This is a genomic window from Halanaerocella petrolearia, assembly GCF_054657875.1.
The window spans coordinates 632,767-863,452 of sequence record NZ_BAAHXW010000001.1; the positions used below are offsets into that span (position 1 = coordinate 632,767).

The window sequence follows — 230,686 nt, forward strand, 5'->3', positions numbered from 1 at the left end:
TTGCCATATTTGGCCTCTGCCTTGGTCCATAAACTGTAAAGAACCTTAAGATAGAAATATTTAATTCATGTAAATTATAGTAATTTTTACAGAATAACTCAGCTGATTTTTTAGCAGTTGCATAAGGAGAAGCTTGTGAATCAAGTTTCATATCCTCTCTAAAAGGTACTTGACTTCTATTCCCATAAACTGAAGATGAAGAAGCAAAAACAAATTGTTTAATATTGTATTTATTAGCTAAATCTAATAAATTAATTGTTCCTTTAATATCTACATCTACATATAAATTAGGCCTTTGAACTGAATTGCGTACCCCTGCCATAGCTGCTAAATGAATCACTTTATCTATCTTTTCTCTCTTAAAAATTCTATTTAAAGCAACTTGATCTAATATATCTTCTCGATATAACTCAAAATTATCCTTATTTATAAAAGGGACAATATTTTTTTCCTTAAACTGGGGATTATAGTAATCATTAAAATTATCAATTACTACTACTTGATATCCTATTTCTAATAAGTCTGCTACCAGATTAGATCCAATAAATCCGGCGCCTCCTGTAACTAAAATTTTCACTTTTAACACCTCATCAATTATACCTAGTTTTTATTTGGTCAATGTAAAGATACTCAATAAACTGGAGGATAATTGTATTTTATCCTGTATTGGAAAATAAAATTTAGATTGATAATAATTTTCACTGTTAGTTATGATTATAATGAAACCCATTATCAATGTCAAGAAAAAAATAAAAAGCTCTACTGGTTTAGTGGGAATTAAACTCCTTATATAAAAAAGAAGCTGGCATAACCAGCTTCTTACAATTGTTCTGCTTAAGTATAAAAACTATAGTGCTTCTTCTACTATCTTCATAGCACAGAAAGAACCACACATTGTGCAAGCATCCTCTTCCTGTAAGTTCTGGTTATGATCAGTTCTTGATTCCTTGGCTTTCTTAGGATCAATAGATAATTCAATCTGCTTATCCCAATCTAAACTCTTTCTTGCTTGTGCCATCTTTCTATCTCTCTCTTTAGCCTGCGATAATCCTTTAGCTATATCTGCTGCGTGAGCTGCTATTTTAGTAGCAACAACTCCTTCTTTAACATCTTCAATACTTGGCAGACCAATATGTTCAGCTGGAGTTACATAACATAAGAAATCAGCTCCACAAGTAGCAGCTAGTGTACCACCAATAGCTGCATTAATATGATCATATCCTAAAGCAATATCTGTCACTAAAGGCCCTAAAACATAAAAAGGTGCGTCTTTACATAACTCTTTTTGAATCTGCATATTAGTCTCTATCTGATTATAAGGCACATGGCCTGGCCCTTCTACCATTACTTGTACTTCAGCTTCTCTAGCTCTATCTACTAGCTCTCCTAGAATCAATAGCTCATGAATCTGAGAACGATCAGTAGCATCAGCTAACGAACCTGGTCGTAAGCCATCTCCTAGGCTTAATGTTACATCATACTCATAAGCTATTTCTAATAAGCGATCATAATATTCATAAAGAGGATTTTCCTCTCCATTATGTAGCATCCAACCAGCCATGAAAGAACCTCCACGACTGACTATATCAGTTACTCGTCCCTCTTCTCTTAAATGGCGTAATGTCTCTAATGTTAAACCACAGTGAACTGTAATAAAGTCGACTCCTTGCTGAGCCTGCTCTTCAATTACAGTAAAAATATCATCTACTGTTAAATCAACAATAGCTTCATCTTCTCTTAAGACTTCTACAGTTGCTTGATAGAAAGGAACTGTACCCAAAGGAACCTCACTCATAGCTAAAATTTCTTTTCTAGTCTGATTAATGTCACCACCAGTTGACAAATCCATTACTGCATCAGCCCCTGACTTAATAGCCACTTTTAATTTTTTTAATTCTTTATCAAGATCAGGGTAATCCTCAGAAGTACCAAAATTAGCATTGATTTTAGTAGTTAATCCTTTACCAAAACCATTAGGATCTATATGATCATGATTCTTATTAGCTGGAATTACAATAGTTCCTTCAGCTACCCCTTCTCTTATTAAATCTACATCTACTCCCTCTTTAATTGCTACTTGTTTCATTTCTGGAGTAATTTCTCCTGCTCTTGCTTTAGTAACTTGAGTCATTTTTATTCCTCCCATATTTTAGTTAATAGTTAAAAATTAATAATTAGATGTTAATAAAACTTACACTTAGTTTATCTCTATTACCTCTTGCTTAGCTTTTAAATATTGGTCACTAATCTCACTAATATTATCTAAAAATGATACCTTATAACTAGCAGGTCTACTAGTTTCTTGACTTGCTTTCTCGCCTGCAATACCATAAGCTGCTACAGCTTGCAAAGAAGCATTTAAATAATTATTATTTACTCCACAAAATACTCCTAATGTACTACCAAGCATACATCCTGTTCCTACTACTTGGCCCATTAATGGGTGACCATTTGTTATTTTATAAACTTCTTGTCCATCAGTTACAATATCATCTGCTCCTGATACTACAACTACTGTATCCTGGACTCGGGCCAACTTCTGGGCACTATCAGTAATATCTTCACAAGTCCCAACTGATTCTACACCTTTTAGTTTAGCTTGACCTCCAGCTAGGACAGTAATCTCTCCTTCATTTCCTTTAATTACTGCTATATCTACTTTATTTAATATTTCCAAAGCAGCCTCAGTTCTTAAATCAGTAGCACCTACTCCTACTGGATCTAAAATAACTGGTATCTTTAACTGATTTGCCTTCTTTCCAGCTTGTAACATAGCATCTATTTGCTTATGGTTTAAAGTCCCAATATTTATAACTAAAGCTGATGCTGCTGTTACCATCTGCTCAACTTCTTGTTGAGCATAAGCCATTATAGGTAATCCACCCCAATAAAGAGTAATGTTAGCACAGTCATTAACAGTCACATTATTTGTAATGTGGTGAACTAAAGGCTTCTCTGCTTTAATTTCAGCCAAGATATCATTCATTCTATCCCCTCCATATACAGTATTGTGACAAGTGACAAGCAAATCCTTAACTACTGATTACTCATCACTTGTTACTGACACTAAATGGTTAACTGGATTATTACCTGCTCCCACTTTACATCCCCTTCTAATAGCTTTAGTTATATATGCTTTACTCCTTTTAATTGATTCTTCTAAAGAATATCCTAGGGCCAAATTACTGGCTAAGGCAGAAGATAAAGTACAACCAGTACCATGAGTATCTGTTGTATCAATTCTTGCAGTAGTAAACTCTCTAAATTCCTCTCCATCATATAGTAAATCTCTAGCCTTATCTTGCTCTTGATGTCCTCCTTTAACCAAAACATACTGGGCGCCTAACTTATATAATTCACTAGCTAACTCTTTCAAACTAACCTCTTCATCTAATCCTCTTCCTGTTAACACTTTAGCTTCATTTAAATTAGGAGTAATTAATTTGGCTAAGGGAATTAAATCTTCTTTGAGAGAATCAATTGCCTCCTCAGCTAATAATAAGTCTCCACTAGTAGCTACCATTACAGGATCAACAACTAGATTATTGATTTGATATTCTTTTATCTTCTTAGTAATAACATTTATAATCTCACTATTAGCCAACATTCCTGTTTTAACAGCAGAAAAATCTAAATCACTAAATACAGAATCAAGTTGTTGTCCTACAAAATCACCACTTAATGCCTCAAACCCTTGTACTCCTAATGTATTCTGAGCAGTTACAGCAGTAACTACTGAGGCTCCATAGACACCAAAAGCAGTCATAGTCTTTAAATCAGCTTGAATTCCAGCACCACCACCAGAATCAGAACCAGCAATTGTTAATACTTGTTTCATTTTATCACCTCATAAAATTTCAAGTTTCAATAATTAAACCGCAAAAAATAAAAAAACACAGCCCCATAAGGAACTGTGCCTTTGATTTCAATAGTAATCAAACATAATAAACCAAGATATACCTAGATAAAGTATACCCTACCAAAAGCCCACTTCCCTACGCTAGTATTATCTAGATCAGGTTCAAGAGACTAGAGTCTTAACTCTTTCTCAGTCCTATAATATAGAACGCCCCTAGTGGTACAAATATGTAATTGTTATTATAAGTATAATAAATCAATCTTATTTTTGCAATAGATTTCTACTAATTCTTTCTCAATTATCTTCGGGCCAACTTTTGAGCAAGACCTTTAGCCTTCTCTATAGCTTTATTTTTCATCTCTGTAGCTTCTTCTTCATCTAATTGATTAGTTCCTTCTATAATAAGTGAATCAACCAACTCAATATCTAAAAAAGAGAATATCCTCTGTAAGTATCTATTGGCAAAATCAAAATCCTTAATTATATCTTCAGAATATATTCCACCACGAGAATGAATGTGAACCGCTTGCTTATCTGTCATTAGACCTTTTGGCCCATCATCGGTATACTCAAAAGTCTTACCAGCTACACAGATATTATCAATATAGGCTCTCATCATAGGAGGTAGACTAAAGTTCCAGAGTGGAGTAACAAAAATATATTTATCTACTGCTATAAACTCTTCTAATAAATCATTCATTTTAGTTAATTTTTGTTGCTCTATTTCAGTTAAATCACTAAACCCTCCTTCTTCTAGAGAAGACCAAGCACTAAAGATATCTCTATCAATTAAAGGAATCTCACGTTGGTATAGATCAAGCTCTACTATCTCATCACCAGGATTTTCCCTTTTATAAGAGTCTAAAAATTCTTTACCAACTGTCAAACTATAAGAATCAGAGACTGGCTTAGGATTAGCAGTAATATATAATACTTTTCCCATCTTAACCTCTCCTGTCTTTATTATATTCTCTAGCTAAATTATAAATAGGGAGAAACTATTAATAGTTTCTCCCTACAGATCTTAACTATTAGTAATTTTCCTCTTTTAACTCAAAGTAATCCTGTGGGTGAGCACAAGCCGGACATTCTTCTGGAGCTTCTGGCCCTTCATGGACATAGCCACAGTTTCCACATTTCCATCTTACTTCATCATCCTTCTTAAATACCTTCTCTTCTCTAACATTCTCTAATAAAGCTAAGTATCTCTTCTCATGCTCTACCTCTACCATAGCTACTCTTCTAAAGACTTCTGCAATTTCAGGAAATCCTTCTTCTTCAGCTACTCTAGCAAACTCTGGATATAACTCAGTATGTTCTTCATTCTCACCAGCAGCGGCAGCCACTAGATTCTCTTCAGTAGTACCAATTACTCCTGCTGGATAAGCAGCTTCAATCTCTACATTTCCTCCCTCTAGAAACTTAAAGAAACGTTCAGCATGCTCCTTCTCGTTTCTAGCTGTTTCTAAAAAGATATTAGCAATCTGTCTATAGCCATCCTTCTTAGCCTGAGAAGCAAAGTAAGTATATCGATTTCTAGCCTGAGACTCACCAGCAAATGCTTTAAGTAGATTTTCTTCTGTCTTAGTACCTTTTAACTCTGGCATAATTGAACCTCCCTGTTAATTTTTTATCTTTAAATCTTAACTAACTCTATGCCTTCCATAAGCCATGCACATTACAGAACTCTCTAACCTCAACTATTTCTGACTTATCAACTTTAAATTCTGCTTTCGGTTCATCACTTGGATCTAACTCAGCTCTAAGCACTTTATCTTCTGTTAATACTTCAATAAAAGTAATATAATGTTTATCTTCCATAGGGTGTATAGTAGTTCCTACTACTACTTCAACTCCATCAGCCAACTCATTAACTACAGGTACATGTTTTTCAGTAGTAGCATCATCAGTCTGAGCTTCTAACTTATCCATCACCTCACCACAACAGACAATATCAGGAGCATCAGCTTCAATAACTTCTATTACATTACCACATGTTTGACACTTATAAATTCCTCTTTTCTCCATAACCTTAGCCTCCTTATTAATAATATAAGTTAGTCGAATAAAATATTACTCCTCTGGCTCAAACATATCCTTTCCTACACCACATAACGGACATACCCAGTCTTCAGGCAACTCTTCAAAAGGAGTACCTGGTTCTATCCCTGCATCTGGATCTCCTTCTTCTGGGTCATAAACATAACCACAAACTGTACAAACATACTTGTCCATACTCTACCCCTCCTTTTATTCTTTAATTAACAAGCAACTACATATTTCTTGTCTATCTCTTGTTTTATATAATAGCATATACTTCTATCTAATTTATAACAAATCACTTACAATATTGTTACAAATACAAAAATTTATTTGATAAGAAATTGACTTATTACATAACTTCTTTTTTACTGCACAATCAATTTCATTAGTCATTATATCAAATGAATCTACTATCTCTTCTTTTAAATAGCTATTTCTAAATAATATATCATTAGAAATAGTTAACTTTCCTACATCATGAAACTTAGCTAATAAGACTAATTGCTTTAGTTGATGCTCTGATAAATTAACCTTTTCCCTAGTTTCTTAGATAAAGTTACTATTTGTGGTGTATGACCTACTTGATTATAATTATCCTTATTATTTATCTCTTCTAATAAAACATTATAATACTTCCTATTATAAGGGTTTGTTAATTCATCATGAAAACTGATATAATTGATTTTATTCTTCATTTTTTCTTTGGTTTTGGTACTAACATCATAGATATAGGTAACCTTCTTTTTATTGCCATTATCATCTATAGTTCTCTCTGCATCTGCAAAGACAGTTATTTTATTACCATCTTTACTAACTACTTCCCATTCTCCCTGTAACTCAAATCCTGTTTTTATAAATTTATTCCCTTTCCTGAATCTTTTATCTGAACTAACTCCTCTGGATATGGAGTAAAGAAAGTCTGTTCTCTTAAGTACTCTATTTCATATTTGATTGTCCAAGCCTTTAAAATATTTATTGGTACTGATAGAGGAACCTTCCCATGACGATATTTCCCCACTGTATTTAAGAAAAAATTTTTTTCTTCTGTTACTAAATAATTAGAAAAATGGCCAAAAGCATGCATCAATACATTAATATTAGACTTATAATCTGCTCTTTTAGATAAAGCCTGTTTTAAATTTGTCTCATAATCAATTACTACTTTTTCAAATTTATTCTGATTATGGTTAGCCACTATCCTGCCTAATTGACGCATCTGCTCTTCATTATAAGCCAGTAATAAAAGTTTATTTCTACTATGAAACTTTACTAATTCTTTCATAGAGTTAGCTGCTTTTACCTTACGAAAACGAGCCAATAAAAATAGCCTAGTTAGAAAATCCTCTCTAATTCTAAAGTTCTTTAACCTACCTTCATTTTCAATAGCCAGATCAGAAAACTCTTCTTGTACATAACTGCTGAATAAACCACTAGATTTACCTACTGGAATCTTACCATCAATATCCTGATATACCTTACTATCATTAGTCCCACATGATGGAGAACGATTCTTAAGAATAAAACCATCAACTTCAGTAAGTGAATTGAAAAAATCCTGACTAAATTCTTTCATATCTCCAGTTACATCTCTGTCATTAGCCGGCTGAACTAACCTTAATTGATCATCTACACTTACTAGTCTAACTGGGGAGCGAGGTACACCTAAGCCAATTTCAACCTCTGGACAGACAGTAATAATCTCAACAAAATCTCTTAGTTTCTCAATAAACTGATCATTAATCTGCTTTCCATTATAACGACATGGTGCAAAACCTAGGCATCTACTAATAACTAATACTGGTTTAATAAAGTCTACTATAATAATCACCCTTCCTAAATAAATAATAATTCATACTAAATTATCCTCTCTAATTTAGTTCCATCCTTAATATGGATATTAACTTTATCAATTACTGTAATAACTACTGCCTTAAAATTTCTCACTTCAATAATTACAGCCAGATTATACTTTTGACCAATAACAGCTATTTCTTCACCGGTATCATTATAGTTAACCAATTTTTGATTTAAACTTGAGATAACATTTGATATTAATTTTTAGATAATTGGTTCAAACCACCTTGCACATGCCTCTTAAAATGAACCATTTCTTCCTCCAACCTGTCTTCTTTTTTCATAAATAGTAACATCAATTCCATTACTAGCAAGCAAAATGCCTGCAGCTAATCCACCTGGGCCAGCTCCAATTATTCCAACTCTCATAGATTTTACCTCCTTCCTTTTTAAATAATAATCAGCCTGATCTTAAAATCAGGCTGATTGCTTAAGAAATTAAATCATTTTAATTTAACATTTCTTCTAAATCTTCATCTACAGTAGAGTTAGGACTTAAATCAAATTCTTCAACTAATAGCTGAACAGTATTCTCTGATAAAAAGGCTGGTAAAGTTGGCCCTAAATGTATTTTTTTAACTCCTAACGATAATAGAGCCAATAGAACCAATACAGCTTTCTGTTCATACCAAGCAATATTATAAGAAATAGGTAATTCATTAATATCATCTACTTCAAAAACCTCTGCTAACTTCTGAGCAATTACAACTAACGAATATGAGTCATTGCATTGACCTGCATCTAAGACTCTTGGAATACCACCAATATCACCTAAATCTAACTTGTTATACCTATATTTGGCACAGCCAGCTGTCAAAATAACTGTATCTTCAGGTAATGACTTAGCAAATTCAGTATAATATTCTCTATCATTATGGCGTCCATCACAACCACCCATTACAAAGAATCTACTAATATCTCCATTCTTTACTGTTTCCACTACTTTATCTGCTACATTCATAACTGCATTATGAGCAAAACCACCAGTTATTTCACCAGTTTCTAATTCTTCAGGAGGATTACATCTTTTAGCATGCTCTATAACCTCTGAAAAGTCTTTCTGACCTTCCTCTAATCTATCAGGTATATGTTTTATTTCTGGAAATCCAACTAATCCAGTTGTATATACTCTTTCTTTATATGACTCTTTAGGAGGAACAAGACAATTAGTAGTCATTACAATTGGCCCGTTAAAATTGGCAAATTCTTCAGTCTGTTTCCACCAAGAACCACCATAGTTACCTATAAAATGATCATACTCTTTAAACTCAGGATAAGAATGGGCAGGTAACATTTCTCCATGAGTATAAATATCAATTCCAGTCCCTTCAGTCTGCTCTAATAACTCTTCTAAATCTTTTAAATCATGACCACTGATTAAAATTCCAGGTCTATCCTTAACCCCTAAATTGACTGTTGTTGGCTCTGGATGACCATAACTTTCTGTATTGGCCTGATCAAGTAATGCCATAGTACTGACTCCAATCTCACCACACTTCATTACTAAACTAATTAAATCATCTGCACTTAAAGTATCATCTATAGTAGCAGCTAACCCTTGATGTAAAAAGGACATAACCTCCTCTTCTTCTTTTCCTAATACATAAGCATGATCTGCATAAGCTGCAACACCTTTTAAACCATAAATCAATAACTCTCGTAGAGAGTTAATATCTTCATCTTCTGTAGTTAATACTCCTACCTCTCCTGCTTTGTTATATAAGTCATCATCTGTTTTAGGAGTCCAAGTAGCTACTTCTGGTAGATCAGACTTATTATCAAGCTTGACTAATTCTTTAATTTTTCTTCTTAATTTTAAACCATCTTTTATCTGTTGAACAAAATATGCACTATCAAAATTAACGTTAGTCACTGTAGCAAATAAACTTTCCATTACAAATTTATCTACTTCTTCATCTCGAATACCTTTCTGATGACCTTTAACTCCATAAACTGAAATTCCTTTTAGGGTATAGATTAATAGATCTTGCAAATTAGCTACCTTATCTGTCTTACCACAAGCACCATGTGAGATACACCCTTCATTTTGAGCAGTCTCTTGACATTGATAACATAACATTAATTACCACTCCCTTTTAAATTAATTATTTACTTGCTTAGCTGTAATCTCTGCTACATGTCTACCCTGAAAGCGGGCTGCATCTAATTCATTATCACTAGGCATTCTACTACCATCGCCTCCAGTAATAGTTGTAGCACCATAAGGAGTACCACCAGTCACTTCATCTATCTTCATCTGTCCAGCAAAACTATAAGGTAATCCTACAACTATCAGACCATGATGTAATAAAGTAGTATGAAAACTAAGAATAGTAGATTCTTGTCCACCATGTTGAGTTGCAGTACTAACAAATACACTACCTATCTTACCAATCAGAGCTCCTTCCTGCCATAAGGAACCAGTAGTATCTAAAAAATGTCTCATCTGAGCTGCCATATTACCAAATCGAGTAGGAGTTCCAAAGATTATAGCATCGGCTGAAGTTAAATCTTCACAAGTACACTCTGGAATATCAGCAAATTCCTGCTGTAATTGCCAAGCTTCGGCCTCTTCAAGTTGGGCTTTGCTCATTGTCTCAGGAATTCTACGTAATTCTACCTCAGCTCCAGCTACTTCCTTTGCACCTTCTGCAACTGCCTGAGCCATCTGATAAGTATGCCCATACATTGAATAAAAAGGAATTAATATTTTCATATTTATCATACCTCCTATATCACTTTTAATCTTGTAGATAATCTGCAACCTTTCTATCATGATATTTAATATGCTCTTCAAACCAGCTCAAAACTCGATTATGAAGATTTATAATTACCCTCATCTTATTCTTTTCTTGCTTAAAATCCAAACTTATATTATTAATCTTATTCATAAAGCTATTATGAAACTTCTTATGTTTCTCATAATCAGGATAATCTATTTCCTTTAGAAACTGTTCTTCATAACTAAAATGTTCTTTAAAATAACCCTGTAAAAAGGAAAGACAATCTTCTGCGGCTTCTTGTTTTTGATCATCTTCTTTATTTCTACATTTATCTAATAAAGAATTAGCAGTTACAAAAAATCTTTTATGTTGCTTATCTAACTTGTCAACTCCTATTTTCAGTCCATCACTCCAAGTTACCATTGGCCTCCCTCCTTCCTTATCAAATATAACTACTGATTATTAAGATGATTGTTGGATCAAGATTAAAGCTGAGGCCAAGGTGGTCTTCCTTAACCTTAACCCCAAACTTCAATCTAGTAATCAAGTACACATCCAGTTCCATACTTTACTCTCTTCTGTAGCCAACCAGTCTTCATTATTAGTAAAGTAATAAAGTACATTCTCTAAAGACTCAGCATGCTTAATCTCTTCTTCCATCATTTCTTTAAAAAATTCCTCTTCTTTCTCATCTTTTGTCTTCTCTGCTAATTCTTCATATAAATCATATAGTTCTCGCTCTATTTCTAAAGCATGTTCATAAATCGAAACATCATCTTCTTCCCAACCTTCAGGTTCCTGATTAGAAAGCTTTTCAAATTCTTCTCGTACTTTAGCTTCAATATCAATTGGTTCAAATTCATGATCAGTAATCTCTTTACCAGCAGCAATATCCTTAATTGTCTCGATATGATCTAATTCTTGATTAGCTAGACTCTTAAGTGTCTTCTTAGACAAAGGATTATCTACTTTCTCAGCATTCTCTTGATAGTATTTCTGACCTTTCTTCTCTAGCTTAATGGCTAATTTCAACGACTCAGCTTTGATACTCATCCCAATACCTCCTGGTATTATTTGTGAGTTAGACCCTTTTTAATCTAAACTCATAGAAGGTAACTCAATACTTATAATATCCATATCAGTTAGTTTTATTTAAACTCTTGTAACAAATGAGTTAATTCTTCTGGATTATGCTCTTTTTCAGTTAAAGCTTCTCTATCTAATTGAGGATGATGATCTCTAAAAATAGGCTTTTCACCTTTATAAATAACTCCAATTGGAATCTCATCCCCCCATTCTTCTGATTTCTTTAGTGCAGCTTCATAGTCAGTAGGGTCATATTCATCATCTAAAGAATAGACTCGTTGACTATACCAAGCATAAGTATTGACTTTATTGAAGGAAACACAAGGTTGTAAAATATCTACTAATGCATAACCACGATGATTCATAGCTGCCTTAATTGTTTCTTTGAGATGTTTTTGATCACCTACAAAACTTCGTGCTACAAAGCTAGCCTCCATAGCTACAGCAAACTTAATAGGATTAAAAGGGCGAGCTGTAATACCATTAGGCTGAACTCCACTTTTAATTTCATGACCAGTAGTAGGAGATGCTTGTCCTTTGGTCAAACCATAGATCTGATTATCGTGAACTAAGTGGGTAATATCAGGATTACGTCTAATATTATGTAGGATATGGTTACCACCTTCTCCATAAGTATCACCATCTCCAGATTCAACAATAACTTTCATTTCAGTATTAGCAATTCTCATTCCAATAGCTGGTGGTAAGGCCCGTCCATGTAACCCATTAAAACCATTAATTTTAAGATAATGAGGCATCTTAGCAGCTTGCCCTATACCAGTAAACATAGTAACTTCTGATGGCTTTAAATCTAATTCAACTAAAGTTTCTATTAGAACCTGACGCAAAGGAATATCTCCACAACCAGGACACCAAGCAGTCTCTCTATCACCTTCATAAATATCTAAATTAAGCATTCTTAGCCACCTCTTTTCTAATTCGTCGGTAGATCTCTTGACCAGTAAATGGTCGACCATCATACTTTAATAACTTATGATCAATAGAAATATTAGTTTCTCCTTGAATCAATCTAGCAAACTGACCAGTAGAGTTACCTTCTACTACTACCAGCTCTTGACTACCTGTAACTAAATCTTCTAATCTAGCAGCTGGTAGAGGCCAAACATCACTAAAAGATAAGATACCTACTTGGTATCCATCCTTATCTAATAACTCTTTAGCCTCCATTAACGGGCCAAAAGTTGATCCCCAACAGATTAGTAAATAATCAACCTCATCTTCTCCTATATACTCAGGTTCTTTTAGATCTTCAGCAGCTAAGTTATCTAACTTTTTGGCCCGTTTATCGACCATCTGAGTTCTAGTTTGAGCCTTTTCAATAATATGACCTTTCTCATCATGTTCATCACTATCAACTACAACAACTTCATCTGGTATCTGGCCTGGATAAGCCATTGGTGAAATACCATTAGCAGTAAATTCATATCTCTTATAATCTGTTATATTTTGAGCTTCCTTATCAGAAATAAAACCAGATTCAATCTTTAAGGATTCAAAATCAAATTCAGTTATATCTTTACTAGAATCAGCCAAAAACTGATCAGTTAAAACAACTACTGGTAATTGATACTTCTCTGCTAAATTAAAGGCTCTAAAAGTCTGATAAAAGGCATCTTCAACATCTCGTGGGGCTATAACCATTAATGGAAAATCACCTTGCGAAGCATTAACAACAAAAGATAAGTCTCCTTGTTCAGTTCTAGTTGGCAAGCCAGTAGCTGGCCCTGGACGTTGCACTTCAGCAATCACCAATGGAAGTTCAGCAATTCCAGCAAAACCTAATGACTCATTCATTAAAGAAAATCCTCCACCAGAGGTACCAGTCATTGTTCTAACACCACTATAAGAAGCCCCTAAAGCCATCATAATAGCAGCTAGTTCATCTTCAGCCTGCTCTACAGCAATACCTAACTGATTCTCTTTACTGGCTATATAATTCATAACTCCAGTAGAGGGGGTCATTGGATAAGCAGAATAAAACTGCACTCCAGCAGTAACTGCTCCTAAACCAACTGCTTGGTTTCCATTAATTAGAACCCTCTCTTTCTGATTAGAAGGAGCAATTAACTCAAACTTACTATCAACTGCTTGATAACCTTTTTCTAAAGCCTGTAAGTTGACTTCCTGTACTTCTTCTTTATCAGCAAATTGCTCTTCAATAACTTCCTTAACTATCTCTAATTGCAAACCTAATAACTTAAATACTGCTCCTACAAAAACTGTATTAGCGGTCTTTGAGTTACCCACTTTCCTAGCTATCTTCTTAGCTGGAATAGATAACATTTCTTTCTCCTTAATATCTACCTCTCCATCATAAAGAATAAATCCATTAGCATCTACTTTATCCTTATGACGTTCAATTGTCTCTTCATTTAATGCAATGAGGATATCTTCTCTCTCAGCTGGGCCAAAAACCTCTTGATCACTGATTCTAATACTCATAAAATTATGTCCACCTCGAACCCGAGACATATAATCTTTACTAGAGTAAATATGAAAACCTAATCTAAAAAGACTCTTACTTAGGATATGCTCTATTGTCTTTAATCCTTGACCTGCCTCTCCACCAATAACCAAATTCAAATCCATACTCTTACCTCCTTGTTGAAAGCTTTTTATAGTTGGCCCTGAATATTTCTATTCAAGGCCAAACAATATACATTTATTTATGAAAAAGGGGAGACTACTTAGTTATAAGAAACAACTTCTAAGGTTTACCACCACCTTGAAGTTTAATCTTACCTTTTTCATCTAAATAAGCCGAGATATCACTCCAGTCTTTCTGAAATTTATAATGACCTTTACCTATAGCAAATAAGGTATTAATATAAACTTTATCTGATATAATCCTTTTATCAGCAGGAACAGATAACTCTACTCCACTAACTCCGGGCCCTCCTATTTCTTTAACAATTATATCATCTTCTGCTTTAATATAACCTCCTCTAAAGAAACCAGGTTGTCCATTAATTTCTACCTTACCTCCTGCAATCAATTTAGAGTTATAGCTACCTTTGCCTGAAACCAAAATATCTCCACTAGAAGTCAATTTACTATTTTGAATATATTTTGTCTTAATATGAGGTTGAGATAGATTAATCTCTTGCAATAAATTAATTACTTCAGTTATGTCTTCATTTAAACTAGATAAAGTAGATAATCTCTCAATATTACAGATACAGTTTTCAGTAAAATAACTCTCTATTTTATCTCTTAATCTAATAAGGTCCTCTAATATATCTTCCTCTGCAATCTCATTATTCAAATCATAAAAATCAGATATTACTTTAGGTAATCGGTTATACTTAGATATAATTAAGACTTGTATAGCCTGATTATAACCTTTCTCTTCTATTTCTGCTAGATCAATATTATCATCATTGATTAGTTGTCGTACTGCCTTTTCTAAATTTTTTAGCAAATCTCCTAGTTCACTTAAAAGTTGGGAATACTGTTTATAATAGTTAGATAACTTACCAGCCACTATTTCACTTGCTATTACATTACCTTTAATATCCACTTCATCTACTGCTTCTAAATAAGCCTGGTTAACATTACCATATACCTTTATTTTTCCTCTAGCCTTAACCTCAAAGTTATCACAGACATCTTTTTTAATAATTACATCTCCATCAAAATTAACATTTCCTACTGACATATCTAAGTTACCTTCTATTTGATAAACTGGAAAGACAGATAACTTGTTACCTTTTACTACTGGCCTACCACCTCTATCAGCTACTGCTTTATTTCCAATTACTGTTACTCCATCACCTAAATTCCACTCTACTTCATCTGGTTTATCAACTTCAATCTCTTCTCCAAATATATTAATTCCTGCTTGGCCGTTAGTAGACTCATGCTTAAGAGCAAGGACTTCTCCTCTTTGTACAGAATCGACTTGATTGACTGTAAAATAATCTACTCTATCTTCTCCTAATATTTTATTATCATTATCTCCAAACTGATATTCAATCCAACCATCTATACTCTTAACAGGTTCATCACCTTGAGCAACTATAAATTCTTGATTAGGTTTTTCTATAGCTTGCTCTAAATTATGATTTAATAGCCCATAGCTAATACCTAAATCCTCTAATTTGTCAGCTATATCTGCTAATGTGAAAGGCTCTGGACTTATTTTCTCTACTTCTTTAGCAACTATCATAAAGTCTATAGCGTGTTTAGAGGTTGGAACAATTTTAGGTCTAAACTTTCTCCCTGGTTCTAAGACGACTTCCAAGTAAGCTTTTAATTTATCTTCTGTTACTCTAACTTTAATTTCACTAATTGGTTCTTCTTCTTTAACCTCAAACTTAACTTCTTTATCTTCTGCTAAAATAACTGATTCTTCTACTAGCTTATCTTCAATATATAAATCTATCCCTGTTTCACTACCTAAGATAGGATATTTGTTATCAACAATATCCTTTAATCGGATTCTATTATCTTCTATTTCAATCAAATCTCTTTGACTTCTAGTAGTTAACTTCTCTACTTTAGAACTAATAGTTTTATTATCTTTTTCAGATTTTTTATTTTTTATCAATTTTACTCTAGCTTGCTTACTCCACAATCCTAAAAATCCTTTTTTACCTGCAAATAAAACCTCCACATCAACTTGTTCTCGTTTAACTTGTAGTAATTGTAAGCCTTTGTAAATAGCAGAGTTAATATCTTTTGCCTCTACAATTACTTCTTTATCTTTAATCACCTCTCTATCTCCTCTCTAGCCTTTGCCTTAAACTTATACATTTAACTCCTCTAAGTTAATATCAAAATCATTTGGATCAATTTTATCTTTCTCTTGTAATTCTTCTAATAATTTTCTTACTAAATTTTTGTTACTCTCTTTCTTTTTATCTTTAACCTTAAACTGTTTAACTAGATTGGTCATTTCTATAGCTTCTTCATGTAAATCTTCACTTAATCCAGTTACTTGCTCAACCATATCTGAATTATCTTGAGCACTTATATTCAGTTCTTCCAATGATTCACTTATCTGCTCTAAAGCTGCTGATTGATTTTCAGTTGAATCTGAAATATCTGTAATAGAGTTATCAACTAGCCTACTATTTTTAACTACATTGCTGAATATATTCCCTGTTCTATTCACTAATTCATTGCTATTCTCTATCTTATCAATAATATTAGTAATTAATTTTTCTATTTCATTGGCAGAGTTAGAAGTCCTTTTAGCCAATTCTCTTATCTCTTCTGCCACTACAGCAAAGCCTTGACCTTTTTCACCAGCTCTAGCAGCCTCTACTGATGCATTTAGAGCTAATAAGTCAGTCTGAGCAGCAATCTCATTTACTGTAAATATAATATTTGAAATATTTTCGCTATATTCTGACATTTCTGACATTAGATCAATAGTCTGATTTACTACTCTGACTCCTTCTTCTACCTTCTTTAGATTCTCTTCTGACAACTGATTAACTTGGTCAGTATTTTCTGCTATCTCTTCCATAGAAGCTCCTAACTCTTCTACAGTAGCTGATATTTCTTCTAAAGAAGATGCATTATTCCCTGTCCTTTCAGATAGCCTTTCATTACTATCAGCTATTTCATCAGAGGCAGTCGCTATATTTAAAGACGATTCCTTTATCTGACGAATCACTCTACTCAAGGAGTCAGTTGTCTTATCTAAATTAATAGCCATTCTACTTAATTCATCAAAACCTGATGCATCAACTCTTTCAGTTAAATCACCTTCTTCTACTTTAGATAGAACTTGATTAATCTGCTTTATCATTTTAGATAGAGGTTGAGTTACCAAAAAGACAACTAAGAAGACAATTCCTATTAGAATTAAATAGCCAACTATAGACTTCTGGATTATTCTATCAGCTATTGTAATCAATTCTTTAGTAGGAACTGTCAAAGCTAAAGACCACCTAGTTCCTTCTACTGGAGTATAAAAGACATATTTATCAATTCCATCTAGACTATATCTTCCTACACCAGTCTGACCAGCTATCATCTTATTAGCTACCTCTTTTATCTGAGCATTAGATTCTTTCTCTTCTGTTCCCAACATATTCAAGGCCATATCTTGGCTAGGATGAGCAAATATGTCCCCTTCATGATCAATTAAGTAACCATAACCAGTCTAACCCATTTTAAAACTATGAACTAGCTTATTTATTTTATCTAATAATATATTACCTGCTAGATAACCTATTACTTGATTATTTCCATCCTTTACTGGTAAAGCCATAAGCACCATATACTTCTTACTTAATTCTGAATAAAAAGGATCAGTAACTACCATCTTCGACTTATCTTTGATCTTTTTAAATTCCGGTTCGTCACTAAAATCATATTTTTTATTAGCTTTACTTAGCCAGGCTTGTCCATTCTTATTAACCAACATTAAGCTAGTAAAACTATCTCCTGATAGTTGATTTGCTCTCCTGACCTGTTGCCAGACCAAACTATCACTACTACTCCAACCTTCTTTTAACTTCAATGATCTTGCTATAACTTGTAATTCATTTCTTTTAGCCTCTAACCAATTATTAATCATCTTAGAATCATTATTAACCTGATTTAAGCCATTATCTTCTACATAAGATGAAATATTATCAACTACTAAGTCTTGACTATTATCAACCATCCAAGCTACTGCTACTAAAAAAGGAATCAGAATCATAATTAATAACTTAGCTCTAACAGTTATCTTCTGTTTAATAGATAACTTTTCTCTGATAGATGAGAACATATACTGGCCCCCTAGCCTTAATTTAATTATAAATAGCTAAAGTATAATTACTCGCAAACATAAGTACTTTCATAAAACTTTACTATCTCTCTATCTAATAACCTACTCAACTGCTGCACTTCTTCATCAAGTAAACTTCCCTTCTTTAGGACCAACTTTACCATGTCTTCCTTTAATTCATCTATATTACTTTCTAGAACTTTATCTTTATTCAACATGATAATCATCTCCTCTCTTCTTAAAAAAGGTAATAAATAACTTGTCCTTTATTATCTGTCACTCAAATTCTAACATATATCTATTTCTAATTGACAACAAATCACTTACAATACTGTTACAAAACAAAATAATTACAATTAATTTGAATCTTTTTGTCTAATTTACATCTTTCGACAGAATATTAATGTATATTATAAAAATAGAAGAAAGGCCAAGTTAACCCTTCTTCTAAGAAGTTATAGATCTATAATACTGTTTTATACTACTATTAGGAGTCAAACTTAACTTTTGTTTTAATGTTTCCTTACATTTATGATAAACTTTAATAGCATACTCTCGTCTATTTAATTGAAAATATATCTTCATCTTATAAAAGTAAGCTGATTCATAACATTTATTAACTTTTAAAATTTTATCTGCTACTTCTAAACCAATTTTATAATTCTGTTGTTGATAATAATGCTTTAATAATTCATCTGCTATTTCTAAAAATAACAACTCTAACCTGCTATATTCTTCTTGAATCCACTCTTTATCTAAATCATTGGTTAAAAAACCATCTTGGTATAAATCAAAAGCCTGCTGATAATAATTTATTTTAACTGCTTTTTTATCAGCTTTCTTTCCATTACTAATCATTTTTCTAAAGTGATTAGCATCATAATAATAAACACCTTGACTATTTAGCCGATATGAATGGACCCTTTTAAAAATAAAGAATGGAGTCTGTCCTCTTTTTCTATTTGGCTCCAAAACTTTATTTAAAAAACTCAAAGTTACTGAAAAATTCCTTTCAGCTGCTTTCTTATCTTTATCTGGCCATAATAAATAACATATTTTTTCTCTAGAAATTAATTGACCTTGGTTTACTAATAATAACTTAAATAGATCCTTAGCCTTTTTTCGTTTCCATTCATCTGAAGTAATCTTCTCTTGACCTCGAGAAACCTCTAACTCCCCTAAAGCACTAATTCTCAATGAATATCCTGGATGTCTATTTCTCTCTCTAAGATTCATCTTATTTAATAATTTATTGATATAATCAACTTCAATCCCTCTTTCTCTAGCTGCAAATAGCAAAGGAATTAATTTACCAGAATCTTTAGTTCCTAATATACCTCCTGGTTGTAAAAATAAATTATCATAGGAGTTATTCTTAGTTAATTCAAGTAACTCTCTCATATATTCTTCAAATTTATTATCAGTTTTATCTTTATAACTGACTCTAACTAACCACAACAATATATAAAACAAATATATTTGATTATTAAATTTAGAAAATATCTTCTTAGCCTGTTGCAAGCTTTGATAAGCTTTATCTAATTTATCTAAACTATAATAATTAATTCCTAAACCTATAAGCAAGTTACCTCTATAAAACTCATTTTGAGAGTTCTTAACATATTCTAATCCTCTTTTGCCATATTCTATCCCTTGTTTTGGATTACCATAAAAAGCTTCCCAAACAGCAATATGAATTAATAACTGTAATCTAAACCAATTCAATTCAAAAGATGAACCAGAAATAACATTTAATAACCCTTCATATTTATCCTGATAGCTATATTTATTAACTTTAAGAAACTTTTGAATTCCTAACAAATAATATTCAGCTAGACTTTTCAAATCACTACTCATATCTAAAAAATTATGCCATACATAGTCTTGACACTTATAAACTTGTCCAGTAAATAATTTAATATATAAAGGTAAAAAGAGAGTATACACCATCCAATAATCAAATATTCTATCTTTATTTGATGTCACTTGTTCTATACATCTTTTACTAGTTTCAAATTCACCTTTAATAAATAATATAATAGCTTTTAATTCATAATAAAGATCATCTTTATCTTCTAATCTTCTTAATAATAGCTGAGCCTTTACTATTTTCCCTTGCATAAACTTAGCAATAATATTTAATTTCTTTATTTTTCGTCTTTGACTTGGAGAAAATATAGCACTATATTCTCTTAACTGATTAAAATACTTCAATCCTTCTGTTGAATTTAAGAAAAAATAAAGCTCAGTAATTTTAATTAAGGCCTTAATGTAGCCTTTACTATCATCTGGAAAATATTTTTTAGCCTCTAAATAACTTTCAAGACCAGAAGAGAATTCTTCTGAGTAACAATATATATCCCCTTGACAGATAAATAACATTGGGTAAGCTCTAAAAGCTTTATCTGATAATTTTTTTAAAGTATGTTTTAAAAGGTCACATCTACCTTCTTCTATTAACTTATCATAATTATTAATAATCAATTTAATTATTTTTTCTTCTTTATTCATCTTTAGGTTATGATAGATGAATTCTTCCCATAAACTATCCTCCTTATATATATCCTCTGCCTGCTGATGTAATAGCTCTAAATCATATACTTTCCTAGCTTCATATTTTAATAGTTCATTAAATAATTTATGATATTTATATCTATCATCATCTATTTTATAGATGAATCCAACTCTTTTATTTAAATAGTCCAATATTTCTTCACTATTACCAATATCCAATAACTGATTACAGATATCAACTTTTAATTCTCTAAGTACTGAAGTTTTAAATAAAAACTCTTTCAAAAGTAGTTTCTTTTCAATTATTTCTTCTAATAAATCATAACGTAAATAGTCAAATACTCCTGCAAATTCTTGATTTTTATTGGCCAAGATATCATCTAAATTATTTCCTGATTGTAATGACTCGCCGATAACATCAAGAGCTAATATCCACCCTTCACTTATATCAAATATCTTCTTAGCTTGAAGTAAAGAGATAGTCACATCATACTCATGCTTTAAAAAATATTTTATTTCTTCTGGCTGAAAAATGAAATCCTTATCTTCAACTAATAATATTTTCTCTTTTAATTTCAAATAAGATAATTTAGGTAAATTAACTTTGGATCGACTTATAACTATCATATGTAAGAAATCTGGCAAACTATCTATAAAATAAGTAATTGAAGCTAATAAATCTTTATTTTGCATTAACAGATTAAAGTTATCCACAACTAAAAAAGTATCTGTTCTAAAGTTACTAATTAAGGAATTAATTAATTGATTGATAAATTCTTTTATCTCTATCTTTCCTTTTCTTAAAGAAGTTACTAAAGAACTATCAAAATCTATATCATCTTTATAAGTTTCTATAAATTCAAACCAAAAACTCTGCTGGTCAAATGATTCCTTATCTACATTATACCAATAAAAATTATCTTCATAACTATTCTTTAGAAAATCAGCTATACTGATACTTTTTCCTGAACCTAATTTAGCCTGAATTATTGTTAAAGAAACATCTTTAGCCTGTTTATATTTCTTTAATAAGTTTGGCTTATTCAATGAATCATTATATGACTTTGGGGGGCTATACTTTTTATTTCTCATTATAGATACCTCCAACTTTTCATTCTCATATTACTATATTTAATAATTAGTATTAGTTATTATTACTAATTATATCATACTTTGTATATATTTCAAATTTTACTTATTTAAACCAGCATTAAAAAAAGAGTATCCTTATAAAGATACTCTTAAATAGTCATTGCGTAATAATATTCTTTTAAATCAGAGTTAGGTTGAATATCTAGATCTTGCTTTAAAGTATTCTCACATTCTAAGTAAGTCTTAATTGCCAAATCACGCCTCCCTAATTGAATATAAGCCTTCAATTTGTAAAGATAAGCTTCTTCAAAATAATTGTCTATCTTCAAAATCTGATCAGCTAATTCAATTAATACTTTATACTCTTCATTCTGATAGTAATACTCTACCAATTTAGACGCAGCATCTAAAAATAACTTATCTAATCTTTCCCGTTCTCTTGCTGTCCATCTATCATATAAATTCTGCTCTAAAAATTGACCTTGATAAAGCTTAAGAGCCTGTTTATAATAATTAATCTTAATTGACTCATTGTTAGTATCCTTTCCTATTTCAATTAGCTCTTCAAAGACTTCAACATCATAAAAGCAAGTAATAGAATCATTTAATCTATATGACGAATTATCATTAATAATAAAGAAAGTATCATCACCTTTAGATCTATTAGGTTCTAAAACTTTATTCAGTCTACTCAAAGCTACATAAAAATTTCGCTTAGCTATTTTTAGCTCCTTATTGGGCCATAATAGTCGACATATTTTATCTCTAGATATAAACTCCCCTTTTTTGACTAACAATATTTTAAATAACTCTTTAGCCTTTCTTCGTTTCCACTCTTGAGGGCCAACTTCTTCTTGTCCTCGATAAATTTTAAATTCTCCTAAAGCTGTAATCTTTAATGAGTAACCAGGATGTCTATCTACTCTATCAACCTCTATCTTGTCTAGTAACTGCTCTATATAATCTTCTTTAATCCCCAATTTTTGTGCTGTAGTTAATAGTGGTATAATTGTATTAGGATCTCTAACACCAGGTATTGTTGGATTTAAGAATAAATAATCATAATTATTCTCTTGAGCTAATTCTAAAGTTAATTTAATGTGATACTTAAATTCTGTCATCTGTCCCTGATTATACTGAACTAAAGATAATAACAGATCAGTAGTCACTAAATCCAATTTATTATTCATATTATAAAATATATCCCTTGCCTGATGTAACAACCTGACACCTTTCTGTCCCTGACCACTATAACAATAATTAAGCCCTAATCCTTTTTTGAAGACGGCCTTATATAAATTATCCTTTCTCTTTTTAATATATTCTAATCCCTGCTTAGCATAGTTAATTCCTGTTTTACAGTCTCCAACAAAAGCAGAAGAGAAAGTTAATACAGTTAATAGTTCCATTCTATATAAAGAAGCTGCAAAAGGGCAATCATTAATCTGATCCAAAAGTTTCTTATATTCTATTTTATATTTATCTAAATCTCCTATCTGTAATAATTCTTTTGTCTGTAAGAGATAATATTTAGCAAAGGATTTAATTAATGAAATATTTACATCTAATCTATCCCAAATATACTGTTGTGCTTGATAGATATTCCCAGTAAACAGATTAATATGAATAGGTAATAAGATAGTATTATATAGTAAATAATCAGTCAACTGGTTATTAGATATTTTCTCTAAGAAATTGTGAGCCTCTGTAAAATCGCCTTGCATAAAACATAAATTAGCCTTTAATTCATAGTAAATACTATCTTTGAATTGGTAACTTTCTAATAAAGAATTTGTTTTCTTTAGCTCACCTTTAATAATCTTTGCAATAACCTTTAAGTAGGATAATTCTTTCCTATCTTCTAGAGAAAGTTGTTCTTTATAATCAATTATTTTTCTAAGGTAAATAAATAATTGATTAGAGTTGGCCCACGCATGGAGTTTAGCCATCCTTAACCATAAATTGATCAATTCTTCTCTTCTAGTTAGCAAATCTTCTGCCTGTCGATAACTCTCCAAAGCCGAATGAACCTTTAACTGAGAAAAATATAAATCACCTTGATAAATAAGTAATCTAGGATAATTAAGAAAACTTTTATCAGATAAATGAGATAGACAATCAGCAATTAAATCATATTTTCTATTTCTTATCCAATGCTCTCCCTGCTCTAAAACTAACTCTATAATCTTATCCTCTTTATTATTATTTATATTGTAATAAACTAACTGCTCAAAGGAATTAAACTGATAACATATTTTTTTTAAATCATCATAAACTTGATTAAATTCATACACCTGCTTAGCCTCTTTTTGTAAACATCTATGTAAAATAGGATGATATTTATAACTACCATTATTCTTCTTGATTAAACCAGTCCTATCTACAAGCTCTTCTAATAACTGCTTACAATTATTAGTTTCTAATAATTTGTCACAAATATCTACCTTAATAACCTTTAATAAAGATGTTTTAAGTAAAACTTCTTTTAAGTTAGGTCTATCTGAAGCCAACACATCTAAAAATTCTGCTTTTAAGTATTTAAATAATAACCTGAAATTTTCTTTATTACTAATTATATCTTCTAAGCTACTACCTGACTGCATCTTAGTGGCAATCAAGTCTATAACTAACATCCAGCCTTGACTAATCTCATATATCTCTTCTATTTCTGATGGAGAAATATTGATTTGATACTGAGCTAAAAATATAGTCTCAATCTGCCCTTGATTCAATAAAAAGTCTTTATCTTGAACTAACATTGCCTTCTTTTTTATCTTCCAATAAGATAATTTAGGCAGATCAACGTTTGATCTGCCACTAATTACTAAGTGGATATTTTTAGGAATATGCTCAATAAAATAACTCAAAGTATGCAAAATAGATTGGTTAGTATTAATCAACTGAAAATTATCAATAACCAATATAGTATCTTTCTTTGCTTTAGACTCTAAAATATCAATCAGTCTATTTATAACTTTTTTTATTTTCAGTTGCCCTGTAGTTAACTTAGAAATCAAATCAGCAGTTGCTTCTTTGAATTCTAAATTTTCAAATCTAAAAGATTCAATTATGCTCCACCAGAATTTAATCTTGTCTTTATTTTTATCCTTAATACTATACCAATAAATATTACCTTCATAATTTTCCTTTAAAAAATGTGATAAGCTAGTTGTTTTTCCTATTCCTACCCTTCCTTTAATAACTATTAAATCATAATCATTAATTCTGTCATATTTGTACCATAAATCTTGCTTAATCCAAATTTCATCTTTACATTTAGGTTGAATAAATTTAGACTTGAGTACTATATTCATCACCTCACTATTAGACAGTTAATATCACCTTTATATGTAATTTAGATATTTTTTTACTAATTCCTCTATAGATAAATAATATTTCATAAAAAAAAATAATATAATAACCTATAAAATGTAGATATAAATCAATAATATCAAAAAAGTACCAATCCCCCTTTTAATAGAATTGGTACTTTTATAATTTGTTAGATTATTTAATTTGATTTCTCTATTATATACTTAGATATTATAAAGGCAAGTGGTAATAAAATAAGTAATTGCAGTACAGGAAGTAAACCAATATTAGTGCCTGGGAATAAAGGCATTTGTTCACTATAACCCCATCTATTATGATAAAGAGCATGTACCTCAAAATAGAAACTAACAAATAAGGAATATAAAATACTAATTACTATATCTTTACGGTCCATCTTTTCCATCAACCAATCAAGATTACCAGTAGTAAAAACTAAAATTAGATAAAGTCCAACTGCTATTCCTACATCACCACTAGTAGCACTAAACATTAGTAGATACTGTTCAAATGTGCTTTGACCCTCCATAGTATAAAATATTCCACACTGAGCAAACTCCCAAACCCCATGCAATACTAGAGATACAACTGCTACTACCAAAAGGTTTCTAATAAATTTCTTCATTTTATCCCCTTTCTTATTAAACTTATATTCTATTTTAACTAATAGATAAATGATTGTCTTTGGTCTCAACTATAAATCTAACTATAATTTATATTTATAACATACAAAAGCTAGCCTCTAATATAGAGACTAGCTTAATTTCAACTAATAATTAATTATTCATTTTTTGTTTCTGTTCTTGAATATGCTCTGCTAACTTCTGGTCAATACCTTTTACATGATCAATCAACCATTGTGTAATCCGTTTATTAAACTTCATCATACTAGCAGTATCCGCTTTACCATCTTCAAATTCAGCTTTGAAATCTTTTATATCCTGTACAAAAGATTCATGCAGATCTTTATGAGCATCATAGTGTGGATATCCATATTCTTGCTGTAACTCTTCTTCATCACTAAAGTGTTTAACTGTATAATCAGCTAAAAACTCTATAATCTCTTCAACCTCTTCTTTTCCTTTATTTAACTTATTAGCTTTAATCAGATCATTGATCCTTTTAAATAATTCCTTATGTTGTTCATCAATCAACTCTACTCCAACTAAATAACTATCATCCCATTGAATTAAAGTTGCTCCATCTCCAGAATCAACATTAGCTTCATTGACTAATTCATGTATTTCATTACTCAATTCTGCTAAATCATCTGAAGAATTAGAAACAACATCAAAAATATCTGAAATAACCCTTGCATCTTCCATCAATTGTTCACTATTTTCAGCAATCTCTTGAGATGCAGCAGCTGTCTGTTCAATCATAGTAGCTGTTTCTTGGCTAGTCTGTTCTATTTCAGCAAATACTTGATCTGTCTCTTGGGCTACTTCTTTACCTTCTTTAGCCCTACTATCTACTTTTTGGAAAGAATTTAAGACCTGATTGGATTTAGTCTGTGTCTCTTGGACTATATTAATAATATCATCTGTAGCATTAGCAGTCTCCTCAGCTAATTCTCTAATCTCATCTGCTACTACTGCAAAACCTTGACCATGTTCACCTGCTCTAGCAGCTTCTATTGCCGCATTTAAAGCTAATAGATTTGTTTGATCTGCTATATTAGTAATCAATTCTATAATCTCACCAATTTCTTGTGAATTCTGATTTAATTCTTTCATTGTATCTACTGTCTCATCTACTGCTTGGTTAATCTCTTCTATACTACCAATTGTTTCTTCAATATTATCTCTTCCTAATTGTGTTTTAGCCGTCGCTTCTTGAGCAAAACTAGTTACTTCTTCTGTACTAGCTGAAATCTCCTCAATACTAGCTGTCATATTCTCAATCATTTCAGTCGTATCTTCTACTTTTGCATTTCCTTCCTGAGATGAAGCTGATAATTCATGACCATAAATCAATAGATTACTAATTTTATGCCCAATACTTTTGATAATCTCTTTATTACTCATACCTTCAGTCGCATCAGCTCTAACTTCAACAGTCTCCTCTTCACCAGATAATGACTCTTTAGTCCTACTAAACCTTTTAATTATTAACTGGTGTAATAGAATCTGAATTAAGATTACATTCATAATAATCTCAATCCCTTGATTTAAATAATCTCCACCTACTTGGGCAGGGATAAATCCTATAATAAACTGAGCAATAGGATTACTAATTAACATAATTAAAATTATACCTAGACCAAACATAAGACTTAAATTTAACCTACTTATCTTGTTCTTTTGTGTCTCTGACTGCTCCCCCACTCTAATCATCACCTCTTTAATATTAACTATAGTTATATCTTAAATTATATACTTAAAATTAAAATCCTCTTTATTTTTTTATTTACTGAACTTATTTAATAATCAAACCTTACTTTTAATACTACTCTCTTTTCAGGGTATAATACTAATAAAACTACTACTGGAGTGAAAATATATTGATGAAAAATAGATTTATTCCTATATTATTGATTATAATAATAGCATTAGCAGGATGCACAATTAATAAGGATCAAAATCAGTCACAGACTAAAAAAAGTGAGAATCAAACTAAGGATCAACTAGAAAAAAATATAACTACCCCTAAAATAATAGTTAAAAAGACAGTTGATTATGATCATAACCAACTAAAGAAACAGATAACTATGTTAAATAAAAGTTATGATTCAATAAGAGTAACCTCTATTGGTAAATCAATAGCTAATCGTAACCTTTATCTATTAAAATTGGGTACAGGTAGTAAAAAGATTGCTGTAATAGGAGGAGTCCATGGTCGAGAAAATTTAACCTCATTACTAATCCTTAAATTATTAGAAGACTACACAAGAAACTTAAAGAAAGAAAACTTAATTAATAATTATAATCTAACAAAGATATTAAATAAGATTACTTTCTATTTTATACCTATGCTCAATCCTGATGGTATAGAAATAGCAATCAATGGACTTAAAAAAACACCTAAAAACAAAGGGTTTTATATTCAAGCTAATAAAGAAAAATCTAATTTTAAACGTTGGAAGGCAAACGGAAGAGGCGTTGACCTAAACAAACAATTCCCAGCCCATTGGCAAGAGCTAGACTCAGAAAATAAACCCCATTTTGCTCACTATAAAGGGCCAACTCCTCTAAGTGAACCAGAGAGTAAAGCTTTAGCTAAATTGACTAAAAAAGAAAATTTCTTTACAGTAGTAGCCTTCCATAGTAGTGGTAGTGTAATTTACTGGTACTATAACCAACAAGCTAAAGAATATAAAAGAGACTATCAACTAGCTAAAAGAATTAGTGCTCAAAATGGTTATGAACTAGTTAAACCTACAGAAAGTGACCAGAAAGCAGCTGGCTATAAGGACTGGTTTATTAAAGAGTTCAACAGACCAGGATTTACTATAGAAATTGGCGAGAAAGAAGAAAAACAAGAGCCTTTACCAGCTAGTAAATTAAATAAATATTTTAAGGAAAATAGAACAGTCTTACTAGAGTTGGCTAAGAATATATAGAATTATCCCAACACATTATCCAGAAACATCATAATTACAAATCCTACTAAAATAGCATGAGTAGATAAATTAGAAGTAGCATCTTTTTGGGCCTCAGGTATTATCTCATTATTAATTACAAATAACATAGCCCCAGCTGAAAAAGCTAAAGCAAAGGGTAGTAAAGGACGGGAAATTTGTACTAAGCCAACACCTAACAAACCACCAATCGGTTCTACTAATCCACTAGCTAAAGCTATTCCAAAGGCCTTCCAAATATCCATCTTCTCACGAACAAAAGGAATAGCTACTGCTAAACCTTCTGGTATATTCTGTAGTCCAATTGCTATAGCCAAACTTAAGCCACTAAGAATATCACCATCTCCAAAGCCAACTCCAACAGCTAATCCTTCTGGAAAGTTATGTATAGTAATTGCCAAGGCAAATAACCAAATCTTTCTTAAATTAGCCTCTTCATCAGTGGAATTAGATAATAGGTTTGTATCGGGAAAGAATTTATCTACAATATCTAAAAATCCACCTCCAGCCAAAATACCAAAGAGTGCTATAGTAGCCCCTGTAGTTCCTCCTCCAGCCTTTTCAATAGCAGGAATAATTAAACTAAAGGAAGTAGCAGCCAACATAACTCCTGCTGCAAAGCCTAAAGAAATATCTAATACTTTCTTAGGAACATTACGAGTAAAAAAGATAGGTAAAGCTCCTACACCAGTAGCTAAACCAGCAAATAGACTGGCTAATAAACCAAGAGTAACAATATTATAGTTAGCCAATGATTCAATCATTTAACATCACCTCCCTATTCCATTCTATGTAGAGAGATAACATCTGTGACAGATAAAAATAGTATAATAAAATTATATATTCCAATAATATATATTGAAATTATTAACTTACTTAGACATTATACTTAAATAAAGGAGCTTAAATAGTGCTAATTATAAAAACCTTCTTAGCTTATTCTTTTTTACTTCTTTTAAGTAGAATAATAGGCAGAAAAATGATTGCTCAAATGACATTCTTTGATTTTGCAATTGGAGTTACTGCAGGAACAATAACTGCTAATATTGCTTTAGGAGCCAAAAGTACTAGTTCATCAGCTGCTATTGTTTTAACAGTTATCGCTTTATTAACTCTTTTAACTGATTACCTCCATCTAAAAAGTCACTTGTTTAGAAAATATATAAATTCTGAACCAGTAGTCCTAATCAGAAATGGAAAAATCATCGAAGAAAATATGAAGAAGACTCGCTATACTATTAATGATTTAATGATGCAATTAAGAAAGAAGAATATCTTTGATATAGGTGACGTTGAATTTGCTATAGTAGAGATTGATGGTAAAGTCTCAGTTGAACCAAAATCACAAAAACAACCTGTTACTCCACAAGATTTAAACTTATCTACTTCATATAAAGGATTGACTAAAGATCTTATAATTGATGGAGAAATAATGAAGGAAAATTTACATGATGCAGAATTAAATGAAAAATGGCTGATTACAGAACTTTCAAACAAAGGAATAAATGATATTAAAAAAGTCTTTTATGCAGGTTTAGATACAACAGGTAATCTTTATGTTTCTTTAAAACAACAAAGGAATGAAAAAGAAGGTGAACATGGATTAGAATAAAATAAGTAATATCTTTGGGAGGTGAAAGCATGTTTGATCGTTTAAGTACCCGCTATATTATTATGTTCTGTTGGATAATTGCTTTTATAGTTCTATGGGGCATATTACAGATGTCTTTGCCAGATAAACTTCTAGTTGATAATTTAAGTAATATTGAAGAATCTATTACAGCTGAAGATTGGGACTTAACTAATGAAAGGCTTGATAAATTAAAGAAAGAGTGGCATGATAATAGACTAGCAATCCAGATTAGTAATGGATCAGCAGAAGTTTATGAATTTGAAAGAGCATTAGGTCATTTGAAAATTTTAGTTAAACACAAAGATGACGATTCTATTGAGTATTTAGGTCTCTTAAAAGAAATATCTAAGAATATAACTGATGTCTTTCCAGGACCTTAAAGGAGTGATATAGTTGATAGATTTTATTTCTTATTCAATTAGAGTTATATTAATTTATCTCTTTACTTATTTTGGCACCAGAATGCTTTCTAAAAAAGCTATTGCTCAAATGACTGCCTATGAAATGGCAGGAGTTATAGTCTTAACTACTGTTTCTGCAGAACCATTAGTTACTAAAGTTACTACTAAAGCCTTATTTGGAACTGGATTACTTATTTTCTTAATAGTCTTAACAAGTAAATTAACACTTGTAGAGAAATTAACTCCCATTCTAGAACATAAACCAACAGTATTAGTTAAAGATGGCCAACTTGATATGTCTGCTCTAAAACAAATGGATTTAAGTCTAAACCAAATGAAGGGCTTATTGAGACAGAAAGGATATGATAAGGTTTCTGATGTAGAATATGCTATGTTAGAACCTCAGGGCCAACTATCTGTGATTCCTAAATCACAAAAAAGACCTGTTCAACCTAGTGACTTAAATATTAGTACACAATATGAAGGCTTAACAGTCCCTTTAATCATTGATGGTGTAATTATAGAGAAGAATCTTCAACATGTTAATTTAAATGAGAACTGGCTAAGAAGAGAGTTAAGTAACCAAGGAATTACTGATTATAAGAATGAAGTCAACCTGGCTGAATTAGATACTTCTGGAAACCTATTAGTATCTAAAAATAATGATTAAAAAAGGTGATATCTCCTATAGGAGATATCACCTTAGTAATTTAGTATTGGTCTAAACTTAAAGCCTTAAAGTCTTCAATATCCTGATCCAAAATCTGTAATAAAGCTTCTATAGTACCCAAAGAAGTCAAACATGGAATATTATACTCAACTGTATTACGTCGTAATTGGAAACCAAAACGTTCTGGAACCTTACCACGTGTTGGAGTATTTAAGACTAAATCAAGTTCTCCACTCTTGACTAAATCTAATGTATCTTCTTTAGCTACTGCTGTAACTTCAAGACCTTCCTCTTGTAAGTAAGAGGCCGTATTAGTAGTGGCTGTTAAGCTAAAGCCTAATTCATCTAGTCGACTAGCTAAGTTAACTGCCTTAGGTTTATCTCTATCTGCTACTGATAAGAGAACTTTACCTTCTTTAGGAATCTCAAACCCAGCTGCTAACATAGACTTATATAGAGCTTTAGGATAGGTTTCATCTGTACCCATTACCTCTCCTGTTGACTTCATCTCTGGGCCAAGGAAGATATCCACATCTGGTAGTTTAGAGAAGGAGAAGACAGGCGACTTAACTGTAATCAAGTCTGATTCTGGTACTACTCCAGTCTCATAACCTAAATCTGATAAACTCTCTCCTAACATAGCTTTAGTAGCTAGCTTAACCATTGGTACTTTAGTAACCTTACTTAAGATTGGTATTGTTCTACTGGCTCGTGGATTTACTTCTAAGACATATGGTTTACCATCTTCATCAATTACATACTGAATATTAACTAGACCTTTAGCATCAAGAGCTCTAGCTAATTTAATCGAATACTCTTCAATCTCAGACTTTAATTCAGAACTTAAAGTCTGAGTTGGATAGACAGCCATACTATCTCCAGAGTGGACTCCAGCTCGTTCTATATGCTCCATGATACCAGGAATTACAACTGTTTCTCCATCTGCAATAGCATCTACTTCAGCTTCTTTTCCTAGAATATACTTATCAATTAAGACTGGATGTGCTGGTGATACCTTAACTGCTCGTTCCATATATTCTACTAACTCTTCTTGGTTATAGACAACCTCCATTGCTTGACCTCCTAGAACATAAGAAGGTCTAACTAGAACTGGATAACCAAGCTCTTCAGCTACTTTGATGGCTTCCTGCTCTGTAGTAGCACTATCACCAGGAGGAGAAGGAATTCCTAAGTCTTGTAGTAAGTTTAAGAACTTATCCCTATCCTCAGCTAAATCCATACTCTCCATAGAAGTTCCTAAGATTGGAGCTCCTTTATCTTCTAATTCTTGGGCCAAATTAATTGAAGTCTGTCCACCAAACTGTAAAATGACTCCATCTACATCTTCATTTTCAACAATATTCATGATATATTCATGATTGATTGGCTCAAAATAAAGCTTATCAGAGGTATCAAAGTCAGTACTTACTGTCTCTGGATTATTGTTAGCAATCACTGCTTCTACTCCAGCATCTTTAAGTGCTTGCACACAGTGAACACTACAATAATCAAATTCAATACCTTGACCGATTCGAATTGGCCCTGCTCCTACTACTAATACTTTCTTACCTTCTGTAGTCTTACTTTCATCCTCTAATTCATAAGTAGAATAATAATAAGGCGTCTTCGCTTCAAATTCAGCTGCACAGGTATCTACCATCTTATAAGCAGGGTCTAGATTTAATGTCTTGCGCATCATCTTAATTCGTTCAGCTGTACTATCTACTAACTTAGCTAGATACTCATCTCCCATTCCCATACTTTTAGCTTCTTCTAACAGATCAATAGATAAGTTACCCTCTTCTTCTATCTGCTGTTTTAAATCAACTATATTAGCCAATTTATGAAGGAAGAAGGTATCAATTCCTGTCAGTTCAACTATTCTTTCAATAGTAATTCCTCTATCTAAAGCATCCACTAATAGGAATAGTCGTTCATCTGTCCGCTCTTTAATCTTTTCTTCTAATTCAGCATTAGATAAGTGACTGAAGTCAGCACTAGTTAAATCAATATCACTATCTAATGAATCAATCGCCTTAAGTAATGATTCTTCAAAATTACGACCAATAGCCATTACTTCTCCTGTAGCCTTCATCTGTGTCGTTAGATTTCTATCTGCCTTAGAGAACTTATCAAATGGCCAACGTGGAATCTTACTGACAACATAATCAAGAGCAGGTTCAAAGCAGGCTGTTGTCTCGCCAGTTATAGCATTCTCAATCTGGTCTAGAGTTGATCCCATAGCAATCTTGGCTGCTACTTTAGCTATTGGGTAACCTGTAGCCTTAGATGCTAAGGCACTAGACCGACTAACTCGAGGATTAACCTCTATTACTGAATATTCCATACTATCTGGGTTAAGAGCAAACTGAATATTACAACCGCCTTCAATTCCTAAAGCTCGAATAATCTTTAACGAGGCTGAACGTAACATATGATACTCTTTATCACGTAAAGTCTGGCTTGGAGCAACTACAATACTGTCTCCTGTATGAATTCCTACTGGATCAAAGTTCTCCATATTACAGACAATAATACAGTTATTATTACTATCTCGTAAAACTTCATACTCAATTTCTTTCCAACCAGCAATACTTCGCTCTAATAAGACCTGGCTGACAGGACTATTCTTTAGACCACGGCTAACAACCTCTTCTAGCTCTTCTTGGTTATCGACAATACCTCCACCAGCTCCCCCCATAGTATAAGCTGGTCGAATAATTAAAGGATAGCCTTTCTTCTGAGCAAACTCAAGAGCACCATCAATATCTTCTACAATTTGACTTTCTGTAATTGGCTCATTAATTTCTTTCATAAGTTGTTTGAATTGATCTCGATCTTCAGCCTGTTGAATTACATCTAGTGGTGTACCTAAAAACTCGACATCTTTACCATCTAAAAAGCCATCTTCAGCCAACTCAACTGCTAAGTTAAGTCCTGTCTGACCACCTAAGGTTGGCAGTACTCCATCTGGTTCTTCTTGTTCAATTACCTTCTTAACAAAATCTAAAGTTAATGGTTCAACATATACTTTATCAGCAATATTCTGGTCTGTCATAATTGTTGCTGGATTACTATTAATCAATACAACCTCAATACCTTCTTCTTGTAATGCCTTACAGGCCTGCGTACCTGAATAATCAAACTCTGCTGCTTGACCAATGATAATTGGCCCTGAACCGATAACTAATACTTTATTTATATCTGTATTCTCCATACTCTACTCCTCCCAGTTATTTAGTGTACAGTTTACAGTGAACAGTTGACAGTTAAAAAGCATAAAAAGCAAAACAAAATTAAGTCTAAGTCTTAGTTTGAGCCTAAGCAAACATAAACCTAGTGATTAATTTGCAATTTAAAATTGGCAATTAAAACAATAAATTCAAATCAAATAGGCTTGATATATCAAATCTCTACATTATATTTATCTTCTATTGTAAGAAATCAATACATAGTTATTTTCCTGTTTTGGAATTAAACACAAGGTTTAATTCCTACCAGACTGTTTCTCACACTGATTCCTAATTCCCTTTATTCATTATCATTTATTCTTTGACTTTAATTGTACATTGTTAATTGTCAATTGCTTTTATGCTGCTTCTTCTTGGCTCATAACTTCTAAAAAGTCTTTAAAAATATACTCAGAGTCCATTGGCCCAGGTGCTGCTTCTGGATGATACTGGACAGAAAAGATAGGAAGATGTCTATGTTTTAATCCCTCTACTGTATCATCATTTAGATTCCTATGTGTAATAATTAACTCCTCTGATAGACTCTCTTCCTTCAGAGCATAGCCATGATTCTGAGAAGTAATATAAACTCGACCAGTTTCTAAATCCTTTACTGGTTGATTACTACCTCGATGTCCAAACTTTAACTTATAAGTATCTCCACCTAAAGCCAATCCTAATACTTGATGACCTAAACAGATACCACAGATAGGAAGATTACCAATTAGCTCTTCTACTGTGTTGATTACTGCTGGTACATCTTGAGGATCGCCTGGGCCATTAGATACTAATAATCCATCAATATCTAAAGCCTTAATCATATCTGCACCAGTATGAGCTGGTAATACTGTTACCTTACACCCCTGGGCAACTAAAGAATCTAAAATACTCTGCTTGACTCCTAAGTCCAATACTGCTAAGTGATAATTAATCTCTTCTGCTTCTAAAGTATAAACTTCATCTGTTGTTACTTGCTCAACTACATTAGCAGACATCTTACTCTTTTTAGCTCTTTGAACTAAAGCATCAGGATCAGATTCTTCAGTAGAGATAATAGCCTGCATAGCTCCTTTTTCTCTAATATGCTTAGTTACAGCTCTTGTATCAATTCCTTTAATCCCAATAATATCCTGTTGAGCTAAATAATCTTCACTCTTACCTTCTAACTTCCAATTATTTGGCTCCTCACAGTTCTCTCGTACAATAAAACCAGATACCTGAACATCATCTGATTCTTCATCAGCATCATTAACACCATAATTCCCAATTAAAGGATAGGTCATAGTTACTAACTGACCTTTATAGGAAGGATCAGTCATTACCTCCTGATAACCAGTCATACTAGTATTAAATACTATTTCACCTGTTACTTCTCCACTAGCACCAAAAGATTCACCAATAAAATAACGGCCATCCTCTAAAGCCAAGATTGCCTTCATCTATATCAACCTCCTGAATTGTTATCTCTTGTTTTAATAATTATACATAAAGTTGTATTTTTATTCAAGCTTTGATTCAATTTTTTTAATATTAGTCGTTTTATCTGAAATATTTATACTTACTACTGCTAATAATATATAAGAGTATTCTAGAAAGGAGAATTTATATAATGAAGATAAAAGATAAGATCTTTTTAGGGACAGTTGCTGGAATAGGGGCCAACCTTATCAAAAATATTCTTGGTTATTTAATGTATCTATTAAATATCTCTCAACATCTTACCTGGCAACTTGCTGCTTCCACCTACTTCCCTAAAACAGAAGTAAATGGCTTACCAGCATTAATTATTGGAGCCTTTAATGATTTTTCTATAGCTATTATCTTAGGAGTAGTCACCACTTATATTCTCTACTATACTGGAACTGATCATTACTTAATTAAAGGCTTAATTACTGTTACTTTAGCTTGGTTATTAATTCACGGAGCAGGCCTTAAATTAGGAATTGCTAACATAAAATCTACTCATCCTAGTACTAATCTAGTACATTTAGTAGAACATTTAGTCTTAGGATTATTTACAGCTTGGCTAGCTATTAGATATGGAGAAGAAACTATACGTAGAAGAGAATAATAACTAAGGCCAACTTCTATTCTGAAGTTGGCCTATTTTGTCATAAAATAATAAATTATATCAGTCATATTCCTCACTACTTTACATAAAAGTGTAAAGAAAGGAGGAATTAATCTTGAATCAAGAAGTTTCTCGCGAAAGACTAAACTTAGTCTATTGGTTAGAGAGATTTAAAGAACATACTATCTTTATTAAACAAGGTCTTCCTTGCCAAAGAAGAGAGTTGATTGAACAGACGGAAAAACTCCAACATAAACTTAAACTACTCCAGAATGAAGCAGAAACTAAATCAAGAACCCCTTTTAATAAAGATGATAATCTACTAAAAGAAAGTATGATGGTTACTAGCGAACTACTCGACTTTAAACGTGAATTACTAGCTATGATTATTCAATGCCAACTACAATCTAACCTATATCCATTACTTATCGATCATACAGCTCGAGAAGCTGAAGAATTTATGAGTTTAACAACTATCTACCAAGAAAATGACTTTACCTTCTCTCAAGCTATTTTAGCCGAAGAGATTTTTTGGCTAAGAATCATGAAAGATCATAGTCAATTCCTTTGTCACCTTATTGACCCTTCAGAAACAAATTTTATTGCAAAATTAAGAGACTCTAAACAAAACTTCAATAATCTATATAACCAAGCACTAGATTTAGAATCAATGCTACAAGCCAACCCTTGTAACTTTCCTGCCGTCTCTCGCTTTACTGACAAAGTAATCAATAATACTAGAGAGCTGCATCAATTTAAAGAAGAAACCAAAGAATTACTAGCTGAATGCAAACTACTTTCTAGTACTAACCCTCTTTTTGCAGAACATACAGCTAAAGAAGCAAAACACTTTTTAATTATTATCAATCAAATTAAAAGCTACTTTAAAGAAAGATAAAAAAATAAGGAAGGATTTTTAATCCTTCCTTAACTAAAAAGTTCTCAGGTCAACATCTTGTTTTTTATTCTGTTCTCCTTCAATAGTTACTGTTAACTTGACTGGCATAGAAACAATCATCTGATGAGGTTGACTAATCCATCCCATCTGAGCATGAATAGGTAGTGGAGAGATATCCTTACTTAATCGTTCTAACCTTACCTTTCCTTCTTTCATTTGTAAGGTTCCTTGGTAATCTTCTCCTTCAAAAACAAAATCAAATTTAATCTTCTTCAACTGTTTATTATTAGTCAAAGGATACCTAACAAGTTCCTTATTATCTAAATTAACAACTACTTCTTGACTCTTAGATGTTTCTTCAGCCACAAGCTGTGGAGCAAAAAATATTAATAATAAACTCATTATTAAAATAATTAAAACTAATATCTTATCAGCAACTGTCATTATCTGATTTAATTTATTCAAACCTAACTTATTAGTCATTTTATCACCACTCTAAAGCTAATAATTATAAAAAATCAAGTATCTCTTTGTGTAATAAATTCTTTTCTGGGCCAATAGTACAGACATGTCCTGATTCATCTAACCATAATAGTTCTTTACTATCACTAGCTATTTCTTTATAAATTATTTCAGCACTAACTGGTTTAACTGTTTTATCCTGCTTCGATTGGATTACTAAAGTAGGAGAAGTTATCCTATCCAATCTCTTTTTGGCCAGTCTTATTAATTTTAATAGATCATGTACCGACTTTACTGGCAGCCCTGAATAACCTATATCATATTCATACTTATCTTCACTATCCTCCCAAGTTTCAAAGTCTTTAAAGTATTTCAAAATAGGAGCTAAATAAGCCTTCTTATCATAAATCTTAATTGGTGCAGCAATAGAAACTACCTTATCAACATCATACTCCTGGGCCAACAATAAAGATAAAACTCCTCCCATCGATAATCCCATAACATAGACTTGACTATAATCTTTGGCTAACTTTTGGTACTCCTGATCAACAGCTTCTAGCCAATCCTGCCAGTCTGTCTTAGACATCTCTTCTAAACTTGTCCCATGACCAGGTAATAAAATACCACTAACAGTATAATCTCCTTCCTGATGCAAGAACTCTCCTAATTGTCTCATATGAGCAGGTGTTCCTGTAAAGCCATGGATAATTAAACAAGCCTCATCTCCTCCTGTAAAGAAAAAAGGTTTGGCCAACTCATCTAAATAATCCATCACACTCCTCCTTATTACTTTAAGTCTCCTAAAGTATTAGTTCTTGGCTTATTATCTAAATTCAAGATTTCTGTATTAACTTCACCTCTACTAACCTTCTCAAGCCATGGTGCATCTTGTGAAGAATTTTCTTCTACTTCCTCCCATAATACAAATCTCCAGTTAACATCAATTTTACCTTTATTTAAATTACCTTGTACATCAGTTCCAACTAGATATTTCATTGCTTCATATGAAATATCTAGTCCTGCTCCATTAGTTTTACGCTCTTCTCCACTCCATCCTGTATCATATCCACTTTCAGCTAAAGGGCGTTTATCATTAGTACTAAATACATATTCTGGATCATAGACATTCCAAGGGCCAACATCTTCCCATTGAACATAAACATACTTCTCAGTTTTAGGATAATAAATCTCAATCCAACGATTCTTTACATCTGTAATTCCTTGATAAACCCTATTATTATAGCCAGGCTTATAAGGTAATGCACAATAATAATCATTTTCTTCTTTTAAATTATTACCCCAAGCAGCATATAAAGCATTTCCTTCACTATCAGTATCTTCAAAATACGTAGTTATAATCTTAGTGTGCAAATTAGCTACTATAGTTGGATGGGATCGTGTACTAATTTCGATTTCAAATGCTCCATTTTTAATTAACTTTAATTCAAAATAGACATTATCACTGACTTTTTCTAAATTAATTCCTGCAAAAGAGAAACTTTGATTCTTATTAGAAAGTTTGATACTTCTTCTAGCCAATTCTTTGTTACTACCTACTTCTTTAACAAATAGAATAATCTTTACATCTCCAGCTTTATTATTAAAAGCTAAAAACTTAGCTTTAACTGTAAAAGATTCACCTTCACTTATTGTCTTAGGATAATCAATAAATTGTAGTTGAAATTTGGAGTCCTTACTACAACCTATTACAAATACTAGTAATAATAGAATAAAAATTATTTTTTTAGAATGTGGCATTTCTCGCCTCCATCACTAATCTAATTTCTTAAATAATAGTTTATAGATCTTTTAGAGGTTTCTTTTTTGATATAATCATTTATTCATAATACTATAATAAAAAAGACACGAACTAACGTGTCCTTTTTACTCTGCTTGATTTTCATAATTCTGTACTTCTCCAGCTTGAACAATGGCATATTTAGTAGCCAATGGTCCAAAGACCTCTGTTAAAGCTGCTGTAAATAACAGCGTATTAAATACTAATAATCCAACTTCTGGAGCATTAGCAAAATCTTTCTGTACTGTATAAGCCAAAGCAATAGCTACTCCACTTTGAGGTAATAATCCAAATCCAACATATCTTTTAATCTTTTCTGGAGCATCACCTAACCAAGCCCCTAAAGAAGCTCCTCCTACCTTACCAGCAACTCTAGCAAAAGTATAAGCAAAGGCAATCAATAAGAAACTACTAGAACCTAAACTAGAAAACTTAATCTCTGTACCAGCTAAGATAAAGAATAGAGCATATAAAGGAACAGTTAAGGTTTCTAAATATTCTGCTATACCTAGATTTTTCTTAGCAAAGTTACGATAAGCAAATCCAACTGCCATATTAGTAATTAATGGTGATAAATGACTTAAAATTGCTACAGCTGAACTACCTACTATTGTTGTCACTAAAGTTAGGATCATCTTTGTCTTATCTTCTAATCCTGTCATAAAAAGTTGTGATAGATAACCAATTAGTAACCCTATACCTATTGAAGCTATTATTTCAACTAAAGGAACTAATAGAATATTAGTTATAGCTAGATCACCTGAACCAGAATATAAAATCAAAGCTAAAGGTTCTACTAGACTAAAGATAATCAAAGCTACTGCATCATCAATTCCTACAATAGCTAAGATCATGGAAGTCAATAAGCCTTTAGCATTATATTCTTGTAAAACCATTACTGTAGCAGCTGGAGCAGTAGCTGAAGCAATAGCTCCTAACAATATAGCTAAATATAAAGGTTTCCCTATAACAAAAAGTGTTAAAGTAACTAAAATAAAAGAACCAATAGCTTCTAATAAGACAATATAAAAAATATTTTTACCTAAATTTTTAAATATTTTAATTGACAATTCACTACCAATTGTAAAAGCAATAAATGCTAAAGCCAGTTGAGGAATATAATCTAAACTTCCTATTACAAAAGCATACCAAGCCTTCTGTCCTGCAGTTAAGAATGGTAACCTCTCTATTAAATCAACACTTAATAAAATTCCTAAAAAAACATAGCCCACTACAATTGGTACTTTATATTTCTTAGCCATCAAAACAATAAATAGTGCTGCAAGAATCAAGCCACCAACAATATAAATCACTTTATCTCCCACTTGATTCATTAATAACCATTCTTCAAACTCATATATCTCTTCAACAAGGCTCAATCTCTTTGTTGATTCCATATTTATCAAGCCACCTTTAATAGTATAAATTCCTAACTAACAATTATGCTCCTCCTGAAGCGGGACAAAGTTATAAACTTATTTATCCTCCATTTTTAACTTCAAGACTTGTAGCTTCTCCAGCTTCAGTAATAGCATATTTGGTAGCTAAGGGGCCAACTACTTCAGTAATAGCTGTCGTAAACAATAAGATATTAAAGACTAACATACCTACTTTAGGCAATTGAGCAAAGTCTCGTTGCACAGTATAAGCTAAAGCCACTGCCACACCAATCTGTGATAATAAACCTAACCCAATATATTTCTTAATCTTCTCATCAGCTTGACCTAGCCGAGCACCTAAAGAAGCTCCACCTATCTTTCCAGCAGCTCTTGTTAGCGTATAAACTAGAGCTGTAATTAAAAAAGTAGTTGAAGTAACAGCACCAATTCTGATTTTGGTTCCTGCTAACATAAAGAAGAGGGCATATAAAGGAATAGTTAATGTCTCCATATCTTCTGCTATACCTAAATTCTTCTTAGCAAAGTTACGATAAGCAAATCCAACTGCCATATTAGTAATCAATGGTGAGAGTTCAAAAAAGACAGCTGTAGCTGCTGCTCCTAAAACTGTTGCTACTAAAGTCAATACCTTCTTAGTCTTATCCTCAAAATCACTTAACAGTTTTACTGATATAAAACCAAAGACTAAACCAGTCATTACAGAACCAATTATCTCAAATAAAGGATGCAAGAAAGCATTAGAAATTGACAAGTTTCCTGAACCTAAAGCCTGAATTAGAGATATAGGTTCAGCAAAACTAAAGATTGTCAAAGCTACTGCATCATCAATACCAACTACAGCTAATAAAGTAGAAGTTAATGTACCTTCAGCATTATACTCCTTTAAGACCATTACTGTAGCAGCAGGAGCAGTAGCTGAAGCAATTGCTCCTAGAATTAGAGCTAAATAAAAAGGCTTTCCTAAAGCCAACATACCAGACATCACTAAAACAAAAGCACCAACAGACTCTAATAATACAATAAAGACAATCTTTTTACCTAAACTCTTTAAAATCTTAATTGATAATTCACTGCCTATAGTAAAAGCAATAAATGCTAAAGCCATATCGGCTACATAATCAAAATTCTCTATAGCAAAGGCATACCATTCTTTCTGCCTTTCAGCTAAGAAAGGCAGATTTTTAATCACACTAACGCTAAATAACATCCCTAAGAAGACATAACCTACTACAATTGGTACTTTATATCTCTTAGCAACTAGTACCACAGCTAAAGCCAAAATAGTAAATAGACCAACTATATAAAGGGATTTATTACTTGCTTGATTAGATAATAACCAGTGTTGTAATTGATATAATGTATGAACTGCTTCTAATTTCATCTTCTATCCTCTCCTACATCTAATAGATAGCAAAGCAAATCAGCCCGAGAAATATAACCTCGTAACTTTTCCTCCTCATTAACCACAAATAAATAAGATTCATCATTATTTAACATAATATCTGCTAAATTATCCATCTTAGATAACTCTTTAATAGGTACTGTATTAGTCGACATATATTCTTTTACTTTTTTATCTTTAATATCATCTAAATTTTCTGCTGCCTGATTAACTTCGTATAATAACCTATGGCTCTCCAAAAAACCATACTCTTCAGGAATAATATTCTTTAAAATATTTTTACCATAAATAGTACCTAAAAATTTATTCTCATGATCAACTACAGGCAGAACAGACATTTCAGTCCTATGCATTGCTTTAATTACATTATAAATTGAATCACTAGCACAGACTGAGTTCAAGGTTCGCATCATATATTTTTTAACTGTACTCACTCAGTTACACCTCCAATCTTTCTACTTTTATCTGATCTAGATGATTTTCGATTTCATCTCTTGTCTTCAAGAAGACATCCTTCTTTTCAGCTATATCTAAAGCAGCTGCTCCAGCATACTTATTAGCCTTAATAAAGTCAAAATTATTTTTGATTATATAATCAAAGAAACCTGCATTATAAGCTTCACCTGCTCCTAGCCAATTTCTTAAACAAAAATTCTTAGGTGATAAAGAATATACATTTTCTCCATCAAATAATAGCCGGTCACAATGATAAGGCAATAGTACATGCTGAGCCCCTTCTTCTATCAGTTTCTTACCAGCCCAAATATAATCCTCAAATTCAGAGACAGGCTTATCCAATATCTTATTAGTATGCTTAAAATAAGGTGCTACTACCTTAGGTTCTTCTTGTAAGGCTCTATTTAGAGCTTCTCCACTGGCATGAAGATAAACCTCTTTGCCTAGATCATGGCAGATCTTAGTTAGTCGTTGATAAATACTAAAGTTAACTCCTTCTGGAATCGAACCAGAGATCATAACAAAATCACTATCAACAATTCCTCTCTTAAATCGTTTAATCAGTTCTTTTACTTCACCTGGTTCAACACGATAAGTGTAATCATTATAATGAGTATAAGTTACTGGATCCTTCCCTATAATAAAAATATTGTTTCTAATTTCATTTTCAGTATAGATATAATTAGTAGTAATCTTATGTTCCTGTACCATACGTTCAAAAAATAGACCTTGTCGTCCTCCTACAAAGCCTATATTCTGTACATCAGAATGGCCAAGATTCTTTAAACTAATACCACTTAGAACCCCCTTCCCTCCAGGAGTAATGTTAATATCTTGGTCAGTATAAATATACTGATGTTCTTTAGGAGTATTCTCTGATACAAAATACTCTCTATCGATTGCTGGATTTAAAGTAACTGTTGTTATCATTATTCTTTTATCCCTCCTTAGAAATAATTATCTATTGTTATCTATTATACTACTTTACTAACATTTTTTAAAGCTAGATTTTTTTAAATACAAAAGACAGAGGAAATCCTCTGTCTAATCAACTAGCTTAATTCTTTTAGTATTTGATCTAAGTTCTTGACTACCTTAGTTACATGCTCTTGGTTAATAATTAAAGGTGGTAAGAATCTTAATGTATTCTGGCCAGCTGTTAAAATTAAAATCTGCTTATTAAAAGCTTGTTGCATAACATCTTTAGCTACTACATCTGAAGTTAACGTTACCCCTAACATTAATCCTTTTCCTCTAACTTCCTCAACAAACTGATACTTATCATTTAACTTCAATAATTCTTCTTTGAAGTAATCTCCTACTTTCTGAGCTTGTGTTAAAAATTCAGGCTCTAAAATCTTTTCTAATGTAGCATATGCAGCTCTACAAGCTAATGGATTCCCGCCAAATGTAGATGCATGATCTCCAGGTTCAAAAGCATTAGCAACTTCTCCTTTAGCTAAAATAGCACTAATTGGAACACCATTACCTAAAGCCTTAGCTGAAGTAAAGATATCTGGTTCTACCCCATAATTTTGATAAGCAAATAACTCTCCTGTTCTACCAATTCCTGTCTGCACCTCATCAAAAATAAGTAAAATATCCTGTTGATCACATAACTCTCTCAATCCTGCTAAATATTCTTTATTAGCTGGATTAACTCCACCTTCACCTTGAATTGGTTCTACCATTATTGCTGCTGTCTTCCCATCAACTGCTTCTTTAACTGCTGTTAAATCATTGTATGGTACAAACTCAAAACCTTTAGGTAACGGGGTAAAAGGTTTTTGATACTTTTCTTGTCCTGTAGCAGCTAAGGTAGCTAGTGTTCTACCGTGAAATGATTGATTGGCTGCTATTACTTTATATTTATTATTTCCTTGTTTCTTAAAATATTTTCTAGCTAATTTAATTGCTCCCTCATTTGCTTCAGCTCCACTATTACCATAAAATACTTTATCTGCGCAAGAGTTCTCTACTAATAACTTAGATAATTTAGTCTGAATTTCAAAATAATATAGATTTGAAGCATGTAGTAAATTCTCAGCTTGGTCTTTAATTGCTTCTGTAACCTGAGGATGGTTATGGCCTAAAGCATTAACTGCAATTCCAGCAGCAAAATCTAAATATTCAGTTCCATCTTCATCATATAGATAAACTCCTTGACCCCGCTTGGCTACTAAAGGAATTCGATCACCATAAACATCCATATAATATTCTTTATCAGCCTGAACTACTTCTTCTTTCTTCATACTTAGCACTCCTTTCACTTAGTAATTAAGAATTAACAATCTTAAAGATAATTGAACACAAAGTGATACAAATTTGATATTAAGTTAAGCTCTATATCAAGCCATGAGTCGTGAGCTATGAGCTATTAGCCAGTTCAAAATCAAAAATATAGATGAAATAGTTCAATAAAATTATAAGAGTTTTGTTTTTAAACTAACTCAGAACTCATAACTCATAGCTAATTACTAGATATCATTGTTCCAATACCCTGATCAGTAAAGATTTCTAATAGTAAAGCATGATCTACCCTACCATCTAAGATATGAGTTCGATTAACTCCATCTTTTAAAGCCTGCATACAAGAATTAACTTTAGGGATCATACCACCTACTATACTTTCTCCAATCATCTCTTCAGACTCTTTAATTGTAAGTCGAGAAATGAGTGAGCTGTCATCATCTGGATCAGCTAAGATACCTTCTACATTAGTCAATAGAATCAATTTTTCTGCTCCTAAAGCAGCAGCTATTTTACCAGCTACTAAATCAGAATTAATATTATAACTGGCTCCTGATTCATCAACTCCAACTGGAGCAATAATTGGTAAATAACTATTATCGATTACTGTCTTTAATAATTCTGGATTAATCTTCTTCACTTGTCCTACATAGCCTAAATCTAACTTTTTAGCTAAAGAATGTTGTTCTGCTTGAATCAAATTACTATCTGCACCTGATAAACCTACTGCTTTACTTCCAGCTTTATTAGCTAGCGATACTATCTGACTATTAACTTTACCTACTAATGTCTCTTCTACTACTTCCATTACCTTAGAAGTGGTAACTCGTAATCCATCTTTAAACTCTGTTTCTATATCTAATTTATCAAGATTCTGACTGATTGCTGGTCCTCCACCATGGACTAAGACAGGGTTGACACCTACATATTTAAGTAAGGTAATATCCTCTAATACTGAAGCCATTAACTCTGAATCTATCATAGCATTACCACCATATTTAATTACTACTGTCTGATTATAAAACTCTTTTATATATGGTAATGCCTCAATTAAAGTATCCGCTTTCTTAATTAATTCTTCCATGATTACACCTACCTTTATTTAGTTTATAATTTACAGTTTACGATTTACAGTTAGAACCATAAAGTCAAAACCTTTTAAACCACTAAACTATAAAAGAAGATAAAGATTTTGATTTTAACTGTAAACTACACACTGTACACTGTCAACTATTGATATAAAACTATGCTTTATATCAATCACGTATGATATTCAGCATTAATCTCAACATAATCATAACTTAAATCACAAGTCCAGACTTGAGCAGTATTGTCTCCTAAATTTAGATCAACTGTAATTACAACTTCATTATTAGATAATAAATCATCTGAGATAGTATACTTTTCTTCATTAGGGCCAAATACTGGTTGCCCATTAATCTTAACCTCTAACTCTTCTAACTTCATATCACCTGCAACTGAACCAAGTGCTGCTACTATTCTACCCCAATTTGGATCTTCACCAAAGATAGCCGTTTTAACTAACTTAGAATTAGCTATCTTCTTAACCATCTGTTGAGCAGTCTCTTTATCTGTAGCACCTGCTAAGTTAATCTCTACAAATTTAGTAGCTCCCTCACCATCTTTAACAATCTGTCGGGCCAACTTCCTACAAATATATGTTAAAGCATCTTTAAATTTCTGATATTCTTCATCTTCTTGATTAATAACTTGATTTTCTGCTTGACCATTAGCCAAGATTCCTACCATATCATTAGTACTCTGATCACCATCAACTGTAATCTGATTAAAGGAGTTATCAACTGCATCTTGTAAAGCCTTAGTTAATAATTCACCTTCTATTGCTACATCAGTAGTAACAAAAGAGAGCATTGTCGCCATATTAGGTTCAATCATGCCTGACCCCTTAGCAATACCACCTATTTTTACCTCTTGACCAGCTATTTTAAGTTCTATTGTTTCCTCCTTAAGATAAGTATCAGTAGTCATAATAGCTTGAGCAGCCTGATGACTACCATCTGTTTCTAAAGCAGTACAGACATCTTTAATTCCTCTCTCTATCTTATCAATAGGTAACTTATGTCCAATTATTCCAGTAGAAGAAACTAGTACTTCTTCCTGATCTAAATCCAATGCTTGAGCCGTTAGAGCAACCATCTTCCCTGCATCTTTCCAGCCCTGCTCTCCTGTACAAGCATTAGCATTACCACTATTGACTATAATTGCCTGTGCTTTACCATTCTCACAATGTTCTTTACTTATCTTAACTGGTGCTGCAGCAGCTTGGTTAGTAGTAAATACAGCAGCTGCTTGAGCCATTTTTTGACTATAGATTAAAGCTATATCATTTCCTTCTTCTTTAATTCCAGCTCTTACTCCTCCAGCCAAAAATCCTTCTGGAGCAGTAATTCCACCTGTTATTTCTTCCATTTTCCTTCCTCACTCGCCCTTCTTTATTCTTTTAAGAATTTGATTTTAACTATAAAGGTGAAAGTCGTCTTACAAATACAACCCTAACTTCTCTAAGCCTAATCCTTCCTCCCAACCTGCTAGTAAATTTAGATTTTGAATTGCCTGTCCAGCAGAACCTTTAATCAAGTTATCAATAGCCGATAAAATAATTACTCGACCTCGATCAGTAACTTGTAAACCAATATCACAATAATTAGATCCAGCAACATACTTTAATTCAGGCATTTCTTCTTCTCTAATTCTGACAAATTTATTTCCCTGATAAGCCTCCTTATACTCTGCAAGTAATTCTTCATCAGCTACCTCTTGCTTTAAATCAGCATAAATAGTAGCTAAAATCCCTCGTTTAACTGGTAGTAAATGAGGAGTGAAATTCAGCTCAATCTGATTATTAGACCATAAAGATAACTTCTCTTCTATTTCTGACTGATGGCGATGTTGACCTACTTTATATGCTTTGAAGTTACTATCTACTTCACAAAAATGAGTTCCTAAAGACAGTTTACGTCCTGCTCCTGTAGTACCAGATTTAGCATCAATAATGATACTATCTGCATCAATCAATCCTGCCTTTACTAATGGAGTAATAGCTAATAGAGAAGCTGTTGGATAACAACCTGGATTAGCTACCAATTGGCTCTCTTTAATTTCTTCTTTATTCAACTCTGGCAGTCCATAAGCCCCTTTCTTGAGTAAATCAGAACTTGTATGCTTCTGATACCATTCTTCATAAGTAGCTAAACTGTGGTAACGATAATCTCCACTTAAATCAATAACTGGTATTCCTGTAGCTAATAAATCAGGAACTATATCCATTGAAACTCCATGAGGTAAAGCAGTAAAGACGACATCAGAAGTTTCTGCTATCTGTTTTGCATCTAATGTCTGACATTCAATATCTATTTGACTCTTTAAATGGGGATAAATATCAGCAATCTCCTGCTTAGCAAAACTATTAGAGGTCAATACCTTAAGCTCTGCCTTAGGATGTTCATGTAATAATCTAACCAACTCTACACCTGTATATCCTGTAGCGCCGACTACGCTTACTTTCATAAATTATTTCCTCCTTATACACAACTGCTTTTTAATAATTATACATAAGTAAGTATAAAAATACAACAAATTATCCGTATAAAATCAAATTTATTAATCCATACTGTAAAATAAGGAGGAGACTTAAGTATGCAAGATAAAAATAATCTAAAAGAAAAGATAGAAGACTTAAGAGAAAAACTGAATCATATTGCTGAACACCAAGAAGATTATTCACAAGAAAGAATAGTAGAACTGAGTCAAAAGCTAGATAAGTTAATTAATAAAGTATTGAACAATAAAAAGTAACAGTATCAGATATTTATAAGTTGTCTCTTAATTTATAACACTTTCAGTAACAAGTAATGAGTGACCAGTAATAAGAAGTTAAAAAATACTTATCACTCATTACTTACTACTTCTACTACTGTAAAAGTTCATCTCCTAGTCTATCTAATCTATTCTCTAACTCTTCTTCATTATCAACAGCTGCTAGAATTTCTAAAATATCAGTTCCTAAGTCACTATTAGCTCGATCAACCACTAAGTTATTAAGCCCGCCAATTACTGACTCAAAAAGATTTATCTTCTTATCCAGCAGATCAATAATCTTCTCTTCAATAGTATTTCGAGTTGTTAAGTTATAAATATTTACATCTTTATCTTGACCTAACCGATGGACACGACCGATTCTTTGTTCAACTTTCATTGGATTCCAAGGTAGATCATAATTAATAATTGTATTACAAAACTGTAGGTTAATCCCTTGTCCTCCTGCTTCAGTACTAACTAATACATCTCCTTGGTCCATAAACAGATTCTTGGCCCACTCTTTTTGGTTATCAGATAAACTACCATTAAAGAAGACAGGATTATATCCTTGTTGCTGTAAGTAGTATCCAATATAACTCTGTGTTGCTTGATACTCAGTAAAGATAATAACTTGTCCCGATGTATCTTCTAAAATCTCCTCTACTTTCTTCATTTTTTGATTATCTTCAATACTCATAGCTAATTCATATAATTCTTCTAACTCTTCCTTAATTGATTCATATCCATCTTGACACATCTTCTCTAGAGTCTTAGCTACAGCAAAAGAACTACTACAGACTTCTCGCTGTAAAGTCAATAAATGAAAGATACTCTTATTCTTATTTAGACATTTCTTATATTGACTTGTTACTAGATTAGTAACTCCTTGATACAACTTTTCTTCTACAGGAGTTAAATCTAATGGTACTAATTTTACTTGCCTGTCAGTATACTCCAACTCTGTACTCTTTCTCTGGTTTCTGATCATTACCTCTGATAATTGATTTTGTAACTTCTCTAAGTTTTGAGCTTGATGCTTACCTGAAATATATCTTTTCTTGAAGTCTTTATAATTACCAAATAATTCAGGACGCACTAAAGCAACTAAGTTATATAGCTCTTTTAAATCATTTTGGATTGGAGTAGCAGTCAGTAATAAAAGGTGTTCCTTAGGAATCTTATTTACAAATTCCCAGTTCATTGTCTTGCTATTCTTTAATTTATGTGCCTCATCTACAATTACCATATCAAAACCTCGTTCATAAATCTGATCACAATGTGGAGTACGCTTGGCTCGATCTAAAGATGAAATAATTATATCGAAATAATGCCAACCTTTTCCTTTACGATTATTAAAAGCATCTATCTGAAACTTATCTGTTAATTCAGTCCACCATTGAAAACCTAAAGAAGCTGGAGTCAATACTAAACAAGTTTCTACATCTCCTCGTACTAAATACTCTTTTAAAATCATACCTGCTTCAATTGTCTTTCCTAATCCTACTTCATCAGCTAATAAAGCTCGTCCATCTAACTGGTTAATTACTCTAGTAGCTGTTTCATATTGATGGGGTAATAAAGAAAACTCTTTTTTTGTCCAATAATCTTGTAATTCTTCTATAGCTAGTAGTTCATCATTACTCTTTTCTATTACTGACATAGCTATCACCTCATTTACTCTATCTACCTACTAGTAATATCCCCAACTATCTTAATTAGCATTAATAAAAAAATAACCAATAAAGTAATTTTAATCCTAATAATTATCTATTCTTTGTCTGCTAGCAACAGCTAAATAATATCCTAGACCAATATGAATTACTACAGCTAATAAAAAAGTCAAATATACATTCCAATATAAATATTTTCTATAACCAGTTACTACAAATACATATTCCATAATTGTCGTCGCTACAGCAAAACCTAATATATAAGCTCCTCTTTCTAGATTAGAACCTAATTCACGCCAAAAATGACCAAAAATAATTACTGGTGGAATCCATGATAATAAAATCCCTACTGGAATTCCTTTAATAGATAATAATTCAGCCTTAAATTGCCATAAATTAAATAAATCAACAGCTAAATACTGAACAATTACTGCCACTCCAAAACCTCCTACTAACCCAAAAGGAAGTAACTCTATAACTCTCTCTGTAGGAACTAAAAAAAACATTCCAATAGTCAATATAACCGATAAATAGAACCAAATTAAATCCATTGATATTCTAACACCACCTTATCACTATTATTAATTAAGCAGAATTTTTTATACAAAAAATAAAAAAAGCACCTTGCTGGTGCCTAATCGGTTTCCTGCTGATGCCATTTACCATTTAAATCCATTATGAATTTCATTTCTTCTATTTCATCCTGGTTAATTGCCTGTTCAAGAGAGCTTCCTAATCTATCTAAAGCGCTTTCTAATGTCTGTTGGTTAGTATTTTCTAAACTAGCTTTAACCTTAACTCCTTGGTAATTAAAAGAAATTTCAAATTTAGGAATCTTTTCTTTATTACTATTACATCTAAAGAATTTCTTTACTCCCTTCCATACTTCACTACCAATCTCTTTTAAAAATCCACTAGTAACTGTCCCTAAGATAAAACTAATTATAGGCAACCACTCTACTCCATTTAAAAAATAGGGCTTTAATCTGTCTTCCGCCTGTTTCTCTAAAGTTTTATAAACAGTCTCAGCCACTTCAGATTTAGACTGTAAATTATCAAGTTTAATCTCTATTTTATCTTCCTTAATTTCTATCACCTACTTTAACTAAATAATATTAATTCCTATCATGCCTCCTAAACCTGACACTAAAAAAGCAATTATTATTCTTAAAGCTAAAGTCCATGAAAAAGTAAAAGGATACCATAACATACCTAATAATACTATTACTAACATGTAAAGCAATCCTACTAAACCACCATTAAGCCAACCATTACTTTCGGCAGAATAAGCAGCAACCATCCCACCAATAAAGATAGCTATATAGTTTAGCACAAATAATAATTTGCTACTTAATCCTGTAGCAACACTTGTATAACTAATAACTACTCCTAACAATAAACTACCAGTTATTAATAAAACTAAACTGATTAATAACCCCCACAGTATACCTGAGACTCGAATTGTAGATTCTTGTGACTGAGAATTAGACATATATGTCCCTCCTTGCTACATACTAAGATTCTCTTAATCCTTTTAGTATAAGCTATTCAGCAAGAAGGAAAATAATGACTAGAGATCCCAATTTTTAATCTCTTTTATCTTATCATCTGCTGTCAGATTCAACTCTAAAGGAGTAATCGAAATATGTCCATTATGAACTGCAACTAAATCAGTTTCTTCATTGTTTCCTTCTTCTATTTCTCCTACTAACCAGTAATATCTTTCACCTCGGGGATCAACTCTTTTTTCAAAAGTATTTCGATAACCTTGATCTCCTAATTTTGTTATCTTTACTTTAGCTTGACTATCAGATGGCAAATTGATATTTAAAAGCGTACTCTGATCTAGATTATGTTCTTCATATCTTTTAACAAACTGGCGCATAAATTCTGCCCCAGAACTAAACTCCCATTGCTTATCAGCAGCTAAAGAAACTGCTATAGAAGGTAGACCTACTAATACTCCTTCAATAGCTGCAGATACAGTACCTGAATATAATACATCATAACCTAAGTTAGGGCCAGCATTAATACCTGAAATAAGAAGATCAACCTCTTCATCTATTAAAGCCTCTACTGCTATTTTAACACAATCAGCAGGTGTACCATCTACAGCAATACATTTTGATTCAATATCTTCAAACTCCATTTCTTTAGCTCGTAAGGGATGATTAATAGTAATAGCATGACCAGTAGCACTTCTTTCTCTATCTGGGGCTACTACTAGTACCTCATGATCCTTTTCTAACTCTCGACATAAAGCTTGAATGCCTGGAGCAAAGATTCCATCATCATTGGTCAATAAAATTCTCATATTAACTACTCCCTTCTAACTCTTCAATATATTTAAATACAGTCTTTGGTCTACCAACTAAGAAACCGATAATTCCACCAATTACAACTGGTAAACTAAAGCTTAAATTAAACATTTCAGCAACTAAAACTATGGTAGCTAATGGCACATTAGCAATAGAAGCTAAAGTAGCAGATAAACCAACTATTACTAAAGCAGCTACAGGTAGCTGAGGAAATAAATAAGCTAATAAATTACCTGTAACTGCTCCACTAAATAAGGCTACATCTGTAATTGCTGCGCTACCTCCACTAGAGATAACTATTATTGTTAACACTATTTTAAGCACTAAAAAAGTTAATAGAACTTTAATAGATAACTGTTTAGAAAGTAACTGTCCTAACTCTAGAATATCAGTCTGTAATCTTATACCACTTATTAAATTCAAACAGGCAATAACGCCTCCAGCTACTAAAGGCTTAAATAATTTTGGTATCTCTAAAGTAGTAAAATAATTATCAATCCAGTTGAAGATTAAAATAAAACTTTGACCTAACACCCCACAGACCAAAGCAGCTAAAATTAGCAAACCAATCTCTCCTACTTTAAAATCAGGAAAAGTAATAATTAATTTAGAACTTTGAGAAGAAACAAAAGACTGATAACAAAAATAACCAAAACTACTACTTAAAATAGCAGGAAAAAGATCATTATAATCTAGTGAAGACTTATATAATACTTCACTAGCAAAAATTCCACCACCTAAAGGGGTTCCTAACATTGGCCCTAAAGTAGCAGCAGCTCCACAGACACTTAAAACTCTAAACTCTAACTGCCGATTAATTACTTTTATCTTAAAAAAATTTAATATCTGACTAATAAAAAAAACTAGACTACTGCCTAGCAATAATAAAGGGCCAACTAAGCCCCCTACTCCAATCAACCCCAAAGTTATTCCTGTAGCAAGAAACTTTCCAATTATCAACTTTACAGGCTGAGTTAAAGGAATATCCCCTTTAGTTTGGGCAATATAAAGATTAGTACCTAACCCTGCAGCTCTCCAATCAAAATAATAAATAATCAGCCCTAACATTACTCCTCCTAATAATGGAGTTACTAAATAATAATCAGCAGTTAGTTGATTTAAAATACTAACTACCTTCTTAACTATCCATACTAAGCTAGCTCCTAGACTACCTAGTAGTATACTAAGTAGAGTCCACTTAAGGATATACTGGCTAATCTCACTATATAATCTCTGCCGGGACATAATATCACCTTATCCCTATCAATATTATTTCCAAATTTAATTAAATAATACCTAACTTCCAAATAATAAAAATTAACAAAACAATAATTAGATTCCAAACCCCATGAGCTAACATAGAAGAATATAATGAGTCAGTCTGCTCATAAATCCAGGCTAAAATCACTCCACCTAAAAATGTAGGAATAAAAACCCATCCACTAAAATGGGCCAACCCAAAAATGACACCATTAACTAACATCCCTTTATTGATGCCTAATTTACTTTTACAATAGGGATAAATTAATCCTCTAAAGAAAATCTCCTCTGAAATAGGAGCTACAATAGTAATTAAAAAACTATACAGTAAGAATACCCAGTTATTATTAGATTGCAATAAATTCTTAATCACCTGTTGAGTAGGAGGAGTAATTCCATAAAACTTACTAGCCAAAGTATGAATCAAATTGTTAATTAACATAATAAAAAAACAGATAACGACTCCACCAATTAATCCATACTTTAAAATAGAATCAATATCAATCTTTCGTAATCCAAACTCTGTAATTGAAATATAATAACTCTTAGTAACTACAGTTAAAGTTAAACTGGCCAATAAGGTCGCTTGAGTCAAATTTAATAATAATGGCCTGACCTCAAGTAGGCCATCTAAAGCCAAAATAGCATCTAGTCCCCACCATAAAGACTGAAACAATAATGGCGTGACAGTAAAAGTTAAAAATAACACTAATATAATATCTGCCAACTGCCACTTAATATCTTCTTGCGCCGAAATATCAACCATCAGACTACCGCCTTTCCAACTGACTGATAAACCTCTCTTCTCCCCAAAGAGACTTTCACTAAATTATATTCTCAATTATGGTTTATTATTCCTCTTGAACCTTAGAAAAGACTTTAGTTACTATTTCCCCTTGGCTACCAAAAGGACCATATACTTTATTTGATTTAATCACTTGTACTCCAGCGGCATTTCCAATCTTCAATTTAATTTGATTACCAGAAAAGGTCTTAACTTTCCCTTTTTTAGTCACTCCTCTATACTTTGTAGATCCATCTGTCTGTACAGAATACCAGCTTTCAGCTATAGTCTTTACTTTTATAGTTAACTTTTTATCATTTAAACCTTTCTCTGTTAATTGCTTATTCTCTTTAACCTTCTGTTCCTCAGCTTTATTTTGATTAGTCTTATCTTCAGATAAACTAGTTTCTTCTTTTATTGAGCGAGCATCCTTTTCTGCCATAATATTATCTTTAGCAACTTGTTTCTGATTAGAAGATTCTTCTGTTATAACTGATTCTTCTTCTTCCTTATCTATTCTTTCTACTTTAACTTCAGCTTTATCCTTAGTTTCAACTTCATCTTCAACTTGAGCTATATAATCTTGTACTTGATTAAAGACTTTAACTCCTACCTGCTGTAAATGAAATTGCTTATACACTAGACTACCTAAATAAACCATCCCTACTAAAAGCATAATAACTATTAAAACCATGACTCCTGCAAGTAATTTATTCTGATATTGATCAAACAATATTGATAATTTATCTTTTAATGATGTTTCTTCTTTCTTATCTGTAGTCGAATCAACTTTTGATCTTTCAAACTGATCTATAACTTCACCTGCATCTAAATTTAAGTAATCAGAATAAATCTTTAAAAAGCCTTTAAGATATACTTCTGGGCCAACTTTATGAAATTCTCCAGCTTCAATTGCTTCTAAAAAATTAAATTTAATATTCGTATCTTCAGCTACCTGTTGTAAACTAAGTCCCAATTCCTGCCGCCGGTTTTTAAGTTTTTCTGCTAATTCTTCCACATTTAGCCCCCTCCCTATTATTTTTTCTTGATTATTAGACAAATTCCTCTATCAAAAAAGTCGCAGGGCTAGCCTGCGACTAAAATACCTTATCATCTAGCTTCTATTTCGTACTACATGAAACTCAAATTTATCATTTCTAAAATAATTTTCTGAATAGAGAACTGGCGTATCTCGATCATCATAATGCATCTGCTTTAACAATAATAAAGGAGTCCCTTCCTCTAAATCAAGCTTATCAGCTAACAATTGGTCAGCAGTTACAGCTAAAACATCAGCCACAGCATAAGTAATATATAGATTAGATTCTTCTTGTAAATAATCAAATAAAGAACCACTAAATTCCTCTCTTGAAATATCATCTGCTAAAAACTTTTGAGGTAAGAAATCTCTACAATAAGCTACCGGTTCTTCATTGGCTGTTCTTGTCCGTTGCAAAGTAGCCATCTTTTCTTGAGCATCAATTTCAAATTCTTGACTCAAATCAGGAAATTGCTTATCTAATTCTAAATTTAAACCAATAGTTCCGGCCTCAAGACCCATTGCCTCAATTGTTTCTGTAATACTAGTCAGCTCTTCAATACCACTCTTAAATAAAGCAGCCTTTTCAGCAATAAAGGTACCAACACCTTGGCGCCGGTCTACCTTTCCTTCCTTTTCTAAAACCCGTAATGCTTCACGTAAAGTAGCCCGACTAACACCAAATTTCTCTGCTAATTTAGCCTCAGAAGGTAATCTATCACCAGGTTGATAGGTACCATCATCAATTAATTCATCTAATTTCTCCTTAACTAAAATATATAATGGTCTAGAATCCTGTCTAATCAAACTCATAGTAGCCTCCTTAATTAATTATTTATTTAAAATTTCCTCTAATTCTTCTTCTGAAATTAGTACTTCTCTTGCTTTACTACCTTGGTGAGGGCCAACAATATTCTCTTCTTCCATCTTATCAATCATCCGAGCAGCACGATTATATCCAATACTTAATTTGCGCTGGAGAAAAGATATAGAAGCCCGATTATTAACTACTAGCTTAACTGCATCTTCATATAACTCATCTTTTTCATCACTTAATTCAATATCTACTTTACTATCCTTAATCTCTGCTATCTGGTCAGCATAATCAGGCTTAGCTTGTCCCTTTACAAATTCAACCATTCTTTTCACTTCAGCTTCTGAAATAAAAGCACCTTGTAATCTCTTTGGTTGGTTAGAACCAACAGGAGCAAATAACATATCCCCTTGACCTAATAGTTTTTCAGCTCCTCCAGCATCTAAAATAGTTCTCGAATCAGCTTGAGAAGAGAGAGAAAAGGATACTCTCGTTGGAATATTGGCTTTAATAACTCCAGTTACTACATCAACAGAAGGCCGTTGAGTAGCCAAAATCATATGTATCCCTGCTGCCCGAGCTTTCTGAGCTAACCTACAGATGGCATCTTCTACTTCATTAGCTGAAACCATCATTAAATCAGCCAACTCATCAATAATAACTACCATATAAGGTAACCCTTCTCCATCTACTTGCTGATTATAGCTTTCTATGCCTCGAGCTCCACTACCAGCAAATAATTCATACCGATTTTCCATCTCTTTAACTATCCAACGTAAAGCAGTAGCAGCCTTTTTGGGATCAGTTACTACTGGTGATACTAAATGAGGAATTCCCTGATAAGCAGTCAATTCTACCATCTTAGGGTCAATTAACATGAATTTAACCTCTTTAGGAGTAGCTTTATGTAAGATACTATTAATTATACTATTAATAAAGACGCTCTTACCTGAACCAGTAGCTCCAGCTACTAGCATATGAGGCATCTTAGATAGATTGGCTGTAACTGGATGACCAGCAATATCATTTCCTAAACCAATAGTTAATTTAGATTCTGCTATCTGAAATTCTTCACTAGCTAATACTTCCTCTAATGTAACTAAAGCTTGTTCATCATTAGGTACCTCAATTCCTACTGCAGCCTTACCAGGAATCGGTGCTTCAATTCTAACATCAGATGCTGCTAAAGAAAGAGCTATATCATCAGCCAGGTTGACTATCTTACTGACTTTAACTCCTGGGGCGGGTTGGATCTCATACCGAGTTATAGTTGGCCCGCAATGCACTTCAGTTATTTCAGCTTTAACACCAAAATTATCTAATGTTCGTTCTAGAATATCAGTCTTATTTACAAAAGATGCTTCTTGACTCTCTGCTTGATTTAGTAATGAAAGTGGAGGTAGTTGATACTCCTGAGTAGTTTTAGCCTGACTAATTAATTTCTGTTGTTTTTCAGTCGACTGTTCTTTCTTCTTTTGATCTTGCTTATTACCAACTTTAGATTTAGTATTTTCTTCTTTCTTGTTATTAGTTGACTTCTTATCTTTAGTAGAAGCTACTTTCTGGTGTGCCTTTTTAACTTCTTTTCTGGCTTGGGTTTTATCTTTACTTAATTGCTGTCTCTTTTTTTCTTTCTTCCTAGCTTTCTTATTAGTTACTTTCTGGTCTTTTTTCTGCTTAGACTTATCTGTTTTTTTACTTAGAGTTTCCTTCTTATCTTTAAAACCTTTAATTATCTTTTTAAACAGACTCTTCTTATTCTTAGAATTTTGTTTCTTACTCTTATCTTTAGCAAATAAATTATTCTTCTGCTTCTTTGACCAGTCTACTATAGTATACCATTTTTCTTTAAACCATTCTATTATATTGGCTAATGATTTATCAGTAAATAATAAACTAGCAACTAGAAATATAGTACCTACAATAATTATACTTCCCCAGTGCCCAAAGGCCATTCTTAATAAATATAAAAAGAAACCGCCAACTACTCCCCCTCCTAACTCGCCTGCCAAGGCCTGTTCAATTTCATGAGGGTGACCTATTCTAAAGTGGGCAGAAATTAAAATGGCAAAAAATAAAATTAAACTTGCCACACCTTTGTTACTTATTCTAATTTTAACTTGGGATTTATAAATGATCCCCACTCCCCAAGCCAGACTAAAAAAAGGTAATAAGTAACGTCCAAGTCCAAAGCTTATCTTTAAACCAGCCTCTAACTTTTCACCAACCATTCCTGCTTCAGTAAAAAAGCTTAATTCAGTCAGAATACTGAATAATATCAGTACAATACCACCTAATTCAAATCTTCTTTTCTTAAAAATATTATTAATATCACTAAAAATCTGTTTCATAATACTTCACCTCATATTGTCTAGCATTCTATCTTAACTACCTAAATTCCTGCATTTAAAAGAATAGTTATAATACCAATCCCCCAACAATAATAGGCAAATACACTTAATTGCTCTTGATCAATTAATTTCAATAATAATTTAATAGCAAAATAACCTACTACTGTAGCCGAAATTGTTCCTACTGTTAAATAAGAGATACTATTAGCTCCTAAACCTTCTACTACTAAATCTTTAGTCTTTAATAAAGTAGCCCCTGCAATTACTGGTATAGATAATAAAAATGAGAATTTAGCCGCTAATTTCCTTTCTAAACCTCTAAATAAACCACCTACAATAGTAGAACCAGATCGAGAAATGCCAGGAATAATGGCAAATGCTTGGGCCAACCCAACTATTAATGCATCAGCATGATTCATCTCTTCCATTCTACGGCCAGTATCTTCCATTCTATCAGATAACCACAATAACAATCCTGTAACTAATAACATAAAACCAACTGCTCTAGCAGTAAATAAGCTAGCAAAAAAGTCTTCAAAAAGAATACCTAATACACCAGCTGGTACTGAACCTAAGATTAAATAAAGAGTAAACTTACGATACTTTGGCTTAAAGGTAATAATATCAATAATATCATCCCAATATACAATACAGACAGCCAATAAAGTACCAAAATGGAGAAAAACATTTAAGACTAAATTCTTTTCTAAACCTAATAAACTACGAAATAATACTAAATGTCCTGAACTACTAACAGGTAAAAACTCAGTTAATCCTTGTACAGCTCCTAAAATAATCACTTTCAGTAGTGACATTCCCATCCTCCTTTTATTTAATAACCTATTTTTAATCTTTTAAACTAACAGCTAAGTTAATAAAATGCTTTCTAACACTTAAAACTAATAAAGTACTAACAATATTAAAGATAGTATGAGCATTAGCTATCTGGCGTGTTAATTGACTATTGGTCAATCTAACTAACCGAATAAAAACTGGCAATAATGGTAGCAAAATAACTACACCACTAATATTAAATAATAAATGGGCCAAGGCTGTCTGCTTAGCAGCCACTGATGAAGATAAAGCAGCTATAAAAGCAGTAATACAAGTTCCTATATTACTTCCTAAAGCCAGACTAATTGCTGCTGGCAAACCAATCAAATTAGACTTAGCCAAAGCAACAATTACGCCTGTTAAAGCACTACTACTTTGAATCAAAGCCGTTAACAAAGCACCTACCAGAACTCCTAATAGTGGTTGTGCTGATAATTGAGCTAAAAATTCAATAAACCAGTCTATATCTTGCCAGTGAACCATAATTCCACTTAATACATCTAACCCAAACCATAAAATACTAAAACCTAACAGACCTCTAGCCAAATAACACAATCTTTCTTCTTTTAAAAACCAGTATAATAGATAACATCCTAATCCTAAGATAGTAATCCAACCTATGTATTGGTCTAAATCAAAGGATAATAATTGAACAGTTACTGTTGTACCAATATTAGCTCCCATAATAACTCCTAACGCTTGGCGTAAAGAGAGCATATTAGCATTAACTAAACTAATAATGATTACTGTAGTAGCACTGCTACTTTGGATTAACATAGTAATTATTATACCCGTTAGAATACCAGTAATAACATTAGTTGTCAATAATTTAATTATATCATTCAGTTTACTCCCTGCAGCATAATAAAAACTACCTTTAACGACTTGTAGACCACCAATAAATAAAATCAAACCAAAAAATAATTGTACTACAGAATAAAGAAACATCTATTAACTCCCTTCTTGTTACTGTAGTACAATATATTATAACTAATATTATATTATAACATAAGTAATATAATTAAAACAGTAAGAACTGAACTCAACCTAATATAATTAAAAGTTGGCCCTATTAATAACTCAGGGCCAACTTATAACAACTATTATCTTTTATTTCAAAATCGGACCAAACTCGACTTGAGCTCCTGGTGAATAAGACATATAGTCATCAGGATTAGAACTGATAACTCTTACTACCTTACCAGAATAAGGAGTCTCAAGGTCTACTTCCATTGTTACCCCATCAACCTCTATCTCTTTTCGTTGCTTTGGCTCTTCTTCTTCTAGTAATTCTTCTTCTGGAATAATAGAATACAGCATTAAATATCACCTTCTGAACCTATAGTTTGAATCTCATCATCTATATCTTCTTCTTCAGCTAAAGCCTGTAGTACCTCTTCTCGTGGTCTACCCTGATCTTCATTCTGAGACTTATTTCTTTTATATCGATCAGGATTCTGTTTTTTATCTTCTTCAATTAAAGTATTTAACTTCTTAATTGCTTGACCTAAACCACCTACATCATCAATAATACCTTCATTTACTGCCTCATCTCCAATTAAGACAGTTCCTACATCTCTAACTAACTCTCCTGTCTCAAACATTAAATCTTCAAATTTATCTCCAGAAATGTTAGAATGATGGGATACAAAATGAGTAATTCGTTCCTGCATCTTATCTAAATAGTCATAAGTCTGTGGTACACCAATCACCATTCCAGTAAGTCGAACTGGATGAATAGTCATAGTAGCTGATTCAGCTATATAGGAGTGATTAGAAGATACTGCAATTGGCACACCTATACTATGACCACCACCTAAAACTAAAGAGACTGTTGGTTTAGATAAACTACTAATCATCTCTGAAATGGCTAATCCAGCTTCAATATCTCCGCCAACAGTATTTAAGATAATAACTACTCCTTCAATCTTAGGATTCTGTTCAACAGCCACTAATTGAGGTAATAAATGTTCATACTTTGTTGTCTTATTCTTAGCCGGTAGAGCCTTATGCCCTTCAATTTGGCCTACAATAGTTAAGGCATGAATATTACTTTGAAACTGAGGAACATTCAACTGACCTAACTGCTTTAAATTCTGTAACTGCTTCATCTTCTTTTTTTTAGCCTGTCTAGCCTTCTTTTTTCGCCCACCCTTTTTAGAAGGTGTAGCTGGCTGTGCAGGACTAGGGCCAATATTAGCTACATCTTCATTAACTAGTTTATTAACTCTATCTTGATCCAAAGCAATCACTCCTTTTTTATAAAAGCCTATTCTACTTTTTAGTATGAGATAAATCTACTTTTGTATGAAATTAAGCCCCCATTAATAGTTTACAACTAGGGGAATATTTAACTCTGAATTATCTTAATTAACAGTTAAAAAATTTATTATTTACAGTCAAAATTAAATAATAGCCTTTTACAACTAATATTTTTTACTTATTCTTAATTTCAACAAAAATAAAAAAAGACAGGCATATGCCTGTCTTAATTGAAACTTTATTTATTCTGCTCTAATACAGCATAAGCATTATGTGGATGAATAGATTCTTCGTGACTACTTCTTACCTTAAACCAATTTATCCGATTATCAGCAGATAATTCTTCAGCTACTAGTCTAACTATATCTTCAACAAATCTCGGATTTTCATAGGCTCTTTCTGTTACCTCTTTTTCATCAACACGTTTTAAAATAGAATAAACTTCACTACTAGCTACTGATTCTATCTTTTCTATAAGTTCCTCTAACCAAAGCTGATCATCATATCTAACAGATACTTGGACATATCCTCGTTGGTTATGAGCAGAATAATCACTTATTTCTTTAGAACAAGGGCAGAGACTAGTGATTGGTACTTCTACAGTTAAAATAGAATCATCTTGTTTCCCTTCTAAAGAAGCTTCCACTTTACATTGATAAGATACTAAAGCTTCCTTTTGAGATACAGGAGCAGCTTTAGTTAGAAAATAATCAAAAACCAACTCTAAATAAGCATTCTTAGTTTCCATTCTAGACTGCATCTTTTCTAATACCTGTTGCAAATCATTTTTAAAATCAGTTAATACCCAATTATCCACTTCTAACTCTGCCAATATCTCTGGTAATCGACTCATATTAATTCCTTTTAGATCACTAGTTAAATTGACAGCTAAAGAAATTTCACCTACTGTAGAAATCAATTCTCCAGATTTAGTTTCTATTCTTAAAGGATATTTTATATTTTCAACTCCTACTTCATCAATACTAAATGTATAGTCACCTTTTATATTTTGCACATCCTTCATTATTGACTCCTCCTAAACTCCTGTCTGATTGGGATCCCAAATAAACTTGTGTAACTGTAAACTTAATCTAACTAGTAAATTATATTTATTAAAATATCCTTGGTTATCTTGTAAAACTGCTACTAGTTCTTCAGTTTCCATTTCTTCAAAAACTGGTGAAAAATTAATAATTATTTCTTCTTTAGCAAGCACATTTTTATAATCAGCAATCACTTCTAAAGCATAATCTATATCTACTTGGTCTTGAACTACAAATTTGATTTCATCACCTAGACTCAATTTCTCTAAGTTGCTCAATAAATTGTGTTGTTTCATATTAGAACTAGGAGATTTAATATCTAGGGTATAATTTATGAGTTTATTATCAACACCAAACTTCTGTAATTCCTGCTTACTATAAATAGGCCAACTACCATTAGTTTCAATTCTAACTTTAAAACCTTGTTTAGCTAAATAAAGCGGAAGGTATCTCTTTGGTTTATCCTCTTCTAATGGTTCTCCACCTGTACAGATAATCTGGCGACTGTTAAATTGATTTACTTTATTTACTATCTGATCTGGGCTCATTAGATTATGCTCTGAGCTTTGATAACTATAAGTAGTATCACAATAATCACATCGTAAATTACAGCCAGCTAATCTAACAAAATTTACTATTTCTCCAGCCGATATACCTTCACCTGAAATACTATTAAAGACTTCGACTACTGGTAACTGAACAGCTTGAAACTCCTCTATATTCATATTAATTTACTCCTTTAACTTCTGCATAACTAGTTGGTGTCTCCCACACTTTAATACTTAGAATTTCTATATCTAACTCACTTAATCTACTTTGTAATATCTCCCAAAAATGATGGGCCATATTTTCTGCTGTAGGCCTAAAATCTACTTCAACAACCTTTCTATCTCCTTCTTGTAGTATATTAGCTAATTGATGTTCTATCTTGTCAGAAGAGTTGGCCCAATATAAAAAAGCATGATCTAGTGGATTAATTATCTCTTCTTTAACAACTCGTTTTAAATCTTTAAAATCAACTATCATTCCCTGAGCCGGGCCAACTTCCTCTAACTGTCCTGCCTTATTTGTTACTTCTACTTCCAATTTATAAGTATGGCCATGTAGATTTTTACACTGACCTTCATGACCTGCTAACATATGAGCCATATCCCAAGAAAATATCTTTGTAACTGATACTTGCGCCATTAAATTCACCTCACAAAATATTTACTTAAAAATAGTTTACAGTTAACAGTTGCCGATTGACAGTTTAAAAATCTCATCACCTTTTAAAATATAAGATTTTTGATTTTAACTGTAAACTGTAAATTGAACACTGTCAACTATTATTTATACTCCACTGGATCTTCATAACCTGCCTCTTGAAAGGCATTAAGGCGTAATACACAACTATCACATGTACCACAAGCTTGATCTTCTCCTCGATAACAAGACCAAGTTAGACCATAATCTACACCTAATTTCATTCCTAGTTCAACCTCTTGGGCTTTAGTCATATCAATAAAAGGAGCATGAATCTTAATTGGACGACCCTCTTCTGCTCCACATACAGTCCCCTTATTAACTGCCTTTTCCATAGCATCAAGAAACTCTTGTCGACAGTCTACATAACCTGAGTAATCAACTTCACTGACTCCAATAAAGACATTCTGTGCTCCTACAGCCTCAGCATAAGATGCAGCATAAGATAAAAAGATCATATTTCTAGCCGGCACATAAGTAGTAGGAATATCTTCTCGTTCAGCCTCTCCATCAGGAATATTCATCTCATTATCAGTTAAAGCTGAACCACCCCAAGCTGACATATTAGTCTCTACTACTACATGTTCTTTGACTCCTACTTTCTCTGCTATCTCTTTAGCAGCTTCTAATTCTCGATCATGGCTCTGTCCATACTTAAAAGAAAGTGCATAAACTTCATAGCCTTTAGATTTTGCTAAATATAAAGCCGTCGTTGAATCAAGTCCACCTGAAAACAAAACTACTGCCTTTTTCATTTTTATCACCTCAAAATAATTTAGTATAAGCTGTTAATAATTCGAATTCATTTAGATAACTAAGTTTCAAATAGAGACTAACTAATATAAAGTGGCACTTTTGTGCCACAGCTATCTGTCGTCTGCAAATGGTTTTTATTACGGAAGGTCTTTTTTTAGACCTGTATGGTGTGCTAGCAGCAGATTTAAGACCTTTAAATTCAAATCAAAATTATTATAATTCCTACAACATAGGATATTATAAGAACTTGAATTAGCTTTGCTTTACTGTTTTGATTTTGATTGAGCCCACGACACATAGCTCATGACTCACAGCTTTATGTCAATAATCCATAATAACAACAACCAATTGCTCCATTAAACTGTGGTTTATCTAAAGTAACTATTTCGTCATAATCATCTTCTAGATATTTTTTAATAGCCTGATTATAAGCTACTCCACCTGATACAATTAATCTTCTTCCCTTAAATTGAGTTAATAAAGGACGTAATCTTTTATACATTGAGTAATTAACTCCAGAACATAATCGCTCTATCTCAACTCCCTCAGCAATCTGGCCAATCAATTCTGATTCGGAAAAGACAGCACAAGTAGCATTAAGCTCTACAGGGTCTTTATAATGATTAGACATTTCATCTAAAGAAACTTCTAAAACATTAGCCATATTCTCTAAATATCTACCACAAGAAGCTGCACACTTCTCATTAAGTTCTAAATCTGTAATTATTCCTTTTTCAACCTTGACTGCCTTAACATCTTGTCCACCTACATCTAATAGGATAAAATTCTCTAAGCCAGTCTGATAAATAGCCCCATAGACATGGGCTTTAATCTCATTAATCGGTTCAAACTTCTTTAAGTCAGTATTATTTCTACCATAGCCTGTTGAAACTTGAATCTGGGTCTCTGGTATATCAAGTTGGTTAGTATCAACTACAACTTTTCCTTCAAATTTACAGTAATCTCGATAGAAGGACATAGTACTAACTTTAAATTGCTCTATAATCTTATCATTCTCTAAAACTACAACCTTTACTTCTCGACTTCCTAAATCAATTCCTAATGCTCTCAACTACTTTAGCTCCTTCCTATCTCCTAGCATATCAAGAAATGCTTCTAATCTAAGTTTCATTCGTGAATCAAGCTCTCTTGATTTATCACCACGAAGGTTTAGAATTGGTAAATCCAACTCTTCTTTAATTAAAATATTATTTAATTCTCGATGACAGAAAGCCTGAGTATAATGAATAATTCCATCTAAATCTCTATTTTTAATCTGTCTTTTGATCTTTTTTAACCTAAAATCTAAATCATAGGGATAAGTATAATCATAATATTGTTGGTATATATTATTGGCTTCTTCTGCTCTAGGAAAAGCAAATTCTCTCTGAACTTCATTGTAAACGATATAAGCATCAAAGTTAGTTACATAATCATATAAGTCAGCCATCATAGGAGGTACACCTATATAACCTAATCTTACCTTTTTATCTATAGGTTTTCTATTCTCTATTTCAGCTATCTTTTCTTTAAACTCTTCTTCAAATTTAGCAAGATTACCAGTAAAATCACTACAGTTTACTTGATAAAGATGATTTTCAAAACCAGTTGCTTTATTCTCTTGCCAAGTCAGTTGATCTAACCTCTTAGCTAAACTTCTAATCTGATTCAACCTTGCTCTAGTCTCTGATACTTCCTCTTTAGTCACTCCAAATTGTTCCATAAACTGATTAATAGCTAGTGTAACATCTTCTATATCATGGCTATTGGGATAAGCTAGAGGATAAGTCTTAATCCCTTGAGCTTCTAATATCTCAGATAAAGCATGAGTATTAGAACAATCACCTTCTACTACACTGACTACTTCAGTAATATTCTGTTCTAAACAAGCTCCATAAATCCCTTTAATCCAAGCACAAGAACTTTTAGGAAAACCATCTCGTTCAGCCTGGTCAATATATTGATCATAATTATCAGAAGTAATAAATAAATTATTAAGATCAACTGCCTGATAACCTGCTGCTAATAAAATTTCTATAGGGACAGTAGTAGTAATTCCTATTTTTTTCATGTTACCATTACTCCTTCAAAATAAATATTTAAAGTCTAAAAATAATTTCCTACAACGAAATAATTATAGCATAAAGTTTGATATCAAAGCAAATTTAGAGTCTGATAGATTAATATTTCTTTTAAATTTATAGTTTTATTGATATGATAGATAATTAAGGATCTATTATATAAAAAAATCTATCAATAGAAAGGAGAGGTTTCAAATTAATTCTAAACTAATTACTAAAATAGCAAGTATAGCCGCTATTTATGTAGTAATCACTCTTATATTTGCTCCTTTTTCTTATGGGCCAATTCAAGTTAGAATATCGGAAGCACTGACTATAATCCCTTTTTACTTTGGCCCTTGGTCTGCTATTGGATTATGGATTGGCTGTATGATAGCAAATATCTTTGGGGGATTAGGTATAATAGATATAATATTTGGCAGCATTCTCACTCTAGTTGCTGGTCTATTAACATCTAAAGCTCCAAACAAATGGTTGGCAGGTATTTTTCCTGTAATTATTAACGCTTTAGGAGTAGCCTTGATTTTAAAATATACAGTTGGTGCCCCTTACTGGATCACTAGTTTATACATAGGAATTGGAGAAACAATATCAGTTTATATTATTGGTATTCCAATTATTAAACTCTTGACAAACAAACTAAAAATAGAAGTTGAAAATTGATAAGATCAATTTATAATTAAAGGGCAATGTTTGAACATTGCCCTAAATTATACTATAGATGCTCCTCAACTTCTTTTTCTAACTCTCTTTCTACACTATTTTGATTCATCATCTGTAGCCTATTTATAAATATCTGTCTTTCAGCCATTCGTTCCTTAACTCCATTTAAATCTATATACATTTCTCTCCCTCCTTACACAATTTAGTATATCCATTTTGAAACTTTAATATAGAAGTTAAAATAATTACCGGCAAAAAATAAAAAAACCGCCTGTTAAGGCGGTAATAAATTATTGCTGATATAACATCATTTTTAACTTACCCTTAGCTGCATCAATAAAGTTTTCTTCTATATGGTCATCACATGATTGCTCTAAGTCCCCTTCAACATGATCTAACATCTCTTCAACAGAATTCTTCCAAGTAGTACCATAGTAAGGGGAATCTCGATTAGAGTTTTCTATTCCGTACCTATTTTCATCCTTAAGCAAAGCATAACCCGTATTGTTATCATCAGCATCTCTAATCTCCAATAATAACTCATAATCATTTGTCATTTACACTACCCCCTTTATCATAATAAAATAATCTAACAGAATGTGATAAATATCACAATTGGTAGTCCGCTTATTTCTTTTTATTATTTAAAAAAGTCATTATATACTTATTATATTATATTCATAACTATTCATTATTTAATCATCTTAAAGTAGATATTATTATTTAGTATACCTTATTTTTTAGTATATATTATGCATTATTTATTAAAACAGTTCCTATTTTAAGGAATTTATCTTAAAAATAGTATATCTATTTTTGCAACAGTCTATCTACCCGTTTTAAGTTGACTCTAGCTTTATTATAACTTGGATCAACTTCTAAAGCTTGTTGATAAGCCTGCTTAGCATCTTTTATCTGATCTGTATTTTCATAAGCTATTCCTAAATTATTATATAAATAAGGAATTTTAGGATTAAGTTTAGCTCCTTTTTCTAAAACTATAACTGCTTTTGTATATTCACCAATTTGAATATAAGATAATCCTAAATTATTGATGGCATAATAGTTGCTAGTATTTCTTCTAACTGCTTCTTTGTAATTTTTAATTGCTGATTTATATTCTCCTTGCTCCATATAAATTCTACCTAAAACATTATAAGCATCATCTTCTTTTTGATTTACTTTTAAAGCTTTATGCAAAGTTTCAATAGCTTCTTTTTTCTTGTCTTTTTTTAAATAAGTTCGACCTAAATTGACTAATACCCTATAATGTTTAGGATCAATCTTATAGGCTTTTTCTAATTGAGTTTCAGCAAAATTATATTGGTCTAATCGCATATAGCTTAATCCTAAAATATAGTGGGGATACAATAGATCAGGAGCTTCAGATACAGCTTCAATTAAGTCATAAACAGCTTGTTGATAATTACCTGCTCTAAATTTTTCTAATCCTAACTGATACTTCTCTCTAGCTAACTTAGAGCTTGCATAACCAATACTATTAACTGATATAACTCCTATTATTAAAGAAGTAATCACCAATAAAACCCATAACTGTTTCCTTTTCATATTTACCCTCTCCTGTCTTCTAATCTTATAATCTTCTTATAGTCTTATCTTCTAGTTTAATCAATATTTCCCTGCAAAAAATAAAAATTAGGGTGGAAATTTCCACCCTAATTAATAATAACTATTATACTTCCATAATAATTGGCATAATCATTGGATTCCGCTTAGTACGTCTATACAAGTAACTATCTAAGGAATCTCGAATCTTAGACTTGAGCACAGACCATTCTGTAATATGCTTTTCTTCACATTTTTCTAAAGCTTTCTCTACTCGCTTAGTAGCATCGTTAATTAAACCTTGAGAACCTCTTACATAAACAAAACCACGAGTAATAATGTCAGGCCCAGCTACTACTTGACCTTTACCATTAATAGTAACTACTACCATTAAAATTCCATTCTCAGATAGGATTCTTCTATCTCGTAAAACAACACTACCTACATCTCCAACACCTGAACCATCTACTAAAATTCTTCCTGATGGAACAGTACCTTGTGTATAACCTTTATCCTCAGTTAAGACTATACGATCACCAAGATCAGGCAGGAAGATATTTTCCTTAGCAACTCCTACTTCTTTAGCTAAATTAGCATGTAAATGAAGATGTCTATACTCTCCATGAACTGGGAAGAAATATTTAGGACGAGTTAGATTTAACATTAATTTTAGTTCTTCTCTACTAGCATGACCAGAAACATGTACACCAGATACAGCCTCATAAATTACTTCTGCCCCTTGTTTAAAGAGCTGATTAATTGTATGGCCAACAGCTTTAGTATTACCAGGAATTGCTGTAGCTGAAACTACAATAGTATCTCCTTCACCTACACTAATTCTGTGTTCTCCTCTTGACATTCGAGTTAAAGCTGCTCTAGGTTCTCCTTGACTTCCAGTAGTTAATAAAACTACCTTATTATCTGGTATATTTCTAATTTCATTAATATCAATAATTAAGTTATCTGGAACATCAAAACAACCTAATTCACGACCAATCTTTACATTATTAATCATACTCCGACCACTTAAAGCAACTTTTCTATTATAACTAGCTGCTTTATCAAATACTTGCTGAATTCGATGGAAATTAGAAGCAAAACTAGCTACTATAATCTTCTGATTACCTTCTTTAAATGCATCATCAAGAGTCTGTCCTACTTTTTTCTCTGAACTGGTATATCCTTCTCGTTCTACATTAGTACTATCAGAGAATAAAGCTAATACTCCATCATCTCCTAATTCAGCAAACTTATGGATATCAGTCATCTTACCATCAATTGGTGTCTGATCAAACTTAAAGTCACTAGCATATACAAGTGCACCTAATGGAGTATGAACTGCTAAAGCACAAGCATCAGCAATACTATGATTTACCCGAATAAAATCAACTTCAAAGGAACCAATTTTAGCAGAATTACCTGGATCTACCTGTCTTAAATAAGATCTAGATAATAAATTATGAGACTTCAATTTTTCACGTAATAAACCTAAAGTTAATCTTGTTCCATAAACTGGAACATTTAATTTTTTAAGAATAAAAGGTAAAGCTCCAATATGATCTTCATGACCATGAGTCAGAACTATCCCTTTTACTCGCTCCCGATTTCTTAATAAATAAGAAATATCTGGAATAACTAAATCAACTCCACGCAGATCCTCCTCTGGAAACTTAATCCCAGAATCTATTATAAGGATCTCATCATTCATCTCCACTAGCATCATATTCTTACCAATCTCTCCAACTCCGCCTAGTGGAATGACTGAAACCGCATCATTATTTTTTTGTGACATTTAATAAAACCTCCGTATATATTTTTTACCCGTCTTTGTGTAATTATCTTCCCGTTTGTATCTATCCATCAACACTAATCTTATTAGCGAAGTAAGATTAGCCATTCAAACTTCCCCGCTATTAGATCTACTTTACATTATAAATGATTTACTAGATAAATACAAGAGCTGTTTATATTCAGTAAAAAAAGAAGCTACCACAATTGGTAGCTTACAATAGATTATAAGTAGTTAATACTCTTTTTAGATCATCTTCCATTTCTGTTGAAAGCTCTATTAATGGCGGACGTAATCCTCCTGCAGTTGGCCCCACTAAATTTAAAGCTTTCTTAACAGGAATTGGATTAGTAGTCATAAACATAGCATCAAATAGTTCATTTAAGTAAGCATTCTTTTGAGTAGCTAAATCAAGATTACCTTCTTTATAAGCAGTAATCATCTCTTTAATCTCATCTCCAACTACATGAGAAGCTACACTAATTACTCCTGTACCACCAACAGATAAGATAGGTAATGTTAGACCATCATCACCACTATAAATCATAAAATCATCCTCTGTTAGTGCATTGATCTTAGCAGCTTGTTCTACACTACCACTAGCCTCTTTAACAGCTACAACATTATCGATTTCAGATAACTTAGCTATAGTGGTTGGCTCTATATTTCTACCAGTACGACTAGGTACATTATATAAAATAACTGGTAAATCAGTAGCTTCAGCTATACTTTTAAAGTGTTTCTTTAACCCAGCTTGAGGTGGTTTATTATAATAAGGTGTTACTAACATAGCACCATCTACTCCAAGCTCTTCAGCCTCTTTAGTAAAGTCAATACTCTTAGCTGTAGAATAAGATCCTGTTCCAGCTACTATAGTTGTTTCTTCTCCTACCTCATTAATTACAGTCTTTAATAACTTAACCTTCTCTTCATGAGATAAAGTAGGTACTTCACCAGTTGTTCCTAAGACCAACAGCCCATCAGACCCATTTTCCACCAAATAACGGGCCAACTTAGCCGCTTGTTGGTAATCAACTTCAAGATCATCATTAAAAGGAGTTACCATTGCTGTTAAAACTTCACCAAAACTCATTCCTAGACACCTCCAGACTTAATTACCTAACTCAAAATAATCGTGTAAAGCACATAAACTAGTTTCTTCATCAACTTCTTTAATCAAACAAGAAATAGCAGTATGTGAATCAGTAGTCTGATAGATAGAGATATCATTATCTGCTAGAGCCTCTACTACACGAGCCATAACTCCTGGCACCCCAGTCATTCCAGCTCCTACTACTGATACTTTAATATAATCAACAAATATTTCATAATCATATCCTTTATCTGCTAATAACTCTTCAGCCTGTTCTTCCAAATTTTTATTAATCATAAAGCTAATTAAGTCGGAACGTACATTAATAAAATCAACACTTATTCCTTCAGCTGCTAAAACCCTAAAACAACCTAAAGCAGTAGCATCTTTCTGTTGTGCTCTAGGATAAATTTTAACTAAGACTAAATTACTTCTACTAGTAATTCCTGTAACTGGTTTATCACCTTTAATCTCTATTTCATCCTGCTCAAAAGCATTAGAGATCACAGTCCCTTCAGCATCACTAAAGGTAGAACGTATAATTACTGGAACTCGCTCTCGTTTAGCAATCTCTGCTGCCCGAGGATGAATTACTCTAGCACCTTGATAAGCTAACTCACAAGCTTCATCATAAGTAACATGTTTTAAAGTCTTAGCGTTAGGTACAATTCTTGGATCAGCAGTCATTACCCCTTCTACATCTGTATAAATCTCTACCATTTCAGCATGTAAAGCAGCACCTAAAGCACAAGCTGTTGTATCAGAACCACCTCGACCTAAAGTAGTAATCTCACCCTGCTCAGATATTCCTTGAAAACCAGCTATCACTGGTATCTTATTCTGGTCAATCACCTCTAGAATCTGTTGAGAGTTTATCTCTTTAATTTTAGCCTGACCAAAATTTTCATCTGTAATAATTCCTGCTTGGGCTCCAGTTAATGGTTCAGCTTCATAACCTCTTGCTTTTAGAGCTTGAGTAATAATTGCCGACGAAATCACTTCACCACAAGACATCAGTAAATCCTGAGCTCTTGGTTCTATAGTATCATGAACCCCTTGAGCAAAATCAAGTAAAGTATCTGTTGCATAAGGAGCTCCTTCTCTACCAATGGCTGAAACAACAAGAACAGGTTTACGTCCTTGATTAATACAATCAAGGACTTTATCAATTACCTGTTCTCTTCTTTCAGTAGTAGCTACCGATGTACCGCCAAACTTTTGAATTACTATCTCACGCATTTAGTCACCTCACTTTTCTGCAACCAACCTCTCAGCAATCTGGATTGTATTTAAGGCCGCACCTTTTCGTAGGTTATTTGCCACAACCCACATATTTAAACCATTTTCAATGGTATGATCTTCACGAATCCGTCCCACTAAAACATCATCAATCTCAACAACATCACTCTGTAACGGATAAGTCAATTCAGCTGGATCATCTTCGACTCTAACCCCAGCTGTATCAGCCAATAATTCTTTAGTCTCTTTAACTGTTAATTTATCATTAGTTTCAATATTTACTGACTCAGCATGGCCATAAAGTACTGGAACTCTAGCTGCTGTAGCAGTAACCTTAATTTCTTCATCATTCATAATCTTTTGTGTTTCATTAACCATCTTCATTTCTTCTTTAGTATAGCCGTCGTCAAAGAAAATATCAATATGTGGCAAGACATTAAAGGCTATCTGATGAGGATAAACCTCTGGATTAACCTCTTTTTCCTCTAAAACTGCCTTACTCTGCTTCCATAACTCATCCATAGCATCCTTACCAGTTCCTGATACAGCCTGATAAGTTGATACAACAATTCGATCTATTCCTGCTGCATCATAAATTGGCTTTAAGGCTGCTACCATCTGAATAGTAGAACAGTTAGGATTAGCAATGATCCCATTATGTTCAAAGATATCTTCTGGATTAACTTCAGGTACTACTAAAGGCACCTCATCATCCATCCGATAAGCACTACTATTGTCAACTACTACTGCTCCTCGCTTAACAGCTTCTGGAGCAAGTTTCTTACTCGCACCTGATCCAGCACTAAAGAGAGCAATGTCAACTCCTTCAAAAGAATCTGGAGTAGTAGCCTCTACTACATAATCTTCACCTTTACAAGTCATTACTGTTCCAGCAGAACGTTCTGTCGCCAATAATTTAAGATCAGAAAAAGGAAAATCACGCTCCTCTAAAATACTAACCATCTCTCGACCAACAGCTCCAGTGGCACCTACTACCGCTACATTATACTTCTCCATACTCAATACCTCCTAAGTTAGTGTGTAGTGTACAGTTTACAGTCTACAGTCTACAGTTGACAGTCAAAACCAATTTCTATAGATTATTTTAAGATAATTTTTATTTATTAACTGTAAACTGTTAATTGTCAACTGTCAACTGAATTTAAATCCCTTTATATTCAATAACTACTGGTTGTATCTGCTTACCTTCTAAGGCATATTTAGCAGTATCAACAATTAAATCCATTCTAGCTACCAATGAATTAGGCTTTCCATTTGGATTATCTTGACCAAAAGGAACAAAATAAATGTAAGGTGTATTCAAAACTAAACCTAAATTTTTAGCATTATTGCCTAAAGCATCATTAGTAGCAATCGATAATACTACTGGTCGGCTATTTCTCAATTGGGCTTTAACAGCCATAGTTACTGTAGTATCAGTAATACCATTAGCAATCTTAGCTGTAGTATTTCCTGTACAAGGAGCAACAATTAATATATCTAATAGCTCTTGCGGGCCAATTGGCTCAGCCTCTGGAATAGTAGTAATCGGTTCATTACCAGTAATATCAACTACCTTCTCTTGCCATTCTTGAGCAGTACCAAATCTAGTATCATCTTCTTGAACTGCACCAGATAAGATAGGATAAACATTGGCCCCTTGCTTGACTAAATCTTTCATAGCTGGCATTACCTTAGCTAATGTACAATGAGAACCTGTCAGAGCAAAACCAACTGTCTTATCAGCAAAATCCACAGACAAGCACCTCCCTATTGATAAAGCTATGAGTCTTGAGCTGTGAGCTCTTAGTTTTAACTCACGACTCATTACTCACTACTCCTGACTTAATAACCGAGGGATAACATTACCTAAAATCTGTCCTGCACTATCAGGGGCTACCTTACCAGGCAATCCTAGAGCCAACTCTGCTTGAATCCCTAACTTCTGGGCAACATCAAAGTCTGTACCTCCAGGAGCAGAAGCCAAATCAATAATTAATGTTTCTTGCTTAACCTCTTTAAGTACTTCTTCATCTAAAACTAAGGCTGGTGCTGTATTAAAGATAAAATCAGCTTTACTAATCTCACTAATTAAATCTTTAAAGTGGACTGGCACTAGTCCCATTTCAGAAGCCCTAGCTAAATCTTTAGGTTTACGAGCTACTCCAAAAGTATTACTGCCTAATCCTTTTAGCATTCTAGCTAAAGTTAAGCCTACTCGACCTAATCCCAAAACAAAAGAATTATTATTATGAAGATTAATTGGGGCTTCTCTAATAGCCAACTCTATAGCACCTTCAGCAGTAGGAATAGCATTTAAAATAGCTACTTCATCTAAAGCAGCTAATTCAATTAATTCTATATCATACTTTTGGCACCATTCTTTAATCTTAGGTTTAGCAAAACCAATAAAGAATTTAGCACCTGCCTGTAACCTAGCAAAAAATTCTTCTGTTAAAGAAATATCCTCTTCTACAAAAGTCTTTTTTATCTGATATTGTTTATTAGTTCCTGTCATTGGTGCAATTACTGCATCGAATTTAGTAGATATTTCTTGTAATGAGTCAACTGTTTTAATTCCTTTAGATTCAACTTTAGGCTGTCCTAAAACTTCAACATCAGCCCCACTTGTTTGTAGTATAGACAACAACTTAACTTCTCTGTCATCTCCACCTAATAGAGCAATCCTTTTACCTTCTAGATTATAGTCCACTATCTATCCCCCTTTCTCTAAATCATTATATGTAACTTTATCTTAGTAAGTGCTTGTCTATTTAAAATTTATTTTATAAATCAATTAAATTATCTAATCCGTAAACTACTCCTTCAATCTCAGACAACTTTCTAATTGCCAATTCAACTCCAGGCATAAAAGACTTTCGATTAATTGAATCATGCTTGATACTTAAAGTCTGTCCTTCTCCTCCAAAAATGACTTCTTGGTGAGCTACTAATCCAGGTAGTCGAACACTATGAATGTTAATATCATCATGTTCTCCACCACGAGCCCCTTCTAACTCTTCTACTTCTGCTACTTTCTGCTCTGGTTTATCTAAATTCTGGCTAATTAATTCAGCTGTCTTAATAGCTGTACCTGATGGAGCATCTAACTTGTTATCATGATGTAACTCAATAATCTCTACATCATCCATAAACTCAGCTGCCTTCTGAGCAAAGTTCATCATCAAAATAGCTCCAATAGCAAAGTTAGGTGCAATTACTACCTTATTTTGCTTCTGATTCCAACCTTCAATTTTAGCTAAATCAGGTTCTGTAATTCCAGTTGTTCCAACTACAAGGTCTATCTGATGGTCTAAAACAGTCTTAATCTGTTCCATTACTACCTGCGGATTAGTAAAATCAACTACTACATCAGGCTTAACTTGCTCTAAAGTAGTCGCTAAATCTTCAGTTATTTCCATAGGTTCTTCATCTAAACCTAAAATTTGATGGATATCTTCTCCAATATCCTCTCTATCAACTGCTCCTACTAACTCAAAATCATCTACTTCTGAAATCATTTCTACTACTGCTTGGCCCATTCTACCATTGGCCCCAGAAACTACAATTTCAGTTACCACTCTATCACTCCTTTATTTAAAAGTAATACCTATAACAAAAGCGATTGGTAGCTACCAATCGCTTCAAATTTCGAAACGATAAGATAGCACAACACTAGCGCTTCTAGTGACAGTATTGTATCTCTTAAATACAACCCCAACCTAATCTAATTATCAACTAAATTAGGTTTCGGCAATAATTCCTTTTACTATAGTTCAAAGCTGACTTGCTCCCTATAGTTACTGATAATTATTGCTCCTCAATCTTACCCTCATTATTAAATTCTATTACGTTGTCTATTACATTGTCTAATATTTAATTAACTTTGTCAAGCCTTCTTAGAATTTTTCTAAAGGTAGATCAATAATGACTATTTCACTGCCTACTTTTACTACTGAATCCCAAGGAATCTCTAACTCTTGCTTTCTACCTACCATTCCAAAAAGGCCTCTTTGATTAGGAATTAAAATTGACTCTAGAGCCCCAGTTTTAGTATTAAAGATTAAGTCGGTATTATTAATTAAGCCTAACCGCTCCCCATTATGTAAATTTACAATCTCTTTCCCCTGTAGTTGACTTAATCTCATTCATTGACCCTCCTCGGGGCAAGCCCACGAGGATTCTTAGGCTGAGAGTGTAACCACTACTCATATATAGCAAGTCTAAAATACAAGACCTGCTATGTAAACTCCTAAGCATAACTTCCCGTCAGCCCAACGGTACAAATCCTAAGTGGTACTTGCCTTAATTTTTAATCCTTCATTTAAAATATTTTTACTAGCGTTAATATCTCTATCGTGCACTTCGCCACATTCAGAACATTCCCACTTTCTAACTTTTTAAAGATTTAATTGCTAAATTAGATAATCTTTCTAAAGAAACTAGAATACCTAAATCTAAATTGCTTGATGAGGCTATTAAGGACTTACTTAAAAAACATAAAGAATAAGGTCAAGACCGTCCACTCTTACTTACCACAGGGCATTATCAAGGGAGACCATTGCTATAATAAATTCACCACAGTAGTTTGCGAGTGGACTTAACTTCTATCACTCCTTTAATTAACTTTGAATCTTTCTACTAAGTTTTGTAACTCCTGGGCCAACTCAGCCAGTTCTTGAGCTGAATAGGTTACTTCCTGAGACATACTATTAATCTCTTCTGAAGCTTTTTTAGCTTGATTACTATTTTGAGCCAAGTTCTGAGCTCCAGCAGCAGTCTGTTGAATCTGAGCTGATGTCTCCTGAATAGCATTCTTAATCTGAGCAAAGACTTCTTCTGTCTCTCTAGCTACTTCCTTCCCTGATTCAACTTTATCTTCTACTTGATTAATAAATTCTAAACCAGCTTTTGACTTAGCTTGTGTTTCCTGAATCAAGTCTGCTATCTTTTCAGTAGCCTGAGTAGTTTCATTAGCCAACTCTCTAATTTCATCAGCTACTACAGCAAATCCCTGTCCTTGCCCACCTTTACAAGTTCCATCAGTAGAACTTGCTCTTGCCGCCTCAATAGCTGCATTTAAAGCAAGTAAATTAGTCTGATCAGCAATATTACTGATCATTTCTACAATCTGATCAATCTCCTGTGATTTATTATCTAACTCATTAATTACTGTTACAGCCTTAGTTACAGTCTGATTAATATCCTCCATACTGGATAGAGTCTGTTGTATATTTTGATTACCAACTTGAGCTTGTGAACTAGCTTCTTGAGCCAAACTAGTTACTTCTTGGCTACTAGCTGAAATCTGATCAATACTAGCCGTTATCTCCTCTAAGTTTTGATTATTCGTCTCAATAATTGCATTCCCTTCTTGAGCCGAAGCAGATAACTCCTCACTATAAGCCGATAAATCCTCACTAGTATCTATTATACTAGTTACTAACCTTCTCTGTTGCTTAGTACCGCGACTGAAAGCATCTGCCAAAATCCCTAACTCATCACTACGATCTAAATCTAAATTTACAGTTAAATCTCCTCGTGCTTTATTTCTCATAGTAGCAACCAGCTCTAAGATAGGACGACTAAAACTAAGAGCCAACCAAGCTGCTACCCCAGATGCTACTGCTCCAGCAATCAAGACAATTACTATATTTCTAATTAAAATCCCTTGTAACTCACTAAAAGCCTTTTTAGTAGATTGTTGCACTACTAACGACCAACCTAAGCCTTTTAAAGAATAATAAGAGGCTAACATATCTTCTTTCTCTTTATTAGAATAAATTGCACTTCCATACTTGCCACTTAATGCCCTTTTAACTGGCATTAATTTTTTATTATTTGCCTGCTCTAAGACCATATTCTCATTAGGATGAGCAATAACTACTCCTTGACTGTCAGTAATATAGATTTCTCCTGATTCTCCTAGATTAACATTATTTACCATCTGTTGTAAAGTAACTAAACTTATATCTACTCCTAAAACCCCAACTATCTTTCCCTGCTCTTTAATTGGAGTAGATATAGTAATACAAGGTTTATCTGTTTCAGCTGAAATATAAGAATCAGAAATATATATAGTATCTTTCATAGCCTCTTTAAACCAAGGACGATGGCTAAAACTTTCACCTATATGTTCTGTCTCCACACTAAAACTCACTAACTCTCCTTGCTTATTAGCTACATATAAATATTGAAATAAAGAATATTTATTAAGATACTTATCAAATATCTTTCGATGCTGTTTTAAATTCATACTTTTAACTTTATCCATCTCAGATAAGATATTGACTGTTTTAGCTAATCCAGAAACCTTATCTTGAATCTGACTACTCATTTGCTGAGCTAATAAATTATTCCTCTCAATTACTTTATTCTTAATCATATTCTGGCTATTATTATAGCTAACAATCCCATAGATCAAAACTGGTACCACTGCTAAAGCAACCATAGCAATCATCAACTTCTGTTTCAACTTCAACTTAGCTAACATTCTTTTCCTCCTAGTAGTTATATACTTATAATATTATTTTTCTATAGCCTAAATTACTTTAAATTGATATATTGTGTCACTGAAAGTGACACAGCTGTGAGTTGTCTGCTATGTGCTATGAGCCAATTCAAAACCTTTAAATTGATTTTATGCTTTTGAATTTGAAGTAGCACACGACTCATAGCTCATAACTCACAGCTGATATAAAGTGGCGCTTTATATCAATTATATTACACTTCTTCAATTAAATTCAGGTAGTAAAATTACTTTTCACTAGTTACTAATACTGTATATTAAACCCCAGTATGACCATATCCTCCTGTACCTCGTTTAGTATCATCCAAATCATTTACTACTTCCCATTCTACTTGTTCATACTCTTGAACTACTAGCTGAGCAATTCTATCTCCTTCTTTTACCTGAAAAGTCTGTTGCCCATGATTAATTAAGACAATACCTATTTCACCTCTATAGCCAGGGTCAATAGTTCCTGGGGCATTTAAGACAGTAATACCATGTCTCAAAGCCAACCCGCTTCTAGGGTGAACAAATCCTGCATAACCCTCTGGTAAAGCTATTGCTATTCCTGTCTTGAATAATTTGTAATCTCCTGGTTCTAAAGTTCCTGCCTCAATAGAACAAAGATCCATTCCTGCATCTTCACTACTACCATGTTGATACTTTGGAATAACTGCTGCTGGGTCTAACTTTTTAATCTTCATCTTCATTTTTCCCTCCTGTATTAATTTGTGAAATAATTAAGCTATCTAGTAACATTATTATTTATTCCTCACTAATTTCTTCTTTTCCTGCCTCTGAAACTAAAATAAAAACTTTTAATCTACCTTGCAGAATCTTAGTACGAATAATAATTGGGCTAGACAGATTATTCTTAAATTTAAAATCAAGATAGTCCCAAGTTACAGTAGCATCTTTTCCTTCTGGTACATAACCAACATCTCTAGAGTGGGCATGTCGTTCAACTATTTTAAAATAATCAGGTAGAGCATTATAAAGCGTACTTGAAACTTGACAAATTCCTCCTCCTACTCCCTTAGTTAGCCTTCCTTCTACAATCTGTGGCCCTTCTTTAAAGCCACGTTCTTTAGTTCGCGGGCCAACTACCTGATTAAAAGAAAAAATCTCTCTTGGTAATAGCAGTTCATTATTAATCAATTTGGCTGCTAGCTTAATATTAGCTCTACGTCCTGGCCTACCGGTAATTATAGTTGTGTAACCATCCAATTTCTCTGTAACCTTAGCTACATCTTCAGCAGTAATAATAGGCTCTAAAGAATAGCTTACTGGCAACACCCTACTTCCCTCTTCAGCCTCCATAATCTGATTTAAAGTGGCAGTCAAATCAACAATCTGTCCCTTGGTAGCTGATTTAATCTCTCCTGTATCTTTATCAACACTAGCTGGCAAAGGATAAATAGTAACTTCTGGCGTTAAACGATAAACTAAGTCCTCTACTTCTAAAGGTAAATAATCACTAAGGTCTTGATTTAAAAAATTAACTCCTTCTTCTACTCCCCAAACCATACGAATTAAATTATCAACTTCTGCTAGTAAAACTACAATTAAAATAATAACAAAAATAATGATTCCTGTAATTATTAACTTTCGACGTAAGTTAGTTAGTTTATTCATATTAATCCTACTCCAATAACTGTGATACAGTTACTATATTGTATCCTTCATTTTGTAATTTAGATATTATCTGTGGTAATGCTTGAGTAGTAGGTTTAGTAGGATGCATCAAAACAATTCCGCCTGATTTTGCTTTTCTCATTACTCGCTGAATAATTCTAGCTGGTTTAGGGCGTTGCCAATCAATTGTATCAGCACTCCACATAATTGTTTTATAACCTATTTGACCTGCTATTTGAGCGACTCTATCGTCTACTTCACCATAAGGTGGAGCAAATAAGTTAGTCTTATAGTCTGCTATCTCTTGAATCAAACGTTGATTTTCTAATATTAAACTCTTCAACTCTTCTTCTGATAATTGCTTAGGATGTACATGCTTTAGACCATGATTACCTAACTCATGTCCTTGCTCTTTAATCTCCGCTACTAACTCTGGAAACTTCTTAACCCAACTTCCCACAAAAAAGAAAGTAGCCTTAACATTATATTCATCTAACACATCTAACATTTGAGGTATATACTCTTGGCCCCAAGCTACATTAATAGTCAAGGAAATAGCCTGCTTGTCAGTTGGCCCGTGATAATATGGTTTAATCTGTTGCTTAAAAACAGGCTGTTCTATTGTTGGTTGAGAATTATCAAATTTAATAAAACTAAAACTAATCAACATAACTAACCCAACCAAACCCAATACTACCTGTCGATTGAGAGGAAAATAAAATATTTTAACTTTCCTTTTACCCATCTTTTCACCTACCTATTCTTTTTCTGTAGCCCAGAATGTGATTCAACATAATAATCATCTTTATAAATCAAGTCTGAAACTGGTACTATCTGATACCCCTTCTCTTTAAGTTGAGGAATCAAGCGTTCTAAGGCTTCTGCTGTATGTTTACCATTATTATGCATTAACACAATGGCCCCTGGACTAGCGTTATTTAAGACTCGATTGACAATAAAATCAGCACTAACATCTTTCCAATCTAATGAATCAATAGTCCATTGAATAACATGATAGCCTAACTCATGTGATGTCTCAATAACTTGATTGTCATACTCTCCAAAAGGTGGTCTAAATAGAGTTTCTTTATCTCCAGTTAAATCCTTAATCAATTCACTTGTCCGTTCTAACTCTGTTTTAATTTCACTAGTACTTAACTTCGTCATATGTGGATGTGTATAACTATGATTACCTACTTCATGACCATTAGCAGCTATTTCTTTGACTAAATGAGGATTTTCTTCTAACCAATTACCACCAAAAAAGAAAGTTACATTGACATCATTCTCTCTAAAGATTTCTAACAATCTTGGAGTATACTCTGCTCCCCACATACCATCTAAGGTAATTGCTATCTTTTTTTCAGAAGTATCTACTTTATAAATAGGAACTAATTTTTTACTACTTACTTTTACTGCTTGCTTAAAAAAAGAATCATTCATTACTACCCCTAATAAAAAGAAACTAACACTTACTACTACAAATAAGACTAATAAATCTTTCTTTGTCAATTCAAAATTCATAGTTGGCCCTCCTTCAACATCCCTTGCTATCTATTTATTCAAGGAAGGAACTAAATATCACATCTTGGCTTAAAATAAAATTAATGGAATATTTTACTGTGAATATTACTAACTAACTTTAATATACTTTTTATAAACTAGTGAAATCTCTTCACCTGAAAGTTCATAGATTAAAATAAAGTATAATTGATATAATGTGTAACTTTGCGGGATATGCTATCAGCCATGAGCCAATTCAAAACCATTACATTCAAAATCTAATTCCCTATTAATTCTATATTCCAGAGATTTGATTATATTTATGATTTTGACTTTGATTCAGCTCATGACTCACACCTATTGATATTACTTATAAAGGAATGAGTAAAATGAAAAAAGTAAAGTTTTATTTTATCTCTGCTCAATTTCTTATTATCTTTTGTGCAGCTATTCTATTCTTATTAAGTGGATTAGTTACATGGGTAGTCAAAAGTACTCCTGCTACTTCTCAATTAGGAAAGACGATTATTGTTGATGCAGGTCATGGGGGAGTAGATCCAGGAACACATAAAAATGGTGTTTTAGAGAAAAATATTAACCTAGCAATCGCTGAAAAGTTAGCTGACTATTTAGACCGGGGTAGTACTAATGTAATTATGACTAGAAACAAAGATAAACTATATCAAGATGATCGAAATAAAGATATTGTTCATCGAGTTAAAGTTGCTAATAGTAAACAGAAAGGCTTATTGGTTAGTATTCATGTTAATAGTTTTCCTAGTCAAAACTCTTTTGGGGGGCAGACTTTCTATGCTCCTAATGATAAAGAAGGAAAGAAATTAGCAGCAACTATTCAAAAAGAATTAATAAATATTCAACCTGAAAATCATCGTAAAATCAAACCTGGTTCTTATTATTTATTAAAGAAGACTAACATACCAGCTGTTATTGTAGAGGTAGGATTTATCAGTAACCCTAAGGATCGCAAGCGAATAACTAACTCTCAGCAACAAAATCGTATTGCAAAAGCAATAGGGAAAGGTATTATTAATTACATTAACAATAAATTACCTAATTCTTCAGCTAAAGAATCTATTAGATCACCTATATATGTAGCAGGTGAGAAATAAGTGTGAATAGTAACTAAATACTGCTCACACTTATTATTTCTCACACCAACTAAAAAAGAAGCCTTTTCATTATCATAAAAGACTTCCTTAACTAGCAAAATAATGTTCGCCTATTTTTTTGATTATCTCTCTGGTATAGATCCAATGAGAAGTAACTTTTACTGGATTATAATAAAAGACTGCCCCTTCACTTGGATCCCAACCCTTTAATGCATCATGAACAGCCTTCTTAGCTGTCTCATCTGGTTCTAACCAAAATTGACCATCATGAACAGCTGTAAAAGCCCACGGCTGAAAAATAACTCCCTTTACTGTATCAGGAAATCTGGAATCCTCAACCCGATTCAAAATCACTGATGCTACAGCTACCTGTCCAATATAAGACTCACCTCTTGCTTCTGAATAGACTGCTCGCGTTAATAGATTTAATTCTTCTTCTGACACATCAAGCCTAGTATAACTACTTGTATCGTTAATAGTCTTATTAGTAACTCTAGCTTGAGGCACCTTCAAACGTTTTCCAGGATAAATATAGTCAGAAGTCAAATCATTAACCTCTTTTAACTGTTGGATAGAGGTATCTAGTTTATTTGCTATCTTATATAAGCTATCTCCTGCCTGTACCTGATAATAACTAGAATTATTTATACTTTCGTTACTTGTACTAGCAATACTTATAGTCTTATTAGCAACTTTAGCTTGAGGTACCTCTAAACGTTTTCCAGGATAAATATAATCAGAAGTTAAATTATTAACCTCTTTTAACTGCTGGATAGAGGTATCCAATTTACTTGCAATCTTATATAGACTATCTCCTGGTTGTACCCAATAATGATTAGGGGTGGATACACTCTTTAACTTCTGAATCGTTTGAGCTCTTGCAATACCATCAATAGTCAACTGATGGTCAATCTGAAAATCAATCACTGCCTGTTGAGTTCCTAAACCATATGCTCCATCAATAGCTCCTTGGTAATATCCTTCTTGCTTTAATCTCTGTTGTAACTCTATTACATCTTGACCTTTATTTCCAAATAATAAGGTCCTATCACCAAAAGAAGCAGCTTGAGCATTAACTACAAATAACATTACAGTTATCATAACTAAAGTTAATACTACAGTTGACCTACGGAACATTAAGTCACACCCCCTCTAAATATTAAATTAGCACTTATAATCTTAATATAAGGATTCTTAATTAGCAATGGTAGTTGTTGTAAAATAAAAAAACCTCTAATCTCCATAAAGGAGACTAAAGGTTTACTTAGCAAATACATGATTTCCAATTTCAACAACTACATCTCGTGTTTTAAACCACCACATATGCCTAGCTGTATCAGGATTATAAAAATAACAAGCACCTCGAGTTGGATCTTTTCCTTTTAAAGCTGCTCTAGCTGCTCGATAAGATGTAGCATTAGGCTGTAAATTAATCTGCCCATTAGCTACTGGCGTAAATTGTCCTGGTTGATAAACAACATCTCTAAGATTATCAGGAAAATAAGGACTAATAACTCGATTTAAAATCACTGCACCAACAGCAACTTGTCCAATATAAGGCTCCCCTCGAGATTCACCATGAATCAATCTAGCTAATAACTCAAATTCTCGATCATTAATAGTATGATATAAAACTTCTTTTCGAGACAAATTGTTAATTGGTAATTTAATCTTATCTCCTAATCTAATTACATTTGAATTAAGCTGATTAAGCTTTTTAATTACTGTTACACTAGTATTAAATTCATTGGCTAGCTTATATAAACTGTCTCCTCTTTCTACATAATAATTTAAAGTCTTTAATTGGTTTACATTCACTTGAGAAGTTGGTTTCTTCTCAATTATAATCTCATACTGTTCATTAGAATTCAACTTATATTCTGCTAACTTATCTTCTGATTGATAAAAAGAAAAGAAAAGATTTCTATTTGAAGATACTTCATTAGCACTAATACTACTTTCTTGAGGTATTACTAATTCATCACCAAATTTTATAAATTCATCTTTGGTAAGATTATTTACCTCTCTAATCCTATCTACAGTTACCCCAAATCTATGGGCCAAATCAACTAAAACATCTCCTTCTTGAACAGTATAAACTATTTTAACTTTAAAACTAGGTGTAGCTAACCCTATTTGACTGGTAATAAAAACTAACATAAGACACACTAAGCTCATTAACAAAAGCCGTTTCACTGTAACCTACCCCTCCTTCCTATATACTATTTCTATACTTCTTGCTAAAATCCTATCTGATCTTTAAAATTTTAATTATATAATTTATACCAATAGAGATAAGTTATCTAATTAAATTACGAATAGTAGCTAAATTCTGTTCATCATTTCCTTTCTTATCAACAGGTGTCTCTAAAATAACTGCTTTATCGTTAATTAAATTATGTTCTAAAAGATTCTCAAATCCAGTTGAACCAATTTCTCCTTGTCCAATATGTTGATGTCGATCTTTATTAGAATTCAACTCTCCTTTAGAGTCATTAGCATGAATAACCCCCAACTTATCTATGCCAAAAACAGAATCAATACTAGTCAATAATTTATCGACTTCATCTTTATTTTGCAAATCATATCCAGCTGCAAAACCATGACAAGTATCAAAACAAATACCTAGTTTTTCTACATCATCAACATAAGAAAACATAGCTTTTAACTCTTCAATAGTAGACCCTAAAGCAGTACCACTACCAGCTACATTCTCTAATAAAATCATTACTTCAGGATCGGTCTCAGATATAACTTCTTCTAATGCTTCTCCTACTCTTTTGATGCCTGCCTCAACTCCAGATCCAGTATGACTACCAGGATGTAAAACAAGGTATTTAGCTCCTAATCTATCAGCTCTATTTACTCCCTGTTTCAAAGAATTAATAGATTTTCGATATAGATCATCTTTAGGAGATGCTAAGTTGATTAAATAAGGAGTATGAATTACTAAAGGGCCTAGGTTATGTTGAGATAACTTCTGTTTTAACCTATTGACTTCATCATCTTTTATTTCTCTTCTCTTCCAACCTCGAGGATTAGTAGAAAAAATTTGAAAAGTATCACAATCTAATTCTGCAGCTCGTTGGGCTGCTTTATCTATTCCGCCACTAATAGAAGTATGGACTCCAAATTTCATCTTATCACTCCCTATATTTTAATATTACTTTGTTGGATAGTTGATATAAAGTGGCACTTTCGTGCCACAGCTATCAGCTGTCTGCTATGTTCTATGAGCTAAATCAAGTTCAAAATCATAAGTACATATCAAACCCTTGAAACGCAGGTATTGTAAGAATAATGTTAAGTTAAATATAATAAACAAAAAACATAAACTAGAAGAACTCCAGTTTATGTTTTATAATCACCAAAGTATTTAATTATTGCGTTTTTCTTGCTCTTCTAGAGCTTGTTTACGAGATAGACTAATTCTATTACGGTCATCAATATCAATAACCTTAACTAATAATTCATCACCTTGTTTAACTATATTTTCTACATCTTTAACATGGCGATCAGCTAATTCAGAAATATGCAATAACCCTTCTTTACCAGGAGCCACTTCTACAAAGGCACCAAAGTCTGTAGTTCTCTTTACTTTCCCCATATGATACTGACCAACTTCAATCTCTTTAGTTAATTCTTCAATCATTCTTCTAGCTTCTTGACCACTAATTTGGTCTTCTGCAGAAATATAAATAGTACCATCATCTTCAATATCAATATCTACTCCTGTCTTATCAATAATTCCTTTAATTGTCTTACCACCTTTACCAATTACATCTCTAATCTTACTCTCATCAATCTTTAGAGTCATAATTGCAGGAGCATACTTTGATTTTTCTTGACGTGGTTCAGAGATTGTCTCTAACATCTTATTTAAGATGTGTAGTCTACCTTCTCTAGCTTGCTCTAAACCTTCAGCTAATATTTCTTTAGAAATCCCTTTAATCTTAATATCTAACTGTAAAGCTGTAATACCCTCTTTTGTTCCAGCAACTTTAAAGTCCATATCTCCATTATGATCCTCTATTCCTTGAATATCAGTTAGAATTGCTACGTCATCACCTTCTTTAATCATTCCCATAGCAATACCTGCTACTGGCGCTTTGATAGGAACTCCAGCATCCATTAAAGCTAAAGTACTACCACAAATACTGGCCTGAGAAGTAGAACCATTAGAAGATAGAACTTCAGATACTAATCTAAGTGTATAAGGGAATTCATCACTATTAGGTACCATTGGTCGTAGAGCTTTTTCACCTAATGTACCATGACCAATTTCTCTTCTTCCAGGAGAACGTAATGGATTAGTCTCTCCTACACTATAAGGAGGGAAGTTATAATGGTGCATATACCTTTTAGATTCTTTCTCTTCCAAACCATCTAATACCTGTTCATCTCCTACAGCACCTAAAGTAGCTATAGTCATAGCTTGTGTTTGACCTCTAGTAAAGACACCAGAACCATGAGCTCGAGGTAATAAATTAACTTGACTTGAAATTGGTCGTACCTCATCTAGATCTCGACCATCTATTCGAGTTCCCTCTTCCATTACTAAACTTCTAATTGCATTTTTACTGATCTGATCTAAAGTTTTAGATACTGCTTGTTTAATTTCATCTAAGTCTTCAGCCTCAGAATACTTATCAGCAAAATGTTCTTTAGTTTCCTCTTTAACACTACCTACTTGTTCTCCTCGCTGGGCTTTATCTTTAGTCTGTAAAGCTTCTTTTAAGTCATCTCCAACATAATCTTTAACTTCTTCTGTAATCTCTGGTTTATCTACAACTTCTAAATCAACGTCAGCTTTTTCTTTACCAACTTCAGCTACCATCTCATCTTCTAGCTGCACAACTTCTTTGATTGCTTGATGACCAAAGTCAATTGCTTCTATTATCTCTTCTTCAGCAACTTCATTAGCACCTGCTTCAACCATCATGACTGCCTCTTCAGTCCCAGCAACTGTTAATTCTAATTCACTTTCTTTCATTTGATCAATTGTTGGGTTAACAATATACTCTCCATCAACTAATCCCACTTTAACACCTGCAATTGGTCCTTCAAAAGGAATATCAGAGATAGATAAAGCAGCAGAAGCACCAATCATAGCAGCAATGTCAGGAGCATTATCAGAATCTACTGATAAAACAGTAGCTACTACTTGTACATCATGTCTGAATCCTTTAGGAAACAATGGACGTAACGGACGATCAATTAATCGAGCAGATAAAGTAGCAGCATCGCTAGGTTTTCCTTCTCGTTTGATAAATCCACCTGGAATCTTACCTACAGCATACAATCTCTCTTCATAATTAACCATTAATGGAAAATAACTAATACCAGGTCGTGGTTTAGACATAGTAGCAGTAACTAAAACTACTGTATCACCATAACGAACTAAAACAGAACCATTAGCCTGTTGAGCTAAATCTCCTGTCTCAATTGTTAAATCCCGACCTCCTAGATCCATAGACCATTTCTTAGCCATAAATTATCCCCTTTCTAATATTCTTATTTTGGAAATTAAAAATCTACATATAGTATTCGAAATTATGTAATCAAATTATACATTTAGTAAAAGATAAGAGCGGGAAACCCCGCCCTTACTAAGCATACTTATCCTCTAAGTTCTAATTTATCAATTAACTCACGATAAGTTTCAATATCATTTTCTCTTAGGTAATTCAAAAGTCTCTTTCTTTTACCAACTAACTTCATTAGACCACGTCTAGAATCATGATCCTGTTTATTATCAGCTAAATGATCAGTTAGCTGATCAATTCTTGCTGTAAGTAAAGCAACTTGTACTTCTGAAGAACCTGTATCATTCTCATGCTGACCGTATTCATTGATGATCTCTTGCTTCTTTTCTTGTGATAACATTACTTTCACCTCCTTATTTCTTACAACCCCCTGTTTACCAAGTTAATTATCGGAGAATTAATTAACCTAGCAAACGGTTGATTCCAAATTAAATTTTAACATACCAATTAAAAAAAGTAAACCACTTTAACTAAAATTTAATATCTTTTTTGCTTCTATAATGTCCTGCTCTATTTGAGCTATTAATTCTTGACTACTATTGTACTCTTCCTCACCTCTAATCCAATCTATAAACTCTAATTCTAATCTAGCTCCATAAATGTTTTGAGAGAAATCAAATAAATGGGCTTCAATAGCAAGTTTATCTTTATTAAAAGTAGGCCGCATACCTAAACTGACTACTCCAAAATAAATTTCTTTATCATAAATAACTCGACAAGCATATACTCCACAAGGTGGTAAAACATAATCAGTAACTGGTTTAAGATTAGCTGTAGGAAAACCTAATTTGCGTCCTCTCTGATCACCTTTAACTACTTTACAATCTAATGTAAAGTTTCTACCTAACTGTTTTTTGGCTTTATCTAATTGGCCAGCTTTAATTGCTTGTCTAATATAAGTACTACCTATTTCCGCATTATTTAATTTAACTGATGGCACTGTCTGCAATTTAAAACCAAACTTTTTCCCTAAATCAGCCAACTTCTCTGGGGTTCCAACACCTTGATAACCACAGCTAAAGTCCTGCCCAACAATAACCTCTTTTATAGTACATTGTTTACTTAATTCAGCTATAAAGTCTTGGTAATTCAGCTGAGCAAATTCAGAAGTGAAACGTTGTCTAACTATTTGATCTATACCTGATTTTTTAATTTCTCTTTTCTTCTGCTGCCAACTAGTCAACTTAGCTGGAGCTTTTTCAGGAGCTACTATAGATAAAGGATGTGGGCTAAAAGTGAATAATACACTTTTACAACTTAATTCTTTTGCTCTTTCTACAGCTAGATTTATTATCTTCTGGTGAGCCATGTGCACTCCATCAAAAGTACCTAATGTTATTACTACTTCAGAATCTAAAACCTGATTAGAAAGTATGTCGTCCATCATCTCCACCTTCCCTACAACTTAAAACCTACTGTACTCTGTTGAGTACTGGGCCAAAGCCTCCTTAAGAGCTGAAACTACTTTTTCTTCTGCTTGCTCTAAACTATCTTCAATCAAGCAACCAGCAGCTCTTGGGTGACCACCACCATCAAACTGATGTGCTACTTCATTAACTGGTAAGTAGGAATTAGATCGTAGGCTGACTTTAATTCCTTTAGAAGTATCCTCTTTGAATAAGACACCTACTTCTACTCCCTCTAAACTTCTAGGATAACCAACTAATCCCTCTGTATCATCTAAGGTAGCTCCTACTTTATCAAGTAAGGCTTGACTTATCTTTAACCAAGCAATCTGACCAGAGTTATCAGTTTTTAAATTTTGTAGTACTTGCCCTCTTAACTTCAAGTTTTGGTAAGAATTAGTTCCAAAAACTTGGCGGGCTATATAAGATGTATCTATATCATAATCTAATAATTCAGCCATAATCTGATGAGTCATAGCAGTCGTATTAGAATAGCGAAAAGAGCCTGTATCAGTTAATAAAGCTGTTGCTAATGCTGTAGCCAAATCATGATTAAGTTTCACCTTTAATTCTTGTATTAACTGATAGATTATCTCTGCAGTTGCTGCAGCATCTTTAGCTAAATTATAATCTCCAAAATAGGTATTATCACCATGATGATCTATATTAACTATAATCTCATCACTAACTATCTCTTCTACTTCACCAACTCTATCCCAACTACCACAATCTAACACACAGACTGCATCAAATTTTAACTTCAAGTCTGAATCATACTCTTGAATTTGATCAATAGTAGGTAAAAAAGAGAAACAGTCAGGAATGGAATCACCAATAACTACTTCTACTTCTTTTCCTAACTGCTCTAAAGCCAGTTTCAAGGCTATAACTGATCCTATATTATCTCCATCTGGGCCAACATGGCTCGTCAATAAGAATTTATCCTGATCCAGAATAAAGTTACTGATTTCTGTTAAGGAATTATTCTTCATCACTTTCCTCCTGTTTTATATCTTCTAATAATTCAAAGACTCTAGTACCACGTTCTATAGAGTTATCATATCTAAATATAACTTCAGGAGTATGACGCAATCTAATCCGCTTACCAATTTCAGTCCGCACAAATCCTGTAGCAGACTCTAAAGCTTCCATTGTTTCTTCTTTATCACCATCTAAAATACTGACAAAAATTTTAGCATGGCGTAAATCTCCAGAAACTTCAACGTCAGTTACTGACACAAATCCGATCCGGGGATCTTTAATTTCTCTCTGTAATAATTCACTTACTTCCTCTTTAATCAGTGATGCCACTCTTTGTTGACGATGATGCCCCATTATTATCAACTCCTATAAAGTTCTCTTGATTGCTTCATAATCATAAATTTCTAGTGTATCTCCTACTTTAACATCATTATAATTTTCAATTCCTAATCCACATTCATAACCTTCAGCTACTTCACGCACATCATCTTCAAATCGCTTTAGAGAATCAATACTACCATCATGAATAATAGTACCATCTCTCAATAGCCTTACGTGAGCATTACGATTGATCTTACCTTCAGTTACATAGATACCAGCTATAGTTCCTATCTTTGGTACTCGGAAAGTATCTCTTACTTCAGCTCGAGCAATAACTCTTTCTTTATATTCAGGATCTAACAATCCTTCCATTGCCTTTCTAACCTCTTCAATAGCCTTATAGATAACACGATAAGTTCTAATGTCAACCCCTTCTTTTTCAGCTACACTACGAGCCTTACTACCTGGTCGAACATTAAAGCCAATAATGATAGCATTAGATGCAGCAGCTAACATAACATCCGTTTCAGATACAGCACCTACTCCACCATGCACTAGATTAACTTGCACTTCATCAGTACTTAGTTTGACTAAAGACTCTCTAACAGCTTCTACTGTACCTTGTACATCAGCCTTAACTACAATATTTAATTCCTTGATCTCTCCTTCTTGGATCTGATCAAATAAGTCATCTAAACTAACAGCTGCTTTGCGTTCTAAGTCTTTGGCCCGTTTCTTACTCTGTCGACTCTCAGCTACTTTTCTTACTCTTTGATCATCTACTAATACTTCTAGTGGATCTCCAGCACTTGGTACATCAGATAGACCTAAGACTTCTACTGGCGTAGCAGGACCAGCTTCTTCTACTCGATTACCATGATCATCAACCATAGCTCTTACTCGACCATATGCTAAACCAGCCACAATTGGATCTCCTACTTGTAATGTACCATTTTTAACTAATACTGTAGCTACTGGACCTCGACCACGATCAAGTTCAGCTTCAACAATAACTCCATTAGCAGGACGATCTGGATTAGATTTTAACTCTTCCATTTCAGATGTTAATAAGATCATCTCTAACAGTTCATCTAAATTCTCTTTCTTAAGAGCAGATACAGGAACACAAACCGTATCTCCACCCCATTCTTCTGGTACTATACCATGCTGAGTCAACTCTTGCTTTACTCTATCTGGTTGAGCATTTGGCTTATCAATCTTATTAACAGCTACAATAATTGGTACCTCTGCAGCTTGAGCATGATTAATAGCTTCTACCGTCTGAGGCATAATTCCATCATCAGCAGCCACTACTAAAATAGCAATATCTGTTGCTTGAGCTCCACGAGCTCTCATCTCTGTAAAAGCCTCGTGGCCTGGTGTATCTAAGAAAGTAATCTTTTGCTCATCAACATCTACCTGATAAGCACCAATATGTTGAGTAATACCTCCTGCTTCACTAGCAGTTACATTACTCTCTCTAATAGCATCTAATAAAGTAGTCTTTCCGTGGTCAACATGACCCATAACGGTAATAACTGGAGGACGTAATTCTAAATCGGCCGGATCATCTTCAATATCATTTACTAAACCAAAAATATTTTCTTCTTCTTCTTCTTCAGCATCTACTGTCTTAACTTCACATCCATATTCAGCAGCTATCTTCTCTACTGTCTCTGAATCAAGTTCTTGGTTGATAGTTGCCATAATACCTAAATTAATCAGCTCAGCCATTAAAGAATTAGGAGCTATATCTAACTCTTCTGCTAATTCTTTAACTGTGATACCCTCTTCAACTTCAATTACATCTTCTGTTTCTTCCTCTTCCTCAAAGACCATATCTGTAACTAATTCTGCAGTCTCTTTATCAATTGTATTCATATGACTATCAACTTCTGCACCTAAATCCTGTAATATTTCTATCAATTCTTTACTATCTAATCCTAATTCATTAGCTAATTCATGGATCCTAACACCCATAAACTAACACCTCCATATATAGTTTTTTAAAGTACTTCTTTCTCTTCTTCAACTTGTGATTTACTCTTAATATCAATCTTCCAGCCAGTCAATTTAGCAGCTAATCTAGCATTCTGTCCTCTCTTACCAATAGCCAACGATAGCTGGTGATTAGGAACTACCACTTCAGCTACATTTTCTTTTTCATCTGCATTAACCTCAACTACCTCTGCCGGACTTAAAGCATTAGCTACAAACTTTTTAATGTCCTCACTCCACTCTACAATATCTATCTTTTCATTATTTAACTCATTAACAATCACCTGTACTCGAGAACCACTAGGGCCAACACAAGAACCAACAGGATCAACATCAGAGTTAGTAGAGTGAACAGCTATTTTTGAACGCTCTCCAGCTTCACGAGCAATTGATTTCACTTCTACTGTACCATCTTGAATTTCTGGTACTTCTATCTCAAATAATCGTTTTAATAAGCCAGGATGAGTTCTAGACACTAGAATATTTGGCCCTTTAGTAGTCTGTTCCACCTCTACAATATAGACCTTAATTCTATCATTAGGCTCATAGTGCTCACTATCAATCTGCTCTCTAGGAATTAATAAGGCTTCAGTACGGCCTAAATCAACTATTACATTATCTTTAGGACAACGCTGAACAGTTCCAGTTACAATATCATCTTCCCGAGTAATAAATTCCTTATAAACAATATCTCGTTCAGCTTCTCTAATTCGCTGAATAACTACCTGTTTAGCAGTCTGAGCAGCAATCCGACCAAAATTACTAGGTGTTACCTCTGTCTTCACTGTATCTCCTACTTCGACATTAGAGTTTATCTTCTTAGCCTGAGCAAGGGAGATATCTTCTCCCTTATTCTCTACTTCTTCTACTACCTCTTTTTTAGCATAGACTCGTACTTCACCTGTATCTTCATTAATTTCAATCTCAGCATTTTCCTTTGGTCCATTACCACTCTTATCATAAGCAGATTTAAGTGCTGCTTTCAGGCCTTCTAATAATTTATCTTTAGGAATTCCCTTATCCTTTTCTAAATCATCTAACGCCTGAACTAATTCTATATTCATCAAAATTCCTCCTTAATTTCCCCTTATAGTCTAAAATTCAACTGCTAACTTAACTTGTGCTACTTTAGAACGTGGTACTAAAACTTCTTCGCCATTCGCTTCAATCTTAATATTATCATCCTCTAATCCTAATAACTTACCAGTTAATCTTTTTTCTCCATTAACAGGAGCATATGTAGATATATCAACTGACTTCCCAGCAAAACGTTCAAAGTCCTTATCGTTGCGTAAAGGTCGATCAAGACCTGGAGAAGAAACCTCTAGCATATAAGAATGTTCAATTGGATCTTCTACATCTAATTGAGTACTTAATTCTCGACTAACATTTTGGCAGTCCTCTAAAGTTACCCCTTCTTCCTTATCAACAAAGACTCTTAAGATCCAATTTTCTCCTTCTTTCTGATATTCTACATCAACTAACTCTAATTCTTCTTGTTCTATAATCGGTTCTACCAGTTCAATTACGATATCTCTAACTTGGCGTCCCATTTTGAACCTCCTTTAGTATATATCAAAAAATAACTATCTCTTATATTAATTATTTCCATAACAACCTTTTTTATTAAGTTTATAGAAGAAATTTGCAAAATATGCTATGTCACATAATTACATAACTAAAGAGTGGGCCAACACCCACTCCTCGCCTACAAATCCATATATTTTCATCTTCATTTTAGCATATAAGATCTCTTTTTGCAACCCAGTTTAACCAAAGAGTGATAACTGATTGGTTTCAGGCATACCCTCTAAACTACCATGAAGTCGCAGTGCTTCAATTACTGTCTTACTAGCACCGGCTCGATTTTTAAGATTTTCTATTGAAGTAAATTCTCCTTCTTCTCGAGCATCAACAATATTTTGAGCTGCACTCTTCCCAATACCATCTAAACTGATTAATGGAGGTAATAATAATCCTTCCTCTGTTAACCTAAACTCATATGCTTTAGATTCATAAATATCAACAGGTAAAAACTCAATACCTCTAGCTAAAGATTCAACTACTATTTCTAAAACTGTTCGAGTATTATTATCTTTAGCTGTAGCATCATTTCCTTTAGCTTTAATCTCTTGAATTTTACCTTCGATATGATTTCGGCCTTGTAGGACAATCTGAGCATCAAAATCATCAGCTTTGATAGTAAATAACGTAGTATAGAATGCTTTTGGATAATGGACCTTAAAATAAGCTATTCTAAAGGCCATCATAACATAAGCTGCAGCGTGAGCTTTAGGGAACATATAGTTGATCTTTTTACAAGATTTAATATACCAGTCTGGTACATTATTCTCTCGCATCGCTTTTTCTTCTTCATCAGTCAGTCCTTTACCTTTTCTTACATGCTCCATAATCCAGAAAGCTTTAGAAGGTTTAACACCTCTCTGTAATAAATAATTCATAATATCATCACGTACCGAGATAACTTCTGCTAACTCTGCCGTTCCCGAACGAATTAAATCTTGAGCATTATTCAACCAGACATCGGCTCCATGAGACAAACCACTAATCCGTACCAGTTCAGCAAAGGTCTCTGGTCTTGTCTCCCGTAACATACCTCGCACAAAACTAGTCCCAAACTCAGGAATACCTAAAGTTCCTAACTTAACTCCTACTTCTTCCTCAGTAACTCCTAGCGGTTCAATACTAGAAAAGATCCCCATTGTTTCTTCATCATCTAATTCAATTTCTTGTGGATCAACACCAGTTAGATCCTGTAACATACGAATACTTGTTGGATCATCATGACCTAGAATATCCAACTTTAATAGATTATCATGAATAGAATGGAAATCAAAGTGAGTTGTTAACGTATCCGTATCCATATCATTAGCTGGCTTCTGAATAGGAGTAAACTCATATATTTCCTTATCTTGAGGAACAACTATCTGCCCCCCAGGGTGCTGTCCTGTTGTCCGTTTTACCCCTGTACATCCAGAAGATAACCTATTGATTTCAGATTGCCGTAAGGATAAACTGTTATCCTCCATATGTCCTTTAACAAAACCATAGGCTGTTCTATCTGCAATTGTAGAAATAGTACCCGCTCTATAAACATACTCTTCCCCAAACAGCTTTTCAGTATACCTATGAACTTGAGGTTGATATTCACCAGAGAAATTAAGGTCAATATCAGGTACCTTATCACCTTCAAAACCTAAGAAGACTTCAAAAGGAATATCATAACCGTCTTTAATTAAAGACGCACCACATTCAGGACAGTCCTTATCAGGTAAATCGACTCCTACCCCTACTGAACCATCAGTAAAGAAGTTAGAATGTTTACAGTCAGGACATCTATAATGAGGTGGCAACGGATTAACTTCAGTAATATCTGTCATTGTAGCAGCAAAGGAAGATCCAACTGAACCTCTAGACCCTACTAAGTAACCATCATTCAATGATTTTTTAACTAACTTTTGAGAAATCAGATATATTACTGCATATCCATTTCCAATAATTGATTCTAATTCATTCTCTAATCTATCTTCAACTAATTCAGGTAGTGAATCTCCATACCAGTCTTTAGCTTTATTGTAAGCCATCTCTCTAATTTCTTCTTCAGCACCTTCAATAGTTGGAGTATATAATTTGTCAGGAATTGGTTCGACATCTTCTATCTGTTGACAGATCTGCTGTGGGTTCTCAACCACTAATTCATAGGCCTTATCTTCTTCAAAATAATCAAATTCAGCTAACATCTCTTCAGTAGTTCTCATATATAAAGGAGGCTGATCATCAGCATCATCAAAGCCTTGTCCCTCTTTAAGTACCCTCCGATAGACTGAATCATCTGGACTTAAGAAATGAACATCACCAGCAGCTATAACTGGTTTACCTAATCTCTGGCCTAATTGATAGATTTTACGATTAATCTCTTGTAACTCTTCAAAAGATTCAACTTCTCCTTTTTCTAATAGGAATTTATTATTACCTAGTGGTTGAACCTCTAAATAATCATAAAATTTAGCTAACTTTACTAACTCATCATCTGATTTCCCATGCAGAATAGCCTTATATAACTGACCTGCTTCACAAGCAGAACCAATAATTAGCCCTTCTCTTTTTTCTAAGAGATCACTCTTTAAGATTCGAGGCACCCGATGGAAGTTCTCAATATGAGACTGAGAGACTAGTTCATATAAGTTCTTCAAACCTTCCTGATTCTTAACTAAAACTGTAGTATGATAAGGATGCATTCTTTTATAATCAATCTTACTTGTTAACTGATTGACCTCTGTTAAATCAGTTACCTCTTGTTCTAAAGCCAATTCTATTAATTCTAACATGATTTCAGCAGTCACTTTAGCATCATCGTTGGCCCGGTGATGGTTCTCTAAATCTTTATTAAACTTTTTAGCCAATTTATTCAGTTTATAACTCTTCATATCTGGTAATAAAGCCCGAGAAAGGTTTAAGGTATCAAGAGCTGAATTAGTCAACTTAGGCTGATCTAATTTACGTAGCTTATCTTCAATAAAACCTAAATCAAAAGATAAATTATGAGCTACTAAAGTAGCATCACCTAAAAACTCTAAAAACTCTACTATAGCCTCTTTAAGTGAAGGAGCATCAGCTACCATTCCTTGGTTAATCCCTGTCAATTCAACAATTTCTTCTGGAATCTGTTGCTCTGGATTAACAAAAGTCTGATAAGTCTCTGTTATCTCTCCTGCTTCAATCTTAGCTGCTCCAATTTCAATGATTTCATTATGATGAGGATTAAAACCAGTAGTTTCTAAATCAAAAACGACATAAGTCTCTTGGGTTAAATCTTTCTCAATAGGATTTAGAATAATTGGCTCTCCATCATCTACTAAATATGCCTCTAAGCCATAAATAACTTTAATATCCTTGTCTTGAGCAGCACTATAAGCTTCAGGAAAGGACTGCACTACACCATGATCAGTAATAGCAACTGCTGAATGACCCCATTCTGCTGCTTGTTCAATTGCATCTTCAACATCTAAGACAGAATCCATATCACTCATTTTAGTATGGAGATGTAGTTCAACTCGCTTATCTTCGGCCTCATCTTTGCGTTCAGTTATTGGTGAGCTAGATACTACATTATAAGGTTTTAACATTAACTCTTGATCATAAGTATCAAATTCAACATTTCCCTGTACCTTAACCCACTTACCCTTACCAATCTTTTCTGATAAGTTATCATTTTTATTTTCAAATAACTTAACTGTAATTGAATTTGTCTGATCAGTAATATCAAACATAACTAGCTTACTACCACTCTGTAATTCCTTAACCTCAGTATCAAATATCTCACCTTTAACTACTATACTTCTTTCTTCACCAGTAATCTCATCTATTGGCTGAACGTCTTTTTTAACATTTTTACCTAACCAAACCTGATTACTTGAGCTTGAATTGTTACTTTGCTGTGATCCTTGGTTATAATTCTGACTTTGTTGGTCTATATTTTCCATTAAACTATCCATATAGGCATCTGTTTCTTTAGCCTGCTCATCAGCTAATCGATCTGATTCAGCCTTAAAGTCACCTACTACAAACTCTACTTTAACCTGTTTATTATACTCTTGGGCCAAGATTTGGGCCAAAATTCGGTCACAACCTTTATTTTCTAAGGCATCTACTGCCATTTGACTACCTACCTGTACTTCTAATCTATCATTTACAAGTTTCCAGTGGGAAGGAGATAGCCAACCATTAGCCTGGGAAACCTTCTTTCTTAATAACTTTATAATCTCATTCCAATGTTTATCTAATATTGTTTTTAAAGATAAATTAGGATTATAATAATCAATCTGATACTTAAACTGACCTGTAGTCAAGATTTCCTCTCCTAAATCATCAAGTTGAGACTCAACATCTATTTCTTCAGGTACTTTCAACTCTAAAATACAAGTCTCTTTAACTGTATTTACCCTAACCAATTTAAATCTAATCTTAGCTAATAATTCATTAGAAATATCTAACTTCTTTTTTAATTTATTACGGAAAGGATTCTTCTTATCAGGTTTAATTTTAACCATTGCCATACTTATCTCTCCTTTAATCAACCTTTTCCAACTCTACTTGAATAACACCTGATAACTCAGTCACAGAAGTAACAAGTTTATTCTTTGCTAGATTTTCAGGTTTCTTAATTCGTAAATTAATATAAATATTAGGTTCGTCATATACTTGTTCAATACTTACATCCTTAATTACAACTTCATTTTCTGTCAATGCCGATCCAATTTTACCTATATTTCCTGGTTGATCAAAAGCTTTAATTCTTAATAAATATTTATGATGAATATTATATAAATTCTTTTCTACCTTATTTAATAAAGTCAAAGTTAAGATTACTAATAAAGTAGCTACAATTGCACTGGTATAAAAACCTGCTCCGAGAGCAAGTCCAACTCCAGCTACTGCCCATAATCCTGCAGCTGTAGTCAATCCTTTAACAGAAAATCCTTCCCTAATAATTGTACCAGCCCCTAAAAATCCTACTCCACTAACAACTTGAGCAGCAATTCTTCCTGGATCTACCTGAGGATAATTAAAGACCAAATGTATCTTGATTGAAACTATCATAATTAAAGTTGAACCAACTGATACTAAAATATTTGTTCTAAAACCAGCTGGCCTAGAGTTTCGTTCTCGCTCCAAACCAACTAATCCTCCTAACAAACAAGCCAAACCTAACCTTAAAATAACTTGTTGTGTATCTATTATTGTCCCCCCCACTTATCACTTAACTTTATCACCAGTAAAATTCTTAATAATCTCCCAGTACATCTTCATTCTAGCTCCTAAACCTTTGACCAAACCTAATTTTTCCTCTTTCATTCTATGGGTTAAATCCTCTAATTCAACTTCTTTAATCTCAATATCATGCTCTTTAACATATCGAGTTAACGCAACCTCTACCCCAAAACGAGTCATATCTAAATTAGATACCTCTTCTAGTACTTCACTTCTAATGGCACGTTGACCAGATAAAAAAGGAGTTATCTTTTGCGCAAAATCTGTAGCTACTCTACCTGCAGTGAAAACTCCTACCGTCATCTCTGATTCACCTTCAATCACCGGTAACAATAATTGATCAATATGGTCTGAAGTTAGCCCCAACAAATCAGCATCTAAAAAAAGAATAATATCAGCTGGTGTAGCATCAATTCCTTCTTGCATAGCCGCACCCTTACCTAAATTTTCTTCTAACTCTATAACACTAGCTCCCTTTTCTTTAGCTCTAATAGCAGTAGCATCTTCTGAACCATCACTAACAACAATTACATGATCTACTAACCGATGATTGGTAACTTCAGTTACTATATCACCGATAGTTTCTTCCTCATTATAGGCAGGAATCACTGCATTAACTAACATTTATCTGACCTCCTAGCTAACAGATTGATTCAGTAAGTAATCTTTCTATTTCAGATAATAAATTATCTACTTCTACCTTAAATTCTTCATCAGTCTGTCTTAATTTAATCTCTACTTTACCTTCAGCTAAAGAACGAGAACCAACTGTAACCCTAATTGGTGCTCCAATTAAATCAGCATCATTGAACTTAACTCCAGCTCTCTCATCTCTATCATCAAGTAGCGTATCTATATCTTGATCAATTAATTTCTGGTATAACTCTTCTGCTGCTTCTGTGACTTCACCAGAACCTAAAGTTAAAATCTCAACTTTATAAGGGGCTAAAGCTTTAGGCCATTTAATACCATAATCATCATGATTTTGCTCAATAGCTGCTGCTATAGTTCGAGAGACTCCAATACCATAACAACCCATTACTAATGATTGAGCTTTACCATTTTCATCTAAGAAAGTAGCTTCTAAAGCTTCACTATATTTAGTTCCTAACTTAAACACTTGTCCGACTTCAATACCATGAGTCTGCTGCAACTCTCCTCCACATTCAATACAACTTTCATCTTCTTTAACTTCACGAATATCAGCTACTTCATCTGGGGCAAAATCGCGTTCTGGATTGACATTAATAAAGTGCTTATCAGTTTCATTAGCTCCTGCTACACCATTGACTATTTCCATTACCAACTCATCAGCAATAATTTTGGCCTCATCCAAATCAACTGGCCCAGTAAATCCTTTAACAGTATCTAACTCTTGATAAGTCTCTGCTGGAGCTAATTCTAAATTAACTACCTCTAATAGATTAGCTAACTTTACTTCATTTACTTCATAATCTCCTCTAACTAAAGCTAAAACAGGTTCATCATCAACTTGATATAAAACAGCTTTAATCATCTTATTAGCTGGTAAATCTAATTCTGCTGCTAATTCTCCAATAGTAGACACACCTGGTGTATCTATAGTTTCTAGCTCTTGCACTTCTTCAGTTGATTCTTCTACTTCTACTTCTGCTTTAGCCAACTCTAAATTAGCTGCATAGTCACAGTCTTCACAGTAAACAACAATATCTTCACCTGCATCTGCTAAAACCATAAATTCATGTGAATCATCACCACCAATAGCTCCTGTATCAGCTAAGACAGGTCTATACTCTAAACCACAACGAGAGAAAATATTACAGTAAGTATCATACATCAACTGATAGCTTTCATCTAACCCTTCCTGATTAGCATTAAAGCTATAGGCATCCTTCATAATAAATTCTCTAGCTCTTAAAACACCAAAACGTGGTCTAATCTCATCACGATACTTAGTTTGAATCTGATATAAGTTAAGTGGTAACTGTTTATAAGATCGAACTTCATTTCTAACTAAATCAGTAATTACTTCTTCGTGAGTTGGCCCTAAACAGAATTCACGGTCATGTCGATCATCAAGACGCATCAACTCTGGGCCATAGTCCTCTAAACGATCAGATTCAGACCATAATTCTGCTGGTTGTAAAGCAGGTAATAATACTTCTTGTGCCCCTGACTTCTCTAATTCCTCACGAATAATCTCTTCTAAATTCCTAATTACTTGATATCCTAATGGTAAATATGTATAGATTCCTGAACCAATCTTTCTAATCATTCCTGCTCTTAACATCAATTGATGACTAATCACCTCTGCATCAGCAGGTGTCTCTTTTAGTGTTGGTATGTACATTTCTGACATTTTCATAATTATTACCTCCAATAGTAGTTTGCAATTTATTATTAATATAATATGTCACTTTCAGTGATACAGCTGTCTGCTGTCTGCTATGTGCTATGAGCCAAATTAAATTCAAAAACGTAGCCTCAATTCAATATCCTAGAACATAGAAGTTATCAAGATTTCGATTTTGAATCTAAATGATTTGAATTCCTATGAGTCCTACGGACTCTCCGTGAAAATCTGCTGATAGCTCATGGCACACGACACACGACTGTGTCACCATAGGTGACACAATATATCAATTAAGCAGTAAATACATTAACTAGATAATATAAATAATCTAGATTGAATTTTGATTCTGATTTTAATTGTAAATTATAGATTGTTAATTGTCAATTGATCCTTTTAGCTCTTCCATCAACGCATCAATCAACTGATCTCCTGGCACCTTACGTAAGATTTCTCCTTCTTTAAAGATCAGTCCTTCATTTTTCCCGCCAGCAATACCAATATCTGCTTCTCTAGCTTCTCCAGGACCATTGACTGCACAGCCCATAACTGCTACCTCAACTGGATCTTCAAAGTCAGCTATTCTTTCTTCTACCTCTTGTGCTATCTCTACTAAATCTATTTCACACCGTCCACATGTCGGACAAGAAATTAATTTTGGTCCTTTATCTCTTAAATTTAATGACTTTAAAATCTCATAAGCTACTTTGACCTCTTCTACAGGATCACCAGTCAGTGAAATCCGAATAGTATCACCTAATCCCTGAGCCAAAATAGAACCAATTCCCACAGCCGATTTAATAGTTCCCGATTTAACTGTTCCAGCTTCAGTAATTCCCACATGTAATGGATAATCAACCTCTTGAGCCATTAATTGATAAGCTTTAATAGTCATTGGTACATCTGAAGATTTAAGGGAAATAATAATATCATTAAAATCAAACTTCTCCAGAATTTCAATATTTCCTAAAGCACTCTCTACCATTGCTTCAGCTGTAGGATGACCATACTTTTTTAATAATTCCTTTTCTAGTGAGCCGGCATTAACCCCAACTCTAATAGGAACCTTTCGTTTAGCAGCTTCTAATGCCACTTGCTTAACTTTATCAGTTCCCCCAATATTACCAGGGTTAATTCTTAAACCATCTATTCCACGCTTTAAAACCTCTAAAGCTAACTGATAGTTAAAGTGAATATCAGCTATTAAAGGAATATTAATCTCTTCTTTAATCTGATCTACCTTAATAGCAGCTTCGTGATCAGGAATAGCCACTCTAATCAACTCACAACCTACTTCTTCTAATCTCTTTATCTGTTTAACTGTCTCTTCTACATTTCTGGTATCAGTATTAGTCATAGACTGAATAGAGATAGGAGCTGTCCCACCAATCTGGACATCTCCCATCTTAACTGCTTTAGTTCTTCGTCCCATTTTTTTCACCTCAATGTAGTTATTCATTCAACTTACATTCATCTAGCCAATCACACTCTTGACAGATGCTTTGATTATATTTAATATGGCGATAGACTAACATATCAAGCCTTCTTACTCTCTGTAGAGCTTCAGCAAAGCTAATCTTAACTCTATGGTGATCACCACCAGCTTGTTTATCCATATTATCTGCTTCACTAATTACTTCCTGTAATGGTGTTAACTCCACATTTTTATTTACAGGACTAGAATCACTATGGAAGAGTATAGCTAAAGATATATCTCGAGCTTTACCTAAATCTTCTCCCTTTAAAGTTAATAATTCATGGGCTCGCTCTGCTCCTTTAATAGTATGAATATCAAATTCACGATATGATTCATAATCCCATTCACCTTGACTCTCCCAACTGGTATGCCCAATATCATGTAGTAAGCCAGCTTTAGTAGCTAAATCTACACATACTCCTTTATCAACAGCAAGCTCAAAAGCATTCTCTGCTGCAGCTACAGCATGAGCATATCCCGCCTTAGGTAAATGCTTCTTAGCTACACTATCAGTTAACAGAGTCTCTAAAGTGACATACTCTTCTAGCATGTCTTCACCTCCTAGTCTACCTATCGGCACAGTCATCACACAATCCATCATTTCTCTGTACTTGAGCACGAGCCTCTTTACCACATTCACGACAGTTAGTTCCCATGATTTCGAAACATTTTTCACAGAAACCATGTTTTTGTGCAAATGCTGGATCTGGTTTACCACAGATACGGCAGACACAGTCTTTACAGTAGCCCTTATTATTTTCTAGTTGTTTAGGAGCTACTTTACCACAGCCTTTACAGGCATACTTACCTTCTTTCTTTCTACTTAAATCTTCTACACAATTTTCACATATATTCTCGTGTTTTAAGATTCTTACCCGAGTAGCTTCAGTACCACATAACTTACAATATCTTTTGGCCCGACGACCACTAACTTTATTAGGATCTAACCATTTGTTATCTTTTTCCATCACTATCACCTCTAGTTAGATTATAGATCTAATATCCTTAATCATAATTACGACAAATAAAACCATTAATAATACAAGACCGATTAAATGAATTAATCCTTCTTTCTCTGGATCAATTGGTTTACCACGAACAACTTCTACCCCTAGAAAGACTAATCTTCCACCATCTAAGGCCGGTAAAGGTAATAAGTTCATAATTCCTAAATTGATACTAATTAGAGCAGATAACTGCATTAAACGTAACATACCTGACTGAGTAGCATTACCTACCATCTGAGCAATCTTAACTGGCCCTGATACCTGAGCTGCCATCTGTCTAGTAATCATCTTATATAAACCAAGCACAATTGCCACCATAGTATTATAGGTCTGTGCTATACCTAATTTTAAAGCATTAAAAATATTAACTGGCTTTCTTTTAAAGACTGGAACAATTCCAATTACCCCTACTTTTCGTTTCTGGTCTAAGCGAGGAGTTACCTTAAGCTGAACTATCTCCTTTTCTCGACGTATCTTTATGGTAAGTTCTTCTTTAGGATGCTGATGGATTATAGTTGATAATTCTTTCCAATTTTTTACCTGTTGACCATTAATAGCAATAATCTCATCCCCATCTCTTAACCCAGCTTGATAAGCAGGTTGTTCAGGTAATACTTGCCCGATTTCTGTAGTAGATGAAGTATCCACTGGTACTCCATAAATACTAAAGATCAACATAAATAGTATTGCCGCCAATAAGAAATTCATTATTGGCCCCATACCAATGACACCTATTCGTTGCCAAGTTGACTTCTGAAATAAACATTTTCCTTTGTCTAAGGCTTCTTGATATAATTTTAATTCTTCTGGATCACTCTCTTCATCATCAACTGGCATTTCACCAGTTAATTTACAGAAACCTCCTAATGGCAATATCCGTAATGAATAGAGAGTCTCACCAGCTTGTTTACCTACTAATTTAGGCCCCATACCAATAGCAAATTCTTCAACTTGTACTCCTACGTATTTTGCTACTAAAAAGTGGCCTAACTCATGAAAAAAAACCAAAACTCCTAAAACTGCAATAAAAGAAATAATAGTTGTCAACAAATCCTATCCCCCTCTTTCTTTGCTTCTTGTCTAGCCCAAGTATCTGCTTTTAATATATCATCTAAAGAAGGATTAGATATTACTTGATGATTAGACATTACTTGAGATATCAATTTTGGTATCTGTACAAATTTGAGTTGCTGATTTAAAAACATACCAACTGCTATCTCATTAGCTGCATTTAATACAGCAGGCATAGTTCCCCCTACTTCTCCTGCTTTATAAGCATATTTCAAACAAGGAAATAAATCCATCCGTGGCTCCTCAAAAGTTAAATTTCCTACTTGGGTCAAATTCAAACTCTCTAAATTATTAGGATTTCTATCAGGATAAGTCAAAACATACTGGATAGGTACTTTCATATCAGGTAATCCTAACTCAGCTAACATAGAATGATCACTAAATTCAACTAATGAATGAATAATACTCTGTGGATGTACAACAACATCTATTTCATCAAATGTAAGATCAAATAACCACTTAGCTTCAATTACTTCTAACCCTTTATTCATTAGGGTAGCTGAATCAATTGTAATCTTACCTCCCATATCCCAGTTAGGATGGTCTAAAGCATCTTCTATAGTTACTTTTTCTAACTCTTGTTTAGTTGATTCTCTAAAAGGACCACCAGAAGCAGTAAGAATAATCTTCTCGATATTCTTACTCTCTTCTCCTTGTAAAGCTTGAAAAATAGCATTATGCTCACTATCAACTGGTAGTAATTGAACCTCTTGTTTCTTAGCTTCAGCAGTCACAATTGAACCAGCTGTAACTAATGTCTCCTTATTGGCTAAACCAACATCTTTACCAGCTCTAATAGCCGCTAAAGTTGGTTTCACTCCAATAGCACCAACCACTGAATTAATTACTAAATCTATTTCTTTTAGAGTTGCTACTTCAATTAACCCTTCTAACCCTGTAAGTACAGTTGTAGAAGTACCAGACAATTTATTTTGTAATTCATCAACTCGCTCTTGATTCATAATTACAGCATATTTTACATCAAATTTATCAGCCTGCTGAGCTAATAAATCAACACTATTATTAGCAGTAATAGCTACCACTGAAATCTCTTTATCTACATTATCTATTACCTCTAATGTTTGTGTACCAATTGAACCTGTCGCACCTAAAATAGAAACTTTCTTCACATCTATTGTCGCCTTAGTAGCGACCTTCCCCCCTCTCTTATTTATACTCTAATTAATCACTAATAATTAATGAAATAAATCCTGTATCAAAAATTGCTTTCAGAACTATTAATAAAGCTGGGCCAATAAAGAAACCACTAGCTCCAAATAATTGTACCCCTAAGTATATTGATACTAAAGTAGCTAACGGATGAATACCTATATTTTCTCCTACTATCTTAGCCTCAGCTATCTGTCGAATAATAGTTACAACTCCATATAAAATAAATAACCCTAAGGCAAATTTAGTATCACCAACTATTAAACTATAAATTAGCCAAGGAGTATAAATCATACCTGGTCCGATAATCGGTATTAAATCTAATAGACCAGCCGTTAAACCAGCTACTAAAGCATAACTGCTCTGTAAAATAGTCAATCCTAAGATAGAAAGAAAAGTAGTAATTGAAATTAAAGTTATCTGGGCTCGAATAAATCCCACTGCAGCATTAATAATCTCGACTTGAACTTGGATTATCTTTTCTCGCCAAAATCTTGGAAAAGGTGCTAGACAAGTTCTGATAATCAAAGTTTTATCACGACTAAAGAAAAAAGTAGCAATTAAACTAATCAATAAAATAGTTACTAACCTTGGTAACTGCTTAACTATATTTAATAAAGAAGTGATTACTAACTGAATCCACTGTTTAATTCGATCATAAATACTCTGTAAATTACTATTAATTGTTTCCTTTACTGAATCAGATATTTCCCATTCCTCAATCAATTGACTTAACTCTTTATTTTGTTGGGCCAACCAACGAAATTTACCCCCTATTGTCTGATAATCAGGTAGATTATTAACTAAACTATCTAACTCTATAAATAGTCTGGATATAGAAATAGCCAATAATAATCCAATTAAAATAATTATTATTGTTAAGACAATAGCTACAGCTATCCCTCGTGAAAAATTAGTTTCTTTCTGTAAAAAAGTAACCATCGGTTCAATAAAGCTAGCTATAAGAATAGCAATTACAAAAGGAAGTAGATAGACTGTAACATATTTAAGAAAGAAAATACTAGCTAGCACTAATCCCAACAGACCTAATGATAGTCTATAAATTTCTTTCATAACTTCCTCCTGCTATTTTAATATAACCCATTGTAGATAATAATAAACAACTGGTAATACCAATAACAAACTATCTATTCTATCTAATAATCCGCCATGACCAGGGATTAAATCACCTGAATCTTTAACATTTGCATCACGCTTAAAGACTGATTCACATAGATCACCTAATTGTCCTATAACTCCAATTAATAAACCTAAAATAATTCCTAAGAAGATATTAAAATTAAGATAAATACTAAAAATTAAAGTTACTAGCACACTACCAACTAACCCACCTAGTGCCCCTTCAATAGTCTTATTAGGACTAATTTTAGGAGCTAAAGCATGTTGCCCAAAGTTTAACCCTGTAAAATAAGCTCCAGTATCTGTCATCCAAGTAGCTAATATAGGCAACCAAACAAGTATAGGACCAAATTCTAAATTATATAATAATAATAGATAGCTTAATAAACCAGCAATATAAAAGACACCAAAATAAGTAGTTGCTGTAGTTAAGATTGCTGATTGATCTAATTCAACCAGTACCTGTTTTAATAAAATAACTAATAAACCTAAAATAAATAAAGCCATTAATTTAGTTAAACTAAAATTAAAATAGATAATAATACTTAATAGCCAGCCTAATAAGATCCCCAAAGTTTGATTAGAAGCAACTCCTTTGTTAGCTACTAATTTATAATACTCTTTTAAACCCAACGCTACCACTACTAAATTTAATCCTAGTACCGCCCAACTACCGACTTGAAAGATGAGAACCAATAAAGGGATCCCAATAATTGCACTTAAAACCCTCTTAGTCAACATTTTATCACCTACTCTTCTTGAAGTCCACCAAAACGCCGTTCTCGTTTTTGATATTCTTTAATAGCTGTTATAAATTCTTGCTCCCCAAAATCTGGCCAATAAACATCGGTAAAGTATAATTCAGCATAAGCTATCTGCCAAACTAAAAAATTACTAATTCTTTTCTCTCCTCCAGGACGAATCAACAGATCAGGAGCTGGCTGGCTAGCTGTATATAACTGATTATTTAATCTTTCTTCAGTGATTTCTTCAACCTGCAACTCTCCTGCTTTAACAGATCTTGCTAAATCTTGGACCCCTTTTATTATCTCAGCTTGTCCACCATAGTCTAAAGCAATATTGAGAGTTAAGCCATCATTATCAGCAGTAATATCCATAATTTCTTCTGCTGCAACTAAAACAGATTCTGGTAATCTATCTTTGCGCCCTATGATATTAACTTTAATATTCTCTTGCTTAAAGTTATCTAGTTCTCGCTGAAAAGTATCTTCAAATAGATCCATTAAAAAATCAACTTCTTCTTGAGGACGTTTCCAATTTTCAGTAGAGAAAGCATAAGCAGTAATATACTCAACACCTACTTCATCAGCTACTTCCACAGTCTTTTTTAGAGTATCAACACCTTTTTTATGGCCTATACTTCTAGGATAGCTTTTACTTTTGGCCCACCGACCATTACCATCCATAATTACTGCTATATGTTGAGGAATAATCTTATCTTCAAAATCAGTTTTTGATGTAACTTGTTTAGGATTACTCAATAAGTTTTTGACCCATTTAACCAACTGCCACATCAATCTTCCTCCTAACTTAAACTTTCTTATTCCATCTTATAAAATATAACCCCCTCACAGAGAGAGGGGGATATTAAGGACAGATTTACAAAAAATTATGTTCTCATTACACATCCATAATTGCAGATTTCTTCTTATCTAATAAGTCATCAACTTTGCTAATATACTCATCAGTAATATCTTGAATATTATCTAACCCACGATGATAATTATCTTCAGAAATATCTCCACTACCTTCTAATTCCTCTAACTTATCATTAGACTCTCGGCGCAGACTCCTAATTGCTATTCGCCCTTCTTCTGCCTTTTCATCAGCTAACTTAGCTAATTCTTTTCTTCGTTCTTCAGTTAATTGAGGAATATTAATTCTAATAATATCTCCATCTGTATTAGGAGTTAAGCCTAAATCAGACTTTAAAATAGCTTTTTCAATTGGTTCAAGAGCATTACTATCATAAGGATTGATTACTAACTGACGAGCTTCAGGAGCAGAAATTTGGGCCATTTGATTAAGTGGTGTCATTTGACCATAATACTCTGCCTTAAGATCTTCCACTAAAGAAGGTCTAGCTCTGCCAGTCCTAATCTTCCCAAACTCTTCCTTAACATTTTCAACTGCTTGATCCATCTTCTTACGTGTTTCATTAGTTACACTATTAATCATATTATGCCCCCCTTAATCTTAAATTCTACTTAACAAAAGTCCCTACTTCTTTACCTAAAACCGCCTGTTTAATATTGCCTGCTGTAGATAACCCAAAAACAACTAATGGAATCTGATTATCCATACATAAAGAAACTGCTGTAGAGTCCATAACTCCTAAACCACGATTTAAGACATCAATGTAATTTAACTCCTTAAACTTAACTGCATCAGGATTCTGTTCTGGATCGGAATCGTAAATCCCATCTACATCCTTAGCCATTAAAATAGCATCAGCGTCAATCTCAGCTGCTCTTAAAGCAGCAGTTGTATCAGTAGAAAAGAAAGGATTACCTGTTCCTGCAGCAAAAATAACAACTCTCCTCTTTTCTAAGTGTCGAATTGCTCTTCTTCTAATATATGGCTCTGCTACTTCACGCATAGCAATAGCTGTCTGCACTCTAGTAGCTAACCCTAATTTCTCTAAAGAATCCTGTAAAGCTAAAGAGTTCATTACTGTAGCTAACATTCCCATGTAATCAGCTGTAGCACGATCCATACCTTGGGCGCTACCAGCTATACCTCTAAAAATGTTGCCACCACCAACTACAATAGCTACTTCTACTCCTGTAGCTAGAGCTTCTTTAATTTCTTCAGCAATTGATTCAACAAATTGAGGGTCAATACCATATTCTTGATTACCACTTAAAGCAGCTCCACTTAACTTAATAATTACTCTTGAATACTCTATTTCCGACATCAATCCAACCCCCAGTTCTATTTAAGATTTAAAAAAAAGAGAACACATTCGTGTTCTCTTTTTAATCCAATTTCTACTTGTTAACTTCATTAACCTCACTCATAACCTCTTCAGCAAAATCCTCTTCTTCTACTTCAATACCTTCTCCAACTTCATATCGTACAAATTCTTTAATTGTGGCATCAGATTCTGATAATAGATCTCCTACTGTCTTATCAGTGTCTCTAATATACTCTTGCTCTACTAAACAGTTCTGATTATAGAACTTATTTAATCTACCTTTAACAATCTGTTCTACAATATGCTCTGGCTTTCCTTCATTTTCAGCTTGCTCTTGCAGTACCTGCTTCTCTTTTTCAATATCTTCTGTAGGAACATCATCTCGAGATAAATAGTCTGGGTTAGCAGCAGCAACATGCATAGCTATATTGCGAGCTAATTCTTCATCGCCACCTTCTAATAGAGTTAGAACTCCAATATTACCACCCATGTGGATATATGTACCAAATGTCTCAGCATCATCTTTCTCTATAACTTGAAAACGACGGAAAGAAAGATTCTCTCCAATTTGAGCAATAGACTCATTAAAATATTTCTCAACAGTCTTATCTTTACCAACTAAAGTCTGGCCTAAAGCCTCATCAACATCAGCTGGTTGCTTAGCTAATAGATGATTAGTTACTTCTTCAACAACTTCTTGAAACTTGTCATTCTTAGCAGCAAAGTCAGTCTCAGAATTAATCTCAACAATTACTGCTTTATCTTCTTCTGATTTAACAGAAGCTAGTCCTTCAGAAGCAGTTCGCCCAGCCTTCTTCTCTGCTGAAGCAATACCTTCTTTTCTTAAATAATCAACGGCTTCCTCTAAATCTCCATCATTTTCTTCTAATGCTTTCTTACAATCTAACATTCCTGCACCAGTTTTTTCTCTTAATTCTTTAATATCTGCTGTAGAAATTCCCATAATCAAACCTCCTTATGTAGTTAAAAGGACGTTTCATAAGGACGGGGCATCCCTCCTTATTCCACGCCCTTCAATTTATTCTAATTATATTTACTCTTCTTCAGTTTCAGTTTCAGCTTGCTCTTGATCTGGATTACCTTGCTTACCTTCTAAAACAGCGTCAGCTACAACACTAGTTAACAACTTAACTGCTCTAATAGCATCATCGTTACCAGGAATTACATAGTCAATTAGATCTGGATCACAATTAGTATCTACAATAGATACAATTGGAATACCTAATTTATTAGCTTCTGCCACAGCAATTTCTTCACGTCGCGGATCAGCTACAAAAATAGCATCTGGTAAGCCATCCATATGGCGTATTCCACCTAAGAATCGCTCTAATTTATCTTTTTCTCTCTCTAATTCAATAACCTCTTTATTAGGTAATACCTCAAACAGACCATCTTCTTCCATCTGCTCTATCTCTTCTAAACGCTTAATACGCTTACTGATAGTCTGATAATTAGTTAGCATTCCACCTAACCATCTCTCATTAACATAAGGCATTCCACATCGTTCAGCTTCTTCCTTAATTGTTTGCTTAGCTTGTTTTTTAGTTCCTACAAACAAGATCTCTTTTCCATCACTAGCTAAGTCACGAACAGCATCATAAGCCTTATCAGTTAATTCAACTGTCTGTTCAAGATCTACTATATAGATCCCATTTCTTTCTGTAAAGATATACCGATCCATCTTAGGGTTCCAACGTCTAGTCCGATGTCCAAAATGAACTCCTGTCTCCAATAATTGCTTCATTGTAACTACTGACATAATGGTGCACCTCCTAATGGTTTTAAGCCTCCATCTCCTTCATTCTTTAATAAGACCCTATATTAAAACAGGCACCTTTATTAAAGTCCAGAGATGTGCGTGCTATCTTTATTTTTTCACACCGTTATGTAGTATACCACAGCATAATAACAATATCAACATTAATTACTATTTTTTTAGACAATTTTTTAAAATGTTTTATAATTCATTTTCATCTTCTTGAGGAGCAATTAAAGCTGATAATAACTCTAAAGAAGAGATATTTGCAGGAAAAGTATACTTACCTGCCATTACTTTATTTTCAATATTAAATTTATTTAACAGATTAATAAAATTAATCTCTTCTTTTAATAAACCTTTACTTACTAATAGTTCTGCTACCTGACCACTCTTCATTCCTTGCGGAATATAAATTTTAACATCCTTAATTACTTCTTCTTTCTTTTTTTCTTGACCTTGTTTTGTCTCTTTAGGTTTAGAAAGAATCTGGGATAAGTTTATTTTCGGTACTAGAGTTACTTTAAAACTATCTTTATCTTTAGGAAAGATCATTCCTAACTCTTTAGCTTCTGTTATTATATGGCCTATCTGATCTATAGATTTTGTTTCAGGCAGAGCCTGTTTCAAATCAATTCCTTGTCTTAAGGAGATTTCTTGCTTATAACTCTTGCCTGGAAAGGTCATACCTAACTTTTTAGCTTTTTGTATTATAATTGAACGACTATTACTAGGCTGCTCTTTCTTTGCCATCTCCTGTCCTTTAAAATTCACTAAATCAACTTGTAATAAAACAAGAGAAATAATTATTAAAGTTATTCCTACTCCTAATAATACATGCCGTAACATTATTCTTCCTCCTGTGAATTAAGTTTCCAGATTAATTTAACCTCTCTATTGCCCATATCTAACTTATGTGCAGCCTCTGTTAGGGTAAGACCTTGATCAACTAATCTTTTTATTTTTTGATATTCCTCTGATTGAACTTCTTGTTTATTAGACTTAGCATTACGATTCGAATCATATTGTATTCGTCCTTCTAATCTATCAATCTTTTTATCTATCTTATCTACTTTCTTCTCTAATTTCTCAATAGATTCAACTACAACCGACATATTCTGATCAACTTCTTTTTGTTTCAACTCATCATTTAAGGTTTTCTGAAATCCTGTCTCTTTAAAATTGTTCTCTACATCCTTCTTTACCTGTCTAATCTCTGACAATAATTCTGATTCTATATAGTAGTCATCATCATCTTTATCAACTCGATAGGTTAAAAATAGTGAAATAAGTATTATTATAATTCCTATTACGAATAATATATATTCAATCATATTATCACTCCAATATCTAAAGGACTAATAACTAACCTTTAAACTCTAATATCAATATGATTTCCACAACAGTTTTGACTAGATTGCTGTTTGTTTTCCTGATCATCTTCTTTATGATCCTGATTCTCCTGTCTACTATTATTGCTTTCTTCTTCCTCAACTTGTTTAGACTCTGTTTTCTCTGTTTGATTGACTTTCTGTTGTTTTTGCTGGCTCTTCTTAGCTAGATCTTGAGCTGTCTGTTGATATTGTATTTCTGGTCTTGCTTTTTCAATCTGCTCTTGTCTGCTAACCTCTAATGAACGGGGAATAAAAGTCTTAGGATTAATTGGGCCAACCACCTTATCCACCCCCTGACCAGCTTTTTGATTAGGAATAAGATCCTGTCTTTATATCTTCTTCATCTAAATAATATTGCATATTTTGCTCTTCCTTATCAATTTTTCGACTCTGTTCTCCAATTGTGATTTTAACTCCAGGATGAACTCTATCTTTGACTTTAATACGTGCTTCATTATTTTCTTCTAACTGAGCTGACAATTCTTTCTTCTGCTTTTCAAGATCTTCAAGTTCTTCTGATAGAGAAAAACGTTGCTTAATTAATTCATTTAACAGCTGTTGTTTCTTAGCTGGTAGATCCCCTAGTCTATTCTTCATCTTCTTTAATTGATTAATATCTTTGATTATCCTATCTAATTCATCAGTCTTCTTTTTAAAACTTTCTTCGGTCATATTATATTCATCTCTCAGTCTAGGAGTAACTCCTACTATTATTTCAGTCTCTGTCCCTAGGTTAGAACCAATTCTATTAGCTCTAATCTCCTTTCCAGCTCGTACCTTACCACCTACAATTAAACCTTTCCCTTGTTCAACAATTACCTCATTTAGGGCATCAACATTACTATGCATAATAGCATCTCTAACTTCTAACTTCTCTTCTGTCTCAATCTGACCATTCTCAACAAATTTAGCTTGAATATCTCCCTGAGCCTGTATCATGCTTTGATTACCACCGACAAAACCTTTTTTGATTACTACTTGGCCTCCAGCATCTATTTTAGCATTGTAAACTGAACCACCAACCTCTACATTTCCTCCAGCTTCAACTACCATTCCATCCTTAATATCCCCTTTAATTATAACACTACCATTAAAGTCAACATTTCCTGTAGATAGATCAAGATCATCATTGATCTCATGTACCTGAGATACACTAATCTCTCCATTATTATAAACTACTTGACCTTCTATAATTGATTTTAATAATTTACCATTCTGGCTTACTTCTACATTTTCACCTGCAGATAAATCAGCTTCTTCTACTGGCTCAGGTGAAATTTCTTCTCCAGTTACTGTTCTCCCAGGTTCTCCTGGTTCAGCTGGTATTTTTTCAGCTAATATCTCTTCTGGAGCAACATTTATGATTCGATTTAAATTATAAAAATCAGCTTTCCCATCTTCACGCAAATTAACATTCTTTTCTTGCCGATTTAGATCAAATTTCAAGTCAACTCTACCATCTTTACCAGCAGTAGCTTCCTTTCCTTTAGCTATTATAAAAGATTTTAGTTCTTCTTCTGGGTTAAATTGTGATTTGAACTCTTCTTCTTTAATTCCAAACACTATTCCAGCCTCTTTAACCTGAGCTATAATATCTTGGGCAGTTAATTCCTTCCCACCTAAAGGAGGAAAATAATTTAAGTGAGCAGTTAATTTATCATCACTAATCTCTATATCTATTTCTGCATCACGATCTAACTCGGGTTTCCTTTCAGCAATCTTTACCTTTTCTCCATCAAGGCTTAGTGTTTCAGTAACTGCTTCATAATCAACATCAACTATCTCTTTTTCATTTAATATTCTTCTAACTTGGGCCAACTCAACTGCTACACCATCTCCTTGTGGTTGAAATACCTGTAGAAAAATACCATCATCTCTAACTAAAACTTGAAAACTGCCATCAACGTCACTAGATTCTCTTAACTTAACTTCAGCTTGATAGACTTGATTGGCCCCTAACAAGCCCCATAATTTCTTCTTCTCTTCTATATGTTGTAAAGATATATCTTCTTTACTAAACTCCTGATCAATTATTGCTTGTAATTTCTGATAGGCCTCTTCTAATGCTTCCTGTTTATCTTCTTTCTCCACCTGAACCTGTTCTATAATCAAATAAGCCACCTCCTCTTTTTTAGCCTATCAACTGCTCCTTTTTTCTACTTAAATGACCTCTTAATCTAAAGATAGCTTTAGTATGCAGTTGAGAGATTCTAGCTGTAGTCAAATCCATAACTTCACCTATCTCTTCTAATGTTAGATCTTCATGATAATAAAGAGTTACTACTAGTTTCTCTTTATCAGGCAATTGATTAATTGTTTGACCTAAAATTCGTTTCATTTCATTATAAGTAAAAACATTATCAGGTTCATATTGGTTAGAAGCTTTAATTAAATCTTTAATCTTTAGCTGATCATTGTCCTGGCAGCTAATTACTCTATCTAACGATACATTTTCAGGAATATTAATTTGAGATAATAATTGCTTAAATTCAACTTGACTCAATTCCATTTCTGCCTTTATCTCTTCATCTGTAGGAGAACGACCTAACTTATTTTCTAGTCTTACTATATTCTGAGTAAACTCCTTTGACTTTCTTCTAATACTAGTTGGTACCCAATCTAACTTTCGTAATTCGTCATAAATTGCCCCTTTAACCCTTGGATGAGCATAAGTGGAAAATTTAATTCCGCGACTAGGATCAAAACGATCCATAGCATCAATCAATCCTAGGACACCATAATTAACTAAATCTTCAAAGTTAAACTTATCAGGAATAGTTATTATAATCTTACTTGCAATATGTTTAATTAAAGGAATATATCGTAAAATCAATTCTTCTTTAGCAGCTTGAGAATTACTCTGCTTATATTTCTGCCACAAAACATCTTCAGCTAGATTCTCAATCTCTGTCATTCAAACTGCCTCCTTACTATTCTTGGCTATTTAAGTTACTAATTAAATCAGCCATTTCCTCTGGATCATCTTGAGCCATATTAACTATATTCTCTTCTGTTTCATCTACCTGATCAAAATCTAACCCCTCTATACTTGACTCTAGCTCCTCCTTATCAGATTCAACTTTCTTTTCTTCTTGTAACTCCGATTCTTCTTTAACTGTAGCTTTTTCTCCACTAGATTGACTATCTACTTTTTTTGATCTAACTTTATCTAATTGATAAGATATTAACTGTCCGATAGTAGCACCTAGTAGACTAAAAAGTATTCCACCTAATAAACTTCGCTTTATAATAGTAATTATATTTAAATTATTAGCTACTGCAGCTAAGGAAATAACCAGAATAGCAACTAAGAAGAATAACAGGGCCAACCTCTTTGCTAACCACTTCACCTTACAACACTCCTCTATCTATAAGTTATGAGCTATAAGTTATGAGTTTTGAGCTGTCTGCCACTACTCACACCTTATTACTCAAAACCCAATTATAAAGTCTTATCTTCTTGTTTAACTGTTTTGATAACTACTTTACCCGTTGTAGTATGAAACTCCATTGTACGTCCATAACTATCTCCTACATCTGATGCTGCAAGAGAAATATTATATTCTTTTAATAACTCCTTAACTGCTTTAATATTTCTAGCCCCAATTCTCATTCTATCATTAGCTTTTTCTAGATTAAACATTTGAGCTCCACCAGCCATCTTAGCTTGTAACCTATTTTTACTAACTCCTTTAGCCTGCAGTTTATCAAGCAACATTTCAAGAGCAGTATCAGCATATTTAGCTGGATTTCCTTTCTTTTTATTGGCTGGAAACTCAGGTAGCATAATATGAGCCATACCGCCAATCTTTAATCTAGCATCATATAAGGTAAGTCCAATACAAGAACCTAATCCGGAAGTAATAATAATATCGTCTGCTTGACCTACCTTAACATCAGCCATTCTAACTCTTAATTTATTGCTCACCTGCTACACCTAATCTAGCTAAAATCTCAGATAAAGAATCCGGATCAGGAATTAAGAAGAAGTTACCATTAATATCTTTTTCTAAATCACTTAAGAATTCAGTCTCAACAACTAAAGCATAATCGCCTACTTGACCTAGTTCAATAAAGCAGACCTCTAATATAGCTCCTGCCATGTCATAGGCTAAAGCTGGAACATAAGGTGTAACACTAATATCAATCATTTGAGAAAAAGCGTTTAAGTTAGCTCCTGTTAAGATATTTCCAATCTCTTTTAGAGCTGAAGATTCTAACTCACCTAATTCATCTTCAATATCTACTTCCATTCCTGTTAATAAACTAATTAAAGAATTAGCACTAGCAGGATCTAGAGTAAATAGAACTCCCCCTGTAATATCACCTTCAATTCTCACTAAAATAGCAGCAGTTGAATCTTCAGCACCTCCAATAATCTCTGGCACTTCAGCTACTGGCAGAATATCTACTTTAGGAACTGTCATCTCTATCTTACTATCTAACATGGAGGAAAGAGAAGTAGCAGCATTACCAGCCCCAATACTAGCTACTTCTTTAAGGGCATCTAATTGTAACGGCCCTAAATCAGATATTTTATCGTCTAAATCCACCTTTATCACCTCTTATATTTTTAATTCTAGATTCAACTATTAACGCCTGTTAATATTATAATTTAAAATAAATTATTTAAGATAATTTTACTAATAAAAAATAAGCTTACTTAATAATTTAATTATTTAAAATATACTAAATAAGTCCTTTCTGACGTAGTTCACGTTGTTTAGAAAATAACCACTTAGTCAACTCATCTCTTCGTTGGCGTTTACAATTAATAAACTTTACTCCAACTTCATATTCTTCTTCATTTTCTCTAACTACTCTAACTACTTTAGCAAATAAGCTATTAAAAGAAGCCTCTAGAAAGTCAACCTTTAATTCTATCAACTGACCTTCTTCTAATTTTTTATTAGCCAGAAATTTAGCACCACCAGCACTAATATCTCTAATTCTTGCCTCTTCTTTAAAATCAGGCAGATCACTAATCTCTTCAATTCTTTCTTCTTTAAAGTCAGTTAAAAGATCTTCTACTTCTTCTGAATCAGATATTACTACTCTATAATCTGTCTTTTGATAAATATCTAATCTAAAAAATTCTCGTTCTTGAATCTTAGTCACTTTATCATATACTACTAACTCTAATAGTCTTGTAGCATCAAAATCTTTACCAACTATTCTAGCAGGTATTACATAAATACCGCCTCTATCTCTTACTTTAATATCAACTCTACTATTGATTGCTACTTGAATTGGTTGTCCCTCTGAAAAAGGAATATTAACTATAAATTTTTTATCATTAATTATATCAGCTATTTGCGTAGGATACTCACCTTCATACTTTCCTGCTAATACCTCAAATCCTATCTGCTGATTAACTTCTATTTTCTCTGTTAAATTAAAATTATTAACTGTCCTTCCCTGACGCATAATATCCCCCTTCTAGTTACTTAAAACCTAACATACCGTAAAAAAAGTCTTTAATTCCTGAAGACTTTTCTGGTTCTTTATCTAATAATTTTAAACCAATTTCTTTTATACTTTGAGCTACTTTAGACCTTGGAAATTCTAATAAAAAAGGATTTCTTTTCTTAACAGCTTTGACTACTGCCTTATCTGTTGGTAATTCGCCTAAAAATTCAACCTCTAAATCTAAAAAGTCATAGGCTGTGTTAGTCAACTTATTACCAATTTGCTCTCCTTCAGATCTATTAGTCACCTGATTAACTACCAATTTAATTCTTGCTCTTTTATCATGATTATTAATTACTTTAATTACTCCATAAGCATCTGTAACTGATGTAGGTTCAGGTGTAGTAACTACAATTACTTCATCAGCAGCTAACACAAAATTTAGTACATTATTAGATAGTCCGGCACCTGTATCTATTAGTATAATATCATAATTTTTTTCTATCTCCTGCCAATGATTAATTAAATTATCAATTTGATATTTAGATAGATTAGCTAAGTCCTCAATTCCTGAACCACCTGGAATTAAAGGTAGATCTCCTGAACCTTTAACAATGACCTCTTCTAAACTTTTCTGTCCTGAAATAACATGATTCAAATTATAATTAGGAGTAACACCTAAAATAACATCTAGATTAGCTAAACCTAAATCAGCATCAAAAACAATTACTTTCTTCCCTTCCTGCTGTAGGGTCAAAGCTAAATTGGCTACAAAATTCGATTTACCTACCCCACCTTTACCACTAGTTACAGCGTAGATTAAAGCTGAATTCTCATTTCTATGTTTTTTTTGTTGCTTTTTCTGTTGTTCTTTATTTTTCTTATCTCGTACTAGATTCCTTAACTTTTCAGCTTGGTCTTTAATCATAGGCTTAACTCCTCTACAATATCATTAGTCAGCTCCTCTAAGGAAGGCAACTTGATATCTTCTGGTACATCTTGACCAGTAGTAATATATGAAAGTGGCTTTTCAGCTCGAATAACTGCCTCATAAATAATCCCTAAAGAATTTGTTTCATCTACTTTGGTCAAGATTAAATTATCTATCTGTAATTCATTATAAACATCAATAATCTTCTTTAAATCACTAGCTTTAGTTGTAGCACTTAAAACTAAAGATACCTTATCAACTTGAGATTTATTAATAAAACCTTTTAATTCTGAAATATGAATTTCGTTATTTTGACTTCTTCCTGCTGTATCAACTAAGATTAAATCATAACCTTGAAACTTATTAATAGCAGATATTAATTCTTGGGGAGTAAAAGCTACTTCTAAAGGTAAATCAATAATTTCACTATAGGTCTTAAGTTGGTCTACAGCAGCAATCCGATAAGTATCAGCAGTAATTAACCCTACCTGCTTATCTTCTCTTAAGGAGAAATCAGCAGCTAACTTGGCTAGCGTTGTGGTCTTACCAACACCCGTTGGCCCTACTAAAGCTAATACTTTAGTCTTACCTGGCGTTAATTCAAATGATTCAATCTGTCCAATAGCATCTTGTAACTCTGTTTTTAAGATATTTTTCACTTTTTCAGAATTATCAATCATTCCTTGCGACTCTTTAACTATTTTTCTAGCCAACTCCTGAGCCTGAGAATAACTAATTCCTAACTCTAATAGCGCTTCTACCAACTTCTGCAACATCTGATTACCTGCCATAGCAGAAAAGGATTCTTCTTTACTCTTTTTTAACTCCCCCATTAGATTATCCATCATACCCTTCATCTGGTTCAATTCACCTTTTAATTCTTCTTGTGACTCCTGTTCGACTTCAGGGTCTACAGTAGCTACTACCTCTACCATCTTCTTAGCAAAGAAACCAAAAAAACCTCCTTTCTTAAACTTACGACTATGGAGAATAATAGCATTAGATCCTAAATCAGATTTAACCTTCAACATTGCCTGCTGCATATCCTCTGCTTGGTACTTCTTTACTTTCATTATATTCTCACCGTCCCTATATTTTGCACATTTACATCTGATTCTAATTCGTTAAAGGAAAGTACAGTTAAATTAGAAGCTACTTGCTCTGTTAATTCCTTAAAGTGGAATCTAACAACTGGAGAAGTTAGGACTACTGGATCATAACCTTGACTTGCTACCTGCTCCATAACTTGCGATAAACTATTATAAATCTGCTGAGCTATATTAGGATCTAAAGCAATATAAGAACCTTGCTCAGTCTGCTCAATAGAGTTAGAGACTGTCTCTTCAATTTGAGAATCTAAAGTAATTACATATAGATTACCTTGGTCATCTTTATATTTTTCAGAAATTTGGCGCGATAAAGCATCTTGACGTACATATTCAGTTAGGATATCAGTATCCTGTGTATTCTGTGCTTGATCAGCTAATACCTCTAGAATAGAAACTAAATCCCTGACTGAAACTCTCTCTTTTAATAAATTCTGTAGAACCTTCTGAATCTGGCCAATAGATAATAGGTCAGGAACTAACTCATCTACAACTGCTGGATAATCCTCTTTTACGTTATCAATTAATTCTTGAACTTCCTGTCTACCCAGTAGTTCATGAGCATGGTCCTTTACTAACTCAGTTAGATGAGTAGCCATCACTGAAGGTGGATCAACTATTGTATAACCTGCCATCTCTGCTCTCTCTTTTTCATCTTCGCTAACCCATAAAGCTGGTAAATCAAAAGCAGGCTCTTTAGTTTCTATTCCTTCTACTTCTTGTGTTACCATACCAGAATCCATAGCTAGATAACGATCCACCTCTATTTCATAACTAGCAATCTCAATTCCTCGTAAATTAACACAATAAGAATTAGGCTCTAGTTGCATATTATCTCTAATTCTAATAGGCGGAATTATAATCCCTAATTCTAAAGCACACTGGCGTCGAATCATTGACACTCTATCTAATAAATCGCCACCTTGCTCTGGTACAACTAAAGGAATCAAATTATATCCAACTTCTACCTCCATTGGATCTACTTGTAGTAAATCACTCATACTCTCTTCTTCACGATATTCCTCTGTTTCTTCCTCTTCGACAAAATCTTCTTCTTCTTCTGAAACTTGAGTAGCATCATATAATACATAACCTAATCCAGCAAATAATAGAGCCAATCCTACAAATGGAAATATTGGTAACGGCGTTAAAATACCTAATAAGAATAATACTCCTGCTACTAACCCTAATGCCTTAGGCTGATTAAAGAGCTGCTTAGTAAAATCATAACCTAAATTATCTTCTGAAGCTGCTCTAGTAACTACAATACCTGTAGCAGTAGAGATTAATAAAGCTGGAATCTGACTGACTAGACCATCACCAACTGTCAGTAGAGTATATGTCTGTAAAGCCTCAGTTATAGGCATTCCCATCTGAATTACACCAATAACTAAGCCACCTAGTACATTGATTAAGGTAATAATTATTCCAGCAATGGCATCACCTTTAACAAACTTACTGGCACCATCCATAGCTCCATAAAAATCAGCTTCCTGTCTAATCTTCTCTCGTTTTTCTCTTGCTTCTGCTTCAGTAATCAGACCGGAACTCAGATCAGCATCAATACTCATCTGTTTACCAGGCATAGCATCTAAAGTAAAACGAGCTGTAACCTCTGCTACTCGCTCGGAACCTTTAGTAATTACAATAAACTGAATAGCAACTAAGATAACAAAGATAACAAAACCTACAATATAATTTCCTCCTACTACAAAGTTACCAAAAGCCGAAATTACTGCTCCAGCATCGGCTTGGCCTAAGATCAATCGTGTAGTAGATACATTTAATCCTAACCTAAATAGCGTAGCTATCAAGAGTAATGAAGGAAATACTGATAACTCTAAAGGATCAGATAAATACATAGCTACTAACAGAATAGTCAAACCTAAACTAATATTTAAAGTCAATAAGATATCTAATAAAATAGTTGGTAAAGGAATAATAAACATTACTACAATGATAATAACGGCTACAGCAAAGATAAGATCATTATATTGGCTTATATTCCCTTGCAACCCCTGTGATGATGAAGGCAACTTTTTAGACCCTCCCTTCGTTACTAGTTTATAGTTTACAGTGTGTAGTGTACAGTTAAAATAAAAACCATTCTAAGATTAAGGTTAAGGCTGAGTCTAAGGAAAATCATAAATAAACTTCTTAATTTAATAGATTTTAACTTTCTATATCTAAAGCATAATCTTAACCTCAACCTCGACCTTGATCTCAGAAGATTTCAAATTTCAATTGTCAATTATTAATTGTTCATTATCAATTTATACCTGTTGCTCCATTTGATAAACATAGGCTAATATCTCAGCTACTGCCTGATATAACTCATTAGGAATTTCATCTCCTATTTCCACCATGCTATATAGTGCTCTAGCTAATGGTTTTTCTTCTATAACTTCAACATCTTCTTCTCGGGCAACTTCTTTTATCTTTTGGGCTACTTCATCTTGGCCCATAGCTACTACTACTGGAACATCCATTGTATCCATATTAAACTTTAGTGCTACAGCAATATGGGTTGGATTAGTAATTACCACATCTGCATCAGGAACATCCTGCATCATTCTACTCTGAGCCATCTCCTGTTGTTTCTCTTTTCGTTTAGACTTGACTTCAGGGTTACCTTCAGTCTGCTTTTTTTCTTCTTCAACTTCCTTCTTGCTCATCTTTAACTGTTGTTCATGTTCCCATTTTTGATAAAATAAATCAACTATTCCTAAAACAATAAATATAGCACTGACTCGAATTCCTAAAGAATAGCTCGTATCAGCAAGTAAAGACAATGAGCTCTTAACTTTACCATTGGCTAACAAAACTAAATTAGGGATAACTCCTTTAATAGTAATATAACATATATAAGCAGTAATTCCTATCTTTAGCAAAGATTTTATTAACTCTACCAAAGAACGCTTAGAAAATAACTGTTTAGCTCCAGAAATAGGATTTAATTTAGTGAAATCTGGGATCAAAATTTTAGGCGAAAAAAGAACTCCAATCTGTAGATAATTGACTAAAACCCCAACTGCAGTTACAGTAAACATCAAAGGAGCTATTAATTTAAACATAAATAGCATAAGTTCTATTAATAAAGTATGAAAATTATGGCTAGATAATTTCATAGTCAAATCTTCAGTAAATATTTTATTGCAGAAAACAATTAATTTCTGCATCATATAAGACATTAAAAAATAAAAAGTTAGAAAACTAAATAATAAAGTCAAAGCACTATTTAACTCTTGGCTTTTAGCAACTTGTCCTTCTTCTCTTGCCTCTTGTCTCCGTTTGGGGGTGGGGTCTTCGGTCTTCTCTTCATCAGCCATAATATTCCCCCTCTTTTATATAATTTATAGTTAACAGTGTAGAGTTGACAGTTAAAAATAATTATTTATTTACCAATTAACTCTAAAACATTATATAAATTACTAAAACCTTCTCCAAAAACATCTTCTAATAAACTAATATAATTAGGCAAAGTAATAATTAACATCAGCAAACCTACAAATAACTTAAGCGGTAGCCCTAAAATAAAAATATTCAACTGTGGTACTGTTCTAGCTATTAAACCAAAAGCCAAATCAACTATAAATAAAGTTGCCAGTAAAGGTAATGCAATTCTAAATCCTAAAGGAATCAAATCACCGATAATTCTCAATAATAGATTAAAAAGATCAATAGATGAATGAAATTGACCTAACTTTATTAACTCAAAGCTCTTAGCTAACAATTTTAATATCTTATGATGACCATTGAAACTTAAAAATACTAAAGTAGCTAATATATTCTTATATTGACCTACTAATGGAACTTGAGTACCACTTTGGGGATCTAAAATATTAGCCATAGCAAATCCCATTCGTCGATCAATAAACTGGCCAGCCAATTGAATAGCTGTAAAAATAAGTGATAAAATAAAACCCATTATTAGTCCAATTATAAATTCAGTAATTAATTCTAACCCTAATATTCCTAACTCTGGTATCCTTCCTTCAGGTAAAGGAATTATATTAATTAAAAGAATAGCTAAGATAACTATCATACCTACTTTTAATCGTCTAGGCAGGGCTTTACTACCAAAAATAGGAGCTATTACAAATAAACCTATAATTCTAGTGATCACTAAGCTGACATAATAAATCCAGCGTAATAATTGCTGCTCATTCATCTCAAATTCTCCTATCAATTAACATATTGAGGAATGTTAACAAATAAATTATGAACAAAATCTAATAGTACATTTAACATCCAAGGGCCAAAAACTAAAATTGCCACCATAACAGCCAAAATCTTAGGCACAAAAGCTAGAGTCTGTTCCTGGATCTGAGTAGTAGCTTGAAAAATACTAACAGCAAGTCCTGTTGCCATTCCTAGAGCCAACATAGGAGTAGCTACCTTAATTACTGTTAACAGTCCTTTCCGACCTAACTCAATTACTAATAATTGATTCACTTATTTCACTCCTTAGCATTCTTAAGCTAATTAAATGTTTCAACTAATGACTTAATAACTAAATACCAACCATCAACTAAAACAAAAAGTAATTGAAGGGTAGGGAGATCATAACTGGAGGTAACATCATCATCCCCATTGACATTAAAGTACTAGCCACAATCATATCAATAACAATAAAAGGAAGATAAATCATAAAACCAATTTGAAAAGCTGTCTTTAATTCACTAATTATAAAGGCTGGCACTAAAATATAGGTTGGTAGCCCATTAGGATTTTCAGGCTGTTTTATTTCAGCTAAATTAACAAATAAAGCAATATCTTTCTCTCTAGTCTGTTTAAACATAAAATCACGTAATGGATTTAATGTTTTCTCTAAAGCTGTACCCTGGTCTATCTCTTTAGCTAAATAAGGCTGTAAAGCATTTTGATTGATCTGATGACCTACTGGAGCCATAATAAAGATAGTTAGAAAAATAGCCAACCCAATTATGACCTGATTAGGTGGCATCCTTTGCGTCGCTAAAGCCCTACGTAATAACGATAAGACAACAATAATTCTAGTAAAAGAAGTTACTAGAATTAAAATTGCTGGTGCTAAAGTCAAAACTGTCAATAATAGTAGAATTCTTAATGATAAAGCCAGGTTCTGTGGTTGAGAACCTGCTCCTCCAACTTCAAACTTTAAACTAGGAATTTCAAATTGAGGAGCAGCTATAGCAGTCCCCTGTGTCACCAATAAACCAACTATAATTAATAATCCTATTAACTGATATCTAACTTTCATCAGTTTCATCCTTACCTTTCTGTAACAGATTTAATAAATTATTCTCTGAAACAGTATTTATTTCTGCTTCATTTAACTCAACCTGTTGAATAAATTCTAAGTTATCTTCTGTTGCTGTTACCAACCAAATATCATCAACTACTTTGATTAAATAAATCACTTGATTATTACTTAAATAGCATCTTTCTAATACTTGCAACTGATTGGTCTGATTGACTAAATAGTTATTCTTGAGTAATTTAACCACTAGATAAAATAGTCCTAAAACAAGTCCTAAAATAGCTATAACTTTAATTAACTCTAGAGTATAATTCATAATATCAGTCCCTATCTATTATTATAACCTTTTTAACCTCTCTTCTGAACTGACAATATCTGTTACCCTAAAGCCAAAGTTCTCATCAATGACAACAACTTCACCTTGAGCAATTAATTTCCCATTAACTAATAAATCTACTGCCTCACCAGCTAACCGATCTAGTTCAATCACTGAACCTGGTCCTAAATCAAGAATCTCTTTAATTGACATTTCAGCTTTACCTAGTCTAACAGTTAATTCTAAATCAACATCTTGAATCAAACTAATATCATGTTGAGAACCAGCATTTGGCTCGTTACCTAAATTATCAAATTCGACTTGTTGTACTTCTACATTAGGTTGTTGATTTTGCTGTCTTGGCTGTTGAGACTGTCTAGGTTGACGCTGTTGTCTTGGTTGATTATTAGACTGTTGATTCTGCTGTGGATGACTATTCTGTTGTTGAGCTTGACCTGCTGGCTGCTGTTGTTGATTTGTTGTCTGTTGCTTTACTGCCTGTTGACCTGTTGATTGAGACTGTTGTTCTTGATTAGAATCCATTAAACCATCTGCCAGCTGTTCAGCAAATTCTATACTCATTACCTGTACAATTTGACTATCGACTAAATCTTCAATATGCATATCAAAAACGACCTGCACAATCTCATCATCAGGAGAAATCCCTTCTAAGTCGAAACTCTCCTCATTCATCTCTAATAAATCTGCTTCTGGTGGAGAAATATTTACTTTATCTCCAGCAAAAAAATCAGACATGGACGTAGACGCAGAACCCATCATCTGATTCATAGCTTCTCCTACAGCACTCATATGCATCTCATCTAATTCGCCTGGAGGTTCAGTTCCATCGCCACCCATCATTAAATCAGTAATTACTGCTGCATCTTCTATTTCTAAAATCATCTGATTACTACCTTCTAAGCCTTCTACATATTGAACATCTACTACAACACAAGGTCGCGCATAGCTATCAATTAAATTCTGTAAAGTGTTAATCTCTACTTTAGGAGCAGTAATTTCAACTTTCTTATTCAATAAACCATATAGTGCTGTTGCTGCTGAACCCATTGATATATTAGCTATTTCACCAAGGGCATCTTTAGCAAAATCTGATACTAATTCATCTCCTGAATTATCATCTTCATCATCATTTAATAACGCATTAATTTCATCTTGCGACAAAACCTCATCATTCATTACTTTCTCCCTCCCACTACTCTTCAGATATAGCAGATATAATCTCTACTGCTAATTTACTACCTAATTTTCCTGGTTTACCTTTAAACTTCTCTTGTTGATTAACATTAATAGTTAATTCTTCATCAGCTTTAGTATCTAAACGTAATACATCACCTTGATTCAATTGCAATAATTCTCTAACTTTAATACTTGTCTTACCTAATTCTACTTCAACAGGTAAGTCGGCCTTACCTAACCCCTTTTTTAGTTGTTCTAAACTCTCTTCATCTGCTTCATTTCTAGTAGCCGAAAACCAATATTGAGCACTCAACTTAGATACAATTGGTTCTAAAACAATATAAGGAATACAGACATTTATCAACCCTTCTGTATTACCAATATAAGCATTAAAAGTAGCTAAAATTACCATATCATTACCGGGAACTATCTGCGTAAACTGAGGATTTGATTCTAATTCTTTTAATCTAGGTCTTAAATCAGCTACATTTTCCCAGGCTTCACCAAAACTCTCTAAAAAACTTTTTGTAATCTTCTTTAAAACTACTTCTTCAATATCTGTAAATTCTCTGACTTCATTATCACCTAACTGTCCAGCCCCACCAAAAGTTCGTTCAACAATTGAAAAAGCTATTTTCGGATTCATCTCAATAATAAATTCACCATGAAAAGGATTAAAATCACAAATAGCCATTACTGTAGGCTGGGGTAATGATCGAACAAATTCATCGTAGGATAATTGTTCAATTGAAGCTACCTCAATCTTACCCATAGTTCTTAGTTGAGTTGAGATAGCAGTGCTAAATAGACGGCCAAATCCTTCATAGATCATACGTAAAGTTCTTAATTGATCTTTAGATAATTTATTAGGATGTTTAAAGTCATATACTTGAACATTCTGTTCTTCTCCTTCTTTTAAATCATCTGCTTCCACTTCTCCCGAAGACATAGCATCTAACAAAGAATCTATTTCTTCTTGGGTTAAGACTCGATCTGATGACATACTGCTACCCCCTACTTATTACACACCTTAATAGTTTGTATTTCAAGGCGTACTTTACTGTACAACAAACTCAGTAAAGAAGACATTAGTTACTTTTCCTTTCAATAAAAATTTATTGATCTGTTTCATAATCTCTGTTCTTAAATTTCTAGTTCCTTTTTTAGAAGTAATTTCTTTATAAGTTTTTGTCCTTAAAATAGAAATAATATTATCTCTAATCTGTGGTTTACGATTCTTTATTTCTTTAATGACCTCTTCACTACTTAATTCAAAAACAATATTTACTTTTACATATTGCCTACCATCAGCTAGATTAACTAGAAACTGACTCAACTTAGAAGTTGGCCCTAATTTTTTAGCAGTCTTCTCTTCTTGTTTTGGTTGGTCATTATTGATACCACCAAACTTCATAAGCATAAAATAAGATCCACCCATAGCTAAACCTACTGATAATAAAACTATTACTCCAAGTAAAATATAATTCGTCCCATTATTTTCTTCACTCATTAACTAGATCCTCCTTCTTCTCCTGGTCCATCTTTAAAATAACAACATCTACTCGACGATTCAAGGCCCGATGCTGACGAGTATTATTAGGATGAATTGGTTTATATTTCGAATATCCTGCTGCAGATAACCTACTAGGATCAATATCATCTTGTTCAATAAAATAACGAATTACATTGGTAGCTCTAGTAGTAGATAACTCCCAGTTAGAAGGGAATTTTGAATTACTAATTGGTAAATTATCAGTATGTCCTTCTACTGTTACATTATTAGGCACAGTCTTAATAAATCCAGCTATCTGATTTAAAATCTCTTTAGAATCTGATTTAATCTCTGCCCTGCCTAAATCAAATAATACTTTACCACTAAATCTAATTGTTAAACCTCTTTCATCAATAGCCAAATTAATATCATTCTGTAAATTATTTTCTTGAACATAACTAGAAACTTTCTGCTGAAGATTATTAAGACGACTACTTATATTAGGTGAATTTAAGCCTTTCTCAATCATTTTAGATTGGGAAATAGTCTTACCACCTTCTAATACACCAAGCTTTCCTTGTAATCCCTGTACCATCATCTGAAATTTATTAGCATCTAATGAAGAGAAAGAATATAACATAACAAAAAAAGCCATTAGTAAAGTAACCATATCAGCATAAGTAGTCATCCAATCTGACCCACTATCATCTGAATCCTTTTTATCCTGTGGCATTAGCATTCACCGCCTCTTCTTGATTAAGTTGAGACCGAGAATTTGGAGCTAAGAAAGCCTTTAATTTCTCTTCAACAATTCTTGGATTTTCCCCTGCCTGAATAGATAGGATTCCTTCAATCATTACTTGTCTGATTAAAATTTCTTCTTCACTCTTTACTTTCAACTTTTCAGCAACAGGAATAAAAACTAAGTTAGCTGCTAAAGATCCATAAAAAGTAGTAATTAAAGCAGTAGCCATCCCGCTTCCTAATTGATCAGGACTATCTAACTTACTTAACATTCCTATCAAACCAATTAAAGTACCCGCCATTCCAAAAGCAGGACAGATTTCACCTGCTTTGCTAAAAACACCACAATTAATTGAATGACGTTCTTTCATAAAATCAAGCTCAGTCTGCAAAACACTTTTAACCAGTTCAGGATCCGTACCATCTACCACTAATTGAATCCCTTTCTGTAAAAACTCATCATCTAACTGTGAACTTTCTTCTTCTAAGGCTAATAATCCTTCTCGTCTAGCCTTTTCAGCAAAACTAACTAAAGTAGATATTACTTCACTAGCTTCATCTTCTTGCTCAGAGAATACTACTTTTAAAGCCCCGAAGGCATCCTTTAAATGATCAAAAGAATAAGCTAATATAATACCACCTAAAGTACCACCAAAAACGATTAAAGCAGAGGTAGCACTAGCATACATCATAATATTACCCTGTAAAAACATACCCATAATAATCAGAGCTGAACCCAAAATTAAACCTACAATTGATGCAAAATCCAAATCCACAATCTAACACCCCATTCCTATTCTGGCTGAAATTGAATCTGTCTTCTGTAGTTAATTGCTTTCTTGATCACCTCATCTACATCCTCTTTAACAATTAAACATTGACCAGTGGTTAAATTAACTACTGTATCAGGTGTGGCCTCAATAGTCTTAATTAGTTCTGCATTAACTACAAATTCAGAATCATTTAACCTGGTTAACTTAATAATTACTACTCACTCCCTATTGAAACTAAGTATTATTGATATAGTTGTGAGTCATGTGCTTTGAGCTATGAGTCAATTCAAAACCTTTAAATTAAAAAACTAAACCTTTAAAATTACTATATTTTAAAGAATCCAACTGTATCTGTGTCTTGAATTTAACTTAGCTAACAACTGACGACAGATAGCTGATAGCCATGATACGAAGTGCTACTTTATATCACTTTAATAATTAAAGTAAAAGGGAAGAGATAATTCCCCTTCCCTAATTTTAATTACTATCTTTTTAGATTAACTAACTCTTGTAGTATCTGATCAGAAGTAGAAATCGTCTTAGAGTTAGCCTGAAAACCACGTTGAGTAGTAATCATTTCTGTAAATTGACTAGATAAATCAACATTTGACATCTCTAGAGTACCAGCACTCAAAGTACCAAAGCCACCTGAATTAGGAGCACCTATTTTAGCTGGTCCAGAGTTATTAGAAGTTCCAAACATTGTATCACTTTCTTCATTTAAACCAGCTGGATTATTAAAGGTAGCAACTGCTACTTGTCCAACTGTTTGGCGTTGACCATTATCATAAAATCCAGTGATTTTTCCTGATTGACCAATTGAAAACTTCTCTAGTGAACCAGCTTGATAACCATTAATAGTATCTACATCTGCTGTCATTGAACTAGAATACTGAGTCATATCAGAAAAATCAAGTGTAACTTTTTGATTAGGATTTCCGCCTGGAGCTGCACCAGTAGTCGGCAGGAATTCTAATGTAGCAGTTCCTCCAGATTTTATATTACCATCTTTATCAAAGGTAACTGTTCCACTAGTTCCTCCCGTCCCATTAAGATCAATATTCTTACCTTTAGAAATATTATTTATATTATACTTCCATTCATTATCGGTCTTCGTCTTGCTAAATTCTAATTCTACAGTATGTTCAGTTCCTTGAGAATCATAAAGGTTAACAGTAGTAGTCCTCACATTAGGATCAGGTTCTTCAGAAATTACATTACTAAATTCACCACTACTATTAGTTATATCAGCCTCAGGAATATTAATAGTTCCTCCAGCTCCATCCTTAAGTTCAATGTCACTTACAGTTGCACTATTATAACTACCATCTGAATTAAAAGTGACTGTTCCTTCACTATCAGAATCAAGAGTTTCTCCAGCTACTTTAGAAACCTTATAATTCCATTCGTCATTAGCAATATCTTTAGTAAATTCAAAAGTAACATCATAATTTTTTCCACCACTAGATATTTCCTTAGTAACTGTATGGGTGGCAGTAGGATCTAAGTTCCCTGCATAAGTAACTTCATCTGTTGCTTCTGCTTCCATAGACTGTTTTAATGTAATATCTTCTAGATCACCATTAGTATTAATATTCCCTTTAGTATCTGCTTGCCATCCTTGTAACCGATACCCATTAGTAGAATTTACTAGATAACCATCTTTATCAAAACTCATTGAACCAGCCCGTGTATACTTATTAGCTCCACCGCCATTCATTACAAAAAAGCCATTCCCTTGAATAGCAAGATCAGTACTACGTCCTGTAGATTTTAAGTTACCTTGGCTCATATCTTTATCAATACTACCTAAAGTAGTACCTAAACCAATCTGTTGTGGATTAGTACCACCACGATCATCTTGAGGAGAAGAAGCTCCCTGAATTGTCTGACTCAACATTGACTTAAAAGTAGCTCTACTTGCTTTATAACCAGTTGTGTTAACATTAGAAATGTTATTGCCTACAATATCCATCTTATCCATATGTGCCTTTAAACCAGATACACCAGCATACATAGAACGTAACATAGGTTCATACCCCCATTAAATTATTTTCTTAACTTACTCTGTAGCTACTACTTCTTGAATATTAACTACTGGATATTTCCCGCCATTAACTACTACTTGAGGATTAGAACTAGACATATCTATTTTTTCAACTTTTCCTGTAGCAGTAGCACCCGTTTTATTATCAAGAACTTCAACTTTTTTACCAATTAAGCTACTTGTTTGAGATAATTGTTGGTACTTAACAAAATTAGACATAGTATTATTTAAACTCTGCATCTGCTCTAAGGAATTAAACTGAGCCATTTGGCCCATAAACTCCTTATCTTTCATAGGTTTCATAGGATTTTGATTCTTAAGTTGAGTCACTAATAACTTCAAAAAATCCTCTTTACCCAAACCAGCTTGATCTAAATTATTTTGTTTATAAGCACTAGATGTTTGATTAGACTGAGTAGTAGACTGGATTGACTCCACTATGCCACCTCCTTTAAACTACATAATCAACATTTTCATCATTAATTGCTTCTTCTTGATTATTCTTTGTGTCTACTTTAGATTCTTCTAACTCTTCTAAAGACAAGTCAAATTCTTCTCTTTCTTCTTGCTGAAACTGAAATTGCTGTTGCCTACTTTCTCCAAATTGCTGCTGGGCCAACTCTCCACCTTCATCACCAACTGCTAGATCAATCTGTTCTATCTGTAATCCTTTCTGTTCTAAAGCTGTCTTTAACTTAGCCAAATTACCATCTAATAACTCCTTAACATTACTACTCTCAGCTAATATTTTAGCTGTCATAGCACCATCTTTAACTCCTAATTGAATCTGTAATTTACCTAAAGACTCTGGCTGCAACTGAAGATTGATCTTTTCTCCTACTTTATTAGCAAAGACATTAGTTTTATCTGTAATCTGCTGTAGTATATTTTTAAAGTTTAACTTTGTATTAAAGTTGGTTGAAGAACTTTTTTGGGTAGCTTGCGCTTGATCTGATTTAATATTATTAACAGTTGCAAACTCTGGATTGATTTTTCCACTATCTTGTTGATCTAGTTTAGAAGTTGCTATATCTCCTTTACCTTGCATATCAGGCTGTACTTTCTCAAAAACTTGATCAGTAGCACCCTTCTGTTGCTTACTAGTCGAAGATAGATTATCTTTTAGCACTTCCGAATTACTCTTACTATTTGAATTATCTTTTACTACTTCAGCATTACTCTTATCAGTTGAATTTCTATTAAATTTTCCTTGTTGTTTGAATATATTTTGGGGTTGCTTATTTTCAGAAGGCTTCTTTGTCACTTGACCATTTAATTGAGACAACATCTTCTGTAATTTATTAGCATCTTTAGTTTCATTAAATTGTAATTTAAATTGCTGTTCAACCTTCTTTAGACCATCTAACAGAGAAGTCAAATTAGATTTAAGTTTATTTAAATCTAATTTATTTGCCTCACTAGAATTAGATAATAACTGTTGTAATTGTTGCTGTAAATTCTGTAACATTTTTTTATCAATATCATTAGAGCTAGAAACTAATTTCTGTTTTAACTTAGGAGATAAATTCTGTAATAAACTAATCAATTCTGCTATATCTTCTTCTTTAACACTATCTTCTTTCTTTCTGTCTTCTACCTTCTCCTGTAAAGCTTTCTTTATCTCTTTACTATTTGATGAAGAATCTAGCTTTTTTTGTAAAGAAGATAAAAAATCATCTTTAGAATCTGATTCATTAGTTCTAGCTGAAGCTGACGATTGAGAACTAACTTGTGGTTTACTACCTAACTGCGTTAAATTCATCATTTGTCCGCTTAAACCCACTTGCTATTCTCACCTCCTTTCTAATTAGACAATTGAGTAGAAATTTCGACCGCTACTTCAGTTGGCATCAATTCTAAAATCTCAGCTACATTATCTTGGTCCATCTCTTCTAAAATATCTATTGTTAATTGCGATTTTAATTTAGGCAGAATATCTGCTGACTTATTAGGTTCTATATTACTATAAACCTCTGCTAATCGTTGCACCTTTTTACTATAATCTGCTTTCTTCTGTTGTTGCTGCTGTAGTTTATCTTCTAGAGCATTAATTTTACTCTGCTGCTGTTTAATATTATTATCTTTACGCTGTAATTGATCTAATAATTGTTTATTCTTCTGTTTCATCTCTTCTAATTTAGAATTAGTCTGATTCAATTTATTATTTAAATCTTTATTTTTTTCCTTAGAAACAAGATATTCTTTTACTGCTGGAATCTGCTCTGCTTTTGTTATAGCTTTCTGTTGTAGATCAGCAAAAGTAAATACCTCAAAAAAATCTAATAAATATAGGGTTAGACCAGATAAAAGAACTAATGCTATAACTGTCAGAAAAAACTTTTTCTTCATAGCTACTCCTCCAGATTTTTTAATTAGCCTGATGGTTAAAGTTATTAATTGCTATCTCATCATCTATCCTCTGTTGTTCCTGTAAAAATTCCTTCTGATATTTGTTATATCTCTTTTCTTTCAATTTAGATAGAGTTTTACGTTCCTTCATTTTATCTAATAATTTCTGTTGACAGTCTTCTACTTTCTGTTGCCAATAATCAAGTTGAAGTTTTAATTCTTCAGTTTCATCTATTAGATATTCTATATAATTTCGATACCTAATCAAGTCATTACAACTGATTCCTTGCTCTGTTTCTGTAGTCAACTTTTCTTGCCAGTCTCTCTTCTGTTGTTTTATATCATCAAGTTCAGTTTTTATCTCTCTGTATTTGCTTTTAACTTCAAATAGTTCTTTTTGAATTGCTTGCTCTTCTTGTTCTCTTAGATCTAACAAAGACTGCAGCCTAAATTCAAATTCTTTCAATTATATCACTCTCCAGCAAAGATATTAACTAACCACTCAACTGTCTTTTGATAACTACTGCTTTCTTGAACTCCCTGCCGTAAAAAATTATTGACTGCTTCTAACTTTTCCAAAGCATAATCTAATTTAGGATCACTGCCTTCTTCATAGACACCTAAATTAACTAGATCCTTAGAATCTTCATAAGTAGCTAAGACCTCTCTTAGCTTACTAGCTGCCTCTTTATGTTCAGCACTGACAATATCATTCATCACTCGACTGACACTTTCTAAGATATCAATAGCTGGATAATGATTCTGAGCTGCCAAATCTCGAGATAAGACAATATGTCCATCTAAGATTCCTCGCACTGCATCAGCAATTGGTTCATTCATGTCGTCTCCTTCAACTAATACAGTATATAATCCTGTAATCGTTCCTTCTTCTCCTGCTCCTGCTCGCTCTAATAATTTAGGTAATAGAGCAAAAACAGAAGGAGTATAACCTCTAGTTGCTGGAGGTTCTCCTACTGCTAATCCTACTTCACGTTGTGCCATAGCAAAACGAGTCACTGAATCCATCATTAACATTACATCATTACCTTGATCTCTAAAATATTCAGCAATACTAGTAGCTACTAAAGCTCCTTTCAACCTCACTAAAGCTGGTTGGTCAGAAGTAGCTACTACCACTACTGATCTAGCTAATCCTTCTGGGCCAAGGCTTTCTTCAATAAATTCACGTACCTCTCGTCCTCGTTCACCAATTAAGGCAATTACATTTATATCAGCTGTAGTATTACGAGCAATCATCCCTAACAGAGTACTCTTACCAACACCACTACCAGCAAAGATACCCATTCTCTGGCCTCTACCACAGGTTAATAAACCATCTAAACTTCTAACACCTAATGATAAAGGTTCAGTAATTCTTTGTCTAGCTAAAGGATCAGGTGGTTCATTATCGACTGGATAATTAATTCCTGAAATATCAAAATCAGATTCAGACAACGGATTACCTAAACCATCTAATACTTGCCCTAATAATTCTTCATTAACCTCAACTTGAAGTGAATCTCCTGTAGCAAATACTTTACAACCTGGACTAATTCCTTTCATATCACCTAAAGGCATTAATAACACATTATTTTCTTTAAAGCCTACTACTTCCGCTTTGATAGGCTCTTCATTAAACTTAGGATGAATCAAACAGAGTTCTCCTAAGTGGACAGTTGGCCCTTCCGACTCAATTGTTAAACCTACTACCCGCTTAACCTTACCAAAACATCTTACAGTAGAAGTAGAGTCTACAATATCTAATAGATTATTTATAGGTAGTGCTTTACTCATCTACCATCCCTGCCCTTAACTTTTCTTCTAATTGATTTAACTGTGAAGAAATAGTAGCATCAATACCACCAAAATCAGTTTCTACAATACATCCACCTAATTCAATATTAGGATCAGTAATCAAATCAACCTCTTCTATACTATTAGTAGCCAGTAATTCTTCTTTAGCATCAGCTAAAACTTCCAGATCATCAGGATTAACCCTTAGTTTAACAGATTTATCATCATCTATTAACTTTAGTACTTCCTGTACTAAAGTTTTGATTGACTCTTGATCTAAACTAAACTTACATTTAACTATCTTTTCACTAATAGCTAGAGCCAATTGAATAACTTCTTCACTAGTTTGAGTCAATTCTTTATCTACTAAAGCAGAAAATTGGTCTGTCTTATGCTCTAAGTTAGCTAAAAATTGCTTAAACTCTGTTATAGCCTCGTCTTTAGCTTCGGCTTGGCCCTGTTTAAAACCTTCTTGATAACCTCTTTCTTTAGCATCATTTAAAGCCGACTCTATTTCTTCTTCCGCTTCTTGCCTAGCTTGACTCCTAATTTCCTCTGCTTCATCTTTAGCTTTCTGTAGTATCTGTTGAGCTTCTGATTCAGCCTCAGCTATAATTTCTTTAGCTTCAGCTGCAGTAGTTTCAACTTCAGTTACGGACTGTTGCGGAGAAGTCTCTTCTTTCTTCTGTAAGCCATCTTTAAAATCAAATTTTCTACCGGATTTAATCTGATTAGACTTAATTACATTACTCAATTACTTCATCTCCTCCACCACGATCAATTACAACATCTCCATCTTCTTCTAATTTTCTAATCTTATTCACAATCTCCTGTTGAGCTTCTTCTACATCACTAATTCGCACTGGGCCAAGATACTCAATATTCTCTTTCAACATTTCAGCAGCACGTTTAGACTGATTATCAAAAATCTTATTGGCTACTTCATCACTAGCTGCCTTAAGAGCTAAAGCTAAATTATCTGTATCTACTTCACGTAATACCTGTTGAATATCTTGATCAGTTAATATAGTAATATCTTCAAATACAAACATCTTCTGTTTTATATCTTCTGCTAAGTTAGGATCATCACCATCAAGTTCTTCTAAAATTCGTTTCTCAGTACTTCTATCAGATAAATTCAAAATTTCTACAATAGAGTCAAGTCCGCCAGCCTGAGAATATTCATTAGTCATTAGAGAAGATAGTTTCTGTTCTAGAACCCGTTCTACTTCTCGAATTACATCAGGAGAAGTACGCTCCATAACAGCAATCCTCTTTGCTACTTCCATCTGTTTATCCTCGGGCAACCCTGACATAATACTAGCCGACTGTTCAGGATCTAAATAAGCCAAAATTAAAGCAATCGTCTGAGGATGTTCACTCTGGATAAAGTTTAGAATCTGATCAGCATCTGTCTTTCTTAACTGATCAAAAGGTCTTACCTGCAAAGAAGCAGTCAATCGGTCAATAACACTACTAGCCTCCGATTCACCTAAAGCCTTCTCTAACACTTCTTTAGCGTAATCCATACCACCATGACTAATATAGTCATAGGCTACACACATCTGATGAAATTCACTTAACACCTCTTCTTTAACTTCAGCAGATACCTGGTCTAAATTAGCAATTTCTAACGTTAATTCTTCAATCTCTTCATCACTTAAATGCTTGAAAACTTCTGCTGAAGCATCTGGTCCTAAAGAGATCATCAAAATAGCAGCCTTCTGCTTACCTGATAACTGTTGGTGTTGCATCTTCTATCCTCCTTTACTCGTCCATCCAACTTTTAATTAATTCTGCTATCTCTTCTGGTTGTTCTTGTGTTAAATTACGTATTTCGCGCTGTGCTTTCTGTAATTCACTTTCTTCAGAATCCATCTCCTCTGTAGCGGCATATTCTTCAGTTCCATCACCTGCTACATAATCAATCTCCTGTCCTGGCTCAATTTCTTCTGTCTCGTCACTTTCTCTATTTCTATATAATAAAAAGACTACAACTAAGATTAAAGCCCCTACAATAGCTGCTAGTGTATATAAGAAACTTCTCTGTTCTGCTTCTTCAGCAGCTATAGCTTGATCTGTCTTCTTCTGTAAACTATTATCAAACTTCATTCCTACAACTTTAATTTCGTCACCACGTTGCTCATTATAGCCAACTGCTGCAGAAACAGCTTCAGTGATTGACTCTTTATTCTCTTGCTTTAACTCTTGATTTACAATTACTGAAACAGATAATCTCTCTAAAGCTCCAGGTGATTGAACATACTTTTCTATTTTCTTATTAATCTCATAATTAACAACTGATTCTGAACTTTCTCTACTCTGCTGTTTTTTATTATCTACTTTGTATTGAGGTAAATTAGAAGTTGTACCAGGAACTCCTTCAGGCTGACTAGACGTTCCCTCTTCACTTTCCTCTTTAACTTGTTTACTACGTGCAATACCTTGATCATCAACTACTGGTTCATACTCTGTTTTATTTATGCTACGTTGATCAAAATTAAGTTTAGCATTAACTTTAACTACAAAATTATTTATTCCTAACACTTTAGTCAACATTACATTTAAATCTTGTTCTATCTCTTCTTCAAATTTATCTTGAGTTTCTAACTGGTCATAATTAGATTTTGAGCTTTCATCTTGATTATCTAATTTAGCAGACAGTAAATTACCTGCTGTATCAACAATAGTTACTTTATTAGCCTTTAAGCCTTTAACACTACTAGCTACTAAATTAGCAATCGACTGTACTTGATTCTTACTAATGTCTTGGTATCCATTTAATTTTAGAAATACAGAAGCTTTAGCTGGTTTGGACTGTTCTTTATAAATACTATTTTGAGCCGGAGTAATCTGCACCCTAGCATAACTAATATTCTCAAATTGTTTAATAGTCCTTGATAGTTCACCAGATAAGGCTCGATTATAATTAACTTTCTGTTGAAAGTCAGTAGTTCCTATCTGGGTCTGATCAAAAAGCTCAAAACCAGTTACTCCGCCAGTCGGTAATCCATCTCCAGCTAATTCTAACCTAAGTTGATGGGCTTTTTGGCTAGGTACTAAAATAACAGAACCTTTATTTTCTAATTTATATGAAACCTGTTTTTCCTTTAGCTTTTCAACTATTACTCCAGCATCTTTATTAGATAAATTATTAAATAATACCTTATATTCAGGCTGACTAGCCCAATTAACCAAAATAAATATAGCAATAATAGTAGCAATAATTGAAGCGCCAATTATAATCTTAGTTTTCTTATCTAACCCTGTCCATAATTTTAAAAACTGCTCTTTTAGCTCTGCAAAACTTTCAACCATATTTACACCTCAATCCTAGTGACCATCCCATCAGACTTGTATCCTCATAATCTCCTTGTAGGCATCAACTACTTTATTTCTTACTTCTGTTGTTAAATCTAAAGATATTTTAGCTTTTTGAGCAGCTATCATTACTTCATGAACACTATCAGCTTTTCCTAAAGCCAAATCTTGACTGGCTTGATTGGCTTGATGTTGTAGATTATTCGTCTTTTGTAGGGATTGTTTTAACATATTAGTAAAAGAAGTTTTATTTTTCTTTTCTTCACTACTATCAGATAATTTCTGATTTATTTTCATCAAATTAGAATTAGACAGCTTGTCAACTTTCATTTATACCCCTCCTTTATCCAAGTTCAAGTGCACTCTTAGCCATTTTTTTAGCTGAATTCAAAGCAGTTACATTTGCCTCATAAGACCTAGTAGCTGACATCATATCTGTCATCTCTGATACAACATTTACATTAGGCATCTTTACATAACCAGCTTCATTAGCATCTGGATGTTCAGGTTTATAAACTAACTTAGGTGGTTTATTACTCTCTTCTATATTAGTCACCTCTACTCCATTTACATTCTCTTCTTTAGATGCTAATTCTTCTTGTAATCTCGCTTTAAAGACAGGCATCTTACGACGGTAAGGGCCACCATCTTCTGTACGAGTTGTATTAGCATTAGCAATATTACTTGAAATAGTATTCATTCTTAATCTTTGAGCTGTCAAACCTGAGGCACTAATACCAATCCCTTTAAACATTGACATTACTATTTACCTCCCTTTTTAATTACATTCTCTATTCGGCGAAATTTATTAGCCAGTTGCTTAGTAACAGCTTGATATTCTAAATTAGTCTTAGCTAACTTAGACATTTCAGCATCTATACTAACGTTATTACCATCACTTCTGACCTTGGTATCTTCTTCTGTATACATCTTAGGCTTTACAGACTCTAAACTCCTGCTATTTAAAGATATATGTCTTTTATTAGTTACTTCCAAATCATAGTCTTGATTCAATACTTTATTCAATTGACCTTTAAAGCTGACTCCTTTTCTCTTATAACCTGGAGTATCAGCATTAGAGATATTATTAGCAATTGTTTTATGTCTTTTTTGTAAACCATCTAATGATTTTTGTAACACACTAAAGTTTTGATCAAACAACTTCATCTGAAACCTCCCTTTAAATTACTATCCCTTTTTAAAACTTCAATATATATTTATAATATTCCTGCAATTTTTAAGAAACTAATCTTGTATTATAGGAAAAAAATAGTTGTTATCCCAATTATGTATAATTATATCTTATTATGCATCATTTTCAATATTAATTTGGAATATTACCCTAAAAAATTACATAATAAAACAATAACCCCTATCCTCATAAAAAGATATAGGGGTTTCATATACTCCATTTGGTAACCTGACGGTCTTAGCAATTACGCCATAGACTCAAAAGCTTTGCGACCCTACCTTTCGATAAGTGTGCCATTTACGAGGATGTAATATATTTATTTTTTACTTTAATATCCATCCATTTAAATATCTTTGTTTAAGAACTTCTTTCTGAAAAGCTACTGCTACCTTTTATTAATTCAATACCTATTTCCAATATTCCTGCATTTTTAAAAAATTATCTTATATTATAGATAAAAAAATGATTATTACTGCAATTATGTATGATTTTGTCTAATCTATAATTTTACTTTAAAACATTATCCAAAGAATCACTTAAAACAATAACCCCCTTATAAAAGGTATAGGGGGGCATATACTCTATTTAGTAGTCTGACGCAATTATGCCATCTTTGCGACTCTACCCTTCGATAAGTGTTTCATTTACAATGATATGATATATTTATCTTACAAATTAAAAAACAGGTGTGGGCAACCCACACCTGTAAAGCTAATTTAATTTCTTTAACTCGTCTAGTAAATAATCATTTAATACTTTAATATGTGTTCCTTTCATACCTAATGACTTAGACTTAATTACTCCTGCACTTTCAAACTTACGAAGAGCATTAACAATTACTGAACGAGTAATGCCTACTCTATCTGCAATTTTACTAGCTACCAGTAAACCCTCTGTGCCATCAAGTTCTTCAAAAATATGCTCTACAGCCTCTAATTCAGAATAAGATAAAGTATCTATAGCGATCTGAACTGCTGCTTTTTTACGAGCTGCTTTCTCTCTTTCTTTACTCTTTAATCTTAAAATCTCCATACCAACTACAGTAGCTGCATATTCAGCTAATAATAAATCACTAGATTCAAACTCTTTATCAAATCTAGCTAAAATCAAAGTACCCAATCTTTCTCCTCCACCATTAATTGGTACAATAGTCGTTAGTTTATGCTTAAATAAACAATCTTTAGCCTCTTTAAAGACACATGAACCATGTTTTTGCTCATAATTAGATTGAGTATGATAGATTCCTAATAACCAGTCATTATATTCTCTAGGAAATTTATTCTGGTTAATTACCTCTTTTAACATTAGGTCACATTCAAATTCATCTACCAAGTTATGTCCTAAAATTTCTCCACCTTGGTCTACTAAATAAACATTAGCTCTAATAGTTTCTCTTAACACTTTAGCCATTTCTGCAAAATCAACTGGATGACCAGCAGAGCGCTGAATTAATCTATTTATCTTACGTGTTTTAGTAAGTAATTGTTCCATCAATATGTCCTCCTTAATAACTAACTGTTTTGTCAGTCAGCCCAGTATATCAAAACCTAGAATAACTTAAATAATTATATCTAAATTTAATTTTTATTTCAGATTATAAAGAACTTAGAGAATATATTTACTTAAATCTTTATCTTTAACTAGATCATCTAATCTATCTTTTACATATTGACGATTGATTTCAATTCTATCCTTCTTAAGTTCTGGAGCTGTAAAAGAAAGTTCCTCTAATAGTTTCTCTACAATAGTATGCAATCTTCGAGCTCCTATATTTTCTGTCTGTTCATTAACTTGATAAGCAATCTCAGCCAATTCATCAATTGCTTCTTCAGTAAATTCAATTTCTAAATCTTCAGTAGCCAATAATGCTTTATATTGTTTTGTCAAAGCATGTTCGGGTTCAATTAAAATTTCTTTAAAGTTATCTTTAGATAGACTATTTAATTCGACTCTAATTGGGAATCGACCTTGTAATTCAGGGATTAAATCAGTTGGATTAGATACATGAAAAGCACCAGCTGCAATAAATAAAATATGGTCTGTCTTAACTGAGCCATATTTTGTATTGACTGTTGAACCTTCTACAATTGGTAAGATATCTCTTTGTACCCCTTCTCGAGATACATCTGGATTAGATCCTGCTTCTTTACCAGCTATCTTATCAATTTCATCTAAAAAGATTATCCCTGATTCTTCTACTCGTTTAATTGCTTGCCGACTAACTTTATCCATATCAATTAACTTCTGAGCCTCTTCTTCTTTTAGTATATCTCTTGCTTCTTTAACAGTTACTTTTTTTGTTTCTTTTTGATTTGGTAACATCCCACCAAACATATCTTGAAAATTAACTCCTAATTCTTCTACTCCAGCCCCAGAAAAGATTTCAACCATCTGAGAGTTCTGTTTTTCTACTTCTATTTCAATCATCCGCTCCTCTAATTCTCCAGCAGCTAACTTCTCACGCAATTTAGCTCGACTTCTCTGAAGACGTTCATTCTGCTCTGTAGTCTGAGTATTGTCTTCTTCAAAATTACCAAATAAACCTTGCAAAGGATTATTTGACTGTTGATTAGGCAGTGGTAATAAAGTATCTAAAATTCTTTCTTCTGCCATTTCAACTGCTTTCTCTTCTACTTCTGACATCTTCTCTTGTTGAATCATTCTAATAGCAGTTTGAACTAAGTCTCTAATCATTGACTCAACATCACGACCCATATAACCAACTTCTGTAAACTTACTTACTTCTACCTTAATAAAAGGCGCTTTAGCTAATTTGGCCAATCTACGAGCTATTTCCGTCTTTCCTACTCCTGTTGGACCAATCATCAAAATGTTTTTAGGAATTACTTCTTCCTGTAAATCGGCTGATAAATTCTTTCTTCGATACCTATTCCTTAAAGCAATTGCTACTGATTTTTTAGCCTCATCTTGACCAACAATATATTTATCTAACCTATTGACTATCTCCTGTGGAGTTAAATCTTCCATCTTTTATACCTCCTTAAATTTCTTCTACAGTAATATGGTCATTGGTATAGATACAGATATCTGATGCAATCTCTAATGACTTTTCAGCTATCTCAGCAGCAGATAAATCAGCTGAATCAATTAAAGCACGAGCTGCTGCTAAAGCATAAGAACCGCCTGATCCAATAGCTGTAACTCCATCATCAGGTTCTATCACATCACCAGTACCAGAAACCACTAGTAATGAGTCTTTATTAGCTACAATTAATAATGCCTCTAACTTTCTTAACATCTTATCTGTCCGCCACTCTTTAGCCAGTTCAACTGCTGCTCGTTTTAAGTTACCATGAAATTCTTCTAATTTTCCTTCAAATTTCTCAAATAAAGTAAAGGCATCAGCTGCTGTTCCAGCAAAACCAGCTAATACCTCATTATTATGTAATCGTCTAATCTTATTAGCACTATGTTTCATTACTGTATGTTGCATTGTTACCTGCCCATCACCAGCTAGAGCTACTTTCCCACTATCCTTTACAGCAATTACTGTTGTTGCATCCATCATCTCTAACCCCTCCAACGAGAAAAGTAATAGTTAACCAAGAATAAATAACCTTTATTAGTTAATTCTTATTCCTTATTCTAACTTATTTATTCTCTAATCTACAATCTTTTCATAATTACAATCATTATTGATACAGAAATACTTAGTTTCTTTTTTAGTATCCTTTTTAACTAAAAACTTCTTACATTCTGGACACTCTTTATCCATTGGTTTGTACCAAGTCATAAACTCACAATCTGGATAATTACTACATCCATAAAAGACTCTACCTTTCTTACTCTTTCTCTTAACAACATCTCCATCTTCACACTCAGGGCACTTAACTCCTGCTTTTTCTAATAATGGTTTAGTATTCTTACAGTCAGGAAATCCTGGGCAAGCTAAGAACTTACCATATCGGCCATGTTTAATAACCATATTCTGACCACATTTTTCACAAATAACATCAGTTTCTTCTTCTTCCAACTCTACCTTTTCCATATTTTCTCGCGCTTCCTCTAATCGTTCATGAAATGGACTATAGAAACTACTTAAGACATCTACCCAATTATTTTCTCCAGACTCAATCATATCTAAATCAGCCTCTAATTGAGCAGTAAACTTAATATTAGTTACATTAGGAAAGTGCTTAACTAATAGTTCATTAACAATCTCTCCTAATTCTGTTGGCTTAAATCTTTTATTCTCCTTAGTTACATAGCCTCTCTTTTCAATAGTACCCACTATTGCAGCATAAGTACTAGGTCGCCCAATCCCTTTCTTTTCTAGAGTCTTCACTAACTTAGCTTCTGTATAACGAGCTGGTGGTTTAGTAAAGTGTTGCTCTGGAAGTACATCACTTAACTTAATTTCTTCCCCTTCTTCTAACTGTGGCAGCTCTCTATCCTTTGTACTCTTCTTCGTTGTATCCACCTTAAGAAAACCAGGAAATAACTGCCGAGAGCCATTGGCTCTTAACCAATATTTATCACCTTTAATATCAATTTTTAAAGTTTTATAGATAGCAGGTGTCATTTGACTGGCTACAAACCGCTCCCAAATTAATTTATATAATTTATATTGTTGAGTATCTAAATATTCTTTCATCTGCTTTGGTGTTCTATAAACTGAAGTCGGTCTAATTGCTTCATGTGCATCTTGGGCCCCTGATTTAGCTTTATACTTCTTAGGCTGATCAGGTGAATATTTATCTCCTAAATTATCTGATATATAGTCTCTTGTATCACTTTGAGCCTCTTTAGAAATTCTAGTCGAATCAGTTCTCATATAAGTAATTAAACCAATTGTCCCTTTAGCTCCTAAATCTATTCCTTCATATAACTGTTGAGCTAAATACATTGTCTTTTTAGTACTAAAATGTAGATAATTAGAAGCCTGCTGTTGGAGACTACTGGTAGTAAATGGTGGAGATGGATTTCTTCTTCTCTTTCCTTCCTTAACTTTAGCTATCTGTAAATCTTCTTTTTTTAACTCAGCTACTACTTGATTGGTCTCCTCTTGATTATTTAATTCAAACTTTTCATCATTAACCCTATATAATTTAGCTTTAAATTCATCTTTTTGATGGGGTTTAAGCTTAGTATCTAATGTCCAATACTCTTTTGGATCAAAATCTTTAATTTCTTCTTCTCGTTCACAGATAATTCTAACAGCTACTGATTGAACTCGACCAGCACTCAATCCTTTCTTTACTTTCTTCCATAATAAAGGACTTAATTTATAACCTACCAGTCTATCTAAAATTCTTCTAGCTTGCTGAGCATCTACTCTATCTTTATCAATTGACCGCGGTTCTTCTAAAGCATCCTGAATTGCAGTCTTAGTAATCTCATTAAACTCTATTCGACAATCGGCCTCTTCATCAATCTTTAAGGCATGGGCCAAATGCCAAGAAATAGCTTCACCTTCTCTATCTGGGTCAGTTGCTAATAAAACCCCTTCACTCTTTTTAGCCTTACGCTTTAGCTTCTGTAATGTCTTTCCTTTACCTCTAATAGTAATATATTTAGGTTTAAAGTCATTTTCTACATCTACACCTAACTGACTCTTAGGTAGATCTATTACATGGCCCATAGAGGCCTCTACATGATAATCAGAACCTAAGAATTTACTAATTGTTTTTGCTTTTGCTGGTGATTCTACAATTACTAATTTTTTATCTTTAGCCACTGTCATCCCTCCATATTCCAACAATAATCTTTTCTTTAATGAGCATACTCTCTTTCTCCTGCATTTATAATTCTAAATTCTGGAATCTCCTCTGCAAGAGCAGTCAGTTTAAATTCATCATCAATTTCTCCTTCTAATACTTCCCAAAAATCTAATGTATCAAGACGTGGCTTATGAGTAGCAACAGACTTAGCTATAACTGTTTCTAACTCCTCCTCTGTAATCAAATTCAAATAGTTTAGCTTAATAATAATTCCTTGTACATTTAAATTAAACTTAAATCTTTCTCTAAAGTCAAGAATTCGCTGTTTATTTTCATTAGAAGTTAATCTATTAGATTCTGTTTCATTATCCTGATTATCATCATCTTCAGTTATTTTTTCTGGCATATCTATTATTTCCGAAGAAGAAAAAATAAATTCAAAAGCTTGATTAATATCATTTAGCTCATATCCTTCTTCTTGTAAAGTACTAATTAATTTTTCTTCATCTACAGCTTCCTGTTCACTATTTAACATTCTTTTTACTAAATGACTAATTATTTTGAATACACTAGTATTCATTAATAAAACCCCTTCCTGACTCATTTTTCTGATCTTAACTTAAACTTCCTACCAGGTAACTGCTCTACTAATCCTTTAACTTCAAGCTCAAGTAAGACCGAATTTAATTGAGCTGAATCTAAATCTACACTATTGATTACAGTTTCAAACTGTTGAGGACTAATAGAAAGATTACGATATACTTGTTTTTGTTTCTTCGATAAATTATGAATCCTATTTTGATCTATTTTAGTCTGAACATTAGTGTCTGCTCTATTATTTTTTATAGGTAACTCTACTAAAATATCATCAATATCTTGCACTAATTTTGCTCCTGTCTTAATTAAGTCATTAGTACCTATACTCTGCTTTTTAGTAATATCACCTGGAATAGCAAATACTTCTCTACCTTGTTCTAAAGCTAGATTAGCTGTAATTAAAGATCCACTTTTTTGTGCTGCTTCTACTACAATTGTCCCTAAAGATAGACCACTAATAATTCGATTTCGGGCAGGAAAATGTTTGGCTTCAGGAGATGTTCCTAAAGGAAATGGTGTCAAGAGACTACCACTAGTTGTAATCTGCTTAGCTATCCCTTTATTTTCTGGTGGATAAATTCTATCTAAACCTGAACCCAAGATAGCAGAGGTACTACCAGTATGTAGAGCACCTTGATGAGCTGCAGTATCTATACCTCTAGCCAAACCACTAATTACTGAAATTCCTATCTCAGCTAGACGTTGACTTAATCTCTTAGCTACCTGTCGACCATAATCTGTACATTTTCTTGAACCTACAATAGCAATACAGGGCAGCTCTAGGTTAATTAATTCACCTTTATAATATAATACAGGTGGTGGATCATAGATTTCCTTTAGTAATTTAGGATAACATTCTTCACCTAAAGTTACAACCTTAACTTCTTCTTGCTTTAACTGCTCTAATTCTCTAGCAAAATTAAATTTATCTTTAGATTCTATAATTTGCCCACTGATTGAAGGACCAATTCCTGACACGTTATTTAGTTCTTCTCTACTAGCCGTCCAAATTCCTTTAGCATCTTTAAAATAATCAAGCAACTTTTTTATTCTTCTAGGTCCTAATTTCGGAACTTTAGTCAACCACATCCAATATAACTTACCTTCTAATTCCATAACCATTAACCCCTTTCTAGTAATATAAGTGTTAGTGTGAGGTATAAGTATTAATTTCTACCTTTTATTGATCTAGTGTATCACTTTTAGTGACACAGCCATCAACTACCTGTTGTATGTTAGCAGCTTATTTTCACGCAGAATTCATAGGATTCATAGGAATTAAAAATTTTAAAACCCAAGAAATAAAGCTTTACATCCCCTATGTTTTAATGATTTAAGACATATCTATGATTTTAATTTTGAACTGCTCACCCTACGAATTTCACAGAAAATATTCGTGATAAAGACTACCTACTCACATAGCTATAGCACAAAGTGACACTTTATATCAATTAATCTGAATTAAATAAACTATAACATAACGATCAACTAGATCTGTTAATATAATAACTGGTTGTTGGCTATTGTTTATAAAACTAAAATCTTTCTGACCTGGATATATAGTAGCATCTCGACCTTCAGGTACATAAGCAACCTTCTTACTATGATGATGACGTTCTATAATCTTTAATTTAGCTTCTTTAACAGCATTATAAAGAGTCGACGATACCTGACAGATACCTCCACCTGGCTTTAAAATATACCTATCTCCACTAATAATAGGTGCTTTCTTATACCCTTTGGCCATGGTAGGTTGCCCGATTAAATCATTAAATGAGAATTCTTCTTCTGGCTTTAAGTAATAATAATTCATCTTCTTTAAAGCCAATCTAATATTGTTCTTTCGAGCTTGTTTATTATTAGGTAGATAGGTAGTATAATGCCCAATAACTTTTGCTCTAGTCTGCTGTAATCTCTTCTTTAGACTAAAGTTAAAGCTTTTACCTTTCTTTAATACATCTTTAGTGATTGTTGGTTTAATAAATTTATAAACTGGCTCGACCTTCTCCTTAGCTTCAGCAGTAAGTAATTGCTGAATAGTTGCAGTAATATTCAACCTTTTTCCTTGCTTACTATAAAATACCTTGTCATTAAATTCAAAAGCATTTTGAGGTTGTCTTCTCTTCTGTCTAGCTAACTTAGCTAATAATTTAGTAATCTGCTTATAGCTTGAACCTCCCACCCTAACTTCATTAATAGTTACTCCAGTTGCAACCTTTAGCTGAGTAGTCTGATTCTGTTCTGGTAAAAAACTCTGATTATGATAGTAATTATAACCGACTAAACTAAATACTAATAGAATAATTACTGTTACATCTTTTAGAAATCTCTTTAGTCTTTTTTTAACCATATTCATCCCTCATTTAATTCAGTATACTTTTAGTATTAGTTGGTAGTAGAGTAAATATGTATTTTTTATCACATCTCTACACTAAAAGTATACTATAAGTATAAGGAGGGGTTATTAATGTTAAAAAATCATAATTTACAAGCATCTAGTCTTCCTCTCTCTCCATTAGTTGACAGGTTAGAAACTGAGTCTATTAATAACTTTAGGGATTATAAAGTCAAACAAGTTACTAATAATTCTAAGAAAGTAACAGAAGGTGCTTTATTTGTTGCTATTGAAGGTTTCAAAACAGATGGTCACCAATATATCCTAGAAGCAATTAAACAAGGTGCTGTAGCTATTGTTGGTGAGCAAGAGATTAACCTTCCTAAACCAATCCCTTATATCAAGGTTAAGAATAGTCGACAAGCCTTAGCCCAACTAGCAGCTCAATTTTATAATAATCCTAGTCAATATATGAGATTAGTTGGTGTTACTGGAACAGCAGGTAAGACGACAACTACAGCTATGCTTGATGCTATTAGTAATCAAGTTCTTGACAAGACAGGATTAATTGGTACCCTGCATACTAAAGTTGGCCAACAGACTTATTCTAATCCTAACCAGTGTACAACTCCTAATGCATTAGTACTACATAGGAGGTTGGCCCAGATGAAAGAGAAAGGAATTAGTTATACTAGTATGGAAGTCTCATCTCATGCTCTTAAACTTGATCGAGTCTGGGGCTTAGATTTTGATATTGGTATCTTTACTAATCTATCCCAAGATCACCTTAACTTTCATCAGACTATAGAAGATTATTACCAAAGTAAAGCTAAATTATTTACTAATCTTAAAGAGTCTGGAATAGCCATCCTTAATCTAGATGATGACCATACTTCTAGATTAATTGAAACTATTCGAGCTAATTATTATACCTATAGTATCAATAAACAGTCTCAAATTACAGCTGATAAGATCAACTTAACTAAACAAGGAATTACTTTTAGAATTAAGATTAATCAACCATTATCCACTTTAAATGGTAGGACTATTAAACCAACCACAATTAATATTAAATTATCTACTTTAGGCTATCATAATGTCTACAATGCATTAGCTGCTTTTACAGCTGGCTTGGCCTTGGGTTTTAAATTAAATGATATCAAACAAGGATTAGAAAGTTTTACAGGTATCAAAAGAAGAATGGAATTGATCTATGATCAGGACTTTACAATTGTCGATGACTTTGCTCATAATCCTGCTAGCTTAACTGCCAACTTTAAAACTATTAAAGATCTTGATTATGATAACTTAACTATAATTCACTTTCTTAAAGGAAAAAGGGGAGTTGCCGCTAACAGACTTAATGCTCAACTAATAGCTGATTGGAAAGAAAGATTAAATTTAAGAGAAATCATAACTACTAGAGCTGATTCTGAAGTAATTAGTAAAAATAAAGTTTTAACTCATGAAGAAAATGCCTTTACTAAGATTATAAAAGAAGCAGATATTAAAATTAATAACCACAAAAATTTAACTCCTGCTATTAAATTAGGCCTGAATAAAGTTAACAAAAATGACTTATTACTATTAGTTGGTGGTCCAGGTTTGGATAGAGGAAGGGAGATTATAAAACAAGAACTTTATTAATCAACTAGTATTAATAACAGAGCTTCTTCAAATAATAAACTTAACATTATAATAAGGAGTTGAAACTATGTTTAAACATGACAAAGAAATGTTACATGAAGTCAAAGTGGACCAACCAAATCCTGCTTATGCTACTATGATACAAGAACAATTAGGTGGAGCTAACGGTGAATTAAAAGCTGGGTTGCAATACTTTAGTCAAAGTTTTAGAATCCAGGATAAAGAAATTAAAGATCTATTTCTAGATATTGCCGCTGAAGAGTTTAGCCATGCTGAAATGGTAGCCCAAACCATTAATCTATTAAATGGTCATGATGTAGCCAATACCGATGATAGTATCGGACAGATAGAAGGTCAAGTATTAGGTGGTCTTTCTCCTATGTTAGCTAATGCTTCAGGATCACCTTTTACTGGTAATTTTATCAATGTAACTGGAGATGTAGTTGCTGATATCCTTTCTAATATTGCTGCTGAACAGAGAGCTAAAGTGGTCTATGAATATCTACATCGCCAAATCGATGATCAAGGTGTCAGAGAAACCATTGACTTTCTATTGAATCGTGAAGAAGCTCATAATGCCTTATTTAGAGAAGCTCTAAATAAGGTGCAAGAGAAAGATAACTCCTCTAATTATGACTTTGGTGTTACAGAAGACTCTAAATTATACTTTGATTTATCTACTCCAGGTAAATACTTTGCAGACCCTGATCCTGCTCCTCCTAGCTTTGATAATCCACGTAAAAGTAACAATCCAAATGATCAACCAGTACAATAATTTATTTGCTGTATAAAAAGAAATTAAATCCATAAACTAACTAAAGGTATAATGTATTACTTTCAGTGACACAGTCGTGTGTCGTGTGCTTTGAGCAAATGGTTTTTATTATGAAAGGTCTTGAGACCTGAAGGATGAGCCAATTCAAAAACTAAACCCTTATGTTCTTATATTTTAAGAATTTAAAATATGTCTATGGTTTTGAATTTAACTTGGCTAACGGCTAACGACAGACAGCTAATAGCTGTAGTACAAAGTACCATTTTATATAAATAAAGGTTAATTAACTCAATAATTCAACAAGCTAAGAATTATATAATCATAAGGAGGTAATCTATCTAATGCAAAGACCTGATGTTAATCTTGACCCAAGCCCTATTTATAGTGGAGATACAGTGACAATTAGTTACAAAGGTTTATTAGCTAAAAGTGGTGCTGATCAAGTATATCTTCATTGTGGAACAAGTACAGGTGATAATCAATGGCAGAATGTAAATGATATTAAAATGGATAAGAGTGATGATGGTTATTGGAGGGCACAGACAAAAGTACCAACTGGAAATAATCTAAATTTCTGTTTCAAAGACTCAGCTAATAATTGGGATAATAACAGTGGGCATAACTGGAGTCAAAAAATCAATTAAAAAAATTTAGCCTTCGATATAAATATCGAAGGCTTTTTACATGATGACTATTTTAATCTAGTATATCCTTTAATATTCCTTTAGGACTAACTGCAATAATCATATTTTCTAGATGCTGATAAATAATTCTGTTCACCCACGTTCTGTAACTAATTAATTCCCCATTGGCTTTAAGAGATGCAAATTGATACCCTCTTTTACTTTCAGTCGTATGTTCCCTGTCTATATACCATAAGTTCGTTTTTCTTTTTCACTTCTATATTCTTTTACTATATCTAATTCTAAATAATCATCCATCTTTTTACTTATCTTATCAGTTAATTTATCCAATTCAATTCCTAATTTAACTGTTTTATCATCAGCAAATAAGTTATTAACTCCTTTCTTCTTGATTGTTTGCTCTAGTTTGAATCTCCGTAATCTAATCTCTTTTTCAACTAAATCTACTAAAATAGGATACCAAACTTCTCTACTTATATTTCTTCTTTCAGCTAGCCTTTCTAAATTAAAAGCATCTACTCTTCTCTTTTCAACTTCTTTTATAAATAAAGTCTCCTTATCTTTATTTGTAAGTTCTAAGTTATAATATTCACTAGTCAGTAAAAAAGGAGATGAATCAAAATCATCAAATAAAAAACTGCCTTCATCATTATCTATTACATCAATAAGATCTTTAATACTCCCATCAGACTCAATCTGATGCTTAATTAACTTTTCTCTAGTATTAAAATAAATGGCTTCTTTAGCATATTCCTTCACTTTATCATCAGCAACTAATAAACTTCCTTCATAATCATCTAATATATCGAATCCATCATCTTGTAAAATAAAATAAATATAGTCATTGGCCTCATAAATTACTATAGAATTCTTCATCAACCCAGCTCTTGATTTGTACTTATTAATTCTATATAATCTATTTATTAAATCAGGTCCTTGTACTATTGTCATATTATCTACATACTTTTTTATTTTACTTAAATTATTTTGACGAAACTCTATTCTCCACTTTTCTTTATTATAAGATACACCCTCTACAGCTAATAAATCGTTAAATAATTTTTTATCTAAGTATTCTTTTATAGCATAAACATCTTTGGTTAATTTCCATATTTTCATTACTATCACCTTAAAAATCTTTTTCTTTAGTTTATCATACTATACCACTAGTTAAAAAGTTGATTAAATAAAAAAGAACGTGAGCCTTTTGGCCCACGTACTATAGCTACTAATAGAAATTTATTTATTTTGTCATATCTAATTTATAAACCCCCATACCATTCTCATCAGTTTCTAAGAGTTTAACTCCGTTAATCCCATACTCTTTAAAATATTCAGAGGCATCAGGATGTGAACGAAAAGTTACTGCCTTCTCTACTTCAACTGGCTTAATTCTCCAGTTATTAGTTGGTTCTGGATTAATTCTTCCTTTAGTTTGAATATATTTAATTATTTGATTTCGATTAACTACTCCGGATGGAGCATACACTGGATCTTCTTTTACACATGGAGGAAAGTCTCCACCACCACCAGCCCGATAATCATTAGTCACAACTAAAAACTCTTGATTAGAATTTAATGGCTTTCCTTTATATCTGGCATTAACAATTCTCTCTCCTACTGGTTTAGTAACATCAATCTCATATTCAATTCCTTCAATTACATCATAATTATAAGCAGAGAACTCGCTATTTAATAGTTGTTGTCTTTCAGAAGATTTAGGATCAATCTGGTTAAAGTTCTCTGCACTTCTCTCTAACCACTCAATTACTTGCTTACCATTTAATTTCATGACTCTAATTTGGTTTTCATAGATATAAATATCTGTTACATCACCAATTGTAATATCGCCTTTTTCAACTTCAGTAAAGTATTCAGCATCTTCTCTACCAGCTCTAAATGGTGCTGCAGCTGATAAAATTGGAAGATCAGAGAATTTTCCATTAGAAAATTCTCTTTTGGCCCACCAGATCTGAGCATCATTTATAATTTGAGTAACTGATGAATCCATAATTCGAGATACATAAGAGTATATATCTCGTTCTGCTTTTCCTAATGGGGTTCTGACATACTCAGTTGTATCTTGATGTATTTTTTGAGCCATTCTCTTAACCATAGGATGTGGTTTAACAGTTTCATTAATCTCTTTTAGCTTAGAGTCTGCTGTTGTTACTTTCCATTCTCCAGCTTGATGAACTAATTCTAAGTCAATTACTCCTAATGCACTTCCCCAAGAACTAGGCATTACTGCTGGAACTCCATTAATAGTACCTTCTTTACTATTAATTCCTTTAATACCTTCATAGCCTCCAGGCAACTTTCCATGCTGATGTCCTAAAATCATGGCATCTATACCATCTACCTGACTTAAATAATAAGCGGCATTTTCTCGACCATCATAAGAATCAATACCAGCAGTTGAAATTCCTGTGTGGGCTGCTGCTATTACAATATCAGCTTTCTTCTTCAACTCAGGCATATACTCTTTAGCTGATTCTACAATATCTTCAAAGATAATATTTCCTTTTAAATGGCCACTACCCCATCGAATAGTCTGAGGTGGTGTAAATCCTATTATACCTACCTTTAGTTTCTTGCCATCAACTTCTTTTTCTATTATTTGATACGGCTTAACATAAGTTCTATCTTTATCGCCAGCTAGCTTAATATTTGCTGATAACCAAGGAAACTTAGCTCCATCTCGGGCCAACTCAAAAAAGTCCATTTCGTAATCTTGTAGCTCGTGATTTCCTACTGCAGCAGCATCATAACCAGCTTTATTATATATCTTAACTATTGTTTGAGTTTCCCCTAACTTCAAAGGATTAAGTTGTGCTTCTTGACTTCCAATTAAACTACCTGAAATAAGATCACCATTAGAAATAAGAACTGTATTGTCTTTATTAGATCTTATTTCTTCAATTAAAGTATAGACCTTAGCAAAACCAATCGTCTCATCAACTTCATCAGACATATAATTATAAGGCATAATATGCTGATGAATATCTGTAGTACCCATAATTGTTAGATTATGTTCTGTTTTACTAGGCTCTGAACTAAAAGCTTCCACACCCAACGAAGTAACAGTAACTAATAAAGCAACAATCATCAGACTTAAAATAAACTTACCCGAGCTTTTAAACAATTAAATCACTCCTATTTAAAATAATATTAGTCAGAAAAACTAAGGAGGTTATAAAATTATAGTCTAATAATAAGTCAGACGTCTGACTTATTATTAGTTTAATTAATTTTAGCAATTTTGTCAAATTAATAACAAATAATTAAACCCAAAATAAAATTTATAATTATGCTCTACCAAAGTATTCTTCTAATGTAGTCTCATTTTGAGCAACTTCTGTTGCCAGATTTCCTCCAATATAACGAATATGCCATGGTTCATATCCATAACCTGTAATATCTTCTTTTCCTTCTGGATAACGTATTACAAACCCAAATTTAGGGGCATTTTCTTTAAGCCATTGCCCTTCTTCTGTCTCTCCAAAACTTTGTGTTAAATGAAACCCTACTTTAGGACTTGTCACATCCATTGCTAACCCAGTCTGATGTTCACTTTCGCCTGGCTTAGCACTAAACTGATTTGCACTCTGTAATCCATATCTCATAGCCTTTGCAGTAAATATTGATTCTTGTCTGTCATATGACCTATAACCTGAAATAGCATATAAATCTAGATCTTCCTGCTCTGCTGCCATAAATAATTCTTCAAGAGCCCTAGCTGCATCTTCTTTCATCAACTTCTTCTGATGGAATTCTTCAAAAGGAAAAGGCACATCTGGAACTACAAGATCTTCTGGAATATAATCTGAAGGTAGACTATTATTCTTATTAACTAGTACTGTATCGCTACTAGGATTAGAAACTGTAATGTGATCTGTTAATATTGACTGCTGTAAATAATCCTTAGTTTTAGGGCCATAGACTCCATCATTAATTAAATCTCCATATTGACTTTGAAAATCTAAAATTGTTCTACTAGTAACTTCTCCATAAACTCCATCTTCTACTAATGAATAACCTAGAGTATTAAGTCCTTTTTGTATCTGTTTTATATCTTCTCTATTATCACCTATACTATATACTCTATCAGGTAGTTGATTGACAAGTATTATCGTTTCTTGATCAGGAATATATAATTCTTGTCCAATATTAATTATATCATCTGTTAAGTCATTGGCTAATTTTAATTGCTTAACTGTCATATTATATTGCTGTGCAATCTCAAATAGAGTATCACCCTCTTTTACAATATAATCTCCTTGTTGTTGAGTAGGTACTTTTAGTTGTTGGCCCTCATAAATCAAGTTACTATCTAATCCATTAATTGATTTTAATTCAGAAACTGTTATCCCAAATTCATCTGCTATTTGATATAAAGTATCTCCAGATTGAACTATATATATATCTTGACTTTGAGTTTCTACTTGGCTGTTCTCTGCTCCAACTGCAGTATCAACATTAACAAAAGGCAGCGAAGCCACCAATAATGAACCCAACATAACATTAACTGTCTTTACTTTAAGATCAGGTAACTTATTCTTTATATATTTTCTGGCGCCCTTCTTTAAACTGGATCTTTCCTTATCAGATATCTCACCAAATTCATTAGCAAACTCAGTTGCTTGTTGATTTAGATATAATTTAACTACATATTCGTCTCCATCTTTAATTATTTTATGGTTAATAAACAATTCCATTTTTAACTCCTCCTTTCTAATATTTTATCTAAATAAAAAATAAATTATCTATCTAATATTGATTAAAATAATTTTCCAAATAACTACCTTTGTAAGTAACTATTAATATTTATCTATCTTTAAAAATAAGAAAACTTGCCAAATAGGCAAGTCTAAAGACTAATTGCTATTTTTAAATCTTAGTTGTATATTTCCTATCTAAACTTCGATACTGAATTGCTTCAGCAACTTGGTCAGAATTTATATCCTTTTTTTTATCTAAATCAGCTATTGTTCTAGCCAATTTTAAGATTCGATCATATGCTCTAGCACTTAAATTTAGCCTTTCAATAGCTTCCTTTAACAAAGTTCTAGCCGAACCACTTAATTTACAATACTTCTCCACTAACGCACTATCCATTTGAGCATTATAAGTAACTTCCATACCTTTAAAACGTTCAAGTTGTACTTCTCTAGCTGCAACTACTCTCTTTTTTATCTCAGCAGAGCTTTCTCCTTTTTCATAATCAGTCAACTGATCTACTTCCAACCTAGGAACCTCAAGATGAACATCTATTCTATCCATTAATGGACCAGAAACTTTGTTAAGATATTTCTTTACTTGATGTGGAGTACAACTGCATTCCTTTTTAGGATCACCATAATAACCACACCTACAAGGGTTCATTGCCGCTATCATCATAAATTGAGCAGGATAATCTAAAGTAGTCAATGATCTAGAGATAGTAACTTCTCCATCTTCTAAAGGCTGCCTAAGCACCTCTAAAACATTCTTTTTAAACTCTGGTAACTCATCTAAAAATAAGACTCCATGATGGGCCAAACTGACTTCACCAGGTTTAGGTATTCTCCCTCCACCAATCAATCCAGTATTAGAAGTAGTATGATGTGGACTTCTAAAAGGACGCTTGGTAATTAAAGGGGTAGATAACTTACCAATAATACTATAAATCTTAGTAACTTCAATAGCTTCTTCTCTACTTAATGGTGGTAAGATAGTAGGTATTCTCTTAGCCAGCATTGTCTTACCTGAACCAGGCGGGCCAACCATTAAAACATTATGCCCACCTGCTGCAGCCACCTCCAAAGCCCGCTTAGCATGTTCTTGGCCTTTGACATCACTAAAATCAATTCTATATTCAGACTGTTGAGAATCTACTGCTGTAACAGTTGGAGTTATATTTAGTTGGTTATTTAAATATTCAACAGTTTCTTGTAAAGTCTGAACTGGAATTATCTCTATTCCCTCTACTATAGCAGCTTCCTCTGCATTTTCTTGAGCTACTAAAACTCCCTTCTTACCTGTTTCTTTAGCCGCTAAAACCATAGGCAAAATACCTTCAGTACTTCTTACCTGTCCATCTAATGATAGCTCACCAATTAAGACATACTCATCTAACTTATCTTCTTCTATTACTCCAGTAGCTGCCAAAATACCTACTGCAATAGGCAGATCAAAGGCTGGCCCTTGTTTCTTTATATCTGCTGGAGCTAAATTAACTGTAATCCTTTTAACTGGAAACTTAAAATCAGAATTCTTAATAGCTGCCTTTACTCGCTGTCTAGATTCTCGAACTGCTGTATCTGGCAAACCTACAATCTGAAAAGCAGGTAATCCTTTAGCAAGGTCAATCTCTACTTCTACTAAGTAACCTTCTATACCTAGAACAGCATTACTAGCTGTTTTAGCTAACATATCTTCCCTCCTAAACTAAAAAAGCATTTCTAATCAACTCAATCTTATAATCTTTTTGAATTTGAGAAATAGCTACTACATCAAAACGACAGTCTACTTCTAAATTATGTTCAATTAAATAATAATTAGCAACTCTCCTTAAATGAGTTTGTTTCTGATAATCAACTTGCTGTTGTGGCTCAACAAAAGAATCCCCTCTAACCAATTTGACCTCTATAAATACTAGATAATCACCCTCATAAGCAATAATATCTACTTCTCCATAACGAGCCCAAAAATTTTCTTCTTGTATTCTATATCCTTTTTCTTGTAGAAACTTTTTAGCAACATATTCACCTTGTTTTCCTATCTCTCGTGTATTCATTATCTTTCCTCCATTAATTCTAAAACATAATTTAACCATCAGAGTAATAATTATTCATATTATCTAAAAACTAAAGAATTGTAATCTAAAATCTATTATGATATTATTTTAATATATAATAAATTTTTATAACTTACACTAAATTTAACAAAGTAATAGATTAACTAATCAAGGAGGCAAAAAATGCTAAAGAGTATCAAAGGAAAGATGAGCTTAATAATTAGTCTAGTAATCTTCTTACTTATAAGTAGTAGCACTTGGTTAATTTATAACCAAGCTCAAAATATTTTACAACAGACCATCCTAACTGAAGCAAAAAATAACGCCCAACAGAATGCTAAAATTATCGATATTTGGTTACAGGAAAAACGAAAAGAGATTAAAAACCTATCTTACATAAGAGATATCCAATCAATGGACTGGAATAAACAGCTGCCTACTCTTAAGAAGATAGCCAACAAAGATAAAGATATTGAATCTTTATTTATTGTCGATCCAAAAGGCAACATGAGAGATACCTCAAATGTTAGTGCCAATGTTGCTCATCAAAACTATTTCCAAGAAGTTAAAAAAAATAAAGAACAAATAGTTTCTAAAACACTTAAAAGCTTTAAAACCGGAAAACCAATTGTTATCATTGCTAATCCAATCTATAATAATAATAAATTTGTAGGAGTAGCTGGAGGAGTTATTACCCTTAATATTTTACAAGATTTAGTTAAAGATATGAAAATAAATAATTCAGGCTACGGTTGGATTATTAACCAACACTTAACTACTATTGCTCATCCAAATAACAAATATTTAGGTAATAAAGAGATATTTAAAGATGGAAATAATCAACTAAAAGAAATTGCTAATAAAATGTTAAATAAAGAATCTGCTACTACTTCTTATCAATTACAAGGTGAAAAGAAGAGAGTTGCATTTGCTTCTATTAAAGAAACAGGCTGGGCTATTGGAATGACAATAAAAGATAAAGATATGCTAAGTCCTCTTAGTGTAATCAGACAGAGTACTTTAATAACCAGTCTACTTGCTATTATTTTAGGTATAGCTGTTGCCTACTTTATTGCTCTTAAAATTACTAAACCAATTTTAGCAGCTTCTAATTTTGCTAATAAAATTGCTACTGGTAATCTAAAAGTAGAAGAATTAGAAGTAGATACACAAGATGAAGTAGGCCACCTAATGCAATCTTTAAATAAAATGCATAATAGTTTAAGACAAATTATAACTAATCTTCTTGAATCAGCAGAAGACTTATCAGCTTATAGTGAAGAGTTATCTGCCTCAGCTCAAGAAGGAAATGCCACAATAGAAAATACTGATAACTTAATTAAGAGTATATCAGCTAGTATTCAACAAATCTCAGCTAATACACAACAAGTAAATAATTTTGCTCAAAAGACTACCTCTAAAACAGAAACTGGTAGCCAAAATATTAAAGAAACAATCAGCAGTATGAAAGAGATTAATCAAGCAGTTGCAAATACTACTCAAGTTATTAATAATCTAAGTAATACCTCACACGAAATTGAAGAGATTATTAACTTAATTGGTGATATTGCTGAACAGACTAATTTGTTAGCTCTCAATGCTTCTATTGAAGCAGCCCGAGCAAATAATACTAAAAATTCCACTTCGGGCCAAGGATTTACTGTAGTAGCAGAAGAGATTAGACAGTTAGCTACAGAAACTAATCAAGCTACAAATAATATTGCAGATTTAATTGCTGAAACCCAAGAAAAATCCAATATTGCTTTAGACTCTATTCAAAATGTTAAAACTAAAGTAGAACAAGGAGAATCTATCACTCAAAAAGCTGGAGCAATTTTTACTGAGATTGAAGAAGCTAGTGAAAAGACAACTACTCAAATCCAGCAGACTGCTAGTGCTACTGAAACTCTAGCTCAAGATAGTAGTCAAGTAACTAATGCTACAGAAGAAATCAAGAATATGTCTAATGAAATTACTAATTCCTCTCAAGAATTAGCTACTATGGCACAAAAGATTCAGAGATTAGTAGATGAATTTGAAATTTAATTTTAAGTATTATGACTTAAAATTATAGACTGGAGGAATTACTTATGATTAAAAAAATAACTAGTTGGTTACTAATCAGCCTATTATCAATTGGTTTTACTGTTTTAGCTCAAGAATATCTAATTATTGAACAAGAACAAGTTAAATTAAGAAAAGATCCTAGTGGCACAATTATAACTGACTTGCCTACAGATAAGCAGATGGAGGTAGTTGCTACAGCAGGCGATTGGGTAAAAGTAAAAGGAAAAGTTGAAGTAGAAGGTTGGATTCCTAAAGATGAAACCTCTTTAGCAGAAGATGACACCGAAACAACAGATAAAACTGAAATCAAGGGTGGTTTTACCTGTAATAACATCCATTTTACTAATCGTAATGGACTAATTGAAGTTAATGGAGAGATAAGCAATCACTCAGGAAAAAGATACCACATTGCTACCTTTACTATTACTCTGTATGGTAACCAGAATCAAAAAATTGGGCAAGGTTATATTAATATTGGTAATTTCACTGATGGAGAAACAGAAGATTTTTCAGCTGTAATTAATGGTAAATTTTCTTCTATTCAAGATTATAAGATTCGTTTTCAAAATGAATAACATAATCATCCAAAAAATCCTACTTTTTTGATACTTAAATTCTGATTAATTACATATAATAAGATTAGAAAGTAGTCCAAAGACTACTTTTTAATATAGATCATTAATAAGTTACCCCTCCAGATATCTGGAGGGGTTAACTAATTCATATTATACTTTAATATCAATTGAACCTGGTTCTATACCATCTTCTCTTTTTAAGACTCTTAAAACCAACTGACCTTGATAAAAACCTTTTACCTTTACCTTTACCTCTTCACCTACTTCTAAATCTACTAGAACCCTAGCTTCAATAGCCCGTTTACCAAATTTGATAACTGCTGTCTTTTCTTTAACCTCTAATACAACTCCTTCTAATACATCACCAGCTTGCACCATTTACCTCAACTCCTAAACTTATTTAGCAACTACCTCAAAGGAAGTTCGATGAATTGGGCTTGGCCCTTGTTCCCGTAAAGCAGCAATATGTTCAGCAGTACCATAACCTTTATTACCTGCTAAATTATAGTGGGGATATTCTTTATCATATTCTACTAATATATGATCTCTAGTCACTTTAGCAATTACTGAAGCAGCAGCAATAGAAATACTACGACTATCTCCTTTAGTAATTCCTTGTTGTGGTAGATCAGAATCAGGAATCTCTTCAGCATCAATCAATAGATAGTCTGGAGACTGATCCAAATCATCTATAGCCTGCTCCATAGCTTCATAAGTAGCATTTAAAATATTAACTTCATCAATACGTTCATTATCAATGATTCCTACTCCTATATCTAAGGCTTTAGTTTGAATAATATCATATAATTCTTCTCTCTTCTTTTCACTTAATTTCTTAGAATCATCAAGCCCTAGAATTTCTTCTTCTAGAGGCAAAACTACTGCTGCAGCTACCACTGGGCCAGCTAACGGTCCTCGGCCTGCTTCATCTATACCAGCAATGAATTGATATCCCTGATCCTGTAATTCATTTTCATACTTACTCATTTCAATAAACTTTTCTTTTTCTGCTACTCTTTTTTGTTTCTTTCTTCTTAATCTTTGAGCAATCTGCTGCACACCAGTTCTATTATCTGACTCTAATCTAGAGATTAAATCTTCTGAAATCTGCTCTAAATCTGTTACTTTCTTTTTAATCTCCTTAATAGTTAACTCACTTGCTTTCATTTGTAAGCCTCCTCTATAAAGACATAACTTTATTATTTTGTTGAAGGAAGTTCTAAAGTTAGTCGACCCAGTTTACCTTCTCTATATTCTTTTAAAACAATATTTGATGTTCTATCTCTATCGATTCTTCCTCCTGACTGTAAACAACCTCTCTTTCTTCCAATTTCAGCAACTAATTCATAAGTATCAGAAGTTAAATAATCTAACTTAAAACGTTGTTGTAACCTTTCTGGGGCCAACTCCTGTAAGATTTGGACCAACTTATAAGCCAACAATTCATTATCGAAACTACCTTCTTTAATTGCTCCACAGATTCCTAATTTAACTCCCACCTCTTGATCTTCAAATTTAGGCCATAGGATTCCAGGTGTATCTAATAACTGAAAACCTTTTTTTAATTTAATCCACTGTTGGGCCCGAGTAACACCTGGCTTATTACCTGTTCTAGCCGAGTTTTTATTACTTAATTGATTGATTAATTGTGATTTACCTACATTAGGAATTCCTACAATCATTAGCCGAATATCCTTTCTTCTTCGACCTTGAGTAGCTAATTCTTCTCTCTTATCTGCCATTAAGTTATTAGCCTGCTCAAATACTCTATTTACTCCCTTACCTGTTAAGGAATTAACTGTTAGAACTGGAATCTCCTGCTTAGAAAAATAATTTAACCAACTTTGAGTTGCATTTGGGTCGGCTAAATCCTTCTTATTCAAAACAACTATCCTTTTCTGATCCTGTAATAAATTTTCTAAATCAGGATTACGACTACTAAGTGGAATTCTTGCATCTAATAACTCAATTACTACATCAATTAACTCTAACCTTTCCTTTACCTTATTTTTAGCTTTAGCCATATGCCCTGGATACCATTGAATAGCCATTATTTATCACTCCTATTAATCTTATTCTACTTAGAGGCCAAAAAATAACTGTTGCTTTTCCTACAATATTCTCTTTAGGTACAAAGCCCCAAAATCTACTGTCCTCACTATTATTACGGTTATCTCCTAAAACAAAATAGTTATTAGGTGGTATCTCTATCTCTGGATAGTCAGTATAACTCTTTTCTAAAGTATAATCTTCTTTTAACAGCTGCCCATTAATATATACCTTACCATCAACAATCTTAATTTTATCTCCTGGTAACCCTATAACTCGTTTAATGAACTTACGACTAGGATCAACTGGATAATTAAAGACAATTATCTCTTGTCTTTTTGGCTCTCTAAATCTATAAACTAATTTATTAGCAAAGATTCTATCTCCTGGCTGTAAAGCAGGTTTCATTGAGCCTGAAGGAATATAAAAAGCCTGTACCACAAAAGTAATTAAAAAAATAGATATAATAACTGCCCAGACTATAGATTCTAAATACTCTCTTATCATCTTTTGCCTCCTAACAAGCCTCTATCACTAACTATATTACCCACAACTTATTACTAATATAAAAAAGAGACAGGTCCATAAAGACCAGTCCCTTTCTTAAGTACTTAAATAAATTATAATTAACCTCTTCTTTTCTCCTTAACTCGAGCAGCTTTACCTCTTCTCTCTCGCAGATAGTATAACTTAGCTCTATTAACGTCTCCCTCTTTTACAACCTCAATCTTATCAACCTTAGGAGAGTGTAATGGGAAGATACGTTCTACACCAACACCAAAGGAAATCTTTCTAGCAGTGAAAGTCTCACCAGCTCCTCCACCTTGGCGTTTAATTACAATACCTTCAAAAACCTGAATTCTTTCTTTGCCACCTTCTGTTACCTTATAGTGAACCTTAACAGTATCTCCAGCTTTAAATTCTGGAAGACCATCTTTCATCTGCTCTTGCTCAACAACATCAACTAAATTCATTTCTATTTCCTCCTTTGTCGTGACGTTCTTATCTATTTTTTAGGCCATAGATAGAGGACCGCCCGTTTTTTACACGAAATTTATTATAACATAGCAATAGCTTAATTACAAGTGGTACTTAACACTTACAAGCAATTTTCCTTGGTAATAGTAACCTTATTTATACACAGCTATCAGCAATTGGTTTCTATTACGGAAGGTCTTGTTTTTTAAACCTAAAGGATCTGCCGTATGCCACCAACAGATGACAGATAGCTGATAGCCGTAGCACAGTGCCACTTTAATTAAGTCCACCACTGCTCTCCTAATAATCTATCAAGCATAATAGAAGCAGCGCTTCTAACAGATAGATGATTATAATCTCCAACACCAGAAATAGGTTCTAAAATATAATCAGTTGACTGCATTACTTCCTTAGTCAGTCCCCATCCAGTTCCTAGTAATAACAAATAAGGATTCTCCTGCTTTTTCATCTCATTTCTTAGCTTACGAAAAGTTATAGTATTAGGATAAGTACGAGCATCAGTAGTAATCACTACTGGAGATTTTCCTTCTCTTTCTTCAATATCTGCAACTACATCTTCTAATTCACTTTCAATTTGAATTATATTAAATGCTTCTTTACGATCGGGATTATATTCAGCACCAAAATCACTGGACCAATACTCATTCATTCGTTCAACTATAGCTTGTTGTGATTCTAAAGGATTAACTACATAATATTGATTTAAATTATAGGTTCTACTGGCTCTGGCAATATCATGCAAGTCAAGATTAGTAACAGTTGTAGTAATTACCTCCATATTCTTATTATAAACTGGATGATGTAATAAAGCTAAATAAAGATTTGCCCGACTCATTTTAACCTTCCTTTCCTAACTCAACTTTAATCTCAGCTAATAACTCTTTATCTGTCTTAGATAATTCCTTTTCTTCTAATAAATCTGGTCGTCTAATTAATGTCTGCTCTAATGACTTTTTTCTCCTCCATCTATCAATTTTAGCATGATTACCACTTAATAATACATTAGGTACTTCTAAGCCTTGATACTCTTGTGGACGAGTATATTGAGGATAATCTAGTAGTCCCTGATAAAAAGAGTCTTGAACTACTGACTCTGAACTACCTACCACTCCAGGTACTAGACGAGAAATAGCATCCATCATTACCATAGCCGGTAACTCGCCACCAGTTAAGACATAATCTCCAATTGAAACTTCATGAGTTACTATCTCATTTCTAACTCGCTGGTCAATACCTTCATAATGCCCACATAAGAAAACTAACCTATCCTTTTGAACTAAATCTTTAGCTAAAGATTGATTAAAAGTTTCACCTTGTGGCGTTAAGAATATAACTGGTGTCTTATCTTCTACCTCTAAACTATCAACAGCTCTAAAGATAGGCTCAGGTTTAAGCACCATACCTACTCCACCACCATAAGGATAATCATCAGCTTGATTATGTTTATCCCGGCAATAATTACGAATATTATGTAGATTAAAATCAATTAACTCTTCTTTTTGAGCCCGTTTTAAAATACTAGCATCCAAAACATTACTAAACATTTCAGGAAATAAAGTTAGAATATCAAATTGCATACTATCCTCCTATCTTAAACCAGCTGGTAATTCAACCTCTAACTTGTTACTATCTAAATCTACTTCTGCAACAACATCTTTAAGAGCAGGAATAAGTATCTCTTCCTCTCCATCAGTAACTACATAAACATCATTAGCTCCTGTCTCTAAGATACTTTCAACCTCTCCTAAATATTCTTCTTCTATAGTATATACTTCTAAACCTACTATCTGATAAAAATAATAACTATCTTCCTCTAATTCTCTAGTTTCTGACTTAGGAACCTTTATTTTATATCCTTTATACTCAATAGCTTGACCAATATCATCACAACCAATAAATTTAAGAATTACAAATCCTTTATGGAATCTAACTTGTTCTATAGTTACTTCTAGTTGATTACGACCTTTTATTAAATAAACTTCTTCTAACTCTTCAAAATGTTCAGGAAAGTCAGTTAATGCTTTAACACGTACTTCTCCTTTATTACCTTGATGGCGTGTTATTTTTCCCATAGTAATTAGTTCTTCTGTCACTTTATTTCACCTCTCATCAATTCTTTATAATTATAGTTTAGGTTTTTTTATATCAAATATATACCTTAAATTTTAAAATAACAAAAGGCTAGAGCTTTTAGCTCTAGCCTTCTCTAACCTTTACTGTATAATTTCTACAATAACCCGCTTGTCCTGTTTAGTTGCTGCTGCTTTAACTACAGTTCGAATTGCTTTGGCAATCCGCCCTTTTTTACCAATTACCTTACCCATATCTTCATCAGCAACTTCAAGTTCTAGAATAACAGACCTAGAACCTTCCACATTGGTTACTTTAACTTCCTGTGGGTTATCAACAATATTTTTAGCAATTAACTCTAATAGCTCTTTCAAACAGAGCACCTCCAGCTAAAGGTTACTTCATTTCATCAAACTTCTTCATGATACCTTCCTTACTGAATAAATTACGAATAGTATCAGAAGGCTTAGCACCATTTTGTAACCATTCTAAAGCCTTATCTTCATTAATTTCTACAGTTTCAGGCTCAGTAGTAGGGTTATAAGAACCGATTTCTTCGATAAATGCTCCATCACGAGGATTACGAGAATCAGTAACTACTAATCTGAAAGCAGCATTTCTATTAGAACCAATTCGCTTTAATCTAATCTTAACTGCCATATTTGTCACCTCCTCTAATTTGATCGTAAGTTATGAGTAAAAAACTCATAGCTTATATTTATTTAAAAGAAAGGAAAGTTCATTTTCCCTTTCATCTTACCTGCCATTCCTTTTTGTGCATCACCTAGCTGATCCATCATCTTCTTAGTCTGCTTAAACTGTTTCAATAATCGATTAACCTGTTGAACTGAAGTTCCACTTCCTTGCGCAATACGTCGTCGACGACTACCATTAATCATCTCTGGATTACGCCGCTCTTCTATAGTCATAGAATTAATCATTGCTTCAATATAATCTAATTGTTTCTCATCCATATTAAGGTTCTTCAACTTCTGTCCTACACCTGGAATCATACCTAGTAATTCATCAAGTGGCCCCATATTCCTTACTTGCTCTAACTGATCTAAAAAGTCCTCTAAGGTAAATTCCTTACGGCGTAGTTTCTCTTCTAGTTCTTTAGCTTTCTCTTCATCCATCTGTTCTTCAGCTTTTTCAATTAAACTTAGTACATCTCCCATACCTAAGATTCTAGAAGACATTCTATCTGGATGGAAAGCCTCTAAATTATCCAACTTTTCTCCAGTACCAACAAATTTAATCGGTTTACCAGTTACAGAGCTAATAGATAAAGCAGCACCACCACGAGCATCACCATCTAACTTGGTTAAGACAACGCCATCTACACCTAAAGCATCATCAAATTCTTCAGCAACATTGACAGCATCCTGACCAGTCATAGCGTCAACAACTAATAGAATCTCATGTGGAACCACTTCTGATTTAATCTGCTTTAGTTCATCCATCAACTTCTCATCAATATGAAGTCGACCAGCTGTATCTATAATTACTACATCATGTCCATTAGACTCAGCATGACTAATACCAGCTTTTGCAATATCTACAGGGTCTTGTTCATCACCCATACTAAAGACAGGTTGATCTAATCTATCACCTAACACCTGTAACTGTTTAATAGCTGCTGGTCTATAAACATCTCCTGCTACTAAAAGAGGATTCTTACCCTCATTCTTAAATTTTTTAGCTAACTTACCAACAGTAGTTGTCTTACCAGCACCCTGTAAACCAGACATCATAATTACTGTTGGAGGATTAGAAGCAAAGCTAACTTTACTCTGCGTTCCTCCCATTAGATCTGTTAACTCTTCATTAACTATCTTAATTACCTGCTGGGCTGGAGTTAAACTCTCTAATACCTCATGCCCTACAGACCTTTCTTCTACCTTTTTAATAAAATCTTTAACTACTTTATAATTTACATCTGCTTCTAACAGGGCCAACTTTACCTCTCGTAAAGCCGTTTTTACATCATCTTCAGATAACTTTCCTTTTCCCTTCAATTTATCAAAAGCATTCTGTAACTTTTCAGATAATCCCTCAAAGATCACTCTAACTCCCCCTCTTGATAAGTCTCTAGTCGGGCCAATATCCCTTCTAACTCAGCCAATTCTTCTGATTCTAATTTGGGGCGAATCTGATCTATTATAGTTGATAGTTTATCTATTTCAGTTTGAATTGCATCATAATAAGTAGTCAATTCCAACTTTTTATCATACTTCTTGAGCGCTGCTTCAGCACGTTTTATATTGTCATAGACTGCCTGGCGACTTATATCTTGCTGTTTAGCAATTTCACCTAATGACAGATCATGATAATAATAAAGTTCTACTAAATCCTGTTGTTTTTCAGTCAATAAAGAACTATATAGACTAAATAATCTACCTACCTTAACAACTCGTTCTAAATCTAACACAGAATCACCTGCAATCCAATTAGGCGTTAAGTATTATGACTTAACACCGAGATATAATATAACATAACTTCTTAACTTTGTCAAGCAGTTAAGGCACGTTCATCAAATAAAGCAGCAATAAAGGAATCAGCCTCAAAGTCTTGTAAATCAGCTACATCTTCTCCTACCCCAATCAACTTAATTGGAATATCTAACTCTTCTTTAACAGAAATAACAACTCCACCTTTAGCAGTTCCATCTAGTTTAGTTAAAGCAATCCCATCTACATCTACAGCATGATCAAACTTTTTAGCTTGTGAGACTGCATTTTGACCTGTTGTAGCATCTAGAACCAATAAAACTTCAACCTTCATTTCATCTCCTGCTTGATTAGTAATTACCTTCTTTACTTTTTGTAACTCCTGCATCAAATTGTCTTGAGTATGTAGCCGACCTGCTGTATCAACAATTAATAAATCAGTTTCTCTAGACTTAGCAGCTTCTACTGCATCATAAGCTACTGCTGCTGCATCTGCTCCCTCTTGATGAGAAATAATATCAGTTCCTACACGAGAAGACCAAGCCTGTAACTGTTCAATAGCTGCTGCTCGAAAGGTATCACCTGCTGCTAGTAATACTTTCTTGTCTGCCCCTTTAGCTCGTTGAGCAATCTTCCCAATAGTAGTTGTCTTTCCTACACCATTGACTCCTACTACCATTAAGACTGTTGGTTTATCCTGTTTCTCAACTTCAGTCTGTCCATCTAATAATTCAGTCAACTCTTCTTTAAGTATCTTTGTTAATTTAGAAGGCTCTTTAATCTTCTCTTCATCAGCTCTAGTCTTTAATTTTTCTACTAACTTCATTGTTGTATGGACTCCTACATCAGCTTGAATTAAAATCTCTTCTAAATCTTCAAATAATTCATCATTAATAGTAGAATATCCTTTAAATAAGCCTTGAATCTGATCAACAAAACCTTTTCTTGTCTTACTTAACCCTTTCTTTAAACGGTTGAATAATCCTCCTTTATCTTCCTCCTCTTCCTTACTTTCATCTTCTATTACTTCACTTATTTCTTCCTCTGATTCTTCTTTAATATCTTCTTCCTCTTCTTTACCCTTTCCAAAACCAAAAATCTTCTTTAACATATTAATCCTCCTCTTGTTTGTATTAATAATTACTTAATCTCAATTGCTTTACATAAATCAGTATATTCTTGGGCAATTCCAAAGCGCCGCTTTCTAATCCTAGCTTCCTCCTCTGGTGTTTCAGCTTGATAAAACTGTTGGCCCATCTTCTCATACTCTTTAGCCAATTGAGCAACCTTAGGTAATAACTCAATTGTAGTTGCCCCTTTGATATCTCCTTCTTTATCATGACCAATAGCAATTATTGGACGCCCCCAAGTACCTGGGCCAGCCATAGCATCTCCCATATGCATTACTCCTGTAGCACCAGGATGTGTATGTACAATAACTACATTATGGGGAATCTTATTCTGATAAGCATCACGTAGAGAGATACCAGAAATATCTGTATAACTTGAAGCTAACATACGTGAAGGAACATATCCCATACCTCCTACTACTATCTCACCCTTCTGAACAACATGACCATCTCTTACTTCTCCAATAGCAGCTACTTCTCGGCCCCGCTCTACCTCAAGTGACTTCTGTATCAGACTTTGAGCAAATTCTTGCGATAAAGAATTAATTTCAGTATAGGGAATCTGCCATTCTTCTTGAGTAGATAGCTCTAAATCAAATTTACGTTCTGATAACTCAACAGCTGCTAGCTCTTCACAGATTTCTAAGTACTTTAATCGCCGTTGAGACATCTTTCTTAAGACTTCTCGTTCTTCATCCATTGTCTTAGCAGTCAATCGTTCAAGCTGAATCTGCTCTGACTGAGTAGCCAACTCAAAATAATCTTCTCTAGGATGAATAATCCCCACCCCAGCCGGTTGGCCCATCTTAACACCGATCTTTACAATAGGACAACCAAAAATATTAATTCCACCGGTATCAACTATAATACCTGTCTTACCTGGATTGGTTATAATTAATACTACATTATCAGGCAATTGATTTAAAGCTTCTAACAGAGACTCATCCTCTGTCTCTACTAACTTAGACAACATCATCCGTTGCGGAAGTCCTGATAAACCTCCATCTACTAATTCACTAATAGCATCTATGTAACCATCTTGATTAACAAAGCCAAGTGCTCCTACTGCTCGCCCTTGACTTAAATGATTACTTCTTTCTACCATTCTTTCAATAATAAAATTAGCTAGCCCCTTAATCTCCATTATTTTCTACCCCTTCTTCATTATTTTTTCTAATCTAATTAGTTTATATACTATTCTATCCTGCCAAGTCACTTAATTCTAGAGAAACAAGTTGTGAAACTCCTGACTCTTCCATAGTAACTCCATATAGAGCATCAGCTACTTGCATTGTTCCTTTTCGGTGAGTAATTATAATAAACTGTGCTTTATCAGATAATTTATCTAAGTACTGAGCAAAACGATTAACATTAGCATCATCAAGAGGAGCATCTAATTCATCTAAAATATAGAATGGACTTGGATTAACTTTTAGTAAAGCAAAAATTAAAGCAGTTGCTGTTAATGCTTTCTCTCCTCCAGACATTAAAGATAGCTTTTGTAACTTCTTTCCTGGAGGTTGAGCATTAATCTTGATTTCAGTCTCTAATAAATTATCACTATCAGTTAAAGATAATTCTGCTTCTCCTCCTTCAAAAAGATCAACAAAAATACTCTCAAACTCTGCTTTAACCTCCTGATAGGTAGCTAAAAACTTCTCCTCCATCTCTTCTTCAATCTCAGCAATAACCTGCTGTAAAGACTCTTTAGCTTCTATCAGATCTTGATGCTGCTCTTGTAAGAAACTATAACGCTTACTTAAACTATCATACTCTGCTATTGCCCCTAAATTAACTGGTTCTAATTTCTTCATCTTACTCTTTAACTCTTTAATCTTACTCTCAGCTTGGTCATAATCAGCAACATCTTTTCTTTCTTTTAATTTATCATAAACCTCTAATTCATATTCTTGGGCCAACTTCTCTTCAATATTATCTAATTTAACTTCTAGCTGCCCTAACTTAACTTTTATCCCATTATACTCTGTCTGTAATTTCCCTAACTTTTCTCTTATCTCCTGTGACTTATTCTGAGTCTCTTTAATCTTAGCCTTAAACTCTTTTCTATCTGACTGTAACTTATTTACTACCTCTCCTAACTGAACTACTTTTTTTCCTTTTTCTTCTTTAGCTGCAGTCAACTCTTCTTTCTTATTAGCTAACTGCTTAGCCTTATTATCTATTCTATTAATTCTAGATTTTTTGTTACCAATCTCTTCTTTAAGTTGCTTGATTAACTCCTGCTGTTTATCAATTTCTTGTCTAGATTGTTTCTGTTGTTGTTCTATAGACGCAACCTCTATCTTTAAATCAGTAATATTATTACTAACTTCTTCTTTTTTTCTTTCTAAAACCTTAATCTCTTCTGCTAATTCTGCTAAAGAATCTTCTAAACTATTAGCTGTATTCAATTGATTTAAGTTAGTAGCCAGATCTTCTTTTTGCTCTTTTAAAGTAGTTACTTCTTGTTCTAAACTATCAAGCTTATTATCTTTAGTTGCTACTTCTTCTAACAGACGATTGGCTTGTCCTTTAAGCTGTTGATAATCTTTATCTACTGTTGCCTGCTGCAACTCTAGTTGATGTATTTCTGAAGATAAACCTTGTAATTCTTTGTCTAATGTCATTATCTGATCTTTCTTTTCTATACCTAAGTTTCCTATTTCTTCTAACTTAACATCTAAATCTTCTACTTTACTCTTTAACTCATTAATCTCTCGTGACCGACCTAATAGATTATTATCTCGATTATAGCTACCTCCAGTCATAGCTCCACCAGGTCGAATAACCTCACCATCTAAAGTAACTACTTTGACACGTTGATTAGCTGCCTTAGAGATTTCAACAGCCTGTCTAGTATTAGTAGCTATAATTACTCTACCTAACAGATTCTTAATAGCAGAATCATATTTAGAATCATAATTAATTAATTGTGCAGCTACTCCTAAAGCACCTTCTAGCTCTAAAGCTTTCTTTTCCTGATTTCTTAAACTACGAGGATTAATTAAATTTAAAGGTAATAAAGTAGCTCGCCCTTTATTATTTTCTTTTAGATAATTAATAGCTTCTTCTCCTACTTTATCATCCTCTACAATTACATTCTGTAAAGCACTACCTAAAGCTACTTCAATAGCTGTCTCATAATCTTTATCTACTTCAATCAACTCAGCTACTACACCACAGATCCCTGTTAACCTGCCTCTATCAGCAACCTGTAATAGACTCTTAACACCTCGATAATAACCCGCATAATTTTCAGCCAATCCTTCTAAAGCTTCTAGCCGTGATTTTTTATTATCTATTTTATGCTTTAAAGTATCATATTCATTCTCTAATTCTTTAAACTCAGCTGTTACCTCTTTCTTTTTACTTACTTTAGCTTGATATCTCTGTTGGCTTGAAGATAAATCAGCTTTGATCTGTTCTAATTGTTGGCTTTTATCCTTTTTATTCTCTCTAACTTCTTCTAATTTCTTTTCTAACTCTACTTTAGACTCTTTTGTACCAGCTATCTGTTTCTGATAACGAGCCAATTCCTTCTTGATTGTCTCTAGTCTATGTTCTTGTTGATTAATCTGATTAGCCTGCTGTAAGCGATTATCACGCATCTCTTCTTTAGCAGTAGTAGTCTCTGCTAATTGAGACTTAATCTGCTCTAACTTCTCTTGTTTACTCTTTAATTTATTCTTTTTAGTTATCAATGAATCTGCTAGTTGGTCTTCTTTCTTTTGCTGGTCTTTTATCTTCTGCTGGGCCAACTCAATCTTATTTCTAGCTTCTTTAATTTCAGAGCTTAATTTATCCTTCTGTTGGCCCAAATCACCTTTACGTTCTACAGCCAACTCTAACTTATTCTTCAGACCCTCTACTTCACTCTTTACAGTAAATAATCGACTCCGTCTCTCTTCAATTTTGGAAGTCAAATCTTCTACATCTTCTTCATAGTTACTTATCTTTACATCATATTCACTAACTTTTGCCTTAACATTTGTTAGTTGATAAGACAACTGTTGTTTAGCAGCTATCTTCTCATCTAGTTCTTCCTCAAGTTGAGCATACTTATTAAGTAATAGATTAACTTCTATCTCTTCTAATTCAGCTTGATATTCTTTATACTCTTTAGCTTTAGTAGCTTCTTTCTCTAAGGGTCCTAACTGACGTTCTACCTCACTAACTATATCTTCAATCCGCTGTAAGTTCTGTTGATTATCTTCTAATTTACTAACTGCTTCTTCTTTTCTCTGTTTATGCTTAGTAATTCCAGCTGCTTCCTCAAATAGTCCTCGTCGGTCAGCAGCTTGTCCATTTAAGATAGACTCTACCTTCCCTTGTCCAATAATAGAATAGGCTTCTTTACCCATTCCAGTATCTAATAGTAACTTTCTTATATCTTTTAATCGACAACGATTATTATTAATTAAGTAATCACTTCTACCATCCTTAGTTACTCGACGAGTAATAGTGACTTGATCATAATCTATATCTAACTGGCCATCACTATTATCTAACGTTAAGGAAACTTCTGCTTTACTTAAAGCTCGCCGTTTATCACTACCAGCAAAGATAACATCTTTCATCTTGCTACCACGTAGAGCTTTAGCACTCTGTTCACCTAACACCCATCTAATAGCATCAGCAATATTACTCTTACCACTACCATTAGGGCCAATAACTCCAGTAACAGATGGTTTGAAATCAACTTTAACCCGATTAGCAAAAGACTTAAAGCCTTTCATCTTTATATTCTTTAATAACATTTATATCCTCTCCAGTATTATAATTTACAAGAAGTAAAGTCATGCTATATAAATTGTAGCATAAATCAAGACAAAATAAAAACCTATCTACACAATGGTAGATAGGTGGTTGGTATCTTACTCTAACTAATTCTTAGCCTCTAGCGCGGTTCTACAATAAACTTAATAGCAGTTCTTTCTTCACCATCAATTTCAACTTCAGCAAAAGCCGGAATAGTAATTAAATCCATACCATTAGGAGCTACAAAACCTCTTACAATAGCAATTGCTTTTACTGCTTGATTAATAGCCCCTGCTCCAATTCCTTGTAATTCTGCAGTGCCTTCTTCTCTTAATACAGCAGCTAAAGCTCCTGCCACAGATTTAGGCCTTGAATTCGATGATACTTTCAACATTTCCATATCTAATCCTCCTTTAGATACTTTATTTATCTTCCTCAACTAATTTATAATCGACTACTAGTACAATTATTCATAAAAATTTAATTTTTTGGTTATTGAATCTCTACTTCTCCTCTAGCTAGATCTTCATTAACTTCAATATTAATCTCCTCTAACTTATAATTATCTTCCAAATAAGTTACATTTCTATTTTTCTGACCTCGTAAATTAGAGATATCTTTAGGATTAACTACTAAAGTTAACTCTTTATATTCTTTATCTGCTAACTTATTTACTATCTTCTTTAACATTAATCTTGCTTCTACTAGCTGTCTAAAGGAAGGATGAAAAGGACCAGCTACAACCTCTTCTTGACTGACACCATCAGAAGGCTGTAAACCGACTCTAATTACTGGTATCTTGGCCGCTTTAAACTCTACTAAAATCTTGGCTGTCAACTCAACTGCTGCTGATAGTTCAAGAGGCTGATATTCTCCTTGATGATATAATCTCTCTAGTTCTGTTCCTTTAATAATTAACGTTGGATATATGCGAGTAAAATCAGGGCCAAGCTCTATTATCTCTTTAGCTGTCTGTAGATCAGATTCAAGATCACTGCCAGGTAAGCCTGGCATAACTTGTAGACCTAATTTAAATTGATACTCTTTAATTAATCCAACTGCTTTTAGCACATCACTTCTGTTATGTCCTCTTCCAGCAACGTTTAATACCTGATTATCTAATGATTGAACTCCTAACTCAATTGTTGTCACACCATAATTCTGTAAAAAATCTAGGATATCATTAGTTATGTAATCTGGTCGTGTTGATAAACGAATTCCTGTTAAGCCACCTTGCTGTAACCTATTGTTAGCCACCGATAACAATTCTTTCTGATACTCTCGACTAATACCAGTAAAGCTACCACCATAAAAGGCTACTTCAACCTGTCTGGCACTTTTAGGAATAGTCGTTAAGTATTCATCAATCTGCTTATCTACCTCATGAGCTGTAATTCGACTATTAATTCCTGTAATCTCCTCTTGGTTACAGAAGACACAGTCATGAGGACAACCAAAGTGAGGAACAAAAACTGGTATTATGTAATTCTGCTTACTCATCTTCCTTAACCTGTTTTACTATCTCTTTTAATTTAGCTACTTCTTCTTTAGTTAAATTTCTATATTGACCAGGCTTTAATTGTTGATCTAAAGTTAACGGGCCAACTTTAATCCGCTTTAACTCTAAAACAGAATGGCCTACCTTCTTACACATCCTCTTAACCTGATGCTTTCTACCTTCATGAACTTCTAAAGAAATAATCGATCGACTACCCATCTCAACTACCAATTCAGCTTGGGCAGGAGCTGTCCAGCCATCTTTTAATTTAACTCCTTCTTCTAACTTATCAATAGCTTCATCATCAACTGCGCCTTCTACAGTAGCTATATACTTCTTGCCTACCTGATGACTAGGATGAGTTAAAGCATAAGTTACATCTCCATCATTAGTCAGTAATAGTAGCCCTTCTGTATCGTAATCTAACCGGCCTACTGGATAAACTCTCTCTTTAACATCTACTAAATCAACTACTGTCTTTCTACCTTGAGGATCATCAACTGTAGTAATTACATCCTGAGGCTTATTCAAAAGTAGATAAACTGGTTTCTCTTGTTCTAACTTCTGACCATCAACCTTAATTGTATCCTGTAGTGGATCAACTTTAATTCCTAATTCAGTTACTACTTCACCATTAATCTTAACTCTACCATCTTTAATTATTTCTTCTGATTTTCTTCTTGATGCTATACCTGCATGGGCCATTAATTTCTGTAATCTCTTCATCATCTATCACCTCAATTTATCTATCTTCACTAAAAGTAGGTCTGAATCCTGCTTGCAATTTGATTAAAGAAGTTCTGCCAACTAGGAGCAGGTATCTCTTTAGCTGCTAATAACTCTATTCGCCCTAATAGATTATCCCGCTGGTCATAGATAGTTAAGGTTCCTACTTTATCTCCAACATTAATAGGTAACTCCAAATCATCATTAATATCGATCACCTTCTTAATCTTAACTTCTTCTTGATTCTCCAATATCATCTTAAAATCTTTAGCTGCTTTAACATCTAAAGTTAGTTCATTATCAAGTTCTATTGTCTCTATCACTTCATCTTTTGCTACTACTTCTACCGGCTGAAAATTATTGAATCCATAATTTAAAAGGGCTAATGAATCTGACCAGATATCCCCACTCTTTAATACAACACTGATTAGCTGTTGGCCCTGCTCAGTAGCAGAAGCAACTAAGCATCTTCCTGCTGCATCAGTATAACCAGTCTTAACTCCATCTACTATATCTGAACGAGTCAATAATTTATTAGTATTAGTTAAAATCCTATCCCAGCTATGTTGTGGCCAAGAAATCCGCTTTTTTGGTGTGGAAACTACTTTAGCAAAAAAATTATTATCTAGAGCATAACGAGCAATTTGGGCCAAATCATAAGCGGTCGTTAGATGGTCATCATTAGGTAATCCATTAGGATTAGCAAAATGAGTATTGAGAGCACCTATTTCTCTAGCTTTTTGATTCATCATCTTAGCAAACTCTTCAACTGACCCAGCAATATGTTCAGCAATAGCCACAGCAGCATCATTTCCTGACTTAACTAATAAACCATAAACTAACTCACGTAATGGTAATGTCTCATTAGGAGCTAAGTAGATAGAAGAACCACCTTCATAGGCAGCCCGTTTACTAGCTGTTACCTTATCAGATAAATTCCCTTCTTCAATAGCTAAGATACCAGTCATAATCTTAGTTGTACTAGCTGGTGGACGCCGTTGATGAATATTCTTTTTATAAAGAATCTCTCCTGTATCCCCATCAATTAAAATAGCTGCCCGAGCTGTAACCTGTGGTCTAGCTAACAACACTTGACTAGCAATTAACACTATTAACAATGATAATACTATACTAAACAAATACTTTCTCATTACTTCACCTCCGACCTTAAACTTAAAAGCAGGCTGAGATTGAGACCAAACTCAAACTCAGCCCTTAATTTAAAGTTTCATATCTGCTCTCTCTTCAGCCTTAGTTTGAGCCTGAGCCTGCTCTTGTTTTGCCCGTTTTTCTCCTTGATTATTCTTCTTACCCATATTTTGGATCTGATTAATCAATTGTGGAGCTAAATTTAATACCCGATCTAACATTGCATCATTAGTAACTGGCAGTAGCCTAACTTGGTTCTGTTCAACTACTAAAAAAGCCATAGGATTAAGCATTACTCCAGCCCCACTACCACCACCAAAACCTGATTGATTAGAGTTTTCTTTCTTCTTCTTTTTTTCCTCTTCTTTAGGCAATGAATACTCAGCACCACCAGCTCCAAAGCCAAAGTTGACTTTAGAGATAGGTATAATCACAGTACCTTCTTTAGTCTCTACCGCATCTCCAACAATTGTATTGACATCAACCATCTGTTGAATATTCTCCATAGCAGCATCCATTAAGCCTTCTATTGGATGATCACCCATATTTTAACCTCCTTTTTAGCTCATAAAAGGCTACTTTACCTCCCATAAGTATAATATTTCCTAATCTGAATTTGAATATACCCTTGAATTTAACAGATAAAGGTTTAGCTTCATCAAAATTAGGTTCTACATTAATAATTGGTTGTGTACTAAACTTAAAATAATTTCTCAGCCCAGCTACAATTGCTCCTTTAATTCCCCAAAGTGCTCCAGATGCTATCCCTGTTAAAGCTGGTTTCTGTAGACCAAAATCAGTCTGCCAAAAAAGATATGTACAATGATCAGAAAAAAAAGAAATAGGCTCTATCTGCTCAACAATTCCTTGCAGATGATTTAAAAATTTAAGTAACTCCTCTATCTCTTCTTCTTCTAGTTCCTCGCTAATTAATAACTCTTCATCTATCAACCCAGCCATTTGACCCTTTACTATAAAAAATGGATATAAAATACCTTTTATATCTAAGTAAGAAAGTTCTAATTGGTGATTAAAAAAATAACTCTCTATCTCCAAATCAGCATTATCTTTCTCCTTTTGTCGTTTAAAATCAACCTTTACTCTAATAGGTAATAAGTATAATAGCACTAATAACCCTGAAATTAGAATTAAAATTAATAATTGTAACATACTCTCTTCCTTTCCCAGTCAAAAATTAGTCTAAAAATATATCTCAGAAAGAGAATCTAATAATTCTAATTATTAGTGTTACAAAAACTAGAAATTATATACTCCACAAAAAATAAAAAGAGCCCTAACCTTAGTAAGATTAGGGCTCTTTTTATTTTTAATTTTTAAAGTATTCAAAAAAGAATAAAAGCCCTGGAAAATCCAGGGCTTAAACATCGCAATCTATGTTATACTAATTATAGCTTAACGACATCTTCAGCTTGCGGTCCACGGTCTCCTTCAACAACGTTAAATTCTACCGCTTGACCATCTTCTAAATTCTTGAATCCTTCTTCTTCAATTGCAGAGAAGTGAACGAATACATCGTCGCCTTCTTCTCGCTCAATAAATCCATAACCTTTTTCTCCATCAAACCACTTAACAGTACCTTGTTCTTTCATTATAAATAATTCCTCCTAGCAATTTTAAAAAAGACTAATAAACAATTTTTTATCAGCCTTTTTAATAATAGCACATAGCTTTATATTTGTCAACAAATTTATACTTTCAATAAAGATATAAGTTAATTAAAATCAATTATATATCAAATCTACTAATTAATTCCTATATTTTTTATGCCATAGTAAGATTCTTATCTCCCATGTCTTCCCTCCTCTTTTATATCAATAAAAATAATAGCTTAGGTTTTCTAGTTCTCTTTTCTTTTTTATTAATGCCTTAACTATATTCTTCCCATAACCTCCCCCCTAAACTTAGGTAAAATATGTAAAAATACTAGTGCACCATCATCATGCGTTAACCCCCAACCCGCTAACTCATTATTTTCAAAGTCTGTTTATTCATTTTTGTCTCCTCTTATCTAAAAGTTTAATGACTTCTGCTGTGCTATGTCACATAATGTCCTGCAGATTCACGCTTTCCTACTGACCAAATAATAATTTTATTATCATCTAATATTTCATATACTACCCTATATTTTTTCCTATTAAAATACATCTTTAAACTTCTTACTGGTACTATATATCCTTTTTTAGTTTCTTTCCATTTACAAAACGTTGAATTTCTATATTAACTTTTGTACTATTGCTAGTTATTGCTTTAATATCTAATCTTGAATATTTATCATCTTTCCAACCTTTATCTATATCTGAGTTTTCTATTATTATCTCTACTATTTCTTCTTCACTACCTTTATTACCAAAAACACTATTTAAAAATAAATACAATACAAAATTTTTATAGTTAATATAAAAATTAATATGTATCAATTATTCTTTTACCAACTTTAAATGATAGATGGATTAAAAGCAATACTATAATTGTTATCGTAATAAATCCAATAATTAATTTAGAAAACTCAAACTCATTTCTGTATTTTCCAAATATAATAAATAAACCAATTGGCAAATTGAGCATTAAGCCTGTAATTGTACCGGGAGCATACCTTTTTAGGACAACTGTTGCTAATAAGTGAGGAAAAATTGCATTAAAACACATCATTAATAAAAAGCCTAAATATAAATACTTAATTATATTATAAGAACTTCCAAATATTAAAAACAGAAATGTTAATAAATATCCTAAAACTGTTACTACAAGTAGTGCAAAATGAAATTCATTATTTTCAACTGTTTTATTATATTTCCCAGTATACTTAGACCACATTGGTAGCCAAATACCTTCTTCAATATTATGCAAAGTAAATGACATTAAAAATATTATCTCAAACATTAATTATGTATATTTTTTAATGAATCGAAATTTTATTATATTCATACTTTAAAATCAATTGAAAATTTCAGATAACATCCCTAGCATTCGCGACGTCTAGTTCAACTTCTTATAACTTGTCTATTCTCCAAAATTTACATATGTAATCCTTAACCTTGTTTAACCTCTTAGCCTAAATGTCGTTAACCCTATGTTAGGTGAAGTAGTACATATGGATTAATTCAACCATTCTTTCAACAATGAAGGATATACTTGTTCTTTTAAAAGTCTTTTGAAAATTTCTACTTCATTTTTTTCTTTCATCACTCGTTTAATTAATCTTTTCCCCCAAAAATATGAAAAATTATATATTCTTTTATAGGGAGAAGATTGAAGAGAATTAATAAGCTTATTTGCAGTTTCTTCTGATCGTAAAGTATATTTTTTGATATATTTTACAATTTCATCTCGGGAACATTCGTTATTTAGCATAATTATAACATTACCACTAATCTGATCTATTGCATTAATTCTTGATGCTTTAAACAATTTATTTAAATTAACATCATCTGTTTTTATATTTAATTTTTTATAAATATTTTTTTCTAACCAATTAGCCGCCTCCTTACAAGTAAAAATAATTTCAAAAGCTACTTCAGCAATTCCTTCTGCAATGAAAAGCTGCGGACTATTAATAATAAAAATTTGATTTTCAGAACATTCAGATTCAGATACAAGATATTTTTCCTTAAAAGAAAATTCTGTATGATGTCCTGGATAAATTTCATGACATAGAAGAGGAACTAAAGAAAACAAATTCACTGGATAATCAATATTTAGTTCCATAAGTGAATTAAAATCACCTAAATACCAATTTGCTGCTCCCCAATTTTTTTCGGTAACTATTGAAACGTCAACCTCTTCTTTAACAGGTAAATCAAATAAACTTTTAGTTCTTTTGCGTAATTCTAATAAAACATCTTCAATAATATTTTTTATTATACTAACCTTTTCTGTAGAAAATTGATTCATATTATTCCATTTTGTATACCGTTTTCTAATATTACCTTTACCCGGAAGGCCTTGGTCATAGAGTTTTAATCCCCTTTCAAAATGTTCTTCTGAAACCCATTTAAATTCAATATCAAGGCAAGTCTCTATTTGCTCTTCTAAAGAAATATCTTTGTTATCTAAAATTCTCGTTATCGTTCTCATTGCCTTAACTTGTTTTTTTAAAAAATTTTTACGTTTAGATGTAAAAGCTTGATTTTTTAAAGAATCATCAAGTTTTATAGCCTCTTTTAATAAAAAATTAGAAGATTTAATGGTTTCTTTTTCAACTGTTCTTTTTAAATATTTGGGTCCATAATAACAATCAACAAACCAATCTCCTAAATTTCTCACTGCTTTATCTATTCGTAAAGCTAAAAGAATATAATTCTTAATCCAATCATTCGACATTTTATCACTCCTAATATGTACTATTTCACCTAACGTCCCGAGGTTTTGCCACGTCTGCGACATAACCACCGCAACCTATTTCTACTATCCTGTGTTTCAGAAGCCAGCTTTTGCTCCTATGTACCTCTACCAGTGTCGCTAAGCCTCTGTTATATGACGTGTGGCTATTTTAAAATTATTCATCACTTCCATCTATAATATTAAGTGTTATCTTTAAAGGAGTATTAGTTCTTATATCAGGAACAGTATGATACTCTTCATTTGCTTTTCCACTAGAATTTAATCCCATATCTATTGGAAATCTTATCAGAAAACCACTATTAGGAATGGGAAAGAAAATAGGGTCAAATCCTATTCCATCTCCTCCGGTTCTTTCTCCAATTAAAGTAGCCCAATTAGTTGATTTACAGAATACAGAAAATGTCTCAGAAGCTGAATAAATATTCTCATCCACTAAAACATATATATTACCACTAAAATCTACTGAATTTTTAGGTTTTATTTCTTTAACTTTTTTACTAAAATACTTAAAGCTTTCCTTTACTTCTGGCGGATAATATTTATTAGTAGGTAACTCACTCGTTGAATACAATTCATCTACTCTGGCTTTTATAAAGGGACTTGAATATTCGCCTCCTTTATAAACAGAATAAGTTTCAAACTCAATAGGGTTAGTCAATAGAGGTTGCAAAATATTTTTCCTCCAATATAAACTAGAACCTCCTGAATTACCTCTAATATCTATAATTAAATTAGAATAATCTTTTGTTTTCTTCCAAAATTTAATTAATTTATCGTAATCCTTTTTTCTTTTATCTTGACTGAAACTAGGAATTTTAACATAAGCAATCTTATTATCTTTTATAATTTTAAATTTCAATTTATCTTCTGAACGTGAAGAGGTCTTATTAATATTATTTTGATTATCTTTATATTCTCTAAATTGTTCTAGTAAAAGAGAATAACTTTCTTTTGAAGTCTCATTATTTAACACTTTCACCCAAGGAGCTAACTTATCTTTATATTTTTCTTTTTTGCTAACATTAGTATATAATTCTTTCCAATTTTGATAAGATTGAGGACTAACAATTTCTGTATGACCATTTCCCACTTTTTCTACTATCTTTTTCAGGGCTTTATAAAATTCAATATTATTCTGTGTATTAGCTACCATTGCTTCAAATTCATCTTTATGCGCCAACCAATTATAACCTGTTTCTCTCTCTTTTATTTTAAAATAAGGATAATTATCTTTTAAAACTTTATATAATTCATTAAAATCTTCTAGCTTTTCCTTCTTAGATAATTTATCGTTTTTAAGACAACCACTTATCACTAAAATTAAAGCCAATCCCAACAATAAAAAGATTTCCATTCTTTTTTTCATTAAAATTCCCCCTCTTAAAAGTTAAATCTAAGCCACATGTCATATAACGGCCCTAGGCTTCAAGACGTCCGCGCTTACTTCCGATAAAATCAATCTCATTCGTTAAAACAATACAATCTGATATAAGTCATCTCTGCCGTTCTACCAAGGCTCATATGTCGCTAAGCCCATGTTAGACGATGGAACGCCCCCTCTATTAAACAATATTTACCATATACAAGATTTTAATAATAATCTTGTATGATTTATCCAATTGATATGTAAAAAAAGAAAAGAGGATTATTCCTCTCTTCCTTCTTTCAATATTCTTTTATAAGCATTAAAATATACTACTTCAGCTTCACGTTTCCCTACTGACCAAATAATAATTTTATTATTGTCTAAGATTTCATATACTACTCTATATTTTTTGCTATTAAAATACATCTTTAAACAGCTTGATAAATCAATTTCTCCTTTATTCCCTAATGGCTTTCCTAATCTGGGAGCTCTTTTTATTTTCTTTAAGGTCTTTTTAAATCTTTTTCTCACCCTCCCATCTAGTTCCTCTATATCTTCTTTGACTTCTGGATGAAAAATTATTTCCCTTTCTAAGCCCCCTATTTATCCAACATCTCCATAATTTCTTCTTCTATTGCATCGTCTAAATCAAATTCTTTTTTTCTATCCTTGATTCTATCTTCAATATATTCATCTTCTAGTAAATTTTCTAAATACTCTATTTTTTTCAACAACATTTCGTATTCTTCTATATCCATCATTATTCCTTCAATGTCATTATTTCTCATAATAAATAATGGGTTCTCCTTAGATTTATCAAGCATTTTGCTAAAATTACGTACAACTTCAGAAGAGGAAACCATATTATCTCGATCTATCTCTAACATTGCCATTTTCTTCACCTCCAATATATTATATACTTTTACCAACAATAGTTTCATAATATATTATTTTATTTCTTAATAATATTATACATAAAATTTTATGTATAATCAATCAAATGATTGTTTTAATATTCTGAAAGGCATAATCCTAAATATTAATCTCTTCCTTGATTTCTTTAATTTCTTCTTTTGATAGAAAAACTGATTCAGCTATTTTCTCAACTTTTACACCATTTCTCAATAATTCTATAACCTTCTTTCTTTCACGTTTAGCCCCTTTTATATTGCTAATATAATCATGTATCCACTTTTGTTTAGCTTCGTATAACTCTGGATACTCTTTTTCATAATCAGATTCTTCAAGAAGTTCAGCAATTTCCTTTAATTCTTTAATCATTCCATCAGTTTTGAGTTCTGTTAAACTATCTACTTTTTCTTTAATTATTTCATCTATTTTTTCTTTATTCACGCAATCTTACCTCCTATATTAAAAAAGTTATATAGATCATATCTCTCATCTGTCAACAATTTATCAAGTCACTTTACATAGTTTAATTATTTGTTTCATATTTATTATTTATCTAAAAATAATCCTCATAAATAAATTTAGTTCTTTCGTCTAACGTCCCTCTTCCATTAATGCACCCGCAATTATTTTTCTATACTCTGAATTTCATAAATCAACACTTCTTTCTGCTCCGTAATTTCATTGATGTCTATAAGCCTATGTTATGTGACCGTACCTGACATCAGCTTGCTCTACTATTACTTTAAAAACTACTATATTTTCATTTTCCTCAACAACCCTTTCAGTTTTTAAAAGCACATAGATTACTCTTTTCTCTCACATTTCATATAAACTCTCTACTATTTAGTAAAAGTTACTCTTATTATCCTTACTAAAAAAATTTAAAAAAGAGGATTGATTAATTCCTTAAACCCCTCTGCAACTTCTTCTTGTTATACTTCTGCTCACCTCAATAATTACTCCAAAAGTACCTAATTTCAAACTTAGTTCAATTTATCTCTGCTCCCAATTACTTAGACAGCAACTGCTATCTAATTTAAATCTATATTCTAATACTATAGTCTGTTAATTATATAAGTTATCCCTTGCTACTACTCTCAAATTTGATATTAACTTCAATCCTCGTCAACCTCAATCAATCTATTCCTAATATGATTAATACTTCCATTTAGTTTATAAAAAAATAATATTAGGCTTTTAAAATCTCTATAATTAGTCAGGTATGTCACATAACGTCCCGCAGGTTCGCGACGTCCCCGCTAACGCTCCAAGCTTCTAATTAAAGCTACAATCTTACATAAGTCAGCCCCAATTCTCATTTGTGCTCATAACTGAAATGTAGCTAATCCGCTGTTAGGTTAAGTGCTACCCCACGGACTATCTAATATACTTACTTTTTTGTTAGTAACATCTAATTCAATTTTTGAACCAATAGGCAAAGTAAACATTGGATGAGTATGACAGCAATCAAATTTAGCTAAAAATGGTATATCTTTTTCTCTTAAAACTTCTTCTAATATCTCATAAGGTTCTCTATCAGTTCCTTGGTCATCAAATAACTCATGTTTACCTAAAATAATCCCAGATATTTTATCAAATACCCCACTTACTCTAAGTAATGAAAATAATTTTTCCATATGTGATGCTGTTTTCATCGTATCTTCAATGAATAAAATGTCCCCTTTTTTTATTTTAGGCATATATTGACTGTTCCAAATTCCAGTCATAGCATTTAAATTTCCACCAATTACTCTTCCAACTACTTTTCCTTTATTAACCGTTATCCACTCATTTTTATTTTTAACTTTTTCCCTTTCTTTCTCTTCCCAATTTATATGTTCATCTGTCCAGTACTTTGGTTGTTCATAAATATAAGGAAAACTTTGTTCTTCTATTAAAATATCACTAAAATAATTATATGTTTCATGAACAAAAGGAGGAAATTCTCCAAATGAAGGAATTAGAGCTGATCCATAAAAAGTCTTTATCCCAGTTTTAGAATATATAGCTAATAAAATAGCAGTTACATCTGAATAACCTATCATAATCTTAGGATTTTTCTTAAATGCTTCATACTCAATATACGGTAATATTGAATTAGAATTTGTTCCCCCAATTACTGACATAATACATTTAACTTCAGGATTTCTAATTAATTCATTCAATTCTTCTGCTCGATCTTTTATATTACCCGATCTATAAAAATCTTTTTTACCAGTCAATTTACCAGCTAATAAATTAAAACCTTTCTTTTCAAGATATTCTTTAGCTCTTTGAAATCTTTTTGGAGCAGTATTAGTTGCTGGGCAAGAAGGAGAATAGAAACCTATTGTATCTCCCCTTTTTAATTTTTTAAAATTCATGATAACCTCTCCTTTCAAGCAAAGTAACATTTCACCTAACGTCCCGCAGGTTCACGACGTCTCCATTAACGTTCCTAACTCCTAATTAAATTAAAACCTTATGTAACTCATCCCAGCCTTCATTTATGTCCATCGCCTGGGATGTCGTTAATCTGCTGTTATCTGACGTACGTTATTATAAATCATCTATTATCAACTTCTATGAATAATCTAGTGTAATTATTATTATTTATTTAGATATTATTATTTTATACTCTGTTTTACTAGTTTTTTCAATCCCTTTTTTAATAACAAAATATTTAAGTTTAAAGACTGGTATTATAAAGTATTAATTAATTTTAGCCTATTATTACTCAATAGAAAAATTTAAAACTAATTAAATCAATCTAATGACCATAAACTTCTATATTCTTTTTATTACTACCATACTTGACACCCTATTTATATTATGGTAAAATTTATATTGTTGAAGGGAGGGATAATATGGCAGATAAAGGTTTTATTAAACCAGAAAAGAAAGATTTTCAAACAGTTTATGGGAATTTAAATGAATCAGATATTTTTTCGGCAGAAATATGTCCTAGTCAATGTACTGGATGTATGTGTCAATGTAAATCTACTACTTTAAAAGATAATATGGTTGATTGGATATAATATTTAAAGGAGGTGCTTTTATGAGTATTCTTGTTCCTAATAAAGAAGACTTTAATAAAGTTTATGGTAATTTAAATAATGTTAATTCTGTAGCTGCTAAATGTGCTTGTGTAGCTTGTAATAGTTGTACTTGTGCCTGCTCTTGTAGAATTACAGATAATTGCGAATTACCTTGGTAGTACTTAGAAAATGTTTTATAAATATTACTTATTTCTTAATTATAATAAATTCAACAAATAAGTTCAAAAGTAATCTTATTTGTTGAATTTGTTATTTTATCATAATATATAAAGGAGTTATTTTTATGTCTAAAAATGAAATATATTTTTCTAAATTTTCTCATGAAATAATTAAAAAAAATGTTCATGCTTTTTTTCATTCACTTCGTATGCAACCAGTTTTTGTTTCAAAAGAAATAGCTAATCATATAAATAAATTAAAAAATATTAATAATGTAAATAAATTATTAAGTTCTATTGAAGATTCTAAAACAGAAAAACAAGTATCATCAGTTATAGATAGTTTAATTGAAAATAAAGTTTTAACTACCTCTTGCAAAACTGATGACCAAGTTATTAATCACTTTAGAAATAGTTTAGGTGAGCCTTATATTGAAATTGCATACTTTATACTAACAGATGATTGTAATTTTGATTGTTCTTATTGTTTTATAGAAAATAATATTGATACTAAAAATTATAATAAGAATTATATGTCAAAAGAAACAGCACTAAAAGCCTTAGATTTTTTCTGCAAACAAATAAAACAGAATCCTAAAAAATTTAATGATGAAAAAACCATTATTTTTTATGGCGGAGAACCTCTTTTAAATACAGATACTTTATCTGCATTATTGGAAAAAATAAAAAAATATAAACAAATTAATAAATTGCCTAAAAATTTAGATTTATCTATTGTAACAAATGGTTCCTTACTAGATTCAAAAACAATAAAATTACTTGATGAAAATGATGTTTCTATTGGTATTTCAATAGATGGTGATGAAAGTGCTACAAACTCTTGCCGTTGTTATTCAAACTCTGAACCAGTTTATTATGATATAATTAAAGGAATAAACAATTGTAAGAATGAAGGAGTTAACTTTAGCCTATCCGTGACTTTAACAGAAAACAGTGTTGAAAATCCTGATTCTACACTTGAAACTTTATATAAGTTAAATCCTCAATCGGTAGGATTTAATATGCTCATGACAGATGATAATTTTCAAGTTAAAGATGATTATAACGAAAAAGCCTCTAATTTTATGATTAAAGCTTTTAAAAAATTTCGTGAAGATAGCATATATGAAGACCGTATTATGAGAAAAGCAAAGGCATTTGCTAAATCTAAAGTTTATCCTTTTGATTGTGGTGCAACTGGAGGTAGTCAAATTGTTGTTGCTCCAGATGGCGAAGTAGGAATATGTCATGGCTTTTTACCAAATAGAAAACACTTTACAACAAATGTTAATGATGATAATTTCAATCCTAAAGAAAATAAAGTATATAAAGAATGGGCTGAAAGGTCTCCACTTAATATGGAAGAATGTCAAGATTGCCTTGCTTTAGGAATTTGTGGTGGAGGATGTCCATTTAATTCATATCAAAACGGTGAATCTATTTGGGACTTAGATGAAAGATTCTGTATCCATGCCAAAAAAACTTTAAAATTTCTTATTTGGGATTTATATAATAAAATATCATAAAAATTTTATTTTTATTAAGGTAATAGTTTTTTTGAAAAACTCCTATTACCTTGTTATTATTTATACTAAGTATATTAGATAATGTCCCTGGGGTTCGCGACGTCTAGCTCAATCCTCCTATAACTTGTCCATCCTCTAAAACTTACATATGTAATCCCTAGGCTTGCCTAAACTCTTAGCCTAGATGTCGCTAACCCCATGTTATCTGAAGTACCCCGTCCATTCACTTAACTATCTTATAAAAAAAGCACTCTTCTATAAGAGTACTTTTTTATTAATTATATGTAATTTCTATATTGGAATTAAGAAACTCATATTTATCTAAAACATCGTTGTTCTTCTCGATATTTTTTTCTTCAATTTTTTTAATATTTTCCTTTAAAAACTCATCTTTTATTTTTTTTAATGAATTAATATCTTCTGTCTCAGTAACTTCTTCTACTTCATCTTTAAGATTAATCATATTTACTTCATTTTCTTCTCTTAAATCATCTAATTCTTCATTCGAATTACTCAATGAAGCTTCTAAATTTCTATTTTCTAAATAACATTTTAAGAAAATTGAAAATCCAATTCCTGTAGCAACTATCATTTCCATAGGACTATTGTGAGTAATCTTCTTAATATCAAAAAATTCTTCATCTTTTTGACTTCTATTTATATGTTTTAACCCCAAAATTGATATAGTTCTATTCTTTTGATTATAAACACCAATAACTGGTCTAGAAAGCTTATTAAAAATATTAAAAAAAGACATATAGTATTCTCTTTTTATTCTAGGATATTTATTCTCTAATTTACTATAAGAAATATTTTTTATTGAAAACACTTGTCTATCTTCTTCATAAATATTATATTTATTTAATGAATTACTAACTATATCTTCAATCTTTTTCTTTATTAATTCATATTTCGATTCTTCTTCAAACAAATTAAATTTCTCATTTTTAATACAATTTAATGCATCACTTTTTAATTTTTTTATAGCCTTTTTTATTGTATTATTGCTGTTTATATAATCAGTTAAAAAGCCTTTACTAATTTTAGAAATTCTATTATTATAAAATAACTTATTAATTTTTTCAAATAATTCAAATATAAATGCTATATGATATATATCATTATTAGGTTTCATACTAGTAGGTTGCCCAATGCGATATAATTTTTCTAATGAAGAGGACTTATTTAAATTTATACCAAAAAGATTATTGTATTTATCATCATATTTAAATGAACTATCCATTATTATAATATTTCTAGGTTTTACACCATCATTTATTTTTTCTATTAATTCATTTATTAATTCATTTTTATAATAACAAGTGGATATGTTTTTTAAAAGATTAGATAGTTCCCAACCAGTTAATGAGTCTCCAGAACTTTGAATGAATTCTACAATCATTTCGTTATATTTGCTATTTTTCATATAAAAACTCCCTTCATTATTAAATTTATTTTTTTATACTTTCTTCAAGTTCATTTATAACATCTTTTTTTCCTTTCTCATACTCTATTTTTAATTTATTATCTAAAACTTCTTTTTTGAGATCAGAAAAATATAAATTTAAAAAACTTAGTCCAATAGTTAATAATAAAATAGTCTCCTCACCTAATAACTCTCTAATTTGTAAAATGATTTTTTCATTTTTTAATAAATGCAATCCAATAATGCAGAATACTCCAACAAATATAAATTTTTCCCTGTGTTTATTGAAAAAATTAGATAATGCAAAAAATAAAGACCCCAAAGCAAAACTAAACACAATAATTCTATCTAGTGACAATAAATCTATAACATTAAAACAAGCAAGACCAATAAATATAATAGCTAAATACATTGTTAATTTATCTCTACTATTTTTAGGCATATTTTCACCACTCTAATTATTTATTTAATAGCAATAAATTTTAAACTTATTATAACACAAATAATTATTATTTTCTACATAATCAACCTAAAAATACCACAACTTTACAAATTAGTTTTTAGAATGTTTTCCGGTTTATAAATTTAGGGGTATTTCAGATAACGTCCCTAGGCTTCAAGACATCCATTAATGTACCTGCAATTATTTTTCTATACTCTGAATTTCATAAATCAACACTTCTTTCTGCTCCACAATTTCATTGATGTCTATAAACCTATGTTATGTGACCGTACCTGACATCAGCTTGCTCTACTATTACTTTAAAAACTACTGTATTTTCATTTTCCTCAACAACCCTTTCAGTTTTTAAAAGCACATAGATTACTCTTTTCTCTCACATTTCATATAAACTCTCTACTATTTAGTAAAAGTTACTCTTATTATCCTTACTAAAAAAATTTAAAAAAGAGGATTGATTAATTCCTTAAACCCCTCTGCAACTTCTTCTTGTTATACTTCTGCTCACCTCAATAATTACTCCAAAAGTACCTAATTTCAAACTTAGTTCAATTTATCTCTGCTCCCAATTACTTAGACAGCAGCTGCTATCTAATTTAAATCTATATTCTAATACTATAGTCTGTTAATTATATAAGTTATCCCTTGCTACTACTCTCAAATTTGATATTAACTTCAATCCTCGTCAACCTCAATCAATCTATTCCTAATATGATCAATACTTCCATTTGGTTTATAAAAAAATAATATTAGGCTTTTAAAACCTCTATAATTAGTCAGGTATGTCACATAACGTCCCTGGGGTTCGCGACGTCTAGCTAAACTCTCCTATAACTTGTCCATTCTCTAAAACTTACATATGCAACCTCTAACCCCATCTGTCCTCTTAGCCTAGATGTCGTTAACCCCATGTTATACGCCGTCAATTTTGGGTTAACCTAATTAACTTAATATTTTCTTTGTAGTTTTGAAATGTAATTTAGCAACTTCATCTAATTTTTCTTTACCATATTTTTCAACGAAGTTTTTCCCTTGATTAATGACTTTATTAGAAGCTCCTTTATTGAAATCAAAATTATACCTTTTTGACATGCCTTTTAATCTAGAAATAAACTCGTTTCTAGCTAAAATACTAGCAGCTGCAACAGCAATATTTTCTTCTGCTTTAGGTCTTTGCTCCAAAATAATATTTTTCCCTTTTTCCATTAAAGCATTCTTAATTAATTCTTCATTTCCAAATTGATCAGATAATGCATAATTACAATCTACTCCTTCAAGTATGTTTTCTATTGATCTGGCGTGCCCCCAAGCAAGAATTTTATTCAAATTATTCATACTATCATATAATTTATTGTATCTATTATTACCAATTGGAACTATAGAATATTCACATTCCCTTTTAATCTTAGCAGCTAATAATCCAATTCTAGTATCTGATAATTTTTTACTATCATCAACTCCAAGTTTGATTAATTTTTCTTTTACTTGATCATCAACATAAACTCCTGCTATAACTAATGGACCAAAATAATCTCCTTTTCCTGATTCATCAACTCCAATTAATTTATTAGTATTTTCAATACTTTCCTCTGATTTCCCATCCATCTCGTTTTTTAGCATTGACTCATATTTTTTGATTTCATCTTTAGGAGATATTAATTTTAAGAATTCATCTTTTACATTGACAACATTTACATTACCCTTTTGAGCAATCCAATTAGCTTTTTTTTGTTGTTTTAACGAGAATCCATCTTTTACAAGAGTAATAAGTGCACTATCAACATCAATATTATCAATAGTAACCTCATCTTTTGAATCATCAACATTTTGAATACTACTATTTATTTTATTGAAATCTAATAATTCATAACACTCTTTCATAACTTTAATGATTTCTTTTATATCATTTTCTGCCCTTTCAAATTTTGAAATATCTTTTGGTGCCATATAATCTGAATGCAAATTTTTATTTCTATGTGATTGCCAAACATTTTCTAAAGAAACAGCAATATGTTTATTATGTGTACTACATTCTATATATTCCAATATTTCTTTATCAGCTAGTTTTGTCCCAATCGCTGCTCTAACATCTGCTTTATAAGCCTTTTCGTTCATAATATTTGTATCAATAAATATTTTTATCAAAAATCCTTCAAAAACAATAGCAAAATTTCTAATCAATATAGCAAAATTATTAAAATCAACTTTTTTGTCTTTAGCAAATTCATATAAAGAAACAGCATCTAAAAAATCAATTTGATCATTTACATTTAAATAATTAAATAAGCCTTTTCCTAAATATTCTTCCCCTGTAGATAATGTATGATTTTCAGTTTCAGATTCTTCTATATAATCACAAAAATCAGATGCTTCCTCAAAATAATCTTTTATTTCTTTTTCAAATTCTTTTTTATGTTTTTGTTTTATATGATTTTTAATTTTAAAATAAACTTCATCTGCCTCTTTTGTAGTTTTGCCTTGAAATAATATTTTGCCAGAAGTAAAAAAAGTAATTTTTATATTTGCTATATTATAAAAAACTTCACTATATTCATGAGATGATTTTTGTACCTTAGCCCCCATGCTTTCTAATAGCTCTTTAATTTCATTTCTTAATTTTTCTTTAGTAAGGGTTAAAGTTTTAGGGAAATCTATTTCTCCAGATTCACTATTTTCTTTAGACATTTTTTTATCTTTTTCTAGAACGATATCATTAATTATATCTGTTATCTCTTCATCTTTAACCTGAGATAAATCTAACCTTGTTCCCTTCTTTTTACTTTCATAAATTCTAACTAATTCTTCTTTATTATTATAATTTACATTAAATTGCACTCCATAACTTATTTCTGTATAGCTATCAACTTCAAAATCATTATCTTCTAATTTTGATTTAACTTCTTCATAATAATTATATTTGTCCAATGTATTATCCTCCCAAATTAAATTGATGGCGTATAACGTCCCTAGGCTTCAAGACGTCCATTAATGTACCCGCAATTATTTTTCTATACTCTGAATTTCATAAATCAACACTTCTTTCTGCTCCACAATTTCATTGATGTCTATAAGCCTATGTTATGTGACCGTACCTGACATCAGCTTGCTCTACTATTACTTTAAAAACTACTATATTTTCATTTTCCTCAACAACCCTTTCAGTTTTTAAAAGCACATAGATTACTCTTTTCTCTCACATTTCATATAAACTCTCTACTATTTAGTAAAAGTTACTCTTATTATCCTTACTAAAAAAATTTAAAAAAGAGGATTGATTAATTCCTTAAACCCCTCTGCAACTTCTTCTTGTTATACTTCTGCTCACCTCAATAATTACTCCAAAAGTACCTAATTTCAAACTTAGTTCAATTTATCTCTGCTCCCAATTACTTAGACAGCAACTGCTATCTAATTTAAATCTATATTCTAATACTATAGTCTGTTAATTATATAAGTTATCCCTTGCTACTACTCTCAAATTTGATATTAACTTCAATCCTCGTCAACCTCAATCAATCTATTCCTAATATGATCAATACTTCCATTTGGTTTATAAAAAAATAATATTAGGCTTTTAAAACCTCTATAATTAGTCAGGTATGTCACATAACGTCCCTGGGGTTCGCGACGTCCCCATCTAATACTCCTAACTCTAACTAAACTTCTAAGTCTGACATAAGTTATCCGCACCTTTGTCTATACACTCTAGTTGGGATGTAGCTAACCCCATGTTAGCTGAAGTCCTCTATTCTCTCCGTTTGATTTCTCTAAACTCATCTCTTAATAATGCATACTCCATTAATCTTCCTAAAAATTTTTTAGTCCTACTCTGATTAATTTTTATTTCTTTCTTATTATCAAAACTGCCTAAAAATATTTTATTATTTTTAACTAAATTAGGTGATTTTGACTTGATAAAATTAACAACTTCTTTATTTCTAACTCTACCTGAATTCCCAACTGTTAACGCACCACTATGCCAAATTTTATAATTGTTTTCACTAACAGAAGTATATTTATCAAGATTTAACTGTAAAGAATTATGACTTTTTTTATAATCATCTATCGCTACAACTAATACAGTTTTAGGTGATTTGCTATATCCCCCTGCCATAATTGAAATACTAATTATTTGATTATTCTTACTTTTATCTTCTATGATAAAATATCTATATAACCCTGTCCAACTCCCACCTGATGCATTACTAAAAGAAGTAAATCTAATACCTCCATCTTCAATTAAAGAAATTTCATTTATTTTTTGTGAAGATAATTTATTATTTTCATTCTGAATACATCCAGCAAGATTTATAAAAAAAGGACGTAACATATCACTACTATTTTCACTTAACCATCCATTATTTATAAATTCCTCTACAACTTCATCGTTATTTATTTTATTAAAATCAGGTCGTTTCCATGGTTTATACTCTGATGTATCAAACACAAGGTTTTTCTTATCAATTAAATCTTTATATGTAGGCAATTTATCCAAACTTCTGTAAATCTCTTTTTCATAATCCCAACTTTTTATTATGAAATAATTACCATTAGTTATAGCAACTGTGTCTGCATAAATAATTTCATCGTATTTTCGTACTTGTTTAAATACTTCGTCTGTTAAATGTACATTTGGAGCTTTGCATTCTACTATTAGAACTGGTACAAATTTATTATCCTCAGTATAAGCAGAAACAATTATATCTGCTCGTCCTCTAGCTCTTTTTTTATAATAACTCATAGGAATTTCTAGCTCTATTTTACCCTTTGGAACTTTTATTTTATCTTGTAAAAATTTTATTATCTTCTGTCTTATTATTTCTTCAGGAGTTTTAATAATTAACTTCTCTCTTATAGGGTCTAGAAAACATTCTTTTCCATTCCTTATATAAGTCTTAGGTAAATCATATTTTTTAAGGTCAGTTTTTAATAACATTATTTATCCTCTCCCAAAATTAAACAATAGTCTACTTAAACTGTGCTACTAGATTATTTTTACTATTTTCACAATCATCTATATATTTATACACTTTAAACTTAAACTGTTGTTCAAAATCCCTATCTGCATACCAAATATTAGATTGCCCAAATCCAACACCATCAGTCTTCCTTCTGCCTATTTTATAATTTCTATCATTTTCTTCAAGTAGAAAACTATCTTCTAATTTAGCCTTAATATTAAACCATTTTTTAATATATGGTTTTTCAATTTTCTCATATTCCCTATATATTGTAGCATTATTCCACCAGCCTATAATTACATGGGGACTATTATTCCTCTTATCTTTTTGAGCAACCCAAACTACAAGTGTATTTTCAACATAATCACTACTACCATCATTTTGTACACAATCAGAAAAATGGCCTTTTAAATTTAACTTTTTCCATTTATTATTGTAACTTCCTGGATAAGCGAATCCATATAAGTATCCATCAATATCATAAAACATTGTTTCTTCTACATGATATTTACTTTTCCCTCCACCACTATTCTTAGGAATTTGGTCTCTTTCATTTTGTCCTCTATAATATTTCATCCATGCAATGTTGACAAAAATCATCTTTGTATTTTCAAATTCTTTTTTTAAGTCTTTTCTCATAAATATAACTCCTTTCCTTCTCTAAATTTAAATAGCAAAATAATCTTAGAGGATTTCAGCTAACTTTTTTATTAACGACACATGTCGTTAATACTAACTTATATAGAATCTTTACGACGTATGTCGTTAAGATTCTATATATATTAATCTAATCAATTAACTTATCTAATGGACTTTCAATTTTATTCATACTATTCTTACTAACATGAGTATACACTTCTGTTGTTTTTGAACTTTTATGTCCTAATAGTTCTTGGATATAACGCAAATCAGTTCCTCTTTCTAATAAATGAGTAGCAAAAGAATGTCTTAGATTATGTACCGTTACATCTTTCTTAATTTTGGCTTTACTACAAGCTTTCTTAAAAAACCTTTGTACACTTCTCTCAGTCAAATGAGAATCTGGTTTGCCTCCTGGAAACAACCATTCGTTAGGCTGATACAATCTATAATACTTCTTTAACTGCTTGAGTCCTGCTTTTGATAGTATTGTATCTCTATCCTTCTTTCCCTTGCCTTGGCGAATACGAACTATCATTCTATCACTATCAATATCTTTAACTTTTAATCTAACAACCTCACCTACTCTTAACCCACCCGAATAGATAAGGTACAAAATAGTTTTATGCTTTTCATTATCAAGTACTTCTAGTATATTTGTTACTTCTGATTCACTTAATACAGTTGGTAGCTTTTTTTCTTTTTTAGGTCTTGGTACCTTAACAGAAATATTATTCTTATCTAAAACTTCTCCCATAAGCTTAATGGCACTAATTGCCTGATTAACAAATGAATGCGATAACTCTTCTTCCTCTAATAAAAATAAAGTATATTCTTTTACGTCCCTATTAGTAATTGCTTTTAATTCCTTATCGATGAAACTAGTAAACTTACTAATATGACTTAAATAAGATTCTATTGTGTTAGAACTGTACCCTTTTAGCTTAATTTTCTCCTCTACTTCTTTGATAATAGAATTCTTATTAGACATGAATTGGCACCTCTTTTAAAATTGATTTATAATTTGTATAACCAATTCATGTATTTAATATACAATATGACATAATCTTTCCAGTATAATATCTTATTTAATAGATAAATGCAAATTTTTATCGAAAATAGTCACAAATAAAAAAACCAGATGCAATTAAGCATCTGGTTAATTTACTCTGCTAGTTTTTCTTCTACTTCTGCTTCATCTACCTGATCAAACTCTTTTGGAGGTGGTAGCTGATTAAGGCTCTTTAGTCCCATATACTCAAGAAATCTCTGGGTGGTACCATAGATAATTGGCCGTCCAATAGCATCTTTACGACCTTTCTCTTCTACCAAACCTCGTTTCTGAACTGTCTTAAGAGCCTTTTCTACATTAACACCTCTAATTTCTTCAATTTCTGATCTAGTTACCGGTTGCTTGTAAGCAATAATTGCTAAAGTCTCTAAACCAGCTTGACTCAATGTATTATCTTCATCAGGCTTATGAAATTCTTTAACAATGGAGCGGTATTGAGATTTAGTTTGAAACTGAAAACCATGATTAATTTCTACTAGTTCAATTCCTTTATCTTGAGCTTGATACTCTTCTTTAAGGGTAGCTAGTTGGTCTTTAATCTCCTTAGTAGTTAAATCAGTTACTTTCTTAATCTCTTTAACTTCTAGTGGTTCAGTTGCCATAAATAATAAAGCTTCTACTACTGCTTTAGTTTCTGTCTCTTCCATCACTACCACTCCTAACATGATAAATCTTAATTGTAGCAAAGCTATCTTCTTGTTCTATTCGTAACTCCTTTAGTTTAATTAATTCTAACAGAGCCATAAAAGTAACTACTATCTCTAACTTAGATTCTAAATCAGAGAATAAGTCAACAAAGGTCATATTCCCTGCCTGATTCAATACCTGCTGCATAATATAACCTTGTTGTTCTTCAATAGTTACCTCCTCAGGATTAAGATGAGAGATTCCCTTCTCTTCTTTCTCTTTTTCTTCTTTAGTTTCCTCTTGTCTAATCTCATGTCTAGCTAAAACTTTCTGGAAAGCACCTACAAAGTCAGTTAGTTCCACATCTTCTAATGGATTTTCTTCTTCAAACTCCAACTTTCCTAATAAAGGAGCTACATTTCTAGTATAAGATTTTTGTTGTTTCTCTTCAAAGTTCTGTAGTTTAGAGGCTAGATTCTTATATTTTTTATACTCTAACAACCGCTCTACTAACTGCTGGCGTGGATCCTTTTCTTCATCATCATCATTCTCATCTTGTTTCTTACTTGGCAATAGGTTTTGAGCTTTAATCTCCATTAACTTAGCTGCCATTACTAGAAATTCACTAGCTACATCTAAATCCAATCGCTGCATAGTAGCAATATAATTTAAATACTGTTCTGTAATCTCTGCTATTTGAATATCATAGATCTCTACTTCATTCTTATTAAGTAGGTGTAATAGTAGATCTATTGGCCCTTCAAAACTTTCAACCTTTACTTCGTAGCTCATCTTTCCACTCCTATTTTAAATTCATTGCCGATCTAACTTCCTCAAGTGTTTTTCGGGCCAACTTCCTTACCTTCTTAGTCCCTTCTTCTAAAATTTGATCTATCTCTTCTGGATTAGCTAATAATTCTTCTCTCTTCTGGCGAATACCTGCTAATCTATCATTCAACTCATCAGCTAAACCTTGCTTACAAGCTACACAACCTAAATCAGCACTTTCACATCCTTCTTTAATTTCAGCACATTCATCTTCATTAAATATCTCATAGAAACTATAGACAGAACAGACATCTGGATTTCCTGGATCACTTAATCTCACTCGATCAGGATCTGTTACCATCTGATTAACCTTATTCTTAATTTCTTCTTCGTCATCAGCTAGATAGATAGCATTACCATAGCTTTTACTCATCTTCCTGCCATCTAAACCAGGCAGTCTTGGCACCTTAGCTAATTTAGGTTCTGGTTCAGGAAATACTTCTTCGTATAAGTAATTAAATCTACGAGCAATATCTCGTGTAATCTCAATATGTGGCAGTTGATCTTCACCTACTGGTACAGTATCTGCCTTAGGAAATAGAATATCTGCTGCCTGTAAGACTGGATACTCTAATAATCCAAATGGAATAGAATCTTTCTTACCTAACTCTTCAGTCTGTTCTTTATAAGTAGGATTTCGCTCTAGACGCCCTACAGAAACAATCATAGATAATAATAAATGTAATTCAGCAATCTCTGGTACATCTGACTGAATAAATAACGTACTTTTTTCAGGATCAATTCCAGCACTAATCCAATCAGCTACCATCTCTCTAGTATGCTGCTTAATATTCTCCGTCTCATCATACTTAGTCGTTAGTGCATGCCAATCTGCTACCTCAAAAATACAGTTATAATCATCCTGTAGATTCTTCCAGTTATCTAAAACACCAATTAAATGTCCTAAATGTAATTTACCTGTTGGGCGTGAACCACTTAAAATAGTACCTTTATCTCCCACTTGTCATACCTCCTAATTGTATAATATTTTATATTAAAATAGTCTTAATTTTGTAGATGGTTAACTTTAAAGTGCTACAGCTATCTGTCATCTGCTGTCTCTTGATAATTCCTATGTTTTAATGTTTTTTAATGTATTTATGATTTTGAATTTGACTTAGCTGACCCTACGAATTTCATAGAAACTCTTCGTGATAAAGCATATCTGCTGACGACAGACGACTACTAACTATAGCACGAAAGTGTCACTCTATAATTTTACTGATAACACACACTGATTCCTCACACTAACAACTTAAACTTGTAAAATCAACCTAAATAATATATTGAAAGCTGGATTAATAATAAAATCTAACCACCCCATAAATAAAAATAACAATAAAAAGAATGGCCCATAAGCTTTAAGGTTATATATAATATGATTCATACTGCTCGGTAGAATACCTTCTAAGATCTTAGAACCATCTAAAGGTGGTACAGGAATCAGATTAAATATAGCTAAACCTAAATTAACACCAATAGCAATCCGAAAGAAGAGAGCTATCACCCTTGGATTTAAAAATGAATATAAAAAAGGTAAATGATTGTAAATTACAGCAAATAAAACTGCTAATAAGATATTAGCCAATGGACCTGCTAACCCAACTAACATCATACCTCGCTTTTCATTTTCAAAATATCTAGGATTTATTTGAACTGGCTTGGCCCAACCAAATCTTCTAGTAATCAATAAAACAAAAGTACCTAAAAAGCTCAAATGGGCCAATGGATTTAAAGTCAACCTCCCTGTCGCCTCTGGAGTAGGATCACCTAATATATCTGCCATCTTTCCATGAGCAAACTCATGCATTGATAATGATAACAATAATATAGGAATTAATAATATTAACTCACCAATAAAGCCTCCCATTCTTTACCCCCTTTCTTCTAAACAATCTTTTAGAAATGATTCTTCTTCTTGGTAAGAATCTATCTTATCATTTAATTTAGCTTGTTTTACTTTATCCAACACTTCTTTAAAATAAGGGCCAGGTTGATAACCTAAATCAATAATATCCTGACCACCAACTTCTAGTTCAACCCACTTTAACTCTTCTAAATAAAGACCAATCTTATCCTCTAAACTAAAGTCATTAACTAAAACAAATAGTAACTCCTCTAAATCTAAGACCTCTAAAGTATAGTATATTTTACTATTCTGCTCAACTTCCTTTAATTTAGTAGTTACCTTATCAACTTGTTGAGTAAACTCTACATATTGGGTTAAATTACTAGTTAAATTAAACTTAGTACTAAACTCTTCTAATTGTCTACTACCCAGATTAGATACTAAAACCATTAAATAAAGCATCCACTGCCCAAACTTGACCTCTATTTCTAAATTAGCTAACCAGTCTAGCACTCTATCTACTTGCTGGGCCAACTCTCTTTTCTCATTATCCCAAGACAGTCCATCAATAAAGTAACTTAGTATTCCATAGTCAGCCAATAGATCAATAAATACTTTAGGGTGTGCATCTTTTAGACCATGCTCTAGCTTACCAAACAACCTATTAGGACTCAGCTTATCAATTACATCTAATTCAATAGCCTGTCTAATTAAATCTTCTGTCTGTTCATCAAATTGATATCCATAACGACTAGCAAATCGCAATCCACGAAAGACTCTTGTTGGATCATCATATAAACTAAAGTTATGTAGTAGACGAATAATCCCTGATTCCAAATCTGCTTTACCATTGAAATAATCAACTAACTGACCGAAAGAATCTGGATTAAGCTGAATAGCTAAAGCATTAATAGTAAAATCACGCCGGAAAAGATCCTGCTGAATTGAACCAGACTCAACTTCAGGTAGACTAGCAGTATAAGGATAATACTCGACTCTAGTAGTAGCAATATCTAACTTCAAATCACCTAAATCAACAACTGCTGTCCCAAAATCATGGTATAAATCAAGATCTCCATTTAACTCTTGAGCCAACATCTTAGCAAACTCAATCCCTTCACCTTCTACCACCAAGTCAAGATCTAAATTAATCCTATCTAATAATAAATCTCTAACAAAGCCACCTACAATATATAGATTATAACCAAGTTCATCAGCTAATTCACCAGCCTGCTGTAGTAGTTCAATAATCTCTCTATCTACTAGTTTAAGCTCTTCAGTTACATCATATCTCCTCTCTTGAACCTGTACCAGACTACGTCCATATAAGTTCTGACGATTCTTAAGATAATCATCAGTACCATAGAATAATCTTAACAGGTCATTGCGAGTCACAATTCCTACTATATTATCCTCTTTATCAATTACAGGTAGTCGCCCAATATCATGCTCAACAATCTCTTCTTGGACTTCCTTTAATGAGGCTTCAGGTTCAATAGTAATTACCTTAGTCGACATATACCCTTTGACAGGAGCATGAAGTAGATCATAATTTCTGACCTTATCAATATCTCGCTTAGAGATAATACCAACTAATTCATTATCATCACAGACTACTAAGCCTGACCAACCTTTACGTAACATAATCTCATCTGCTTCCTCCATTGTTGTATCAGGAGTAACTGTCTTGACAGGACTAGACATTATATCTTCAACTAAGACTGACGGATTAACCTTTTCTCGTGCTACCTGTAAGACTTTCTGTTCCCAAGCTAAGAGATCACACCCTTCATTACACTTAACTGTAGCTGAAGCAGCTCGATTATGGCCTCCCCCTCCAAAGTGATTTAATATTTCTGCTACATTAATATTATCACTATTACTACGACCAATAACCAAAACTTTATCTTCACCTGCAAACTTAATTACAACAAATAAAGCATCACAATTATGTAATTCATTTAACTTATGGGCCAACAAGGCAATATCAGGAATATACTCCTCCACTTCAGCCTGAAAAGTATCAATCTTTAAGCCTTTAACTGAAATCTGGTGTAAAGAATCTAATAATTTATTAAATAACTTCTGTTGTTTACGATCTAGAGAGTAATCTATATACTCTTCAACAATCTCTAAGTTGGCCCCTTGCTCTAATAAAGAAGCTACAACTTGAACATCTAAAGAAGTAGTTGATTGATAAATCAAACTTCCTGTATCTTCATAAATTCCCAATGCAAATAAAGTCGCTTCAAAAGAAGTAATCTCTACCTCCTGCTGTAACAATTTCTCTACTAAGATAGTAGTCGTAGCTCCAACAGACTTAATAATTTTATCATCATCAACAGCTGTATTCTCCTGATGATGATCATAGATCAATATATCAACCTGCTCCTTTTCAAATAAATCAGCTAACGAACCTGTCCTAGCAGGTAGATCATTATCCACCATAATAACTCTTTCTACCTCTGGTTTATCTATATCACTAACTCGTTTAATAGGAATTCTATCTTTATAAAGAGCCATAAAGTTCTTTACATTATTAGCTAACTTACCTGAAAAAACCATTCTAGCTTCTGGATATAACTTCTTTGCTGCTACCATAGCAGCCAATCCATCAAAATCAGTTCGCTGGTGACTAGTGATTATTTCCATTTTATCACCCTTTTATTAGTTTACAATTTACAGTTAAATTCAAAAATAATTATAATAAAAATTACTTTCTATCCCTTGTTATTTATTATTTATTATTCACTAATCATCTTATTAAATTATTGATATAAAGTGGCACTTTCGTGCCACGGTTATTAGCCATATGCTATGATTCGTGAGCTGAATCAAAATCATAAATGCAATAAAATCCCTAGAATATAGAATTCATAGTGAATTAAGTTTTGAATTAGCTAATAGCACATAGCAGACAGCTGATAGCTGTGTCACTAAAAGTGACACACCTTATTATTATACCATAAAAGGTGACAGAAAAAAAGTAGAGCGCCCTAAGGCGCCCTTACTAGTTTATAAATTTAATTATTTATTACTAATTACTTTAATCGTTCTGGTACTACATCATTAGCTATTAGATCTTTATAATTTTCAGGCTTAACAATCCAGTCTACACTATCTTCACTTAATAATAAGACTCCTGGTCTAGTTAAACCATTATAATTACTACTCATAGCATAACCATAAGCTCCTGTGCAAGAAGTCAATAATAGATCACCAGACTCTGCTTTAGGCAATTCAATATCCTTAATTAAAATATCACCAGATTCACAACACTTACCTGTAATTGTTACTTCCTCTTCTGGATCTTGATCTGCTTTATTAACTATAGTAGCTTCATATTCAGCATCATAAAGAGCAGGTCTAATATTATCTGGCATACCACCATCAACAGCAACATACTTTCTAATATCAGGAATCTCTTTTACCGAACCTACGCGATAAAGTGTAGAACCAGCAGTACCAATAATAGACCGCCCTGGTTCATTAATAATCTTTGGTAGTGGCATATCTAATCTTTCACATGTATCTTTAATTGTTTCTGTTACAATCCGAGCATAATCATCAATACTTGGCTTATTCTCTTCTTCAGTATAAGGAATACCAATTCCACCACCTAAGTTTAACTTCTCCATTACTAACCCTGTCTCTTCTTTAACTTCCTCAACAAAGTCCATCATAATCTCAATTGCCTTACCAAATGACTTCAGCTTAAAGATTTGAGAACCAATATGACAATGTAATCCTGTCAATTTAACATTATCTAGCTCTTTAGCATCTTTGATTACCTCTAGAGCTAAACCATTTTGAACTCCTACTCCAAATTTAGAATCTGTCTGTCCAGTCTGAATATAACTATGAGTGTGAGCTTCAATACCTGGTGTAACTCTAAGTAGAATCTCCTGCACTACTCCATGTTTACCAGCTAATTGATTTAATAACTCCAACTCATACTGATTATCGACTACAAAAGTACCTACTTCTGCATCTAAAGCCATTTCAATTTCATCAGGTGTCTTATTATTACCATGAAAATAAAGCTTTTCTACTGGAAAGTCAGCCTCTAAAGCTGTATATAACTCTCCTCCTGATACAATATCTAAACCTAATCCTTCTTGGTCAATAATCTTAGCCATTGCTACAGATAAGAAGGCCTTACTAGCATATAAAGTCTCCGAATTAGGATACCACTTCTCAAAAGACTCTCTGTAAGCACGACAGTTATTCCTGATTTCAGCTTCATCTAATATATATAGCGCTGTTCCATATTCCTCGGCAATATCCTCTAAGTCATGACCAGCAATCTCTAAAGTTCCCTTCTCATTAATCTCCATTGTTCCTTGTAATTTCATAATCTATACTCCTTTCTCCCTACTCTATATTACTATTTTCTCACACTAATTTTTGATTACTAATAATAAAAAATGGTTATGAGCCAACTTATCTCATAACCGTATCCCAGTCCTAAAATAGCTCTCCACAGAAATGGCAGTAATATAACTATTAGTTATATTACCAACTCTAAAAGCTGGTAATCTCTTTTAGAGCTTCGGCAATAATCCCTTTCCTTCTAATTCTACGCTTAACCTTAGCTTCTTAGAAGTACTGATAATTGTTGCTCCTCTATCGTTTTATTCAGTTGGAAATAGCTTAACATAATTAGTCTATCTTGTCAAACCTTTTTGAAATTAATTATCAATTATTTGGCTATTCTTTGATACTAACTGTTTCTTTACAATCAGGAAACTGGCTACATCCCCAAAACTGACCATACTTTCCTTCTTCAATCTCCATTTTACTGCCACATTTAGGACAGATTTCTCCTACAATCTTTGTCTGCTTATTAGTATCTTTCTTCTCTGGTTCTGAGTTCTTCACCTTTCTTTTTTCACTCTGTTGACAGAATCCTATATCTACTAAGTACTGATTTAAAGTCCTTCGATTAACTATTTCAACTCCTAATATAGTAGCTGTCTTATTAACATCATTAGAAAGTTTATTAGTAGTTGTTACAATCCAGACTTCATCACAATCATAAAATAAGTAACATAACGTTATCAAATAAATAATACCGGATACTTGCAAGAAGAAGGTTGATTTAAATAAAAAGCTAGCTTCAAGCGAATAGTTTAAGCTATAATCAATTATATCGTTGATTTGAAAATCTTTAATCAAATTAATTATTCCCTTCAAGCTAACTCTACTTATTAACTCTTGACTTAAGCTAATTAAATAATGAAAAACACTTATCCAGTAGCAACTTCTTTGGAAACTCCATAATAGTTAGTTCCCCAAACACCTATCAAAATTAATAAAGCTCCTACTAAATGAAACCAGTAAAAAGGTTCTCCTCGAAATACTACTCCTGCTACTATTGAAACTACAGTCGTAAAGTTAGTAAAGACAGCAGACTGATAAGGCTCTAACTTAGAAAGCATAAAATTAACCATAAAGAAGGCTGCTACTGATGATAATATTCCTAAATAAATGATTGCCATTAAAACTTTTGAATTTCTTAAAGGAGCAAAATACTGGGCCAACTGCCCTTGATTAAGATGTTGAATAATAGCTACTCCATTAAAGAATAAAGCCCCAATCCACATCATAACATATGTTATTTCCACTGGTTTAAATTCTAGAGAGGATTTACGAGACAGAATATTATAGAATCCAGCCGACAAAACTGCACCTAATAAGAATAAAATACCTCCTAGCTGACCACTAAACTTTAAACTTCCTTTCATAACAATAATAAATAATACTCCCACCACTGAAGAAATAATAAATCCAATCTGTTTTAAGGCTGGTCTTTCATTAAGAAAGATAGCCGCTAAAATAGTAACACTTACAGGAATTAATGCTATCATCATTCCTGCTTCAGAAGAGGTAGTTAACCTAATCCCTACTGTTTCACAGATAAAATAAATTACTGGTTGAAAGAAACTTAATAAGAATAATAATCTAATATTCTTTTCTTTAAAATCCAGTTTAATAATTCCCATTATATTTAATATAGTAAGTAATAATGTAGCTATAGCAAATCTAAAACCTAACAGATGAAAAGTACTAATAACTGATAATGCTTCTTTAGTAAATATAAAAGAAAAACCAAAGATTACTGACACAAGTAATCCACACAAAATAGGTAAATACTTAAAGTACATCACTTTCACTCCTATCTAATTCTTATCTTTTCGTCTCTTATTATATCTGATGAAGTATTGATTTGTTAGATGAACTATTCTTTCATTAGTAAAATTATAGTTCAACACATAGAAAAGGCCAACAAGATAGTTGGCCTTTATAATATATATAAATGTTAAGAGAGGACTCAATCTTTAATTAATCCATTAAAGTATAACTCAATGATTTCATCCTTAATCTGATCTACCAAAAACTCATCCTTGAACATAAACCAATGTAGTGCTGTTATATTTACCATCCCAATTAAAGAAGCAGCAGCTGTTTCTATATTTAAATCTTTAAATTTATCACTAGCAATTCCCTCTTCTATAATTTCTTCCAAAACTACAGTATGACTACCTCTAATCTGTCTAATATTCTCTTCAAACTTACTCTTATAACCCCATATTTCTCTAGTTAAAAACTTACTAAAATCTCGATTTTGATTATAAAATTCAAGTTGAATACTAATTGATTTCTCTAGTTTCTTCTGCGGATCTGTAATATTATCTACTTCTCTTTGAATTTGACTTGTTAGGTCTTTAAAACCAGTCTCTATTAATGAGGAAATTAAATCTTCTTTATTATCAAAATAGCGATATAATGTTCCTTTTCCTACACCAGCCTCTTGAGCAATCTCCTGCATTGTAGTACTATCGGCTCCCTTTTTTGAAAACTCTGCTACAGCTACTGTAAAAATTAGTTCTTTCTTAGGATGCATAATTCCAACTCCTCAATTACTTATTAAAAATCATATTTAAATGTTGCAGATAAGTAATCATTATCATCGAATTGACCAAAGTTAGTATCCTCATCTCCTGCAAATAACTTATAATTTAATTTTAAGCTAGTATCATCTTTAAGTTTATATTCTATTTCATTATCTAACATATAGTCATGATCTTCTACATTATAAGTTAAAGTAATCGATGGTAAGATAGTTTCATTTTTAAATTTATCTGTTATTTCAAGAGCTACTAGATTAGTAAAATAATCGCCATCTTGATTATAATCTATATCAATCTTTCTAGTTGCTAGATTAGTATTATCTTTAACTTCATCTTTATCTAATACTAACTCACTCTTTATCTGTAAGTTAATATTAACATTATGCAACCCTATATCCTTATCTCCACCAACTAACCAAGCTACTTTATTATTATGTACTGTTGGATCAGTACCAGATCTATCTTCTGTTAAATAGTAAGCTAATTCAGCTCGAGAGTTAACCCCAGCAATTACAGAACTAAACTCTGTTCCTAAAGTAGTTACTCGATCATAATCTATTTTAGTATTAGATGGATTATTAGCATTAGTAATACTTGGACTTCTTAAATAACCTTGATAGAGAGAAAATCCATAATCATAACCACTTTTAGAATTAGTATATCGTAGAGCAAACTGACCATCATCATCTTCTTGCTCTAAGTCACCCAATTGCAAATCAGATCCAAATAACTTATTAATCTTTCCTAACTTATTTTCTATAAGACTTGATTTCCAATTCCCAGATTCAGCATATTGATCAGAAGTAAACTCAGGTGTATAAACTGCTTCTAAAGTTCCATTACCTAGATAATAATTCAATTTTATCATCTCTTCACCAATCTGTCTATCTAAATAATCAGGATTAACAAAATCAGTCAAATCTTCTCCCGTTAAATTATCTACTACATGTAACCGATCCCCTTTACCCCAGACTACTTTCTTCTTACCTGCAACTAAATCAAAATTATCATAGTATAATCTCATAAAGGTTTCTTCAATATTAGCTGTATCCTCTTTAGAGCTATCAAAATTTAAAGTGGTTTTCAGTTCTGAGTTATCCTTTTTATAATCTAAATCTAGATCTAATTCTGTTGTAGAATTGTCTACTAACTGATCATCTATAAGTTCTCTAATATCAAACTTTAAACTTCCTCCCCAACTTAACCTATCAGAACTGGCTCCAAATCCTGTAGTACTATCACCAAATGCACTTTCACCGAAAGCGCTAGTCTCGTTAGCTTTTGGCCCTGAACTACCTTGATTAAAAGCACTCTCTGCTGATTGGACAGTATTAACCATAACTATATTAAATAATAATAATAATGATAATGTAGTCACTACCACTTTTCTCATATTATTCCCCCCTCAAAAATATTTTATTAATTATCGTTAAATTTATCTTCCAGTTCTTAAGAATCGTTTAGTAAATCTTTGGGGACTAATTCTCTTATTATATTCAATATAAGGTGCTCCTGCCTTACTACGTTTAACATATAACCTAGTAGAGTGTCCAGTCTCTTTATCTTTCATAATAGTATTAAAAATAGTCCAAATCCCTTGAACCTTCTTAATATTTTGCTTCACTTTCATTACCTTCTCTACTTCTCCTGTTTTTTTACTATACATTTCTACTCTAACAGGAATAGAATGCTTTTTTGTCACCCAAGAAATTCTTTTAGCATACTGGGATGCTTTTAAATCTTTGGGTACAGATTTTACTACATAGCATTCATATTTACCTAACTTTTCTTGTCGTAATAATTTATGTTTATCTTCCTCTACTTCTCTAGTTTCCATATCATCATAAGTAAAATCAGACCCCATAAAAGAACTATCTCCTTGAGAGGCAGCAATTCTTCTCACTCTGCCTAAAGCGGGTAGATAAATCCATTTATCATCATCTCGATTTTTGTTCTCAACCTGCAAAAATCTAGTCCCCTGTACAGAGGCTGGAGTTCTAAATTCCATAATAGTTCGTGATAGATCTTCTGATTGGTTATAAGTTTCTCCCCATACCTCTAAAGTTCTAGGTTTTACTTCTCCTGTTTCATCTATTAAATCCATCCCCATTAAAGCATGCATTGTAGTTCCTGTATCTCTATTTTCCACTCTTTCCATAACTTCTTTTCCAGTCGTTGCAAAGGCACTAGTACTTAAAATTACAATTAACCCTAATACTAAAATCGATATTTTCTTCTTCATTCTTATTCCCCCTCTATTTTAATTATTATTAATCACCTACTTAAAAATTAAGACTGTCTACTTCCTTCCCACCTACTGCACCTTTCTTTATGAACTTAGGCTTAAATAGATTTAATAAAGCTGGTAATATTGTCATTGCTGCTAAAGATGAAGTTATCATGGTTAAAGTAACTAATAAACCTAAGTTGATCAGCGGTGTGAAATTAGAAAATAACAAGACAGAAAAACCAGCTGCTACAGAGACAGCATTGAATATTATTGCTTTTCCAGAAGTCAATAAAGTATTTTGACAGACCACTTCTAAATCATCAGTCTGTTGTCGCTGATGATAATATTCTGCTAGAAAATGAACTGTATAATCTACTCCAATACCTATTGCTATAGAAGCTACCATTGAAGTAGCAATATCTAATCTAATTCCTGCAAAACCCATCACTCCAAAGTTTATCAACAGAGAAATACTTAATGGAATTATTCCATAAAATCCAGCAATAATTGACTTATAGTTAAGTGCTACAATCAAAAACACTATTACTAATGATATTAAAATACTTGTAATTTGACTTGATACTATCAAATTATTAACTGCCAGAGACATATTAGCATGCCCAGTAACTGATATTTGATATCCTTCAGGGAAGTTTTCAGCAACATAGTTTTTGATATCTTCTTTGATCTTCTTAGTAACTATATTACTTCCTGTCTTTATTTGAACCATAATTCTTGCTTTAGAAGGTTCTAATTGATCATTAATTAAATCGTCTAAGCTTCCAGAATACATTAATAAATACTGAGAAATAAGATTTTTTAATTGTTTTCTATCTGCTACAGAATATTTAGCTGGGTCATAAGGAATTTCATTATATGCTGCACCTTTATAATTCAATTCTTTATTTATAGCTTCTACTAATTCTTCACCAGTCAAATTCAACTTTTTAGCTTTTATAATAGCTTTATTAAGTAAACTTACCATTTCTTTTTCTGATATCTTCTCTTGTGAAGGAGACTTAGAATCTAAACTACTTTCTTTACTTTGTTGTGAAGTAACTTTATCTTTAGTTCCAAAGTCAGAAGTAGTTTCTTGCCCTCCAAAATCACTTGTTGTTTCTGCTCCAAAGCTAGAGGTAGTCTCCTGCTCAAAATCAGAAGTAGTCTCTGTCCCAAATTCAGTTGTACTTTCTTTTCCAAAACTATTTGTAGTCTCTTCACTAGTAATAGATTTGTTAGAATTACTTTTTGCTACTGTAGTCTCTTCTTGAGGATAATTCATTACTTTATTCATGCGTTTTATAAAATCAGCAACTGAAGTAACCTTACCTACTTCATCATATTTAGTAGTTAAATAACTTTTTAGTCCTTCCATCTGCTTTAAAACTTCTGGATTAGTTAAACTACCTTTATCTTCTCCATCTACTAACACATTAAGAATATTGGTTCCAGCAAAATTATTATTTATAAATTTATCTCCTTGCCTAATTTTAGTATCTTCTTTAAACATTTTAATCATTATATTATCAATTACAATCTGCGACATACCATAACTAGAGATAATAATAATAATTAGAGCTAGAACCAAAACTCGAATCCTTTTTTTAGAAAAATAGTGATATAAACCAAGAATCACCTTATCTATAAACCCCTGAGCGCCATTTTCATCTTCATCATACTGTAAATTATTATGCCTAACTAATAAAATTGCTGGAATTAAAGTTAATGCTACAATCAAAGCAGTTGCTACCCCAACTGCTGTGAAGATTCCAAATTCTTTAATAGGAACTATATTACTTGTTCCTAAAGAACCAAAACCTACAATAGTAGTTAATCCAGCTAATAAAACTGGCTTACCAACTTTAGTTACGGTTTCTAAAACTACTTGTCGATGTTCATCTTCTGTCATTTTTTCATTCTTTTCTCTTAAATCATCATAATAATGACTAATAATATGTATTCCATAAGCACTTCCCACTGCAACTAATAAGACAGGAATAACTGTTGATACCATTGTTAATTGAATATTTAATAAAGCCATTATTCCTAAAGTCCAAATCGTACTGATTAGAACTGTTAAGATAGGTAAAACTACTCCCCCTAAATTCTTAAAGGAAAGATATAAAGATATTAAAACAACACCAATAACAAATGGTATTAACCTTTTTAAGTCAGACTCCATATTATTACCCATCAAAACATTAATAGCTGGACTACCTGCAATATGAAATTTAAAATTACTATCTTTATATTTTTTCAACTTTTTTTGAATCTTAAAATAAACTTCTTCTTTCTCATTAATTGTAAGCTCTGATTTTAATTTAATACTAATTTGAGTAGCATTTAATTCATCAGTATACAGATTATCTTTATATAAATCCCACGAAATAAGTTTATCTTTAAGTTTTTCTTTATTAGCTATAGATTCTGTTACTAATTCATTTACTTTCATTCCTTCTGCAGTACCTTCAATATAGTCTGCATTAGTAAGTGAGGTTACCTCATCTACATTGACTATTTCTTCTAAATCACTAGTTATTTCTTCTATAGCTACAATATTATCTTTAGATAGAATGGCTCCTTTCTTACTTTTTATAGCTACTGCTATTACATCAGAACTACCATATATCTCTTCCATCTGTTCATTATTAACTTTTGCTGGATGATTATGTGGCAAAAATATTTTGACAGCATTATTAATCTTTATATTTGGCACTTGAATAGCTAAGAAAATAGTAATAATACTTATTATAGCAATAACTATCCAAGGCCACTTTAATATTTTATTCATAATTCCCCTCCTAATTTATACTTATATAAGTTATCACAGAACTGACCAGTCAGTTCTGTACGGTAATTATTATATATAATATTATAATATTTGTCAATGAAATATATATAGGCGATTGTGAACCTCTCCACCTAAATAAACTATTTAGATGGAGTTTGCTTGGCTGTTTCAGATAAAAACGCCTCTATATGCTAATTATACTGCTTCCCATTTAGGACATTTAGATCCCCAACGAGCAATAACCTCATCATCTCGATGAATATTAATGATTTCACAGTGGTTAGGACAATCACTACATTCAAAACTAGAAGCATGGTAATCAAAATCTGAAGTATCAAATCCTTTAAAGTCAGATTCTTCTTTTCTAGAAACTGCTTCTTGGGCCAACAACGCCGAACCAATAGCACCCATTACATCATGATACTCAGGTACAATTACTTCCGCTCCTAACTCTTTTTCGAAAGCAGCTTTAATTCCACTATTAGCAGCTACTCCTCCCTGGAAGACAACTGGTCCTAAAATCTCTTTTCCTTGACCTACATTATTTAAATAATTTCTAACCATAGCTTGACATAATCCAGCTATAATATCTGCTAAATTATGTCCTAACTGTTGTTTATGAATCATATCCGATTCAGCAAAGACTGAACAGCGACCTGCTATCCTAACAGGATTCTCTGCATCTAAAGCTAAATCTCCAAATTCTTCAATAGGTATATTTAATCGACTAGCTTGCTGATCTAAAAATGATCCTGTTCCCGCAGCACAAACAGTATTCATAGCAAAATCAACTACTACACCATCTCTTAAAATTGTTAACTTTGAATCCTGACCTCCAATTTCTAAGATTGTCTGCACTCCAGATACTACATTAGATGCAGCTACAGCATGAGCTGTAATCTCATTTTTGACTACATCGGCCCCTACAATTACTCCAGCTAAATTTCTGGCACTACCTGTAGTCCCCACACCTAAAACCTCAATATCTATCTTATCTCTAATTTTAGCTAAACCTTTTTGAATAGCATCAATTGGTTGACCATTGGTTCGTAAATATAGTTTCTCAATTATATTCTGATCTGAATCAACAACTGCTATATTAGTACTTACTGAACCAACATCAATTCCTAAATAACCTTGTTTCATACTACCTGCTCCTCCTCTTTTTTCTCCTTTTTACGGGCCAATAAATCTACAAAAGCTTCTAATCTAGTAATAAAACCTGCCTCTCCAGTCTGTTCATCAACACTTAAAGATAATATAGGAATATCTAAATTCTGACTAATAGTAGGTAGAATACTATTGGCTATAATCTCAGGCATACAGGTAAAAGGAGCTAGATGAACTACCCCATCATAGCCATCTTCAGCATAGAGGACTGTCTCTCCTACTGATTCTAAACCGTGACCTCCTACAAAATGATTAAGATAAGGCTTGGCTGCTTTCTCTATCTTTTCGTGTTTATCCTTATCCTTAAAATATCCTAAATATAAATTCTCTCTAATCCAATCTGTTAAGTAAATAGATCTATCTACTATAATCCCTCGTTCACCTAATTTCTGCTCTAAATTGAAGTTAGTAAAAGGCTCTAAAACTACAAAGATTTCACCTACCATTCCTACTTTCAGAGGAGTATAATTATTTCTTCTTTCTAAGTTCGAGAATCTATTCTCTACCTTATCTACTACTGATCTAGTCTCTTTTATTGAATCAGCTTGGTCTATTAACTCTAGACCTTCTTTATATACTTTAGTACCTTCTTTTCTATCAACTAAGTATGGTCTTAGCTGATTAACTGTTTGACTCAGATGATCCATCCCTTTAGCTTTGGCCCAGCCTTTTCTCCAAGCACTAATCAATTTCCACCAAGAAATATTTCCTAATAATAACTTTAACTTTTCATAAAATTGCTGCCAGCTAAGCTGAACTGGCTCTAATACAATCATTTCAAAATCATAACCTAAATCATTTAAAATCTTTCTTTCCACTTCACCATAATAACCAAATCTACAAGGACCTGCTCCACCTCCCATTACAATTGTATCAGCTCCTTGCTCTAAAGCTTCAATAAAATTACCAATATTAATCTTTAGAGGTAGACAAGCAAACTCAGGGGCATATTTGACTCCTAGTTCTAGAGTACGTTTAGTAGTTGGAGGTGGAGGAATCACCTCTAAATCTAATTCTTTTAATAGAGTCTTTACTGCTATATCCATAGTTCCCATATGTGGAAAAGTAGCCTTCATCTATACCCCCTCCCAACAGATCATATCAACAAAGGCCTCTAATCTAGTAATTAATCCTGCCTCTCCTGTATGTTCATCTAAATTCAGAGACATAAAAGGTTGATCACTTTGTTGTTTAGCTTCTCGTTCTATCATCTCTCCTACTAAAGAATCAGGACCACAACCAAATGCCGTCAGCTGGATAATGCCATCTATATCCCCTCGATTAAAAAAGTGATAGGCCGCTCCTAACATACGTTTACTAAAGGTCCAGAACATATCCTTAGATAGATAGGACAAACCATCTTTAATTGCAGAGTCAGACAACATATTAGCAGTAATAACACCAATTCCTCTATCCTGCAAATGATCGACTAAATCCATACTAATATGAGAATCATAAACAATATATTCATGACCTAAAAGAGCAATTTTATATTCAGTTTGTTGTTGCTGAGACCTTAATTCTTGATAATATTCTCTTAATGCTCTCCACCCTTTCCAAGTAGCCCTCAGCACTTGCCAATAATCTCTATCTAACTCTTTTCCTAGATTCAAAGCTGATTTAATTAGATTCAATCTATTATTCCTTATATCAATTGTCGTATCAAGTAAAGGGGGCAGGTTATCAATATTATACCTTACCATATCAGGTAACCCCATGAACTTAGGACATAAATACTCTTTAGAGTTAACACTCACTACTCTAGGAATAAATAAATAATCTGATCTCTTTTTAAGATCATCAACATGTCCTAAAAATAGTTTAACAGGTAAACAAGCTTCATCAGTAGCTAATCTAACTCCAGTATCAACTACTTCCTTTGTCGATTGATTAGAAGTTACTACTTTACAATCTAACTCAGTAAAGAAAGCCTCCCAAGCTGGATAATAATTATGATATAATAAAGCTTGGGGAATCCCTATCCTGGGTTTCATTTTATCTCCCCCTTATTTTCGAGTCTCATCATTTGTATCACTAAATTCTGGTCTTCTCTTGTCCAAATGCAATATTGGTTGTCGAAAGAGATAAGTCTTTAGAGCCTTCCAATTGAAAGGAATCAATGGCCATAAGTAGGGAACACCAAAAGATTTAGTAACAGAAAATAATAATAGGATTAAGGCCAAACCTACTAATAAACCTGGTATTCTGAAATAGATAGCTAAAATCATTAGAGCCAATCTAAAGACCTTAAAACTCATAGATAACTCAAATCCAGGAATTGCAAAGTTACTAATAGCGCCAATGGCCATATACAGAATAGTCTCTGAACTAAATAATCCTACCTTAACAGAAAACTCACCTAACATTAAAGCACCAATTAAACCTAATGAAGTAGCTAAAGAACTAGGCACCTGAATAGAAGCAATCTGAATTAAATCTATACCAAGACTAGCTATTATAAATTGCATTCCAATAGGAACTTGACCTGGGTCTTTAATCCCAATAAATTGTAAACTTTCTGGCAACCATTCAGGTCCATAAGCAAAGACCAACCATAAAGGTGGCAGTATCAAAGAGAAAAAAATGCTAACGAATCTAATCAATTTCAAATAAGTACCTGATAAAGCGGATTGGCGATAATCTTCTATTGCTTGAGTCTGATCAAAGAAGGTAGCTGGTAACAATAACACAGTAGGCGAGCCATCTACTATAACAGCCACCTTACCTTCTAAAAGGTGAGCAGTAACTACATCAGGTCTATTGGTATATCTTACTTTAGGTAATGGATTTAAAGAAGTTCCAGTCAGAAAGTCTTGTATAGTCCTATCAGCTAATGGCAATGCATCGACTTTAATCTCCTTCAACTTATCCTTTACTTGCTTTACTATATCCTTATCAGCAATATCTTCAATATAAGATACAGCAATATCAGTCTTACTTCTCTCACCTACCCGTAATGCTTCAGCCCTAAACTTAGGATCTCGAAGTCTTCTTCTAATCCGTTGGATATTAAATAACATAGTTTCAACGAAACCATCTTCTGGACCACGAGTAGACTTCTCTAGTTCAGGCTCAGAAAGACCACGAGACATCCAAGTGCGAGCATCGATGATAATTGCTTTATTTATACCATCAATAAATAAAGCTTGAGGCCCTGCTAAAACTTCATCCATTACTCCTTCTATTGTATCAGCAGTTGCTACTTCTAAGACAGGTAGTCTATCTTCTATTATCTTCTTTACCATATCAACACTTAAATCTTCTCTTTTAGCATCCATCAAGTACTCAACTAATCGACTCATCAACATACTCTTTTGAAAACCATCAATAAAGACTATACTTGCTTCTTTACCAGCAATTTTAAAATCACGATTAACAAAGTCAAAGGTCTTTGGCCCATCAACTTTGTCTTTAATAACATGTAGATTTTCACTTAAATCTTTACTAATCTTAGTCTTCTTCCCCATCTTGTCTTCCACTCCTTATAAGTATCTCTCTTAGTGCCTTTTTAGTCACAGGTGCACCTAAGTTTACATCATCCTGACCTTCCATCTTCCCCAAATCGCCAATTCCTACTATTATTGTATCCTGAAGTTGATTAATTGTATCTACAGTATCTCCTTCTAAAAATTGATGATTATCTGGTTCAGCAGTTCCATTCTTATCTACAGGTGGTTTTACAATCTTACCTTCTTTAGTAACTGAAAAGTCAGGATTAACGCCTGCCACTTTTTTTGAATTAGAAGCAACTGCTAATACCCCTAAGACCTTTATCTTATCACTAGATATTACTATTCTTAAGGCTGTTTCCCCATCTCCACAGTTCAAATCACCATTATCATCAAACATAACTACCACTGGGTCAGTAGGACAACCTTCAATCATCTCTAATATTTTCTGTCCAGATAAGGGAGTTGGATTGCCAGCTGATTTAGAAACAACTCTTAAATCTAATTCCTGACTTGCCTCTTCAATGGCTTCTTGAGCTGTCAAATCACCATCAGTAACTATTATAACCTCTTTTTTCTTCATTTATGTCCTCCCTACTGTATCAACAATTTTAGTAACTGCTATTTATTCCTTAGGTCTAAAAATAGCTGCCATCAAAAATCCAATAACTATTGCAGCACTTACTCCAGCACTTCCTATCTCTAATACCCCAGTAAATAAACCTAAAAATCCATCTCTTTCTACTTCTAATAATACCCCTTTAGTTAAAATAAATCCAAAGTTCATTACTGGTACAGTTACTCCTGCTCCTGCTAAATCAATTAAAGGCTGAGTAAGACCTAACCCTGTTAATAGAGAACCAATAACTACTAGTAATACTAGTAAATGTGCCGGAGTATAATTAGTAAAATCTAAAAATAACTGACCTAATCCACAAATTAAGCCTCCTATTAGAAAGGCCATTAAATAAGACATTATCTACCCCTCATTTCCAGTCAAATCTTCTATATTTACAGGTTCTATAGTAGTAGCTAAATCATCTTTTATATCTTCACGCCCAATTCCTTCTACTATCTGTCCTGTACCTTCTAGAGTAACAGCATGGGCAATACAAGGTATTGTTTCACCTTGTAAAGGAGTAATAGGATTAAGTAAAGCTCCAGTACCTAAAACCAGAATACGTTTTAAATTATTATACATTAACTGTGGTAGTAAATAAGAACTTACTACTATTGCTGAACAACCACATCCACTTCCTCCTGCCCCTGCCTTCTGATTAGAATTATAAATCATAGCTCCACAATCATCATAATTATCTTTCACTTCACAACCCTGTTCTGATAATAAATCTTTAGTTAATGATTTACCAACTTGTCCCAAATCACCAGTTACAATCAGATCATAATCACTAGGATTACGGCCTACATCTTCTAAATGCTGTAATATAGTATCAGCAGCTGCAGGAGCCATAGCTGATCCCATATCTTTAGGATCACTAACTCCTAAATCAACTACTGTTCCTAGAGTAGCCTCAGTAATCTGAGCTCCTCCCTGTTGATTATTTAAAACCACTGCTCCAGCCCCTGTTACTGTTCGCTGTTTATAAGGAGGGTATTTATCTCCATATTCATTGGGAGTCCTAAACTGTCTTTCAGTAGCTTGGTAATGGCTAGAAGTATAAGCTAATACTTTATTGGCAGCTCCTCCATCAACCATCATTCCTCCTACTGCCATAGCCTCAATCATTGTAGAACAAGCTCCAAATAAACCTAAAAAAGGGGCCGAAAAATCTCGAGCTACAAAATTAGATACTATAGTTTGGTTTAAGAGATCTCCTGCTAACAGATAATCAATATCTCCTTCAGATAAGTTTGCTTTTCGTAAAACATCTTTTAGTACATCTGCAGTCATCTGAATTTGAGCCTGTTCCCAAGTCTGTTGCTGATTATATGCGTCAGAAATAACTTGATCAAAATACTCACCTAGTGGCCCTTGATTTTCTTTATTTCCTACAACTGAAGAGGCTGAAATGATTTGTGGTGGATTATCAAACTTTATTGTTTGCTGTCCTTGTTTTTGCAACTATCATCCACTCCTCTAACTAAATAATATTTTAAGAATTCCTATTAACATTGCAGATAACATCCCATAAGTTAATACTGGACCAGCTATAGAATATATATTTGCTCCTAACCCTAAAACATATCCTTCTTGTCTATACTCCATAGCTGGAGCTACAATTGCATTAGCAAAACCTGTAATAGGAACTATAGTTCCTGCTCCAGCAATTTGAGCCATTTCATCATAGACTCCTAATCCAGTCAGCAATCCTCCAATCACTATTAAGATTATGGCATTTAAAGCACTAGCATCTGCAGAAGAAAATCCTACTCCTGTTAATAAATTAATTATTAGTTGACCACCTAAGCAGATTAACCCACCAATAATATAAGCAACAAAAAAATTCTTAATTTTAGAATCAGAAGGTCTGTGTTTTTGAATTAACTTTTGATACTCATCTGGTGTTTTATCTATTCGACTCATCTAATCACTCCTTAAAGCTTAAAGCCCCAAACCTGGTATTAACCAGTAAAGTAAGGAACCAATTGTTTTACCTAATATAACTATTAGTAATAACAGTCTCATCTCTCTTTCTAAATTTAACCTTCTACTTAATACTGGTAATACTTTTAAAACTTCAGTTAAAGCTCCTGCTACCAAACCAACAAAAGTGCCAAATACCAGACCACAGATTATTACTACCAACTGATTTAATGGTCTAAGCTGTGGTAATTGAAAATTATAGAATTGCAAGTTAGTAGCTATAAATGGACCAACTAAGATTAGGAACTGATAAAATCTGAGTTGCTTTTTATTAGCCTGACTAAAACGAACCAGTCTTGGAATTACATCCAATACTAATAAAAATGCTACTAAAGCTGTTCCTACCACTACCCCCTCTCCCAAGCCAATAATAATTAATACTAAACTTTTCAAATAGATCACCTAACCTACAGAACCTACTTTATTATGAATTATCTCTATTTTTATCTTGTTTAGCCTCTTGTGCTTTCTGATGTAATGAAAAGCGGTTAAGTTTATCTTCGTATAAGTACATCTCTACTTCTAACGGACTTGGATCATCATCTAACTTATAATTAAATACACTGTTAAAAAAGAGAAACATTCCACAGGCAACCCCAATTGAGTAAGGTATCTGTAATAAGAGAGGGTTCTTCTCACTACGACCCATAATTAATTGGTAGATCTGCTGATGAACTCTACTCATACTTACATCGGCATGAAAATTCATAATAGCCATAGCTGAGCCTAAGAATAGAATTATAGATACTAAAGCTAGATATAATTTAGATTGATTACTCTTTTTATTACCTTGAATATCTTCTTTGATATCTACAATCACATCTGCTTCTCCTAAGTGATTCACTTTAGCTGTAGGAAACTCTTCTTTTATTGCCTGAACGACTTCTAATGCTGTAATAATCATTGATTGTCCAGCTGCTTTATCTACTTTTTTTATCTCTATCTCCTCTACCTGCTGCTGTAGTTCAGAAACAGCAGTAACTTCACCTAAATTTTTTAATAATAGCATCTGCCCTGGTTTGGCTCTGATTTCTCTTTTGGTCTTAAAGTATATATCCTTCTTTTTAATAATCATATATATCACCTCTAAGGTTCAATCGAGGTGCATCTACCTTTTTGGCCCGTGAAGATACCCTATCTTCAAAAAAGATATCATCTTTTATGATCGAAATACCTACAACAAATAAAATTACTATTATAGTTACAATGAGAACGCTCCTTAATTTCATTCTATTCCCACCACCTCTTTCTAAAGCTATTATGTGTAAAAATAATATATTTAATACAAAGAAGCACAGGTATAAACACCTGTGCTTCAATCTAATCTATTTCTAATAGATTCTAGTATCTGTTTTTCTAATCTAGAAATATGAGCCTGTGATACTCCTATCACTTCAGCTACTTCTGACTGAGACTTATCTTCAAAAAACCGCAACTTAATTATTCTTTGTGCTCTTTGATTCAATTGCTTTAAAATCTGTTTCAGTAATATTTTATTCAAGCAACTATTATATTCTTTATCTTCTATTCCCAATTGATCAATTAATTCTAAATTACCATCTTGACTCTGGGAAGATGAGCTATATAATGAAGCAGGATTCTGAACTGCCTCCAAAGCATTAATAATCTCTTCACAAGCTAGACCAACTTCTTCACTCAACTCTTGGATAGTTGGTTCTCTTCCTAATTCATTTGTCAATCTTTTTTTGGTTTTTCTGACTTTTTGAGCATCTTCTTTTAAACTTCTACTTACCTTTACTGGATGATCATCTCTTAAAAACATCTTAATCTCACCAATAATTTTTGGTACAGCATAAGTAGAAAACTTAACTTCTTTAGTTAAATCAAAGTTTTCAATAGCTTTGATTAAACCAATATTCCCTACTTGAAAGATATCTTCAAGAGAATAACGACTATTTTTAAAACGATGGGCCATCTTCAAAACCAATCGTAAATTACATTTAACTAACTTATCCTTAGCTTGTCCATCTCCAGTTTTGAATCTTTCTAATAATTCTCTTGTTTCAGCAGAAGATAATACTTCTGCCTGCTCAATCATTGCTCGAGGTATCTTTTCCATAATCCACACCTAATTAACCTGTTGTTTTTCTCGAGTAGGTTCCTTAACCATCTTTAGTTCTGTTCCTTGGCCCAATTCTGATCTGATCTCAAAATAATCCATAAAAGAATCAATAAAAGTCAATCCTAAACCCATTCTATCTTCAGTAGTATAAGAAGGCTCTCGTACTGCTTCAACATCTTCAATCCCACAACCTTCATCTATAACTACTACTTCTAATTTCTCTCCAGAAATCAGCATTTTAATTTTAACTTGCCCTTCTTTTTGATTATACCCATGAATAATAGCATTAGAAACTGCTTCAGAAATAGCCACTTTCAATTCTTCTATAGCTGATAGGGTAAAATCCAACTGTGAGGCAAAGGAAGCTACCGTTACCCTAGCTAACCCAATATTTTCTGATGAACTATCAATAATTAACTCTGCTTTATTTTCCATTACTCTACCTCCTTGCAATATTATCTAAAGCTTCTTGACGAGATGAATAAATTTCTAATAATTTTAAGATACCAGATACTTCAAATATTCTTTTTACTTGAGGAGTTAAATTAACTGCTACTAAATAACCACCTTCTTTATTAAGTACTTTATACTTGCTTAAAATAGCTCCTAACCCCGAGCTATCTATAAATTCAACTCCTTCTAAATCTAAAATCAATCTTTTATTCCCAGCAGTAATCTTCTTTCCAACTTCTTTTTTAAAATAATCAGCTGTATTTAAATCAAACTCTCCCTCTAACTTAACAATTAAATTATTATCTACTTTTTCAAAGAGTAACTGCATTTCTAACACTCCTTTCACTAAACTATATTTTCAACATAAGTAATTTTTTTCCTGCAAATCAATAAAAAAAGATACCCTCCTTAAGGGTATCAATTAAAAAGATTAAGTAATTGGCTGATAAACCTTCGTAATAACTGACCAATTATCTTAAATAAACTAGCTTTTTCTACATCTGATCGGGCTACTAAATCAACTCTATCTAAGGCTTTTTCTCCTTTTAAAACTACTATTTCCCCTACTTTATCCCCCTTCTTAACAGGAGCTATTACCTCTTTATCTAAACGTGTCTGCTTAGTAATATTATCTTCTTCTCCTTTGACTACTACTACATTTAAATTTTCTTTGGCTACTGCAGTTAGCTCACTTCTTTTTCCTTTGAAAACTTTGACTTGACCAATCTCTTCATCTTCTTTAGCTACTTGAATAGAACGATGAATACTAAAAGCATAAGAGAGTATTTTCTTAGATTCAGCAAATCTAATCTTAGAATTAGGAGCATTCATTACAACGGCAATGAATCTCATTCCTCTCCGACTTGCAGTAGACGATAGACAGAAACCTGCTTCACTAGTATAACCTGTCTTTAAACCATCAGCTCCTTCATAGAATCTAACTAAATCATTAGTATTCCTCAAAAAAGAGTCTCCATCTCGCAAATGATCAATCCAAGTCGAAGTATATTCTAAGACTTGTTTATGCTTTATTAATTCACGAGACATTAAAGCTACATCATGGGCTGTAGTATAATTCCCTTCTATTTCTGGTTCATCTATTGGTAAACCATTAGTATTATAAAAACGAGTGTCTTCCATCCCTAACTCTTCTGCTTTTTCATTCATTGCCGCTACAAAATCTTCTTCAGTTCCATGTAAATATTCAGCAATTGCTACACAAGCATCATTAGCCGACACAATTGCTACTGCTTTTAGCATTTCTTCTAGTGTCATCTCTTCACCAGGCTCTAACCAGATCTGTGAACCACCCATCTTAGCAGCATGCTCACTTACTGTTACTTTATCAGTTAGCTTAACTCTACCTTCATCTAGAGCCTCCATTGCTAATAACATAGTCATTATCTTAGTAATACTGGCTGGAGGTAACTTTTGATGTGAATTCTTACTATATAAAACTTTTCCAGATCTTGCATCCATTAAAACAGCCGACTTTGATTTAAGCTCAAAACTTGGTTTTTTTATAGCTATAACGGGCAAACATAATAAAGATAATAGTAGAACAACCAAACTAAAAATAATAGTTACTCTACATTTTTTCATAATCATTCACCTCAGCTTTTAACTAATATCTATTAGATCTACTGAGTAAGTATGATTAAAAATAAAATTATTCAAAAATTCAAGGAAATAATATCTGTTTATCGAATTGATAAAATTAAAGGAGGGTTTTTTATGCAAGAATATGCTAATCCAATCTTAAATGCTACTCAAAGTGTAATAGAGAATATGTTACAACTTGAACCAGAACAAGGAACAATTGAAATTAGAGATAATCACTTTGTAGCTAAAAAAATCAATACTTCTATTGGAGTTACTGGAGATTTAGAAGGCTTTGTTTACTTTAGCATGGCAGAAGAAACTGCTTTAAATATCTTTACTAAGATGTCTGGTATGGAAATTAATGAATTTAATGATATGAGCCGTTCTGCAATTGGAGAACTAGCCAATATTATTACTGGAAATTCTGCTACTAATCTATCCAATATAGGCTACCAATGCGATATTACTCCTCCTTCAATTACAATTGGTGATAATATGGAGATATCTACTGACACAGGTGACTTTATAATGATTCCATTACATACTAAGATTGGCGATTTAGAAATTAATGTATCTTTAAAAGAAAGTTAAAACTATTACTTAGAGTAAGCAGCTACTGCTTACTCTTTTTTTATTGGTAAAATACTATTGAGATTGTAATCAATTTTAACTATTAACTACCATTGCATTCCCACTTATTAAAATTATATAATTAAAATATACTCATGAGTATAAAGATTAATTCTAAATTGTAACTGAAGAAAGGAGCTTATTAATGAGTAATTTATGGCACGCCCTAGCTAGTATTGGTGGGCTCTTAGTTGGGGTTGGAATGCATACAGTTAGTAGGCAAAATTTTCCCGATTATAGAGATAAATCAAAAATTGCTCTAATAGGTACTAGTCCTCAATTAAGTCATCCTGCTTTATTATTACAAAAAGAAGAACCTATTAGTTTAATTAATTCTAACCATAAAGCACTTTGGATTACTAATAAGAGAGATGACTTACTTAAATCTAAAGTTGGTTTAAAGGTCATCCAAAGATTTCTAGCTACTCAAAAAGTAGTAATGTTCATCAATAATGAAACTATAAATTCTTATTATCAATCTAATATAACTGATAAAAGTGATAAATTATATCAAATTGGTTCTTATTTATGGCAAGATAGCGAATATAATATAAATATAGGTGTCATAAAAGTAACTAAAGATACTACTCAAGATACTTTATGTCAACTGTTGTTAAATAAAACTACTCATCCTGCTAAAACTTTTAACTAAAGAAAAAAGGAAGGGCCAACTGCCCTTCCCACTTGTTTTACATGTTAGTAATAATACCTCTGACTAATTTAATAAATTTAGGCTTAACCTCTTGAGTAGTCTCAATTACCTCATCATGAGATAAAGGTTCTGGTAGAATACCAGCTGCCATATTAGTAATACAAGAGATACCTAAAACTCTCATACCTAAGTGGTTAGCTGCAATTACTTCTGGTACAGTAGACATCCCTACAGCATCACCACCTAATAGATTAATCATTTTTATTTCAGCTGGAGTTTCATAAGTTGGCCCTGTCATACCTACATAAACTCCTTTTCTTAAGCCTAAGCCTTGCTTATCTGCTACTTCTTCAGCCAACTCAATTAACTGATTATCATAGGCTTCTGACATATCAGGGAATCTCTCTCCAAGTTCAGGTTCATTAGGACCAATTAATGGATTAGTTCCCATCATATTAATATGATCATTGATTAACATTAAATCTCCTACATTAAAGTTTTCATTAGCTCCTCCAGCAGAATTAGTAACTAACAATTTAGTTGGCCCTAGTAGACTCATGACTTGAACTGGAAAACCAACTAGAGACATATCATAACCTTCATAATAATGAAATCTACCTTGCATTGCTACTACCTTAGTATCCTCTAAAGTTCCTAATACAAGTTGACCAGCATGACCTTCAACTGTAGAAACAGGAAAATTAGGAATCTCATCATAAGGAATCTCAACTTTATCTTCAATTTCATCAGCTAAAATACCTAATCCTGA

General features: G+C 32.6%; 232 protein-coding genes, 3 pseudogenes and 4 riboswitches (2 of these 239 running past the window's edge). Of the genes and pseudogenes, 20 read left to right on the forward strand and 215 right to left on the reverse strand.

All coding sequences use genetic code 11. The features are described 5' to 3' along the window. The 25 genes from ACYQ39_RS03235 to ACYQ39_RS03355 all read right to left on the reverse strand — a co-directional run. Positions 1 to 577, reverse strand: the 5' portion of a protein-coding gene (locus ACYQ39_RS03235) for a GDP-mannose 4,6-dehydratase (RefSeq protein WP_459840438.1). The gene continues 398 nt to the left of window position 1, outside the view; only the first 577 of its 975 coding nucleotides appear in the window; the start codon lies at positions 575 to 577; the stop codon falls past the left edge of the window. A 270-nt stretch (positions 578 to 847) separates the two neighbouring features. Next, positions 848 to 2,131 carry a phosphomethylpyrimidine synthase ThiC gene (gene thiC / locus ACYQ39_RS03240; protein WP_459840439.1) on the reverse strand — a complete coding sequence of 428 codons (1,284 nt, stop codon included), beginning with the start codon at positions 2,129 to 2,131 and terminating at the stop codon, positions 848 to 850. 66 nt (positions 2,132 to 2,197) lie between these two features. After that, positions 2,198 to 2,986: a hydroxyethylthiazole kinase gene (gene thiM, locus ACYQ39_RS03245; RefSeq protein WP_459840440.1), complete on the reverse strand. Its 789-nt coding sequence runs from the start codon at positions 2,984 to 2,986 to the stop codon at positions 2,198 to 2,200. A gap of 57 nt (positions 2,987 to 3,043) precedes the next feature. Next, on the reverse strand, positions 3,044 to 3,838 hold the full coding sequence (gene thiD, locus ACYQ39_RS03250; protein WP_459840441.1) for a bifunctional hydroxymethylpyrimidine kinase/phosphomethylpyrimidine kinase: 795 nt from the start codon (positions 3,836 to 3,838) through the stop codon (positions 3,044 to 3,046). 137 nt (positions 3,839 to 3,975) lie between these two features. After that, positions 3,976 to 4,084: riboswitch (TPP riboswitch) on the reverse strand. Between the two features lie 73 nt (positions 4,085 to 4,157). Further along, positions 4,158 to 4,802, reverse strand: coding sequence for an FMN-dependent NADH-azoreductase (locus tag ACYQ39_RS03255; protein WP_459840442.1), 645 nt, complete (start codon positions 4,800 to 4,802; stop codon positions 4,158 to 4,160). Positions 4,803 to 4,890: 88 nt separating this feature from the next. Then, positions 4,891 to 5,466, reverse strand: a complete 576-nt coding sequence (gene rbr / locus ACYQ39_RS03260) for a rubrerythrin (protein ID WP_459840443.1) — start codon at positions 5,464 to 5,466, stop codon at positions 4,891 to 4,893. Between the two features lie 46 nt (positions 5,467 to 5,512). Next, entirely contained in the window at positions 5,513 to 5,887 is a 375-nt protein-coding gene (locus tag ACYQ39_RS03265; RefSeq protein WP_459840444.1) for a desulfoferrodoxin, read from the reverse strand. Positions 5,888 to 5,932: 45 nt separating this feature from the next. Then, complete coding sequence (gene rd / locus ACYQ39_RS03270) at positions 5,933 to 6,094, reverse strand: rubredoxin (protein WP_459840445.1); 162 nt, start codon at positions 6,092 to 6,094, stop codon at positions 5,933 to 5,935. A 658-nt stretch (positions 6,095 to 6,752) separates the two neighbouring features. Beyond that, positions 6,753 to 7,721 (reverse strand): YbgA family protein, encoded by a 969-nt coding sequence (locus ACYQ39_RS03275; protein ID WP_459841630.1) that lies wholly within the window; start codon positions 7,719 to 7,721, stop codon positions 6,753 to 6,755. A gap of 35 nt (positions 7,722 to 7,756) precedes the next feature. Beyond that, a complete protein-coding gene (locus ACYQ39_RS03280; protein ID WP_459840446.1) occupies positions 7,757 to 7,921 on the reverse strand; it encodes a hypothetical protein in 165 nt (54 codons plus the stop codon). A 75-nt stretch (positions 7,922 to 7,996) separates the two neighbouring features. Further along, positions 7,997 to 8,125 (reverse strand): NAD(P)-binding protein, encoded by a 129-nt coding sequence (locus tag ACYQ39_RS03285; protein WP_459840447.1) that lies wholly within the window; start codon positions 8,123 to 8,125, stop codon positions 7,997 to 7,999. Between the two features lie 79 nt (positions 8,126 to 8,204). Next, positions 8,205 to 9,836 (reverse strand): hydroxylamine reductase, encoded by a 1,632-nt coding sequence (hcp, locus tag ACYQ39_RS03290; protein WP_459840448.1) that lies wholly within the window; start codon positions 9,834 to 9,836, stop codon positions 8,205 to 8,207. A 21-nt stretch (positions 9,837 to 9,857) separates the two neighbouring features. Beyond that, positions 9,858 to 10,472 (reverse strand): NAD(P)H:quinone oxidoreductase, encoded by a 615-nt coding sequence (gene wrbA / locus ACYQ39_RS03295; protein ID WP_459840449.1) that lies wholly within the window; start codon positions 10,470 to 10,472, stop codon positions 9,858 to 9,860. 25 nt (positions 10,473 to 10,497) lie between these two features. Continuing rightward, a complete protein-coding gene (locus ACYQ39_RS03300; RefSeq protein WP_459840450.1) occupies positions 10,498 to 10,902 on the reverse strand; it encodes a bacteriohemerythrin in 405 nt (134 codons plus the stop codon). A 120-nt stretch (positions 10,903 to 11,022) separates the two neighbouring features. Beyond that, a complete protein-coding gene (locus tag ACYQ39_RS03305; protein ID WP_459840451.1) occupies positions 11,023 to 11,532 on the reverse strand; it encodes a ferritin-like domain-containing protein in 510 nt (169 codons plus the stop codon). A 95-nt stretch (positions 11,533 to 11,627) separates the two neighbouring features. Then, entirely contained in the window at positions 11,628 to 12,482 is an 855-nt protein-coding gene (locus ACYQ39_RS03310) for a thiamine pyrophosphate-dependent enzyme (protein WP_459840452.1), read from the reverse strand. Then, entirely contained in the window at positions 12,475 to 14,175 is a 1,701-nt protein-coding gene (locus ACYQ39_RS03315; RefSeq protein WP_459840453.1) for a 2-oxoacid:acceptor oxidoreductase subunit alpha, read from the reverse strand. Before ACYQ39_RS03315 ends, ACYQ39_RS03310 begins: the two co-directional genes overlap by 8 nt. Positions 14,176 to 14,293: 118 nt before the next feature. Next, positions 14,294 to 16,300 carry a flagellar assembly protein A gene (locus ACYQ39_RS03320; protein ID WP_459840454.1) on the reverse strand — a complete coding sequence of 669 codons (2,007 nt, stop codon included), beginning with the start codon at positions 16,298 to 16,300 and terminating at the stop codon, positions 14,294 to 14,296. A 33-nt stretch (positions 16,301 to 16,333) separates the two neighbouring features. Further along, on the reverse strand, positions 16,334 to 17,641 hold the full coding sequence (locus ACYQ39_RS03325; RefSeq protein ID WP_459840455.1) for a methyl-accepting chemotaxis protein: 1,308 nt from the start codon (positions 17,639 to 17,641) through the stop codon (positions 16,334 to 16,336). A gap of 60 nt (positions 17,642 to 17,701) precedes the next feature. Continuing rightward, a complete protein-coding gene (locus tag ACYQ39_RS03330; RefSeq protein WP_459840456.1) occupies positions 17,702 to 18,313 on the reverse strand; it encodes a cache domain-containing protein in 612 nt (203 codons plus the stop codon). Between the two features lie 47 nt (positions 18,314 to 18,360). Continuing rightward, complete coding sequence (locus ACYQ39_RS03335; RefSeq protein ID WP_459840457.1) at positions 18,361 to 18,531, reverse strand: Spo0E family sporulation regulatory protein-aspartic acid phosphatase; 171 nt, start codon at positions 18,529 to 18,531, stop codon at positions 18,361 to 18,363. A 229-nt stretch (positions 18,532 to 18,760) separates the two neighbouring features. After that, positions 18,761 to 21,919, reverse strand: a complete 3,159-nt coding sequence (locus tag ACYQ39_RS03340; protein WP_459840458.1) for an AfsR/SARP family transcriptional regulator — start codon at positions 21,917 to 21,919, stop codon at positions 18,761 to 18,763. A 149-nt stretch (positions 21,920 to 22,068) separates the two neighbouring features. Further along, entirely contained in the window at positions 22,069 to 25,233 is a 3,165-nt protein-coding gene (locus tag ACYQ39_RS03345; RefSeq protein ID WP_459840459.1) for an AfsR/SARP family transcriptional regulator, read from the reverse strand. Between the two features lie 197 nt (positions 25,234 to 25,430). Further along, positions 25,431 to 25,874, reverse strand: coding sequence for a hypothetical protein (locus tag ACYQ39_RS03350; protein ID WP_459840460.1), 444 nt, complete (start codon positions 25,872 to 25,874; stop codon positions 25,431 to 25,433). 151 nt (positions 25,875 to 26,025) lie between these two features. Continuing rightward, positions 26,026 to 27,576 (reverse strand): bacteriohemerythrin, encoded by a 1,551-nt coding sequence (locus tag ACYQ39_RS03355; protein ID WP_459840461.1) that lies wholly within the window; start codon positions 27,574 to 27,576, stop codon positions 26,026 to 26,028. 179 nt (positions 27,577 to 27,755) lie between these two features. On the opposite strand from ACYQ39_RS03355, the gene ACYQ39_RS03360 reads away from it, so the two are divergent. After that, entirely contained in the window at positions 27,756 to 28,811 is a 1,056-nt protein-coding gene (locus ACYQ39_RS03360; RefSeq protein ID WP_459840462.1) for a M14 family zinc carboxypeptidase, read from the forward strand. 2 nt (positions 28,812 to 28,813) lie between these two features. Here ACYQ39_RS03360 and ACYQ39_RS03365 read toward each other — a convergent pair whose 3' ends face one another. Beyond that, entirely contained in the window at positions 28,814 to 29,593 is a 780-nt protein-coding gene (locus tag ACYQ39_RS03365; RefSeq protein WP_459840463.1) for a ZIP family metal transporter, read from the reverse strand. A 146-nt stretch (positions 29,594 to 29,739) separates the two neighbouring features. Here ACYQ39_RS03365 and ACYQ39_RS03370 point away from each other — a divergent pair, with 146 nt between their 5' ends. From ACYQ39_RS03370 to ACYQ39_RS03380, 3 genes are read left to right on the forward strand one after another with little or no spacing between them, the layout of a single operon-like run. After that, entirely contained in the window at positions 29,740 to 30,441 is a 702-nt protein-coding gene (locus ACYQ39_RS03370; RefSeq protein WP_459840464.1) for a DUF421 domain-containing protein, read from the forward strand. Between the two features lie 29 nt (positions 30,442 to 30,470). Then, positions 30,471 to 30,842 carry a DUF4363 family protein gene (locus ACYQ39_RS03375; protein WP_459840465.1) on the forward strand — a complete coding sequence of 124 codons (372 nt, stop codon included), beginning with the start codon at positions 30,471 to 30,473 and terminating at the stop codon, positions 30,840 to 30,842. Positions 30,843 to 30,855: 13 nt separating this feature from the next. Then, positions 30,856 to 31,533, forward strand: coding sequence for a DUF421 domain-containing protein (locus ACYQ39_RS03380; RefSeq protein ID WP_459840466.1), 678 nt, complete (start codon positions 30,856 to 30,858; stop codon positions 31,531 to 31,533). Between the two features lie 40 nt (positions 31,534 to 31,573). On the opposite strand, the gene carB is transcribed toward ACYQ39_RS03380, so the two are convergent. After that, positions 31,574 to 34,750: a carbamoyl-phosphate synthase large subunit gene (carB, locus tag ACYQ39_RS03385; protein ID WP_459840467.1), complete on the reverse strand. Its 3,177-nt coding sequence runs from the start codon at positions 34,748 to 34,750 to the stop codon at positions 31,574 to 31,576. Positions 34,751 to 35,122: 372 nt separating this feature from the next. Next, a complete protein-coding gene (carA, locus tag ACYQ39_RS03390; RefSeq protein ID WP_459840468.1) occupies positions 35,123 to 36,202 on the reverse strand; it encodes a glutamine-hydrolyzing carbamoyl-phosphate synthase small subunit in 1,080 nt (359 codons plus the stop codon). A 170-nt stretch (positions 36,203 to 36,372) separates the two neighbouring features. Between carA and ACYQ39_RS03395 the strand changes: the two genes are divergently transcribed. Together ACYQ39_RS03395 and ACYQ39_RS03400 are read left to right on the forward strand one after the other, a co-directional pair. Beyond that, complete coding sequence (locus ACYQ39_RS03395; protein ID WP_459840469.1) at positions 36,373 to 36,834, forward strand: hypothetical protein; 462 nt, start codon at positions 36,373 to 36,375, stop codon at positions 36,832 to 36,834. 115 nt (positions 36,835 to 36,949) lie between these two features. Next, complete coding sequence (locus ACYQ39_RS03400; RefSeq protein ID WP_459840470.1) at positions 36,950 to 37,732, forward strand: DUF2935 domain-containing protein; 783 nt, start codon at positions 36,950 to 36,952, stop codon at positions 37,730 to 37,732. 33 nt (positions 37,733 to 37,765) lie between these two features. Here the strand turns inward: ACYQ39_RS03400 and ACYQ39_RS03405 are convergent, their stop codons facing one another. The 11 genes from ACYQ39_RS03405 to argC form a co-directional block, all read right to left on the reverse strand. Next, positions 37,766 to 38,215, reverse strand: coding sequence for a NusG domain II-containing protein (locus tag ACYQ39_RS03405; protein ID WP_459840471.1), 450 nt, complete (start codon positions 38,213 to 38,215; stop codon positions 37,766 to 37,768). Positions 38,216 to 38,240: 25 nt separating this feature from the next. Then, complete coding sequence (locus ACYQ39_RS03410; RefSeq protein WP_459840472.1) at positions 38,241 to 38,966, reverse strand: alpha/beta hydrolase; 726 nt, start codon at positions 38,964 to 38,966, stop codon at positions 38,241 to 38,243. Positions 38,967 to 38,980: 14 nt separating this feature from the next. Continuing rightward, complete coding sequence (locus tag ACYQ39_RS03415; RefSeq protein ID WP_459840473.1) at positions 38,981 to 39,952, reverse strand: hypothetical protein; 972 nt, start codon at positions 39,950 to 39,952, stop codon at positions 38,981 to 38,983. Between the two features lie 126 nt (positions 39,953 to 40,078). Then, positions 40,079 to 41,389: a cation:proton antiporter gene (locus ACYQ39_RS03420; protein ID WP_459840474.1), complete on the reverse strand. Its 1,311-nt coding sequence runs from the start codon at positions 41,387 to 41,389 to the stop codon at positions 40,079 to 40,081. Between the two features lie 82 nt (positions 41,390 to 41,471). Next, positions 41,472 to 42,773 (reverse strand): cation:proton antiporter, encoded by a 1,302-nt coding sequence (locus ACYQ39_RS03425; protein WP_459840475.1) that lies wholly within the window; start codon positions 42,771 to 42,773, stop codon positions 41,472 to 41,474. Next, positions 42,770 to 43,228 (reverse strand): CBS domain-containing protein, encoded by a 459-nt coding sequence (locus ACYQ39_RS03430; protein WP_459840476.1) that lies wholly within the window; start codon positions 43,226 to 43,228, stop codon positions 42,770 to 42,772. The genes ACYQ39_RS03425 and ACYQ39_RS03430 overlap by 4 nt, the downstream gene beginning before the upstream one ends. Before the next feature lie 4 nt (positions 43,229 to 43,232). Next, positions 43,233 to 44,180 carry a 1-phosphofructokinase family hexose kinase gene (locus ACYQ39_RS03435; RefSeq protein WP_459840477.1) on the reverse strand — a complete coding sequence of 316 codons (948 nt, stop codon included), beginning with the start codon at positions 44,178 to 44,180 and terminating at the stop codon, positions 43,233 to 43,235. 122 nt (positions 44,181 to 44,302) lie between these two features. Continuing rightward, positions 44,303 to 45,502, reverse strand: coding sequence for an aspartate aminotransferase family protein (locus tag ACYQ39_RS03440; RefSeq protein WP_459840478.1), 1,200 nt, complete (start codon positions 45,500 to 45,502; stop codon positions 44,303 to 44,305). A 218-nt stretch (positions 45,503 to 45,720) separates the two neighbouring features. Beyond that, on the reverse strand, positions 45,721 to 46,584 hold the full coding sequence (gene argB, locus ACYQ39_RS03445) for an acetylglutamate kinase (protein WP_459840479.1): 864 nt from the start codon (positions 46,582 to 46,584) through the stop codon (positions 45,721 to 45,723). 176 nt (positions 46,585 to 46,760) lie between these two features. After that, on the reverse strand, positions 46,761 to 47,951 hold the full coding sequence (gene argJ / locus ACYQ39_RS03450; RefSeq protein WP_459840480.1) for a bifunctional glutamate N-acetyltransferase/amino-acid acetyltransferase ArgJ: 1,191 nt from the start codon (positions 47,949 to 47,951) through the stop codon (positions 46,761 to 46,763). Positions 47,952 to 48,020: 69 nt separating this feature from the next. Beyond that, a complete protein-coding gene (gene argC / locus ACYQ39_RS03455; RefSeq protein ID WP_459840481.1) occupies positions 48,021 to 49,049 on the reverse strand; it encodes an N-acetyl-gamma-glutamyl-phosphate reductase in 1,029 nt (342 codons plus the stop codon). A 129-nt stretch (positions 49,050 to 49,178) separates the two neighbouring features. Here argC and ACYQ39_RS03460 point away from each other — a divergent pair, with 129 nt between their 5' ends. Further along, on the forward strand, positions 49,179 to 49,337 hold the full coding sequence (locus ACYQ39_RS03460) for an aspartyl-phosphate phosphatase Spo0E family protein (protein WP_459840482.1): 159 nt from the start codon (positions 49,179 to 49,181) through the stop codon (positions 49,335 to 49,337). Between the two features lie 115 nt (positions 49,338 to 49,452). Here ACYQ39_RS03460 and ACYQ39_RS03465 read toward each other — a convergent pair whose 3' ends face one another. The 20 genes from ACYQ39_RS03465 to ACYQ39_RS03560 all read right to left on the reverse strand — a co-directional run bounded on the left by ACYQ39_RS03465 (position 49,453) and on the right by ACYQ39_RS03560 (position 67,787). Continuing rightward, positions 49,453 to 51,000, reverse strand: coding sequence for a DEAD/DEAH box helicase (locus tag ACYQ39_RS03465; protein WP_459840483.1), 1,548 nt, complete (start codon positions 50,998 to 51,000; stop codon positions 49,453 to 49,455). Between the two features lie 96 nt (positions 51,001 to 51,096). Beyond that, positions 51,097 to 51,561 (reverse strand): hypothetical protein, encoded by a 465-nt coding sequence (locus ACYQ39_RS03470; RefSeq protein WP_459840484.1) that lies wholly within the window; start codon positions 51,559 to 51,561, stop codon positions 51,097 to 51,099. Between the two features lie 83 nt (positions 51,562 to 51,644). After that, complete coding sequence (locus ACYQ39_RS03475) at positions 51,645 to 52,106, reverse strand: hypothetical protein (RefSeq protein WP_459840485.1); 462 nt, start codon at positions 52,104 to 52,106, stop codon at positions 51,645 to 51,647. A gap of 9 nt (positions 52,107 to 52,115) precedes the next feature. After that, entirely contained in the window at positions 52,116 to 52,502 is a 387-nt protein-coding gene (locus tag ACYQ39_RS03480; protein WP_459840486.1) for a TIGR04086 family membrane protein, read from the reverse strand. A 78-nt stretch (positions 52,503 to 52,580) separates the two neighbouring features. Further along, a complete protein-coding gene (surE, locus tag ACYQ39_RS03485; RefSeq protein ID WP_459840487.1) occupies positions 52,581 to 53,324 on the reverse strand; it encodes a 5'/3'-nucleotidase SurE in 744 nt (247 codons plus the stop codon). A 1-nt stretch (position 53,325) separates the two neighbouring features. Continuing rightward, a complete protein-coding gene (locus ACYQ39_RS03490; RefSeq protein ID WP_459840488.1) occupies positions 53,326 to 54,573 on the reverse strand; it encodes a chloride channel protein in 1,248 nt (415 codons plus the stop codon). Positions 54,574 to 54,613: 40 nt separating this feature from the next. Continuing rightward, the gene (locus ACYQ39_RS03495; protein WP_459840489.1) at positions 54,614 to 55,354 is read right to left on the reverse strand and encodes a CPBP family intramembrane glutamic endopeptidase; all 741 of its coding nucleotides are present in this window, start codon (positions 55,352 to 55,354) and stop codon (positions 54,614 to 54,616) included. Between the two features lie 85 nt (positions 55,355 to 55,439). Next, positions 55,440 to 56,390, reverse strand: coding sequence for a helix-turn-helix domain-containing protein (locus tag ACYQ39_RS03500; RefSeq protein ID WP_459840490.1), 951 nt, complete (start codon positions 56,388 to 56,390; stop codon positions 55,440 to 55,442). 96 nt (positions 56,391 to 56,486) lie between these two features. Next, positions 56,487 to 57,224: a GntR family transcriptional regulator gene (locus tag ACYQ39_RS03505; RefSeq protein ID WP_459840491.1), complete on the reverse strand. Its 738-nt coding sequence runs from the start codon at positions 57,222 to 57,224 to the stop codon at positions 56,487 to 56,489. Positions 57,225 to 57,242: 18 nt separating this feature from the next. After that, the gene (locus tag ACYQ39_RS03510; RefSeq protein WP_459840492.1) at positions 57,243 to 59,576 is read right to left on the reverse strand and encodes an FtsK/SpoIIIE family DNA translocase; all 2,334 of its coding nucleotides are present in this window, start codon (positions 59,574 to 59,576) and stop codon (positions 57,243 to 57,245) included. A gap of 41 nt (positions 59,577 to 59,617) precedes the next feature. Further along, positions 59,618 to 60,391: an undecaprenyl-diphosphatase UppP gene (gene uppP / locus ACYQ39_RS03515; protein ID WP_459840493.1), complete on the reverse strand. Its 774-nt coding sequence runs from the start codon at positions 60,389 to 60,391 to the stop codon at positions 59,618 to 59,620. A gap of 31 nt (positions 60,392 to 60,422) precedes the next feature. After that, positions 60,423 to 61,358, reverse strand: a complete 936-nt coding sequence (locus ACYQ39_RS03520; RefSeq protein ID WP_459840494.1) for a Na/Pi cotransporter family protein — start codon at positions 61,356 to 61,358, stop codon at positions 60,423 to 60,425. A gap of 162 nt (positions 61,359 to 61,520) precedes the next feature. Continuing rightward, positions 61,521 to 61,730: a YlzJ-like family protein gene (locus ACYQ39_RS03525; RefSeq protein WP_459840495.1), complete on the reverse strand. Its 210-nt coding sequence runs from the start codon at positions 61,728 to 61,730 to the stop codon at positions 61,521 to 61,523. Beyond that, positions 61,730 to 62,521: a ClpP family protease gene (locus tag ACYQ39_RS03530; protein ID WP_459841632.1), complete on the reverse strand. Its 792-nt coding sequence runs from the start codon at positions 62,519 to 62,521 to the stop codon at positions 61,730 to 61,732. The genes ACYQ39_RS03525 and ACYQ39_RS03530 overlap by 1 nt, the downstream gene beginning before the upstream one ends. A 389-nt stretch (positions 62,522 to 62,910) precedes the next feature. After that, the gene (gene folE2, locus ACYQ39_RS03535) at positions 62,911 to 63,696 is read right to left on the reverse strand and encodes a GTP cyclohydrolase FolE2 (RefSeq protein WP_459840496.1); all 786 of its coding nucleotides are present in this window, start codon (positions 63,694 to 63,696) and stop codon (positions 62,911 to 62,913) included. A 12-nt stretch (positions 63,697 to 63,708) separates the two neighbouring features. Then, a complete protein-coding gene (locus ACYQ39_RS03540; protein WP_459840497.1) occupies positions 63,709 to 64,440 on the reverse strand; it encodes a 7-carboxy-7-deazaguanine synthase QueE in 732 nt (243 codons plus the stop codon). A gap of 1 nt (position 64,441) precedes the next feature. Further along, positions 64,442 to 64,903, reverse strand: coding sequence for a 6-carboxytetrahydropterin synthase QueD (queD, locus tag ACYQ39_RS03545; protein ID WP_459840498.1), 462 nt, complete (start codon positions 64,901 to 64,903; stop codon positions 64,442 to 64,444). Between the two features lie 140 nt (positions 64,904 to 65,043). Next, entirely contained in the window at positions 65,044 to 65,742 is a 699-nt protein-coding gene (gene queC / locus ACYQ39_RS03550) for a 7-cyano-7-deazaguanine synthase QueC (RefSeq protein WP_459841634.1), read from the reverse strand. 290 nt (positions 65,743 to 66,032) lie between these two features. Continuing rightward, positions 66,033 to 66,788, reverse strand: coding sequence for an acyl-CoA dehydratase activase (locus tag ACYQ39_RS03555; protein WP_459840499.1), 756 nt, complete (start codon positions 66,786 to 66,788; stop codon positions 66,033 to 66,035). Continuing rightward, entirely contained in the window at positions 66,789 to 67,787 is a 999-nt protein-coding gene (locus tag ACYQ39_RS03560; RefSeq protein WP_459840500.1) for a 2-hydroxyacyl-CoA dehydratase family protein, read from the reverse strand. A 229-nt stretch (positions 67,788 to 68,016) separates the two neighbouring features. Here ACYQ39_RS03560 and ACYQ39_RS03565 point away from each other — a divergent pair, with 229 nt between their 5' ends. Further along, complete coding sequence (locus ACYQ39_RS03565) at positions 68,017 to 68,460, forward strand: QueT transporter family protein (RefSeq protein WP_459841636.1); 444 nt, start codon at positions 68,017 to 68,019, stop codon at positions 68,458 to 68,460. 52 nt (positions 68,461 to 68,512) lie between these two features. Here ACYQ39_RS03565 and ACYQ39_RS03570 read toward each other — a convergent pair whose 3' ends face one another. From ACYQ39_RS03570 to ACYQ39_RS03625, 12 genes and pseudogenes are all read right to left on the reverse strand, one after another. Continuing rightward, entirely contained in the window at positions 68,513 to 68,641 is a 129-nt protein-coding gene (locus ACYQ39_RS03570; protein WP_459840501.1) for a hypothetical protein, read from the reverse strand. Between the two features lie 109 nt (positions 68,642 to 68,750). After that, the gene (locus ACYQ39_RS03575; protein WP_459840502.1) at positions 68,751 to 69,017 is read right to left on the reverse strand and encodes a hypothetical protein; all 267 of its coding nucleotides are present in this window, start codon (positions 69,015 to 69,017) and stop codon (positions 68,751 to 68,753) included. Between the two features lie 253 nt (positions 69,018 to 69,270). Beyond that, the gene (locus tag ACYQ39_RS03580) at positions 69,271 to 70,029 is read right to left on the reverse strand and encodes a tetratricopeptide repeat protein (RefSeq protein ID WP_459840503.1); all 759 of its coding nucleotides are present in this window, start codon (positions 70,027 to 70,029) and stop codon (positions 69,271 to 69,273) included. 124 nt (positions 70,030 to 70,153) lie between these two features. Then, entirely contained in the window at positions 70,154 to 71,818 is a 1,665-nt protein-coding gene (locus ACYQ39_RS03585; protein WP_459840504.1) for a ribonuclease J, read from the reverse strand. A 211-nt stretch (positions 71,819 to 72,029) separates the two neighbouring features. Further along, entirely contained in the window at positions 72,030 to 72,908 is an 879-nt protein-coding gene (dapA, locus tag ACYQ39_RS03590; RefSeq protein ID WP_459840505.1) for a 4-hydroxy-tetrahydrodipicolinate synthase, read from the reverse strand. Between the two features lie 18 nt (positions 72,909 to 72,926). Beyond that, entirely contained in the window at positions 72,927 to 74,147 is a 1,221-nt protein-coding gene (gene dapG / locus ACYQ39_RS03595; protein ID WP_459840506.1) for an aspartate kinase, read from the reverse strand. 9 nt (positions 74,148 to 74,156) lie between these two features. After that, positions 74,157 to 75,164 carry an aspartate-semialdehyde dehydrogenase gene (locus ACYQ39_RS03600; protein WP_459840507.1) on the reverse strand — a complete coding sequence of 336 codons (1,008 nt, stop codon included), beginning with the start codon at positions 75,162 to 75,164 and terminating at the stop codon, positions 74,157 to 74,159. Positions 75,165 to 75,309: 145 nt separating this feature from the next. After that, positions 75,310 to 75,903, reverse strand: coding sequence for a dipicolinate synthase subunit B (locus ACYQ39_RS03605; protein WP_459840508.1), 594 nt, complete (start codon positions 75,901 to 75,903; stop codon positions 75,310 to 75,312). 78 nt (positions 75,904 to 75,981) lie between these two features. After that, positions 75,982 to 76,860: a dipicolinate synthase subunit DpsA gene (dpsA, locus tag ACYQ39_RS03610; RefSeq protein ID WP_459840509.1), complete on the reverse strand. Its 879-nt coding sequence runs from the start codon at positions 76,858 to 76,860 to the stop codon at positions 75,982 to 75,984. Positions 76,861 to 76,933: 73 nt separating this feature from the next. Continuing rightward, the gene (dapB, locus tag ACYQ39_RS03615; RefSeq protein WP_459840510.1) at positions 76,934 to 77,728 is read right to left on the reverse strand and encodes a 4-hydroxy-tetrahydrodipicolinate reductase; all 795 of its coding nucleotides are present in this window, start codon (positions 77,726 to 77,728) and stop codon (positions 76,934 to 76,936) included. A 76-nt stretch (positions 77,729 to 77,804) separates the two neighbouring features. Then, a riboswitch (Lysine riboswitch) is annotated at positions 77,805 to 77,979 on the reverse strand. 67 nt (positions 77,980 to 78,046) lie between these two features. Next, positions 78,047 to 78,295: a YlmC/YmxH family sporulation protein gene (locus ACYQ39_RS03620; protein WP_459840511.1), complete on the reverse strand. Its 249-nt coding sequence runs from the start codon at positions 78,293 to 78,295 to the stop codon at positions 78,047 to 78,049. Between the two features lie 141 nt (positions 78,296 to 78,436). Further along, positions 78,437 to 78,535, reverse strand: a pseudogene (locus ACYQ39_RS03625) (zinc ribbon domain-containing protein); the annotation flags it as partial. Between the two features lie 20 nt (positions 78,536 to 78,555). On the opposite strand from ACYQ39_RS03625, the pseudogene ACYQ39_RS03630 reads away from it, so the two are divergent. Continuing rightward, positions 78,556 to 78,657: pseudogene (locus ACYQ39_RS03630) on the forward strand (ribbon-helix-helix domain-containing protein); the annotation flags it as partial. A 108-nt stretch (positions 78,658 to 78,765) separates the two neighbouring features. Here the strand turns inward: ACYQ39_RS03630 and ACYQ39_RS03635 are convergent. From ACYQ39_RS03635 to ACYQ39_RS03655, 5 genes are all read right to left on the reverse strand, one after another. Then, the gene (locus tag ACYQ39_RS03635; protein ID WP_459840512.1) at positions 78,766 to 80,640 is read right to left on the reverse strand and encodes a methyl-accepting chemotaxis protein; all 1,875 of its coding nucleotides are present in this window, start codon (positions 80,638 to 80,640) and stop codon (positions 78,766 to 78,768) included. Between the two features lie 293 nt (positions 80,641 to 80,933). After that, a complete protein-coding gene (dut, locus tag ACYQ39_RS03640) occupies positions 80,934 to 81,368 on the reverse strand; it encodes a dUTP diphosphatase (protein WP_459840513.1) in 435 nt (144 codons plus the stop codon). A 55-nt stretch (positions 81,369 to 81,423) separates the two neighbouring features. Beyond that, positions 81,424 to 82,293: a VanW family protein gene (locus ACYQ39_RS03645; RefSeq protein ID WP_459840514.1), complete on the reverse strand. Its 870-nt coding sequence runs from the start codon at positions 82,291 to 82,293 to the stop codon at positions 81,424 to 81,426. Positions 82,294 to 82,300: 7 nt separating this feature from the next. Then, positions 82,301 to 83,038 carry a polysaccharide deacetylase family protein gene (locus ACYQ39_RS03650; RefSeq protein ID WP_459840515.1) on the reverse strand — a complete coding sequence of 246 codons (738 nt, stop codon included), beginning with the start codon at positions 83,036 to 83,038 and terminating at the stop codon, positions 82,301 to 82,303. An 8-nt stretch (positions 83,039 to 83,046) separates the two neighbouring features. Beyond that, positions 83,047 to 83,817 (reverse strand): polysaccharide deacetylase family protein, encoded by a 771-nt coding sequence (locus tag ACYQ39_RS03655; protein ID WP_459840516.1) that lies wholly within the window; start codon positions 83,815 to 83,817, stop codon positions 83,047 to 83,049. A 368-nt stretch (positions 83,818 to 84,185) separates the two neighbouring features. Between ACYQ39_RS03655 and ACYQ39_RS03660 the strand changes: the two genes are divergently transcribed. Continuing rightward, positions 84,186 to 84,926, forward strand: coding sequence for an N-acetylmuramoyl-L-alanine amidase family protein (locus ACYQ39_RS03660; RefSeq protein WP_459840517.1), 741 nt, complete (start codon positions 84,186 to 84,188; stop codon positions 84,924 to 84,926). Positions 84,927 to 85,013: 87 nt separating this feature from the next. On the opposite strand, the gene sleB is transcribed toward ACYQ39_RS03660, so the two are convergent. The 69 genes and pseudogenes from sleB to ACYQ39_RS04005 all read right to left on the reverse strand — a co-directional run bounded on the left by sleB (position 85,014) and on the right by ACYQ39_RS04005 (position 152,814). Then, positions 85,014 to 86,063: a spore cortex-lytic enzyme gene (gene sleB, locus ACYQ39_RS03665; protein WP_459840518.1), complete on the reverse strand. Its 1,050-nt coding sequence runs from the start codon at positions 86,061 to 86,063 to the stop codon at positions 85,014 to 85,016. A 123-nt stretch (positions 86,064 to 86,186) separates the two neighbouring features. After that, the gene (locus ACYQ39_RS03670) at positions 86,187 to 87,122 is read right to left on the reverse strand and encodes a cell wall hydrolase (RefSeq protein ID WP_459840519.1); all 936 of its coding nucleotides are present in this window, start codon (positions 87,120 to 87,122) and stop codon (positions 86,187 to 86,189) included. Between the two features lie 103 nt (positions 87,123 to 87,225). After that, on the reverse strand, positions 87,226 to 88,065 hold the full coding sequence (locus ACYQ39_RS03675) for a deoxyribonuclease IV (RefSeq protein WP_459840520.1): 840 nt from the start codon (positions 88,063 to 88,065) through the stop codon (positions 87,226 to 87,228). Positions 88,066 to 88,302: 237 nt separating this feature from the next. Further along, positions 88,303 to 90,417, reverse strand: a complete 2,115-nt coding sequence (gene pnp, locus ACYQ39_RS03680) for a polyribonucleotide nucleotidyltransferase (protein ID WP_459840521.1) — start codon at positions 90,415 to 90,417, stop codon at positions 88,303 to 88,305. Positions 90,418 to 90,545: 128 nt separating this feature from the next. After that, positions 90,546 to 90,812, reverse strand: coding sequence for a 30S ribosomal protein S15 (gene rpsO / locus ACYQ39_RS03685; RefSeq protein ID WP_459840522.1), 267 nt, complete (start codon positions 90,810 to 90,812; stop codon positions 90,546 to 90,548). 126 nt (positions 90,813 to 90,938) lie between these two features. Next, positions 90,939 to 91,859 carry a bifunctional riboflavin kinase/FAD synthetase gene (locus tag ACYQ39_RS03690; RefSeq protein WP_459840523.1) on the reverse strand — a complete coding sequence of 307 codons (921 nt, stop codon included), beginning with the start codon at positions 91,857 to 91,859 and terminating at the stop codon, positions 90,939 to 90,941. Positions 91,860 to 91,877: 18 nt separating this feature from the next. Continuing rightward, on the reverse strand, positions 91,878 to 92,870 hold the full coding sequence (locus ACYQ39_RS03695) for a DHH family phosphoesterase (RefSeq protein ID WP_459840524.1): 993 nt from the start codon (positions 92,868 to 92,870) through the stop codon (positions 91,878 to 91,880). Beyond that, complete coding sequence (gene rbfA, locus ACYQ39_RS03700; protein WP_459840525.1) at positions 92,860 to 93,213, reverse strand: 30S ribosome-binding factor RbfA; 354 nt, start codon at positions 93,211 to 93,213, stop codon at positions 92,860 to 92,862. Before rbfA ends, ACYQ39_RS03695 begins: the two co-directional genes overlap by 11 nt. Before the next feature lie 12 nt (positions 93,214 to 93,225). After that, a complete protein-coding gene (gene infB / locus ACYQ39_RS03705; protein ID WP_459840526.1) occupies positions 93,226 to 95,160 on the reverse strand; it encodes a translation initiation factor IF-2 in 1,935 nt (644 codons plus the stop codon). A gap of 26 nt (positions 95,161 to 95,186) precedes the next feature. After that, entirely contained in the window at positions 95,187 to 96,242 is a 1,056-nt protein-coding gene (gene nusA / locus ACYQ39_RS03710) for a transcription termination factor NusA (protein WP_459840527.1), read from the reverse strand. A gap of 30 nt (positions 96,243 to 96,272) precedes the next feature. After that, positions 96,273 to 96,731: a ribosome maturation factor RimP gene (rimP, locus tag ACYQ39_RS03715; RefSeq protein WP_459840528.1), complete on the reverse strand. Its 459-nt coding sequence runs from the start codon at positions 96,729 to 96,731 to the stop codon at positions 96,273 to 96,275. Positions 96,732 to 96,947: 216 nt separating this feature from the next. Further along, positions 96,948 to 101,255, reverse strand: coding sequence for a PolC-type DNA polymerase III (locus ACYQ39_RS03720; protein WP_459840529.1), 4,308 nt, complete (start codon positions 101,253 to 101,255; stop codon positions 96,948 to 96,950). 13 nt (positions 101,256 to 101,268) lie between these two features. Beyond that, positions 101,269 to 101,874 carry an MgtC/SapB family protein gene (locus ACYQ39_RS03725; RefSeq protein WP_459840530.1) on the reverse strand — a complete coding sequence of 202 codons (606 nt, stop codon included), beginning with the start codon at positions 101,872 to 101,874 and terminating at the stop codon, positions 101,269 to 101,271. An 81-nt stretch (positions 101,875 to 101,955) separates the two neighbouring features. Next, positions 101,956 to 102,594: a glycosyltransferase family 2 protein gene (locus tag ACYQ39_RS03730; protein WP_459840531.1), complete on the reverse strand. Its 639-nt coding sequence runs from the start codon at positions 102,592 to 102,594 to the stop codon at positions 101,956 to 101,958. A gap of 16 nt (positions 102,595 to 102,610) precedes the next feature. Beyond that, positions 102,611 to 104,314, reverse strand: coding sequence for a proline--tRNA ligase (locus ACYQ39_RS03735; protein ID WP_459840532.1), 1,704 nt, complete (start codon positions 104,312 to 104,314; stop codon positions 102,611 to 102,613). A 361-nt stretch (positions 104,315 to 104,675) separates the two neighbouring features. After that, positions 104,676 to 105,731 carry a flavodoxin-dependent (E)-4-hydroxy-3-methylbut-2-enyl-diphosphate synthase gene (ispG, locus tag ACYQ39_RS03740; protein ID WP_459840533.1) on the reverse strand — a complete coding sequence of 352 codons (1,056 nt, stop codon included), beginning with the start codon at positions 105,729 to 105,731 and terminating at the stop codon, positions 104,676 to 104,678. 19 nt (positions 105,732 to 105,750) lie between these two features. Next, on the reverse strand, positions 105,751 to 106,326 hold the full coding sequence (locus ACYQ39_RS03745) for an HD domain-containing protein (RefSeq protein WP_459840534.1): 576 nt from the start codon (positions 106,324 to 106,326) through the stop codon (positions 105,751 to 105,753). 16 nt (positions 106,327 to 106,342) lie between these two features. Beyond that, the gene (locus tag ACYQ39_RS03750) at positions 106,343 to 106,744 is read right to left on the reverse strand and encodes a hypothetical protein (RefSeq protein ID WP_459840535.1); all 402 of its coding nucleotides are present in this window, start codon (positions 106,742 to 106,744) and stop codon (positions 106,343 to 106,345) included. A gap of 15 nt (positions 106,745 to 106,759) precedes the next feature. Next, positions 106,760 to 107,833 (reverse strand): RIP metalloprotease RseP, encoded by a 1,074-nt coding sequence (gene rseP, locus ACYQ39_RS03755; RefSeq protein ID WP_459840536.1) that lies wholly within the window; start codon positions 107,831 to 107,833, stop codon positions 106,760 to 106,762. Next, positions 107,827 to 108,984, reverse strand: a complete 1,158-nt coding sequence (locus ACYQ39_RS03760) for a 1-deoxy-D-xylulose-5-phosphate reductoisomerase (protein ID WP_459840537.1) — start codon at positions 108,982 to 108,984, stop codon at positions 107,827 to 107,829. Before ACYQ39_RS03760 ends, rseP begins: the two co-directional genes overlap by 7 nt. Before the next feature lie 52 nt (positions 108,985 to 109,036). Then, positions 109,037 to 110,098, reverse strand: coding sequence for a sporulation integral membrane protein YtvI (gene ytvI, locus ACYQ39_RS03765; RefSeq protein WP_459840538.1), 1,062 nt, complete (start codon positions 110,096 to 110,098; stop codon positions 109,037 to 109,039). A gap of 12 nt (positions 110,099 to 110,110) precedes the next feature. Further along, complete coding sequence (locus tag ACYQ39_RS03770) at positions 110,111 to 110,905, reverse strand: phosphatidate cytidylyltransferase (RefSeq protein WP_459840539.1); 795 nt, start codon at positions 110,903 to 110,905, stop codon at positions 110,111 to 110,113. Between the two features lie 8 nt (positions 110,906 to 110,913). Then, a complete protein-coding gene (gene uppS / locus ACYQ39_RS03775; RefSeq protein ID WP_459840540.1) occupies positions 110,914 to 111,699 on the reverse strand; it encodes an undecaprenyl pyrophosphate synthase in 786 nt (261 codons plus the stop codon). A gap of 106 nt (positions 111,700 to 111,805) precedes the next feature. Next, the gene (frr, locus tag ACYQ39_RS03780) at positions 111,806 to 112,363 is read right to left on the reverse strand and encodes a ribosome recycling factor (protein ID WP_459840541.1); all 558 of its coding nucleotides are present in this window, start codon (positions 112,361 to 112,363) and stop codon (positions 111,806 to 111,808) included. Between the two features lie 25 nt (positions 112,364 to 112,388). Further along, positions 112,389 to 113,102, reverse strand: a complete 714-nt coding sequence (gene pyrH / locus ACYQ39_RS03785) for a UMP kinase (protein WP_459840542.1) — start codon at positions 113,100 to 113,102, stop codon at positions 112,389 to 112,391. A 73-nt stretch (positions 113,103 to 113,175) separates the two neighbouring features. Continuing rightward, entirely contained in the window at positions 113,176 to 114,066 is an 891-nt protein-coding gene (gene tsf, locus ACYQ39_RS03790; protein ID WP_459840543.1) for a translation elongation factor Ts, read from the reverse strand. Positions 114,067 to 114,156: 90 nt separating this feature from the next. Beyond that, entirely contained in the window at positions 114,157 to 114,882 is a 726-nt protein-coding gene (rpsB, locus tag ACYQ39_RS03795; protein WP_459840544.1) for a 30S ribosomal protein S2, read from the reverse strand. A 198-nt stretch (positions 114,883 to 115,080) separates the two neighbouring features. Continuing rightward, positions 115,081 to 115,728 carry a hypothetical protein gene (locus ACYQ39_RS03800; protein WP_459840545.1) on the reverse strand — a complete coding sequence of 216 codons (648 nt, stop codon included), beginning with the start codon at positions 115,726 to 115,728 and terminating at the stop codon, positions 115,081 to 115,083. Then, positions 115,728 to 116,213, reverse strand: a complete 486-nt coding sequence (locus ACYQ39_RS03805; protein WP_459840546.1) for a DUF2802 domain-containing protein — start codon at positions 116,211 to 116,213, stop codon at positions 115,728 to 115,730. The genes ACYQ39_RS03800 and ACYQ39_RS03805 overlap by 1 nt, the downstream gene beginning before the upstream one ends. A gap of 38 nt (positions 116,214 to 116,251) precedes the next feature. Further along, positions 116,252 to 116,554: a hypothetical protein gene (locus ACYQ39_RS03810; protein WP_459840547.1), complete on the reverse strand. Its 303-nt coding sequence runs from the start codon at positions 116,552 to 116,554 to the stop codon at positions 116,252 to 116,254. A gap of 28 nt (positions 116,555 to 116,582) precedes the next feature. Beyond that, positions 116,583 to 118,385, reverse strand: coding sequence for a flagellar assembly protein A (locus tag ACYQ39_RS03815; RefSeq protein ID WP_459840548.1), 1,803 nt, complete (start codon positions 118,383 to 118,385; stop codon positions 116,583 to 116,585). Between the two features lie 19 nt (positions 118,386 to 118,404). Further along, positions 118,405 to 119,187 (reverse strand): FliA/WhiG family RNA polymerase sigma factor, encoded by a 783-nt coding sequence (locus tag ACYQ39_RS03820; protein WP_459840549.1) that lies wholly within the window; start codon positions 119,185 to 119,187, stop codon positions 118,405 to 118,407. A 16-nt stretch (positions 119,188 to 119,203) separates the two neighbouring features. Further along, positions 119,204 to 119,623: a hypothetical protein gene (locus tag ACYQ39_RS03825; RefSeq protein WP_459840550.1), complete on the reverse strand. Its 420-nt coding sequence runs from the start codon at positions 119,621 to 119,623 to the stop codon at positions 119,204 to 119,206. Between the two features lie 92 nt (positions 119,624 to 119,715). Further along, complete coding sequence (locus ACYQ39_RS03830) at positions 119,716 to 120,201, reverse strand: chemotaxis protein CheD (protein ID WP_459840551.1); 486 nt, start codon at positions 120,199 to 120,201, stop codon at positions 119,716 to 119,718. After that, complete coding sequence (locus tag ACYQ39_RS03835; protein ID WP_459840552.1) at positions 120,191 to 120,826, reverse strand: chemotaxis protein CheC; 636 nt, start codon at positions 120,824 to 120,826, stop codon at positions 120,191 to 120,193. Before ACYQ39_RS03835 ends, ACYQ39_RS03830 begins: the two co-directional genes overlap by 11 nt. Before the next feature lie 136 nt (positions 120,827 to 120,962). Continuing rightward, on the reverse strand, positions 120,963 to 121,700 hold the full coding sequence (locus ACYQ39_RS03840; RefSeq protein ID WP_459840553.1) for a flagellar brake protein: 738 nt from the start codon (positions 121,698 to 121,700) through the stop codon (positions 120,963 to 120,965). Positions 121,701 to 121,716: 16 nt separating this feature from the next. Beyond that, positions 121,717 to 122,610, reverse strand: coding sequence for a MinD/ParA family protein (locus ACYQ39_RS03845; protein WP_459840554.1), 894 nt, complete (start codon positions 122,608 to 122,610; stop codon positions 121,717 to 121,719). Further along, a complete protein-coding gene (gene flhF, locus ACYQ39_RS03850; protein ID WP_459840555.1) occupies positions 122,607 to 123,686 on the reverse strand; it encodes a flagellar biosynthesis GTPase FlhF in 1,080 nt (359 codons plus the stop codon). Before flhF ends, ACYQ39_RS03845 begins: the two co-directional genes overlap by 4 nt. Beyond that, the gene (flhA, locus tag ACYQ39_RS03855; protein WP_459841638.1) at positions 123,686 to 125,668 is read right to left on the reverse strand and encodes a flagellar biosynthesis protein FlhA; all 1,983 of its coding nucleotides are present in this window, start codon (positions 125,666 to 125,668) and stop codon (positions 123,686 to 123,688) included. The genes flhF and flhA overlap by 1 nt, the downstream gene beginning before the upstream one ends. A 324-nt stretch (positions 125,669 to 125,992) precedes the next feature. Further along, the gene (gene flhB / locus ACYQ39_RS03860) at positions 125,993 to 127,048 is read right to left on the reverse strand and encodes a flagellar biosynthesis protein FlhB (RefSeq protein ID WP_459840556.1); all 1,056 of its coding nucleotides are present in this window, start codon (positions 127,046 to 127,048) and stop codon (positions 125,993 to 125,995) included. A 65-nt stretch (positions 127,049 to 127,113) separates the two neighbouring features. Next, the gene (gene fliR / locus ACYQ39_RS03865) at positions 127,114 to 127,890 is read right to left on the reverse strand and encodes a flagellar biosynthetic protein FliR (RefSeq protein ID WP_459840557.1); all 777 of its coding nucleotides are present in this window, start codon (positions 127,888 to 127,890) and stop codon (positions 127,114 to 127,116) included. A 14-nt stretch (positions 127,891 to 127,904) separates the two neighbouring features. Continuing rightward, positions 127,905 to 128,174 carry a flagellar biosynthesis protein FliQ gene (gene fliQ / locus ACYQ39_RS03870; RefSeq protein WP_459840558.1) on the reverse strand — a complete coding sequence of 90 codons (270 nt, stop codon included), beginning with the start codon at positions 128,172 to 128,174 and terminating at the stop codon, positions 127,905 to 127,907. 26 nt (positions 128,175 to 128,200) lie between these two features. After that, positions 128,201 to 128,961: pseudogene (gene fliP / locus ACYQ39_RS03875) on the reverse strand (flagellar type III secretion system pore protein FliP). Continuing rightward, positions 128,951 to 129,277, reverse strand: coding sequence for a flagellar biosynthetic protein FliO (locus ACYQ39_RS03880; protein ID WP_459840559.1), 327 nt, complete (start codon positions 129,275 to 129,277; stop codon positions 128,951 to 128,953). Before ACYQ39_RS03880 ends, fliP begins: the two are co-directional and overlap by 11 nt. A gap of 21 nt (positions 129,278 to 129,298) precedes the next feature. Then, positions 129,299 to 130,474 carry a flagellar motor switch phosphatase FliY gene (gene fliY / locus ACYQ39_RS03885; protein ID WP_459840560.1) on the reverse strand — a complete coding sequence of 392 codons (1,176 nt, stop codon included), beginning with the start codon at positions 130,472 to 130,474 and terminating at the stop codon, positions 129,299 to 129,301. Between the two features lie 16 nt (positions 130,475 to 130,490). After that, positions 130,491 to 131,477: a flagellar motor switch protein FliM gene (gene fliM, locus ACYQ39_RS03890; protein ID WP_459840561.1), complete on the reverse strand. Its 987-nt coding sequence runs from the start codon at positions 131,475 to 131,477 to the stop codon at positions 130,491 to 130,493. Positions 131,478 to 131,531: 54 nt separating this feature from the next. Continuing rightward, complete coding sequence (locus ACYQ39_RS03895) at positions 131,532 to 131,984, reverse strand: flagellar basal body-associated FliL family protein (RefSeq protein WP_459840562.1); 453 nt, start codon at positions 131,982 to 131,984, stop codon at positions 131,532 to 131,534. After that, positions 131,977 to 132,705: an OmpA/MotB family protein gene (locus ACYQ39_RS03900; protein WP_459840563.1), complete on the reverse strand. Its 729-nt coding sequence runs from the start codon at positions 132,703 to 132,705 to the stop codon at positions 131,977 to 131,979. The genes ACYQ39_RS03895 and ACYQ39_RS03900 overlap by 8 nt, the downstream gene beginning before the upstream one ends. Further along, positions 132,686 to 133,480, reverse strand: coding sequence for a motility protein A (locus ACYQ39_RS03905; protein WP_459841640.1), 795 nt, complete (start codon positions 133,478 to 133,480; stop codon positions 132,686 to 132,688). The genes ACYQ39_RS03900 and ACYQ39_RS03905 overlap by 20 nt, the downstream gene beginning before the upstream one ends. Positions 133,481 to 133,503: 23 nt before the next feature. Continuing rightward, positions 133,504 to 133,695 (reverse strand): flagellar FlbD family protein, encoded by a 192-nt coding sequence (locus tag ACYQ39_RS03910; RefSeq protein ID WP_459841642.1) that lies wholly within the window; start codon positions 133,693 to 133,695, stop codon positions 133,504 to 133,506. Between the two features lie 272 nt (positions 133,696 to 133,967). Continuing rightward, positions 133,968 to 135,512: a flagellar basal-body rod protein FlgF gene (flgF, locus tag ACYQ39_RS03915; protein ID WP_459840564.1), complete on the reverse strand. Its 1,545-nt coding sequence runs from the start codon at positions 135,510 to 135,512 to the stop codon at positions 133,968 to 133,970. Between the two features lie 33 nt (positions 135,513 to 135,545). Beyond that, a complete protein-coding gene (locus ACYQ39_RS03920) occupies positions 135,546 to 135,968 on the reverse strand; it encodes a flagellar hook capping FlgD N-terminal domain-containing protein (RefSeq protein WP_459840565.1) in 423 nt (140 codons plus the stop codon). Positions 135,969 to 135,981: 13 nt separating this feature from the next. Continuing rightward, the gene (locus ACYQ39_RS03925) at positions 135,982 to 137,313 is read right to left on the reverse strand and encodes a flagellar hook-length control protein FliK (protein ID WP_459840566.1); all 1,332 of its coding nucleotides are present in this window, start codon (positions 137,311 to 137,313) and stop codon (positions 135,982 to 135,984) included. Positions 137,314 to 137,333: 20 nt separating this feature from the next. Continuing rightward, positions 137,334 to 137,879, reverse strand: a complete 546-nt coding sequence (locus tag ACYQ39_RS03930; RefSeq protein ID WP_459840567.1) for a MotE family protein — start codon at positions 137,877 to 137,879, stop codon at positions 137,334 to 137,336. Positions 137,880 to 137,898: 19 nt separating this feature from the next. Then, a complete protein-coding gene (gene fliJ, locus ACYQ39_RS03935; RefSeq protein WP_459840568.1) occupies positions 137,899 to 138,345 on the reverse strand; it encodes a flagellar export protein FliJ in 447 nt (148 codons plus the stop codon). A gap of 5 nt (positions 138,346 to 138,350) precedes the next feature. Continuing rightward, the gene (gene fliI, locus ACYQ39_RS03940; RefSeq protein ID WP_459840569.1) at positions 138,351 to 139,673 is read right to left on the reverse strand and encodes a flagellar protein export ATPase FliI; all 1,323 of its coding nucleotides are present in this window, start codon (positions 139,671 to 139,673) and stop codon (positions 138,351 to 138,353) included. Then, positions 139,666 to 140,427 carry a FliH/SctL family protein gene (locus tag ACYQ39_RS03945; protein ID WP_459840570.1) on the reverse strand — a complete coding sequence of 254 codons (762 nt, stop codon included), beginning with the start codon at positions 140,425 to 140,427 and terminating at the stop codon, positions 139,666 to 139,668. The genes fliI and ACYQ39_RS03945 overlap by 8 nt, the downstream gene beginning before the upstream one ends. Beyond that, a complete protein-coding gene (gene fliG, locus ACYQ39_RS03950) occupies positions 140,420 to 141,427 on the reverse strand; it encodes a flagellar motor switch protein FliG (RefSeq protein WP_459840571.1) in 1,008 nt (335 codons plus the stop codon). Before fliG ends, ACYQ39_RS03945 begins: the two co-directional genes overlap by 8 nt. A 13-nt stretch (positions 141,428 to 141,440) precedes the next feature. Further along, positions 141,441 to 142,991 carry a flagellar basal-body MS-ring/collar protein FliF gene (fliF, locus tag ACYQ39_RS03955; RefSeq protein WP_459840572.1) on the reverse strand — a complete coding sequence of 517 codons (1,551 nt, stop codon included), beginning with the start codon at positions 142,989 to 142,991 and terminating at the stop codon, positions 141,441 to 141,443. Between the two features lie 30 nt (positions 142,992 to 143,021). Then, complete coding sequence (gene fliE / locus ACYQ39_RS03960; protein ID WP_459840573.1) at positions 143,022 to 143,324, reverse strand: flagellar hook-basal body complex protein FliE; 303 nt, start codon at positions 143,322 to 143,324, stop codon at positions 143,022 to 143,024. 13 nt (positions 143,325 to 143,337) lie between these two features. Beyond that, the gene (flgC, locus tag ACYQ39_RS03965) at positions 143,338 to 143,754 is read right to left on the reverse strand and encodes a flagellar basal body rod protein FlgC (protein ID WP_459840574.1); all 417 of its coding nucleotides are present in this window, start codon (positions 143,752 to 143,754) and stop codon (positions 143,338 to 143,340) included. Between the two features lie 2 nt (positions 143,755 to 143,756). Beyond that, complete coding sequence (gene flgB, locus ACYQ39_RS03970) at positions 143,757 to 144,161, reverse strand: flagellar basal body rod protein FlgB (protein WP_459840575.1); 405 nt, start codon at positions 144,159 to 144,161, stop codon at positions 143,757 to 143,759. A gap of 244 nt (positions 144,162 to 144,405) precedes the next feature. After that, a riboswitch (cyclic di-GMP riboswitch) is annotated at positions 144,406 to 144,491 on the reverse strand. A 406-nt stretch (positions 144,492 to 144,897) separates the two neighbouring features. Next, positions 144,898 to 145,677: a GTP-sensing pleiotropic transcriptional regulator CodY gene (gene codY / locus ACYQ39_RS03975; protein ID WP_459840576.1), complete on the reverse strand. Its 780-nt coding sequence runs from the start codon at positions 145,675 to 145,677 to the stop codon at positions 144,898 to 144,900. A 114-nt stretch (positions 145,678 to 145,791) separates the two neighbouring features. Then, the gene (hslU, locus tag ACYQ39_RS03980; RefSeq protein WP_459840577.1) at positions 145,792 to 147,174 is read right to left on the reverse strand and encodes an ATP-dependent protease ATPase subunit HslU; all 1,383 of its coding nucleotides are present in this window, start codon (positions 147,172 to 147,174) and stop codon (positions 145,792 to 145,794) included. Between the two features lie 13 nt (positions 147,175 to 147,187). Beyond that, on the reverse strand, positions 147,188 to 147,715 hold the full coding sequence (hslV, locus tag ACYQ39_RS03985; RefSeq protein WP_459840578.1) for an ATP-dependent protease subunit HslV: 528 nt from the start codon (positions 147,713 to 147,715) through the stop codon (positions 147,188 to 147,190). A gap of 93 nt (positions 147,716 to 147,808) precedes the next feature. Then, a complete protein-coding gene (topA, locus tag ACYQ39_RS03990; protein WP_459840579.1) occupies positions 147,809 to 149,890 on the reverse strand; it encodes a type I DNA topoisomerase in 2,082 nt (693 codons plus the stop codon). Between the two features lie 29 nt (positions 149,891 to 149,919). Further along, positions 149,920 to 150,447 (reverse strand): DUF494 family protein, encoded by a 528-nt coding sequence (locus ACYQ39_RS03995; protein ID WP_459840580.1) that lies wholly within the window; start codon positions 150,445 to 150,447, stop codon positions 149,920 to 149,922. 20 nt (positions 150,448 to 150,467) lie between these two features. Then, positions 150,468 to 151,580, reverse strand: coding sequence for a DNA-processing protein DprA (gene dprA / locus ACYQ39_RS04000; protein ID WP_459840581.1), 1,113 nt, complete (start codon positions 151,578 to 151,580; stop codon positions 150,468 to 150,470). A gap of 331 nt (positions 151,581 to 151,911) precedes the next feature. Further along, positions 151,912 to 152,814 carry a VanW family protein gene (locus ACYQ39_RS04005; RefSeq protein WP_459840582.1) on the reverse strand — a complete coding sequence of 301 codons (903 nt, stop codon included), beginning with the start codon at positions 152,812 to 152,814 and terminating at the stop codon, positions 151,912 to 151,914. A gap of 117 nt (positions 152,815 to 152,931) precedes the next feature. On the opposite strand from ACYQ39_RS04005, the gene ACYQ39_RS04010 reads away from it, so the two are divergent. From ACYQ39_RS04010 to ACYQ39_RS04020, 3 genes are all read left to right on the forward strand, one after another. Continuing rightward, positions 152,932 to 154,446 carry a Mur ligase family protein gene (locus ACYQ39_RS04010; RefSeq protein WP_459840583.1) on the forward strand — a complete coding sequence of 505 codons (1,515 nt, stop codon included), beginning with the start codon at positions 152,932 to 152,934 and terminating at the stop codon, positions 154,444 to 154,446. A gap of 67 nt (positions 154,447 to 154,513) precedes the next feature. After that, positions 154,514 to 155,221 carry a manganese catalase family protein gene (locus ACYQ39_RS04015; RefSeq protein ID WP_459840584.1) on the forward strand — a complete coding sequence of 236 codons (708 nt, stop codon included), beginning with the start codon at positions 154,514 to 154,516 and terminating at the stop codon, positions 155,219 to 155,221. Between the two features lie 341 nt (positions 155,222 to 155,562). Continuing rightward, positions 155,563 to 155,865, forward strand: coding sequence for a carbohydrate-binding protein (locus ACYQ39_RS04020; protein ID WP_459840585.1), 303 nt, complete (start codon positions 155,563 to 155,565; stop codon positions 155,863 to 155,865). Between the two features lie 222 nt (positions 155,866 to 156,087). Here the strand turns inward: ACYQ39_RS04020 and ACYQ39_RS04025 are convergent, their stop codons facing one another. The 5 genes from ACYQ39_RS04025 to ACYQ39_RS04045 all read right to left on the reverse strand — a co-directional run bounded on the left by ACYQ39_RS04025 (position 156,088) and on the right by ACYQ39_RS04045 (position 162,643). Continuing rightward, complete coding sequence (locus tag ACYQ39_RS04025) at positions 156,088 to 156,984, reverse strand: hypothetical protein (RefSeq protein WP_459840586.1); 897 nt, start codon at positions 156,982 to 156,984, stop codon at positions 156,088 to 156,090. Between the two features lie 124 nt (positions 156,985 to 157,108). Continuing rightward, positions 157,109 to 159,010, reverse strand: a complete 1,902-nt coding sequence (locus ACYQ39_RS04030; RefSeq protein ID WP_459840587.1) for a bifunctional 2',3'-cyclic-nucleotide 2'-phosphodiesterase/3'-nucleotidase — start codon at positions 159,008 to 159,010, stop codon at positions 157,109 to 157,111. Between the two features lie 163 nt (positions 159,011 to 159,173). Next, positions 159,174 to 160,583 (reverse strand): D-alanyl-D-alanine carboxypeptidase family protein, encoded by a 1,410-nt coding sequence (locus tag ACYQ39_RS04035; RefSeq protein WP_459840588.1) that lies wholly within the window; start codon positions 160,581 to 160,583, stop codon positions 159,174 to 159,176. A gap of 172 nt (positions 160,584 to 160,755) precedes the next feature. Next, positions 160,756 to 162,279, reverse strand: coding sequence for a YifB family Mg chelatase-like AAA ATPase (locus tag ACYQ39_RS04040; protein WP_459840589.1), 1,524 nt, complete (start codon positions 162,277 to 162,279; stop codon positions 160,756 to 160,758). Positions 162,280 to 162,289: 10 nt separating this feature from the next. Then, positions 162,290 to 162,643 (reverse strand): YraN family protein, encoded by a 354-nt coding sequence (locus tag ACYQ39_RS04045; protein ID WP_459840590.1) that lies wholly within the window; start codon positions 162,641 to 162,643, stop codon positions 162,290 to 162,292. A gap of 183 nt (positions 162,644 to 162,826) precedes the next feature. Between ACYQ39_RS04045 and ACYQ39_RS04050 the strand changes: the two genes are divergently transcribed. Beyond that, positions 162,827 to 164,689 (forward strand): methyl-accepting chemotaxis protein, encoded by a 1,863-nt coding sequence (locus ACYQ39_RS04050; RefSeq protein WP_459840591.1) that lies wholly within the window; start codon positions 162,827 to 162,829, stop codon positions 164,687 to 164,689. A 44-nt stretch (positions 164,690 to 164,733) separates the two neighbouring features. After that, entirely contained in the window at positions 164,734 to 165,285 is a 552-nt protein-coding gene (locus ACYQ39_RS04055; RefSeq protein ID WP_459840592.1) for an FxLYD domain-containing protein, read from the forward strand. A 150-nt stretch (positions 165,286 to 165,435) separates the two neighbouring features. On the opposite strand, the gene ACYQ39_RS04060 is transcribed toward ACYQ39_RS04055, so the two are convergent. The 31 genes from ACYQ39_RS04060 to ACYQ39_RS04210 form a co-directional block, all read right to left on the reverse strand. After that, positions 165,436 to 165,663 carry a hypothetical protein gene (locus tag ACYQ39_RS04060; protein WP_459840593.1) on the reverse strand — a complete coding sequence of 76 codons (228 nt, stop codon included), beginning with the start codon at positions 165,661 to 165,663 and terminating at the stop codon, positions 165,436 to 165,438. Positions 165,664 to 165,681: 18 nt separating this feature from the next. Then, on the reverse strand, positions 165,682 to 166,452 hold the full coding sequence (locus ACYQ39_RS04065; protein ID WP_459840594.1) for a ribonuclease HII: 771 nt from the start codon (positions 166,450 to 166,452) through the stop codon (positions 165,682 to 165,684). A 32-nt stretch (positions 166,453 to 166,484) separates the two neighbouring features. Beyond that, a complete protein-coding gene (gene ylqF, locus ACYQ39_RS04070) occupies positions 166,485 to 167,336 on the reverse strand; it encodes a ribosome biogenesis GTPase YlqF (protein ID WP_459840595.1) in 852 nt (283 codons plus the stop codon). Continuing rightward, positions 167,302 to 167,841 carry a signal peptidase I gene (gene lepB, locus ACYQ39_RS04075; RefSeq protein ID WP_459840596.1) on the reverse strand — a complete coding sequence of 180 codons (540 nt, stop codon included), beginning with the start codon at positions 167,839 to 167,841 and terminating at the stop codon, positions 167,302 to 167,304. Before lepB ends, ylqF begins: the two co-directional genes overlap by 35 nt. A gap of 119 nt (positions 167,842 to 167,960) precedes the next feature. Further along, entirely contained in the window at positions 167,961 to 168,308 is a 348-nt protein-coding gene (gene rplS / locus ACYQ39_RS04080) for a 50S ribosomal protein L19 (protein WP_459840597.1), read from the reverse strand. 284 nt (positions 168,309 to 168,592) lie between these two features. Beyond that, complete coding sequence (locus tag ACYQ39_RS04085; protein ID WP_459840598.1) at positions 168,593 to 169,168, reverse strand: RNA methyltransferase; 576 nt, start codon at positions 169,166 to 169,168, stop codon at positions 168,593 to 168,595. A gap of 1 nt (position 169,169) precedes the next feature. Next, positions 169,170 to 169,910 carry a tRNA (guanosine(37)-N1)-methyltransferase TrmD gene (gene trmD, locus ACYQ39_RS04090; protein ID WP_459840599.1) on the reverse strand — a complete coding sequence of 247 codons (741 nt, stop codon included), beginning with the start codon at positions 169,908 to 169,910 and terminating at the stop codon, positions 169,170 to 169,172. 9 nt (positions 169,911 to 169,919) lie between these two features. Then, the gene (rimM, locus tag ACYQ39_RS04095; protein ID WP_459840600.1) at positions 169,920 to 170,426 is read right to left on the reverse strand and encodes a ribosome maturation factor RimM; all 507 of its coding nucleotides are present in this window, start codon (positions 170,424 to 170,426) and stop codon (positions 169,920 to 169,922) included. Positions 170,427 to 170,546: 120 nt separating this feature from the next. Beyond that, positions 170,547 to 170,777 (reverse strand): KH domain-containing protein, encoded by a 231-nt coding sequence (locus ACYQ39_RS04100; RefSeq protein WP_459840601.1) that lies wholly within the window; start codon positions 170,775 to 170,777, stop codon positions 170,547 to 170,549. A 22-nt stretch (positions 170,778 to 170,799) separates the two neighbouring features. Further along, entirely contained in the window at positions 170,800 to 171,063 is a 264-nt protein-coding gene (rpsP, locus tag ACYQ39_RS04105; protein WP_459840602.1) for a 30S ribosomal protein S16, read from the reverse strand. A gap of 62 nt (positions 171,064 to 171,125) precedes the next feature. Further along, positions 171,126 to 172,469 carry a signal recognition particle protein gene (ffh, locus tag ACYQ39_RS04110; protein ID WP_459840603.1) on the reverse strand — a complete coding sequence of 448 codons (1,344 nt, stop codon included), beginning with the start codon at positions 172,467 to 172,469 and terminating at the stop codon, positions 171,126 to 171,128. Beyond that, positions 172,466 to 172,834, reverse strand: a complete 369-nt coding sequence (ylxM, locus tag ACYQ39_RS04115) for a YlxM family DNA-binding protein (RefSeq protein ID WP_459840604.1) — start codon at positions 172,832 to 172,834, stop codon at positions 172,466 to 172,468. Before ylxM ends, ffh begins: the two co-directional genes overlap by 4 nt. An 80-nt stretch (positions 172,835 to 172,914) precedes the next feature. Next, positions 172,915 to 173,964, reverse strand: coding sequence for a signal recognition particle-docking protein FtsY (gene ftsY, locus ACYQ39_RS04120; protein WP_459840605.1), 1,050 nt, complete (start codon positions 173,962 to 173,964; stop codon positions 172,915 to 172,917). A 29-nt stretch (positions 173,965 to 173,993) separates the two neighbouring features. Continuing rightward, complete coding sequence (locus tag ACYQ39_RS04125; protein ID WP_459840606.1) at positions 173,994 to 175,127, reverse strand: peptidase S7; 1,134 nt, start codon at positions 175,125 to 175,127, stop codon at positions 173,994 to 173,996. Between the two features lie 55 nt (positions 175,128 to 175,182). Then, positions 175,183 to 178,740: a chromosome segregation protein SMC gene (smc, locus tag ACYQ39_RS04130; RefSeq protein ID WP_459840607.1), complete on the reverse strand. Its 3,558-nt coding sequence runs from the start codon at positions 178,738 to 178,740 to the stop codon at positions 175,183 to 175,185. Between the two features lie 140 nt (positions 178,741 to 178,880). Continuing rightward, complete coding sequence (locus ACYQ39_RS04135) at positions 178,881 to 179,141, reverse strand: stage V sporulation protein S (RefSeq protein ID WP_459840608.1); 261 nt, start codon at positions 179,139 to 179,141, stop codon at positions 178,881 to 178,883. Positions 179,142 to 179,233: 92 nt separating this feature from the next. Then, positions 179,234 to 180,241 (reverse strand): elongator complex protein 3, encoded by a 1,008-nt coding sequence (locus ACYQ39_RS04140; protein ID WP_459840609.1) that lies wholly within the window; start codon positions 180,239 to 180,241, stop codon positions 179,234 to 179,236. Next, a complete protein-coding gene (locus tag ACYQ39_RS04145) occupies positions 180,234 to 180,965 on the reverse strand; it encodes a pseudouridine synthase (protein WP_459841644.1) in 732 nt (243 codons plus the stop codon). Before ACYQ39_RS04145 ends, ACYQ39_RS04140 begins: the two co-directional genes overlap by 8 nt. Positions 180,966 to 180,994: 29 nt before the next feature. Continuing rightward, positions 180,995 to 182,116 carry a D-alanyl-D-alanine carboxypeptidase family protein gene (locus tag ACYQ39_RS04150; protein ID WP_459840610.1) on the reverse strand — a complete coding sequence of 374 codons (1,122 nt, stop codon included), beginning with the start codon at positions 182,114 to 182,116 and terminating at the stop codon, positions 180,995 to 180,997. 69 nt (positions 182,117 to 182,185) lie between these two features. Continuing rightward, on the reverse strand, positions 182,186 to 182,659 hold the full coding sequence (ytfJ, locus tag ACYQ39_RS04155; protein ID WP_459840611.1) for a GerW family sporulation protein: 474 nt from the start codon (positions 182,657 to 182,659) through the stop codon (positions 182,186 to 182,188). Beyond that, positions 182,652 to 183,284: a DUF2953 domain-containing protein gene (locus ACYQ39_RS04160; RefSeq protein WP_459840612.1), complete on the reverse strand. Its 633-nt coding sequence runs from the start codon at positions 183,282 to 183,284 to the stop codon at positions 182,652 to 182,654. The genes ytfJ and ACYQ39_RS04160 overlap by 8 nt, the downstream gene beginning before the upstream one ends. Positions 183,285 to 183,520: 236 nt before the next feature. Next, complete coding sequence (locus tag ACYQ39_RS04165; RefSeq protein ID WP_459840613.1) at positions 183,521 to 183,724, reverse strand: cold-shock protein; 204 nt, start codon at positions 183,722 to 183,724, stop codon at positions 183,521 to 183,523. Positions 183,725 to 184,169: 445 nt separating this feature from the next. Then, positions 184,170 to 184,304, reverse strand: a complete 135-nt coding sequence (locus ACYQ39_RS04170) for a type II toxin-antitoxin system RelE/ParE family toxin (protein WP_459841646.1) — start codon at positions 184,302 to 184,304, stop codon at positions 184,170 to 184,172. Continuing rightward, on the reverse strand, positions 184,301 to 184,552 hold the full coding sequence (locus tag ACYQ39_RS04175; RefSeq protein WP_459840614.1) for a PD-(D/E)XK nuclease family transposase: 252 nt from the start codon (positions 184,550 to 184,552) through the stop codon (positions 184,301 to 184,303). Before ACYQ39_RS04175 ends, ACYQ39_RS04170 begins: the two co-directional genes overlap by 4 nt. After that, on the reverse strand, positions 184,539 to 184,994 hold the full coding sequence (locus ACYQ39_RS04180; RefSeq protein ID WP_459840615.1) for an HXXEE domain-containing protein: 456 nt from the start codon (positions 184,992 to 184,994) through the stop codon (positions 184,539 to 184,541). Before ACYQ39_RS04180 ends, ACYQ39_RS04175 begins: the two co-directional genes overlap by 14 nt. 237 nt (positions 184,995 to 185,231) lie before the next feature. Then, on the reverse strand, positions 185,232 to 186,455 hold the full coding sequence (locus ACYQ39_RS04185) for a hypothetical protein (protein WP_459840616.1): 1,224 nt from the start codon (positions 186,453 to 186,455) through the stop codon (positions 185,232 to 185,234). A 175-nt stretch (positions 186,456 to 186,630) separates the two neighbouring features. Continuing rightward, the gene (locus tag ACYQ39_RS04190) at positions 186,631 to 187,842 is read right to left on the reverse strand and encodes a S41 family peptidase (protein WP_459840617.1); all 1,212 of its coding nucleotides are present in this window, start codon (positions 187,840 to 187,842) and stop codon (positions 186,631 to 186,633) included. Between the two features lie 279 nt (positions 187,843 to 188,121). After that, positions 188,122 to 188,445: a type II toxin-antitoxin system RelE family toxin gene (locus tag ACYQ39_RS04195; protein ID WP_459841648.1), complete on the reverse strand. Its 324-nt coding sequence runs from the start codon at positions 188,443 to 188,445 to the stop codon at positions 188,122 to 188,124. Next, positions 188,442 to 188,735 carry a type II toxin-antitoxin system Phd/YefM family antitoxin gene (locus ACYQ39_RS04200; protein ID WP_459840618.1) on the reverse strand — a complete coding sequence of 98 codons (294 nt, stop codon included), beginning with the start codon at positions 188,733 to 188,735 and terminating at the stop codon, positions 188,442 to 188,444. Before ACYQ39_RS04200 ends, ACYQ39_RS04195 begins: the two co-directional genes overlap by 4 nt. Positions 188,736 to 188,874: 139 nt before the next feature. Continuing rightward, positions 188,875 to 189,195 (reverse strand): hypothetical protein, encoded by a 321-nt coding sequence (locus tag ACYQ39_RS04205; RefSeq protein WP_459840619.1) that lies wholly within the window; start codon positions 189,193 to 189,195, stop codon positions 188,875 to 188,877. A gap of 917 nt (positions 189,196 to 190,112) precedes the next feature. Beyond that, positions 190,113 to 191,117 carry a S66 family peptidase gene (locus ACYQ39_RS04210; protein ID WP_459840620.1) on the reverse strand — a complete coding sequence of 335 codons (1,005 nt, stop codon included), beginning with the start codon at positions 191,115 to 191,117 and terminating at the stop codon, positions 190,113 to 190,115. A gap of 483 nt (positions 191,118 to 191,600) precedes the next feature. On the opposite strand from ACYQ39_RS04210, the gene ACYQ39_RS04215 reads away from it, so the two are divergent. From ACYQ39_RS04215 to ACYQ39_RS04225, 3 genes are all read left to right on the forward strand, one after another. Next, positions 191,601 to 191,771 (forward strand): hypothetical protein, encoded by a 171-nt coding sequence (locus ACYQ39_RS04215; protein ID WP_459840621.1) that lies wholly within the window; start codon positions 191,601 to 191,603, stop codon positions 191,769 to 191,771. 20 nt (positions 191,772 to 191,791) lie between these two features. Continuing rightward, on the forward strand, positions 191,792 to 191,950 hold the full coding sequence (locus ACYQ39_RS04220) for a FibroRumin family radical SAM-modified Cys-rich RiPP (protein WP_459840622.1): 159 nt from the start codon (positions 191,792 to 191,794) through the stop codon (positions 191,948 to 191,950). A 125-nt stretch (positions 191,951 to 192,075) separates the two neighbouring features. Beyond that, positions 192,076 to 193,476, forward strand: coding sequence for a FibroRumin system radical SAM peptide maturase (locus ACYQ39_RS04225; RefSeq protein ID WP_459840623.1), 1,401 nt, complete (start codon positions 192,076 to 192,078; stop codon positions 193,474 to 193,476). Positions 193,477 to 193,750: 274 nt separating this feature from the next. On the opposite strand, the gene ACYQ39_RS04230 is transcribed toward ACYQ39_RS04225, so the two are convergent. The 33 genes from ACYQ39_RS04230 to ACYQ39_RS04390 form a co-directional block, all read right to left on the reverse strand. After that, positions 193,751 to 194,902: a hypothetical protein gene (locus tag ACYQ39_RS04230; protein WP_459840624.1), complete on the reverse strand. Its 1,152-nt coding sequence runs from the start codon at positions 194,900 to 194,902 to the stop codon at positions 193,751 to 193,753. Between the two features lie 25 nt (positions 194,903 to 194,927). Then, positions 194,928 to 195,344: a hypothetical protein gene (locus ACYQ39_RS04235; RefSeq protein ID WP_459840625.1), complete on the reverse strand. Its 417-nt coding sequence runs from the start codon at positions 195,342 to 195,344 to the stop codon at positions 194,928 to 194,930. A 960-nt stretch (positions 195,345 to 196,304) separates the two neighbouring features. Continuing rightward, a complete protein-coding gene (gene rnhC, locus ACYQ39_RS04240) occupies positions 196,305 to 198,287 on the reverse strand; it encodes a ribonuclease HIII (RefSeq protein WP_459840626.1) in 1,983 nt (660 codons plus the stop codon). A gap of 820 nt (positions 198,288 to 199,107) precedes the next feature. Beyond that, entirely contained in the window at positions 199,108 to 200,298 is a 1,191-nt protein-coding gene (locus ACYQ39_RS04245) for a type I restriction enzyme HsdR N-terminal domain-containing protein (RefSeq protein WP_459840627.1), read from the reverse strand. A 31-nt stretch (positions 200,299 to 200,329) separates the two neighbouring features. Further along, on the reverse strand, positions 200,330 to 200,962 hold the full coding sequence (locus ACYQ39_RS04250) for a hypothetical protein (RefSeq protein WP_459840628.1): 633 nt from the start codon (positions 200,960 to 200,962) through the stop codon (positions 200,330 to 200,332). A gap of 148 nt (positions 200,963 to 201,110) precedes the next feature. Continuing rightward, positions 201,111 to 201,953, reverse strand: a complete 843-nt coding sequence (gene xerA / locus ACYQ39_RS04255; protein WP_459840629.1) for a site-specific tyrosine recombinase/integron integrase — start codon at positions 201,951 to 201,953, stop codon at positions 201,111 to 201,113. A 173-nt stretch (positions 201,954 to 202,126) separates the two neighbouring features. Further along, complete coding sequence (scpB, locus tag ACYQ39_RS04260) at positions 202,127 to 202,681, reverse strand: SMC-Scp complex subunit ScpB (protein ID WP_459840630.1); 555 nt, start codon at positions 202,679 to 202,681, stop codon at positions 202,127 to 202,129. Continuing rightward, positions 202,662 to 203,453, reverse strand: coding sequence for a segregation and condensation protein A (locus ACYQ39_RS04265; RefSeq protein ID WP_459840631.1), 792 nt, complete (start codon positions 203,451 to 203,453; stop codon positions 202,662 to 202,664). The genes scpB and ACYQ39_RS04265 overlap by 20 nt, the downstream gene beginning before the upstream one ends. Before the next feature lie 10 nt (positions 203,454 to 203,463). Next, positions 203,464 to 204,450, reverse strand: a complete 987-nt coding sequence (trpS, locus tag ACYQ39_RS04270; protein WP_459840632.1) for a tryptophan--tRNA ligase — start codon at positions 204,448 to 204,450, stop codon at positions 203,464 to 203,466. Positions 204,451 to 204,744: 294 nt separating this feature from the next. Continuing rightward, positions 204,745 to 205,359, reverse strand: a complete 615-nt coding sequence (locus ACYQ39_RS04275) for a site-2 protease family protein (protein ID WP_459840633.1) — start codon at positions 205,357 to 205,359, stop codon at positions 204,745 to 204,747. A 3-nt stretch (positions 205,360 to 205,362) separates the two neighbouring features. After that, positions 205,363 to 207,990: a CBS domain-containing protein gene (locus tag ACYQ39_RS04280; RefSeq protein ID WP_459840634.1), complete on the reverse strand. Its 2,628-nt coding sequence runs from the start codon at positions 207,988 to 207,990 to the stop codon at positions 205,363 to 205,365. Positions 207,991 to 208,379: 389 nt separating this feature from the next. Next, positions 208,380 to 209,693, reverse strand: a complete 1,314-nt coding sequence (gene lysA / locus ACYQ39_RS04285) for a diaminopimelate decarboxylase (RefSeq protein WP_459840635.1) — start codon at positions 209,691 to 209,693, stop codon at positions 208,380 to 208,382. A 110-nt stretch (positions 209,694 to 209,803) separates the two neighbouring features. Beyond that, positions 209,804 to 209,975, reverse strand: a riboswitch (Lysine riboswitch). Positions 209,976 to 210,048: 73 nt separating this feature from the next. Next, positions 210,049 to 210,516 carry a topoisomerase DNA-binding C4 zinc finger domain-containing protein gene (locus tag ACYQ39_RS04290; protein ID WP_459840636.1) on the reverse strand — a complete coding sequence of 156 codons (468 nt, stop codon included), beginning with the start codon at positions 210,514 to 210,516 and terminating at the stop codon, positions 210,049 to 210,051. Between the two features lie 71 nt (positions 210,517 to 210,587). Continuing rightward, on the reverse strand, positions 210,588 to 211,505 hold the full coding sequence (locus tag ACYQ39_RS04295; RefSeq protein ID WP_459840637.1) for a DMT family transporter: 918 nt from the start codon (positions 211,503 to 211,505) through the stop codon (positions 210,588 to 210,590). 167 nt (positions 211,506 to 211,672) lie between these two features. Further along, positions 211,673 to 212,245: a TetR/AcrR family transcriptional regulator gene (locus tag ACYQ39_RS04300; protein WP_459840638.1), complete on the reverse strand. Its 573-nt coding sequence runs from the start codon at positions 212,243 to 212,245 to the stop codon at positions 211,673 to 211,675. A 23-nt stretch (positions 212,246 to 212,268) separates the two neighbouring features. Next, the gene (locus ACYQ39_RS04305) at positions 212,269 to 213,645 is read right to left on the reverse strand and encodes a hypothetical protein (protein WP_459840639.1); all 1,377 of its coding nucleotides are present in this window, start codon (positions 213,643 to 213,645) and stop codon (positions 212,269 to 212,271) included. A gap of 42 nt (positions 213,646 to 213,687) precedes the next feature. Next, positions 213,688 to 214,494, reverse strand: coding sequence for an outer membrane lipoprotein-sorting protein (locus tag ACYQ39_RS04310; protein ID WP_459840640.1), 807 nt, complete (start codon positions 214,492 to 214,494; stop codon positions 213,688 to 213,690). A gap of 40 nt (positions 214,495 to 214,534) precedes the next feature. Then, positions 214,535 to 217,273 carry an efflux RND transporter permease subunit gene (locus ACYQ39_RS04315; protein ID WP_459840641.1) on the reverse strand — a complete coding sequence of 913 codons (2,739 nt, stop codon included), beginning with the start codon at positions 217,271 to 217,273 and terminating at the stop codon, positions 214,535 to 214,537. Between the two features lie 195 nt (positions 217,274 to 217,468). Then, positions 217,469 to 218,419 carry an acyl-CoA dehydratase activase gene (locus ACYQ39_RS04320; RefSeq protein ID WP_459840642.1) on the reverse strand — a complete coding sequence of 317 codons (951 nt, stop codon included), beginning with the start codon at positions 218,417 to 218,419 and terminating at the stop codon, positions 217,469 to 217,471. Continuing rightward, on the reverse strand, positions 218,416 to 219,519 hold the full coding sequence (locus tag ACYQ39_RS04325) for an acyl-CoA dehydratase activase-related protein (RefSeq protein WP_459840643.1): 1,104 nt from the start codon (positions 219,517 to 219,519) through the stop codon (positions 218,416 to 218,418). The genes ACYQ39_RS04320 and ACYQ39_RS04325 overlap by 4 nt, the downstream gene beginning before the upstream one ends. Then, entirely contained in the window at positions 219,520 to 220,437 is a 918-nt protein-coding gene (locus ACYQ39_RS04330) for an acyl-CoA dehydratase activase-related protein (RefSeq protein WP_459840644.1), read from the reverse strand. Between the two features lie 12 nt (positions 220,438 to 220,449). Then, positions 220,450 to 221,910, reverse strand: coding sequence for a spore germination protein (locus ACYQ39_RS04335; protein ID WP_459840645.1), 1,461 nt, complete (start codon positions 221,908 to 221,910; stop codon positions 220,450 to 220,452). After that, positions 221,894 to 222,475 carry a stage V sporulation protein AE gene (locus ACYQ39_RS04340; protein WP_459840646.1) on the reverse strand — a complete coding sequence of 194 codons (582 nt, stop codon included), beginning with the start codon at positions 222,473 to 222,475 and terminating at the stop codon, positions 221,894 to 221,896. The genes ACYQ39_RS04335 and ACYQ39_RS04340 overlap by 17 nt, the downstream gene beginning before the upstream one ends. A 42-nt stretch (positions 222,476 to 222,517) precedes the next feature. Then, complete coding sequence (spoVAE, locus tag ACYQ39_RS04345; protein WP_459840647.1) at positions 222,518 to 222,868, reverse strand: stage V sporulation protein AE; 351 nt, start codon at positions 222,866 to 222,868, stop codon at positions 222,518 to 222,520. 3 nt (positions 222,869 to 222,871) lie between these two features. Beyond that, positions 222,872 to 223,975 (reverse strand): stage V sporulation protein AD, encoded by a 1,104-nt coding sequence (spoVAD, locus tag ACYQ39_RS04350; RefSeq protein WP_459840648.1) that lies wholly within the window; start codon positions 223,973 to 223,975, stop codon positions 222,872 to 222,874. Positions 223,976 to 223,990: 15 nt separating this feature from the next. After that, positions 223,991 to 224,437 (reverse strand): stage V sporulation protein AC, encoded by a 447-nt coding sequence (spoVAC, locus tag ACYQ39_RS04355; RefSeq protein WP_459840649.1) that lies wholly within the window; start codon positions 224,435 to 224,437, stop codon positions 223,991 to 223,993. A gap of 18 nt (positions 224,438 to 224,455) precedes the next feature. Further along, entirely contained in the window at positions 224,456 to 224,845 is a 390-nt protein-coding gene (locus ACYQ39_RS04360) for a stage V sporulation protein AB (RefSeq protein ID WP_459840650.1), read from the reverse strand. 76 nt (positions 224,846 to 224,921) lie between these two features. Continuing rightward, the gene (locus ACYQ39_RS04365; RefSeq protein ID WP_459840651.1) at positions 224,922 to 225,572 is read right to left on the reverse strand and encodes a stage V sporulation protein AA; all 651 of its coding nucleotides are present in this window, start codon (positions 225,570 to 225,572) and stop codon (positions 224,922 to 224,924) included. Beyond that, entirely contained in the window at positions 225,562 to 225,726 is a 165-nt protein-coding gene (locus ACYQ39_RS04370) for a hypothetical protein (RefSeq protein WP_459840652.1), read from the reverse strand. The genes ACYQ39_RS04365 and ACYQ39_RS04370 overlap by 11 nt, the downstream gene beginning before the upstream one ends. Positions 225,727 to 225,812: 86 nt before the next feature. Continuing rightward, entirely contained in the window at positions 225,813 to 226,577 is a 765-nt protein-coding gene (locus ACYQ39_RS04375; protein WP_459840653.1) for a SigB/SigF/SigG family RNA polymerase sigma factor, read from the reverse strand. A gap of 9 nt (positions 226,578 to 226,586) precedes the next feature. Then, entirely contained in the window at positions 226,587 to 227,015 is a 429-nt protein-coding gene (gene spoIIAB, locus ACYQ39_RS04380; RefSeq protein WP_459840654.1) for an anti-sigma F factor, read from the reverse strand. A gap of 4 nt (positions 227,016 to 227,019) precedes the next feature. Next, a complete protein-coding gene (locus ACYQ39_RS04385; RefSeq protein ID WP_459840655.1) occupies positions 227,020 to 227,361 on the reverse strand; it encodes an STAS domain-containing protein in 342 nt (113 codons plus the stop codon). Positions 227,362 to 227,450: 89 nt separating this feature from the next. Beyond that, on the reverse strand, positions 227,451 to 228,635 hold the full coding sequence (locus ACYQ39_RS04390; protein WP_459840656.1) for a D-alanyl-D-alanine carboxypeptidase family protein: 1,185 nt from the start codon (positions 228,633 to 228,635) through the stop codon (positions 227,451 to 227,453). Positions 228,636 to 228,767: 132 nt separating this feature from the next. Here ACYQ39_RS04390 and ACYQ39_RS04395 point away from each other — a divergent pair, with 132 nt between their 5' ends. Further along, entirely contained in the window at positions 228,768 to 229,226 is a 459-nt protein-coding gene (locus ACYQ39_RS04395) for a chemotaxis protein CheX (RefSeq protein ID WP_459840657.1), read from the forward strand. A gap of 184 nt (positions 229,227 to 229,410) precedes the next feature. Further along, positions 229,411 to 229,917 (forward strand): hypothetical protein, encoded by a 507-nt coding sequence (locus tag ACYQ39_RS04400; protein ID WP_459840658.1) that lies wholly within the window; start codon positions 229,411 to 229,413, stop codon positions 229,915 to 229,917. Between the two features lie 37 nt (positions 229,918 to 229,954). Here the strand turns inward: ACYQ39_RS04400 and ACYQ39_RS04405 are convergent, their stop codons facing one another. Further along, positions 229,955 to 230,686: the 3' portion of a purine-nucleoside phosphorylase gene (locus tag ACYQ39_RS04405; RefSeq protein ID WP_459840659.1), read on the reverse strand. 93 nt of this gene lie beyond the right edge of the window; the window shows 732 of its 825 coding nt (coding positions 94–825); the start codon falls outside the window, past its right edge; the stop codon is at positions 229,955 to 229,957.

Excerpts from the sequence above, each read along its gene's own strand:
- thiC (WP_459840439.1), bottom strand. The coding sequence starts at position 2,131 with ATGACTCAAGTTACTAAAGCAAGAGCAGGAGAAATTACTCCAGAAATG.
- thiM (WP_459840440.1), bottom strand. The coding sequence starts at position 2,986 with ATGAATGATATCTTGGCTGAAATTAAAGCAGAGAAGCCTTTAGTTCAC.
- thiD (WP_459840441.1), bottom strand. The coding sequence starts at position 3,838 with ATGAAACAAGTATTAACAATTGCTGGTTCTGATTCTGGTGGTGGTGCT.
- ACYQ39_RS03255 (WP_459840442.1), bottom strand. The coding sequence starts at position 4,802 with ATGGGAAAAGTATTATATATTACTGCTAATCCTAAGCCAGTCTCTGAT.
- rbr (WP_459840443.1), bottom strand. The coding sequence starts at position 5,466 with ATGCCAGAGTTAAAAGGTACTAAGACAGAAGAAAATCTACTTAAAGCA.
- ACYQ39_RS03265 (WP_459840444.1), bottom strand. The coding sequence starts at position 5,887 with ATGGAGAAAAGAGGAATTTATAAGTGTCAAACATGTGGTAATGTAATA.
- rd (WP_459840445.1), bottom strand. The coding sequence starts at position 6,094 with ATGGACAAGTATGTTTGTACAGTTTGTGGTTATGTTTATGACCCAGAA.
- ACYQ39_RS03285 (WP_459840447.1), bottom strand. The coding sequence starts at position 8,125 with ATGAGAGTTGGAATAATTGGAGCTGGCCCAGGTGGATTAGCTGCAGGC.
- hcp (WP_459840448.1), bottom strand. The coding sequence starts at position 9,836 with ATGTTATGTTATCAATGTCAAGAGACTGCTCAAAATGAAGGGTGTATC.
- wrbA (WP_459840449.1), bottom strand. The coding sequence starts at position 10,472 with ATGAAAATATTAATTCCTTTTTATTCAATGTATGGGCATACTTATCAG.
- ACYQ39_RS03300 (WP_459840450.1), bottom strand. The coding sequence starts at position 10,902 with ATGGTAACTTGGAGTGATGGACTGAAAATAGGAGTTGACAAGTTAGAT.
- ACYQ39_RS03305 (WP_459840451.1), bottom strand. The coding sequence starts at position 11,532 with ATGAGTATCAAAGCTGAGTCGTTGAAATTAGCCATTAAGCTAGAGAAG.
- ACYQ39_RS03310 (WP_459840452.1), bottom strand. The coding sequence starts at position 12,482 with ATGCTTAATTTAGATATTTATGAAGGTGATAGAGAGACTGCTTGGTGT.
- ACYQ39_RS03315 (WP_459840453.1), bottom strand. The coding sequence starts at position 14,175 with ATGGATTTGAATTTGGTTATTGGTGGAGAGGCAGGTCAAGGATTAAAG.
- ACYQ39_RS03325 (WP_459840455.1), bottom strand. The coding sequence starts at position 17,641 with ATGGCCTTGAATATGTTGGGAACAGAAGAGAAAGAATCTAATGCTCAG.
- ACYQ39_RS03330 (WP_459840456.1), bottom strand. The coding sequence starts at position 18,313 with ATGTTCTCATCTATCAGAGAAAAGTTATCTATTAAACAGAAGATAACT.
- ACYQ39_RS03335 (WP_459840457.1), bottom strand. The coding sequence starts at position 18,531 with ATGTTGAATAAAGATAAAGTTCTAGAAAGTAATATAGATGAATTAAAG.
- ACYQ39_RS03340 (WP_459840458.1), bottom strand. The coding sequence starts at position 21,919 with ATGAGAAATAAAAAGTATAGCCCCCCAAAGTCATATAATGATTCATTG.
- ACYQ39_RS03345 (WP_459840459.1), bottom strand. The coding sequence starts at position 25,233 with ATGAATATAGTACTCAAGTCTAAATTTATTCAACCTAAATGTAAAGAT.
- ACYQ39_RS03350 (WP_459840460.1), bottom strand. The coding sequence starts at position 25,874 with ATGAAGAAATTTATTAGAAACCTTTTGGTAGTAGCAGTTGTATCTCTA.
- ACYQ39_RS03360 (WP_459840462.1), top strand. The coding sequence starts at position 27,756 with ATGAAAAATAGATTTATTCCTATATTATTGATTATAATAATAGCATTA.
- ACYQ39_RS03365 (WP_459840463.1), bottom strand. The coding sequence starts at position 29,593 with ATGATTGAATCATTGGCTAACTATAATATTGTTACTCTTGGTTTATTA.
- ACYQ39_RS03375 (WP_459840465.1), top strand. The coding sequence starts at position 30,471 with ATGTTTGATCGTTTAAGTACCCGCTATATTATTATGTTCTGTTGGATA.
- carB (WP_459840467.1), bottom strand. The coding sequence starts at position 34,750 with ATGGAGAATACAGATATAAATAAAGTATTAGTTATCGGTTCAGGGCCA.
- carA (WP_459840468.1), bottom strand. The coding sequence starts at position 36,202 with ATGAAGGCAATCTTGGCTTTAGAGGATGGCCGTTATTTTATTGGTGAA.
- ACYQ39_RS03395 (WP_459840469.1), top strand. The coding sequence starts at position 36,373 with ATGAAGATAAAAGATAAGATCTTTTTAGGGACAGTTGCTGGAATAGGG.
- ACYQ39_RS03405 (WP_459840471.1), bottom strand. The coding sequence starts at position 38,215 with ATGACTAATAAGTTAGGTTTGAATAAATTAAATCAGATAATGACAGTT.
- ACYQ39_RS03410 (WP_459840472.1), bottom strand. The coding sequence starts at position 38,966 with ATGGATTATTTAGATGAGTTGGCCAAACCTTTTTTCTTTACAGGAGGA.
- ACYQ39_RS03415 (WP_459840473.1), bottom strand. The coding sequence starts at position 39,952 with ATGCCACATTCTAAAAAAATAATTTTTATTCTATTATTACTAGTATTT.
- ACYQ39_RS03420 (WP_459840474.1), bottom strand. The coding sequence starts at position 41,389 with ATGGAATCAACAAAGAGATTGAGCCTTGTTGAAGAGATATATGAGTTT.
- ACYQ39_RS03425 (WP_459840475.1), bottom strand. The coding sequence starts at position 42,773 with ATGAAATTAGAAGCAGTTCATACATTATATCAATTACAACACTGGTTA.
- ACYQ39_RS03435 (WP_459840477.1), bottom strand. The coding sequence starts at position 44,180 with ATGATAACAACAGTTACTTTAAATCCAGCAATCGATAGAGAGTATTTT.
- ACYQ39_RS03440 (WP_459840478.1), bottom strand. The coding sequence starts at position 45,502 with ATGAAGAAAGAAGAAGTAGTTCAGGCTGATAAAGAATATTATATGGAT.
- argB (WP_459840479.1), bottom strand. The coding sequence starts at position 46,584 with ATGGAAGAATTAATTAAGAAAGCGGATACTTTAATTGAGGCATTACCA.
- argJ (WP_459840480.1), bottom strand. The coding sequence starts at position 47,951 with ATGGAAGAAATAACAGGTGGAATTACTGCTCCAGAAGGATTTTTGGCT.
- argC (WP_459840481.1), bottom strand. The coding sequence starts at position 49,049 with ATGAAAGTAAGCGTAGTCGGCGCTACAGGATATACAGGTGTAGAGTTG.
- ACYQ39_RS03460 (WP_459840482.1), top strand. The coding sequence starts at position 49,179 with ATGCAAGATAAAAATAATCTAAAAGAAAAGATAGAAGACTTAAGAGAA.
- ACYQ39_RS03465 (WP_459840483.1), bottom strand. The coding sequence starts at position 51,000 with ATGTCAGTAATAGAAAAGAGTAATGATGAACTACTAGCTATAGAAGAA.
- ACYQ39_RS03470 (WP_459840484.1), bottom strand. The coding sequence starts at position 51,561 with ATGGATTTAATTTGGTTCTATTTATCGGTTATATTGACTATTGGAATG.
- ACYQ39_RS03480 (WP_459840486.1), bottom strand. The coding sequence starts at position 52,502 with ATGTCTAATTCTCAGTCACAAGAATCTACAATTCGAGTCTCAGGTATA.
- surE (WP_459840487.1), bottom strand. The coding sequence starts at position 53,324 with ATGAGAATTTTATTGACCAATGATGATGGAATCTTTGCTCCAGGCATT.
- ACYQ39_RS03490 (WP_459840488.1), bottom strand. The coding sequence starts at position 54,573 with ATGTCCCGGCAGAGATTATATAGTGAGATTAGCCAGTATATCCTTAAG.
- ACYQ39_RS03495 (WP_459840489.1), bottom strand. The coding sequence starts at position 55,354 with ATGGTTGATATTTCGGCGCAAGAAGATATTAAGTGGCAGTTGGCAGAT.
- ACYQ39_RS03505 (WP_459840491.1), bottom strand. The coding sequence starts at position 57,224 with ATGAGTTTGATTAGACAGGATTCTAGACCATTATATATTTTAGTTAAG.
- ACYQ39_RS03510 (WP_459840492.1), bottom strand. The coding sequence starts at position 59,576 with ATGAAACAGATTTTTAGTGATATTAATAATATTTTTAAGAAAAGAAGA.
- uppP (WP_459840493.1), bottom strand. The coding sequence starts at position 60,391 with ATGTCACTACTGAAAGTGATTATTTTAGGAGCTGTACAAGGATTAACT.
- ACYQ39_RS03520 (WP_459840494.1), bottom strand. The coding sequence starts at position 61,358 with ATGTTTCTTTATTCTGTAGTACAATTATTTTTTGGTTTGATTTTATTT.
- ACYQ39_RS03525 (WP_459840495.1), bottom strand. The coding sequence starts at position 61,730 with ATGCTGTATTCTATTATTCCAGAAGAAGAATTACTAGAAGAAGAAGAG.
- ACYQ39_RS03530 (WP_459841632.1), bottom strand. The coding sequence starts at position 62,521 with ATGAAGCAGTTACAGAATTTAAAGCAGTTAGGTCAGTTGAATGTTCCT.
- folE2 (WP_459840496.1), bottom strand. The coding sequence starts at position 63,696 with ATGAAGGATGTGCAAAATATAAAAGGTGACTATACATTTAGTATTGAT.
- ACYQ39_RS03540 (WP_459840497.1), bottom strand. The coding sequence starts at position 64,440 with ATGAATATAGAGGAGTTTCAAGCTGTTCAGTTACCAGTAGTCGAAGTC.
- queD (WP_459840498.1), bottom strand. The coding sequence starts at position 64,903 with ATGGCGCAAGTATCAGTTACAAAGATATTTTCTTGGGATATGGCTCAT.
- ACYQ39_RS03560 (WP_459840500.1), bottom strand. The coding sequence starts at position 67,787 with ATGAAAAAAATAGGAATTACTACTACTGTCCCTATAGAAATTTTATTA.
- ACYQ39_RS03570 (WP_459840501.1), bottom strand. The coding sequence starts at position 68,641 with ATGTATATAGATTTAAATGGAGTTAAGGAACGAATGGCTGAAAGACAG.
- ACYQ39_RS03575 (WP_459840502.1), bottom strand. The coding sequence starts at position 69,017 with ATGACAAATGATTATGAGTTATTATTGGAGATTAGAGATGCTGATGAT.
- ACYQ39_RS03580 (WP_459840503.1), bottom strand. The coding sequence starts at position 70,029 with ATGAAAAGGAAACAGTTATGGGTTTTATTGGTGATTACTTCTTTAATA.
- ACYQ39_RS03585 (WP_459840504.1), bottom strand. The coding sequence starts at position 71,818 with ATGTCACAAAAAAATAATGATGCGGTTTCAGTCATTCCACTAGGCGGA.
- dapA (WP_459840505.1), bottom strand. The coding sequence starts at position 72,908 with ATGAGTTTTGGTGAAGTTTTAACAGCAATGGTAACTCCTTTTAATGAT.
- dapG (WP_459840506.1), bottom strand. The coding sequence starts at position 74,147 with ATGCGTGAGATAGTAATTCAAAAGTTTGGCGGTACATCGGTAGCTACT.
- ACYQ39_RS03600 (WP_459840507.1), bottom strand. The coding sequence starts at position 75,164 with ATGGAGAAGTATAATGTAGCGGTAGTAGGTGCCACTGGAGCTGTTGGT.
- ACYQ39_RS03620 (WP_459840511.1), bottom strand. The coding sequence starts at position 78,295 with ATGAGATTAAGTCAACTACAGGGGAAAGAGATTGTAAATTTACATAAT.
- ACYQ39_RS03635 (WP_459840512.1), bottom strand. The coding sequence starts at position 80,640 with ATGTTAGCTAAGTTGAAGTTGAAACAGAAGTTGATGATTGCTATGGTT.
- dut (WP_459840513.1), bottom strand. The coding sequence starts at position 81,368 with ATGAAGATGAAGATTAAAAAGTTAGACCCAGCAGCAGTTATTCCAAAG.
- ACYQ39_RS03645 (WP_459840514.1), bottom strand. The coding sequence starts at position 82,293 with ATGAATAAACTAACTAACTTACGTCGAAAGTTAATAATTACAGGAATC.
- ACYQ39_RS03650 (WP_459840515.1), bottom strand. The coding sequence starts at position 83,038 with ATGGGTAAAAGGAAAGTTAAAATATTTTATTTTCCTCTCAATCGACAG.
- ACYQ39_RS03655 (WP_459840516.1), bottom strand. The coding sequence starts at position 83,817 with ATGAATTTTGAATTGACAAAGAAAGATTTATTAGTCTTATTTGTAGTA.
- ACYQ39_RS03660 (WP_459840517.1), top strand. The coding sequence starts at position 84,186 with ATGAAAAAAGTAAAGTTTTATTTTATCTCTGCTCAATTTCTTATTATC.
- sleB (WP_459840518.1), bottom strand. The coding sequence starts at position 86,063 with ATGTTCCGTAGGTCAACTGTAGTATTAACTTTAGTTATGATAACTGTA.
- ACYQ39_RS03675 (WP_459840520.1), bottom strand. The coding sequence starts at position 88,065 with ATGAAATTTGGAGTCCATACTTCTATTAGTGGCGGAATAGATAAAGCA.
- pnp (WP_459840521.1), bottom strand. The coding sequence starts at position 90,417 with ATGGCTAAGAAATGGTCTATGGATCTAGGAGGTCGGGATTTAACAATT.
- rpsO (WP_459840522.1), bottom strand. The coding sequence starts at position 90,812 with ATGTTATCACAAGAAAAGAAGCAAGAGATCATCAATGAATACGGTCAG.
- ACYQ39_RS03690 (WP_459840523.1), bottom strand. The coding sequence starts at position 91,859 with ATGATGGACGACATACTTTCTAATCAGGTTTTAGATTCTGAAGTAGTA.
- ACYQ39_RS03695 (WP_459840524.1), bottom strand. The coding sequence starts at position 92,870 with ATGAAGAATAATTCCTTAACAGAAATCAGTAACTTTATTCTGGATCAG.
- rbfA (WP_459840525.1), bottom strand. The coding sequence starts at position 93,213 with ATGGGGCATCATCGTCAACAAAGAGTGGCATCACTGATTAAAGAGGAA.
- infB (WP_459840526.1), bottom strand. The coding sequence starts at position 95,160 with ATGGGTGTTAGGATCCATGAATTAGCTAATGAATTAGGATTAGATAGT.
- nusA (WP_459840527.1), bottom strand. The coding sequence starts at position 96,242 with ATGAATATAGAATTAGTTCAGGCGTTAGATGATTTAGAAAAGGATAAG.
- rimP (WP_459840528.1), bottom strand. The coding sequence starts at position 96,731 with ATGGGACGCCAAGTTAGAGATATCGTAATTGAACTGGTAGAACCGATT.
- ACYQ39_RS03720 (WP_459840529.1), bottom strand. The coding sequence starts at position 101,255 with ATGGCAATGGTTAAAATTAAACCTGATAAGAAGAATCCTTTCCGTAAT.
- ACYQ39_RS03730 (WP_459840531.1), bottom strand. The coding sequence starts at position 102,594 with ATGTTAGTTAATGCAGTGATTCCTGCCTATAATGAGGAAGAAACTATC.
- ACYQ39_RS03735 (WP_459840532.1), bottom strand. The coding sequence starts at position 104,314 with ATGAAAATGTCAGAAATGTACATACCAACACTAAAAGAGACACCTGCT.
- ispG (WP_459840533.1), bottom strand. The coding sequence starts at position 105,731 with ATGGGACGAAGAACTAAAGCAGTTAAGATGGGAGATGTCCAGATTGGT.
- ACYQ39_RS03745 (WP_459840534.1), bottom strand. The coding sequence starts at position 106,326 with ATGCTAGAAGAGTATGTCACTTTAGAGACTCTGTTAACTGATAGTGTA.
- ACYQ39_RS03750 (WP_459840535.1), bottom strand. The coding sequence starts at position 106,744 with ATGGAAAAAGATAACAAATGGTTAGATCCTAATAAAGTTAGTGGTCGT.
- ytvI (WP_459840538.1), bottom strand. The coding sequence starts at position 110,098 with ATGAAAGAAATTTATAGACTATCATTAGGTCTGTTGGGATTAGTGCTA.
- ACYQ39_RS03770 (WP_459840539.1), bottom strand. The coding sequence starts at position 110,905 with ATGTTGACTAAGAGGGTTTTAAGTGCAATTATTGGGATCCCTTTATTG.
- uppS (WP_459840540.1), bottom strand. The coding sequence starts at position 111,699 with ATGTGGCAGTTGGTTAAATGGGTCAAAAACTTATTGAGTAATCCTAAA.
- frr (WP_459840541.1), bottom strand. The coding sequence starts at position 112,363 with ATGATTAATAGTGTAACTAATGAAACACGTAAGAAGATGGATCAAGCA.
- pyrH (WP_459840542.1), bottom strand. The coding sequence starts at position 113,102 with ATGTCGGAAATAGAGTATTCAAGAGTAATTATTAAGTTAAGTGGAGCT.
- tsf (WP_459840543.1), bottom strand. The coding sequence starts at position 114,066 with ATGGGAATTTCTACAGCAGATATTAAAGAATTAAGAGAAAAAACTGGT.
- rpsB (WP_459840544.1), bottom strand. The coding sequence starts at position 114,882 with ATGTCAGTAGTTACAATGAAGCAATTATTGGAGACAGGAGTTCATTTT.
- ACYQ39_RS03800 (WP_459840545.1), bottom strand. The coding sequence starts at position 115,728 with ATGTTACGGCATGTATTATTAGGAGTAGGAATAACTTTAATAATTATT.
- ACYQ39_RS03805 (WP_459840546.1), bottom strand. The coding sequence starts at position 116,213 with ATGATTGAATATATATTATTCGTAATAGGAATTATAATAATACTTATT.
- ACYQ39_RS03820 (WP_459840549.1), bottom strand. The coding sequence starts at position 119,187 with ATGACAGAGATTGAGAATCTAGCTGAAGATGTTTTGTGGCAGAAATAT.
- ACYQ39_RS03840 (WP_459840553.1), bottom strand. The coding sequence starts at position 121,700 with ATGCGTCAGGGAAGGACAGTTAATAATTTTAATTTAACAGAGAAAATA.
- ACYQ39_RS03845 (WP_459840554.1), bottom strand. The coding sequence starts at position 122,610 with ATGATTAAAGACCAAGCTGAAAAGTTAAGGAATCTAGTACGAGATAAG.
- flhF (WP_459840555.1), bottom strand. The coding sequence starts at position 123,686 with ATGAAAGTAAAGAAGTACCAAGCAGAGGATATGCAGCAGGCAATGTTG.
- flhA (WP_459841638.1), bottom strand. The coding sequence starts at position 125,668 with ATGTTTATTATTCCTTTACCAACTATTTTATTAGATATCTTATTGACT.
- flhB (WP_459840556.1), bottom strand. The coding sequence starts at position 127,048 with ATGGCTGATGAAGAGAAGACCGAAGACCCCACCCCCAAACGGAGACAA.
- fliR (WP_459840557.1), bottom strand. The coding sequence starts at position 127,890 with ATGAATGAGCAGCAATTATTACGCTGGATTTATTATGTCAGCTTAGTG.
- ACYQ39_RS03880 (WP_459840559.1), bottom strand. The coding sequence starts at position 129,277 with ATGAATTATACTCTAGAGTTAATTAAAGTTATAGCTATTTTAGGACTT.
- fliY (WP_459840560.1), bottom strand. The coding sequence starts at position 130,474 with ATGAATGATGAGGTTTTGTCGCAAGATGAAATTAATGCGTTATTAAAT.
- fliM (WP_459840561.1), bottom strand. The coding sequence starts at position 131,477 with ATGTCATCAGATCGAGTCTTAACCCAAGAAGAAATAGATTCTTTGTTA.
- ACYQ39_RS03895 (WP_459840562.1), bottom strand. The coding sequence starts at position 131,984 with ATGAGTGAAGAAAATAATGGGACGAATTATATTTTACTTGGAGTAATA.
- ACYQ39_RS03900 (WP_459840563.1), bottom strand. The coding sequence starts at position 132,705 with ATGCTAATGCCACAGGATAAAAAGGATTCAGATGATAGTGGGTCAGAT.
- flgF (WP_459840564.1), bottom strand. The coding sequence starts at position 135,512 with ATGTTACGTTCTATGTATGCTGGTGTATCTGGTTTAAAGGCACATATG.
- ACYQ39_RS03930 (WP_459840567.1), bottom strand. The coding sequence starts at position 137,879 with ATGAAGAAAAAGTTTTTTCTGACAGTTATAGCATTAGTTCTTTTATCT.
- fliI (WP_459840569.1), bottom strand. The coding sequence starts at position 139,673 with ATGAGTAAAGCACTACCTATAAATAATCTATTAGATATTGTAGACTCT.
- fliG (WP_459840571.1), bottom strand. The coding sequence starts at position 141,427 with ATGCAACACCAACAGTTATCAGGTAAGCAGAAGGCTGCTATTTTGATG.
- fliF (WP_459840572.1), bottom strand. The coding sequence starts at position 142,991 with ATGGTTGAAAGTTTTGCAGAGCTAAAAGAGCAGTTTTTAAAATTATGG.
- fliE (WP_459840573.1), bottom strand. The coding sequence starts at position 143,324 with ATGAAAGTTGACAAGCTGTCTAATTCTAATTTGATGAAAATAAATCAG.
- flgC (WP_459840574.1), bottom strand. The coding sequence starts at position 143,754 with ATGTCAATGTTTAAAGGGATTGGTATTAGTGCCTCAGGTTTGACAGCT.
- flgB (WP_459840575.1), bottom strand. The coding sequence starts at position 144,161 with ATGAAGTTGTTTGATCAAAACTTTAGTGTGTTACAAAAATCATTAGAT.
- codY (WP_459840576.1), bottom strand. The coding sequence starts at position 145,677 with ATGGAACAATTACTTACTAAAACACGTAAGATAAATAGATTAATTCAG.
- hslU (WP_459840577.1), bottom strand. The coding sequence starts at position 147,174 with ATGGAAGATTTAACTCCACAGGAGATAGTCAATAGGTTAGATAAATAT.
- hslV (WP_459840578.1), bottom strand. The coding sequence starts at position 147,715 with ATGATGGATGCAACAACAGTAATTGCTGTAAAGGATAGTGGGAAAGTA.
- topA (WP_459840579.1), bottom strand. The coding sequence starts at position 149,890 with ATGACAGTGGCTAAAGATAAAAAATTAGTAATTGTAGAATCACCAGCA.
- ACYQ39_RS03995 (WP_459840580.1), bottom strand. The coding sequence starts at position 150,447 with ATGAATACTAGTGTATTCAAAATAATTAGTCATTTAGTAAAAAGAATG.
- dprA (WP_459840581.1), bottom strand. The coding sequence starts at position 151,580 with ATGGAATTAGAAGGTAAGTTATATTGGATGTGGTTGACTAAAGTTCCG.
- ACYQ39_RS04005 (WP_459840582.1), bottom strand. The coding sequence starts at position 152,814 with ATGGTTAAAAAAAGACTAAAGAGATTTCTAAAAGATGTAACAGTAATT.
- ACYQ39_RS04010 (WP_459840583.1), top strand. The coding sequence starts at position 152,932 with ATGTTAAAAAATCATAATTTACAAGCATCTAGTCTTCCTCTCTCTCCA.
- ACYQ39_RS04015 (WP_459840584.1), top strand. The coding sequence starts at position 154,514 with ATGTTTAAACATGACAAAGAAATGTTACATGAAGTCAAAGTGGACCAA.
- ACYQ39_RS04020 (WP_459840585.1), top strand. The coding sequence starts at position 155,563 with ATGCAAAGACCTGATGTTAATCTTGACCCAAGCCCTATTTATAGTGGA.
- ACYQ39_RS04025 (WP_459840586.1), bottom strand. The coding sequence starts at position 156,984 with ATGAAAATATGGAAATTAACCAAAGATGTTTATGCTATAAAAGAATAC.
- ACYQ39_RS04035 (WP_459840588.1), bottom strand. The coding sequence starts at position 160,583 with ATGGAATTGTTTATTAACCATAAAATAATTAAAGATGGAGACGAATAT.
- ACYQ39_RS04040 (WP_459840589.1), bottom strand. The coding sequence starts at position 162,279 with ATGTTAGCTAAAACAGCTAGTAATGCTGTTCTAGGTATAGAAGGTTAC.
- ACYQ39_RS04045 (WP_459840590.1), bottom strand. The coding sequence starts at position 162,643 with ATGAATACACGAGAGATAGGAAAACAAGGTGAATATGTTGCTAAAAAG.
- ACYQ39_RS04050 (WP_459840591.1), top strand. The coding sequence starts at position 162,827 with ATGCTAAAGAGTATCAAAGGAAAGATGAGCTTAATAATTAGTCTAGTA.
- ACYQ39_RS04055 (WP_459840592.1), top strand. The coding sequence starts at position 164,734 with ATGATTAAAAAAATAACTAGTTGGTTACTAATCAGCCTATTATCAATT.
- ACYQ39_RS04060 (WP_459840593.1), bottom strand. The coding sequence starts at position 165,663 with ATGGTGCAAGCTGGTGATGTATTAGAAGGAGTTGTATTAGAGGTTAAA.
- ACYQ39_RS04065 (WP_459840594.1), bottom strand. The coding sequence starts at position 166,452 with ATGAAAGCAAGTGAGTTAACTATTAAGGAGATTAAAAAGAAAGTAACA.
- ylqF (WP_459840595.1), bottom strand. The coding sequence starts at position 167,336 with ATGGCTATTCAATGGTATCCAGGGCATATGGCTAAAGCTAAAAATAAG.
- lepB (WP_459840596.1), bottom strand. The coding sequence starts at position 167,841 with ATGATAAGAGAGTATTTAGAATCTATAGTCTGGGCAGTTATTATATCT.
- rplS (WP_459840597.1), bottom strand. The coding sequence starts at position 168,308 with ATGAATTTAGTTGATGTTGTTGAGCAAGAGCAGATGAAAGATGGTCTT.
- ACYQ39_RS04085 (WP_459840598.1), bottom strand. The coding sequence starts at position 169,168 with ATGAGTCGGGCAAATCTTTATTTAGCTTTATTACATCATCCAGTTTAT.
- trmD (WP_459840599.1), bottom strand. The coding sequence starts at position 169,910 with ATGCAATTTGATATTCTAACTTTATTTCCTGAAATGTTTAGTAATGTT.
- rpsP (WP_459840602.1), bottom strand. The coding sequence starts at position 171,063 with ATGGCAGTTAAGATTAGATTAAAGCGAATTGGTTCTAATAGAAATGCT.
- ftsY (WP_459840605.1), bottom strand. The coding sequence starts at position 173,964 with ATGTTAAAGAAGATTTTTGGTTTTGGAAAGGGTAAAGAAGAGGAAGAA.
- ACYQ39_RS04125 (WP_459840606.1), bottom strand. The coding sequence starts at position 175,127 with ATGGAGATTAAGGGGCTAGCTAATTTTATTATTGAAAGAATGGTAGAA.
- smc (WP_459840607.1), bottom strand. The coding sequence starts at position 178,740 with ATGTTATTAAAGAATATAAAGATGAAAGGCTTTAAGTCTTTTGCTAAT.
- ACYQ39_RS04135 (WP_459840608.1), bottom strand. The coding sequence starts at position 179,141 with ATGGAAATGTTGAAAGTATCATCGAATTCAAGGCCTAAATCTGTGGCA.
- ACYQ39_RS04140 (WP_459840609.1), bottom strand. The coding sequence starts at position 180,241 with ATGAGTAAGCAGAATTACATAATACCAGTTTTTGTTCCTCACTTTGGT.
- ACYQ39_RS04145 (WP_459841644.1), bottom strand. The coding sequence starts at position 180,965 with ATGAAGAGATTACAGAAATTAATGGCCCATGCAGGTATAGCATCAAGA.
- ACYQ39_RS04150 (WP_459840610.1), bottom strand. The coding sequence starts at position 182,116 with ATGAGAAAGTATTTGTTTAGTATAGTATTATCATTGTTAATAGTGTTA.
- ytfJ (WP_459840611.1), bottom strand. The coding sequence starts at position 182,659 with ATGGGTGATCATCCAATAGAAGGCTTAATGGATGCTGCTATGGAGAAT.
- ACYQ39_RS04160 (WP_459840612.1), bottom strand. The coding sequence starts at position 183,284 with ATGTTACAATTATTAATTTTAATTCTAATTTCAGGGTTATTAGTGCTA.
- ACYQ39_RS04165 (WP_459840613.1), bottom strand. The coding sequence starts at position 183,724 with ATGAAAGAACAAGGTACTGTTAAGTGGTTTGATGGAGAAAAAGGTTAT.
- ACYQ39_RS04180 (WP_459840615.1), bottom strand. The coding sequence starts at position 184,994 with ATGTCATTTACTTTGCATAATATTGAAGAAGGTATTTGGCTACCAATG.
- ACYQ39_RS04185 (WP_459840616.1), bottom strand. The coding sequence starts at position 186,455 with ATGTCGAATGATTGGATTAAGAATTATATTCTTTTAGCTTTACGAATA.
- ACYQ39_RS04190 (WP_459840617.1), bottom strand. The coding sequence starts at position 187,842 with ATGAAAAAAAGAATGGAAATCTTTTTATTGTTGGGATTGGCTTTAATT.
- ACYQ39_RS04200 (WP_459840618.1), bottom strand. The coding sequence starts at position 188,735 with ATGGCAATGTTAGAGATAGATCGAGATAATATGGTTTCCTCTTCTGAA.
- ACYQ39_RS04210 (WP_459840620.1), bottom strand. The coding sequence starts at position 191,117 with ATGAATTTTAAAAAATTAAAAAGGGGAGATACAATAGGTTTCTATTCT.
- ACYQ39_RS04215 (WP_459840621.1), top strand. The coding sequence starts at position 191,601 with ATGGCAGATAAAGGTTTTATTAAACCAGAAAAGAAAGATTTTCAAACA.
- ACYQ39_RS04220 (WP_459840622.1), top strand. The coding sequence starts at position 191,792 with ATGAGTATTCTTGTTCCTAATAAAGAAGACTTTAATAAAGTTTATGGT.
- ACYQ39_RS04225 (WP_459840623.1), top strand. The coding sequence starts at position 192,076 with ATGTCTAAAAATGAAATATATTTTTCTAAATTTTCTCATGAAATAATT.
- ACYQ39_RS04230 (WP_459840624.1), bottom strand. The coding sequence starts at position 194,902 with ATGAAAAATAGCAAATATAACGAAATGATTGTAGAATTCATTCAAAGT.
- ACYQ39_RS04235 (WP_459840625.1), bottom strand. The coding sequence starts at position 195,344 with ATGCCTAAAAATAGTAGAGATAAATTAACAATGTATTTAGCTATTATA.
- ACYQ39_RS04245 (WP_459840627.1), bottom strand. The coding sequence starts at position 200,298 with ATGTTATTAAAAACTGACCTTAAAAAATATGATTTACCTAAGACTTAT.
- ACYQ39_RS04250 (WP_459840628.1), bottom strand. The coding sequence starts at position 200,962 with ATGAGAAAAGACTTAAAAAAAGAATTTGAAAATACAAAGATGATTTTT.
- xerA (WP_459840629.1), bottom strand. The coding sequence starts at position 201,953 with ATGTCTAATAAGAATTCTATTATCAAAGAAGTAGAGGAGAAAATTAAG.
- scpB (WP_459840630.1), bottom strand. The coding sequence starts at position 202,681 with ATGGAAGAGACAGAAACTAAAGCAGTAGTAGAAGCTTTATTATTTATG.
- ACYQ39_RS04265 (WP_459840631.1), bottom strand. The coding sequence starts at position 203,453 with ATGAGCTACGAAGTAAAGGTTGAAAGTTTTGAAGGGCCAATAGATCTA.
- ACYQ39_RS04275 (WP_459840633.1), bottom strand. The coding sequence starts at position 205,359 with ATGGGAGGCTTTATTGGTGAGTTAATATTATTAATTCCTATATTATTG.
- ACYQ39_RS04280 (WP_459840634.1), bottom strand. The coding sequence starts at position 207,990 with ATGGAAATAATCACTAGTCACCAGCGAACTGATTTTGATGGATTGGCT.
- lysA (WP_459840635.1), bottom strand. The coding sequence starts at position 209,693 with ATGAAATTACAAGGAACAATGGAGATTAATGAGAAGGGAACTTTAGAG.
- ACYQ39_RS04295 (WP_459840637.1), bottom strand. The coding sequence starts at position 211,505 with ATGTACTTTAAGTATTTACCTATTTTGTGTGGATTACTTGTGTCAGTA.
- ACYQ39_RS04300 (WP_459840638.1), bottom strand. The coding sequence starts at position 212,245 with ATGCATCCTAAGAAAGAACTAATTTTTACAGTAGCTGTAGCAGAGTTT.
- ACYQ39_RS04305 (WP_459840639.1), bottom strand. The coding sequence starts at position 213,645 with ATGAGAAAAGTGGTAGTGACTACATTATCATTATTATTATTATTTAAT.
- ACYQ39_RS04310 (WP_459840640.1), bottom strand. The coding sequence starts at position 214,494 with ATGAAGAAGAAAATATCGATTTTAGTATTAGGGTTAATTGTAATTTTA.
- ACYQ39_RS04315 (WP_459840641.1), bottom strand. The coding sequence starts at position 217,273 with ATGAATAAAATATTAAAGTGGCCTTGGATAGTTATTGCTATAATAAGT.
- ACYQ39_RS04320 (WP_459840642.1), bottom strand. The coding sequence starts at position 218,419 with ATGAAACAAGGTTATTTAGGAATTGATGTTGGTTCAGTAAGTACTAAT.
- ACYQ39_RS04325 (WP_459840643.1), bottom strand. The coding sequence starts at position 219,519 with ATGAAGGCTACTTTTCCACATATGGGAACTATGGATATAGCAGTAAAG.
- ACYQ39_RS04330 (WP_459840644.1), bottom strand. The coding sequence starts at position 220,437 with ATGAAACCCAGGATAGGGATTCCCCAAGCTTTATTATATCATAATTAT.
- ACYQ39_RS04335 (WP_459840645.1), bottom strand. The coding sequence starts at position 221,910 with ATGGGGAAGAAGACTAAGATTAGTAAAGATTTAAGTGAAAATCTACAT.
- ACYQ39_RS04340 (WP_459840646.1), bottom strand. The coding sequence starts at position 222,475 with ATGAAGAAAAAAGAGGTTATAATAGTTACTGATGGTGATTTGACAGCT.
- spoVAE (WP_459840647.1), bottom strand. The coding sequence starts at position 222,868 with ATGTCTTATTTAATGGCCTTTCTAATAGGAGGCTTAATTTGTGGATTA.
- spoVAC (WP_459840649.1), bottom strand. The coding sequence starts at position 224,437 with ATGAGTCGAATAGATAAAACACCAGATGAGTATCAAAAGTTAATTCAA.
- ACYQ39_RS04365 (WP_459840651.1), bottom strand. The coding sequence starts at position 225,572 with ATGATTATTAAAAAGAAGGATATATACTTTAAGACCAAAAGAGAAATC.
- ACYQ39_RS04370 (WP_459840652.1), bottom strand. The coding sequence starts at position 225,726 with ATGAAATTAAGGAGCGTTCTCATTGTAACTATAATAGTAATTTTATTT.
- ACYQ39_RS04375 (WP_459840653.1), bottom strand. The coding sequence starts at position 226,577 with ATGGAAAAGATACCTCGAGCAATGATTGAGCAGGCAGAAGTATTATCT.
- spoIIAB (WP_459840654.1), bottom strand. The coding sequence starts at position 227,015 with ATGGAAAATAAAGCAGAGTTAATTATTGATAGTTCATCAGAAAATATT.
- ACYQ39_RS04385 (WP_459840655.1), bottom strand. The coding sequence starts at position 227,361 with ATGCAGTTACTCTTTGAAAAAGTAGATAATAATTTAATTGTTAAGTTA.
- ACYQ39_RS04390 (WP_459840656.1), bottom strand. The coding sequence starts at position 228,635 with ATGAAAAAATGTAGAGTAACTATTATTTTTAGTTTGGTTGTTCTACTA.
- ACYQ39_RS04395 (WP_459840657.1), top strand. The coding sequence starts at position 228,768 with ATGCAAGAATATGCTAATCCAATCTTAAATGCTACTCAAAGTGTAATA.
- ACYQ39_RS04400 (WP_459840658.1), top strand. The coding sequence starts at position 229,411 with ATGAGTAATTTATGGCACGCCCTAGCTAGTATTGGTGGGCTCTTAGTT.